Genomic DNA, 230,686 nt, shown 5'->3' on the forward strand with positions numbered 1-230,686 from the left:
TGCATGCAGCTGAGCGGATATTTTTCAAAAATTTCTTCCCTGATCTGATGCATTTTTTCAAGAGCCACTTCCTCATATGCAGTATATGTTATCGCCGCAACAAATTTGCCGTCGATTTCGTCTTTTCTCACCTGGCCCATAAAAATACTGTGCCCGCCAATAGCGGTTTTACTATTATGTTTGGCAATGCTCTCTGCTATAAAAGCGGGTTCTATCGGGCCATTAACAAATATGTTTTTTATCTTTTTTTCGCTCATGTTAAGATTTGAGAAAATGGTCCCTCCATTTGATGATGCCACCTTTTAAACTATAAATCTTTTTGCTATCGCCATATTTTTCCTGCATGGCCTCTGCTGCAGCTACGCTTCTAACGCCATGTTGGCAAATTAACACTACATTTTTTTGATAAAATTCCTTGCCTATAAAGGTACCAAATTCCGACATCGGTACCTGTGTAAAGATTTGTTTATCCAATACTGGTACTTCATGTCTTTCGCGAACATCAATTAATATTGTCGATTCCGATTGCTGAAGTTTCACCAGTTCGGCGGCATCAATTTCTATATAGCCTTGCGGCCCTTCGCTCGTATCCTGATAATCCATATTTAAAAATTCATCAACAGTTTTGGGGATGACATAACCGTTACCATGAGTAATGCTGATGGTATACTGTTCTTGTGTAAGCAAATTATAATTTAATATTCTGTTGGTCAAAGGTAATCCGATTTTAGCGATCAGTTTAATGGTTTCTGCGGCAGCCATTGTTCCTAAAATACCTGGTAGAACACCTATAATACCATTTTCAGAGCAATTAGGCACTTCATCTTTATCTGGCGGAACAGGAAAAAGATCACGGTAATTGGTGCCGGGGGTTAACTGGTCAGGAACATTAAATATGGCCAACTGGCCTTCGAAACCTGATACTGCGGCAAATATGAGCGGTTTATTTAATAGGGCACAGGCATCGTTAATCAGGTATCTCGATTCAAAATTGTCTGTGCCGTCCAATATGTAATCATATCTGGATAAAATATCGAGGGTATTATTTTTCTGTAACCGGATGGGGTGACGGATAATCCCGATCTGGGGATTCATTTCTTGTAGTCGCTTTGCTGCCACCTCTACCTTCAGCTTTCCGATATCGGCAGTAGTAAAAAGAATCTGCCGATGTAAATTAGATAATGAAATGGCATCATCATCAATAATACCGATATGGCCGATGCCGGCAGCAGCCAGGTATTGCAATGCCGGGCAGCCCAGGCCACCGGCGCCAATAACGAGAACTTTTGCTCTTAAAAGCTTTTGCTGTGCTTCCTCCCCAAATCCTTTAAGGATAATCTGTCTGTTGTATCGCGCTGCACCCATATTGTTTAACCACCAGAAAAAGGTGGCATGATGGCTATTGTAGCCTGGTTTGTAATTTCAGTATTGTGTTGAACAATGTTTTTGTTCAGGGCAAGTTTGTATTTTAAGTTTTTCAAGGCTGGAAACCGATTTTCGATGTATTTGCTAAAAGCATCCGTATCAGTAATGCCATCTACTTCAATTTTTTGATTATTGATGAATTCGGTAATCTGTCCAAAACTGATGATTTCAATTTCCATGCTGCTAATTTACTCTTAAGATGCTACTTTTATGTACTATGAGGGGCTGAAAATTGTCATTCTTTGCAAATAACGGATTTATAAGTATTTAAATTGCCTGGGGTGCAAGTAATTGGCCTGATAAATCTCTTCCCGATCGGCAATTAATTATTTTGTGCCATTTGCATTAAACTTAATAATAAAGACCCATTGATTAGATTATGCCGGTGTAAAGAGCAATTTGTACGCAGCTAATGCAAGTACAAAGGCCAGTACATTTTTTAAAACGGTTTGCGGAAATTTTAAGGCACCAAAATAAGCACCGCAAATGCCTCCGGCAAAGGCTACTGCAACATAAGCGAGCATGTGGATGTTAAATTCGAATCCCTTAATAAGCTGGCCGCCTAAACCAGCAAGCGAATTAACAAAAATAAATGCTGCACTAATGGCTGCGGTCTGTTTTTGATCGGTCCACTTTAACAGCAACAGGATTGGTGAAAGGATTATTCCGCCCCCAATACCAATCATGCCCGAAAGTAAGCCGATAATGCCTCCTATAGTGAGCGATAGTGAAATATTTGATGGCCTGAAATCTTTAGGGTCGGTATTTTTAAAAAAGAAAAAACGGATAACCGGAATCAGTAGGAGCAATCCCAAAATTTTCTTATAAACAGCACTTTGGATAACCATCATGCCACCAACAAACGAAAGTGGAATAGAGGCCAGCGCAAAAGGCCAAAAGGTTTTCCATCTAAAATGACCACCACGGTAAAACTGGATAAATGAGGTGGAAGAAACAAACAGGTTGAGCAGCAATGCGGTAGGTTTCATGATGGATGGTGAAATGGCAAAAATAGCCATAAGCGCTAAATAGCCGCTTGCTCCACCATGCCCAACCGACGCATACAAAAAAGCCACTACAAAAAGTAAACAGTAAAAGAGCATGAAGCTTTCTTGCATAGTTTAGGCGGGTAAAATCAATACGTTCAGGATTTCATTTGCTGTAAAATACGCCTTTGTTTCATCAAGGCATATAAGGCAATTGGCCTGCGCAAAGGAGCTTAACCGATAAGATTCCTGTGCATGGAGTGGAGTAACCATTCCGTTTTCATATTTGCCTTTCAGGAAATGTGTTAACCCTGAAGGTTTAGCATAGGCATGTGTAAGCCGCGCCTGAACTTCAAATATACTGTTGCTTTTAAGGGATAAGGCTTTGACGGCCGGTAATACATAATTATAATAGCAACTGAGTACAGATGACGGGTTTCCGGGAAGTCCGAATATGAGTTTTTGATCCTTTGTGCCAAAAAACAAAGGTTTGCCGGGTTTCTGTTTTACTTTGTGGAAAATCTGTTTGATACCGCAATATGAGGCGGCTTCGATGACGAAATCATAATCGCCAACACTTACGCCGCCTGTAAGCAGCACAACATCGCAGTTTACTACTGCAGTTTGTAATACTTTCTTAAGGATCTCGAGGTCATCATCGGCTTCGAAAACGGCAATCTGTTCAATCCCTTCCTGTTTTAAGGCAGCACATAGTGAATAGGAATTTGATTCATATACCTGTCCAAATTCGAGGACTTCCCCCGGATGTTGTAATTCTTTTCCTGTTACAATTATAGAAATCTTTGGCATGGGATAAACACTAACTTCGTTAATACCGATGCCTGCGAGAAAGCCGATAGCCGCGGGGCTAAGCAAATCTCCTTTTTCCATTGCCAATGCACCGGTTTTAATTTCAGAGCCCTTTTCCCGGACATTTGCGCCTGGTTTTAAATTTGGGTCATTTAAAGTGATATTTCCATCCCTCCTCGTAATTTTTTCCTGCATCACTACCGTATCGGCGCCTGTAGGCAACGGAGCGCCTGTAAATATTCTACTGGTTTCGCCATTTTGGATGGCGATTTCGGTTGCCGCTCCGGCAGCCATTTCCCCAGTTATGCGGAGTTCTTGTTGATGATCTTCAAACTTTAATGCATAGCCATCCATTGATGATTGCTTAAATGCCGGAATATCATATTTAGCATAAACATTGGCTGCAAGAATATGTCCGGACGCGTTCGCCAGATCAACTGAAACGGGATTTAATGTGGTGGTGTGTTGAGAGATGAGGTATTTTGCTTCTTTAACGCTAATCATGAAAATGTTATCCTCCAATGGTAATCATACTTCTGTTTTGAATGGTCGTTGCATCAATTTTTTTGAAATCGCTTACCATTTGTCCGCCTAATGCTTCCTTTTTGCTCCAAATAGCCGATTGAATTAACGGAATTACATCTTCGTTTTTTCGCAATGAGGTTAAAAGATCGGTTTCGTTATCCGAAAAAAGGCAGTTTTTCAGTTTCCCATCCGCTGTCAGGCGCATTCGGTTACAGCTACTGCAAAAAGGATGGGTCATGGTGCTGATCACGGCAAAAGAACCCTCATGGCCGGGAATCATAAAGCTTTTGGCCGTATCGTGGGCATCTCCTTTAACAGGTAATACCGAAAAATCCTGTTCTATCACAGTCAGTATTTCATCCAAAGCAAACATCTGGTTACTTGTCCATTTATTACCACTGAAAGGCATAAACTCGATAAACCTGACCTGGATCGGATTAAATTTGGTCCAACCGACGAAATCGTTGATTTCATTATCGTTGAGTCCTTTCATCACCACCATATTTACTTTTACCTTGATTTTATGCTGTAAAAGCAGTTCGATATTGCTGCGTACCTGATGAAAGACATCTCGTCTTGTAATCATAAAAAACTTTTCAGGTTGTAAGGTATCCAGACTGATATTAACTGTTTTAATACCTGCTGCCTTTAGTACAGGCAACATTTCTGCAATGCGGGTGCCGTTTGTGGTCATCACCAGTTCGACCGGAAGTTTACCCAGCGCTGCAATAATTTGGGCTGCATCTTTTCTCACCAACGGTTCGCCTCCGGTAAGCCTGATTTTTTTTACGCCATTGGCCACGAAAATCTCCGCCAGTTTGATGATCTCGTCTGTCTGCATTAACCGTGAGGCGGGCGTAAAATCGTATTCTTCTTCAGGCATGCAATAAAAACAGCGAAAATTGCAGTTATCGGTGAGCGATATCCGCAGGTAGTTGTGTACTCTTCCAAAAGAATCTGTTATCATTGCCGGCTAATTAAATGGTTATAATCTGTTTCTGTATCAATATCAATTTCCCCTCGCTCAAAAACCACTGTTTCCAGATCTTCTGAATATTGTTTTAATATATTTTTTGCTCCTTCTGCGCCTTTGAGCAATAAAAGTGCTTCAAAGTAGTCTTTTTTAAAAAGAACAGGTGTGCCTATTGTTTCGTTATATGAACTGGCAATGATCTTTTTGCCTGTTTCTTTTTGCTTTTCGATTAAGTTATTAAAGTTACGCTTTTTTATAAAAGCCTGATCGGCCACAGCAATAATAATACTTTCTATTTCGCTATTATTTTTGACGATCGTTGACAGGCCTGCAGCAATACTTGATCCCATTCCTTCTTCCCAGCTTTGATTTATAACTATGTTGATCCCGTTATGTCTGTGCTGGTCAGCTATTTCTTGTGCGTATGCGCCTAAAACAACAATAACAGGTTTGCAGTCTGTTGCTAAAGCCTCATTAATTACCGTTTGCAGGAGTGTTTTTCCATTGTAATCCAAGAGCTGTTTGGGTTTCCCCAAACGTGAGGAACTGCCGGCTGCCAATATGATGATGCCCGTTCTCAATGCCTGGTTACATTTTATCGTAAACGTGGATCGGTTTCTTCTTCTCTTTTAAAAACATAGCCGAAGCACCTGAAAAAACAGATTTAATCTCTGCGAGGATAGAAATGGCAATTTCTTCTGCAGTTTCTGCGCCAATATCCAGTCCGATTGGACCATGTACCCGAGTTTCGTTTTCAGGTGTTGCTAAATCCAGTTCATCCAGCATTCTGAGCAGCTTTTTCTTTGGGCCTAAGGTACCAATGTATGTTGATTTTGTATCCAACAGATATTTAAGTAGCTCAAGGTCGTAATTGTAATTATGTGTCATTAATACGAAAGCGGTTTGCCCGTCTAGCTGAATATGAGACAGTATATTTTCCGTTTTACTTACCAAAATTCTGATCGCATTTGGAAAACGTTGAGGCGTAGCATGTGTTGATCTGCCATCGATTACGGTTACTTCCCAACCCAACAGATAAGCCATTTCGGCAAGAGGTTGTGCGTCATTACCCGCACCGGCTATTATTAATGAAATGGGTGGTTTTATAAATTCCAGGAAGACATCAGTTTGCTGATCATTCTGTTCATAAACCTTAAATGCTGAGGTTTTATTTTCAAAAACAGCTTCAATATCTCCGATTACTTTATCGCTTATTGAAGTTGGAATTTTAGAAAGAACAGCTTCATTTCTAAAAAGCATTCCGGTGCCCAATTGAAACCTATCTCCCAGCGAAAAAAAAGTTGCCAGTACGGCACTTTCCCTTTTGCTTTGCAAGGCAGTTAAAATAGCGATTGGATTCAATTCATCCGTCTCTTTAACAGGCTCGAACAGGATGTGGATAATACCATTACAGCCCAGCTGAACGCCAAATTTGGCATCATCTTCATCAGTCGTATCATAAGTAACAAGCTTGTTTTCCTGTTGCACTATTGCTGAAAGTGCTTTGCGCAGCGCGTCGCCCTCAAGGCAACCGCCGCTAATGGCTCCTGTCAACTGGCCATCCTCGGTAATGAGCATCCTTGCGCCCGGTCTGCGGTAAGCAGAGCCCTCTACCTTAACTACCGTTGCGAGCGCAGTGCTTTTTCCTTCCTTGATCGCTTTTTGATACGCTTTTATAATATCGGTAATTTCTTTCATAAGGGATTGATGCCGTGGAGATGGCAAATTAATGATAATCTATTACAAAATGGTTAAATGTAAAAGGAAAGATATAATACTTAAAGTGGTGGGTTGGGCAACTGTGCAGTCAGATGTTACCTTCTGAGTGATAATTCACCTTCATTCTGAGTGTCCTGAAACTGCAATCCGAATAGCCGATCTGAAATTGCTCATCAGCGGCAGATCGTAAAATTTGATACTACCGAATAGTGGACCAATAATTTATCAGGCATACTTATATGTGCAGTCAGATGTTACCATCTGACTGATGAATAAAGTGTTCTTATTTTGAATGACGTGGTTAAAAAGGCGCTGAATGAAAAATTTCCAGGTTGATACAATGCAACCCGATACTTTTAAAAAGTTCGGTGATTTCTTTAGTCCAATCTTTTGGTGAATCTACCCGAAGGATTTTATCGGCATCCCACAAATCAATATTCCACTTAATTTCTTTGAAATGGCTGTTCAGCAGTGGGCTGATGGCATTTAACTCGCTGTCAGTTGATACATTTGTTTTGAAAACGGCTATCATATAGATAAGTTTTTAGGTTTGTTATTGGCAGTAGACGTACAACTTTAGAAATTACTTTAAATCGGGTGGATTTTTTTAATTTTTTATTCGGCTCATTTAATTAAGCTTATTTTCTAAAACTATAAAATAATTTGTAAGGACATTTGATTTCATGCGACTAACCAATTAAGCAGTATATTTATAATGAGATAATATCAGGACATGCTAAATAAAACGGACCAGGAATTTGGAGAAAAGCGCCTTCATTCAGACCCACTAAGCTGGGTAGAAAAATATGCTGATTACCTGTATGGCTTTGCCATGTCGAGAATAAGAGATGAAGAGATGGCTAAAGATTTAGTTCAGGACACCTTTTTAGCAGCTCTGCAGAGATTAGACGGTTTTGAAGGCAATAGCCAGGAGAAAACATGGCTAACGACTATTCTTAAAAACAAAATAGCCGATTTTTATCGAAAACGTTCAGTTAGTGGTGTTAAAGATTTAAGAGAAATGGATGTTGAAGGTGAACTGAAGGATTTTTTTGATGCTGAATCAGGGCATTGGACCAAAAAAGATTATCCGAGGGCATTTGGTTTGGAAACGGATAACCCTTTGATGATGAAAGAACTAGCGTTTGTATTGAATAAATGTTTGGCTAAACTTCCAGGGTTATGGTTTTCAGTGTTTTCAATGAAACACATGGACGATCTTGCTTCGGAGCAGATTTGTAACGAATTGAAGCTTACAAATGCTAATTTTTGGGTGATTATGCACCGCACCAAACTTAACCTGAGGGCCTGCCTTCAAAAAAACTGGAACTGATATGACGAGCGCGCTACGGGATATAATTTATAACTGTAAACAGGCCACTTTTCTGATCGAAAAAAGAATTGCTGGAAAAATCACTGCTGCCGAAACACTACAATTGCATATACATTTGAAAGGTTGTTCGGTATGCAAAATTTACCAGCAGCAGAGTATATTGATTAATAAGGTGTTTTCAGACTTTGAAAACAGTGATGTTAAACTTGATGAAACCTTTAAAAAAGCATTAAAGGATGAGATTGAAAAAGAAATCAATAAAAATTAATTTTCGCTGTAAGGTTAATGCTGCCCGTTCGACTAAGAGCTAAAACATAAAGACAAAATGAAAAGAATTATCTTATTTACAGCTTTAGCTGTTGTTTTAACATTGCAAACAAAGGCACAGCAAGGTTTAAAAGCGGGAGATAAAGCTCCTGTGTTCACCGGAGTAGATCAAAACGGCAAAACAGTAACTTTGAAGAATGCTCTTAAAGCGCACCGCAATGTGGTATTGTTTTTCTACCGTGGTCAGTGGTGCCCCTACTGCAATAAACACATTAAAGAACTTCAGGACTCTTTAAACTTGTTAACTGAGAAAGATGTTTATGTTATCGGTGTTACACCCGAAACAAAAGAAAACATTGATAAAACCATAAAAAAAACCAGCGCAGGCTTTTCTATCCTTCAGGATAAGGATGATGAGATTATGAAAGCCTATCAGGTTAACTTTATGATGGATGAAGCAACCTTTACCAAATACAAGGGCTATGGAATAAATTTAGAAGAAAACAACGGAAATACCCGGCATACGCTGCCAGTACCTGCAACTTATATTATTGATCGTACAGGTAAAATTAAGTATGTACATTTCGATCCTAACTATCAAAAAAGGGCTTCGGTAAAACTTTTGCTTTCCAAACTTTAGGCCGATTTCATGGTAAGTTCCCTCCCAAAAGGGTTGCAGCTGATAAGCGAAGTGGTTATTATTTGAGTTCTTACAGCTGTTTTAATATTTAAATACCGGTTGATAAGAATTATGTAGATCAATAAATGTTAATACAGTAAAGCGGATTACAATCGTATGGTATCAGATGTGTTCGCTTTACTTCCTGGTAAAATTATCCATTAATTCCATTGTAACCAATGCATCTTCACCGCTACATGGATTTTGACCTTTGCCTGAAAAGTAATCAACTACTTTCTCAATCATGGGTTGTTGCACATGTTTTAAAGGCTCAAATACATATTCTTCGGTTTTTTGGTTGGTGGTAACCGTAAATTTGTTGCCAAACACGGGAAAACTGATCTGACCGCGCGCGCCGTATATGATGCAACTATCGGCCTGATCTTGTGGCGCTACAGAGAAACACCAGTTGCCACTGAAAATCACCCCGTTTTCAAAAAGTATATTGCCCATAACCAGATCATCTACTTCAGCATCTTCGTCTTGCCTTGCCGCCATGCCGCTGGCATTTTTTACAGGACCGAAATAGTAAGTCATAAGGTCTAGCTGATGTGGTGCCAGATCATGAAATAAACCACCGCCAGAAATGGCTGGGTTAATCCGCCAGTTGTCAGCACTTTTTGCAATAAGCGAGTTGTTCGGCGACTGGAGCATTTTTAATCGGACTAAACGGATATCGCCAATGACCTGTCCGGCCAATAGTTCTTTGATTTTTAAGAACATGGGTTGAGCCCGCCGGTAATGGGCAACGCAAAGCTTCACATGTAATTTATGGGCTGCATCCGTCATACGTTGAGCAGATGCAGCATCTAAGGTCATTGGTTTTTCTACGTATACAGGCTTTCCGGCGTTTAAGGCTTCAATTGTGTAAGCCTCGTGTTGCAAGGGTGGGGTAGCAATATAAATCGCATTAACCTCCGGATCCCTGATCAGCTGGATGGCATCATCATACCATTTAGCCACTTGATGCCGTTTGGCATAGTCAGCAGCTTTGGCACCATCGCGACGCATTACTGCAACTAATTTTGAATTTTTCACCTGATTAAAAGCAGGTCCGCTTTTAATTTCGGTCACATCTCCACAGCCGATAATACCCCATCTGATTTCTTCCATTATATTTGATTTAAAAGATTGAATTTAGAAATATTTTCCTGCCCAATCGACTGACAGACAGTTTTGTAAAAAAAAAAGGGATTCACAACGAGCGTGATCCCTAATCAACTAACCAAACAAATCTATTCCGGAAACCACCCCGGAATCAATCTATAAACGGGATAACAACGGGATTGTTTTAAAAGATTGTCTTTTTTTTTTATTTTTCAAAAAGGGAAAAAATACGGTTGGTTAATCTGGAATTCGTCTCGCTTTTTTTAGCTTTGTGTTATGCAAAATCTTTCAGAAAAGCTTCAAATCGATCTTATAGAACTTAAGGCAAAGTATGCCTTTATTATGGAGGAGCTTGAAGTGACATTTGCAGATGCTTACTTAATGAAATTGCAAGCTAAACAACGGTTGGCGGAGCAGATGATGATTGAGATGGAACGAATCCTAACCGGAGAAACCGGAGCAAATGAAAACTAAGGTAGGGTAGATCATCAAGAATTTAAAGATTAAAGAATTAAACCTTCTATTTATGGGCTCAAGCAACATGAAATTATACTCTTTTTTAATATTAAGTATTTGTTTTTTAGGTGCTTGCTCACCTAAGATCAATCAGCAGGTTGAATCAGAGCGCAATAAGGTATTGCGTGTCATGTCTTACAATATCCACCATTGCAATCCGCCATCAAAAGCAAAAGAAGGTGTTATCGATGTTGATGCCATTGTCAAAGCGATTGCTCAGCAAAAACCAGATTTTGTAGCCTTGCAAGAGGTAGATGTGAATACCAAAAGATCGGGAAATATTAACCAGGCTGTTTTATTGGCGACAAAATTGAAGATGAATTTTTATTTTGGTAAAGCAATTAACCATGATGGGGGCGACTATGGTGTGGCCATTTTATCACGCTTTCCTTTATCTGCGCAACAGACTTTTATGCTGCCTAAAAATAACGATGCCAAGGCAGAGCAAAGGATTTTGGCTATTGCAACTGCAGAAATTGCCAAAGGGGTATTTATCCGTTTTGCTTCTACCCATCTTGATGCACAAGGTTCTGAAGAGAACCGGATTCTTCAGGCTAAGGAGCTTAACCGGTTAACGGCAAAAGAAACCTTACCGCTAATCCTTGCAGGTGATTTAAATGCCGATCCAGGTTCCGAAAGCATCAGGATATTTGATGCCAATTTTACCAGAACCTGTAATGATTGTAGTTTTACCATTCCGGCGATTAATCCAGGAAAAACGATTGATCATATCGGGTTTAAAACCGGAAATCCATTCAAAGTGGTTTCCCACGAGGTTGTTCCTGAACGTTATGCCTCAGATCACCTCCCTGTCGTTGCAGTACTTCAACTGGAAAAATAACTGTTACTATTTCTGATTTACGCTACCTCTTTATTAAAGCAGGTGGAATGTTAAACGTAGGTTTTTTGTCTGCATCTTTAAAGTCCACTTCCATAAAGTAACGCTTTTGTTTCAAAATGTAGTGGTCTATAAACCATAAGATATCAGGTAAGTTCTCAGTCATCGGAGAACCCGCTATTTCGTGTCCCATATCCTGCACATACTGGAAATAATACGGATAGTGATTCTTTTTAAAGGTTTTAGCAAGATATTTAGAGCCAAAAAAGCCCCTGTTAAGTAATCTTACTTTGTTATAGGGCACAAGTTTATCGGCCGTGCCGTGGAAAAACATCGTTGGTGCCGGCGGTATAGCATATTTTGGTGCGCCTTGATAACTTAATATGGCTCCTGCAAAAGAGATTACGCCTTTATATTGAAAATTTCCGGGTAATTTGGTTGATAATGCGGTAGCATTACGTTTGTTATAATCGGCGTGCAGTGCCGTGATCGCGCCCGCGCTTGATCCCGACAGGATAATCATTGAAGTATCAATACCAAGTTCTTTCGCATTTTTGATGAGATAGGCTGTTGCGGCAAAAACATCAGTTGTGGCCGTATCGATTGCGGCTTTTAAATTAGAAGTATTAAACGGACTGGGAAATTTCTTTCCCTTAAGGCCCAATCGATAATCAACTGAAACCACTTTATATTGATTGGCTATTAACGTGTTGAAGTACTGGTCAAATAATTTGCTGTCTCTGCGTCCCATTACAAAACCACCGCCAAAAATAAAAAGTACTGTTGGCTTAGTGTCTGTTATTTTTCCACGGTAATAGATATCTAACTTCAGTGTGCCGGAATCTGTTTGAGAAAATGTTTTAGTTTCTACATGGTCTTTTTTATCCTGAAGTACAATCTGTGCCGTTGAAGATAAAGAGCTGAATAGGATTACAATGAAGAGCGAGCTGAATAGATATACTTTGTTATTGGGCATCATGTTTTTAGGGAAAAGGTTCGTTGTCAGCTATTCTGATCGACGTTAGTTCATTTTGCTAATTTATTTCATTTTCGGTTCAGGTGCAATTAGATTTAAACGTTATTTGTTAGCTATAATTACGGATGCATTATTTTTTGTAGCCATTTAACTTAAACAATAAAATATTTTTGCATACGGCTCCATTTCTGAAAATAGGGAGAATGATTGGTAGTGAACAACTCTGAAATTGGGATTTAATGAAGTTGATGCTGTTTTCGTCGTAAAGATTAGAGGGTATAATATAATATGCATTGTCGCCAGCAGCCAATTTTGGCTTGCTTGGGTTAGACCAGTAATACTGATGAAGATCGAATATTTCTCCCAGGCCATAAGTATGCAAACCAGTTTTCCTGCAGACATAAAAATCTAAATGGGCAGCAGGAAACCACTTTGTGATCACAATGGTATGAACTTTTTTATTCTTTTCTAATGGTTTATCCAGCCGATAAATAGCATCAATTATCATTCCTGTTTCTTTCCAGCCGTATAAATCTAATGTGGGGTCGCCGGCGCCCAAACTGATGGCGCCTGTTTGTGTTGAAAATGTACCCTTGTAAAAATTAATAGTGAAGAGACCTGCACTTACCACGAACAGGAAAAACAGTATGCTTGCACCAATAATGGTTTTTATTTTTTTATCGTTAAAAGATTCAAGTTTCAATGCAGAAAGAAATATTAAACAACTATATGCCGGGCCAGACCAATGTGGCAGGGTATCTCTAAAAATGGAAAGAAAAATAAGCGTAACAATAAGTGGTAGTGAACAAAATAATAAAAGTTTGATTTCGCTCTTAAGGAAAAGATTTTTGGTTTTGATGAAACTCAAAACAGCCACCCAGGCCAGAAAAAAAATAATGGGATTGTTGTAAAATAGTTGTCCGGCAATTTCTCTGGCAAAAGCCAGTGGGTTGATGCCGGCATGGAATAAACTAACCCGGTTACTGTGGTAGGTATAGGTAATAAAATGATGCCGGATATTCCAGATGATTAGAGGAGATACTATCATCAAACTAATAAGTGCAGATATATATATGCCCTTTTGTACCAATAGTTTTTTAGCGCTAAACAGCACAAACAGGATTATGCCCACCCATAAGTAAACACCATGGATCTTACACATCATGCAAAGTCCTGCCGCTAAGCCAAACCAGCACCAGAGGCTTAAAGTAGGTAAACCTTGCCCGGTGAATCTGGTAATTTTAAGCAATAAAAAGATACTCCACAGCCAGAAAACCATTTGCGGACTATCGGGCAAAATAAATGTTCCGGCAATGATGCTGCAATAAAAAGACGAAGAATAAAGTAAAGCGGCAAACCAGCCGACACGGTTATTTCGTAGGAGTTTTCCCGTTTTAAATACGATTACAGTGCTTATAGTAGAGGATATTATAGCGCCCAGCCGAACCGCCAATTCGCTGTGGATAGATAAGTTTGCCGTTGTTGTCCTGATCAACCAGGCCACAAATGGAGGATGATCGAAATAATTCCATTGCAGGTGTAAGGCGTATGTCCAATAATATACTTCATCATTTCCAAGCGCTGTTGCTGAGGCTATAATCAGTTTGATTACAGCCATTGCCGCTATAAATAGCCATAATTTAACGGGTATTTCTTTCACTTAGATAGGAATTGACTGATTGGCGATTTTAAACTGTTTATATCTTTTGTTTAGCTTAGCCGATCTGAAAAGCTTAAGGTCGTATACCTGGTAATAGCCCGCAATTGCGCATGTGATACCAGTTACTGCACCAAAAATTACATCAATAAGAAAATGTTGCGCCAGGTATATACGTGAATAACCGATTAAAAACGCAAAAAACAGGCAATAAAAAGAGATTTTCTTTTTTTTGAAAATTAAAACCAATACTGTGGCTAATGCAAAAGCAGATGCGGTATGCCCTGAAGGAAAAGAATTTTGATTATGCGTGCTTACGCCCTCTACAAAATGAGTATAATGAAATAATGTCTGCTCAAAAAAATATTTAGGCCGTGGCATGTGAAATACTCTCTTGGCGATCTGAATAATCAAGCCCGAGTAAATGTAAGCAAGAGCAATGGTCATTGCTTTTTTCTTTTTTCGAAGTGCAAGCAGAATGGCTGCTGTCAGGATACTGGCTAAACCATCTCCAAGATTGGTGAAATACCTGAAAAAAGTATCGAGCCATATTGGGTGAAACCGGTTTAAAATAATGAATCCATCTGTTTTGGAAAAGCTAAAATTAAACATAAGTGCCAACAGCAGTATTGATATCGCAGTAAAGAAATAATACCGGAGTTTGGTCAGTCTTTTCGTGGTACGCATGAGTTGTTCTTTACACAAAAATATCAGGCATACGTCATCTCAAGGTTAAGCGATTATCATGTTTACATCAGCAGAAATTTGTTTAATTATCGACTTTGTCTGGAATACTCCGGTTTTCGATGTAGAGGCACCGATTTGAATGTAATCCCAGACTAACATTTTTTAATAAGTTAATATGGATATAGTGATAACTTAAAACACATTACGTTGCTTTGCTGCCATAGAACTAAATTAATTATGCAAAACAATCAGGTAAAAGTTAGTCCGGATTTACAACGGTTTATTGATAAGTTTGAACCCAGCAAATTTAAACTTATGCCAAGTGGTATCGAGATTAGAGGGATAAACGATATACACCGAAACATCACTCAGGCGAAAGAAATTATAGCAAGATTAAATCTTCGGCTAACTGTTTCCCACAATGCCGAAATGCTTAGTTATAGAGGATTTGAAGTAAATAACTTTTGAACCAAAATTAATTTCAATTCTGCTAAATTTGCTTTTGGGATGTCATTTGTGCAATCTTACCAGATACATTAAAAGGGATCAATTTAGACAATACTGTTACCCTTCTAGGCTTTAGTTCAGCAGAATAGTTGGGGTAGCGGTAACATTTTACCGGCTCTTCACTGCGTTCAGATTAAAAGAAGTTGAAAATACTGATTGGTTGTTGACCCACAATTTTCATCTCTGCATTACCTCCAGCAAATTTTTTCTCTAATGGTTGCGATAAACCTGTGCAGTCGCTTTTTAGAATGGTATCCGTTCTATAAATCTTGATCTAAATATAAATTTCATTAAGGTATTTTGGCTTATAACTGTTGCGATATCTACTCTTTTTATTATCCGATTTAAGGATAATTTATTAAATTGCCTTTATCTAATTTAAACCGATCTTGATGAAAAACTCCATCTCATGTATCATCGTTGACGATGATCCTACTGCCATTAATATTTTGCAAGATTATATTGTAGAAATGCCAAGACTGAAGATAAACCGAATCTTTACTAAACCAGTAGAGGCACTTAGCGAAATCAGTATTGAAAGCAATAGGCAGTTAATTTTTTTGGATATTGATATGCCCGCACTGTCGGGTCTACAGCTTGCCGATAACCTTAAGCACAAATCGCACAATATTATTTTTACCACATCCTATCCGGAATTTGCACTCGATGCATTTAAAGTTAGGGCAAAACATTACCTGTTAAAACCTTTTAACATGGGAGATTTTGCCGTAGTTGTTAATGAAGTGCTTTCGGAATGTTATGATGCACAGCATATTGCAAAAGAAAATGAAGGTGCATTTTTCTTGCGTACAAACGGCGAGCGTGGCAGATTAACCAAAGTACTTAAGAAAGACATCATCTATCTGCAGGGATCTAATAATCATGTACATATTTATACTCCGACAAATGATTATTCGGTGTATATGACCATTAAGGAGATGGAAGAAAAACTTCAGGAGAATGGACACTTCTATCGTGTCCACAAATCATATATTATCAATACCGCCTATGTAAAGGAGATCAATGGGCACAAAATCGACCTTGGAAAGTACGAAGTGCTTATGACCCCACAATACAAAGAGGCATTTATGGGGTTTATTGAAGACCAAACCCTAGTCTCAAAACGTTTAAGGGACCAACATTCGTAAATCTGATTGGCTTGTTAATGTTGTAATTGCCGTAATCGTACTGGTTGTTGGATCACTCTTTGAAAAGCGCATACCTGCAGCTTTTTGTGAACGGAAAACAAATGCAGTTTTCCGGGTCGATTTTAAGTCTATTATTGTTTTCATAGACGAAAATTAGTTCCGCCAAAACTGCGAAAAGACTACATTACGCTAAGCAGTTGTTGACTGTTGTGAAACCGATTTTTAACAAAAAAAATGAAAAACTGGCTAAAAAATTATCGCTGGCACCTTATATCATGGGCCACCTTCATTCTTTATGAATATATATTGGTTTCGTTAATTCTTAAAATAAGGTCGCCGATATTAAATTATTGCATTCATTACATTATTAATATTGTACTTTTCTACGTTCATGCAGAATTGGTATTAGCCAGAAATCTGAGACTTAAAAGGCCTGCTTATTTAAGCATCATTATATTTACGTCAATTGAAATTTTCTTGCACACCATTATTGCTTACTTTGCAGATCGTTTTCTTTCAAAAACAGCAATAATTTCTTTTGATAACCTAACCACTGTAAACTGGAAATATTTATCCGTAACAACATGGCGGGGAATCTATTTCTTATTGTTCTCTACTGCTTATTATTTTATTAAAAGTTATATCCAACAAAAACAGCGGACAGTAGAATTGGAAAAAGAAGCAATTGAAGAGATGTTGAAGCAAAAGCAGATGACACTTGAACTTGCAAATGCTAAAAATGCTTACCTGAAAGCACAAATAAATCCACATTTTTTGTTTAATACCTTAACCTATATTCACAATAGCACACATAAAAGCGAACCCCGCGCTGCAGAAGCAGTCCGGTATCTTTCTAAGCTAATGCGCTACGCCTTGGAATGCGAACATGGTCCGGAAATTATGCCGCTTGAAGCGGAAATCCATCAAGTTGAAAACCTCCTGCGACTTTGCAGAATAAAACAGCCTGACTTATATATAGATTTTGTTTATGATGATAAAATCATAGCAGTAGAGGTTATTCCATTACTCTTGCTTAGCCTGACGGAAAATATGGTTAAACATGGAAACCTGAGCCAGCCTGAAGATACCGGAAAAATTATTGTAAAATTGGAGGATGGTATCTTTAGCATCCAGACCAGTAACCTGATTAACACAGGCTTGAATGATACCGGCTTTCATACGGGGCTTGAAAATATCAGACAAAGGTTATTTCATACGTATGCAGAAAAAGCATCGCTATGTGCCAGGGTGAAAGGTAAGTATTTTGAAGTATTGATAACCATTAGCTTATAGGGAGCAATCTGAAATTCTATAACACGTTTATTTCCCAATTTTAAATGTAAACCCGTCAAATAACCTTTGCAGTTTTCCTCGTCGACCGAAAAGTGAATACCTTTAGCGATTTATTATTGCTCAGCATGATAAATCGCGGTAGATGACATCATCCTTTACATTTTTCCATCATCGATCCGTACCGGTATCATTTTATCTGCTTTTTTGCGATACGACCAATAAAATACGATCGGATAAACAAATAGATTAAATAATGTATTGGTAATCAATCCACCAATTACCACAATGGCCAATGGCTTTGAAGCTTCTGAACCGATCCCGGTAGAAAGTGCTGCAGGCATCAACCCGATAGCGGCCATTAAAGCCGTCATCAACACCGGTCTGAACCTGCTGGCAATTCCATCACGCATGGCATCGGTAAAAGTCCAGTGCGGATGGTATTTCAGCTCTGCAATATTGATTTTGAAACGGGTAATAAGAATTACACCATTTTGCACGCAGATCCCAAATAATGCAATAAAACCAATTCCGGCCGAGATGTTAAAGTTTACACCGGCGGCCAACAATGCTAATATGCCACCAATCATGGCAAATGGAACGTTGTTCAATACCAGTAAGGCATCTTTAATATTGCCGAAAAGTACAAAGAGAATAAAAAATATAAGCAATAAACTTACTGGTACAGCCTCTGATAATCTGGCAATAGCCCTTTGCTGGTTTTCAAAATCACCGGCCCACTCCAGCTTATAACCTTGCGGCAATTTGATTTTGGCATTTACTTTCTGCTGTGCTTCGGCAATTACGCTTCCCATATCCCTGCCACGGATCGAGAATTTGATGGCGCCGTACCGTTTATGTTTATCCCGGTATATCATACTTGGACCCGTAATCTTACTAATGCTTGATATTTCGCCTAATTGAACATTAGAACCTGATAGGGTAGGAATGCGTAATTTGCTGATCGAACTTTCATCATTTCTAAAATCTTCAGGATAGCGGATAATGAGGTCGAATTTGCGTTCACCTTCGTAAATCTGCGTAGCAGCTTTACCGCCAATGGCCATTTCGATTACTGCATTGGCATCTGCTGTGCTTACGCCATACAAGGCCATTTTTTTCTGATCAAGGTTAATCTGCAGTTCGGGCTGACCAAGATTTCTTAAAATACCCAAATCTTCAATACCCTCAACTGTTTTTAAAATATTTTCTATTTTTTCCTCTTCCTGTTCAATGTATTCAAAGTTCTCGCCAAATAATTTCACCACAATGGATCCCTTTACGCCTGAAACCGCTTCTTCTACATTATCTGAAATGGGTTGCGAAAAATTGAGGCTGATGCCCGGAAAGCTTTTTAATTTTTCCTGCATGCGTTCAATCAGCTGTTCTTTGCTTTGCTTGCGTTTCCATTCTTTCCGGGGATAGATGTCAACATGAAATTCCATATTGTAAAAACCCGTTGCATCTGTCCCGTCGTTCGGACGGCCAGTTTGCGACATTACCTGTTTTACTTCCTCAAAACTTAAAAAGATCTTCCTCATTTCATTTGAAAGTTTTTTAGTTTCATCCAGCGAAATACTCAAAGGTCCGGTTGCACGGACATAAATGGAACCTTCATCTAAACTGGGAAGAAATTCGGTGCCCAAAAATTTAAAACTGAACGCACCTGATAGCAGTACAATAATAGAGATGCTAAAAACAAGTTTCTTTTTTTTGAAGCAGCTATCATAAAATTTGAGGGTTGCTTTGGTAATCCACTCTAAAAAGATATTGTGTTTCTCTTTCACATTTTTTTTCAAAAGTACGCTGGCCATGGCAGGTACCAGGGTAAAGGTCAAAATTAGTGCACCCAACAAGGCAAAACTCAAGGTCCACGCCAATGGAGAGAACATCTTACCTTCAACTTTTTCGAAAGTAAAAATGGGTAGCAAACCTGTAATAATGATCAGTTTAGCAAATAAAATACCCTTCCCGTTTTCGAGACTGGCTTTTTTTATAAAACCGAGTTTGCTCATTTTGTTGAACTTTTCCATGCCCAGTTTTTTTGCCTTGGCATCCAATACGACGAAGATTCCTTCAACCATCACCACGGCACCGTCTATAATAATCCCGAAGTCGATAGCACCCATGGATAGCAGATTGGCCGGCATACCTTTTAATTTGAGACAGATAAAAGCAAAGAGCAAGGCCAATGGAATAATAATCGAAACGATTAAGGTGGTGCGCCAATCGGCCATGAAAAGAAACACAATCAGGGTAACAAATAAAATCCCTTCCAGCATGTTGCCCATTACTGTATGTACTGAGTAATTAACCAGGTCTTCGCGGTCGTAAAACGGTTTGATTTTTACATCATCAGGCAAAACAGTGCTGTTGATGGTATTGATCTTCTCTTTTAATCTTGCAATGACCTCGCTGGGATTGCCGCCTTTTCTCATAACGATGATGCCTTCTACTACATCGGGATCCCTGTCGCGCCCAACCTGACCCAATCTGGGCAGAGCTGATTCAGCCACTTCGGCAATGGTTTTGACATAAATAGGGGTGCCATTAATGTTGTCAACCACTACGTTTCTGATTTCGTCGATATTGTTAAGCACGCCGATGCCCCTTACCACATAGGCTTGTCCGCTCTGCACAATCACATCACCACCTACATTAATATTACTTTTAGATACTGCTTCGAAAAGTTCGGTTGCACTTACACCATATTGAATGGCCTTTTGCGGATCGACAGTGATCTGATAAGTTTTAACCTCGCCACCAAAACTAACTACATCGGCAATGCCTGAAACAGATAAGAGTTCGCGTTGGACAACCCAATCTTGTAAGGTCTTTAATTCTCTGACCGACTTTGTATCGCTTGTTAAAGTATAACGGAAAATCTCGCCGGTTGGCCCATAGGATGGCTGTACTTCAGGTTGGATACCTTCAGGCAGATCGGCTTCATCAAGATGGTTGTTTACCTGGACCCGGGCTTCAGCGTAATCTACACCGTCTTCGAAACTTACCTTTACGATGGATAAACCAAATAATGAGGAAGACCGGATACTCGTCCGCTTTTCGGTAGGGTTCATGGCAATTTCCAGCGGTCTGCTCACAAATTTTTCTACTTCCTCGGCGCTACGGCCCGGCCATTGGGTAATAATGGTAATATTCGTATTGGTTACATCGGGAAAGGCGTCTATTGTGGTATTTTTGAAGCTTAAATAACCTCCGACGATTAAGATGAATGTGGCAAAAAAGATGAAATATTTATTTTTCAGTGCAAAGCCGATAATGCTTTTTATGAATTTATTCATTTTTGAAATCTAGGGTGATAAAAAGAAATTATTGTGTTTTTAAGCTTTCGAATAAGAAAACCTGTTTGGATGCAATAATGCGGTCGCCGGCCTGTACTCCTTTACTGATATAGGTTTTATCGGCGGTTTTACGCCCTATTTCGATCTCCTGGATTTTTACTTTATGATCCTGCCCCAGAACGAGCACATAGTTTTTGTTTTCGTCGAAAATTACGGCCCTTGAGTTTAAAACCGGGAGATCAATAGATGAATTAGCCGAAACCTTTACCGTTCCAAGCATACCAGGTTTGAGCAAAAAGCCTGGATTTGGGATCACCACCCTTGCATTCATTACTTTGCTGTCCTGGTCAACCTGGTTGTATAATTTCTCTATTTTTCCTTTAAAAACTTTATTGGGGTAGGATAGTGTTGATAAACTTACCTCATCACCTGCCTTAACACGCGAAATATCCGACTCGTAAATATTGATCATGGCCCAAACGTTGGAGAGATCGGCAATGGTAAACAGGCTTTTATCATTGTCGCCACGCAACTGCATGTTCTGGGTAACATTTTTTTCGATCACAAAACCGCTAATCGGCGATTTAATTGCATACAATCCTGTACTGCTACCTCCATTGAGTTTTAATACAGAACTGGCTCTTTTTGCTTCTGCTTTTTTGATCTGATAGTCATTTTTTGCTTCTTCGAGTTCTTTTGCTGATGATAAACCACTTTGGAAAAGTTGTTCGGCTTGTTTTACTGCTCTTTCTGCATTTTTAAGTTCGGCATTTGCCGCAATAACTTCTTTATCAAAACCTGCCATTTCAGAACTGGTGAGTGTAGCCAGTGTTTGTCCGCTCGAAACCTGATCGCCTAACCTTACCCCAACACGGTTTACAGTTCCACTTACCATGGGAAAAAGTTCAGATCTGCGCTCCTCATTTGCGGTGATTTTGGCCGAAAACATGAGTTCGGTTTTACCGTTAGCCTGTTGTACAGTATCGATTAATAATCGGTTGATCAAAGAATCTGTAATGGCAAATTTATCATTTGGTGCAGCCGTTTTATGTTCGCCGCAAGCAAAGAATAAACTGGTTGCAGCAATGAGTACGGTGTGTTTATAGCGATTTTGCATGAAATTTATTTAAAAAATATTAGAACCAGTTACATAATTGAGTTCAGCTCGTGTACTCATTCTTTCGGATTGGAGTTTATTGAGCTGAAGCGTATTTTCTTTATAGGCATCATAGAGATCCAAAAATTCGATCAGGCTGATGTTACGTGCCTTAAAATTTTTGATCAGGCCTGAAATCAGTGTATTAAAATCGGTACCAAAGGCAGGATCAATCTCTGCATATAGTTTTTCGTTGCGTAAAGCAGTTTTATAGCTGTTAAATACTTCATTCTCCAACAGAGCTTCTTGCTTTTTAATATTTACATCTGCGGCAGTAATGCCAATCTGTGCTTTTTTAATTTCACCCTGGTTTCTGGAGAAAAGCGGAATGGGAATTTTAATGCCTAAACCAGTGTATTTTTCAGGATAATTTCCTTTAAGGTCGTAGCTCAGCCCAATTTCTATATCGGGAATGGCCATTGCTTTTTGCAGCTTTAAATTACGTTCGTTATAAAGCAGGTTGGTTTTGGCCAGTTTAAGGTCAGTGCGGTTTGCCCTGGCCGAATCAAGTAAGGCCTGATAGGGAATTTTATCTACACTGGGTGATTTGAGCATTGCTTCATCTAAAACCAAAGTGATTGAGGTCGCAGCATTAATGCCACAGAGCAATTTCAAATCTTTGTAGTAATCTTCCAGTTCATTCATTAGCCCTGCTTGTTCTGCTTTGAGGTTGATCAATAATGATTTTATCCTGATCACATCCTTCGCCGCAACGTTCCCCGTTTTTAACTGAAGATCATAAGCTTTCGCGAGCTGCGCTGTAGAACTGATTTGTTCCTGATATACTTTGACCGATTGCGCAGCAAAATAGGATTTGTAAAAGGTATTAACGAGTTCAAACTTCAAGGTTCTGATCAGGTCAAAATACTCGTATTCGGCCATTTTAACCCCGGTTTGGGCCAGCTTGATATTCTTATTGCGTTTGCCAGCAAGTTTAAACAGCTGAAAAATAGATCCGGAATATTGACCGTGGGCATACGACGTTTGCAGGAATTTTTTGGTGTCCTTATTGTAAAAAAGATTTTCGTATTCCAGTGTAGGATTTTCGAAAAGTTTAGCCGTGATGATTTCTGCTTTTGCCTGATCAATTTCATAATTGCTGGCCAATAACTCGAAATTATTCCTCAAAAAAAGGCTTTCCGCCTGGTTTAAGTTTAAGCTTAATGTATCGTGCTGTGCGAAAGCCGTAGCGGCTGTTAATGCCCAAAAAAGAATGAGCCATGAAAATACCCTTATCATATCAGCAAAGCTATCTTTGCCAGATTAAAAGCGGATTAAATCGGCCTTAAAAGGGGATTAAAGTTGCTGACCTGCTTGCGCTCTTTTCCAAACGAGTGCAAGAATAGGTATACGGTTTCATCGTTTGTAAACGATATGCTATTTAACGCTCGTTAGAAACGAGTGTTAGCGGGATTCGAAATGAGCGTGAGCGAAACCGTAAATGTGCAGCCACCCTGATCTGGATTTTTAATGGTGATCTCGCCTTTAAGCAAATCAATAATTTTTTTAGACATATAAAGCCCCATACCTTCGCCATGCTGGCCATGTTCTTTTGCACGGGTATAAAAAGGGTTAAAGATATCTGCCTGATCATCAACTGAAATTCCCTGTCCATGATCTATGATGTGGATAAAAACATGGTTTTTACGGGTTTCAACCTGGATATTTACTTCTTGGTTATTGGAAAATTTAAAAGCATTTGAAATGATATTATCCAGGGCAATTTGTAACAAAGTGGCATTGGCCAATATTTCAGGTTTGGTAGTGATGGGCGTTTGATAAGTAATGTTAAGGTCAAGACCTTTCTGCATTTTCCATTCGGTTTGAATTTTAGCGAGCAGGTCATCAAGTTTGATCGGAGCAAGTTGAGAATTGATCAGATCAAGATCCATTTTTGCCAGGGCCACCAAACCTGTAATGATGTGTTCCATTTTTTCTGCATCTTCAAGCATCGAAATAATCACTTTTTGATAAGCGGCCTGATCTCTTTCTTTTGATAGGGCAAGTTCAGCGTTCATCATAATCCGCGTAACGGGCGTTCGAAGTTCATGTGAAGCATTGGCTACAAAGGTTTTCTGCAATATAAAAGCCTGTTCGAGTTCTTCCATTAAATGATTAAAGCTCTGTGCAATGAGATTAATCTCGTCCTTATTGTGATGTTCTTCTACTCTAAATTGCATGTTTTGAGCGCTTGCCTGTTTTACTTCGAGCATAAATTTTTGCAGCGGTTTCAGCATCTTCTGGGCAATCCACCTGCTCAATAATAATACGATAAGCGAGATAAGGATAAAGATAAAAATCATGATCTTCAACAACTTGTCTAGCCTGTTGTGTGAGCCCTGGTCGTCGGCCGAAGCGAGGATAACGAAGTCGCCCTGGTTGTCCTCATAATAAATACCAACTACCTGTCGCTGACCGTCCGTATATTTTAAACGGCCTTTCCGCCGTACTTGATCAATGGTTGCAGGGGTCCAATATTGGGCAGTATCGCCGATAAAAGTAGCCCTGTTCTTTTGATCATAAATGCGAATTACTTCGCTGTTCAATTTTTGAAGATATTTGTGGCGTACTGTATTTAATGCATCTCTACTGATTTCATCCGCTTCGAGGTACAGTTTAGCAGTTACCATGGTGCGGTCGGTAAGGCGTTCGAAGAAATCGGCCTCTAAAAATTTCATAAAGGTAAAATATACTGTGCAAAGCACGGCGAAGAGCATTGAAGTGCTGATCAGCGTAAAATATAGTGCTATCCGGTCCTTTATTTTCATCTATTTTAGGATATATCCCATATTGATTTTGGTATGGATGAGTTTGCGTTCAAAACCCTTTTCGATTTTTTTTCGCAGAAAATTAATGTATACATCAATTACATTGGTACCGGTTTCGAAACTGATGTCCCACGCTTGCTCGGCTATAAATTGTCTTGAGAGCAAACGGTTGGGGTTGCGCATAAAAAGTTCGAGCAGGATAAATTCTTTGGCGCTTAATTCGATCGGTTTACCCGCACGGCTTACCTCTTTGCTGTAGCGATCAAGTACGAGGTCTTCAAAATATAATTTATGGTCTGTTTTATTTTCAACAGGTGGCTGTCTGCGTAATAGGGCTGCAACCCTGGCCAAAAATTCTTTCAGGTGAAAGGGTTTGACGAGATAATCATCGGCACCGGCCTCTAAACCGGTAACTTTATCATCAATAGTACCCATTGCCGTAAGCATGAGGATTGGTATGTGTAAAACATTTTCTCTGAGGTGTTTACAAAGCTGTATGCCGTTTAAGCCAGGCATCATTACATCGATAATCAACAGGTTAAAACTTTCCCTTAAAAAAATCTCCAGCGCGTCAATTCCATTGGCTACGGTAAGTACCTGATAATTATTTTCTTCGAGTGCCGACTTCAAAAGTTCAGCAATTTTAGGGTCGTCTTCAGCTATTCCGATCTTTAGCATTTAACAAAAGTAACCATCTCATCTTAAAAAGGGATTAAAATAGGGGTTTTTCCGTTACCTTAGGGATTGAAATTAATCTCATCCTCTCATAATGGATAATTAGGTTGCATAGGATTGCGGTTATATTGGATGCTATCGTTCATTGTCTCACCAACCGAAACGAAATTATATTAAAACAGCTATATTTTTATGTTCGAAAAATTTGACCAGACCAATTATCATCAACTTTGTGATTTGTTAGGTGGCCATCATCCGGATTTGCAACTGATTTTGGATCGATATGGGTATCCACCCTTTTGGTCGCGTCCAAATACTTTCGAATCGTTAGTGCATATTATTCTTGAACAACAGGTTTCTCTGGCTTCGGCATTGGCCGCAATGAATAAACTAAAAGAAAAAATTGATGAGGTTACTCCTGCAAGGGTGTTATTGCTCACTGATCAGGAATTAAGGGAATGTTATTTTAGCAGGCAAAAAACGGCATATGTTCGCCATTTGGCCGAAAATATCGTTAGCGGGGCATTGTCTTTGAGTGAAATGGAGAAAATGGACGACCTAACCGTAAGAAACCAGCTTAAAAGAGTTAAGGGGATTGGCGATTGGACCGTAGATATTTACCTGATTTTTATGCTGCACCATCAGGATATTTTCCCGATAGGAGATCTGGCTGCCGTAAACTCGTTAAAGAAAGTAAAAAGCTTGTCAGCAGGGTTGGGTAAAGAGGAAGTGTTATTGGTGGCAGAGCAATTTAAACCTTATCGCACTATTGCCACCATGCTGTTGTGGCATGCGTATTTAGCAGAGAGGAAGCAGAAATAAATCCACCCTTGCTGGTTTATAGCGCCTGGATTTTAACCACATGGTATGTGTATTCATCAACATGTTCATTTAATTATTCTCAGTTACAGTATAGATATTCAAAACCAATAGATCAGGAAGAGGGTGTAACATAACGTTGTTCCTTAAAAAAATGTTAAAGCTCATTCAGGATAAATTTTCTCTTTAAGATTTGTTAATAATAAGGGAATATGCAGCTGGTAGCTTTGCTGCGAAAAAAGCAGCATCCCTTGAGCGAAATTTTACTTTCATCTTTACAGCGCGGAAGCCATCAGGCTATGGAGGAAATCTACCAGGCATATTGGTCAGATATTTTTGATGCTGCGCTCAAAAAGACGGGTGATGAAGCGCTTGCGCAGGATATTACCCAGGAAATTTTTATCTCACTTTGGGAAAATCATAAAACGATTAACCTCTCCTCCAGTTTGGGGGCTTACCTGCATGGCGCTGTAAAATATAAAGTGATCAACTATTTTAGATCAGGTAAACTCAAAGCGCAGCATCAAACAGCGCTTAGTGCTTTAATGGATGAAAAAGAGACGATTGCTGCCGATGATAAACTCCTTTTAAAGGAGCTTCATCTTGAAGTGGATTCTGCCATTGCATTGCTGCCTGAAAAAATGCAAATGGTTTTCTCAATGAGCAGAAAACAAGATAAATCGATAAAAGAAATTGCATCAGAACTGGATATTTCGGTTCAGACTGTAAAAAATCAGCTCTCCGCTGCTTTAAAATTGCTCAAAAAAAGCCTGTCTTATATCATATTAATTACTGTATTGATTGGCTTAACATAAAGTTAATTTACTGATAACATTTTTGGTTAGTACCATTCTGCTTTTCAACTGACATGTATGTAAATGACAGAAGAACAGGCAAAGGAACTGCTGCAAAAATATCTCAATGAGCAGGCAAGTCCACAAGAGCAAAAAAAGGTTGAAGAGTGGTATGCCACATTCCAGGTAAAAGATGTGGTTGTACCTGCCGACCGTAAAGCTGCAATAGGTGCGCAAATGTTTGCCCAACTTCAGGTTGCTATGCGCAGGAAGTTAACAATTGGCAGCGTATTCAAACTCGGATCTTTTATCAGGGTTGCCGCCGCCATACTCTTGATGGTTACAGTGGGGGTTGTTATTTGGAAACTGAATACTGAAATACCGTCTGAAAATCAGATAACCGTAATTAACAGAGCTACGCAGCAGAAGCGAATTATCTTGCCCGATGGTTCGGTTGTATTATTAGGCCCTTCGGCAAAACTCTGCTATCCTAAAATATTTGCTTCAAACAGCCGCCAAATCGAACTTGAAGAGGGTGAGGCATTTTTCGATATAACCCATCAGGAGAAAAGACCATTCACCGTGCATACAAGTGCTGGTGTAAACATTAGCGTTTTGGGTACCTCTTTTAAAATAAAATCTTATCAGGCCAGTAAGCATCTTGAGGTTGCCGTGGTTACGGGTAAAGTTGCGGTCAGCAATCCAAAAGGCAACCTGGGTACGCTGGTTAAGGACGAGTCTTTAACTTATGATAAAAATAACGGTCGTACTGCCATCCGCAAAAGTAAAACGTCTGCTGTTATCAAATATGCTTTTGATGGAGCAACGCTTGATCAGGTGGTTACTAAACTCCAATATGTATACAGCATTAAAATTCTATTAAACGATAGCGCTCTAGGCAAACTTAAAACAACTGCATCTTTTAGCAGCACACAATCACCGGAGGAGATTCTGGATATTCTCTGCAGTCTGCACCACCTCAGGTTCAACGCATCAAAAAATCATAAATCATTTAAAATATACAGATGAGATAAGGATATGATATAGAATTATGTACGGTTACTGGTAAGACCAGGTGCCGCAATCTCTCTTCCTGGCAACAAAGCCAGCATAAATAAAGCTTTACAAAAACAAAATCAAACAAATTAAGCAATGAAAACAACCTCCGCCAAGCGGACACCAGCTCTTTATAAGATCATGAAATACTCATGTTTAACATTTACAATTCTCTGCATTTTTTGTAGCTCAATCCTCGCTTCGGCAGGTATGGCACAGAAACTAGAGAAAACCAGGGTTAGCCTTACTATAGGTAAAGGCCGCAAGATTACCGAGATCATCAAAGAAATCGAATCACGTACCGGACTCAGTTTTGTGTATAATCCAGATCAGCTACAACAAAAAAACATGTTGGTAAGCGGCGATTTTACCAGCGAGCCTGTAAGGTCGCTTTTAGACAGACTTGGTTTGCAGGTGCTGGAAAAAGGCGGATATGTGATTTTAAACAACGCCGTAATGAATAAACCAGACCGGATAATTACAGGAATAGTAAGAGATACAACAGGTTTGGCACTTCCGGGCGTATCTGTAAAAGTATTAGGCACACAAAGTGGTACCATTACCGATGGAAACGGTGCTTATCGCATTGCAGTTGGTGCTGATGCATTGCTTTCATTTTCTATGATCGGTTACCAGACCAGGGAAGCAAAAGTAGGCGAAGAACAGGTCATTAACATGGTTTTGAAAGAAGAACGCTCTACACTTGCTGATGTTGTAGTTGTGGGTTACGGTACGCAGAAAAAAGAAACCCTAACCGGGGCAATCAGTATTGTTGGGTTGGATAAACTTTCTTCACGTTCATTAAACAGTGTTGGGGAAGTATTGGCCGGAAAATCACCAGGTGTGATCGTGACCAATGAGGGCGGCGACCCAACATCTGCACCACGTATCAATATCCGCGGATCGGGTGGTATTAATGGAGAAAATGTACTTTATGTAATCGATGGTTCTATATTTTCAGGTACGCCACAGCTTAATCCTAATGATATCGAATCAATTTCAGTCTTAAAAGATGGATCTGCTGCCATTTACGGCGCAAGGGCTTCGGGCGGTGTAGTATTAATTACCACCAAAAAAGGCAAAAGCGGGAAAATGCAGATCAGTTTTGACGCTAAATTGGGCCAACAAAGCGCATGGAAAAAGCTGGAACCTTTAAATGCGCAACAACGCGCACAGGTGGCAGCGACGGCCGCAAAAAATGGCGGTAGCAATCTATTACCAGCTTTTGATCCGGCAAAGTATCCTGACGGGCAGATTACCCGCACCAACTGGATGGATGAGGTTTTTAGAACTGGATTATTACAGGATTACAACGCGGCGATAAATGGCGGGAGCGAAAAATCTAATTATTACCTCAGTTTTAATTACCGTAATGCTGAAGGGATTGTGTTAAATACCAAAACCAAACGTTACAATTTCAGGATCAATACCGAGCATGAAGTAACCGATTGGTTAAAAGTGGGCGAAAACCTTTCGTACAGCAGCACCAATGGAAATGGTGCCAATACCAGCAGCGATTATACCGGTGCTTTACTTTCAGCCATTTATTATCCTACAAATGCTACACCTTACAATGCCGACGGTAGTTTTGCGGGTTTGCCGGGGCCTTATGCCGGCGATTATGGTGATATTGTAAATCCTGTTGCCGATTTAATGCGTATTGATATCAACAATCCTGTAAATGTGTTGGTAATTAATCCTTATGCTAATATTAAATTGGCCAAAGGTTTAACTTTCAGGTCTAATTTAAGCATTACCAAAACAGACGCATCATTTAAAAGCTTTACACCTAAAAGACCTGAAGTAGGAAAGCCGGTATTGAGCAATAGTTTAGTGGAACGCAGTAACCGTAACAGCGATTTACTAACAGAACAAGTGTTAAACTATAAAGGTACTTTTGGTAATCATCAAATTGATCTTACAGGAGGGTATTCATTTCAAAAAACACAGCTCCGTAGTTTATATTCTTCAGGCTCTGGTTTTGACGATGAATCAGTACAATATAGATATCTAATGAATGCCACGGTTATACAGCCTTCTTCGAGCGGTTATAATGCACAGGCGCTTTCGTCACTGTTTTTAAGGGCAAACTACAACTATCGCGAAAAATACCTGTTCTCGTTAATCAGTCGCCGTGATGGATCATCTTTGCTCTCTAAAAATAACAGAACCAGAAATTATGGTTCGGCTTCGGTTGGATGGGTAATGAGCAAAGAAGATTTTCTTAAAGATATAAATTGGTTAAATGAACTGAAATTAAGAGGTAGCTATGGTTTTCTTGGTAATTTAGGAACACTTACCTCTGATGCGGTTAATCCATTATTAATGCCGACACAAAGTTATTTCGGACAAACACCAGCTTTACAAAATGGTTATGTTCAAACGGTTTTGGCCAATCCTAACATAGCATGGGCTGAATCTAAACAAACCAATTTTGGTGTTGATGTAGCGGTATTGGGACGTTTCAATCTTACTGGAGATTATTTTATCAAAGAAATCGATAAAATGATCCTGACCAGGACATTACCTGGAACGGCAGGTTTAAATACGCAGATCATTAATGCAGGTAAGGTAAAAGATAAAGGCATTGAACTAGGATTAACTTATAACAGCGATAAAAATGCAGCCTTCACTTACTCGGTAAACGCAACTTTAACGAAAGTAAATAACAAAATAGAAGAACTTATACCGGGTATGGAAAACCAGGTGGTATCCACCAATTTCCGTAACGAGGTTGCACCGTTGACCAATAGGGTTGGACAGGCGCTCTACAGTTACTATGTGTTAAAAACCGATGGTATTTTTCAAAGTCAGGCAGAAGCCGATAACTATAAAAATGCGAAGGGACAAAAAATCCAGCCGAATGCAAAAGCAGGTGATTTTAAATTTGTAGATATCAACGGCGATGGGTCAATTGATAGCAAAGACCGGTATTTTGCAGGCAGCGCCTATCCTGATTTCTCTTACGGATTGAGTTTCAATGCAAGTTATAAAAATTTCGATTTCAATATTTTTGCTCAGGGTGTTCAGGGTAATAAGTTGTTTAATGCGGTAAAACGTACTACTTATAGTGCTTCCGGACCTTCCTATAACAAACTGGTTGGTATTTTGGATGCCTGGTCGCCGGAGAATCCGGGGGGCAAAGTGCCGATTATTTCAACCAGCGATGCCAACGGAAACTTTGCAGCTTCTGATTTTTATATAGAAGATGGCTCTTATCTGCGTATCCGCAACGTAACCTTGGGTTATAGCCTGCCAAAATCGATCGCTAACAAGTTAAAAACAGGCGGTGTCAGGATTTATGCTACGGCAAACAATCTTTTCACCATTACTAAATATTCAGGCTTCGATCCCGAAATCGGAATGGACAACAATGGAGTGGATGTTGGCCGTTATCCTCAAGCCAGAAGTTTTATCCTGGGTTTAAGCGTAAATTTATAATCACAACAACAATGAAAAAGAATTTAAAATATATGGCATTTGCCGCCCTTGCTGTTTTCTCTTCATGCACAAAACAGCTTGATATTACACCGGAAGGTTCTCCATCGGCGCAGAATTTCTGGAAAACTAAAGAGGACGCCCTGAAAGCCGAAGGCGGAATGTACGAACTCTACAATGCAGAGGATTTTTATGGTCGCGGGATGTTCTGGTTTATCAATGCCAGCGATGATATGGTTACCGGCCGTAACAAGCCAGAGGCTGATAACATTAAAAACTTTAACCGTACATATGTAGGCGGTGGTTATACGGAAACGCAGTGGAGCATGCGTTATGCCATTATCAAACGTGCCAACGATATCATCACCAATGTGCCCAATATCAATATGGATGAAAGTTTGAAGAAACAGATTATTGGTGATGCTTATTTCAATGCAGGTTTGGTCTATTTTCAGCTGGCTGCAAATTACGGAAACGATAAAGCAGGTGTGCCGATTGTGAAACCCGAAACCGACGCATCGCAGGCAATTCCCCGCGCCAGCAATGTAAATGAAAACTATGATTATATTATTTCGCTTCTTTTAAAAGCGGCTGACAATCTTCCATTTTTTTCGGCAATGAAACCTGCTGATTATGGTAAAGCACATAAAACGGCAGCATGGGCTTATTTATCTAAGGTATATCTATTCAAAAAAGATTATGCCAATGCGGCTAAATACGCAGATATGGTAATCAACTCCGGGCAGCATGATTTAATCAGTACAGGTTTTGCAGATGTTTTTAAAGCTTCAAATAACTGGTCTAAAGAGTATATCTGGTCGGTAGTATGTACACCTAGCGGAGGCGGAACCGGCTGGGGAAGCAAACTCCCTGGAGTAATGTTAACGAATAAAGCCTGGGGTATTTATAACGGATGGGGCTATTACCTGCCAACCAAAGAACTTTACGATTCATACGAAGCTGGCGATCAACGCAGGGAAGCAACTATTTTAAAACCTGGTGATAAATTCATGTTTTTTGGCGCAGAACGCACCTTTACTAAAGATGGAGGGGCAACTTCAAATTACCAGTTTAAAAAATACATGGAGCCATTTTCTTATGCCAACCCGATCCCAACCCATGTTAACCCCAACGGAGATAATGGAACAACTGATTTAAATGTACCCTTAATGCGTTATGCAGAAGTATTGCTGATTAAAGCAGAAGCTGCCATTAACCTGAGCGGTGCGGGCGCGGGCGATACCGAACTGAACAAAATCAGGCTGCGGGCCGGTTTAGGGGCTAAAACGGGAATGACTATAGATGACCTTAAACGCGAACGCAGAAATGAGCTTGCCGGAGAATGGGCAGATCGTCACCGCGATTTAGTGAGATGGGGCGATGCGCAAGCTACATATGCCAAACCTTTGCACGATTATGATGGCAGTGTGATCTGGCCGGCAAGAACTTTCAATCCACAGGTACACGATGTTTGGGCCGTACCACAAAGAGAAATTGATAACAGTGCGGGTGTAATTAAACAAAACCCAGGATGGTAAAAAAAATAGCAATAAACTTTGCGGCAATGGCCTTTGTGCTGGGGCTGCAAAGTGCATCTGCCCAGGTGAGGCTAAACGCGAACCATGGGCATAGTCACAATGATTATAAGCAGGATATTCCGCTTCTTACTGCATATTATGCCGAAATGGGATCCATTGAGGCAGACGTTTTTTTAAAAGATGGTGAATTGTATGTCGCACATGAAGCTTCAGAAATTAAGCCGGGTTTTACACTTAAAAAAATATACCTCGATCCGCTGGCCAGCTTTTTTAAAGCAAAAGGAAATCATCCTTACACCAATGCGGCCTTAAGGTTGCAACTGGTAGTTGACGTAAAAGAAGATTACCAACATGTACTCCCGGTATTGCTGAAAGAGCTTGAAGCTTATGGAGAAGTATTTGATGCCAAAAAGAATGCTAATGCCATTAAAGTGGTAATTAGTGGCGATATGCCTGCCCCGGCAGATTTTAAAAATTATGATGAAAAATTATCTTTTGATGGCAGACCAACAACCATTTACACCAATGCACAATTAGGAAGGGTAGCAATGATCAGCGATGATTTGAAAAATCATACCATATGGAATGGAAAGGGCAACCCGACCAAAACCGATGAATTGAAAATTAGGTCTACAATAGAACAGGCACATCAGAAAGGCAAACCTTTCCGGTTCTGGGCTTCACAGGATAGTCCGAATACCTGGATTGTGCTCGAAAGGTTAGGCGCTGATTGGATTAATACCGATAAACCAACCAAACTGAAAGATTTTTATCTGAATCAGGATAAATTGAGTTATACCAATCCAAAGCCGTATACAACCTACACACCCACATACAAAACCGACGGGCAGAATAAGGCGCCAAAAAAAGTCATCTTGTTAATTGGTGACGGGATGGGACTGGCTGCCATCCATGCGGGTTTGATTGCCAATCACGGTGAGCTGAACATGGCCAAATTCCATTACATCGGCTTTTCTGAAACCGCTGCTGCCGATGCCGGAAACACCGATTCTGCCGCGGGCGGGAGTGCCATGGCCATAGGTTATAAAACCAATAACCGTTACATTGGAATGGGACCTGATGATCAGAATAAAACCAATTTGGTAGATACCTTATCTGCTTTCGGTATTAAAAGTGGCATCATCACAGCCGGCGACCTGACTGATGCCACGCCAGCGGTATTTTACGCGCATCAGCTCGACCGATCTTATAACGGCGCAATTGCGAGTGATCTGTTGACCAGCAAGGCCGAAGTTTTAGTTGGTTCTAACCGCAAAGCTTTCGAGCAAAATAAAAACAGCAGGCTTTTGGCTGATTTAAAAGCTAAAGGTTTTCACTTAACCAATAATCTGACTGATTTTGAAAAGCAGGATGAAGGTAAACAATTGGTTTTGCTGGATGATTCTGCCACCAGGCCGGTTATAAAAGGCCGTGGCGATATGCTTAAAAATTCCTTATCACACACCCTGCAGATTTTATCGAAAAACAAACCTGGTTTCTTTATCATGGCTGAAGGTGCGCAGATTGATTACGGTGGTCATAGCAACGATCTGCCTTATCTGGTTACCGAATTTCACGACTTCGACCGTACCGTTGCCGAGGCACTGCGCTTTGCTGATCAGGACGGCGAAACATTGGTTATTGTAACTGCCGATCATGAAACAGGTGGACTAACACTTTTAGATGGCGATGCCGATAAAGGAATGGTGAGGGGCGAATTTAGTACCAACGATCATACGGGGATCATGGTTCCGGTTTTCGCTTATGGCCCTGGTGCACAAAATTTCAACGGTGTTTATCCCAATAATCAAATTTTTCATAAAATTATTCAAGCCTTTCATCTGGTAAAAGCTAAATAAGTAAATAAGGAAAAAATATCCCTATAGCGGTTTCTGTACCTACTACAGCGCCGCTTTTTTCTTAATCTAGCATCATAATTACAATACTCGTTTTAAATAATAAAAAACTGATGGAAAGAAGATCTGCACTCAAAAGTATCGGTGGCCTTTTTTTGCTGCCAGCATTGTCGAAAGTTTCGTTAACCACTGAGAAAAAGCCTGTTTTAAGGCTTGCGCATCTTACAGATGTACACCTGAAGAACCAGTTTAATGCACCGGCAAGATTTGCCAGATGTTTGCACCATTTACAGGCACAATTGCCAAAAGTAGATCTGATTTTAAATGGTGGAGATATTGTTTTCGATATGAACCAAGAAAATATTGGTGCCATTAACGGCCAATGGAAACTGGTACAGGAAACCATGAAAAACGAATGTAGCATCCCTGTAAGTTATTGTTTGGGTAACCACGATATCTGGTGGAATGAAGATAGCAAAGGCGAAGTTTTTTATGGGAAGAAATACGCTATGGATAAATTGCAGTTGGTTAAACCTTATTACAGCCTGATACAGAACGGATGGAAAATCATTGTGCTGGATAGTACCCATTTGGATATAGACAATACCTGGTATATTGGTAAACTTGGTGATGAGCAATTCAACTGGTTAAAAAACGAACTGGAAAATACCGGTAAAACCATGCCGGTGATGGTGATGTCCCATATTCCAATCCTTACTGCGTTATTGATGATAGAAGATAATGTTGTGAACAAATGGACGATGTTGGGTGGAGATATGCATACCGATACCGCTAAAATTATTCATCTTTTTTACTCGCATCCCAATGTAAGATTGTGTTTAAGCGGTCATTTGCACATGCGCGATAAAGTGGTCTATAACAATGTAACCTATCTCTGTAATGGTGCGGTATCTGGTGCCTGGTGGGAGGGGAACAGAAGAGAAACTGCACCTGGCTACGGAATAATCGATTTATACGCTGATGGTAGCTTTGAGGAGCAATATATGGAGTATTGATGAATGAATTTAACCTGCTGTGCAACGCGATGTACCGGCCATTAAATAGTTGGTATTTTTTTTTGAACGCTTTTTGAAAATGCATAAAACAGAAATTTCGTCTGATTAATACTTAAACAGTTACCGTAATTTTACCCTTTTTATGTCTTTCTATATGGATTCGGATTAAGATATGTTAAGTTTGGTGTAACCTATCTAAATTTGCTTATGTATTATAGTTGTGCAATTGTTGACGATGAACAGCACGCCATAGATGTACTTCTTGATTATATTGAAGACACACATTTTTTAAAATTAGCTGATGCCTTTGATAATCCTGTTGACGCATTAAAAACAATTAGTGCGGGCGACCAAATCGACTTTCTTTTTTTGGACATTGATATGGATGGGATGAAAGGTACTGAACTATCTCAGCATCTCCGTTCTAAAGCGAGGTTCGTAATCTACGCTTCCTCTCACCTGGAAAATGAAGTGAGGAGAATAGACTCTAATTTTGAATGTTATCTCGGCAAGCCGATTTCAATGAAGCGTTTTTACCGGTACAATTGATAAACTGTTACGACTTAATAATTTGCCGATAAACAATTGATATCGCTATGATCCAACTTACTTACCTTTTTGAACAGGAACTTTCAGCAGCTATACCCTATCAAATGATGCGCGCAGGTATGACAGATCCCTGGTTGGTTATATCCGGATGTAAGGTATTAGGTATTATTGATCAAGTTGAAGGAAACTGGACCCAGATTGTAGGTGAAGATATTCCCCCGTTGGTTATTGAAAAGATGGGTGATTTAATAGATACGCAGCAGTTTAGCTGGTTACCCGATTTAATCAAAAAACAATGGCCAAGGTATGTGCTTGATGTGATTGTAGAAAATTTGCAGCGTTATGAAATAATCTGCCATAGAGAGGCTTGTACCAAAAGTTTTAAACAACGTTTTACATTGGGCATCCATGCATTGGCCGAGCGGGAATCGGCCCTTGTTTTTAACATACGCTGCTTTCAGAAATCAGATTCTTACCAGGTAATCAAAGCTCCGGCAATAGACCGGTATGTTTAACCTCTCCGGATATGTTCACCTGAAGACCTGAATTCGATCATTATTGAATTAAAATACGGTTTCATAAACTTTCCATATCGGACCATTCTTCAGGCTGAAACTTGTTTTTACAGGTAGAAATAATATTTACAATGACTTGTAGCTACTTCGTAGTTTGCGTCTTTTTAGCAGGAACGACACTGAAATGAATTACTTTCGATGAGCTTGCCTAACGCTCGGTTTAGTGTATACCTTTCCGCTGCGCTCCCGGTCAGCGTTTGACGGCTCCTTAATCGAAAAGCTTTTACAAGCTGCGGAGAAGCAGTATTTATAATCAACAATTTATTTGCTCAGCTACTATAATGCTCTTATTGAACCTGATTTCAACCAAAAATAAGCGAAACATCGGTTGTATTAATATTGGTTTATTTTAAGATGTCGCTGTAATATTTAAATTTGACCCAATAAAACAATTCTTAGATGACCTTTGCAGAAAAATTACAGGCCGTACGCCAATTAATGTTCGCTCAACAAGTAGATGCTTATATTATTACCGCTGCAGATCCGCACATTAGTGAGTACTTACCTGCACATTATAAGGCCATTTCCTTCGCCTGTGGATTTACAGGCTCTGCCGGAACGCTGGTTATTACTCAGGATTTTGCCGGTTTGTGGACCGATTCGAGATATTTTACACAGGCCGAAGCACAATTGACAGGTACTGGTTACGAACTGGTAAGACTAAAAGTGCCGCACACCCCGGAGTATATCAGTTGGTTATGCGAGGTGCTGCCGAGAGGAGCAAAGGTAGGTTTTAATTACGAACTCATCACAGTGGCATTGGCCCGGGAGTTACAGCATAATTTGGCTCAGGATGAAATAGAAACAATCCATGTTGATTTTATTAGCGACATCTGGCAGGATAGGGTAGGGCTGCCTGTAGAAAATGCTTTTTTAATCAATGAGGAAGCTGCAGGACTTAGCATTTCAGCTAAAATTAATGAGGTGAGGACAGTTTTAAGCATAAATAAAGCAGATTATCATTTAATTTCATCACTTGATGATATTGCCTGGTTGTTTAATTTACGCGGGCAAGACGTAGATTATAATCCGGTAACTTTAAGTTTTGCTTTAATAACACCGGAAGAGGTTAAACTATTTATAGACAAACAAAAGCTATCGCAAACGGATATCCAGACATTAAATCAGCAAGGTGTAGCACTGCATCCCTATACTGAAGTGGCTGCAGCACTAAAAGAACTACCAGAAGATATCCGGATTTTTATTGATCCAAAACGTACCTGTTTCGGCTTATTTGAATGTTTGCCAAAAGGTGGTAAAATCATTTCAGGTATTAATCCGAGCACAAATTTAAAAAGTTTAAAGAACGATACCGAAATTAAGCATATCCGGAAAGCAATGTTGCATGACGGTGTAGCTCTGACGAGGTTCTTTAAATGGATGGAAGAGCGTTCAGGTAAGGAACAGATTACAGAATGGTCTGCGGCAGAAAAACTGGCTTCATTCAGAGCAGAACAAGAATCTTTCGTAGGTTTGAGTTTTAATACCATAGCGGGTTACAATGCAAACGGTGCATTGCCACACTATAACGTAACAGCAGAAAGCAATCAGGAAATTTTAGATGATGGTTTGTTTCTTGTCGATTCAGGAGGACAATATTTATACGGCACAACCGATATTACCAGGGTGATGCCCATTGGTAAATGTTCTGCAACCCAGGCCGATGATTATACTTTAGTGCTAAAAGGGTTAATAGAAGGCTCTAAACTAATTTTTCCGGAAGGTACCAAAGGTTATCAGATCGATTCGATCTGTAGAAAACCGCTGTGGGAACATGCTATAAATTTTGGGCATGGAACCGGACATGGAATAGGCTTTTTTCTGAATGTACATGAAGGACCTCAGAATATTAGTCCGGCTAATGTAGACGTAGTTTTTAAATCAGGCATGGTAACCTCCATTGAACCTGGTATTTATCGCCCGGGAAAACACGGCGTACGCATTGAAAACCTTGTTTTATGTGTACCTGGCAGCAGTAGTGAATTTGGCAACTTTCTCACTTTCGAAACCTTAACCTTGTGTTTTATCGATACCACTATCATCAATAAAACGCTTTTATCGGCAGATCAGATCGAGTGGCTAAATCAATACAACCAGATGGTGTTCGAGAAGCTACAACCCATGCTGTTAGAGGAAGAAGCCAACTGGTTGAAAGGTAAATGTCAGCCTGTTTAATTATTTATTAACAGTAATATAAATAACGGTCGTAAATTCGAACGGTCGGAACCTCAATGTACAAACCGTACCAATACATTATCATTCCCAATCAGGTTGGGAATGATAATGCGGTGAGTAAATGTGCTTTTCACACCAATTTTTTCGAATAAGCTGACCTCTTAAGCTATCATCGTTGCTGAGATGGTCTTTTCAGCAGCCTATGCAATCCATCATATATTATCTGCGTTTTTTGCGTAATCTGCGGGAAACTAAATGGAGTTTAATATAAACTTTGTCAGTCTGAGCTTATCGAGGATCCTTCCACTTAGTGATCAGTTTTTTAATGTTCTTATATCCCCATGTGGTTAATATTTTGACCTAGGAAAGCAATTCCTGCTATTTACCATCTGATCTGCCATTCACTTATTTTAACAGGCCGAACTTACTATAAATACACCAATTCTTTACCGATTTTGCGCTATTTTAAAATTTCGGTGTACGCTTTACTTTTAAATTTTACTTTTGGTTAACTAAATTCACAAAATCTGCGTTTCGTCATGATTATTGAGCCAACAAAAAATAAATATTTATTCTTAAACACTTTTGTAGCAATATTTTGCTTTGTTTTATTTTTAGTGAATATTGAGGTTGTCCAGGCCCAGTCGCCTTGGCTTGCCTTAGGAAAAAGGCCTTCCACTTTAGGTTTGGAAAATGGTTTTTCATCTTATAATGCCGGGGCGTTTAATTTAAAGCTCGTTAAATCATCTCAAACCGTAGCAGGTCTCCAGCCAAAATTGGTTAAAGATTTCGATTTTGTACCCGGCGATAGTTTAAAAGTGCGGAGTTCAGATGGTCTGTACCACTTGGGCGATATCAATTTAAAATTACGCTACACTGGCGAAGAAGGCTGGAAGAGCTACAGCACTGCGGCAAAACGGAGTCCTGTAAAAAGCATCCAGGCAGGTAAAAATGCCCTTGCTGCTGCTGATCTTGCAGCTACACTTCCTGCTGATATTTCGTTACAGGTGAAACGGACCTGGGAAATGGTTAATGGGAAACTTGTACTGCGTTTCGAACTTAAAAACAAAACGGATCGAAACGTTGAAATTGGTGCATTGGGAATACCGATGATTTTTGACAATATTTTAGAAGGGCGTACACTGGAACAGACCCATGCCAAGAATGTATTTTATGATCCCTACATTGGAAAAGATGCCGGTTATTTACAGGTTACCCGCTTAAGCGGACATGCACCTTCTTTACTGGTTGCACCATTAGGGCATACACCATTTGAAGCTTACAATCCGCTTAATGACGACCGGACGCCAAGAGGAATTGCTTTTGAAGGTTTTTACGAATGGATGGTGTATAGTAAAGCCCATGCTGAAAACGAGTGGAAAAATGCCGAGCAATGGAACACCCCAACTTCAACAGTTTTAAAACCAGGCGAAAGCAGGAGTTACGCCCTTCAGTTTATTCTTTCGGGTACCGCGAAAGATATCGAGGATAAATTGATTGAAAACAAGAGACCGGTAGCCATATCTGTTCCGGGTTATGTGCTAGCCAGAGATGTTGAAGGGAAACTATTCATAAATTACCCCAAAAAGATAAAAGCTATTCAGGTTCAGCCCGAAAATGCCTTAAGAGTTGTGTCGTCAGGCTCAACCAAAAACGGTTGGAAAAGTTATTCGGTAAAGGGGAATACATGGGGAAGGGCGAGGTTATCCATTACTTATGAAGATGGCCTGGAACAAACCATAAACTACAAAGTGATTGATCCTGAAAGTAGTGTGATTGCGAGTTATGGTAATTTTTTAACTACCAGGCAGTGGTTTAACCAGCCGGATCCTGTTTTTAACAGAACTCCTTCGGTGATTACCTACGACAATGAAAAGCAACAGCAGGTAGTGCAGGATAACCGGGCATGGATTTCTGGTTTAAGCGATGAGGGAGGTGCAGGTTCTTGGTTAGGCGCAATCATGAAACAATTGGTACAGCCCAAAAAAGAAGAAGTAGATAAACTTAAACAATTTGTAGATAGCGTAATGTTTGGCAGGTTACAGCTTAAAAGCGGCCCCCAAAAATATGGTGTAAAAAAGAGCTTGTTTTACTATGCACCAGATTCACTTCCTAAGGGTACTTATGATGCAAACATTAACTTTAAAGTATGGTCTGCATGGCCAAAAAAAGAGGCTGATAACCTCGGCCGATCTTACAATTACCCGCATGTTGCAGCGGCCCACTGGGTGATGTACCGTTTGGCACGTAATTATAGAGGCCTTATAGCAGAGCAGAGCTGGAAACAACATCTTATTGATGCTGCCGAAACAGGTATGGCTATGGTTAATATTGCACCTTACTATTCAGAATTTGGCCAGATGGAAGGTACAGTATTCTATCTCATCTTAAACGACCTCAAAAATGAGGGATTAACCGCGGAAGCTACCCGGTTAGAAAATGAAATGAAAAAACGGGCCAACCACTGGCGCTCGTTGCAATATCCATTTGGTAGTGAAATGCCTTGGGATTCTACAGGTCAAGAAGAAGTTTACGTATGGTCGAGTTATTTTGGCTACCAGGATAAAGCAAATGTAACGCTTGATGCCATTTTGGCCTATATGCCTGTATTGCCGCACTGGGCGTACAATGGTAATGCCCGTAGGTACTGGGATTTTCTTTATGGCGGTAAACTTTCGCGTATCGAAAGGATGATCCATCATTACGGTTCAGCACTTAACGCCATTCCCGTTTTAATGGATTACCGTAAAAACCCTGGCGATTTCTATCTTTTACGAGCAGGTTATGGCGGCCTGTTGGGCGGCATTTCTAATATTACCCAGGAAGGTTTTGCGCCAGCAGCATTCCATGCTTATCCGTCAACTTTGAAAAATGACGGGATTACGGGCGATTATGGCTCAGGTTTTTTTGGTTACGCGGTTAATACTTCCTCTTACATTTTAAATCATCCTGAATTCGGATGGTTAGCTTTTGGTGGCAATCTGAATAAAACTGGCAATACGGTCAATGTCAAATTGACTACGGCAGCAAAATCATCAGTTTACATTGCGCCAGCAGGGCTTTGGATCAGTCTTGATGCCGGCACCATTGATGAAGTAAACTATAATACCATAAATGGTGAAATCCGGCTAAAACTTGCTAAAGCGGGTGAATATACGGCTAACGCCTTACTGCGGTTATCGCAACCTGCAAAAGTTAAAGGAACAGGTGTTTATTCAGTAAAAAGTAAAAGCACAGAGAAAAGGGGAGGGTATGAATTCCCGCTGGCAAAAGATCACACCACCGAAGTCATTCTTCAAAAATAATCAACCATCACCATCAAACATCTATCCGTGCTATCCGTAGCGTTTTGAAAGGCGCTACGGATGATGGAATAAAATAGAGTGTTTGACTCGTTGTTTCGCTATTGAATTTAAAACCAACACCATTCATTAATCCATAGTGACGCTGCGTTTAACACTACGGACAGGATTGATTTATCAGGTCTATCCGTAGCGTTCTGAAAGGCTCTACGGATTAAAGAATGGAATAGAGTCTCTGACTCGTTGTTTCGTCATTGAGTTTAAAACTCAACAACATTCATCACTCCGTAGTGACGCTGCTCAGGTCTATCCGTAGCGTTCTGAAAGGCGCTACGGATTAAAGAATGGAATAGAGTCTCTGACTCGTTATTTCGCTATTGAGTTTAAAACTCAATACCATTCATCAATCCGTAGTGACGCTGCGCTTAACACTACGGACAGTATTGAGTAATGATGCTGCTCAGGTCTATCCGAAGCGTTCTGAAAGGCTCTACGGATTAAAGAATGGAATAGAGTCTCTGACTTGTTCTTTCGCTATTGAGTTTAAAAACTCAACACCATTCATTAATCCGTAGTGACGCTGCGCTTAACACTACGGACAGGATTGATTTATCAGGTCTATCCGTAGCGTTCTGAAAGGCGCTACGGATGATGGAATAAAATAGAGTCTCTGACTCGTTGTTTCGCTATTGAATTTACAACTCAACACCATTCATCAATCCGTAGTGACGCTGCGCTTAACACTACGGACAAAATTGAGATAACGATTAGATAATAAGAAAATCTAATTATGATTTATTTGAATAAGATAATGAGCAGTTTGAAGTTTCTATATTATAAATAGATTTAATACAGTTCATTATATAAATTGATAATCAAATTGATAAAATTATTATAATACCTTTTTTAAAACGATATGCTGATGAAAAATTGTTAAAATAATAAGTAATACTTTAAATGAAATATGTCAATATTTTAAATTACAATTATTTATATATAATTTTTTTAAATAACAAGCATGACAGCAGTATATGGTTTAATTTTTAGCTGATTCTTCATTTCTATTTCGTCAAAATGAAATTTATTGTGACTTTTACGGCGGATTAATAGCTTATAATTTGCAGATACACCCCATATTTTAGCCATTGTAATTAATTGTTGTTGAATAAAATTAGCTTTTGGGATATTTGCTTAACTGAAAAAATATGTTTGAAAAGAAAGTTTACCTCGAAAGAAGAGCAGCATTAAAATCAAAAATAAATTCGGGAATATTACTCTTTTTGGGTAATGAAGATAGCCCGATGAATTATAAGGACAATACCTATCATTTTAGGCAGGATAGTACCTTTTTATATTATTTTGGTATCAACGATCCATCCTTAGGCGCCATTATTGACCTGGATGAAGAGGAGACGATTCTTTTCGGTGATGAAATGGGCATTGATGATATTGTATGGATGGGCAGGCAGAAAACACTGGAAGAAAAAAGTCTGGATGCTGGCCTAACTAAAGTGCTGCCATATGCCCAGCTAAACACTTATCTGAAACAATATTTAGATAAAAAACGTGAGATTCATTTCTTACCACCTTACCGATCTGAGAATAAAATTAAATTGGCCAGCTGGCTCAACCTGTCTATTGATCAACTTAAAGAAAAAGCTTCAATTGGTTTTATTAAGGCGGTAGTAGCACAACGGTCTGTTAAATCTGTTGAAGAAATTGAAGAGCTGGATCGTGCAGCAGCAATATCTGCCGATATTCATTTAATGGTGATGCAGCAGGCTAAACCTGGTATGTATGAACGCGAACTTGCCGCTAAAATTCAAGGTGCTGCATTAGCCTCGGGCAGCAATCTGGCCTATCCTGTTATTTTAACCGTTCGCGGAGAGATTTTGCATAACCATTACCATGGCAATCAGCTCAGCGAGGGGCAACTGGTATTAAACGATTCTGGTGTAGAAACCGCTTTAGGTTATGCCGGCGATCTTACACGTACTTTTCCTGTAGGCAAGAAATTTACCGCTGAGCAAAAAGATGTTTATGATATTGTATTGAATGCTTATACGCATGGCAAAAATATGCTGGCCCCGGGCGTGAGGTATTTAGATGTACATTTGGCTTCTTGCAAAATGCTGGCGCAGGGTTTAAAGGATATCGGCCTGATGAAGGGTAATATAGAAGATGCGGTACAGGCTGGTGCGCATGCCATGTTCTTCCAATGTGGAACCGGACATATGATGGGCTTAGATGTACATGATATGGAAGATTTAGGTGAGCAGTATGTGGGTTATACAGATGAGCTGACCAAAAATACTACCCAGTTTGGCTTAAAATCGTTAAGATTGGGCAAAGCGCTGGAAAAAGGATATGTGTTAACGGTAGAACCAGGTGTTTATATTATTCCGGAACTGATCGATCGTTGGAAAGCCGCTAATCAGTTTGCCGAATTTATTAACTACGATAAATTAGAGCAATTTAGAAACTTTACTGGCATCAGGGTTGAAGATGATTTTCTGATTACTGAAAATGGAAGCCGGATGCTGGGGAAATATTTAGCCATAACTACTGAAGAAATAGAATCGGTTAGAAGCGAAGCTTATTAGGATGGGCGGCTCTTTGGAATAAAAGATTTTTTTATTTTGGAGCGCAGGGTCATTCGTTTTTTTTAAAGGAGGTTCCTGCCATCCGCTTTATTGTGATGAAGGATCGGAATGCCCGCTCCTGTCAGGGCTAAAAACACAGGCTGATGCACGGGATAGAAACGGGGTGTTTAGCACATACCCAAGTTAACTAAACCTGATAGAACGGATGCTCCCGATTTAAGCAACTTGCTTTGGTTGCTTTACGGTATGCTTGCTTGTTGCACAGGTTTCATCGGTGCAGGAGGGATAGCAGGACTGGTCGAACCAATGAAAAACCGCAATTGCTTTTCAAACTGATATTTATGCGCTGATAATAAGAAAATGTATTAAAATAACAGCAGTTTTGTTTTGGAGCGCAGGGTCATTCGTTTTTTTTTAAAGGAGGTTCCTGCCACCCGCTTTATCCCGATGAAGGATCGGAATGCCCGCTCCTGTCAGGGCTAAAAACACAGGCTGATGCACGGGATAGAAACGGGGTGTTTGGCACAAACCCAGGTTAAATAAACCTGATAGAACGGATGCTCCCGATTCTTCATCAGAGCAGGAGGGATAGCAGGGCTGCCGTAACCGATGAAAAGCTGAAAGTGCTTTTCAAATTAAGCATACGCTATTGCAACATGATAACCAGCAAAAAATATGAAAAAAATAATCTCCTTAAACCTAGTTTTCTTAACGTTGAGTACCCTGCTATTTGCGCAGTCACCAACAAAAGTTTATACTTTAGCCGACACCCTAAGGGGCAGCCTGAATGCCGAACGGACCTGGTGGGATGTACAGCGTTACGAACTGGCTGTTAAGCCAGATTACAATGATAAAAGCATCATGGGTTCAAATAAGATCGTTTATAAAGTAGTGCGTCAAAATAATGGCAACACCCGCATGCAGATCGATTTACAGGAACCCTTAATTATTGACAGCGTTTTATATAATGGCGGTTCAAAGTTAAAATTCGAACATGTAGGCAGTGTGTGGTATGTACATGTACCTGCACAAAAGTTATCTGCTTTGAATAATGTCCATATTTTTTACCACGGAAAGGTTCACCAGGCCAAAAGAGCACCCTGGGATGGTGGTTTTATTTTTACTACCGACTCGCTTTCGCGGCCGTGGATGACAGTGGCCTGCCAGGGCCTAGGTGCTTCGGTGTGGTATCCGAATAAAGATCATCAAAGTGACGAACCGGATTTAGGTGCTTCTTTAACCATGACCGTTCCGGATACGTTGATCGCCGTGGGTAATGGTCGCCTGGTATTTAAGAAAGATAATCACGATGGTACCGCTACCTATCAGTACAACGTTAAAAATCCGATCAGCAATTATTGCATTATTCCTTACATTGGCAAATACGTAAATTTTAAGGAGAAATATGCCGGAGAAAAGGGCGCACTCGATGTGAACTATTGGGTACTGGATTATAATTACCCCAAAGCGAAAACCTACATGCCTGATCAGGTACATAAAATGATGAAAAGCATGGAGTATTGGTTCGGGCCTTATCCTTTTTATGAAGATGGTTATCAGTTGATCGATGCTTCGCATACGGGTATGGAACATCAATCGGCCGTTTCTTACGGCAACGGTTATAAATTCGGCTATAGAAGTAAAGATATGTCTGGTAATGGTTGGGGTTTAAAGTGGGATTTCATCATCATTCATGAAAGTGGGCACGAATGGTTTGGCAACAACATTACCACTAATGACCTGGCCGATATGTGGGTGCATGAAAGTTTCACCAACTACAGCGAAACACTTTTTGTAGATTATACCTTTGGCACTAACGCTGGAAACGAGTATAATTTCGGTATTAGAAAAGGTATCAGAAATGATAGCCCCACTATTCCGCCTTATGGCGTAAATGCACAAGGCAGTGGCGATATGTATCCGAAAGGAGGCAATATGCTGCATTCCATCAGGCATAGTTTAAATAACGACCAGCTTTTTAGATCCATATTACGGGGGCTAAACCAAACTTTTTATCATCAAACGGTAACTACTGCACAGATTGAAAATTATATTTCTAAAAAAGCAGGTTATAATTTTTCAAAAGTTTTTGATCAGTATCTCCGTACGGTGCAGATTCCGGTATTCGAATATTACCTTAAAGATGGCAAGGCGTTTTACCGGTATAGCAATTGTGTTAAGGGTTTCAACCTGCCTTTAAGTCTGAAAAACGAAGGCATTACAACATTAAAAATTATACCTTCGCAAAACTGGCAGCAGGTTATGCTGGCCAAAGGGCAGGATGCACTTTTTACAACATCGGGTATTGAATTTATGTATTACCTTCAGGTGAAAAATACAAAATAAATATCTTTGGATAGAATAGGTAACAGGTGTTTTTCTATTCAGCTGATTTAGAGGAGATGTTGCGCAATAGGATAACTTTTTTATTCATCTCTCGTTCTTTTTATTAATGAATTTTGCTTTCCAAGACCAGATTTATCTGGTTGAAGTGGCGCATTTACGACCATTATCGGTTAAAATCTAACAATATTGCTGCCTGGTGATTTCCTAACTTTGAACATCAGTTAGACGCATTGATTGTGGATCAATGATGAGGTAATATTTGCCGATGGATCCCGGCTTTTGGGAATTGGCGAGATGAATTTTGAAAATATTTATTAAAACATAACATTAAAATGAGTATCAAATGGACTGGGGTTTTCCCGGCTGTAACCACTAAATTTACAGCAAACGATGAGTTAGATTTTCCAGCGTTCGATTTAAATATCGAAGCGCAATTAGAAGCAGGTGCTGAAGGAATTATATTAGGTGGATCGCTAGGCGAAGCCAGTGTACTAACGGATGAAGAAAAGTTTGGTTTGTTATCACATACCTTAACAGTGGTAAATGGTCGCGTTCCTGTTTTATTGAATATTGCAGAATCAACTACAAAAAAAGCAATCGAAGTAGCTAAAAAAGCAGAATCACTTGGTGCGCAAGGTTTAATGCTGTTGCCACCAATGCGCTATAATGCCGCTCCGGATGAAACGTTAGCCTTTTTTGGTGCTGTTGCAGAAAGCACCAGTCTGCCAATCATGATTTATAACAATCCTGTTGATTATAAAATCGAAGTAACTTTGGACATGTTCGAGGTTTTAACTAAATACGACAACATCCAGGCCATCAAAGAATCAACAAGAGATGTATCAAATGTAACCAGATTAATCAACCGTTTTGGCGACCGTTTTAAAATCTTTACCGGAGTAGATCCTTTAGCAATGGAGAGTATTGTAATGGGTGCCCATGGATGGGTTGCAGGTTTGGTTGACGCTTTCCCTAGAGAAACCGTTGCTATTTTCAGGTTGGTTAAAGAAAATCGCATTGCCGAAGCATTAAAAATTTACCGTTGGTTTTTACCTGTGCTTGAGTTGGATATTCATGCAAAATTGGTACAATACATTAAATTAGCAGAGGTGGCAACCGGATTGGGAACTGAGGCGGTTCGTGCGCCGCGTTTGCCATTAAGTGGTGCAGAAAGAGAGAAAGTATTGAAAATTATTAATGATGCATTAGCTGTTCGTCCGGAATTACCTGCAGGTAGTTGGGGCAAATAGTTTAAAAACCAAATATGAACGGAAAAAATATTGTAGCCGGTACTTATATTGAAGTTAATGAAAGAAGCCTTAAAGCTGTTAATCCTGCAACGGGATTAACGCTTGATGGCGAATTTTTCAAAGCTAACGAAAAACTGGTTGATGATGCCTTAACAGCAGCAACAGCTGCATTTCAAAGCTACAGAAACTTAAACAAAGATCTTAAAGCAGCATTTTTAAATGCCATTGCCGATGAAATTGCCAATCTTGGTGAAGAACTGGTAAACAGGGCTTCAGCAGAAAGTGGTTTGCCTTTAGCCCGTTTACAGGGCGAATTGGGCAGAACTACGGGTCAATTAAGGTTATTTGCCAGTTTGGTTGCAGAAGGCTCTTGGGTTGATGCCATTATTGATACGGCATTACCTGACAGACAGCCTTTGCCGAGACCAGATATCAGGCGAATGCTCATTCCAATCGGACCAGTGGTGGTTTTTGGTGCAAGCAACTTTCCGCTTGCTTTTTCTGTTGCAGGCGGCGATACCGCATCGGCACTAGCTTCTGGTTGTCCGGTGGTGGTTAAAGCGCATCCCGCACATTATGGAACCAGTGCTTTGGTAGGTGGTGCCATTATTAAGGCAGCAGAAAAAACGGGAATGCCTAAAGGTGTTTTCTCTTTGTTATATGATGATGGTTACGCTGTTGGTGCTGGGCTGGTTCAACATCCCTTAACTAAAGCCGTAACGTTTACCGGTTCGTTTAAAGGCGGTATGGCCTTAATTAACCTTGCTCAACAACGCGAACAACCAATTCCGGTTTTTGCAGAAATGGGCAGTATTAATCCGGTAATTTTTCTTCCGTTAGCCATAGAAAACCAGGCAGAAGAACTGGCTAAAAAATATGCAGCATCCATTACCTTGGGAGCAGGTCAGTTTTGTACCAATCCCGGGTTATTGTTAGCCGTACAATCGCCTGCACTCGAAAACTTTAAGACTGCTTTAAAAGAGGCCATTTCAACCATTCCATCGGCAACAATGCTTACCGAAGGTATTGCCCATAATTATGGCAAACTTTCTGCTGAGGTTGTAAATGAAGATGGTGTTGTGCTTTTATCGGCATCAACGGTGAAAAATACGGAACTTCAAAATCAATCAGAAGCAAAAATAGCTCAGGTAAGTGCTGCCGATTTTATTAAAAATCCAAAACTACGTGAAGAAATTTTCGGACCATATTCTCTGTTGGTTGTTGCCCAGGATCAAGCTGAACTGGAGCAGGCCGTTGAAGTGTTAGAGGGTCAGCTTACCGTTACCTTAATGGCCGAAAAACAGGAGCTTAGAGATTACCAGGCTTTGGTAAACAGGTTAACTGATAAAACCGGAAGAATTATACTGAATGGTGTGCCTACAGGTGTAGAAGTTTGTGCGGCCATGCAACATGGTGGTCCATTCCCTGCAACCAACGATAGTCGTTTTACTTCTGTAGGCTCTACCGCTATTAATCGTTTTGTCAGGCCTTTGGCTTATCAGGATTGGGAGCAGGAATTGTTGCCGGATGAATTGAAAGATGGCAACCCGCTGGGTATTTTCAGAACGGTCAATCAACAATTAACGAAATCTCATGAGTAAAACTTTTTTTTGTGTAGATGCACATACCTGTGGAAATCCGGTTAGGTTAGTGGCAGGTGGAGGGCCTCAGCTTACCGGCTCGAACATGAGCGAAAAGCGCCAGCATTTTCTGCAAGAATTTGACTGGATCAGGAAAGGCCTGATGTTCGAACCACGTGGGCATGATATGATGTCGGGTAGTATTCTCTATCCACCTCATGATCCGGCTAATGATGTAGCGGTACTTTTTATCGAGACCAGTGGCTGTCTGCCAATGTGTGGGCATGGTACCATTGGTACCATTACCATTGCTATTGAAGAAGGGCTCATCCAACCGAAAATACCAGGGCAGATCAGAATGGAAGCGCCGGCAGGATTGGTATTGATCGAGTACAAACAGGAAGGAAAAAAAGTAAAGTCTGTTAAGCTGAAAAATGTAGCTTCTTATCTCGCTGCAGAAAATCTTCAGGTTGAATGTCCTGATTTGGGTACGCTTACTTTTGACGTAGCTTATGGCGGAAATTTCTATGCCATCGTCGATCCTCAGGAGAATTTTCCGGGATTAGAAAATTACAGTGCCTCGCAGTTGATTAGCTGGAGCCAGATCATCAGAAAACGCATCAATGAACTTTACAGCTTTGTTCATCCACAAGATCCTACAATAAACGGCTGTAGCCATATATTATGGACGGGAAAAACTATTGATCCTACATCAACGGCCAGAAATGCTGTTTTTTATGGTGATAAAGCCATTGATCGTTCGCCATGCGGAACCGGTACTTCTGCCCGTTTGGCACAGTGGTTTGCCAAAGGAAAGCTAAAACAGGGAGAGGATTTTATCCATGAGAGTTTTATTGGCAGTAAGTTTATCGGAAAGGTAGAAGAAGTTGTTGACCTAAACGGAATTCAGGCCATTATACCAAGTGTAGAAGGCTGGGCAAAAGTTTACGGCTACAATACTATTAAAATAGATCCTGAAGATGATCCATATGCATACGGGTTTCAGGTGATCTAAAAGTAAAAAAAGAAATATCAGCAGAATAAGTTAAAAGCATGTCGAAAGTATTAATTATAGGTGGTGGAATAGTAGGTCTGACGTCAGCATATTATTTGCAGAAAAGGGGCTACGAAGTAACAATTTTGGATAAGGGAGATATTACCGACAACTGCTCATTTGGTAATGCAGGGATGATTGTGCCGAGTCATTTTGTTCCTCTGGCAGCGCCGGGAATGATACAGCAGGGGATCCGCTGGATGTTCGATAGCAAAAGCCCTTTTTATGTGCGCCCTTCATTAAACGCAAACCTCGTTAGCTGGGGCTTGAAATTTATGAAACATGCCACAGCAAAACATGTAAGCGAGGCGGCAGTACCATTACGTGATTTATCTTTGCTGAGCAAAAAACTATATGAGGGCCTGGCTAAAGAGCCGGAGTTCGATTTCGAATTAACCAAAAACGGCATTCTGGCATTTTACAAAACAGAAAAAGCTGCTGAAGAGGAAGCGCATTTAGCTGCACGTGCAATAGAGCTTGGTCTGGATATGGCCGTACTTACTGCCGATGAATGCCGTGCTTTACAGCCAGATTTGAAATTAGATGTTTTGGGAGCAGTACACTATCGTTGTGATGCCCATCTTTACCCAACAAAATTGATGGACGCCCTGCTCAAATATCTAATAAAGAATGGCGTTAATATACAGCGTAACAAAGAAGTTGATAAAATTGAAACATCAGGGAATCGCATTACGAAGGTTTTTGCGGGTAATACTTCCTGGGAAGCAGATGAATATATTTTAGCAACCGGTTCGTGGTCGCCTGCAGTGGCCAAAATGGCCGATGTTAAAATATCTTTAATGCCAGGTAAGGGTTATTCATTTATGGAACCCGAGCCTCAGCAACGCGTAACTATCCCGGCATTGTTATGTGAAGCCAGGGTGGCCATCACACCAATGAACGGTCAGATCAGGTACGGCGGAACAATGGAATTAGATAAGATCAATACCCGCATTAATATGCAACGGGTCAAAGGGATTGTTGAATCCGTTCCGGCATATTTTCCTGATTTAAAACCGGCAGTTCCTGCAGAAAAAGATATCTGGTATGGTTTCCGTCCCTCATCACCTGATGGTTTGCCATACATTGGCAGATGCAAAAAAAGAGAAAACCTGATCATCGCTACCGGCCACGGCATGATGGGCTTAAGCTTAGGACCTGCAACAGGCTTGTTGGTTAGTCAGATTGTTTCAGGCATCGCAACTGATATAAATATTGAACCTTACGCATTGGTTCGATAATTTTTAGATTTAAGTTAGTCGGTTTTAGTTAGTCGGGATTTGTAATCCCGACTTCAACTTTTCAGTCCTATATTACTCTGTTGGTCGGGATTTGTAATCCCGACGCTCTTCGTTCTTTTATGGATTCTAAATCCATAGTTCGTTGGGTCCGGATTTCTAATCCGGACCAGCCATTCCGTTGGTCGGGATTTATAATCCCGACACCTTTCAAGCACTGCGTTTCGGTTGCCCATCCGGATCAACGCATTGCTAAGCAATTGGTTTTCTTTTGAGCTCCTGCTATAAAATGATTTATAGTCCTTTAACTACGTTAATAGTAATTAATGAGTGGTCAGTTTGTTGATATAATCCGTCATATCTTATCAAATTATAGTAGTATTTTAACCTTATCTGAGTTTTATTGGGTTATTTGAGTTAATATTTATATATTCAATTCATAATAACCACCTGTTAGTCGCGGTGTTTAATCCCGACATGTTTCAAATCCCGGCCAGCATTTCCGTTACCGGTTTTTTTAATTCTCCGTTAGTCCCGTCTCTAACTTTCAATCCTTTGCCAGTGGATCGCAGATCCAAAGTTCGTAAAGGTCCGGATTACAAATCCAGACCAGCTTTAGATTACTCTGTTGGTCGGGATTTGTAATCCCGACGCTCTTCGTTCTTTTATGGATTCTAAATCCATAGTTCGTTGGGTCCGGATTTCTAATCCGGACCAGCCATTCCGTTGGTCGGGATTTATAATCCCGACACCTTTCAAGCACTGCGTTTCGGTTGCCCATCCGGATCAACGCATTGCTAAGCAATTGGTTTTCTTTTGAGCTCCTGCTATAAAATGATTTATAGTCCTTTAACTACGTTAATAGTAATAATGAGTGGTCAGTTTGTTGATATAATCCGTCATATTTTATCAAATTATAGTAGTATTTTAACCTTATCTGAGTTTTATTGGGTTATTTGAGTTAATATTTATATATTCAATTCATAATAACCAACCAAACCAAACTAACTGGATTATGAAAGTATTACCTTTTACCATGCTTGTTCCTGACGACAAAAGTGTGATATCGGAACAAATCGAATCTCCCTATTTTTATCAATACCTGCACCGCCACGATGAATGGCAGATCACGTATATAGAAAAAGGTGAGGGGACACTAATTGCTGGAAATGATATGCATGCCTTCCGGTCTGGAGACGTTTTTTTAATTGGAGCTAAACTTCCGCATCTGTTTAAAAGTAATCCCGAGTATTTCGCTATCGACAGTAATAAAACCATTAAAGCATGTTCTATTTACTTTAATCCGAATGGCATATTAGCTGCTTTATTTAATCTCCCTGAAATGAAGCTGGCCAGTGCTTTTTTAGCTAAAAATAAGCATGGTTTCAAAGTTCCGGCTGCATTTACCAAAAATATAATAGGTAAAATGCTGAATGTACACCAGGCAGCAGGGGTTGATGTATTGTTTAACTTCCTGAAAATGGTAAACAGCCTTCAGGATTTGAATGAGAATGTAGAACCTTTATGCTCCGATATGTATTCTTCCAACGTAACCGAAAATGAAGGTATGCGTTTAAGTAAGATCATTAATTTCATCACCGAAAACTATAACAGCCAAATTTCATTAGAAGATGTGGCCAATGCAGCGTTTATGACGCCTCAGGCTTTTTGCAGGTATTTCAAAAAGCACACCGGTCATACTTTCGTGTCATTTTTAAATGAAGTAAGAATCAACGATGCCTGCAAAAGTCTGATATCGGGAGAAAAAGCGGATTGCATTTCAGGCGTAGCCTATAAAGCTGGTTTTAATAGCATTACCAATTTTAACAGGGTGTTTAAAAGTATTATCGGCCAATCACCACGGGCATATATTGATACCTATAACAATGTAAGCAGGGTGAACTACATCGGCGCTTAAACAACTGCTTTTTTAATATAATGTAACCATTTTTTACAAATGGAGGCAATGCTATTGCCTGTTTTAACCAAACCACATGCAAAATAAACTAAACCTTTTTGCCCTTTTGTTATTGGTGTGCCTGTTATCGGGCCCTTTTGCATGGGCTCAAACTTCAAATGAAAGTTTGTACGAACAAACCAGCGAAATGGGTACGCTGATTGTAGGTTACCAAAAGGATGTTGATGCCATTAACGATTTCTACTATCCTTATTCAGCTGGTGTAACCTATTCCTATCCAATGGCTACTTTTAAAAGTCCGGCCCAAAGGAAACGCCTGCAGGATATTAATCACGATTACCTAAACAAGCTAAAAGCTGCACAATTTGAAAATTTCAGTATTTATGGCAAGGTGGATTATATTCTGCTTAAAAAACGGATCGAATCGTCGGTTTGGCTTTTAGGTAGAGAAGAAACAGATTATAATGCTTTATCAAAGTATTTTACCTTTGCCGACGCCATTTACGCACTCGAAAACCTAAGAAGAAGAGGTACTTATCAGGATGGTGCACTGCTGGCCGCCGGGATAGAAAAAATTGCAAAACAAGTTGATTCCCTAAGCCTGAATTTTAAAAAAGGGGCACTTAAACCCGATCAGCTTAAAATGGCAAAAGCCATCAGTTTGAGTTTGAAACATCGGTTAAAGGGCTTTTACCAATTTTATATGGATTATGAGCCGGGTTTTACCTGGTGGGTGCCTAAACCTTACGAGAAATTAGACCTTGCCTTAGCCAATTACGCCAAACTTTTTGATGATGTTGATGCCGCTCCTGCTGTAAAATCAAGTAAACCGGAAATTAAAGGAAATCCTATTGGACGAGAAGAACTCATCAGGCAGTTAAATGCTGAGCTTATTCCCTATACACCTGAAGAACTGATTAAGCTTGCCGAAAAGGAATTTAAGTTTTGCGATGAAGAGCTTTTAAAAGCATCAGCCGCTATGGGTTATGGCAATGACTGGAAAAAGGCACAGGAAAAAATCAAAAATAGCTATGTGCCATTGGGCAGGCAGCCGGAATTGATTGTAAAATTACAGGATGACGCCCTCAATTTTATCAAAGCCAATAATCTGATCAATATTCCGGCACTTGCAGAAGAAACCTGGGGTATGGTGATGATGTCTGCCGAAAGACAATTGGTGAATCCATTTTTCACAGGTGGGCGCGAAATCAGCATTTCCTATCCAACCAATACGATGGAGGAAGACGATAAGTTAATGAGTATGCGTGGTAACAATCCTTATTTTTCGAGAGGAACGGTGCAGCACGAACTTCTACCAGGCCACCATTACCAGTATTTTATGAATAGCAGATATAAAAGCTATCGCGATCCTTTTCAAACCCCTTTTAGCATAGAGGGCTGGCCTTTATACTGGGAACTTTTGCTTTACGATAAAGGTTTTGCCAAAACACCTGAGGAAAAAATGGGTATGCTTTTCTGGCGGATGCACCGTTGTGCCAGGATTCTGTTTTCGCTGAACTTTCACCTGGGCAGGTGGAGCCCTCAGCAGTGTGTGGATTTTCTGGTCGACCGTGTAGGGCACGAACGTGCCAATGCAGAAGGTGAGGTCCGCCGATCTTTCAAAGGCGATTATAGCCCTTTATACCAGGTAGCCTACCTGACCGGCGGTCTTCAGCTCTTTGCGCTGAAAAAAGAGCTGGTAGATAGTGGCAAAATGAGCTTTAATGATTTTCATGATGCCGTGATCAAACAAAACTTAATCCCTGTCGAAATGATCAGGGCTACTTTAACCAATCAGCCTTTAACCCGCGACTTCAAAACCTCATGGTATTTTTACGATCAGCTTAAGTAATAAAATCAACAACCAACCTTCGAACCACCAAGCAAACACAACATGACTGAAAAAGAAACCACACAATTTAAACCCTCGCTTAAGCTGATGGATGCAACGATGCTTGTAGCCGGAAGTATGATCGGCTCGGGTATTTTTATTGTCAGTGCAGATATTACCCGAAATGTAGGCAGCTCTGGCTGGCTATTGGTAGTTTGGCTGATTACAGGCTTTATGACGCTAACGGCTGCATTGAGTTATGGTGAATTAAGTGCCATGTTCCCAAAAGCGGGAGGACAGTATATTTATTTAAAGGAAGCGTACAACCCGCTGATCAGTTTTTTATATGGCTGGAGTTTTTTCACGGTAATCCAAACCGCAACGATTGCCGCCGTAGGTGTTGCATTTGCCAAATTTACTGCTTATCTCATACCTGCATTAAGTGAAGATTTAGTTGCTGTCGATTTAGGCTTTTTTACCGTCTCACCCGCACAACTGTTGGCCATTGGCGTAATTATTTTACTCACTTATATTAATAATAGAGGGGTAAATGGCGGTAAGGTAATCCAAACGACCTTCACCGTGGCTAAATTGTTAAGTTTGTTTGGTCTGATCGCTTTCGGATTGTTCTTTCTAAATAAAGGAATCTGGAAAACCAACTGGGAAAATATGTGGGTTTTAGGACCGTTATCTGCTGACGGAAGTATTGGTTCTTACACCACTTTCGCAGCTTTCGGTGCCATCGCTGCAGCGATGGTAGGTTCAATATTCAGCAGCGATTCCTGGCATAATGTGACCTTTATCGCCGGCGAAATTAAAAACCCTGCACGCAATATCGGTTTAAGTTTAGCCTTAGGAACCATTATCGTAACCGTACTCTACCTCCTCACCAACGTAATGTACACCGGGGTGCTTTCATTGCAAGATATTGCCCATGCAGATAAAGATCGGGTAGCTGTTTCAGCTGCCAACCATATTTTCGGTACAGCCGGTACCATCATTATTGCTTTAATGATTATGGTTTCAACCTTTGGTTGTAATAATGGTTTAATTATGGCTGGTGCAAGGGTATATTATTCCATGGCCAAAGATGGACTTTTTTTTAAAAAAGTGGGTATACTCAACAAAAATGCAGTCCCGGGATTTGGATTATGGATACAATGCATTTTTGCCTGTTTATGGTGCATTAGCGGAAAATACAGCGACCTGCTGGATATGATTTCTTTTGTGGTGGTCATGTTTTATATGCTTACCATTTTCGGAATCTTTATCCTCCGTAAAAAACGCCCTGAGGCAAACAGACCTTACAAAGCCTTTGGTTACCCGGTGCTGCCAATCGTTTATATCCTGATGGGACTTGCCTTTTGCATACTGCTGATCTTTTTTAAACCCAAATTTACCTGGCCGGGATTAATCATCACTTTAATTGGAATTCCGGTTTATTATCTGATTAGAGGAGGTATCGTACGTCAGGAATTGAAAACGAAAGATCCGGTTGATGTAAAGGGTTAAAATATTAATGATATTCATTAAAATTCAAAAAAGACCTGCAAAATAGCAATACTATATTTACCACAAAAAATCTGTAATGAGCATTTACGCGACCGTTAAAAAATCAATAGCCTTTACTTTATTAAGTTTTGTTTCCGTTCAGTTGCTTGCACAGCAAACCAAGTTGCAACCTTATCAGCCTAATGCTGCTGAAGTGGCAGCTGCTTACCAGTTATCCTTAAAAATGGATACTACATTACGAAATATTCCAACCAACAATGAAATTACCCCCTTCTGGAAAAAAGATGGTACCGCATTCTGGTATAAGAAGAATCTTCCTGATAGAACATGGGAATATTATTATGTAGATGCGGCAACAGGTAAGCGCCAGGTTGCATTTGATCATGATAAACTGGCACAAAATATAGAAAAGCTTACCGGTAAAAAACAGAACCCGCTAAAAATTCAGCTTGGAGAGCTATATTTTGCCGATCAGGGTACTGCAAAATTAAAAATAGCCGATAAATGGTATCAGTTAAATCTGAGCAATAATAGTTTAACCAATACCACCGATAGTAATATTTATCGCTACAATGCCAGGCGGCCTTTACAACAACGCAGATCGCGCTGGCAGGGAAACCGCGAAATCAAAAAATCGCCTGATGGCAAAAGCGAAATCCTGATCCGAGGTGGTAACCTGTTTGTAATTGATCTGGATACAAAGGCAGAAACACAGTTAAGCACTGATGGCAGCGCCGATAAACCTTACGGCGAATTTGCATGGTCGCCGGATAGCAAAAATATAGTGGCCTATAAAATCGATCCGAAAGAAATTAAAAATGTATATTATGTTTTAAGTTCTGTTCCTGGTACTACACGTGGCGAGTTAAAAACGAGAGAATATGCACAGCCTGGTGATGACTTTACTGCTTATCAGCCCTATGTTTTTAACGTAGCGAAGAAAACGGCCATCAAGGTAGATGCAGACCCGATTGATTTCTTTGGTGCTCCAGAACTGCATTGGCGCAATAATAACAGCAGATATTATACTTATGAGAAAGTAGATCGTGGCCACCAGCGTTTCAGGGTAATCGAAGTAGATGTTTTAACCGGGAAAACCAGAAACATCATCGACGAGAAAACCAAGACCTTCATTTATGAAAGTCGCATTTATACCAGATACTTACCTAAAACAAACGAAATATTGTGGACAAGTGAGCAGGATGGCTGGCAACATCTTTATCTGGTAAATGCCTTAACCGGAAAGCAGCAGTTAATTACAAAAGGAAATTATGTGGTTAGGGACATTGATAGTGTAGATATTGTAAAACGCCAGGTATGGTTCAGGGCAAATGGCATGCATGCTGATGAAGATCCTTACTTTATCCATTATTACAGAATCGGTTTTGATGGTAAAGGACTGGTAAACCTCACACCAGAAAAAGGTAACCATAGCCTCAGTTTCTCGCCTGATCGAAAATATTATATTGATACTTACTCTCAGGTAAATGTACCACCGGTTAGCGAATTAAGGCTTACTGAAAGCACCAAAAAGGTAAGTGAAATAGAACATGGAAAAACAGATGCCTATTTAGCTACAGGGGTTAAACTGCCAGAAGTATTTGTAGCCAAAGGAAGAGATGGCAAAACCGATATATGGGGAATTGTTTGCTTACCTTCAAAAATGGATCCTAACAAAACATACCCTGTTATCGAAAATATTTATGCAGGTCCTCACGATAGTTTTGTGCCAAAAAGTTTCTTGCCGGCCAGTGAAATGCAGAGCATAGCCGAATTAGGTTTTATCGTGGTGCAGATTGATGGAATGGGTACGGCCAACCGCTCTAAAGCTTTTCATGATGTATGCTGGAAAAACATAGCCGACTCCGGATTTCCTGACCGGATATTATGGATGAAGGCGATGGCGCTTAAGTATCCAAATGCGGATATTTCTAAAGTCGGGATTTATGGTACTTCGGCGGGTGGACAAAGCTCTACTGGTGCACTGTTATCACATCCTGAGTTTTATAAAGCTGCAGTTTCAGCCTGTGGCTGTCACGATAACCGTATTGATAAACAATGGTGGAACGAACAATGGATGGGCTATCCGGTAGGACCGCATTATGGCGAACAGTCTAATATTACCAACGCGGCTAAATTACAGGGCGATCTGTTTTTAATTGTCGGGGAAGCAGATGAAAATGTACCACCAGAATCGACGTATAGACTGGCCGATGCACTGATCAAAGCCAATAAAAATTTCGATATTTTGAGCATTCCAGGCATGGGACACAGCGATGGAGGTGTTTATGGACGCAGGCGTAAACGCGATTTCTTTGTAAAACATTTACTTAATGCCGAAGCGCCAAATCCAAATATTGCAAAGTAGGGTTGGTTTATTGGTCATTGGTTTGTTGGTTCATTAGTCATTAGTCATTAGTTAATTGGTCATTGGTTCACTGGTCATTAGTTCACTGGTTTATTGGTCATTTGTTTACTGGCTTATTGGTCAATAGTCATTGGTCATTAGTTTATTGGTTATTGGTTCATTAGTCATTAGTTAAATAGCAACTACAAATTGTAAACTGATAACTGCAAACTGAAATAAGCATTTTATTGGAACGAAAAGGATAAAAATGGAAAATTAATAAAGTTTTACCCGAAAACTTTATTAATTTTCCATCTTAACAATCAATCCTAACATGTTGTCCAAAATCAAAATATCTTGTCTGTTTTTATTTTTACTGTTATCCAGTGCATTTGCGGCTAATGCCTCAATAGATTTCTATCAGATTAAAATTTACCACCTCAAAACCGATGCCCAGGAAAAGGCAGTAGACGATTATTTGCAAAAAGCGTATTTGCCTGCATTACATCGCAATGGAATAGCGAAGGTGGGTGTGTTTAAGCCAATAGTAAGCGATCAGGCCGGAGTTACCGAAAAACTCATTTATGTATTTATTCCACTAAAATCGCTTAATGGAATTTTGGATCTGGATAAAAAACTGTCAAAAGACAAACAATATGCTGTTGATGGTAAAGCTTATCTCGATGCAATTTATACCGATGCTCCTTTTGAGCGGCTGGAATCTATTGTATTAAAAGCTTTTGAAGATGCACCTCATTTTATGCTGCCTAATTTAAAATCGCCAATGAAAGAACGGGTTTATGAATTAAGAAGCTACGAAGCACCCACGGAGAAATATTTTCAGAACAAAGTGCAAATGTTTAACAAAGGCGACGAGATCGGTTTATTTAAAAGGTTAAATTTTAATGCGGTATTTTATGGGGAAGTAATTGCCGGAAGCCGCATGCCTAATCTCATGTATTTAACCACTTTTGAAAACAAAGCCGATAGAGATGCACACTGGAAAGCCTTCTCAGCAGATGACTATTGGAAAAAACTATCGGCTATGCCAGAGTATCAGCATAATGTTTCTAAAAACGATACCAAATTTGTTTATCCAACAGACTATTCTGATTTATAAAAAAGGCGAAAGCTTAAAGACTAAAGCTGAAAGGTAAACCAAATGCTATGTAAATTTGTGTTTCCGTGGCAAAACAATGGCAACTTGAAAGATCCTTCTACTACTCTACCATTGACAGAGTCCAAAAAAGCTCGTCATTGCGAGGAGGAACGACGACGCAATCTACCATCCTCGTGTTTTTGCTATAGAGATTGCTTCGTCGGCTGAAGAAGCCTTCTCGCAATGACGATCTCTCGTGGGAGATTTATTTCCCTTAAATTCTACTGCCATTTATATTGATTTTTATACCATAGACTATCCCTCACGATGACGGTTATAGGGTGTTGGCTGGAAATTTTAATTTTCTTGACTCCTTGCAATGCTGTGTTTCCGTGGCAAAACAATGCTACCTTTAGAGATCCTGAAGCAAGTTCATGAGGACGATTGAATTTTGATGATTGCATGGGCTTTGGCTTGAAATCTTAGCTTTCTTGACTCCGTGCAATGCTGTGTTTCCGTGGCAAAACAATGATACCTTTAGAGATCCTGAAACAAGTTCATGAGGACGATTGCATGAAGATAATTGCAGAAACAGAACCGTAAACTCTCAGTTTTATTCATTCCGTGTAAATCTGTGTTTCCGTGGCAAAATAATGCTACATGTAAAGATCCTGAAACAAGTTCAGGAGACGATTGCATTGTGATGATTGCATGGGCTTTGGCTGGAAATTTTAATTTTCTTGACTCCGTGCAATGCTGCGTTTCCGTGGCAAATTAATGCTACCTGTGAAGATCCTGAAACAAGTTCAGGAGGACGATTGCATGAAGAAAATTACAGAAACGGAACTGTAAACTCTCAGTTTTATTCATTGTGTAAATCTGTGTTTCCGTGGCAAAAAAAATGCAATTGGAAAGATTCCGAAAGAAGTTGTCACTTACAGCGTCCTATAAATATTCGATCGTCATTCGGCCTGAGCAGCGCGGAGTGAAGAGATTTCAATAAATCATCCTTCAGGATGACGATTTAGGGGGTGTGGAATGTATGGATTGAACCATAGCCCGACAAATTGTATCTTTACACCCGCTAACCGATTTTTTAGCTACTGGTTTGCCTTTTAATCATGAAATTTATCAAAGCATTTGGTCTTACCCTGCAATGCCTGCTGTTTTTTAGCGGCATCAAAGCACAGGTAAAGGATCAAACGGCTATTCCGGAACATTATGTACTTAAAACATACGGTATTAATGACGGTCTCCCCTCTAAAAATACCACTGTTGCACTAAAAGATAAAAGAGGTTTTGTCTGGATCGGTACAGAAAACGGACTCTGTAAATTTGATGGTTATTCTTTCAAAATTTATGTAAACATCGCTGGCGATAGCACTTCCTTAACCAATAACTACATCAATGCAATGGTAGAGGATAGCCATGGCGTGTTTTGGGTGGGTACCATGAACGGCTTAAACAGGTTCGATCCGGTTACCGAGAAATTTGAACGTTTTTACCATAAAGAAAACAGTAAAACGTCCCTCAGCAATAACAAGATCTGGTCTCTGCTGATCGATAAAACAAACAAATTATGGGTAGGTACCGATGATGGGTTTAATCTTTACAACAGCAAATCAAAAACATTTAAGGTTTATCAGCCCGATCCCAAAAACGCTTATGCCATTAAAGGAAAATCGGTGAATGCCATTGCCGAAGACGCGTCTGGCAATTTATGGCTCGGCAACTGGAGCAATGGGCTGAATAAATTCGATCAAAAAACAAAGCGGTTTACCAATTATATGCAAAAGGAAATTGCCGGTCAAAAAAATCCGAATGACATCTGGACGCTCTGCATCGACAATGAGGGCATGATCTGGATCGGGTGTTATTGGAAAGGCGATCTGTTCCGTTTTGATCCTGAAAAGGGGATGTTTACCACTTACAATAGCGGTAACACAGGTAATTCTGCTTTGTTTAACATTTTGAGTTTAAGTGCCGGAAAATTACTGGTAGGCGGAAGTGCAGGAATATTTTGGGTAAATACGAAACTCAATAAATGGGATAAAATAGATAAACTCGAATTTTTTGCCAATGGAAGCTTTTATCGTGATAAAACCGGCGTGATCTGGCTATGTGGTAAAAATGGTCTTAGTAAAATCGATTTTAACCAGTACAAGTTTAATTTCACCTCACTTCCTTTCGGACAGGCAGACATCAAATCAATCATTAGCAATGAGGGCAATTTTTGGCTGGGTAGCAACAAAGGCCTTTATAAATATAATCCGGATAACCGCTCCATTACCAGACTTTCTCACAATAACAACTTAAACAGTTTATCCAGTAACGATATTATTAAGCTGTCTGTTGATTTGAAAGGTGATTTATGGGTAATGAGCGAGAATGGGTTTGACCGTTATAACGAAAAAGAGAACAAGTTTCTACATCACCACCATCGTTCTGCACTGGGTATTTTTTTCAATGAAGATGTTTTTAGGGATCTGATAGAAGTAAACCATGGCGAATATTATTTAGCTACGGATGCCGGCTTAAAAATCTATAACGATAAAACCAAAGCTTATACGCATTACTATAACGATCCCAAAAATTTAAGCTCATTAAGTAACAACCATTTAAACTGCCTTTTAAAAGATGCGCAGGGCAACATCTGGATAGGAACCTACGGCAGTGGCTTAAGCCGTTTTAACCCTAAAACCAAAAAGTTTACCAATTACAGGATTGATAATTCAAAAAAAGGCGGCATTAGCAATAATATTGTAATTCGTCTTTATCAGGATTCGCATCAAAACATTTGGATCTGCACCCGGGATGGATTGAATAAATATGTAGCCAAAACAAATACTTTCGAGGTATATTCAAAACAAAATGGTTTTGCCAGCAATGTTTTTACCGACCTGGTAGAAGATAACAATGGCAAGTTATGGGTAACTACCGAGCAAGGTATTTCGCTTTTCGATCCGGTATCCAAAACGGTTAAAAATTACGATGAAAAGGACGGCGTTTACGCAAATGAGGCCATTTGCAAAAATGCTAAAGGAGAAATTTATGTGGCAGGTAACAAAGGCATCGTTCATTTTAATCCACAACAACTCAAATATAATAAAGAAGCGCCTGCGGTTTACTTTTCTGATTTTTCGATTTTTAACAAACTGATTCTCCCTGGCGACGATTCCCCTTTAAAATCGCCTGTTTACATGACGAAAAGTATTACCCTGCCTTACGATCAGAGTGTGCTTTCTTTCGGTTTTGTGGCCCTGAACTATACACTGTCAGAAAAAAACCAATATGCTTATTTTCTGGAAGGTTTTGATAAAAAATGGAATTATAGCGGTAGTGAACATAAAGTAACCTATACCAACTTAAATCCCGGTAAATACACCTTAAGGATCAGGGCATCAAACAATGATGGCATTTGGAATATGACCGGAAATTCGCTCCAGATCATCATTACGCCACCTTGGTACCGCACCTGGTGGGCTTTTTGTTTATATGGTTTGGCTTTCTTTGGTATGGTGTATGCTTATCTTAAATATCGCGAGCACCAATCTGATTTAAAATTTCAGATTAAACTGGCCCACATCGAAAGCGAAAAAGAAAAGGAGCTGAGCGAGAAGAAACTATCTTTTTTTACCAACGTATCGCACGAGTTCCGCACACCGCTTACCTTAATTATCAATCCGGTTAAAGAACTTTTGTACAAAAATGACAATAACGTTGATACTACCGATTTAAATATTGTATACCGGAATGCCAAGCGGCTGTTAAGTTTGGTTGATCAGCTATTGTTGTTTAGGAAGGCAGATACTTATGGCGAAAAGTTAAAGGTAGCACCGATAAATCTGGTAAATCTGTGTAAAGAGGTATTTCTTTGTTTTATACACCAGGCCCGGTCAAAAAATATAACGCTTGAGTTTAGCTGTACCGATGAGATGATTGCTTTTTATGCTGACCGCGAAAAAATGGAAATCGTGTTCTTTAACCTGCTTTCAAATGCAATAAAATTTACGCCAGAAGGCGGGACGGTGAAGATGATGGTAGATAATAGCAAGGAAAATGTAATCATTAGTGTTGAAGATTCCGGCTGTGGCATTGTAGAAGTAGCAGGAGAAAAACTGTACGAGAAGTTTTATCAGGATCCCGGTAATAAATCAGCCAAAGGCGGTTTTGGTATAGGTTTATACCTGGCTAAAACTTTTGTTGAAATGCATGGAGGCACCATAAACTACACCAGCGCGGAAAATAAGGGAACTACCTTTAATATTGCTTTATTACGTGGTTTAAGTCATTTTAAAAATGCTGTTATATTGGAGGAGGCGTTAGTGGATACCGAATCTTCGTTGTTTAAAGAATTGATAGAGGATGAGATCAGTGCCAACAAAGTTGTAGAGGCTGCCGAGGGGCAGGTAATCGATAACCAGCTCACCATTGATTCAAAAAGCATGCTTATTATTGATGATAATGTAGAGATCAGAGAATACCTTAAACAGGTTTTTAAAATGGATTACCATCTTTACGAAGCCAGTAATGGAGAAAAAGGTTATGAAATGACGAAAGAGCTGTTACCTGATATTGTGATTTGCGATGTAATGATGGACGGCATGACGGGCATAGAACTTTGCAGCAAAATAAAAGAAGATGTTTCCATTTCTCACATCCCGATTATTTTACTTACGGCCATTTCTGCACCGGAAGTTAAACTTAAAGGCATAGAAGGTGGAGCCGACGATTACATCAGTAAACCTTTTGATAAGGATTTTTTAAAAGCAAGGGTGGCCAGTATATTAAAAAGTAAAAACGCACTGCAAAAGTACTTTTATAATGAAATTACCCTCAACTCCAACCATATTAAAATCTCTGCAGAATATAAGGAGTTTTTAGATAACTGTATCCGCATTGTAGAAGAGCACCTTACCGATCCCGATTTTAATATCGATACCTTATCAGCCTTATTGGGGATGTCGAGATCTAATTTATACCGTAAAATTAAATCCATTTCAGGTCAGTCTGCCAACGGCTTTATCCGTTTCATCAGGTTAAGAAAAGCGGCCGAAATTTTTATCAATACTGATAAAACCATTCAGGAAACTTCATACCTGGTAGGCATTACCGATCCCAAATATTTTAGAGAGCAGTTTTATAAATTGTTTAATATAAATCCATCACAGTACATTAAAAAATTCAGGAAGCCATTTTCTAATCATATCCAGGTAAACACAACAGGTAAAAAAAGTAAACCATAACTGTATTTACTCCCTGTTTCTCAAAATATGCGTTAAAACCTCATTTAAGCTTATTTTCGGTCTGTTTACCCCTTAAATTTGGATTGTTTGTACCCTTTTTATATGGTTTGTTAGCACTACTTTAGCCCCCTATGAAGCAGTTCTATCACTATAAAATCTGATAATAACATTCTGTTTATCTAAGTATAGATCTGATCTGCTAACCAAATATTAATGTGCAAACCAAATGAGAAAAAAAAATCTGAAGGAATTTTCGCCTTTAAAATGCTTTAAAATTAAAGCACTGGCTTTTCTATTTATCTTATCAATTAGTTTACCTGTAGCCGCCTCTTCCTTTGCTATATCGGCAGAAAAAATGAAACTGGCACGGGAGATTGTGGTAACGGGTACTGTTACAAGTGACGGAGTGCCATTTCCGGGAGTAGCAGTTAAGATTAAGGGAACTGAAAAAGCAGTTCAAACCGATGCAAAAGGTAAATATAGCATTAGTGTGGCATCTACAACTGATGTATTGGTTTTTTCTTACGTGGGTTACACCAGTCAGGAACAAACCGTTGGCGATAGAACAATCATTAATGTTCAGCTGAGTGCCGATACGAAAACACTGAACGAATTAGTGGTGGTGGGTTACGGAACCCAGAAGAAAGCAACCCTTACCGGATCAATATCGCAGGTAAAAGGAGCCGACCTGGTGAAAAGTCCGCAACCCAACTTATCCAATTCTTTAGCTGGCCGTTTTTCCGGCGTAGTGATCAACAACAGAAGTGGCGAACCTGGTTATGACGGTTCAAACATCACCATCAGGGGCCTGGCTACCACAGGGAGTAACAATGTATTAATCGTTGTAGATGGAATTCCCGGACAGATTGGTGGACTGGAACGTTTAGATCCCAATGATATTGAAAGTGTTTCGGTATTAAAAGATGCCTCTGCAGCTATTTATGGTAACAGAGCCGCCAATGGGGTTATTTTGGTCACTACAAAAAAGGGTAAAACTGGTAAACCAACTATCAATTATAGTTTTAACCAGGGTTTTAGCTCGCCAACAAGATTGCCTAAAATGGCAGATGCCGCTACTTACGCGCAGATTATGAACGAAATCAATTTTGATTCTAATCCTTCAGGCGGACTCAATCAGTCTTACACAGCAGACCAGATCGAAAAATTCCGTAACGGCTCCGATCCGTTGTTATACCCCAATACCGATTGGATCGATCAGGCCTTAAAGAAAACAGCTTTGCAAAGTCAGCACAGCCTTTCTGTTAATGGCGGTAGCGAAGACGTAAAATACTATGTTTCATTAGGTACAATTAGCCAGGATGGTATTTATAAAAATGGTGCAACCAAGTACAATCAGTATAATTTCCGAAGTAATGTTGATGCTAACGTATCCAAATATCTTAAATTGGGTTTATCGGTATCGGGCAGACAAGAAAACCGTGTGTTTCCTCAGGTTGGAGCCGGCGATATTTTTAGGTCTATTTACAGGGCAAAACCAATTGTAGCTGCATATTATCCAAACGGCTTACCAACAACTGGTATAGAAAATTCCAATCCTGCTGTACAGGTTACCGATATCGGTGGAACCAGTAAATCGCCAACACAGGTTTTAAATGGCATTTTACGAGCTACTTTTATTATTCCAGGTGTACAAGGCCTTTCTGTTGATGGTTTCTTCTCGGCTGATAAATCGAATGTATTTACCAAAAGTTTCAATAAACCCTATCTGTTATACCAATACGATCCTACATCTCAAACTTATAACAGTGTAATTACGGGTGGCAATAACCAAAGAGCTACCCTGACTGAAAGCCATAGAAACGAATCGTTGCTTACTTCAAACATCAAGCTGAATTACGCACGTCGTTTCAATCTGCACGATATTAATGCATTTGTAGGTTATGAGCAAAGCGAAAACCATTTAGAATATTTCGATGCACAACGTTTTAACTTTCTGTCTACCAATTTGCCCGAACTTTCACAAGGGGGTGCTGCCGCTACTGATTATCTCAACTCGGGTTATAGCACCAACTATAACCGTAAGAGTGTAATCAGCCGTTTAGCTTATAGTTATGATGATAAATACCTGTTTGAAGGACAATTACGTATTGATGGCTCATCTATATTCCCGGAGGGTAGGCGATATGGCTATTTTCCTTCTGCATCTGTGGGATGGGTAATGTCAAAAGAAAATTGGTTCAGCGATAATGTTAAATTTGTTGATAATCTGAAAATCAGGGCATCATACGGCGCATTGGGTAACGATAATGTGAAAGGTTTCCAGTATTTTGATAATTATGTATTGGTTGGAAATGGATTTGTAGCTCAAAGCCCGGGCGCCACATCATCAACCATACAACCGGGCGTAAACCTGGTTAAACTGGCAAATCCAAACATTACCTGGGAGGTAGCCAAAAAGCTGGATATTGGTATTAATGCCACGGTGTTCAAAAACTTTAGTATTGAGGCCATTTATTTCCAGCAAAAAAGATCTGATATCTTAACCACCCGTAATGCATCAGTACCAGGTTCTTCAGGTATCGTAAATCCATATGGATCTGATCCGCTAGTACCTTCAGAAAATATCGGTAAAGTAAATAATGCTGGTTTCGAAGCAACTTTGGGTTATAACCACAACGGCGAAAATTTCAGATGGAATGCATCAGGTAACTTCACTTATGCTAAAAGTAAAGTGATTTTTATTGATGAAGCCAGCGGAACATTAGATTATCAGCGCCAGACCGGAAGACCGTTAAATGCTAGCCTGCTCTACAATGCCATAGGTATATTTAGCACACAGCAGGAGTTAGATGCATATCCGCATGTTAGCGGGGCTAAAGTTGGTGATCTTAAATATCTGGATTACAATAATGACGGTAAAATTACTGCCGATGACCAAACCAGAACGCCATATAGCAACATCCCTCAAATTACTTACGGATTTACACTTGGTGCTTCTTATAAAAACTTTGATTTATCGATGGTATTAGCCGGACAAACCCAGGTAAGTCAGTACGTTTTGCCAGAATCAGGTAGTGTGGGTAACTTTTATAGCAGTTGGGCCGATAACAGGTTTAGTGCCGCAAACCCGAACGGAACCTATCCAAGGGTAACCGACCGTGCATCTAATGCCATTAGTGGTGGGCAGTTTAATAATACCTTTTGGTTAAATGATGCCTCGTTCTTAAGGCTTAAAAACGTAGAGCTTGCCTATAACATTAAGGCCAGCTTCTTAGATCGCATCAACGTTTCTGGAGTAAGGGTTTATGCCAGTGCCTTTAACTTATTCACTATTTCTAAAGTGAAAGATTACGATCCGGAAGGAACCAGTGGTAGCGGACAGTTTTACCCTCAGCAACGCATCATTAATTTAGGCGCCAATATTAAATTTTAAACATCATGAAAATCAAATCAATATATATAACACTTTTAGGCCTATCCCTTTTTTCGGGGGCTATGGTGGGCTGTAAAAAAGAAATTTTAAACGTCGAACCAACAGATATTCTTTTGCCTGCTACCATAGAAAATGATACGACAGCATTAGAGGCTTATATAACCAACCGGTATCTGGGTACACGCTTACAGGATAAAGAAGGTGATGGATCTGTACCAGGTTTTGGCAGAGGTTTTGAATACAGCATGTGGAGTTCTTTTACCGATGAATCTGTTTACAATAATGATGATGCGACCTGGTTGATCCAGAGAGGGCAGCTGGCTCCCGAAAATTTAGGAAGCGCTGGCGTATATTGGGGAAGAAGTTATCGCGGTATCAGAGAATGTAATTACGCACTATCAGTACTGTCCAAAATTTCAATGAGTGCGACACATAAAAAACAACTGATAGCTGAGATTAAATTTATCAGGGCTTTTCGTTATCAGGATTTGATCCGTAATTACGGCGGCATCGTCTTAATGGGCGATAAGATAGTTGAACTTTCGGACAATCTACAAGATCCGGCATTGTTTCAACGTGCTTCGATTAAAGAATCTATAGATTATGTGGCCGCTCAACTCGATCAGGCTGCTGCAGATTTACCTTTAGATAATAGTGGCAGCTGGTTAATTGGTAGAGCTACTAAAGGTGCGGCATTGGCACTTAAGTCGCGTTTACTGTTGTATGCTGCAAGTCCGTTGTATAATGCAGGTACCTGGCAGGCAGCTGTTACGGCAGCCCAGGCGGTGATCTCTTTAAATAAATATGGAATATATACCGGGGGATACGCAAACTTGTTTTTAACTGACCAGAGTAATGAAGTTATTTTTGCAAGGTTGTTTACCAAAAATGCCAATCATACCCATTTGGAAATTGCAAACGGGCCTAATGGTTATGGCGGTTGGGGCGGAAATTTACCAATGCAGAACCTGGTAGATGATTACGAAATGGCCAACGGTAAACCGATTACCGATCCTACTTCTGGTTATGATAGCAACGAACCGTATAAAGGTCGTGATCCACGTTTTGCAGCTACCATTTTGTATAATGGCGCAGCCTACCGTGAGCGTAACGTAGAAACCTTTGTTCCGGGAGGAAGAGACAGTAAAGATGGGAATGACAACTGGAATACCAGTAAAACCGGATATTACCTTAAAAAATTCATGAATGATGCCTATCCATTACAAAATCCATGGGGCAATGCAGGTTTTCAACCATGGATTTATTTTAGATATGCAGAAATTTTGCTTAACTATGCTGAAGCTGCAAATGAAGCTTATGGTCCTGATGCTGTTCCTTCGGGATCTACCATGTCTGCAAGAGATGCAGTAAACATGGTGAGGGCGAGGCCAGGCGTTAATATGCCTGCATTGGCAATCGGACTTACACAGACACAAATGCGCGATGCGGTACGCTATGAGCGTAGGGTAGAGCTTGCTTTCGAAGAACATCGTTTTTATGATGTAAGGAGGTGGAAAATTGCGGATGTAACCGAAAATAAACCTGCAGGCGGCGTGACGATTACCAAAACAAATAATGGTTTTACTTATACGCCTAAAGTTGCTTTAGATGGGCGCAAGTTCGAAACCAAACACTATTGGTTACCAATACCAAGAGCCGAAATTTTAGCATCAGGTGGTAAATTGCAGCAAAACCCAGGTTACTAATAAATAGAAATTAATTGTTTACATGTTAAAGTCATCCTCCAATCTAAACCGTTTTTTTATCTGTCTGGCCTTATTTTTATATGGTAGCGTAACGCTTGCACAAGAAACGCCTCTAAAAATAGAAATAGATCCTGCCATTACATTCCAAACCATAGAGGGTTTTGGCGCTTCTGATGCATGGACTTGTCAGTTCGCAGGTTTATGGCCCGCAGAAAAAAAGGATAGAATGGCCGATTTGCTTTTTAGCACCCAAACCACAAAAGCGGGGCAACCACTTGGTATTGGGCTTAACATGTGGCGTTTCAGCATTGGAGGCGGTAGTGCCGCCCAAGGTAAGGCAAGCGATATTGGCGACGAATGGCGTCGTCAATACGCTTTTCTGCAGCCTGATGGTACTTATAACTGGAACGCAATGCCCGGTCAAACCTGGTTTTTAAAAGCAGCCCAAAATCGTGGCGTAAAGCAGTTTATCGGCTTCGTAAACAGTCCGCACGTATTATTTACCAAAAATGGCAAAGCCTATTCTACAGATGGAAACTGCAACCTGGATTTTGATAAACTTCCGCAGTTTGCCGATTACCTGGTTAAAACCATTAAAGGCGTAAAGGAAACAACCGGAATAGAACTCAACTACCTCAGCCCTGCAAACGAGCCGCAATGGAAATGGAATGAACATAATCAGGAAGGCTGTCCGTACAACAATACCGAACTTGCTCAACTTTACCGGGGTGTTAATGATGCTTTGGTTAAGAATCAGATGAAAACCAAAATACAGATAGGAGAGGCCGGTCAGCTCGATTATTTATATAATAACGGAAATAGTGCGAAGGGAAACCAGGTACAGCAGTTCTTTAATCCGGCATCTCCCAATTATGTTGGCAACCTTGCAAATGTAGATCAATCCATTTCTGCTCACAGTTATTTTACCACCAGTCCGGAAGAAAAGTTTATTGGTGTCCGTAAGAAAACAGCCGAAGCCGTAGCGCAAATAAAAGGGTTAAGGTATTGGATGTCTGAATATTGCGTACTTGGTGATGAGGTGCTTAAAGGCGAAAAACGTGATCTGGGCATGGTTACAGCACTTTTTATCGCCAGGCTGATCCATCATGACCTCGTGATATCTAACGCAACCTCATGGCAATGGTGGTTGGGCGTATCCACCGGCGATTATAAGGATGGTCTGGTTTATATCGATAAAAATAAAACAGATGGTGAGGTTTATGATAGTAAACTGCTGTGGGCCCTGGGTAACTATAGCCGTTTTATTAACCCTGGCAGTAAGCGGCTTCAGGTTAAAACCCTGGGGGCAGATTTGCCTCAGGTTAATGTATCATCCTATCAGCAAAATAAAAAGATCGTAACCGTAGTGGTTAACCCTACAGAAAAAAATCTTGAGCTGAACATCGAGGTAAAGGGAAGTAAGCAAAGTGCTGTACAAACCTATGTTACATCAGATCAATACAATTTGTCGCCCTATAAACAATATCAGGATACCAAACAGGTGCGTATTCCTGCTAAGTCTGTTACCACGGTAATCAGCAATTAAACCTGATTGATTTGAAATGATAATGTTACTCATTTTATAAATCCATAACATTTGGTTTGTGCTGTAAAGCATTTTATAAAATGATATGGGAAAACTATGCTTTTGATTTTTTTAAATAATACCTTTTTGATGAAACCTACCTTAAAACACCTATGGATTAAAGTAATTTTAATTACTTGTTTTGCCAGCTTTGGTGCATTTGCTCAAAGTAAGCATACTTTTAAACTGGCAGACTCAGTTTTTCTGCTTGATAACAAACCCTTTCAGATTATTTCGGGAGAAATGCATTATCCCCGGATACCGAGAGAAGCCTGGCGCGATAGAATGAAAATGGCCAAAGCCATGGGCCTGAATACCATTGGTACTTATGTATTCTGGAATGTACACGAGCCGCAGAAAGATCATTTTGATTTTTCCGGTAATAATGATATTACCGAATTTGTTCGTATTGCAAAAGAAGAAGGTTTATGGGTATTGCTTCGCCCGAGTCCGTATGTATGTGCCGAATGGGAATTTGGCGGTTATCCGTATTGGTTGCAGAACATTAAAGGTTTACAGGTAAGGAGCAAAGAAGTACAGTATTTAAAAGAGTACAAGGAATATATTACCGAAATTGGTAAACGTTTAGCGCCTTTGCAGGTTAACCATGGGGGCAACATTTTAATGGTGCAGGTAGAAAACGAATATGGTTCTTATGGAAACGATAAAGAATACCTGAAAATTAATGAGCAACTGTTTAAAGATGCTGGTTTTGATGGTGTACTTTCCACCTGCGATCCGGTTTCTGCATTAGAAGGCGGACACCTGGCTGGTTTACTTCCAGGCGTTAACGGGATCGATAATCCTGATCAGATCAGGGCACTGATCAACAAGTATAACAAAGGTAAAGGCCCTTATTTTGTGCCAGAATGGTATCCGGCCTGGTTCGATTGGTGGGGCACCAAACACCATGAGGTAGATCCAAAAACATATGCCAATAAATTAGATACTGCACTTAAAGGAGGCATTTCCATCAACATGTATATGTTTCATGGTGGTACCACCCGGGGGTTTATGAATGGTGCAAACTATAACGATTCAACTGCTTACGAACCGCAGATCAGCAGTTATGATTACGACGCACCTTTAGATGAAGCGGGTAATGCGACACCAAAATTTATGCTTTTCCGCGAAGTGATCAAAAGGAATTTGCCGGCGAACCAGATACTTCCTGCTGTACCTGCTGCTAAACCTGCTGCGGCATTGCCAGCCATTAAATTTACCAAATCTACCGATATCTTTAGCCTGATCGGTAAACCAAAGTTAAGTGAACAACCATTAACTTTCGAAGCACTTAACCAACCCTATGGTTTTGTGCTGTACAGCAGTACCATAAAAGGTGGACGTAAAGGCGTAATCAAAATTAACGAACTGCGCGATTATGGTCTGGTATACATCAATAAAAAACTGGTTGGTGTTTTAGACAGGAGGCTTTATCAGGATAGTTTGGCCGTTAGTCTTCCTGCCGGTAATGTACAATTGGATATTTTGGTTGAAAACCTGGGAAGAATCAACTTTGGTCCTTACCTGCTTAAAAACAACAAGGGGATTACCAAAAATGTAACTTTTAATGGTAAGGAGATTAAATCGTGGAAAATGTATCCTTTACCTTTTGATAAAACAGACGCCCAAAAAATACAAGCTAAAGTAAGCAGCCCATCGGCAGCGGCACTTAAATCAGCCAGCTTTAATTTAACCAAAGTTGCCGATACGTATCTTGATATGCGCCAGTGGGGCAAAGGACTGGTTTGGGTTAACGGACATAACTTAGGTAAATATTGGGGCATTGGTCCGCAACAAACCATTTACCTGCCAGCAGAATGGCTAAAAAAAGGGAAAAATGAGATTGTGGTTTTCGAATTGCTTAAACCTCAGCAGCATACCTTAACCAGCCTGGATAAGCCTATTTTAAATGAGTTGAAAAGTAAATAATATCTCGTTTTTTTAAGATAATAAAAGCCATTACGTTTAACTGAAAGCGTAATGGCTTTTTTAGTTATGTAATCCTGAGGAATAATTTAATGTATAAAATCAATATTATTGACAGATAATTCTTTTAGGTAATATCCTCCGAGAGATCATCATTCCCAACTTAATTGGGAATCTTAGTGCAAACGCTTTAAGATTCCCGCCTGCGCGGGAATGACGACAGACTAGTAAAATCTATCACTGATACGAAGGATCTTTTAATTTGAAGGATTTGCTTCGCAGGGCCTCCGGGTTATTCACTTCGTTCAGAAAGACAATTAATTTTTTTTTTGTGCTGACCATTAAGGCTTGTTCCGAAGTCTGCTCAATGTTTCCAGCCTCATACCCACAAAGGAAGCAATGTACTTTAATGGGATACGGTTAATGAGGTGTGGATAAGAAACCATGAACCTTTGGTAGCGTTTTAACGCCGTCGGAAGCCTGCAGATATACGCCCTTTCAGAGGCGCCCTGAAAATAAATCTGGGTCATCTTTCTGCCCACATAATTTGCGATGGGGAAATTTTCATAAAGCATTTTCGACATTTCATGCGGAATGGCAATCGCAAATACCGGATCTATCGTTTCAATATATTCATCAGAGGCTTCATTCTCCCATAAATTTCTGATGGTTCCTGCCAGTTCATTTTCAGCAGCAATCCAGGTGGTAATTTTTTTATTTCCCATTTTAAGGTAGCCATGCACTGCTCCTTGTAAAATCAGAAAAATGTAACGGTTGCGTTTTAGTGGTGAGGCAATATGTTTGTTTTTGGCAAAATGCACAGGAAATGTATCGCGGTTAATAATGTCTTCCATCTCTGGAGTAAGCGGATGGTACGAACTAAAGACAGAAATAATTGGTGAAAAACCCCCAAGTGTAGCCCATTTATCTTCACCATAAATATTTTCAATATTCATTAAAAATCAAGTATGTATTAAAGAGTGAAAATAAGTAAGGAAATAAAAAAATCAATAACATTATTTACAACAAATGGGAATTTTAATCATACATGCATACCGGTCTAAAAAATATGAAGGTCGCCTATCCTTCAATTATGATGTTTGTACAAGGCTTTTAAGGAGAAAGAAAGATATTTTTTATCAAACCTTGTTCATTTGTGGTTAAATCTCTTCGAACAGTGATTTTTTTTTGCCCTTGTTCAACCAAATGATTTCTAAATATTTAACCTTATTTTGTGATGTCAGCGTTAACTTTCTGTTAAATATTTTGCATTTACCTTTTGCAAGATTGAATTTAATTCCTAACTTCGCAGCCTCGAAAGGGAGAAAATGATTCCGTAGCTCAGCTGGTAGAGCATTACACTTTTAATGTAGTGGTCCTGGGTTCGAATCCCAGCGGGATCACAGAAGATAGTATAAAAACTACGTAAAAGCTTGCAAATCAAATGATTGCAAGCTTTTTTTGTTTTATCGAAAACATCAAAATATGCATAAATCGCATAAAAAAAGTGAGTGATTCGGTGAGTAGTTTTACAGAGTAGTATACTCCCTGAAAACGATGTAAGCTTCTGACTTACAGAAATTTCAATCATTGAATGACTTGATACGATTAGATTGCAAGGCTAACTTTGTTAACTTTAAATCAGTCGATTATGAAAACTAATTTCAGTCTGCTCTTCTACCTGAAGAAACCAAAAAACTATCTTAAAGGTGCTGTTCCTGTTTATATAAGAATTACCGTGACGGAAAACCTGTGGAAATGTCCGCCAGCAGAAAATGCGAACCGGAATTGTGGAACACCAAAGCGGGTCACATGATAGGCACAAAAGAAGATGCCAAAACCTTAAATTCCTATCTCTACAAAATGAAAGCGGGCGTTACTGCTGCCCATACTGCTTTATGCGTAGAAGATGTAGAGATATCGGCTGAAGGCGTTAAATGCAAGTATCTGGGCAAGGCAGAAAAAATGCACACCATTATGGAGGCCATTAAAATCAATAATACAAACATGGCCGCACTTGTAGAAAAGGAAGATTACGCGGAAGGCACTTTGAAACGGTCTAAAGTTCTTGAAAAGCACGTTAAAGAATATCTCTCATTCAAATATCAAACAGGTGACCTCAACATCCGAAATATAGACCATGAGTTTATTGGTGGAGATTGCCGCCCTGTCGGGCATCGTCAAAACATTGGGCAACCGGATCGCTAAACGTACTTTCGCCACTACAGTTACTCTTTTGAACGGTGTACCTATCGAAAGCGTGTCTAAAATGATGGGACATACCAATATACGCACCACCCAACTTTATGCAAAAATGGTGGATGAAAAAGTTGCCAGCGATATGGCACCATTAAGAGAAATGTTTGCAGTGGTATAGAAAATTGTTTATGCACGCCCGCAGCTTAGGTTTTGAGTGTGCATGCCTTATTTTTAGCTATGCAAAGCGAGGGCAGACACCAGGGATCGCAGAAGCACAACCGAACTGTCAGGAAACCGACGATTACCACTCCGTAAATGCCAAGAGCGAGAACAGCGGGCAGGCTTAAGTGCGCAGGGGTTTCGCAGGCCGCACCGAGCTTGGGGAATAAATAATAAATTAATACTTTACCAGCTCTGCAAATTCAGGTTGTCAATTTCCTTAAAGTGCTTGTCCTTGGTGTGTAACTTTAGGTCAAATTGCTTTGATACTGCGGCTATCCACATGTCATTCTCCGGTATTGGCTTACCTTTTTGTAACAAGGCAGTTTTGATTAAGGCATAGTGATTTGCTGTTTCATCATCAGCAATAAGTACATTACACCTCTCTAGAAAAGAGTTGATCTGTTTAATGTGCTTTTTTGGGTTAGCTGATCTGTAAGAACCCAGATATAATTCTCCCAATACAGCAAAAGGAATGTTTATTTCCTCCTCTAAGGTTTCAAGAAACTCTGTAATTGTAGAATTGCCTTTAAATAACTCAATAACGATATTGGTATCTAATAGATTACTTCCAGTCATCTGGGTGGATGGTTTCACAAGATTCTGAAATTATACGTTCCATTTCTTCCGCCTCGTCCTTAGACCAGATTCCAGAAAAATCTTTTAAGCTTGGTGTTTTCTTAACTGTTTTATTACTGGTACTCTTTAATAGTTTCTCCAAAGCAGATAAAGTAGCTTCACTCTTTACTTTGAGCATTTCTTCTATCAAATGTAATTTACGTGTTTCTATGTGCATGGATATGATATTGAGTGTTAACACAAAAATATAGAATTATTTCTACAATAACCATACCCCTAAATCCTATGAGTATGAGCAAATGATTTCGAGTTTTATCTTTTTCGTGATCTTCAGTTATCAATAAAACTATATCCCATCCTTAACCGATCAACAAAGTCTTTAAAATCACCATCATAATGTTTCAATACCAATAGTTGAAAATGGCTTTTTGGAAAAAACTAAGAAGTTCACTATCGATAACTGAATTTAACAGCGCATATCTTCTCGGATTGTAGAACAGCATCGCAAAAAATGCTGTGTTATAATTACATTCTATCTGGTGGATTTTTCCGTCAAGCTTTAACCGTAGTTCTAGTTTGTAATAATACCTATCCCGTAGAGTTCCGCAGGGTTCTACGGATTAGCTAATAGAAAAGAATCTATGACTCGCTTTTATCAGCGTTTATAAGTTCCTTAATATCCGTAGAGACGATGCGCTTAACGCTAACGGACAGAGGGGCATTTTTAAAAAATAATTAAGCAGGGCTATTTGGCATATAACTGAGTAAGTTTAACTTTTTGGTGGCTAACCAAAATAATAGTACAGAAACCGATAAATAAGGATAAGCAAGGAAAAAAACACTGATTATAACATCTTTGTGTGAATATGAACTCCATGAAGCTACCCTGGAGTCGAAGATGCTGATATTGACCAAATAAGATAGCATAAAAAAAGATATCGAACCGATGATATATCTTATTTTGATGCTAAACTTAAACATGTTGAGTAACCACGCTACAGGAAATATAAATATAATTAATAAACTAGTCATCAATATTTCCGTATAAAAAATACAATTTAGGCATATTGCGGATAGCTCTTTTGCATAGGCGTGCATACTAAGGTAACATTGCAGAAAACATAGTACATATGCAATAACAAAAAAATAAATGGTTTTTCTAGATTTCATATCTCACGCCTTATTTCCCACAAAGCTATCACCTGCAATTTTAATATCAGCAAATCTTAACAGCATTTTTATTTTTCTGTCTAGCTTTAAGCTTATCCAAAAATACTGCCTTTTGTGGTAGGTTCCTATCAATATTCGTTTAAGCAGTATGGTTCAAAGAATGTGAATTGATTTATTGCCTTTAACAAGTTAGTCATAATGGCAAGCCCCTACCTTGTCTTAAAGTTCCATAGGGCTCTACGGATTAGCAATAGAAAAGAGTCTATCACTCGCTTTTATTAGCGTTTATAAGGTCCTTAATATCCGTGGAGACGCTATGCTTAACGCTAACGGACAGAGGGGTGACCAACAAAAAGTTTCCTGGTAATTTAACGCGTTTTTACCGTACCCAGGCACCGTTAAAAATTACCGGGGAGGTGACAGAGTGGTTAAAACAAACGCCTGAACAAATACAGCAATGGCGTGAGAAGTTAGCCAATAATAAAGGAGAAATTATTAATTGATAGTGTTAATTTATCAAGGAGCAAGTGTTCAAAGATCATTCAGGTTTTGCTTCCACTACCCATAATCATATCTAAATGTCCAATATTCACCCTTATAGACGTAGATTTTATTGTCGTCTGCAAATTTATCCTCTAATAATGAGTCGATTTCTTCATTTTTATAGTTGTAGTGTCGCTTGTTTAAAAAGCCTGCAGATCTTATCGTAGGATGGTCAAGGATTGGCTGAAGATTTCCATCTAAAATATTGGTGTTAACGAAACGGAAATCAATAAGCTCTGGAAAGTTGCTTAAAAAGTTGAGATTATCGATGTCTCCGCATTCATTTAAGCACAAAACTTTAATTTTTTTGAGGGAAAGAAGTTCTTCGGTAGGTACAAACTTCTTACTTCGGTTAATATGTAAAAATTCTAAGGAGTCTTTTAAGGCCATCAAGCCGGTATCGCTTGCCAGTTTGGTACAATAATGCAGCTCAAGTCTTTTTAAGTTGCTAAATTTTTCAATTCCAATAAAGTTTTTGATATTAGCCAAGTTCAATTCAAGGTACAATAACTTATCAGATTCAGTAAGGTTTCCAAATGAGCTTAGTTTTTCTTTTAAATGCCAGATAATTGCGTATTCAGAATTAGAAAGATTATTATCCGCAATCCATGTATGAGGTTCTTTAAAATTCTTTCTAAATATTGTTTCCTGTTCTAACTGTTCCCACCAGATGCTATTGAATCTCCAATCCATTTTCCCTTTCTATAAGATAAGCTCATTTTGTATCTATATTATTTAATATCGTTATTGTCACACTATACAGAATATCAGTATTTCCAATCATCCATATAACTAAATGACTTGTTTTCTTTGGCTGGATCATCATCAGAATAAATAACAAAATAAGTTCGATAATCTTTTGTGCAAACCTTGCTCCTTACCAAATAGAAAAGAGTCTATCACTCGCTTTTATTAGCGTTTAAAAAGCAACCACAATGACGATCTATTGGGTGATCACTTTAATTGCTCGTTCCAGCACTTCGTCTTTTCCATTTTTTATACCTTTTATAGTTGGCCTTACTACAATATCAGGAACGATACCTACGCGTTGTGTTTCCTTTCCATTTGGATAGTAAATGCCAATGCCGGAGATCATGGTTCTAAGTCCACCAGGTAAAAAGATAGTCGAAACATTGCCATCGGCGCCAGCCGTCGTACTTCCAACTATAGTGGTATTTTTTACCGCACGGAACGCCATTGCCGTATATTCTGCCTGACTTTGCGAATTCTCATTGACAAGTATAACCAGCTTCCCCTTATATTTGTTATTGTCGCCGGGAATTTTATCCCCTTCCAGAAAAACAAATTCTCCAGGATTGTCTGGATTTCCTGTTGAGAACTTTGCAAATGAAGTCGGCTCAGTTAAGAAATAAGAACCAAGGGAAAATGGAACAAATGTATTGGGATAATTACGGATGTCGATGATAATACCTTTCGTTTCTTTAAGAGTCTTTTTTATTTCCGGAATGTCTTCTTGTTTAATATTGGCAAGCGTAATATAGCCAATATTTCCCGGTAATAACTTATAACATTTTTGGCTGCTATCTACCTTGTACCAATGGTACATGCGTAAATTCTTCCGCTCATAAGTTGGCGCGTTAACTTGTCGTTTCTGACCGTCAGAGAGGTAATTTAAGGAAATCGTATTGTTTGGGCTACGTAGAAGGTCGATAGACATATCTCTAAGCCTGGCCGCGCCATTAGAGGCTGGATAATAAGGTTTTAAACTATCGATCAACGAATTAATTGTCTTACCATTAACATGTGTGATTACATCACCGATTTTCACTTTAGACAATTCTGAAAATTCTGGATTAAAGTAATCGACAACCACCAGTTGGTTCTCCACAAATTCTGCTTTAAAGGCTGCAAATTTCGTTCCTCTTAGCGCAGTACTTTTTTCCCGTCCTCCCCATAAGTTTGCGTGGGTATCGTTAACTTCTCCAATCAGCTGTACGGCTACAAGTTCATATGAGAGTTTGTCATCGGCATTCAGGAACTTTGGGATATACTCCTTCAGTACTGTATCCCATTTTTTATCGGTAATATGCCTGTATGGAAAAAAATAATTGATCATGTTCCAGTAACGATAGAGCGATAACAACCTAAAGCCGGCATCTGGATTGGTCAATGCTGAATAAGGATTTTCATTGGAGAAGTTCGGATTTCCTACACCAGGTTCAAGTGAGATATAGTAGTTCTTGCCTTGGTTTCTATTATTGTAAAGATCATTAAGTTGATTTTTTAAGTTGGCTGATAAGCCTGTGTTACTGATCCAGGATAAATCGGGTTTTAATACAGCATTGCCCGGGGCGGCTTTGCAGGTTTTACACACCGGCAGCACACCATAATTTTTGATCCAGTTGGTAAGAAGGTTATCCCGTTGTTGTTTGTTTTGTACTTTTATGTAATCTGGCAGGAACCTAAAAAGTTCATAGTCCCAGTTATATTTGCCTTTTGCAATTTCTGGATGATGATACTTTGTAAATCCCCAAACTTTTCCCAAAAGCTCAAGGTTATGGATTAAATCTTGATTTAGTGGAGGAAAAGTAACTTTCGAACCATCATCAAAAGCTTTATCAGCTTGGGCAGCAAATATTTCTTTCTGGAAGGTCTTTATTTTTGGATCGCCTAAGTCCATTCCATCGATTGTTATCTTTAGATCGTCCAGCCACATTTTTCCTTTGCCTACCAATAAGCCACCGAGAACTATTTGTTTGGTTTCTTTTGGGTTAAGTGGAAGATTTATTTCAAAAGGAGCCCAGTCGGTAGTTCCTGTAACACCTCTGTTAGACATATTATCAAAACCGATCTGTGGATCTATACGAATCCATAAACCAGCATATCCTTCACTTACGTTCTCTGTTTTTATGAAACCAGATAAGCGAATAGATTTGCCTTCATAGTTGGCGGGAAGGGTTATCGACAGCGCTCCAAAACTCTTTTTGCTACCAGTACGCTCTACAACAGCAGAAAATTTTCTGCTTTTCTTGTGCACTGAGTCTACGTAAAATTTGTATGCTGCATCTCCAAATGTTGTCCATTGTGAAGGGAAGCCGTTTCGGTGCTGTTCGAAATCTAGATTTAGTGTTTGTGTCACCTTGGGTTGCGCACAAGCATTCTGTACAAATGAAAATGCCAGCAGTATCGCAATGGTTAGTTTACTTGTTTTTGAAAGCATTAGTTTTTTAATTAGAGTTTTATGCGCCTTTGGAAGACATTAAATTAGTATAAATGGTAAAGTAAACTTAGGGTTATTCTTAAATAGTTGAAAAATCAAATAATTCCCTTGGATCTACTTTCAAAAACTTAGCATAAGTAGAAACATGGCTAATACTCGTATTAACCTGTCCGAGTTCCGTTCTAGCAATCTGGCTTTGCGATACTTCAGTTAGTAATGATAGCTGTTCTTGAGAAAGGCCTTTGCTCTCTCGCACCTGCTTAAGCTTTTGGCCAAATTTTTTTATAAAATCTTCGTCTTTTAGATACTTCACAAACCAAATAGAAACCTTTAAAATAAAATTATAAAAAATCAAAGAGAAAAATAAACTTGTTTTAGATAAATTATGACCGTTTTTCTTAATGCCATTTTAATTGCAGCCTTATTTTGAAGAAAATTTAAATAGTTTAAATAATTCAATATCCAAAGCTTTACTGATCTTGTATAGTGTACTTAGTTTCAAATCTATTCTGCCTTTTTCAATATTAATCAGTTGGGGATGTTCAATACCAGCTAGCAAAGCAAACTTCCTGATACTTACACCTTTTTCTTCTCTTAATGATCTTATACGATCACCAAGCTTAGTTTTCAAGTCATCTAAATTATCTGATTCCATTGTTGAATATCAGATTTATCAAAAATACTTGTGGTATATTTGGATATACCACTGCTTCTTTTTATATTTGATTAATAAATTTAAAGCTATAAAAAGCTAAATTTGCGATAACTTCTTTTTAAAAATATTGAAGCATTTCGCACTTAGAGTCTCGTAACTGAAACGTAGGAAATTTCAAAAGAACACGAGGAATAGGTGAAAAAGTGCTCACGTCAAAGGCGTGGGCCTGCTTATTCGTGTTCCGGTCTCCTACGACCTCAGTTACGGTAAGTGGGTTCCACGCCTTATTTTGTGCCGTCCACTTCCAAGACTCATTTGAAAGAAACTTAAATGAGATCAATATGGAACCAAAATTATCACCAGAAGCCGAACAGGCTGTCCATTTCAGGGCTTTTATCCATCGGCTCGCTCAGAAGTTCGACCCGTTACAGATCTTCAGTTTTTCGCAGAATAGTTATAACTATCACTTACAAGGCTGTTTTAACGATAATCAAAATCATTTTAAATGTGATTATTGCCTGTTGGCAATTACCGAAACGGCAACCCGAATAGATTACGAAATGCAGGATTTTGCCAATGCTTTTTATCAGTATGGAACGATAACTGTGATTGGGCATAGCAGGCAATCGGTTATGGAAGCGGTACAGCAAAACAGCCGCTTTTTTATTGGCGTGCTTCACTATGGAAAACTGCTTTATAGTAAGGATGGATTATTAAATAAAGATCCAGTACCTCCATTTATTCCAATCAAAGATGCAATCAAGGCAACAAGACATTACGAACATCGCATACCGCTGGCTGATGGGTTTCTGATGTGCGCATCTGAGTGTTTGGAGAAGGAACAGTTCGGGATTTGTGCCTTTATGCTACATCAGGCTGTAGAACAAACTTGTATCTGCCTGTTGAGGGTTCATATTGCTTACCGGTCGGAGTTCCATAACCTTTACCGCCTGCTCCGTTTGTGTACTTGCTTTTCTGAAAAGCCCTTTCAACTTTTCCTTTCTACTCCCGAAGATGAACGATTGTTTGATATCATGGCAAAAAGTTATTCTGGTTCACGTTATAAAGATGATTTTACGGTCTTGAGGCACGATGCGGAACATCTTTATCACAGGGCGGCTTCTTTTATTTTGCTGGCCAAGGAGATGTGCAGCGAAAAAATAGCACTGCTCGCTAAATCGGCATCAGATGATGCAGCCTTAAAAAACACCGATCATGTACAGATCGAAAAAAGTTTACAGACCAATATTTAAGGCGATGAAGAAGCAGGCAAAAAACACAACAGATAACCGGATCGTTTATCTTAACCATGATGAAACAGCGGATCCGATAAAAGTAATACATGAGTTTTTCAGCCACGCATGGTTGCCCGATCATTTAAAGATGCTGAAACGCTGGCGAAACGATGCCGCGTTTGAATCTGAAGAACCAAAAAAGTGTAGCCCAGCCTTACTTGTTTACCATTACGAACTGATCATCAAGCTGATCGAAGCCGCCTGGCTCTTAAAAGGCCGCAAGCCTGGCAGGCTTGACTTCGACGACAAAACGGAGAGGGAATCCGCAAAATGTTACATCAAAAAGGAAGGGAAGAAACTGCGGAACTATCCAGAAAACCTGAGCATTCGGGAGATCGTAAAGCCTTCATCTGTACTCAAGAAAATGTTCAGGATTTATCACTTGGATGGGTACAAAAAAATCCTACACACGTGGCTTCATGATGCGCTTAACCCCTCCTTTATGGAGGAAAGGCTGTCTAAATTTGAAGTCATTACTGTTTACGAGCAGTTGGTTAAATTGTTCGAGGCTACCTGGCTGATCAGGGAGCGGGTAAAGGATGGTGATTAAAATTGTACATTATATAATTCAAAATATCAACATGTTATGCGTGTTGGTTCGATGCGGAAAAGACCAGGAACTGCGTTCGGGCGAAGAAAGACTAAGCCAACCCCAGCGGAATTATATAAAAATAAGGGACTTAAAGTTGTTGGTTTTGAAGGTTTTTATGATAATTGATGCGTGAATTATATTACCTGGCTAAAGCGGTTTCCTACCTTGCTATTATGCAATCTTCTCTGAACAGGATAGAAAAAGGTATTTGCTGAAACAGCATAAGAAAAGCACTTTTAAACCGGTAACTTAAAAATATTAGTATGATTAATCACAGACCAAAATAAAGACCAAGCATTGCCAGTGTTTGACTCAATGTTTTATAGTGGAAAAATAAGTCCATAAAATAAATACGATTTGTAACGGTATCCTAAACCAAAGATACCCTATTCCATTGCCATCGAAGGTTGCTTTCTGATAATCGATATGCTTTATAGAGGCATAGATATTGAAGGGGAGCAGCAATAACAAAAAAACAATAATCAACCAACCAGCTGGTATCCGATAGGCTGGAAAGAAAAGTGCAATAGCAAACAGGATTTCAATAATTCCTGTCAGATAAACAAGAGCAGCTTTAAAAGGTATGAAATCAGGTACCATTAAAGTCATCCCCTTATTGAATGCGAAATGACCAACTGCTGTAAATACCAGCATTGCTGATAAGGAAATTCTTCCTGATAAAGCGAAGTTATAATTCCCAAAAGCAATTTTTGTAATAATAATTGATATAATAAATACGATAAGAAGAACAAGTAATGGTTTCATTTTTTTCTTTTTTTCTACAAAGATGCAAGTAGAACAAAAACGAAACAATGAACCTATGTTAAGAAATACGCTTTCGTATCCTGCTCAATGCCTGTGGAGTAATTCCGATGTAAGAACAAATATATTTTAGTGGTATATATTGGATTAGGTTCGGCCGCTCTTCGAACAGTTTCATATATCGCTGTTCTGCAGTATCACGTAGCAACGATAATTCCCGTTTAAATTTTAATAAAAATAATCGCTCACTGAAAAATCTACCAATTACATTGCCCATGCTGGTGGTTTTATAAATGGTCTGCAAATCATTATAGGTAATGCGCCATAGTGTTGTATTTGTTAGCGCTTCAATTGCATATAGAGAATCCGTTCTCGTTAGAAAGGAATCATATCCACTTGTAAACTCGCCTTCAAAACTGAAACCAAAGGTCAAGTCATTATCAATTCCTGGGATGTAAAAACGAATCATGCCCCGTTCAATAAACGAAAGATAATTTTCCTGTTGCCCTTCTTTTAATATTAGACTACCTTTCGAAAATTCCTGTTTTGTTAATTTGGCATAAAAGGATTGCCAGTCCTGATCACTCAATGGATAGATTTCTTCAAATTGTTTTCTAATATGTTCCATACAGACAAAAAATGGTTATTCATGCAATCTTCTACAGCTGGTTACAAATAACAACCCTATAAAGGCCTAAGCTATAAAATTACAACCATATCCAAAATAACTCAATCAAAATGTATAAAACTCCTCCAATCCCACAATTTCACTTCACCTGATCCAATACCAATATCCCAATAATCCCGATCACAGAAACCAGCGTTTCCATCAGCGACCAGGATAAAAATGTTTGTTTGATAGATAATCCCAAATACTCTTTGAACAGCCAAAAAGAGGAGTCGTTTACGTGAGAGCAAAACAGGCTCCCAGAACCAACAGCGAGTACCATTAAATTGGGGTCGGCACCATGAGGCCCAATAAGCGGATAAACAATGCCGGCAGCCGTGAGGCCGGCAACGGTTGCCGAACCCAGGCAAAGTCTTAGCACTGCGGTGATTAACCAGGCCAATAACAAAGGCGGAAGCGTTAACCCTTGCAAAATGACTGCAAGGCTGTTGCTTACACCGGTTTCTACAAATACCTGTTTTAAAATACCTGCGCTTCCGATGATGAAGAGGATCATGGCGATATCTTTTGCAGCCTCAACATAAATGGTCATAATGTCGGTTAGCTTTTTGCCTAACCTCATCCCGAGGGTGTAAGTGGCAATACAAATGGTTAATATCATGGCAATGGTCGGATCGCCGATAAACCTGGCAACATTTACCACAGCGATATGGTCACTACATAGCCTGGCGATCAGGATGGTGCCTAAAATGATCAATACCGGTAACAATGCAGAAATTATACTGTTTGTAATCCCAGGCAATTCATGATCGGGTAAGTCATCGGCCTTTAACGTAACTGTTGGCTTAGATTGCATTTTGATTAATGCTTTTGCGAAAACAGGACCTGCAATAATGATAGCCGGTATGGCCACGATTAAACCATAAATAAAGGTCTTCACCAAATCTGCATGAAACTGGCTTACCAAAGCCATGGGCGATGGATGCGGCGGCAAAAAACCATGCATTACCGATAGCGAGGCCAGCATGGGTAAACCCACGTATACCAGCGGTAACCTATAATTGTAGGCTACTGAAAAAATAATGGGTATGAGCAATACAAAGCCAACATTATAAAATAAGGGGATGCCCACTATAAAACCGGTTAACGACATGGCCCAGGTGATGTATCTACAGCCGAAGGTGTTTTTTAATACCGTGGCTATTTTTTGCGCGGCACCACTAAAGGCCACGAGTTTGCCAAGCATAGCGCCCAAAACGATGATGACGGACAATGACCCTAAGGTATCGCCCAATCCTTTATTAACCGTTTGCGGAATCTGCGTGGCGGGCATACCCAATAGTAAAGCGGCCGTTACCGATACGATTAAAAAGGCCAGGAAAGTATTCACCTTTGCCCAGGCAATTAACAGTACCAGCATTAAGATACAGCCCAAAAGAATCAGTACGTCCATGTTGCTTTAATGGGAGTCTCTGGTTACGGTTGATCCTGACCCGCCTACCAAAAAATCCAGATCAGCACCTTTATCGGCCTGTTGTACATGTTTAATGTATAAGTTGGCATAACCACGTGTGGCAAGGGGGGGAGGCTGTACCCAATTACTTCGCCTGATGGCCAATTCTTCGTCACTCACTTCAAGATGGATCCGTTTGTTGGCTACATCCAGTTCTATCATGTCACCGTTTTCTACCAAGGCTAAATTGCCGCCAATGGCCGACTCTGGCGATACGTGCAGTACAACTGTACCATAAGCGGTGCCACTCATCCTGCCGTCAGAGATCCTGACCATATCGGTTATGCCCCTGTCGAGCAATTTTTTGGGTAAGGTCATGTTGCCCACTTCGGGCATACCCGGATAGCCAACCGGACCAACCGTTTGTAAAACCATTACACAGGTTTCGTCGATATCCAGGTCAGGGTCATCAATTCTGGCATGATAATCCTCAATATCTTTAAATACAACAGCCCGGCCCCGGTGCTGCATTAGAGCTGGCGTTGCTGCCGATGGCTTGATCACGGCTCCATTGATGGCTAAATTACCTTTTAATACGGTAATTCCGGCTTCGGGAATAATGGGCTGCTCAAATTCATAAATCACTTCCTTATTGTAATTGATGCCTCCGTTACCAATATTTTCTACGTGCGTTTTCCCACTTACCGTCAGGGTATCCATTTTTAACACCGATTGCATCTGTTTTAAAACGGCAGGTATACCACCGGCATAGTAAAAATCCTCCATCAAAAATTTTCCTGATGGCATCAGATTAACCAGAAGGGGCATTTTGCTGCCAATATCATCAAAATCATCTAAATTGAGTGCTACGCCCATACGCCCGGCAATAGCAGTGAGGTGGATAATAAAGTTGGAGGAACCGCCTACGGCAGCATTTACCTTAATGGCGTTTTCAAAAGCGTCGCGTGTGAGTATTTTAGAAATTTTCAAGTCTTCTTTAACCATTTCAACTATTCTCCTGCCTGATAGCTGGGCAAGCCGTTTGCGCCGGGAATCAACTGCAGGGATAGAGGCGCCGCCAGAGAGGCTCATACCCAGGGCTTCTACCATGCAGGCCATAGTGGAAGCGGTTCCCATCGTCATACAATGGCCCGGGCTGCGCGACATGCAGCTTTCTACTTCTGCATATTCATCATAAGTAATTTCGCCTCTTTTTAGTTCCTCTGTCAGCTTCCATACACTGGTTCCGGAGCCAATGTCCTGGCCATGGTATTTTCCGTTCAGCATCGGCCCGCCTGGCACTACAATGGTCGGTAAATCTACACTCGCTGCACCCATTAGGGTAGAAGGGGTGGTTTTGTCGCAGCCCGTTAATAATACCACACCGTCAATAGGGTTGCCTCTGATGGATTCTTCGGCATCCATACTGGCGAGGTTACGGAACAACATGGCAGTGGGTTTTAAAAGCGTTTCACCTAATGACATGATGGGGAATTCTAACGGGAAGCCTCCCGCCTCCAATACCCCGCGACGAACACTGTCCGCAATATCGCGCAGGTGGGCATTGCAGGGCGTCAGTTCAGACCAGGTGTTACAGATCCCTATTACCGGCCTGCCGTCAAACATGTCTTCGGGCATGCCCTGGTTTTTCATCCAGCTGCGGTAGATGAGGCCCATTTTATCTTTTTTTCCAAACCAGGTTGAACTTCTATATGGTTTCATATCCAGAATATACTATGTGCGTTATTTTATCTTCTTATTTAGATTTTGGCGGTCAGACAAGTATTAAACTTATCGTTTCATGTGCGCTGGCAATTGCTGGCAACCCGCTGTTTGTTTGCCCGTATTTAATCAGGCAACCACATTGATCAGCGAACCAATCTCCGCAATGGTTATTTTTACGGTATCTCCGCTTTGTAAAGTGAAATCATCGGCGGGGATAATGCCTGTACCGGTCATCAAATACGTTCCATGAGGGAAATCCAGTTCCCGAAACAGGTAATCTACCAATTCGGTATGCTTACGTTTCATCTGGTTAATGGAGATTTCTTCCTCAAAAATAACAGCAGCAGCTCTGGTGATTTCGATGCTGATATGGGTATCCGGATCTATGGGTTTCTCTGCCACCAAAAGGCAGGGACCTAAGGCGGCAGCGCCATTGTATGATTTTGCCTGTGGTATATAAAGCGGATTTTCGCCCTCAATATCTCTTGACGATACATCATTACCGATGGTATAACCTTCTATAGTGCCTGCTGAGCAAATAAACAACGTCAGTTCCGGTTCAGGCACATTCCATTTAGAATCTGCCCTGATGCGTATGTTTTCTCCTGAGCCCACCGTTCGGTAAGCTGGTGATTTAAAAAAAAGTTCGGGCCGGTCTGCATCATATACCCTGGCATAAAAATCGCCGCCCTTTGCATCTTTTGATTCTTCTATTCTGGCTTCCCGGCTACGGAAATAAGTTACGCCAGATGCCCATACTTCCTGGTTACCGATGGGGGTTAAAATAGCAGTATGTGTGAGTGCTTGTAAATCTTCGTCAGGCTCAAGGTATTGCAACTCGCTACTTATTGCGGTAAAGAGATTGCTCCTGTTCACAAATGTGTCCCAGTTGTTTTCTTTGCTTAAGAAATATTGGTTATGGTGGTTGATGATAATCCCGCTCGAGGTATTATAGATTCTCATAATAATTTATTCGGTTTAGTTGTTGGATAGTAAATTAGATTTGAACTAATTTACGCATCCAGGCGGTAAATACTAAAGCAAATAAGTGCTTTTAAAACACATTTGCAGCATAATGTTAATATAATACAATAAAATGCTGCGATAGTAAAGTTACGGGTTGGCGTGAGTTGATTGGGGTGAATCTGATCGTTATTAATTAACGTGAGTTTTGGGGCTTAATTCTTCATTGCGTATTGGAAAAGAGGATATGTGTAGGCGTGCATCAATTAAACGCTCGCATCCGTTTTTAACGAATGCAGAAGCAGTTAATGATTTTATCATTTTGTGTTTAAAACACATTATTATTCAACGCTCGTTTCCAAACGGGCGTGAGCTTTAGTACAGGAGAGTTGCTTTTAAAATAGGTGCAAAAATTAATTAGCCACGGAGGCACAGATGTCACGGAGGAAAATTAAGGTTTTTCCGTGTTTTTCGTGCTTCCGTGGCAAACATAATGCTTAGGCATGCACTCGTTTTAACGAGTGCGGAAGTAGTTAACGATTTTACCATTTGTGTTTAAAACACATTATTATTCAACGCTCGTTTCCAAACGGGCGTAAGCTTAAGTACAGGAGAGTTGCCTTTAAACTAAGTGCAAAAATCAATTAGCCACGGAGACATAGATGTCACGGAGGAAAATTAAGGTTTTTCCGTGTTTTTCGTGCTTCCGTGGCAAACATAAACGGCTAATCGGTAAATTTCTTTTCCGTTTTAAGATAATTTGACCGGTAATCCATCGGATTTTTTTTCGTTAGTGCTTTAAACTGATGATAAAAGTGGGAGATATTGTTGTAACCGCAGGCATAGCCAACCTCGGTCATGTTAAATTCCTCTTCTACCAGCAGTCTGCAGGCATTTCCAATTCTCACTTCCATTAAAAACTGGATATATGTTTTTTTGGTCTTGGATTTAAAGTACCTGCAAAAAGAGTGTTTTCCCATATTAATCAGGGCAGCTACCTCTTCTAATGCTACTTTTTGGTGGTAGTTATTAAAAGTATATTCGAAAATGGTATTAATGCGGCTCTGGTCGATGCTGTTTACTTCCAGGTTAAATCCGTTTGACGATATCATTTCATATTCTTTCGTAGCCGCTATGATTTCTAAAGCAGATAACAAACTGATTAATTTACGGGCTGGCGATTCGTTAAGCATTTCTTCCGCTATTTTACCAACTTTTCGTTTAGTTACCCCTTTTAAACGCAAACCCAGCTTGCTGGTATTTAACAGTTTAACAATCGGACTGATTTCAGGAAGATTCAAAAATTTATCGCCCCAGGTATTGTTTTGAAAAAGAACCACGATGGTTTCTCCCACTTTTTCGGTATCGTTTTGCATGTATTCCTGTTCGCATCGGAAAGTATGTGGCAGGTTTGAGCCAAATAAAAATACGTCGCCATTTTTAAAAGGACCAACGTAGTCGCCAATCAGGCAGGTGCCATAGCTTCTTTTAACCACTAATAATTCGCACTCGGGATGATAATGCCAGGCGCTTAATATCGCATGTCCGATATCCTTGTGAATATTAAAAGAATGCTCCGGGCTTGGAGTAGTCTTTTTTAAAGTAGCCTTCATGTTTATGTTTGGTTAATTATAAACCTGAGTTCGATGATTAATATGACCTTTTGGCCGCTTAAATCAGCTTTCTGATCTAAAGCGGTCGTCACCCTGATCCGGTAGCTGTCGGATTTATTTCAGGGGCTTTCCTGCCAATAAGATGCTGATTCCGAACCTTAGGTACAGCATGACGAATTGGTCTGAACAAAGGTGTTTATAAAACCGTTTTCATTAAATAATCATCGGGTTCAGGTAATAACATGAAATTAAAAAATATGTATGATATAAATGCATATCTATTTGCTATTGTTAGTTGGTTATATTAACAACGCCGGGTTTTACTATTGTCTCAATGAATTGATTTTATATTGTCTTTTTAGTGCAAGTTATTGATTTACAATTGTTTTTATTTGGTTTTGATGAGGCGCTACAAAATTCAGAAAAACCGATCTATGTTAATATGTTACAATTTTTTGCTGTAATACTGAAATTGCTTTTCATTTAAGTTGTCTTTATTTGCCTCAGTAACATAACTGTTTCAAACCAAATATAAAGCAAAGCAATGCCTCTATTCTTGCCTGTTTCCTTTAAATCAGGTATTTGACCAGGCACGTTAGCCTTATACGGTTAGAACAGCGATAAAACCGACTAACCAATATTCTGATATGAGATAAACTTACTTAAAATCCCAACCGCGGCACCTTGCTGCTCACACTGCTTATGTTTTGAACTGATTACAGTGCGTATTCAGCGGAGATTTAAGCGGTTTATTAAAAAACCAACTCTAACCAAACTATAACGATGAAAAAAAAATTACTTCCACTGGTATTTACCTGCACGGTATTTATGTTATTCCTGTTGTTCGAGCCCATATTTGCATCTGCCGGTGGGCCAGGCACTGCAGTTTTTAGTAAAACGGTAACAGGTAAAAAGTTAAAAATTGCCTTTATAGGAATCACAGGTAAAGTTACCGATGAACAGGGTGTGGCTTTACCCGGCGTAAGCGTGGCTGAAAAGGGAACAAGGAACGCTGTTGTAACCAATTCATCCGGCGGCTATGCCATAAATGTGGCCAATAACAATGCGGTATTGGTGTTCACATCTGTTGGTTATAAGCCCGTAGAAATATCGGTAAATGCAAAAACTGTAATAAATGTATCTATGGTAGCGATTACAAATGCCTTGAATGAGGTTGTGGTAACCGCACTCGGCATCAAACGGGAAGCCAAAAGCTTAGGTTATTCTGCCCAGAAAGCTGATGTACAGGCATTACAAACCAACCGTACAACTAACCTGGCCAATGCGCTTGAAGGCCGGGTGGCCGGATTGGACGTATCGCCACCCGCCGCCGGACCGGGCGGAAGCACCAAGATCCGTTTGCGTGGACAATCTTCCTTTACTGCAGATAATTCGCCGCTCATCGTAATCAATGGCTTGCCAATGTCGCAGGGGGCCAGCAGCAGTAATGGTTACACACAAAATGTAGATCAGGGAGATAACCTGCAAGGCATCAATCAGGATGATATCGAATCGATGACTGTGCTGAAAGGATCTACTGCTGCGGCCTTATACGGTTCGCGTGCGGTTAACGGAGCGATCATTATCACCACAAAAGCAGGATCTAAAAATACCGGGATCGGAATCGAGTTCAATTCTAATTTTACGGTAAACCAGGCACTGGATTTTACAGATTTCCAATATGAATACGGGCAGGGAGAGAACAACATTCGTCCATCATCACAGGGTACTGCGCAAAGTTCTGGTGCCTGGAGCTTTGGTGTGCCATTTGATAATGTTCCTACCTATCAGTTCGATGGCGTTCAGCGTCCGTATGCACCAGTTAAAGACCGGATAAAGGCCTTTTTTAGGCTTGCGCCATCATGGAGCAATACCGTTGCCATTTCCGGTGGTAATGATAAAGGAAGTTTCCGGGTTTCCCTTTCTAATCAGGATGCCCAGGGAATTGTGCCAAACAATGATTTCCACAAAAAGATTTTTAACGTAGGCATCAATTATAAACTTACCGATAAATTATCTGCACAGTTTTACGTGAACTACGATCACCAGTTTAATAACAATCCGCCACTTGTAGGCGTGCAGGGCAATTCAATTCCTACATCAATTTACAGGTTGGCCAACTCCATATCTTTTGATGTACTCAAAGCAGGCGCAATAGATGCCAACGGAAACGAAACACCTACTTCGAGGTTTGCTACCATTACCAACCCATACTGGATTTTGGCTAACCAATTTCAGAGACAAACGAAAGATCATTTGTTGGGTACGGCTGTGGTGCGCTACCAGTTTTTCGATTGGCTGTATTTGCAGGGCAGGGCAAATACCGATCTTTTGCAAACCACCTATGAATCAAACACACCTACGGGTACCCTGGCGGTATCGGCTGCACCTGCAGGATTGTATAACGGGAGCTATGGAATAAGTACAACAAATACACGCCAGAATAACTTCGACTTCTTGCTGGGTGGCGGACACAAGTGGAAAGACTTTTCATTTAATGCCACAGTGGGTGGTAATAACTTTCCGTTAATTACTTCTAGCTTTAACGAGTCGGTAACCAACTTTTACATCAGGGGTTTATACACCGTTGGAAACGGTGTTACGGCAAATTCAAGCTATAATTTGTCTAAGCAGACCGTTAATTCATTGTATGGTACGGCAGAATTTTCATACAAGGATTTATTCTACTTAAATGTTACCGGCCGTACCGATTGGTATTCGGTACTATCCAGAGATATCGATCATTATTTCTATCCTTCCATTAGCGGAAGTTTCGTTTTTTCGGAATTGCTTCCCAATGCAAAATGGTTAAATTTTGGAAAGTTGAGGGTTGCAGTAGCTGAAACAGGAAGTGCCCAGGGTGTTGGCCCCTACAATGCCTTAACATTTGCACTTGCTCAAAATTCGTTTAACGGGCTGCCGTTAGGTAGTATTAACGGTACCGCCTCGCCTAACACCCAGATTAAACCCTTTGGCGTAAATGAAAAAGAAATAGGCCTCGAGTTACACCTATTTAACAACAGGGTAAACCTGGATGTAGCTGCCTATGATAAAAAGACAACGAACCAGGCGGTTCCGATCAGCCTTTCTGCGGCAAGCGGATACAGCACCACGCTGGTTAACTTAGGTGGGCTTGAAAACAGGGGATTAGAATTTAACCTGGAATTAATACCGGTACAAAACAACAAATTTACCTGGAAAACGGCTTTTAACTCTGCTTTCAATTCTTCAAAAGTATTATCATTAGCGAACAACCAGTCTCAGCTGGTGGTGGGCAGCCCTGAATTTTTTGGCTCTATTGTAGATGTAGTCGGTTTGCCGCTCAACCAGATCAGGGGCGCAACTTACAAACGGGATGCTGCAGGAAATATCCTCTTATCAGGAGGCAAACCCATAGCAAGCGCTACACCGGTTAATTTTGGTAGCGGCCTGCCCAAAGCAACCGGCGGATGGCTAAATACCTTGAATTACAAAGGTTTTACATTTATTGCCCATATCGATTATAAAGCGGGAGGTAAACTGCTTTCCAGTACCAGTTTAAATTTACTGAGAGAAGGTTTATCAAAAGAGTCTTTACCCGGCCGGGTTGGTGGGGTAGTTTTTCCGGGGGTAAATGCCACCGATGGGTTACCTAATACCACCGCTGTAAATGCAGAAGATTTTTATGCCAGTTATCGTTCAACAAATATCTTAGATCCGTTTATTTACAGCTCGAGCTTTGTGAAGTTAAGAAACCTTTCTTTAGGGTATGACTTATCCAGATTTATCAATAAAAAATACGTAAAAAGTATGGTGCTTTCTGCGGTATGCCATAATGTACTGATCATTAAAAAATATACCCCAAACATTGATCCGGAAGCGATAGCCTCCAGCGGTGATAACCTCACCGGCTATGAGCAGGCATCGTTACCTACCACACGTACTTATGGATTTAACCTCAATATAAAATTCTAATCCTATATAAAACATGAAAAATTTAATTAGAATTATAGCCATCATCACCGTTGTTTCGATAATTTCCGGTTGCAATAAAGGCTTTGATAAACTGAATATCAATCCAAATAATCCAACAGAACTCGACGCATCATTTTTATTTACAAGCGCACAATTCGGAACACATGGAGCCACTCTGGAAACTGAACCAACCATTGTGCAGCAATTTGTAAATCCGTTTTCAGGTATCACCTCAGCATTTAATTTTAACCAGGTAAACCAAACCTATACGGTGCAAAAATGGAATGCAGAATACACCGGTACAAATACGGGCGCAACGAGTTCTTCAGGCCCTGTTCAATTACTTGTTCAGATATTGAGCCAGCTTAAAGGTAATGCCGCAAGAACAAATTTATATAACGAAGCGAGGATCTGGAAAGCGTATCAATTTATGATGTTGGTAGATACCTACGGAAATGTACCGTATAGCGAAGCCGGACAAGCCTATTTATCAAATGTGCTTACCCCTAAATACGATAATCAGGCAGCGATTTATACTGATCTGATTAAGGAAGTTACGGAGGCAACTGCAGCACTCGATCCGGCAAAGGATATTGTTAAGGCTGATGTGTTTTATGGTGGAAACATCGCCCAATGGAAAAAATTGGGTTACTCTTTGTTACTTCGTCTGGGCATGCGGTATAGTAAAATAGATCCGGGAAAAGCGCAAACGATTGTACAGGCTGCCGTAGCGGGTGGTGTAATGACCTCAAATGCCGACAACTGTTATCTTAAATACAATACCACTTATGTAAATCCGGTAAGCCAGAGTATTACAGCGATAGCGAATACCTATTATTTGGCGGCCCCATTTGTAGATCAACTAAAAAACAGCGGTGATCCAAGATTGAAGTTTATAGCCGGTAAATATGCAAATCCATTGGCTGCGCCTACCACGGTGCCGGATACCACATCGGCAAACCAGTTCGGATTGCCGATAGGATATAGCAGTGCAACTTTACCAACCGCGCCTGGATTTAGAGGTGCCAACGGATCAGGCTTTAATTATTCGCAGGTTAATTATAGTATTTTTGGTAGTTTAACCGCTCCGCAATTTTTTATTACCTACGCGCAAACGCAATTCCTTTTGGCAGAGGCTGCTTTTAGAGGCTGGATAACCGGTGGCAGTACAGCCGATGTGTATTATGCCAATGGCATACGTGGTGCAATGGACCAATGGACAACCTACAACCCGGCGGCAATTATCCCCCTGGCTACGCAAAATGCATTTATTAATCATCCCGTTAATGCTTATAATCAGGCAAATGCACTCAACCTCATCAATACGCAATATTGGATAGCTTCATGGGGCAATGGGGCCGAGGCATTTGCCAACTTCAGGAGAAGTGGTTTTCCGGCCTTATCACCCAATACGATCCCGGGGCAAAGCATAACCGGAGGTTTTGTCCGCCGTTTTGTTTACCCAACGCTTGAGCTTTCTGCTAATTTAACCAATTACCAGGCAGCCGTTGCAGACAATGGCGGACCAGATAATATGGACACACGCATATTTTGGGATAAATAGAAATTGTCTGGGTTGCTTTTTCATGAGCTACATAAATCGATCCTGTAACCAGTTTTGCAGGATCGATTTTCGTTTTTGGAAGGTTGTGGTACCGGGTTAAATAATGACGGTACAACTGATTTTGTGGGAATCCTTGTGGCTTTAAATTACATTAACTTAAATGATAACTGAATCCTATATACACAATCTGTATATATGATCAATTTTAAAAGAGGAAATCTAATTGACATCCTTCAAAAAAAACTGGCCATTGTAAAGCAGGGAAATTTGGCAATTAGTGACACTTAAAACAAATAACTGCGATGAAAAGGACCGTATTTCGCTGTATTCATAAAGATATGCAAAACGGCAAGAGCCTGCCTCAGAAATGATTTTGTTATTTTGAGACAGGCTTTTTTTGTATAAGTGCTAGTAAGAATTTGTATAAGTGCTAGTAAGAAACTAATGTCGTTACGCTGGAAGGAGCGAGATTAATTCCAAAACTACTACCGGTTACAGCGAAACTGTTTGTACTAAGGTTAGCTGAACTGGTTGTAAAATACCGGTTGAAACCAGAAACGGTGATGCCACTGAAATTAAAGCTTTGATAAGTGGTCGCTGCATTTTGGTTGATGATTACAACAACTAATTTTGTTCCGCTTTTATATGCAGTAACATATACACCTGTTGAAGGATTTTCTGAACAGGCTATTTTATTAAAACCCGGACGTACATATCTGGCGTATTGGGCCATCACGTAACCAACTTTTTGAATATTCCCGCTTTCACTGATTGGGCCGTAACTTCTTCTGATATACCACCAAACATAGGCACTCCATCCCGAATTCATACAATCGTGTATTTCCTTGGCAGCAGTCATGGCATTTGACCAGTCATCTCCACTGATACTGGAGTTAGTATAGTGTTCTGTCATCCATACCGGTTTGCCAATGTTGCCCAGGTTATAAGGGGTCTTACCATATATATGTCCGCAAACGAAGCTTGTTTTAGATTTTGCTGTGGCATTGCTTAGGTAAGTGTTGATGTAGGTCTGGTTCATCTGGAAAGGTTCCGGGGCCATAATCGGAGCACCGCAATTGCTTCCCTGAGCAGCAACAAAGTCTGCTACTTCCGAAGCAGTGAGTTCCATAGATTCATAATTAACTTTGTAATCGGGTTCATTTGTAGGACTAATGGCCGCAAGTCCGCCTACCGCCGTATTAAATGCACTTAAATGTGCGGCATAATTTGCGTAAGATGTGGTTTTTATTTTACCACCTACAATACTCCCATTGGTCTTCATCGATGCAGGTGCTGACCAGGCGGAGGCAATTGCTGAGCCACCGAACGACTTGCAGGCATCTATGGTTGCTTTTTCAGCAGCAAATTCTGAACTGGAATTAGGAACCCGAACCCGGACTATGCTGAGTCCAATGCCACTTGTAGGCGAGAATGCGGTATTTCTTTGGGCGCTCGTCAGGTCGCCGGTCCAGGCCACAATATTTGCTCCGCCAAAACCCTTGATCGTTTGTTGTATCGTACCCGCGTCAATTGTTGCGGTTGCTAAAAGATCAGCATTGGCCGTTTGTGCTTTCTTAGCAATAATCTCAGAACTGAATTCAGGCTCGGTCTGGTTTTTAGCGCAGCCAGCCAGCAATAGCATTGCAACAGCTACTTTAAATAGATTTTTTTTCATGGTGATGTGTAATTTAAATATTTGGTTATGTGGTGGTTATCACCAGAACTAATTTAAGTGAATTAAGGAGCCGGAAATGTAACGGATGTTTATAATTGAGCTATAAATGTTGAATAAAAACCTGCCTGCAGCATAAATAATGATATTGGATCTGTGTAAATTGGGATTATGCAATAATTAATTTGCTAGTTACAATATGACAATGCCGCTACGAACCAAAATCGTAGTTTTACAAAATGGATGGTCTGGAACAAATAACAGAATTTAAGTCTTCGCCCGAACTGGTTGAAAAACTATATCAGCATAGCATACTCAAAACCTATCAGGCGGGCAGCATTATTGTAAATGATAATGCCCATATCCGTTCTATTCCTATTGTGACCAAAGGAACGATGAAAGTAATCAGGACAGAAGAAGATGGCCGGGAACTTTTATTGTATTACATCAAAGCGGGCGAAAGCTGCATCATGTCCTTTTTGGGTGGATTGCACAACGAAACTAGTAAAGTGAAGGCAGAGGTAGAAGAATATGCGGAAATTCTTTTTTTGCCGATCGATAAAGTTTCGCTCTTCATCAAAGAATATCCACAATGGCTGGATTATATCTTTCGTTTATATCACAAACGTTTTGAAGAGCTATTGGAAATTGTGAATGCCATCTCCTTTAAAAAAGTAGATGAACGTTTATTGAATTTGCTTAAAAAGAAAGCTGAGCTTACATCATCTAAAACCATTCAGATTACCCATGAACAATTAGCCAATGAACTGGGTACAGCCCGTGTGGTGGTTTCCAGACTGTTGAAACAACTGGAAGAAGATGGGATTGTTCAGCTGGGGAGGAATAAAATATCCCTTATGTAACCAAAGTAGCTGTATTTGTTTTTGAGTTGGTGCAACTTTGCTGTATCAATCCCCAAAACAATGTATATAGCAGGTTACATCGCTTCAGTTTTTATCGGTATCTCCTTAGGTTTAATCGGGGGCGGCGGCAGTATTCTTACCGTTCCTGTTTTAGTTTATTTGTTTGGTGTTGATGCTGCTCTGGCAACCACTTATTCACTTTTCATTGTCGGCGCAACAAGCGTAATGGGCTCCTTTTCCTATTTTAAAAAGGAATTGGTCAACATCAAAATGGCAGCCGTGTTTGGTGTTCCATCTATCATTTCTGTTTTTCTTACAAGGGCCTATATCATGCCGGTTATTCCCGTCCAAATTTTTAGTGCCGGAAGTTTTACCCTCACCAAAAGTATTTTTTTGATGTTGATTTTTGCCGTACTGATGGTTTTCGCTTCATACAGCATGATTAAAAAAGACGAACAGGCAGGTGATGATACATTGCAGAAACAGAAGTTTAACTATCCTTTAGTTTTTTCAATAGGTATTCTTGTAGGTATAATTACAGGTTTTATCGGTGCAGGTGGTGGCTTTTTAATTATTCCTGTATTGGCTAATTTGCTGAAACTTCCTATGAAAGCAGCTGTTGGAACGTCACTCCTGATCATTTCCACAAATTCTTTGGTAGGTTTTGTATTTTCACTTGCCCACACCGCTGTTCATTGGCATTTCTTGTTAACCATAACTATTATCGCCATTGCCGGTATTCTGATCGGCAGTTTTCTGTCTGCAAAAATCGAAGGTAAAAAGCTCAAACCCGCTTTCGGTTGGTTTGTGCTGGTAATGGGCATTTATATCATCATCAAAGAAACATGGTTAAAATAATGGGTAGCTAGATAAAAGGTAAATCAGATCATTAAGTAGCAAAATTATTAATCATTAAAAATAAGTATTATGTTTTTTCAACACGTATTTGATACAAGTTTAGCGCAAGGCAGTTATGTAATAGGCTGTCAGGCTACGGGCGAAGCCATCGTAATAGATGCTAAAAGAGATATAGATGTGTACCTGGAAATTGCCAGCCAGAATAATCTTCGTATTACGCATATCGCCGAAACCCACATACACGCAGATTTTCTTTGTGGCTCAAGAGAACTGAGTGCCGTTACAGGGGCAGGCATGTATCTTTCTGATGAGGGAGGAGAGGACTGGCAGTACCAGTTTCCGCATATCGGGCTCAAAGATGGCGATCTGATCAGGGTAGGGAATCTGACTTTAGCGGTTTTGCATACGCCCGGCCATACACCCGAAAGCATTAGTTTTTTGCTGACCGACCATCCGGCAACCGACAAACCGGTGATGGTATTTACAGGTGATTTTGTATTTGTAGGCGATATTGGCCGTCCTGATTTGCTGGAAAAAGCAGCAGGGCTGATCGGTACAAAAGAAGCAGGCGCTAAACAAATGTTCCAGTCGTTGAAAAAGTTTGCTGCATTGCCCGAATATCTACAGGTTTGGTCCGCTCATGGAGCAGGTTCCGCATGCGGAAAGGCTTTGGGCGCAGTACACTGTTCAACCGTAGGTTACGAGAAAATCCGCAACTGGGCATTTCAACATGATGATGACGAAAAAGCATTTACAGATCTGCTTTTGGCAGGCCAGCCAGAACCGCCTAAATATTTTGCGATGATGAAACATTTGAATAAAGTTAATCGTCCATTATTGATAGAAGTACCCAAACATCAGAAATTATCCGGTTCAGCGTTCTTAAAAGCTTATCGTAACGGATTGAAAGTTATAGATGCAAGAGATAAGATAAATTTTGCCAAAGGTTTTATTCCGGGCAGCCTGAACATTCAGGGCAATAATTCCTTTTCAACATGGGCGGGTTGGCTGCTTAATTATCAGGAACAGTTTGTATTGGTTTGTAATGATTACCAAATAGAAGACCTGACCCGGAAATTAATGCGTATTGGTCTGGATGACATTTACGGTTACATTTCGGATGTGGACGATTTGGGGATTGCGCTGCAGGCTGCTGATGTGATCGCTATTGACGAGTTTAAAACATACATCAACAATGAAGATGTTCAGATTATAGATGTACGGGGTGTGAGCGAATATGAGGCCGGACATATTGAAGGGGCAAATCATGTTTTTGTGGGAACACTTCCCGATCATCTGGATCAAATCAGTAAAGATAAACAGGTAATTATTCACTGTCAGGGGGGAGACCGTTCGGCAATAGCTTATTCTATACTCGCAGGAAATGGTTTCAAAAATGTGAAGAATTTTTCGGGAGGTATGAATGAATGGCTGGCTTCTGAAGGTAAAACAATTGCCTCTGAATCCGATTAATAATTCGGCTTTAAATGGCCGCTGTAAAATATTTTTAATTCAGAGTCGTCATGCTGATCCGATAGCAATCGGGTCAGCATAACGAATAGATCGAAATCAATCGCTTTAAAGCACTATTTTTAATAAATAATTACCGAATTCAGGTTAATAATTAATAATTTAAAAAATGATAGAATTTATAAAACATCCCTGGGCATGGTATGTAGCGGGTCCGTTAATTGGTTTAACCGTTCCTGCATTGTTGATTGTCGGAAATAAATCATTCGGCATCAGTTCATCACTACGGCACCTTTGTGCGATGTGTATACCGGCCAATATTCCCTTTTTCAAATACGATTGGAAAAAAGAAATGTGGAATTTATTTTTTGTTTTCGGTATTTTTCTGGGCGGTGCAATAGCTGCTAACCTTTTGGGCAATCCTAATCCTGTTGAAGTCAATCCGAAACTGGCTACCGAACTTACAGGATACGGTATAACACACTACAATAATCTGGTACCTGAAGATATCTTTAACTGGCACTCGCTGCTTACCCTGAAAGGTTTTATATTAATGATAATTGGCGGTTTTTTGGTTGGATTCGGAACACGGTACGCGGGTGGTTGTACAAGCGGACATGCCATTATGGGTTTATCCAACCTACAATTGCCATCATTGATTGCTACCATCTGTTTTATGGTTGGCGGTTTCATTATGGCTAATTTTATTTTACCTCTTATTCTATCACTCTAAAACCGTAAAAAAATGCAACATCGTACCAATACCGAAAGGGAATTAAAACCTTCTGAGTCGGATAAAATATGTGTAAATAAGAGTCCTTTGCAGCAAAATTGGCGTCACAATTTAAAATACCTGATTATCGGGATTTTCTTCGGCATCATATTCGTAAAATCAGAAGTCGTTAGCTGGTTTCGCATACAGGAAATGTTTCGTCTACAGTCATTTCACATGTACGGAATAATTGGTAGCGCCATTCTCGTAGGCATGGTTTCCATCTGGCTGATTAAGAAGTTCGATATCAGAACCATTTCCGGCGAAACAATTACCATTGCGCCCAAAACATTCAACAAAGGTCAGATTTATGGAGGTTTGATTTTTGGCTTCGGCTGGGCAATTACAGGAGCCTGCCCGGGCCCGTTGTTTGCACAAATCGGAGCTGGTGCAACTGTTATTAGTGTTACACTTTTAAGTGCTATTGCAGGCACCTGGGTTTACGGACATTTCAGAGATAAACTCCCTCATTAAATATGGATAGCAGGTTGCCCATAAAAATGTGGTTAGCAATAGGGATAGAGATTTTTACTGCCAAACTTTACTTGCACAGCAACCAAAGGCATTGTATTTTTAAATTTTGTTAAAACCTTCAATGTTTTTTCCGAACACTCCAATATTTTTAATGTAAGATTTTATCGTTTAAAATAGTTGACTTAGTCAACTATTTTTGTTAGGTTAGCATCAGTCTTTTACAATCATATATTAAGGAGTGGATAAATCAACAATAATAAGCAGTATGCGTGCCTTTAACCGCTACTACACCAATCTGATAGGGGTGTTGGATAAGGGCTATCTTGAAACGCAATATAGCTTAACGGAGGCAAGGATATTATTTGAAATATCGCTGGGTAAAAAAAATGCCTCGGAAATTATTGATGCCATGCGAATTGATAAGAGTTATTTAAGCCGGGTATTAAACAAGTTTGAAAAAAATAAACTGATCATTAAATCGAAATCAGAAAAAGACTCCAGGGCAAGTCGAATATGTTTAACTGATAAAGGAATGATGGATTTAAATGCTTTAAATGAACTGGCAGATCAACAACTTGACGCATTGTTAAAAAAATTATCAGCCACAGAGCGCAAACAACTTGCCCTGCATATGAATTCGATAATCGAAATTCTTGATCAAAAATATGCGGGCCAGAAAAGTGAACAGGACATTATCAAAGACTAAAAATACTTGAACAGATGACCATACGGCCAGCCACATTTCAAGACATTCCGGAACTGAAAAAACTTTTAGACAATTCCGTGCGGGGTCTGAGCAGAGATTATTACACCACAAGCCAGATTGACAGCGCCCTTAAATATATCTTTGGGATAGATACTCAACTGATTGACGATGGAAGCTATTATGTTGTTGAGTTAGATGGAACTATTGCCGGCTGCGGTGGCTGGAGCAGGCGAAAAACTTTGTATGGAGGCGATCAGCACAAAGAATTGCACGATACTTTGCTCGATCCCACAAGGGAGCCTGCCAGAATCAGGGCTTTTTTTGTTCACCCGGATTATGCAAGAAGAGGAATTGGCCGTAAAATCATAGAACTTTGCGAGAACGAAGCTAAAAAACACGGATTTTCCAGTCTGGCACTCGGAGCCACACTACCAGGTGTACCGCTTTATAAAGCAATGGGCTTTAAAGAAATGGAGCAGATTGTTGAGCCGCTATTGGATGGTGAAAAACTGGAGCTGGTAGGTATGATTAAAAATATCTGATTTAAGCATAAAAGGATTTTCCTGGTATTATCCTGTAATGTCCCGAAGTCATGCATCACCCAAGGTTGATAAAACCATTTGGCTCAAAAGATTTGTGGAATAAGAAACCAAAATCTGCATTGCGATGCTTGAGCAGCAAACGAAACCTTTTTCGGGACGATAATTTGGAACGAATAAACAGATAGACCGATGCTTACGGGCCGACAAAATATTGATGTTAAACGATAACTTTTTGCCGAAGGGCCCGCAATGAGCGAAGTTTAAGGTGCTACACCTGTTGGTTTTGTTTTACCTTAAACATTGAATTTCATCCAATCCCCATGATTAAAGATCAATCAGTAACAATTGAATAAGGTAGCCTTCTCTAATCCTGAAACTTATTTTTATAAGCTTCTTCGAAATATAGCCTTAGTGAAGATATGCGTCCGGTATCAATGTGGTTGATATAGCGTTGGAACATCTGTTCGGAACTGTGCCCGGTTGCTTCCATTAGCAAAGAAGTAGGTATTTTACCGTAAAAATTAGTTGCAAAGCTCCGTCGGCCGATGTGGCTGGTAACGGCTTTCCATTTAGGGATCATGCCCGTAATAACCCTGAAACCTGTTCTTTTACCAATGCTGATCTGTGTATCGAAACCTGCCTGGCGAACAATCTCCTTGATCTGCTGGTTATATTTTTTAGGAGAAACCTTTTGCGGGAAGTTACCATTGTTGTTGAGCTTGATAACCTGTACCGCTGGATGAAGAGGAAGTATCACATTGCGCAACGTCTTCTTTTGTACAAAAGAGATACATTCCATGCCCTCCACGTCCTGTATTTTGGAAGTGCTAAACTCCATAAAATCCGATACCCTTTGGCCCGTATAGCAGCTGATGATCAGCCAGTCTCTTGCCGCCTGTAAGTTTTTTGGCAGTTCCATTCGTTTGATTTTGACGAGTTCATCTTCCGTAAGGGTTACAAAAGGCCTTTGCTTTCGTTCCTTTGGCAGTTCCAGTTCATATGCAAAGGTGCGTATTCCACGTTTTTCAAGGTGATTAAGTACAGTTTTGATAAAATTTACGGTACGGTATGTTGTACTGGTGGCAAAAGCCTCGCGTTTGCAGTAGTTAAGAAACTCCTTTACAAAAGATCCGTTAACCTCACTGATCATCAGGTGCCGCATCAGGTGGCCTTCAAAACGCTCTAACAGGTTGTAAAAGACTAAATACCGCCTGTGCGTAGATTTACAGATCAGGTGTGATCTGGCAGCGATATAGTTTTCCATATGCCACAACAGGCTTTCTTCGGGGCATCTGGCATTTTCCGTTTTCGCAGCTTCGCGGATGTTCTTTGAAAGCACTCTGAGGGAGATTTTGTCGAAATTCCAGGATATCGACTCCAGGTAGCCGGCTATTTTAATGCGTAACCTGTTCAGGCCATGATTAAGCTTTTTACAGCGCTTCAGATAAATATTATGAGGTCGCTGCTGCTGCTGGTCCCACAATTCTTTAGCAATACGGAAGGGCGTTTGTAACTGATGGAATTGTCCGATGGAATTATGTAGCTCCAAAAGCACAACGCTTGAGTTGGGTTTATCCAATAAATTAAACGAGATGGTGATCATGGAAAAGATATGTTGCTAATTTTCAAGCAAATTAGTAAGAAAATTGGTCTTTTCCAGACTACTGTTTGATACGCAAATATAAAAAAAAGCTGAACTAAACAAAAGTTAAAATGCTCTGTTTTAAATAAAAAGGTTTTTTTTAACAAAAATGTTTCATTTCAAAAAAAGCATCCTGGTGGTGCTTTTTTCCATTTAAACAAGCTGGTAACCAATTGTAAAAATGTTAATACTAGTCTGGAAAAGACTAAGATTATACGCTTAAGAAAATGGAACATAGACCAGTTGGCAATTTAGCAAAAATAAGGTTCGCCATAGCGGACGATTCTGAAATTCAGCATTTATTTATTGATGCTTTTGCGAAGCGGGTTGGCGGGTTTGATCTGGTGTTTTCAGCACTTAACGGTGCAGATCTTTTAGATGGACTGGGCCAATTAGACTGTCTGCCTCAGCTATGTATTCTTGATCTTCATATGCCTGTGATGGACGGCATTGAATCTGCCAGACAACTTAGCGAACGTTATCCTTCGATTATTCTGTTCGGTTGCACCGCAAGTGAAGATCCCGGAGAGATTGTGTGCATGCTCGAAAATGGGGTCCGAAAGGTGTATGCTAAGAAACATGCCGAACAAATATTCTGGGATTTCCGTCATCAAACAGGCGTATGTACACCACAATAATCAAACAGCTTTTACCAACGCAAATGTTTTAAATGATTGCGGGTTTAAGTTCCGGATTCAAGGTTAAAATCGATCCTTGAGAATCTCTGATGTTAAAAAATAAAAGAGCATGGATATAAAAAAAATAATCGTATGGGGAGGTGTTTGGCTAAGTGCCCTTATTTGGTTCCGGTTTTTAATCTATTTGATCGCTAAATATATCTTCTAAGTCATATGCATATCAAAAATCAAAATTTAAAATGCCCCTGGTGTAAAAAAACGGGCGAATGCGAAAGAACACATCGACCCGCTGCCGTAAAACTGTTCCTCCCGTTTATCAAGGCCCGGTTCATCTGCCTGCACTGTCTCCGGAAATTCAGCGTCATGAAAAATGCCAGATAATACCTGGTATATCGGAATCTACCTGTAATGCATATCCTCTGTATTCTTTCGATAAAGATTTAGTAGCTAAGCTACATGAGGCAACAATCTTGTTGAATGCGAGTGATATGGGTAAATGACCGATGCCTTAAAATAGTATCAACCTTACTGGTCAATTCTCCTCAGGTACATTTAATACATCAGGCCATATGCAGCGTTTCCCCGAAAATTCGTTCGGGGAATACCATCAATACCTTCCGGTAACTTTTAAAATTCCGGGAATATATGTTTTGCCCAAAAGTCAAAATAAAACTTCGGCCGGTTTTTAAAGTCACCTGTTCCGGCAGGCACTAACAATTATTGCTCGTTTATTCAAAAAACAGATCATTAAAATCGAGTCTGTATAATAATTACAGATTTTTTACCATATTGATTTTCTATTACGGCTGCTAATTTCAATCTTGCATAGCAAATTGAATTTCAGCATAATATCTGCCACATTTTTTTCAATTTTTACAGGATGTTAAGACACCTCGGTGAAAAAAGAAGTTTCAGCCATAACTTACGTTTGGCCGTTTTGTTATGCCTTAATGCAGGTTTTGTTAATGCTGCCGGTTTTATTGCTTTTGCCGTGTTAACCACCAACGTAACCGGTCATGCCGCCTTATTGGCTGTAAACCTGGCTAAAACGGATCTGCGCGCTGCAGGGGTGGTAACACTCTGGCTCACCCTTTTTCTTTTTGGTGCATTTGCTTCCAGTTGGTATATCGGAAGGATTGGCCGTAACCGTCCATTTGCTTATACGGTACCCATATTATTTATCATTGCAGTTATGCTATTCGTGGCACTGGCTGGTGGCAGCTATAACCATTCCCTGTCTGAAACGGAATATTTGGCTGGCAGCCTCCTGCTTGCCATGGGTATGCAAAATGCGCTGGTTTCCGTGGTGTCGGGCGCTGTTGTTCGTACTACGCATCTCACTGGTATGTTTACAGATTTAGGCATCGACCTGTCTGTTGCTGTATTGTCGCGAAAAAACCTGAACAATGTACTGAAACGCCGCATATTGCTTAAACTGGTGATTATCGTTTCTTTCTTAACAGGAGGTGTGATAGGAGGAGTTGCCTACCTGCATATTGGTTTTCATGCTTTTTTTGTTCCGGTAGGATTTCTATTGGTCGCGCTGTTTTACGATTACTTCCGCATACGAATTAAAAGGGCAATTGTTCACCAGCTGCACAAAAGCTAAGCTGGTCCTCCAGGTAACCAACTTTATCAACCAAAACCTGGTACTCCGGGTTTTGATCTGCTACCAATCGGTCTCAACATGCGCACCTCAGGTGCTAATGATATCGCATTAACCCCATTCAAGATCAGCCAGCCAGTACTGATGAACACGTGATTAATGCTACTTTTTAGCTTCAAAGCCGTACAAACCATTTTGGTATAGGTACGATGCCATTTGATAATTGGATATCGCTTCATCAGTCAATCTCGGGTTTGCCGGTATGGCTACAGCACCGCCATTGGTAAAGTCGGGCCTGTAGGTAGCCACTTTTTTTTGCGGATTTAAAATAACCAGGGTTTTGTTTTTGATGTAGCCCAAACTCTGGTAGGTGCTGATAAAAGCCCGTTCATCACTATCCTTCATTTTAAACACATCCTGACCAAAAAACTTACTGGTGTAACTGAAATTCAGATAACCCAGAATAGTAGGGCCAATATCAATTTGTGCGGTAAGTTTTTCGAATTTGCCCGGGGCGATATGTCCTGGACTGTAAAAAATCATTGGAATATGGTATTTATCAACCGGTAACTCTACTTTACCTGCACTTGATGCACAATGGTCGGCAACAATAACGAATAAGGTATTAGAAAACCAGGGTTTCTGTTTTGCTTCGCGTATAAACTTACCTATAGCATAATCAGTATATTTAACTGCACCTTCTCTGCCGGTGTGCGATGGAATATCGATCCTGCCTTCAGGGTAAGTGTAGGGACGGTGGTTAGAAACCGTCATAATATGCGCGAAAAAAGGTTTTTTATTTTGATAATCGTGATCCAGCTCACGTAACGAAAGCGTAAACAAATCTTCATCGGCCACCCCCCAGATGTTTGAGTAATGGATTTCTGAATCCTGAAGAGCACTTCTATCCGTTACCTGGTAGCCATTATTGGAAAAAAATTCGTTCATGTTATCAAAATACCCGTAACCACCATAAATAAACCTGCTGTTGTAGCCTTTAGAACGAAATATATTACCTAAGGTAAACAGGTTTTTATTATCAGGGCGCTTTACTATGGATTGGCCCGGTGTAGGTGGAATACAAAGCGAAAGAGCCTCTAAGCCGCGTACCGTGCGCGTGCCTGATGCATAAAGATTGCTAAAAAGCAAACCCTCTTTGGCAAGTGAATCAAGTTGTGGCGTAATATGCTGTGTATTGCCAAAGGCACCTAAAAACTCAGCACTCAAGCTCTCTACGCTGATTAATACCACATTCATTTTATTTTCAGTACCGGTGCTGCTAATGTCTCTGGACGTATTTTTAAATTCTCCTGTTGCAGTTGAGTCTTGCTGAAGTAAATTGCGCAAAATGCTTTCTGCTTTTTTGAGCGGCAGCGTTTTATAGAACGTATTAAAATCTAGCTGATTATTCCAAAAAGCAAATCCAAAATCGTACATCCCATTGCCCGAAAGTTCATTTACATACTGGTTTTTGCTCAGGTATTTCAATTTATGGCTTACAGCAAAATAGGTGAGTACCGGTAAACACAACAAAACCAGGGCTGTTGCGCTGCGTTTGGCAAAACCTGTTTTATGATAGGTGGAGGCAGTAATTGGTTTTCTCAACCCGTAAACAACCAATAAGGTAACCATAACCAAACCGACCATAATGCTGTTTATCGGGTACGATTGGCGGATATTTCCAATTACTTCTGTAGTGTAAACCAGGTAATCTACCGCTATAAAATTGTAGCGGACCGAAAACTCTTCCCAAAAGAACCATTCTGAAATGGCATTGAAAATGAGTGTGAAAACCACAAAGAAAAAGTAAATAAACAATAATGACCGGTTGAATTTGCCGGAATACCATTTAGAAGGCAGTACCCAAAGGTAAATTACAATCGGAATGATGGCGAATGATGCCGCTGCAAGGTCGTAAAATAAGCCAATGAACAGAATTTTAAGGAGGTTAAGTATAGACCAGTCAACAGCAGATGCACTATAAATCAATAAGGCGATTCTGGTGAGGAACGAAATACTGCATAATAACGCAGTGACTAAAAAGACTGGTCCGAATCTGTGCTGTAACAGCTTATTTGTTTTTTCTTTAATGCTCATAATTAACGGTGGATCCAAAACAGGAGTTACCCGGCAAATTTTAATAATCTGGCCAAGATACTTTCCAATTCTGAAGAAATCCTGAAGGTTTGGTCAGGTTAAAGATATTATTAAAGTAATTTATTTAATAATTTGTTGCGCTTGTTTTCATGATCAGTTAATTATTGATGTGAAAGGCTCACTTTTATATCACACAAACTAAAAGGATCAGGTTAGGTCCAAAAGAACATTTACATTAATAATATTTGATCTGGGATTCACTACCATGAGTGGCGGATGCGCTACAACTGAAAATATCTGATCCCAAAAAAGTACTATCATCGTTACTTCAGAATTTCTCCATAATTCGGTTATAGTTTTGGTTAAAAGTCAAATGATGAAAAGTTTTTTAATAACGTTATTGATGATGGGCGGTTTAGCTCAGGCCTATGCGATATCCAATATTAAGCCTATTCAAAGTATAGATTCGCTTAATATTGTTCCTGCAGACTCGGTAGGGCGATGGTATGCCGGTAATCCCATTCCTAAGAAAAAATTTATGCCGGCAGCGTTTGTTGTACCTGTTTTATTTGCTGGCTATGGTTTCGCGGCCGTTTATGATCATGGTCCATTAAAACAACTCGATGTAAGTACCAGGGCAGAATTACAGGAAGATCATCCTTTATTTGCAGCACATGTTGATGATTATATGCAGTTTGCGCCTGCTGCTGCGGTTTATGCGTTAAATTTATCAGGGGTAAAAGGTAAACATAATTTATTTGATGCTTCCATGTTATATGTAACCTCTGCTGCTATTATGGGCGTTTCTACCCATTTTGTGAAGCAGGGCGTTGGTAGAGAAAGGCCTGATGGATCGGGGTTTAACTCTTTTCCTTCAGGGCATACGGCTTCTGCATTTATGGCGGCAGAATTTCTGCACCAGGAATATAAAGATGTTAACCCCTGGATTGGTTATGCAGGTTATTTTGTAGCCACGGCCACCGGAACATTAAGGATGTATAACAATAAACACTGGTTTAGCGATGTGGTTGCTGGCGCCGGATTCGGGATTGCTGCTACCAAGATATCGTATTTGGTGTATCCTTATATGAAAAGACTTTTTACCACCAAAAAAGAAGGAAATTTTACCCTCATGCCTTTCCATCAGCAAGGTAGCACAGGTTTAATGCTTTCAGGCAGATTTTGATGCGATCAGGTAATAAGTCTGCCCGAATCAAAATTAGTCAATCGTTTGCGTTGTTATTGGCCTTGTAATCCTCAGGAGCTTGTCTTACTTTTAACAAATACTGATCAGTATCGGGAAAAAGCTTGTACACCTGTTAGAGGAATTTGCTTAATTGATCGGTTGAATTTAAACCTAAACCATAAATAAAAACACCAATGGAACGTAGAGAATTTATCAAAAATGGCGCATTTACGGCTGCGGGCTTAACCATCCTGCCAACCGGAAGTTTATTCGCATCATCAGACAGTGCAAAAGTAAGATTAGGTTATATCGGGGTAGGGGCACGTGGGATGAGCCATATTTCGGAAGGCGCCCTGAGAGATGATGTTGAAATTGTTGCCATTTGTGATACGCAGGAAAGTTCACTTAAAATCTGTCGAAATTTCATAGCTAAAAAGGGCAGGCCTGCAGCAACAGAATATACCGGAGGCTTAGACGCTTATAAAAAACTTTTAGACCGTAAAGATATTGATGCCGTAATTATTGCAACACCCTGGCAGTTCCACCGCGACCAGGCGGTTGACGCCATGAAAGCAGGTAAATATGTGGGCTGTGAAGTAATTGCCGGTTTAACGTTAGAAGATCACTGGGACATTGTAAATACGTCTGAAAAAACAGGCATGCCTTACATGACTTTGGAAAACGTTTGTTACCGTAGGGATGTAATGGCAGCTTTAAATATGGTTAGGCAGGGACTCTTTGGCGAGCTGGTGCATCTTGAAGGCGGTTACCAGCATAACTTAAGGAACGTGCTGTTTAATAATGGTAAAGAATATTATGGCGGCGGAGTAGAGTTTGGCCCTAAGGCCCTGAGCGAGGCGCAGTGGCGTACGCAGTTTAATATCGATCAGGACGGGGATTTATATCCAACCCATGGAGCGGGTCCAATCATGCAATATGCCAATATTAACAGAGGAAATCGCTTTACCAGTTTGGTATCGTTCAGTTCTAAAGCCAGGGGATTGGCCGCTTATGTAGAAGAAATGTCGCCCGGCCATCCCAATGCCAAAATCAATTATAAAAACGGCGATGTAACCACTACCATGATCAATTGCGCAAATGGAGAAACCGTTTTGTTGAGTCATGATACACACTTGCCCCGTCCGTATTCGCTCGGTTTCAGGGTGCAGGGTACCAAAGGGATTTGGATGGATGTTAACAAATCGGTTTATATTGATCATAAATCAAAAAAAGACGATGTATGGGATCCCGCCCAGGAATGGTTTGCCAGGTACGATCATCCGCTCTGGAAAAAATACGAAGCAGAAGCCGTTGGCGCAGGTCACGGCGGCATGGATTGGTTTGTATTCAATGCATTTATCCAGGCAGTAAAACAGAAAAAACAAACACCTATTGATGTATACGATTCAGTAACTATGAGTGTGATTAGCCCACTTTCTACAAAATCGTTAAAAGAGGGTAATATGCCGCAGAAATTCCCTGATTTTACCAAAGGAAAATGGAAAGACCGTAAAAATACCTTTGCTTTAGATGATAGCGGTTTTTAGCTTCGGTTTTAGTATTGGCTTTGGTATACCAGCCATACCTCAATAATCAACCTGTTTGCATATTTAGCATTGGTTTTTGTAAACAATTTTTCATTTAAATAGTCTTATGCTTCAGGCAGTTTTAAGTGCTTACGGACTTCGCGCAGACAACTGTAAAATTGAACCTTTCGGCTCGGGGTTAATCAACCATACCTGGAAAGTTTGCCACGAAGGTTTAGCCTATATTTTACAAGAGGTAAATACAGCGGTTTTTCCTAAGCCTGAGTATATTGCCCATAATATCAGGGCGATAAAAGAATATCTGGATCAAACCGCTCCCGATTATTTATTTGTTGCCCCAATCAATGCCTCAAACGGTGATGATTTTGTAGTGGTAAATGATCGTTTTTACAGGCTTTTTCCCTTTATAGCACATTCCTGTACAATTGATTCTGTACAACGTCCGGACCAGGCCTATCAGGCCGCCAAACAGTTTGGTCAGTTCAGCAAAATGCTTCATGCCTTTAAAGCTCAACAATTAAAACCTACTATCGAAGATTTTCATAACCTTCCCTTACGTGTAACGCAGTTTAAAAACGCGCTAGCGCAAACCAGTAGTGAAAGGATGATCAAGGCAAGTTTTGCGATAGAAGAAATCATCAGGTATTACGATATAGAAGTGCAATATACACAAATGGTAAAAAGCAGTGAACTGCATTTGCGGGTAGTGCATCATGATACCAAAATAAGCAATGTTTTGCTACAGTCCGAAACGGGGGTAGGTTTAGGTGTAATTGATCTGGATACGGTAATGCCGGGATACTTTATCAGCGATGTGGGGGATATGATGCGTACCTATCTTTCAGAAGCCAATGAAGAAGAAAACGATTTTAATAAAATCGCCATTAGAAATGATGTTTTTGCTGCAATTTATAAGGGCTACATGGAAGAAATGAACCAGGTTTTAACTTTGGCTGAAAAACAGTTCTTTATCTATTCAGGCAAATTTATGATTTACATGCAGGCTGTAAGGTTCATCACCGATTTCTTGAACGGTGATATTTACTATAAAACAAATTATCCTGAGCAGAATTTGGTAAGGGGCTTAAATCAGATCGATTTATTAAATAAGTACGTGGCCAGGCAGCTGGAATTTAAAGAAATAATAAGTGAAATTGATCGAAATAAGGAAATAGTTCTAAAACAATATTAAAATGATCGGTGCAATTTGAGGTGGCATGTTGAAATGTATAGGTTTGTTTTATAGTGTTTTATGTGTGGTTTATTCTTCGTTGGAACACATCTCCGTATCTTTTTATTTATCATGCGCAAACGTTTGATCAGTCATGGAAGGTTGGGAGATAAGATTGCAGGTGTGTGCTGTAACCGTTAGTGCCTAAACCCGATCTGATGGCTACAGGTCTTTTCCTTCCTGTACGTTTTCACTCCCCTCCTTATCAAGGAGGGGTGCCCGCAGGGCGGGGTGGTTGATCAGTTCGTTATAAATAAGTTGGCTTAACACTTAAATTTTGTGACGTTGGTTTAATCAATTTAGGTTTTGTTGAAATGAACGGTTATATGCGTTTCGCTTAGTGTAGTCCTGCTGTACGCTGTAGCCCTCATGCTTCGGGGCTGCCGCTTCCATCAGGTTTAATTACCTGGGCCGGTACTGCTTCGGGTCTCTGAATTCCGGAACCAGTTTACTCCCCTCCTTACCAAGGAGGTGTGCCCGCAGGGCGGGGTGGTTGATCAGTTCGTTATCAGGAAGTTGTTTAATGCTTTAGTGTCGTAATGCGGTTTAAAAAGCTGTTTCTTTCCTGTACGTTTTCACTCCCCTCCTTACCAAGGAGGTGTGCCCGCAGGGCGGGGTGGTTGATCAGTTGTTATAAATAAGTTAGCTTAACACTTAAATGGCCTGACGTTGGTTTAATAAATTTCGGTTTTTAGGAAATGAACGGTTACATGCGTTTCGCTTAGTGCTGTCCTGCTGTACGCTGTAGCCCTCGTACCTCGGGGCTGCCGCTTCCATCAGGTTTAATTACCTGGGCCGGTACTGCTTCGGGTCTCTGAATTCCGGAACCAGTTTACTCCCCTCCTTACCAAGGAGCGGTGCCCGCAGGGCGGGGTGGTTAATCAGTTTGCGATGAAGAAGTTGGTTTAATGCCTTAGTGTCATGGCGTTAGTTAAAAAAATTATTTCTTTCCTATAGGTTTTTACTCCCCTCCTTACCAAGTAGGGGTGCCCGCAGGGCGGGGTGGTTAAGTAGTTTGATGTAAAGCGGTGGTTTTTTGCGAACGCCCATATTATTTATCAGTTGGCAGTCTGTAGTTTACAGTTCGCAGTTTATCGTATTCAATTTCCAGCTAGCCAAAATTTATTCTTCTTTTGCTTTCCCCTTTTTTCTTGATTTTAATGCCTGTGTTAACAGAAACTCAATCTGCCCGTTCGTACTTCTAAACTCATCGGCGGCCCAGTTTTCCACTTCTTTTAATAAAGCAGGACTAATTCTTAATACAAACGCTTTTTTATCTTTCTCCGCCATTCTTATTGTATTGCTTGTATATGATACCTTGTTTTTAAGTTGATCAGGAATAATTCCATTTCATCAATTCTATTTGAGCTGAACAGCAGTTTTTTGCCGTTTTTAAATTCCAGCTGCAAGCCCTTGTCTTTGTCGTTTAAGATATAGGCTTTATCATCAAATTTAAACCAAAGCCTGATTTTAACGCCATAGCCGCCATAATCACCAAATGCATCATATTTCGTGATGTGGGCTTTCGCTATCTCATCCCATTTAAGGTATTTTAATCTGGCTTTGAAGGGAAAGTAACGGTAATAAATTCCTTCCTCGTTGATCCGCAGTGTTAAAACATTTTGCTGGATGAGGTAAATAATGGCAAAAGGTAAAATTACGGCCCAAAGGGGTGCAAAATAAACAGCTTTTAAATCTGTAAAACTCATGCCTCCTTTGTCAAAAAGTACGATGCATAATACAATGATGGCATCAACACCTACGAGGAGGTATAGCCACCACAATTTTAAATGCTGTTGCTCCTCAAATTCCATTTTACCTAATTATATAAAGTGCCGGTGTTTACCACAGGTTGCACATGGCGGTCGCCGCAAAGTACAACCAGTAAATTGCTTACCATAGCTGCCTTACGCTCTTCATCCAGTTCTACAATTCCTTTTTGCGATAATTTTTCCAATGCCATTTCTACCATTCCCACTGCACCTTCAACTATTAATTTACGCGCTGCAATAACTGCTGTAGCCTGCTGACGCTGTAACATGGCGCTGGCAATTTCAGGTGCATAAGCCAGATGCGATATCCTGGCCTCCAAAACCTCAATGCCTGCGCGCGATAAACGCTCATTCAGTTCACTCTCCAAAAGTTCACTTACTTTTTCGGCACCATCTTTTAAGGTAATGCTCGTTTCTTCTCCTTCAGCATGATCATAAGGAAAGATATTGGCCAGGTGCCTTACGGCAGCTTCGCTCTGGATGTTGACATATTGCATGTAATTTTCGACAGAGAAAACAGCTTTAGCCGTTTCGTTTACTTTCCAGACAACAACGGCCGCAATTTCGATCGGATTACCCAGTTTATCGTTCACCTTCAATTGCTGCCCGTTTAAATTGTTTGCTTTTAACGATACCCGCCTTTTTGCGGTTAAAGGATTTACCCAGAAAAAGCCGTCAGCTTTTACCGTGCCCATGTATTTTCCGAACAGGGTGAGTACCATCGATTGGTTGGGGTTGATGATTAAGAAGCCCGGAAAAAGTAGGAATACATCTATGGCCAAAAGTACGCCTCCCCAAAGAAAAATTCCGGAAACAAAACAGAAAACGGAAGCGCCCAATAATGCTAAGCTTAGTGCAAAAGTTAAATAGCCAGATGGCGGATTGATAATTTTTTCTTGATACATAATTGATATTAATTTGATATCATAAAGTAAAATATAAAATCTGGTAATTGCAAACAAAACGCACAAAATGTATATTAGATAAAAATGTTATTTTTGACAATACTATAAATACATCGCTTTGGCCAAAATCAAAAGAAATTCGCATAAGATCCTTTACCGTAAATATTCATCAAACCTGAAATATGTGATGATGATATTTACCGTTTTCATTATTACGCTATTCCTGCCCAAACAGCCCCGGTTTAGATATGAGTTTGAAAAAAATGCAGTATGGAAAAACAAAGATCTGATTTCGCCTTTCAGTTTTGCTATTTTAAAAACCAATCCGCAGGTTAGTGCAGATAAAAAGAACGCTTTAAAAGATATTCTGCCCGTTTACCAGCTGGACAGGAGTGTTACGGACAATGCATTGGAAGAGTTTGCGAATGAATTTGATGTGAAGTGGAGATCGAAACAGCTTAGCGAGAAAGAGCGGGATACTTATAAAAGTGCGGCCTACAAATTATTGCAGCGCATTTACCAGAAAGGTATTATTGGTCTGAATGTGAAACACCAGGCAGGCGGTAAAAACTATGATTTTTCACTGGTTGAAAACAATGTGGCGCAGGAGAAAAATACACAGGATGTTTTTACTGCTGAATCGGCCCTGAATTTTTTTAAAGATAATTTTAAGGCGCCCAATCAGGTTATGGGCGATCTGGTGGCAAACCTGGCCATTGATCACATTACCCCAAATATCATATTTGATGAACGGTTAACGCAAACCATCCAGGATAATACGGTGAACAACATTTCCACTACCAAAGGGATGGTGCAAAAGGGGGAGCTTATTGTTGCCAAGAACGATGTGATTGATGAAGAAATTTATCAGAAACTGGAATCTTATAAAGCTACTTACGATGCACAAACCAAAACCATTGGCAGCAGGGCACTGGTTTACTTAGGGCAGGTAGTGTTGGTTGGCTTTATTGTAACCATATTAATGTCGTTCCTTTTTCTTTTCCGGAAAGATATTTTTGCCGATAACCGCCAGCTTTCCTTAATCCTTATTGTCACCACAGGAATGCTGCTGGCTTTAACCTGGGCCATTAAGATGGAGATCCCAAGTTTGTACTATATTCCCTTTTGTGTGGTGCCGATTATCATCAGGATCCTGTTCGATACCCGTTTGGCGCTTTACCTTCACATGCTGGTGATTTTAATTGCAGGCTTCTTTGTAGCCAATAGTTTCGAATTTGTGTTCTACCAGGTTACTGCGGGTATGGTGGCTATATTCAGCATCAAAAACTTTGTAAAGCGCGAGCGGTTTCTGGTTTCGGCTTTATTTATTCTGCTGGCCTATTTTGTATCTTTTGTAGGCATTGCCTTACTCCGCGAAGGTTCTTTCCTTGAAATCGAATGGGTAAATTTTGTCCCTTTTGTTTTTAGTGTATTGTTATCGCTCCTGGCTTATCCGTTAATCTACCTGTTTGAGCGTATTTTCGGCATCACTTCGGATGTAGCGCTGATCGAACTGACCAATACCAATAATAAACTGTTAAGGGAACTGGCTTTTAAAGCGCCTGGAACCTTTCAGCATTCGCTGCAGGTGGCTAACCTTGCTGAGGCAGCAATATTTAAAATTGGTGGTAATTCTGTGCTGGTTAGGGCAGGGGCCTTATATCACGATATCGGCAAGGTAGACAATCCACAGTATTTTATCGAAAATCAGAATACCGCTGTTAGTCCGCATGATAAATTGCCTTATGAGCAAAGTGCGCAGATTATCATTCAGCATGTGCACAAGGGAATTGAAATTTTAAGAAGAAACCAGATTCCTGAAGCCATTATTGATTTTATCAGGACACATCATGGAAATACCCGGGTGGACTATTTTTATCAGTCGTTTTTGAAAAATACACCCGAAAAATTCGTCGACGAAAATATTTTCCGCTATCCCGGCCCTATACCTTTTAGCAAGGAAACGGGGGTATTAATGCTTGCCGATTCGGTGGAGGCAGCCTCAAGAAGTCTGAAAAATCCCGATGCGCAGAACATAAACGATATCGTTGAGCGCATCATCAACTATAAATTAGAGCAAAATCAGCTGGATGACTGCGATTTGACGTTAAAAGATATTGAGACTATCAAATTGATATTCAAGACAATGCTGATGAGCATCTATCATGTGCGCATAGATTATCAACAAAATTTGTAATTTTTTTTTGTTCGATAACTTGTTTTACTATATTTGCAGACCTCAAAACAACGCCGGTAGGGCGGAAAAAGGAGGTTGAAAGGTGAGGTGCCTGAGAGGCCGAAAGGAACAGTTTGCTAAACTGTCGTACTGGTAACGGTACCGCGGGTTCGAATCCCGCCCTCACCGCTGAAATAAAAAAAGTTGGTAAATAAATGGAAAAACCCAATAAAATCCATATATTTGCCAACCCTTAGAAATAAGGTTAAAAAAGATCGATACCAAAGTTCGGGATGTAGCGTAGCCCGGTATCGCGCCACATTTGGGATGTGGAGGTCGTAGGTTCGAATCCTGCCATCCCGACTAAAAGTTCAATCCACTTTACAACAGGATTAAAAAAAAGATCGATACCAATGTTCGGGATGTAGCGTAGCCCGGTATCGCGCCACATTTGGGATGTGGAGGTCGTAGGTTCGAATCCTGCCATCCCGACACAAAAACGAGAAGCCTTTAGATCGCAAGATTTAAAGGCTTTTTGTTTATATTCATACTTTCTCCTAAAAACCATAAATTTCAACCATAATTTCTCAATAAATTCCTTTCGTAGCTTAATTTTGCTAAGTTAGTAAAACGAATAATCCCTATGCCGTTAAAAAAGGTTCAACTTCATGAAACCACTGCGCCCGAATGGAATGCCTTTAAGGGAGGGGATTGGAATGCCTACAGGCAGTTGTATAATATTCATTTTAAGGCGCTTAATAATTACGGGTATAAATTTACCAGGGATGTGAGCCTGATCGAGGATGCGGTACACGATTTATTTGTGAATTTATGGGCGAAGCGCGAACAATTAGGTAACCCCGTTTCGGTAAAAAATTACCTCTACAAATCGCTGCGGAACTTATTGCTCAGGAAGATGGACGCTCAGCAGCGTTTCGTGGCAATAGATTCAGCTGAAGACTATCCATTTAATTTTGAAGTATCATTTGATACCGTTTTTATGGAAGATGAGTCGAAGAAGGAACTTCAGCGCAAGTTAAAGGAGGCGATCCAAACCCTTTCGTCCAGGCAACAGGAAATTATCTATTTGAGGTTTTATGAAGGCCTGAGCTACGAAGCGGCAGCAGATATTATGAACCTGAATATTACCTCCACCTATAAACTGCTTTATAAGGCCATTGGTAAACTTCAGGAGCGGGTTAAGCTGGTCGATTTAATGATGATGTTAGCTATTATCGGGTCAAAAAGAGCACTTTTAGAAATAAATTAATTTTTTTTCAAAAATGTAGGGATAATTTAGGCTGGTCCATGTATATAGGGATATATAATTGCTGATATATGGATTTTTCTAAATTTACAAACTACACTTTTGAAGATTTTCTGAACGATGATGCTTTTTTGGCATTTGTTGTGGAGCAAAATGCTTCAGATGTATTGGCCTGGGAAAAATTTAGAGCAGCACATCCATATAAAAGCAGAATTGCCCTCGCTGCTTTCGATACCATTTCGGCTTACCGCCTGCAAAAAGTTTTCAGTAATGAGCAGGCACAGCAATCGCTTTTTGAAAAAATTTCTGTCAGTATAACAGCAGGAGAGCCAAAAATCAAAAAACTTTCTTTTTCACCTTTCTTTAAGGTCGCCGCAGTTTTTGCAGTAGTCCTTTTATCTGCAGTACTCTACTTCACGATGTGGAATAAAGATGCAGTTAAAACTGATTATGGCATAATCAAAACCATCACCCTGCCGGATGGGTCGGAAGTGACATTAAATGGGAATTCAAAAATCAGTTACGCTGCCAATTTTAACGATGGTCCAAGGGAAGTGTGGATTGATGGTGAGGCTCTATTTAAGGTGAAGCACATCAACATCGATACCAACCACATCCATCCGGAGGAAAAATTTATAGTGCATTGCGGAGACCTGAACATTGAAGTATTGGGAACCACCTTTAATGTAAAAAGCAGGCATGAAAAAACCAGTATAGGTTTATTAACCGGAAAGATCAGGGTAGATTATGACGATATCAATAAAAAGCGGATGCAGTTTGTGATGAAGCCCGGTGATTTGGTAAAGCATGCTGATGAAAGTAATCTTATTCACCAGAAAATGCTTAATCCGCAATATTTAACCGCCTGGATCAATCGTCAGCTCTTATTTCAGAATGCCAGTCTGGAAGAGATGATCGGTGTATTACAGGATGATCTGGGCTATGAAGTTGTGTTAGACGATAAAAAAATAAACGAACTTAAGGTTGAAGGCGAAATTAATGTCGGCAGCGTTAAAGAACTGCTTCAGATTTTATCCACTACCTTACACCTCAATATTAAAACAAACAATAAGAAAATAACCATAACCAAATAGTTTGGAGAAGATTTAAGCGCTTGAATCTAACCTAAGCTATAATTAACCACAACAATTAACCAACAACAACTAAACTAAACAGGATTATGAGAATACTCTACCTTAGGAGGGTAGCTGGACACAGCTGTCTTACTTTGATGTTCTGTGCGTGTACATTATTTTGTTCCGCCCAGCTCCTGGCCCGCAATGTGGCACATGTAAATGGCATAAAAGCGCAAAGCCTTAGCGATAATAAACTATCGCTTAAAACCGCCTTACAACTGATCAAAACCAGATTTGACATTAAAATAGCGTATAAAGCAGGCATTCTGGAAAATAAAGATAGCAACCTGACTGAAACACAGCTGATGGCCTTTGGCGATGCCAAAACAGCTTTAACCTTTGCTTTAAACGGATCTTCACTGGATTTTAATAAGATCAGCGAGTCTCAGTATATCATTATTAATACGCAGGCCGGAAACGCAGCTGATGTAATTAAGGGTACTATTTTTTCAGCAAGTGATAACCTGCCGTTGATAGGCGCTACCGTATATATCAAAGGTACTAAAACCGGTGCTTCGACCGATGCGCAGGGGCAATTCAGCATCACCATTCCGAACGAACTGGCTGGGAAACCCATCATTTTAAGCATTGCATCTGTAGGCTACGAAACGCTTGAATTTCCGGTAAATGATTTTAAAACACCGATAAGCATTAAACTGAAGGAAAGTGCCAGCAGCTTAAATGATGTGGTGGTCACTGCCCTGGGTATAAAACGTGATAGCAAAGCTTTAGGCTATGCCGTTACAGAAGTTAAAGGATCTGAATTTACACAGGCCCGCGAAAACAACGTAGCTAATGCTTTAACAGGTAAAATTGCAGGGGTGAATGCTACGGGTTTATCCACCGGTCCGGGTGGATCCAGCCGGGTAATCATCCGTGGTAATGGTTCATTTAACGGCAACAACCAGCCGCTTTATGTAGTGAACGGAATGCCTATTGATAACAGCGTACCAGGTGGTGCAGCAACTACGAATGGATTAGCTACCAATGTGGATAGGGGTGATGGAATTTCAAGTATCAATCCTGATGATATTGAAAGTATTACGGTATTAAAGGGTGGTACCGCTGCCGCCCTATATGGTTCGCGTGCCAGTAATGGGGTAATTTTAATCACGACAAAAAAGGGAATTAAACAAAAAGGTATCGGCGTGGAGTATAACACCACCTTTACCATTGAGAATGCCATTAATGATAATGATTACCAGTATGAATATGGGCAGGGGCTTGGTGGGGTTAAACCCATGACGAAGAACGATGCGATAGCTACTGGTCGTTTATCGTTTGGGGCGAAAATAGATGGTTCTGATTATGTGGCTGCAGATGGATTAACCCATCCATACAGCGCGGTGAAAGATAATATCAAAAATTTCTATTCTACAGGAACAAATTTTACCAATACCATTGCATTTTCGGGTGGTACAGATGGGATTATTTACCGCTTATCTTTGTCTGATCTGGATAGTAAAGGGATTATCTCTAGTACCAGATTTAAAAGACAGACTGCTAACCTGAACATTAATGCAAAGATTACCGATAAAATAAAGGTAGAAGGTTTAGCACAATATAACCTGGAAAAGGGTTTCGGCAGAACACTGGCTGGTGATGCATTGGGTAATCCAAACTGGACACCCTATGAAGTGGCCAACACGGTAGATGTGCGTTGGCTTGCTCCGGGTTACGATGCCGCCGGAAACCAAACGCCATGGAACGACGCCGGCATTGCCACCAACGGGTATTTTGTAATCAATAAATACCAGCAAAATGATGTAAAAAACAGGTTCATCGGCCAGGGGTCTATTACCTATGATATTGTGAAGAATTTCCAGTTAAAAGGGGTAATCAGCCGCGATTTTTATAACTATAATTACGTTAATATTTTGCCTACCGGAGATATTTACATCCCGAAAGGCCAGTATTCGGGCATTAAATCGGATGTTTCTGAAACCAACTCGCTGATTACCGGAAATTATAAAACCCGGATCGCCGATAAAATAGGCATTTCGATATTGGGCGGAGCCAACAGCCGCCGGTTTGAAAATAAACAGTTAAACATGGATGGAAATACCTTTACCATCCCATTTTTCTACAGTTACAAAAACCTGGCCACTTCGAGCACGATTCCTACCTACCAAAGAATCAGGACAAATTCGGTTTTCGGATCTGCCGATGTGGATTACAAAAGTATTTTGTTTTTAACCTATACCGCACGTAACGACTGGTTTTCTACCTTAAGTCCGGATAATAACAGTATCTTATATCAAAGTGTTGGCGGTAGTTTTGTCGTATCTGATGCTTTCAAGTTGCCATCCTCTATCGATATATTAAGAGTCCGCGCATCATGGGCTGAAGTAGGAGGTGGTGCTGCCGATCCATACAGAATTAATTTAAGTTACAGTAATGTACCAAGTTCAGGTCAACCACTTCAAAATGTAACCACGAACGACATTACCAACCCGAACCTGAAACCTTATACCTCTACCACTTACGAGGCCGGTGTGGAATTAAAAATGTTTAAGGGCCGTTTGGGATTGGATTTTACGGCCTACAGTCGCAAAACAACCGATGATATCCTCAATGCAGCCATCTCATCCACTTCAGGCTATAATAATGCTGTACTAAACGTGGGCGAACTGAGCAACAAAGGTATAGAGTTCCTGTTAACAGGTACTCCGGTGCAAGGCAATAAGTTTGGCTGGAATATCAGCTATAATGTAGCATACAATAAAAGTGAAGTGTTAAAACTGGTAGAAGGAACCACAACTTTTGAAATGGCACGTACCGTAGGCAACTGGGGTTACATTAACCAAACCGTTGGCAGTGCTTACGGAACCATTGTAGGAACGCGTATGCTCAGAAACGAAGCAGGCCAGATTATTTATAATTCAACAACAAAACGGCCGGTTGCCACAGGTTTACAAGAACTTGGAAATGGGGTAGCGCCGCTTACAATGGGCTTAACACAGGATTTTAGATTTGGTAATTTCAACCTCAACTTTCTGATCGATGGTAAATTCGGAAATAAGGTGTTATCCATCAAAGAAGTTTATGCCACCCGTTTAGGATTATTAAAGAGCACCTTACCCGGACGTGAAAACGGATTGACCATTTCGGGGGTAGACCAGTCAGGAAACCCTTATTCAGCGTTGATTCCAGTAAGCGATCTAAGGGCTTATTATAACGATATGCGTAATTATTCAGAATTATTTGTACATGACGGCAGCTTTATCAAACTTCGCCAGGCCATTTTATCTTACAATATTCCGGTTAAAAAACTCGATTTTCTTAAAATACAGTCGGCCAGTATCTCATTTGTTGCCCGTAATATCCTAACCTTCTATAAAAAGACCGATAATTTCGATCCTGAATCGAGTTTTACAAATGGTAATGCCCAGGGTTTCGAATCAATCGGATTGCCGCGTACACGTACTTTCGGTTTAAACCTGATGGTTAAATTTTAATACTTGAAAGATGAAAAAACTAATCAACAAATATAAATCCGCTGTTTGCATTGCGTTAACCAGCACCCTTCTAGCTTCATGTACAAAAGATTTTCAGGAAATTAATACCGATCCTGAATCTTCAACCACCATTCAGCCTGCTTATGTTTTTACTAAAGCACAATACGATGGTGCCAAAAATAACCTGATTCTGCTGCTGGGTACCATGCAGTATACCACCAGTTTTAATGATGTGGCTGGTTTCGGATCAAAATATGTTTCCAGTCAAAGCCAACAATCTATGGCCCAGTTCAGCAATGCTTACTACCAGGAAATTAACGAGCTGGCCCTGGTGATCAATGCAGTGAAAAACGATCCTGAACAGGTAAATTTATTAGCCTCGGCACGGATCTGGAGAGCTTATTGTTTCAGTCGCATTACCGATTTGTACGGCGATATTCCATATACCGAGGCCGCCCAGGGTTATACCAATTCGAACTATAAGCCCGCCTACGATCCGCAAAGAAGTATCTATTTAGACATGCTGAAGGAACTGGACGAATCGGCATCAGGTTTAAATGCTGCTAAAGCTACCTTTGGTCAGGCTGATTTGATTTATGCGGGTAATACCGTTAAGTGGAAAAAATTCGCTTACTCCTTAATGCTCCGTCTGGGCATGCGTTTAACTAAGGTTGATGCCGCATTGGCCGAAACCTGGGTGAAAAAAGCAATTGCCGGAGGTGTGATTACCGATGATGCCGATATCGCTAAAATCAATTATATGAGCGCTGGTCAGGATATCAATAAAAATCCCATTGCCTTAAGTTTATACAACAGCGATTACATCAAAGCTGATGGTAACAGCAATCCCGAAGGCGGAAAATACCAGAATACCTTCATCACGTATATGAAAAACAATAAAGACCCGCGTTTAGGGATTCTTTCTGTGGTTTACGTAAACGGCGTTGCCGATACTTCTATGGCGATACAAAAGGGCATGCCTGCTACGCTAAGCGCAAAACCTACTGATTTTGTAACCTATTCAGAACCTAATCAGAAAACCGTACTGGCCCTGGGTGGAGCGAAACTGATTTACACCACAGCTGAAACCAATTTTCTGCTGGCAGAAGCCGTTTTACGTGGATGGTATACTGGTGCTACAGCCACTACACTGTACGAATCAGGGATCCGCGCCGCCATGAAACAGTGGGCAATTATTGCCCCGTCAGACGGGATCATCAGCGATTTGCAGATCAATACCTATATCAAATACCACCCGCTTAATACCACTGGAACTTTTGATGCACAAATGCAGCAGATTTATACAGAATATTGGCTGGCGGCATTCCCTGATGCACAGGAAGCTTTCGCCAGTTACCGGAGAACAGGTTATCCGGCTTTGGTACCCGTAAATTATGTTGGAAATGCAACAGGTGGCCGGATTTTCAGGAGGATGTTATATCCACTCTCTGAGCAGAACTTAAACCGTGCATCGCTTGATGCGGCTATTGCCCGTCAGGGAGCCGATGATTTCATGACCCGCATCTGGTGGGACAAATTATAATATGCTAATCACATCCGGCAGGGTACTCAAAGCTTTGCCGGATGAAATAAAAGATCAGAAGAATGATATACCGAATACTATTAGTCTGTTTGTTTTTTACCGGTACAGTTTCTGCGCAACGCAATGATGTGGTGGAAGATGAAACTTCCAGTAATTACAACTTAAACAAACCTGAACGTGAGGAATGGTTACGCAACACCGGAGCGGGTTTATTTATCCATTTCAATGTGGATGCACAGCTGGGGGTGGTGATCAGTCACTCTTTGGTTGGCGCTTCTGATGATTACACGGACCGTTATTTTAGCGAGCTCCCTAAAACATTTGATCCCTCCTTTTTTAATCCTAAAGAAATTGCCGAACTGGCCAAACTGGCCGGTATGAAATACATTGTTTTTACCACCAAGCACCATGCCGGCTTTTGTTTCTGGGATACCAAAACTACTGACTTTAAAATTACCAATACACCATATAAAAAAGACCTGCTGAAAGAATTTGTAAAAGCTACTCGTGAGGCTGGGCTCGATGTGGGCTTTTATTTTTCGCCGGAAGATTTTAATTTCCTTTATAAACACAAAATTCCCATCAGCAGAAATATCACCAGCCTGGATGAAGCGACCAAAAAGGAATATGCAGCATATAACCGTAAACAAACGGAAGAGCTGATGCAGAATTATGGTAAGGTAGATGTATTGTTTATTGATGGCGACCCGAAAGAAGCTGTTAAAGAAACTGCGTGGAAAATGCAGCCTGATATCCTGATTACGCGAGGTGCCATTTTAACGCCTGAGCAAACGTTGCCGGGGGCTAAAATTACGCAACCATGGTTATCGCCGATTACCATAGGCACAGCCTGGCAGTACCAGCCTACTAATGAGCGGTATAAATCAGGTTCGCAATTAATTGAGCTGTTGATCGAGGCACGTGCCAAAGGCGGTTCATTGCTGCTCAATGTGGGACCAAAAGCAAATGGCGCCTTGCCCAACGAGCAAGAGGATCGTTTACGTGAAATGGGAGCGTGGTATTTTATCAACCACGAATCGATGGATCATGTGCGCAGTTGGGTAGTGAGCAAAGAGCAAAATATTTACTTCACCCAAAAAGCGCCTGGAACTTTGTTTGCCATTGTAATGGATGCCAAAAACTGGAAAGAGGGCGAACGCAAAACTTTTCTGTTAAAATCTGCCAAGGCTACTGCAAATACAAAAATCAGTGTGCTGGGGCAAAACAGTAAGATTATTGAATACAAACCCGATTTGGATGTATCATCACGATTCAAGCAAACGGCGAATGGACTCGAGCTTTCGGTAGTAAAAGCACAACGTATTTACGATGATCACCGCTGGCCAAATCCTGTTGTAATTAAGCTGGAAAATGTGGAACCGGTATTTACCGAAGCGGCAATGGTGCAGAGTGGTGATTACAAAGTTGCTGCGGGTGTTGCTACACTAAATGGCAAAGTGCTTAACCATGCTAAAATCAAACCCGAACGGGCAAGGTTTTACTACCGCCCATATCTGGGGCAGGTGGAAACACTGTATGCAGAAGCATGGAAAATGAGTCCTTGGGTAAATATCAAGGCCGATGGAACTTTTAGCGGAACGCTAAAATTACCTAAAGGTGCTTACGAATATAAAGCCATTGTAGAACAGCAAAGTGTAATAATAGAAGGAGAAAATAAAGTTTTAAACTTACCTTAGGGAATGCTAAAAGGTTTTACGACGATGTGTTTCCTGAATCGAGCGCTTTCAGATCGGGTAAAATGGCTCGCCTTGCTCTTTGCATTGGGCATTCAGTTTTTCTCGGGTAACATATTGGCGCAGGGGTATAGCGGATCAGGGATTATTCCTAAACCTGCCCTTGAGCTGAAGCGTTTGGGAAGTTTTGCGATACAAAAAACAACCAGGTTGCATATTTCCGGTTCTGATCATTTAAGCACTGCATTTTTTGATCAATACCTCAAAGATATATCGGGTTTTACACTTTTGCGAAGCAATAGGCCAGTGCCCAAAGGAATCAATCTCATGGTTGATACCCAACTGAATTTAAAATCAGAAGGTTATTTACTTGATGTTTCACAACAGAATGTTACCATTAAAGCTATTGATGAAAAAGGTTTGTTTTATGGCTTACAATCGCTGGTGCAGTTAATCCGTAAGAAAGGAAGGATAATTACAGTACCGGCGTATCATATCCAAGATGAGCCACGTTTCGCTTATCGCGGTATGCATCTGGATGTGGCCAGACACTTATTTAGCGTTCAATCGATAAAAAAATGGCTTGATCTGCTGGCGTTTTACAAGATCAACACCTTCCATTGGCATTTAACCGACGACCAGGGTTGGCGGATAGAGATTAAAAAGTATCCCTTGTTGCAAAGTGTTTCCGCTTATCGGAATGAGACGCTAATCGGACATAAAAGGGCTGATCCGCACCATTTTGATGGAAAAAGATATGGTGGTTACTATACACAGGAAGAAGTAAAAGACATTGTGGCCTATGCCAGCGCACGCCAGATTACCACCATCCCTGAAATTGAAATGCCAGGACATGCACAGGCCGTACTTGCGGCCTATCCACAGCTGGGTTGTACCGGTGGTCCTTACCAAACGGCCACCTATTGGGGCGTATTTGAAGATGTTTTCTGTGCAGGTAATGAAGAGACTTTTCACTTTCTTGAAGGTGTGCTGGATGAAGTCATTCCCTTGTTCCCTTCAGCGTATATCCACATCGGTGGCGATGAATGTCCGAAAAACCGCTGGCACAATTGCCCTAAATGTCAGAAAAGAATTAAAGCGGAGCAGCTTAAAGACGAGCACGAACTGCAGGCTTATTTTATTGCCAGGATTGAGCGCTACCTGAATGCAAAAGGTAAAAAGATTATCGGCTGGGATGAGATTTTAGAAGGTGGGTTGGCGCCCGATGCCACGGTGATGAGCTGGCGGGGCCTGGAAGGCGGCATTGCTGCGGCCAGGTTAAAACACGACGTCATCATGACGCCTGAAAAATTTCTTTATCTGGATTACTATCAATCACTCAATAAAACGGAACAAACCGCTGCGGGCGGCTATCTGCCATTAAAAAAGGTGTATGATTATGAACCCATGCCAGCTGAACTGAATTCAGAAGAACAACAATATATCAAAGGTGTGCAGGCAAATGTTTGGAGTGAATACCTGAGCGATGCTTCTAAAGCAGAGTACATGATCTTTCCCCGTTTAATAGCCCTTGCCGAAACCGCATGGTCGCGTAAAGAAAACAAGCTTTATACTGATTTCCTTGCCCGGTTAATGGCAAATAGACGGTTTTTAAAAAAACTGAATTATTCGACCGCTTTTTATGATATTACCGGCGCAAGCGTAAATGATGCAAAAGCTTTTGCATTAAGTACAGATTTGCCAAACGACGAAATCCGTTATACGCTAAATGATAAAAAGCCTGATCTGGGTAGCACAAAATATTCAGGCCCTATTCCAATTACACAATCTGTAAGGATAAAAGCCCAGCTTTTTAGGGCAGGCAAGCCGGTAGGGAAAATGTTTGAACAGGTTATCATTAAAAGTATGGCAACCGATAAAAAAGTAACACTTACCCACAGCGGACAGGGCAACTATAATATCGATGCCCAGCGTTTAACCAATGGTATCCGGGGATCTTATTTATACAACAACGGAGAGTGGCTGGGGCTTAGCGGCGGGGATTTTGAAGCCGTAGTTGATTTGGGCGAAGAAAAAACAATACGTGCAGTGGGCATCAATACCCTAAATTACCAGTGGCAGAAAATGCATCCGCCTAAATTACTTTTAATAGAAGTTTCAACTGATCAGCAGGTCTACACTCAGGTATCAAGGCAAACCGTTTTCAGTGTAGAGGGCATCAATATGGCCCTGCACAAAATTAACCTCGCAAAAGCCCGGTACGTACGGATTAAAGCCAGTAATATTGGAACTATACCCGATGGTTTTTACGGCGCAGGAACAAAAGCCTGGCTAATGTTAGATGAGATTATCGTAAATTAAATGACTATACTAATCGTTCTGCTTTGCATCGCACTACTCATTGTACTGATCTCGGTTTTCAAGATCAATGCTTTCATCTCTTTTTTATTGGTATCATTTATGGCCGGTTTAGCACTGGGTCTACCTTCGGCAAAAATCCCCGCCAGTATAGAAAAGGGGATGGGCGACGTACTGGGTTCGCTGGCCATCATCATTACCGCAGGTGCGATGTTAGGTAAACTGGTGGCCGAAAGCGGTGCTGCGCAAAAGATTGCCGAGGTAAGTATGCGGGTGTTCGGACAAAAGTATATTCAATGGGCGATGGTACTCACCGGATTTCTGATTGGTATTCCGCTTTACTATGGCATCGGCTTCGTATTGATGGTACCCCTGATTTTCTCAGTGGTTTATCGTTACAAATTACCAGCTTTATATATTGGCCTGCCCATGCTTGCCGCATTATCGGTTACCCATGGTTTTTTACCTCCGCATCCATCGCCGGCAGCTTTGGTGGTGCAATTTAAGGCAGATATGGGCTTAACGTTGGTATATGGCCTGGCTGTTTCTATCCCGGCAATCGTTATCGGCGGCCCCATATTTTCGCGGACATTAAAAAATATTATCGCAGTACCCATCGCTTCATTCAGCGCTGCTGAACGCGCTGAGCACGACCTGCCCAGTGGCTTTAAAAGTTTTTTCACCGCTTTACTCCCGGTAATATTACTGGCTGCTGCATCTTTCCTTCCACTCTTACTTGGCCAGGATTCAGCCATTTTGCCTTACATTTTATTTGCCGGTCAGCCTGCTGTGGTAATGCTGATTGTACTGATCGCAGCCACCTGGTTATTGGGATTGTCGCAGGGTAAAAAGATGACCGAAATTATGGGTATTTATGGTGAGGCAGTAAAAGACATTGCTTTGATTTTACTGATTATTGCCGGATCTGGTGCTTTGAAGCAGATTTTAACCGAGAGCGGTGTGAGTAACCAAATTGCGGCTTACCTCCAGCACGTTGAGCTGGAGCCATTATTTCTGGCCTGGCTGATCGCGGCTTTGATCCGCTTTTGTGTAGGCTCTGCAACGGTTGCAGGTTTAACCACTGCCGGTATCATTGTACCCTTGATGGAGCAGACACATACCAATCCAAACCTGATGGTGCTTGCAGTAGGCGCCGGGAGCCTCATGTTCTCGCACGTTAATGATGCCGGGTTCTGGATGTTTAAAGAATATTTTGGTTTAAGTTTAAAAGATACCTTTAAATCGTGGGCATTAATGGAGTCAATAGTTGGCATTGTTGGTCTGCTTGGCATACTTTTGCTTCACCTGATTATCGCTTAATTATAACACATATATAAAATGGAAAATTTAACTCCCGACGAACGCTTCGAACAATTAAAACTGAACCTTCCACCTGCGCCCGCACCATTAGGCGTGTATAAACCTTGCCTGGTTGATGGAAAATATCTTTATCTGAGTGGCCACGGACCGGTACAGGATGATAAATCTCTTATTATTGGCCGGATCGGATCAGATTTAAATCAGGAAGAAGGCAAACTTGCTGCTTTACAGGTGGGCTTAACCATGTTATCAACAATCAAAGCCAATTTAGGCAGTTTAAACAAAGTTAAACGGGTAATTAAAGTATTGGGCATGGTGAACTGTACGCCCGAATTTGAGAAACATCCTTTTATCATTAACGGATGCAGCGAGCTTTTCGCAAAAGTATGGGGAGAAGAAAACGGGATTGGTGTACGCAGTGCGGTAGGTTTCGGCTCATTGCCTGATAATATCCCGGTTGAGATTGAGGCCTTATTCGAACTGTTTTAAGATGGAACAAGAGCAAGCCTGGTATCTGCTGCCTGATGAAGCGCGTATTGAAACGCCTTCTCTCATTTTTTATGAGGAGCGTTTGCACGCGAATATCAGTTTATTGAAAAGTATGATTGACCGCATAGACCGCTTAAGGCCTCATGTAAAAACCTATAAGTGCAGGGAAATTACCAGGCTGCTATTGTCGGCAGGAATCAACAAATTTAAATGCGCTACCATTGCAGAGGCAGAAATGCTGGCGATGGATCAGGCACCTGATGTTTTGCTGGCTTATCAGCCGGTGGCCGAGAATATCAGCCGCTTTTTTAAACTTAAAAACCAATATCCCGATACGGTTTTCAGCTGCCTGGTAGATCACCCGGCTATAGCTGAACAGCTTTCAGTAATGGCGATTAAAGAGGATGTAAAAGTTGATGTTTACATCGATTTGAATGTAGGCATGAACAGAACCGGCCTGTTGCCCCATCAGGCCTTCGGCTTAGTGCAGAGCCTGCAGCATTTTACCGGTTTAGCGGTTAAGGGTTTGCACGCTTATGATGGTCACATTCATGATGCGGCTATGGACGTTAGGATGGAGAAATCAGCGCCTGTTATTAAACAGTTGTTTGATCTGCGCGAACAGCTTGAGGCGCACTTAGGATATGAGATTACCGTTGTAGCAGGCGGTACACCTACCTTTCCGGTCTACGCCTCGCAAACCGGTTTTGAATGTAGTCCCGGTACTTTTATCCTTTGGGATAAGGGTTATCAGGATGCTTACCCGGAACAGGCTTTTCATACTGCCGCATTGGTGGCCAGCAGGGTAGTTTCACTTCCAAATGATGGGTGGCTCTGTACTGATCTCGGGCACAAAGCGGTGGCGGCAGAAAAGGAGCTGAAAAATCGTGTATTTTTCATTAATGCCCCACTTCTTGAAGTTCAAAGCCAGAGTGAAGAGCACCTGGTATTGCGCAACCCTACGGCCAAAACCTATTTGCCTGGCGATATGCTGTACGGATTACCTTATCATGTTTGCCCAACTGTTGCCCTGCATGAAAAGGCCATTTGCCTGAAGGCAGACCGATCTTTGGAGTATTGGGAAATCATTTCCCGAAAAAGAAAAATTACCATTTAAAGAATTAGTATGTTTACGATAGACGCCCATTTGGATTTAAGCATGAACGCTTTGGAATGGAACCGTGATTTAACACAGGAGGTTTCAGCCATTAATCAGCGTGAAGCGGGTTTGACCGATAAACCGGACCGGGCCCTGGCAACGGTGTCGCTGCCCGAGCTGCGTAGAGGAAATATTGGTTTAGTGGTGGCCACGCAAATTGCAAGATGGGTGGCGCCCGATAACCGGTTGCCTGGCTGGCATTCTCCTGAACAAGCCTGGGCGCAAACCCAGGGACAGCTGGCCTGGTACAAGGCCATGGAAGATGCCGGTGAAATGTTTCAGGTTCATGACCTCGAAACACTGGAAAAACACATCGCTTTATGGCAAAATGATCAGCCTGCAGCTGAAAAGCCTGTAGGCTACATCCTCAGTCTGGAAGGTGCAGATTCGTTGGTTACACCCCGGCATCTCGAACGGGCATGGCAGAACGGTTTACGTGCGGTTGGCCCTGCACATTATGGCCCCGGCCGCTATGCACAGGGAACGGATGCAACAGGTAAAATGACTGCGTTGGGGCATGAGCTGTTAAAGGAAATGGAACGGTTAAACGTCATCTTAGACGCTACGCATTTATGTGATGATAGTTTTTGGGATGCTTTGAGCCGTTTTAACGGACATGTTTGGGCTTCGCATAATAATTGTCGCAGTTTGGTAAACCATAACCGTCAGTACAGCGATGAGCAGATTAAAGCGCTCATTGATCGTGGAGCCGTAATTGGTGCTGCGCTCGATGCCTGGATGATGGTACCTAACTGGCAACGTGGTGTTTCACAGCCTAAGGAAATGAACTGTAACCTAGAGGTGATGATCGATCATATTGACCACATTTGCCAGCTTGCAGGTAATGCATTGCATGTGGGCATCGGTTCAGATCTGGATGGTGCCTTTGGCAAAGAACAGTGTCCTTACGACCTCGAAACCATTGCCGATTTACAGAAAGTACCTGATTTATTTATAAAAAGAGGGTATACCGATACGGATGTCGAAAACCTGATGAATGGAAACTGGTTACGTTTTTTGAGGAAGGCCTGGGCATAATTTGAATGGATATGATTAAAAGAATACAATTTGCTATAGGTTTGGGGCTGGCATTTTCAATTTCTCATCTCCCGGTTTTTGCACAAAATAAAAGCACACTTCCTTTATACAAAAATGCAAAAGCACCTGTAGAAAGCCGGATTAAAGATCTGCTTTCGCGGATGACGGTTGAAGAAAAAGTCGGGCAGATTTCTATGCCATTGGGCTGGCCTATGTATAATAAAAACGGTAATGAAGTTGAGGTAAGCGAGACCTTTAAAAAATCATTAAAGGAGTCGTATACCGGGATGTTGTGGGCTACGCTACGGGCAGATCCCTGGACCAAAAAGACGCTGGCAAACGGATTGAATCCTGAACTGGCCGCAAAAGCTACAAATGCCATTCAGAAATATGCGGTTGAAAATACGCGTTTAGGTATCCCTGTATTACTTTCTGAAGAAGCGCCTCACGGCCACATGGCTATTGGTACAACCGTTTTCCCTACTTCAATAGGGCAGAGCAGTACCTTTAATCCGGAGTTGATTGAAAAAATGGCCAGGGCAATTGCTGAGGAGACACGCGTACAGGGCGGTCATGTTGGCTATGGACCAGTGCTTGACCTGGCACGAGAACCCAGGTGGTCGAGGGTGGAAGAAACTTATGGGGAAGACCATGTACTGATCAGCAGAATGGGCGAAGCAATGGTGAGAGGGATGCAGGGAAAATCGATTAATAGCGGAGTAAATGTAGTGGCCACCTTGAAACATCTGGCTGCCTATGGAGCACCGGAGGGCGGACACAACGGGAGCAGCATCAACCTGGGATTGCGCACTTTACATCAGTTTTACCTTCCACAGTTTAAAGCCGCAGTTAAGGCAGGGGTTTTGTCGGTAATGACTTCGTACAATTCCATTGATGGCGTTCCCTGTTCCTCAAATGAAATGCTGCTTAAAGATGTACTGATTAAAGATTGGGGCTTTAAGGGCTTTGTGGTTTCTGATCTGAACAGCATTTCGGGGTTAAAATCGAATCATCATGTCGCTGGAACAGCGGCTGAGGCTGCTGCAATGGCTATTAACGCCGGTTTAGATGCCGATTTAAGCGGAATAGGTTATGGAAAAGCTTTACTTGATGCCATAAAACAGGGTAAAGTTTCCATCAGGGTATTGGATAGCGCCGTAAGTAAGGTACTGCGGATAAAATTTCGGATGGGTTTATTTGAAAACCCTTATGTTGATCCGCAGGTGGCTAAACAAAAAGTGAGAAATGAAGAAAAAATTGGCCTGGCGCGTGAGGTGGCGCGGGAATCCATTATCTTATTAAAAAATCAGAACCAGCTGCTTCCACTCAGTAAAAAATTAAAAAGTATTGCCGTTATAGGCCCAAATGCCGACAATGTTTACAACCAGTTGGGCGATTATACAGCGCCGCAGGCAGCAGGTAATGTAATTACTGTTTTACAGGGGATTAAAAACAAACTAGGTGAAACAACCCAGATCAATTATGTAAAAGGATGTGCCATCCGCGATACGCTTTCAAGCGAGATTGAAAATGCGGTTATGGCAGCGAAAAAATCTGACGCGGTGGTAATGGTATTGGGCGGTTCCAGCGCACGTGATTTTAAAACGGAATACATTGAAACCGGTGCGGCTAAAGTGAATGCAAAAGCAGAGGAGCTAAGCGATATGGAAAGTGGCGAAGGATATGACCGGGCTACACTTGATTTAATGGGCGACCAGTTGAAGTTGCTAAAAGCGGTAATGAAAACAGGAAAACCTGTTGTACTGGTATTAATTAAAGGAAGACCTTTAAACTTAAACTGGGCTACGGAAAATGTCCCGGCTATTCTAGATGCCTGGTACCCGGGGCAGGAAGGTGGTAATGCAATTGCCGATGTACTTTTTGGCGATTATAACCCAGCGGGAAGGTTAAGCATTTCAGTTCCAAAATCTGTTGGACAGCTACCGGTTTATTATAATGCGCGTTATCCGGAGAAACACGATTATATAGAAATGGATGCTAAGCCCTTATATCCTTTTGGCTATGGGTTAAGCTACACCACTTTTGCTTATCAGAATCTTCAGATAGCGACTAATCCCGGTCAAAAAACGGTGAATGTTAAAATAGATTTGAAAAATACAGGATCAGCCGATGGTGAGGAAGTGGTACAACTTTATCTGCGACATCAGCAATCATCAGTAGTAGTGCCTGTTAAACAGCTTATCAAGTTTAAAAGGGTGGCTTTGAAGAGCGGGGAACAAAAGACGATTGCTTTTAGCATCAATCCATCAGATCTTGAAATTTATAACCAGAAGATGCAATGGGAAGTTGAAGCGGGAACTTATCATCTAATGGTAGGCAGTTCATCAGATGATATACAGCTGGAAAAGGATTTTGTAGTTCATCATTCGGCTATACTGCGTTAGTATTTCAAAATCTTGGAAAAAAAATAACCGCTGACAAACAGTTGTCATAAAGCTTCCTGAAATTTGTCTGAAATAAATTAAAGACAAATGATTAATCTCGTTTCAATCCGGATCATCACTGAAGATGTTAGTAAAATGTTGGAGTTTTATGAGCAGATCACTCAGATAAAGGGTATTCGCTTTACGGAAGATTTTGCAGAGCTGCAAACTGCTGATGTAACACTCGCAATTGGAAGCACCAGAACTTTACAGTTTTTCGGGGGGACCGAAGTTGCCAAAGCAGCCAAAAACCGCTCGGCCATTATCGAATTCATTACAGATGATGTAGACCGGATTTACCAGGAACGATCCGGGTTTCTGGCTACATATTTAGTTCAGGAACCCACAACTATGCCCTGGGGCAACCGTTCGCTTTTGTTCCGTGACCCTGATGGAAATCTCGTTAATTTTTTTACCCCGTTTAGTACGGAAGCCATCCGGAAATTTGCGGCTAAGCTTTAGGGGCAGGTTGACGATATTGCTGAAAAATTTCCAGCTAAGGTCTGCCATTTGGAATTTTCATGTAGGAATCGTCATCCCGACTGAAACGTAGTGTAATGGAGAGATCTGTCCTGCAAGAAAGACCCTGAAACAAGTTCAGGGTGACGTATTATCGATAGATTTCTAGCGACTAACTTCTAACACTGGAAGACTCAACGTAAAAATCGTCATCTCGACCGAAGCAAAGCGAAGTGGAGAGATCTATCCTGCAAGAAAGACCTTGAAACAAGTTTAGGGTGACGATATTGCGGATTGATTTCCAGATGTTAAGTTCTGCCATTTGGAATTTTCATGTAAGAATCGTCATCCGACTGAAACGTAGTGTAACGGAGAGATCTATCCTGTAAAAAAAGACCCTGAAACAAGTTCAGGGTGACGTATTATCGATAGATTTCTAGCGATTAACTTCTAACACTGGAAGACTCAACGTAAAAATCGTCCTCTCGACCGAAGCAAAGCGAAGTGGAGAGATCTCTCCTGCAAGAAAGACCCTGAAACAAGTTCAGGGTGACGATATTGCCGAAAATTTCCAGCTGCTAAGCTCTGCCATTTGGAATTTTCATGTAGAAATCGTCGTCCCGACTGAAACGTAGTGTAATGGAGAGATCTATCCTGCAAGAAAGACCCTGAAACGAGTTCAGGGTGACGTATTATCGATAGATTTCTAGCGATTAACTTCTAACACTGGAAGACTCAACGTAAAAATCGTCATCTCGACCGAAGCAAAGCGAAGTGGAGAGATCTATCCTGCAAGAAAGACCCTGAAACGAGTACCATTGTAGCAACTCCAACAGAATTTACTTGTAAGGTCGTCATTCCTCACACATGCGGGAACCAAGAAGTGCTCAGCGAAGCTAATCTTAATGCGAGCGTTTTAAGATTCCCAATCAAGTTGGGAATGACGATTGCTCAAGGGATATTATGAATTAAATTCATCTGTCATTCATAATGATTTTTGTCCATTAAATTATCCCTCAGGGTGACGATATTGCAGATTGATTTCCAGCTGTTAAGGTCTGCGATTTGGAATTTTCAGGTAAGAATCGTCCTCTCGACTGGAGCGCAGCGGAATGGAGAGATCTATCACGCAGGAAAGACCCTGTAACAAGTTTAGGATTACGTATTCTAGATTGATTTAACACCTAAATTTCTTTAAAAGTTATTTGTAAAGATTGATTTCTTATTAAGTTTAGAATTAATCTAAATAATTTTCATATTCAGAATAATAAATTAATTTTGCGACTATATTTATTCAGTCTAAATAATTTATAGTCGTTTTAAATGAAAATAAACTTTACCAAACCGCTAATTTTGATCATCCTGTTGGCATTAATACGCATTAATGTGTCCGCACAACAAAAAACTACCATACAAGGTACTGTAAAAGACAATCATGGCCTGGCCATATCTGGTGTTAACGTGAGCGCCCAAGGTACAAATGTAACTACAACGACAAATAACCGTGGAATATATAAGCTGCAGCTGCCTCCGGGAAAAATAGCGTTGCATTTTAATTTTATCGGCTTTAAAGAAGTAGTAAAAAACCTAGATTTAAATGGAGTAGATGCTCAGGAGAACATCGTTATGCAGGAATCTACCGATGATCTGCAGCAGGTAGAAATTACTGGTCGTAAAGAAAAAAACTACAAAACCAAGGCTACCTTTATTGGTAAAATAGAAAATGAACTTAAAGATATCCCACAATCTGTTTCTTATGCCAGTAAAGAGCTAATTGCAGATCAGGGTTTGATGCGTGTGGGCGAAGTGGTAAAGAACTTCAGCGGCGTAAATCAGTTTAGCTTTTATGATGATTTAACCATCAGGGGATTTCGCGTAAATGGGCAGAGCAATACTCAATTGTTAAATGGTTTAAGAACCAGTACAGGTTTCTGGAAACAGTCGCTGGCCAATTATCTCGAAAGGGTTGAGGTTTTGAAAGGCCCGTCATCGGCGCTTTTCGGAAATGCAAGTCCGGGTGGAGTGGTAAACCGGGTAACCAAAAAACCACTTGATGAAACCCGTAGATCAGTTAGCCTGACTATGGGCAGTTTTAATACTTTTAGGGGGCTTGCAGATTTTACCGGACCTGCAACAAAAGACAGTACTTTGCTCTACCGACTGAACCTTGGCTACGAAAATGCAGAAACGTTCAGAGACTTGATGTTTGATCGTAATTTCGTCATTGCGCCATCGCTAACCTTCGTCCCGTCTGAAAAAACAAGGATTAACTTTGACCTGGTTTATACTGATTCTAAAAGCAGACTGGATAGGGGACAGCCGATTTTCGGTAGTTTTGACTTAAATTCTACTCCGCAGTCGCTTTCATTAAATACCACGAATGATTATTTAAATGAGTTGACGTATAATGCAACCGTTTCAATTACACATAAAATTACCAATAACCTGAGTCTGAATGCTTCATATTTAAAAACTGGCTATTCAGAAGATTTAAACGAACACCGTACCTCGAATGCATATGGGGTAGATGCTAACGGTAAAGCCATAAACAATCTTGCTGGGATGAACGTGCAGATCAGAAAGCGGAAAAGGTTTATCGATAATTTTTCAGGATATATTAATTATACACCGAAAACAGGAATAGTGGAGCATAAGATTGTAGCTGGCTATGATTTCGGTAGTGAAAAAACACCTGTTGGCGGTTCGCAGCTAACGGCGGGCGGTTATCGTAATGCAGCAAATAATGGTGCAATAGCTAATTACATACCGGCGAATAAATCTAATTATTTGTTGGATGCTGCAGGAAATCCCGTACCAAACGTTCCACATTTTAATTTAAACGATCCGCTTTCTTCGCAAAGAATGCAGGATGATAGCAAACTTTTCTTTGCCCAATCTATAGTGGCACCCACCTATTATTACCTGAATTCTGGTTATGTGCAAGACCAGTTCAAAATCGGTGCTTTACAGGTATTGGCTGGAATACGTTATGAATATTATACAGATTTTGCAGGTTACAAGACCCCGGCTGAAGCTAAAGCTAATTCACATGCATGGCTACCGCGCTTTGGTGCTGTTTATAGTATCAATTCCAATATTAATCTTTATGGAAGTTATGTAGAAGGTTATAATCCACAAACTTCTGCAAACATTGCAAATCCTAATGCCGGCGGACCGTTTGACCCGTTGAAAAGTAATATGATAGAGTTTGGTACCAAAACGAGCTGGTTTAGGGATCAGTTGAGTGTAAGTGCCGCCGTTTACCAGATTAAGCAAACCGGCGCACTGTATGCCACCCCTGGCGTGGTAGATGTTTTAAGGCAGATTGGTGATGAGCAATCGCGGGGTTTTGAATTGGATGTGATTGGTAAAATTATGCCAAACTGGAATGTAATTGCTTCTTATTCGTATAACAGGGCTAAAATACTCGAGAGTGGCACAGTTGGAGAAATCGGTATACAGAAACCCAATGCACCAAAGAATACGACCAATTTATGGAGCCGATATACATTTATTGAAGGTGTGGCTAAAGGATTGGGTATTGGCCTGGGTATCAACTATACCGATAGGCGTAACCTGATATATGATGCCAGGTTCTCACCAGAGAATCAGATTACCATTCCCTCATTTACACTTTTCAATGCTGCGTTGTTTTATAATATAGGTAAACTGCAGCTGCAGCTCAATGCCAATAACATCGGTAATAAAAAATATTGGGTAGGTGGTTATGATTACCTTCGTTTGTTCCCAGGTCAGCCAGAAAATTATATGTTCACTATTGGCTATTCATTTTAATGGCAAAGCGAAGATTTAAAAAGATAGCAGGCTGGCTCCATTTATGGATTGGGTTGGTTACAGGGCTAGTGGTCGTTATTGTTTCGTTAACCGGATGCATCTATGTATTCAATGAGGAAATTTTCAATAGGGTTCATAAAGATATCGTATATGTCCAAAAAACCGGCACCGTAAGGCCGGTTTCTGAATTGCTGGCCAATGCCCAGAAGGCAGTTGGAAAAGAGAAGGAGCTGAGTAATGTTAAAATCAGCTCGGATAATAAGAGTTATATTTTCTCTGGATTTAAAATTAACGACCGAAAGAAAATAAACCTGTCTTATTTTAGCCAGTTTGAATATCTGGATGAGGTTTACGTAAACCAATATACCGGTAAGGTTTTAGGCGTGATGGATATGCGCTACGAATTTTTCAACGTGGTAGAACAACTTCATAGGCAGCTTCTTCTGGTAAAACCCATTGGGAGCCCACTCGTGGGCGCTTGCATACTGGCTTATCTGATCATTCTCATTACCGGATTTATTTTATGGTTGCCCAAAAATTACAAGCAATTTAAAAAGAGTATCGCCATTAAATGGAATGCCAAATGGAAAAGGGTTAATTACGATCTGCATAATAGTCTTGGCTTTTATGTACTTCCCATAGCGATGCTAATTGCCATAACCGGATTGGTATGGTCTTTTAAATGGTGGGAAACAGGAATTTACCGGATTCTCGGAGACAAAGGGAAAGCCGGGTTTAGCAGAACACTTCCTAAAATTGATATGGCAGATACAAGCCTGAACAAAATTGATATTATACATTATCGTCTGCTAAAAAAGCTTGGAAATAACTGGACAAAAATAGGGTTAGGTATTCCGACTAAAAAAACTAAAGTTTCGATGTCTTTTGTGCAGATAGCCAGTAAAGATGCCTGGAGAGGAGTGAGTTATTATTTTTACGATGGCAGGACCGGGGATTTTATCGATGAGTTGCCACATGATAAAAAAACACTCGGGATGAAATGGCGTAATTCTAATCTTGAACTCCATACCGGGAGGTTGTATGGACTTTGGTCACAACTGCTGGCTTTTTTTGCTTCATTGATTAGCGCCTCGTTGCCCATATCCGGTTTTTTGATCTGGTGGGGGAAAAGAAACAAAAGTAAAAAGGGTAAAGGTATTGCTGCTAATAGTTAGGCTTCATCTCAACCGAAGCAAAGCGAAGTGCCTGCGCATACAAAAGGGGAGAGATCTATCCTGTAAAAAAAGACCCTGAAACGAGTTCAGGGTGACGTATTATCGATAGGTTTCTAGCGACTAACTTCTAACACTGGAAGACTCAACGTAAAAATCGTCCTCGACCGAAGCAAAGCGAAGAGATCTATCCTGCAAGAAAGACCCTGAAACGAGTTCAGGGTGACGTATCATCGATAGATTTCTAGCGACTAACTTCTAACACTGGAAGACTCAACGTAAAAATCGTCATCCCGATCGAAGCAAAGCGAAGTGGAGAGATCTATCCTGTAAAAAAAGACCCTGAAACGAGTTCAGGGTGACGTATTATCGATAGATTTCTAGCGACTAACTTCTAACACTGGAAGACTCAACGTAAAAATCGTCTCTCGACCGAAGCAAAGAGAAGTGGAGAGATCTATCCTGCAAGAAAGACCCTGAAACAAGTTCAGGATGGCGATATTGCAGATTGATTTACACAGGCTAAGGTCTGCCATTTGGAATTTTCATGTAGAAATCGTCATCCCGACTGAAACGTAGTGTAATGGAGAGATCTGTCCTGCAAGAAAGACCCAGAAACAAGTTCAGGGTGACGATATTACGGATTGATTTCCTCTCAACCCGTATTCCCATCAATATTCCCATTCTCCAGATGGGCAATGCGAAATATCTCCTTTGAAACAATGGCAATGTTTTCTTTTAGTTCATCCAGGTTACAATTTTTAGTGCCAACAAGAATGGGCAGTTCCATTATTTCTTCCATAAATTCTATTTTTAATGAACATCCCGGCGCATCTTCTGCGCTACCTTTTAGCTGGGAGAAAATCTCAGTGGCTTCTTTTTTGTCTCTGCCGAGAGAAAACTGGCCATAGTTAATTTTTCCAGCCGGGCCCTGAAGGCTGATGTTAATCGTGAAACGGGTTTCCATCGTTAAATTTTGGTGTTTTTTCAAAATGGACAAAAGAAGACATCATCAAATAAAAAGTGCCGCTAAATGCGGCACCTGGGAAATTATTGTATTTCGATCTGTCTTGAGACTGCCTTTGCTTCCTCCTTTTTTGGAATGTTGAGATGGAGTATCCCATCTGTATAAGCGGCCTGAATCCGTTCAACATCAGCGCTATCCGGAAGGGTAAATGCTCTGGTAAATGCAGCGTAACTATATTCCCTTCTGTTATAGGTTTTACCGTCATTATTGTTTTCGGTATGCTGTGCGGTAGCTATGGTTAGCATATCCTTCTCAATAGATACTTTGAAATCGTCTTTCTTTAAGCCTGGAGCAGCCAGTTCAATGTGGTACTCTTCATTCGTTTCAGAAATGTTAACAGCTGGTACACTGCTTAAGCGACGATCTGTAAAAAAAGTATCACCTAATACGGATTCGAAGATGTCATTAAAGCCTGGCAATAATGAACTGTTCTTTTTTTCTGGATTGAATTTAACCAATGTCATAGTTTTTTCTCCTTTTAATGTTTTAATAATAAATGGACTATAAATCAATTAATTTATCAATTTAACCTTCGTCTAAGGTTACAATTCATGTTGATCAAGTGCTGTGCCAAGGCCGTTCTGACCAATCTGACCTAATTTTTTCTGAAAAATTTTCATAAAAAATGAAAATTTTTCAGTGCAATAGCTGAAAATTCTTCAGTTTTGAAACGTAACCTCCGGTATACGATTTCCGTTTAACAGGCCTCAAATCCCCACGTCGGCCAATCAGCCTTGAATGCGATAACTGAACCGATAAAGGTTTAATAAAATATTAGTTTATAGAGTTCGCTATACTGTTCAGTCCGCTAAGCCGATGATCTTGATGCCGCATGTGCTGAACAGGCATAGTCAATTGTTAAAAAATGTTAAAATATTTTGAAAAAAAATCAGCTTTTTTTTGTTTTGGAGCCCTAATCAGATAACAAAATCAGAAAACATTTTTTAAAGCAATTATTAATATTTTGGTTTAGATTATGTCAGTACAACTACTATTCGATCCCTTGCGAAAGGGCTTATTTCGCACACTCTTATTATTAACATTTTTTGCTGCAACGAAAACCGTTGATGCGCAAACCCAGGATCCCCAGAAGGGAGCGTCCGGATTTTCTGCCAAGCTGGTCAATATCGAATCTGCTGTTAATGAGCCGTTTCGCTTTTCAGCCTCGCTACACAATGGAACAGCTAGCCCACAGGTTTATGAACTCAGGTCGGAATTGCCTGCAGGATGGCAGATTAGCTATCGTGTAGAGGGTAGCCAGGTTACTTCTGTGAATTTAGCGGGAGGCCAAACCCGCGAGATAGCCATCGAAATTACTGCACCAGCAAATGCCGCCGCCCGGAAATATATCATTCCCATCAAGGCCGCATCATCTTCGCTAACCTTGCCGTTACAACTGGAAGCTGTTGTGAAGGGGTCTTATGGTGCCAGCTTAAGTACACCGAGCGGAAGACTAAGTGAGGAGCTTGTTGCCGGTTCCCATAAGGATATTGAACTTGAATTACAGAATACTGGCACCTTGCCACTATCCTCATTAAGTATCTCTTCTCAACTGCCCACCGGATGGGAAGCAACTTTTTCTCCAAGCCAGATTGAAAAGCTGGATGGTGGTAAGAAGGTAACGATTAAAGTAACGTTAAAAGTACCGGATAAAACAATTGCCGGAGACTATAGTGCCACTTTTACGCTTGGAGGGAATAATGCCAATGCGCAGACCGCCTTTAGGATCTTTGTTAAAACCTCTGTACTGTCCGGCTGGATTGGAATACTCATCATCGTACTGGCAGTTGCAGCAGTATATGTGCTCATCCGTAAATACGGTCGTCGGTAACCACTTTTTCGAGAACCTTAAAACCTTCAACCAGAAAGATGGAAGCCATCATAGATTTAAAGAACCTATGCAAAAGTTATGGTTCTTATGTTGCCGTTGATCAGCTTAACCTGAAGATTCCGCATGGCGAAATATTTGGCTTACTGGGCCCAAACGGTGCAGGTAAGACCACCAGTATACTCATGATGCTTGGCCTGACGGAGCCAGATAGCGGTTCGGCCATTATTTGCGGTCATAACGCCACAAGAGATCCGATTAAAGTTAAGCGGGTGGTAGGTTATATGCCTGATAATCTGGTGTTTTACCCTCAGCTAACGGGGCTTGAAAACCTGGTGTTTATGGCAAGGCTTAATGGACTGGCCGAAACGGGAATAAAGGAAAACGCCCGCAAAATTTTGGAATTGGTGGGGCTGAAAGCTGCTTCAGATAAGCCTGCTTCCAGTTATTCACGTGGTATGAAACAACGGTTGGGCCTGGCCGAAGTACTGATCAAAAAACCGAAACTGATCATTTTGGATGAGCCTACTTTAGGGCTGGACCCGAGTGGGGTCAAAGAATTTCTTGAACTGATCAAATCTCTGCAACGGGAACAAGGTTTGACGGTGTTGCTTTCGTCGCACCATCTTCACCATGTTCAGCAGGTTTGTGATAGGGTAGGCATATTCGTGGATGGAAAGTTGCTTGCTACTGGCGATTTGCCCACACTTTCCCACCAGCTCTTTGGAAACACAGGAGTAGAAACCAGCATTCATTTAACCGAAGAACTGGCGGATCCTGCAATATTGAAAGCTGAATTCAGCACTTTTCCGGAGATTAATGGATTGATCGTTAATGATAGGAACCTGCAATTCAATACCACTCAGGATATTACCCCAAAAATTGTTCGAAGGCTGGTTGAACTGGGTGCAAATATCCAGGCCATAAGCCACAAACAATATGGACTGGATGAGATCTACGCGAAATATTTTGAAAAAAATACAAATTTAACCCCAAAGCATGAAAGCGCTTAGCGAAAGCCATTATTGGGCAAAAAACAAAAAAAAATCAAAGGAAACTGACCAGCTCAGTCCCTTTAAAGTGCTGGTAAGAAAAGAAGTTTCAGATCACGTGCACAGCTGGCGTTTTATCCTGCTGCTTGCCTTGGTGTTGCTCACCTTCTTTGCCTCTCTGTATATTTCCATGTCCAACATTCGGGCATCATTTAATAATGTAAATGATCCTGACCATGCATTTTTATACCTTAAACTGCTCAGTGCAACTGACGGATCTATGCCGCCTTTTCATATCCTGATGAGTTTTTTAGCACCACTGCTTGGCATCACGATGGGCTTTGATGCCATTAATTCAGAACAGAACAGCGGCTCGTTAACCAGGTTGTTGGCACAGCCTGTATACCGCGACAATATCCTTCTTGCGAAATTTTACAGCGCAATGCTGATCATCGCCACATTATTTATTTCCCTTACGTTGCTGATGATTGGTGGAGGACTTTTCTTTACCGGGGTAAGGATTGAATCTCAGGAGTTCCTGAGAATTATTGGTTTTTCCACACTAACAATTGTTTATGTAGGCTTTTATTTAAGCCTGTCTATCATGCTATCGGTTGCTTTTCGCCATGCGTCTACCTCAGCCTTAACCGCACTGGGGATCTGGTTGTTTTTTACCGTATTTTACCCGATTCTGGTTAATCTGGCAATCAGGGCTTTTTTGCCTGATGCAGCTTATTTAACGCAAGGCGAAAAATTGGCTTATAATGAATTGATTATGGATATTATGCGTGTTGCGCCCGGCCAGTTGTATAGTGATGGTGCAACCACCATGCTGATGCCATCCATCAGAAGCCTTGGGCCAATGAGTATGGAACAGCTTTCTGGTGCTATTCCTTCGCCGCTTCCTTTACGGGAGAGCCTGATCATTGTGTGGCCACAACTTACCGGACTTTTGGCGGGCAGCATTGCTTTTTTTGCCCTTTCCTATTATCTTTTCATGCGTAGAGAGATCAGGAGTTAATAATCGACTTCATGCTAGCCAGATAAAGATAAAGGGTGTCTTTTGCAGGAAAGAAAGGCAAACCCATTTAAACCGGTTGTTTAATTATACAGATCAGCTCCAGACCTGCAGAAATTAAGGTATCCTGAACAGAAGTGTATGGCGTTTCAAGGCGGGGCTTCGACGTTGTTCCAGGGTGTTTCATTACGTCCGAAGCCCTTGCCTGGCCATATGGACCTTAAATTAACATGACAAGGTACGTTCAAAATAGATGATATGGTTATCAAAGTTACCTTGATAAGAATTCCCTTTTGTCTGAAAACCATTGGCTAAAAGAAATCGCTGACTGCTAGGCGTTGCCGTGGTGGAAAAAATAATGCCCTGGTGATTACTGAGTTTGTGGAGTAGCATCCGTTTTAATGTACCGCTGATTCCTTTATTGCGGACTGCTTCCATGGTGAATGAATAACCCATTTCTAAAAAGGGTTTTTCTGTTGCTGTAGTAATCCCTGCTTTTTTATGTACCTCCTGAAGATAAGACAGGCCAGGCCGTTTAATGGCCGAAATGCCAGCCAATTTTTTGCCATGATAGCAAAATGCGAGAAACGCCGCGTTAAAGATTTTTGCAGGTAAATCAATGGTCGAAACCTTATTTCCCATTTTTAGCAGTAAATAGAAGTGATGGAGCTGGAGCATCGTACAATCGCAGGGCCTTTTAATTTCAAAATGGCAGTTGCTGAGAAAATTCAGCTGATCATACTGGTATTGATGAAATACCAGGTCAGTAGATATATTTTGGTCCATCAGATAAAGTTAGGTTAAGATAAATTTGCCGCTTAAAACGGATTATTTTTTCCCGATGCTTAACGATGTACGTAAAGGACCTGGTAAGGCAAGCATTTCACATACTTTATCGTTCCAATCGATCAGCGCATCCTCCGGCGAGGTGCCGAGACCAGAAACATCGTGTTCTCCTTCAAAAGATAATACGGCATAAAAACAATCACCATCTTGATATACGGAGGGCCTAAACTGCGTTACAAAGGTGGGTAACCTGTATCTGTTATAATCAAAATCAACCAGTTTACCTGGGATATTTCGAACCTGCTGTTTCATAACCTGGTATTTTACTAAAACATTAATGTTTACCGGTTTTTGATGGTAAACAAGCGTATAGGTAAATTAAGTAAGTAATGTTGCCTTAAGGTTATCAGGTTGTTTTTTGTTTGTTAAATGTTGGCAGGAGTAATGATCAGAAAAGATAAATTTTCTGCCGCATTAATCTTTTCGGCATCTGTACAGTCGAATGTAGTTAATATGGCACTAACAATGAATCTTGGAAAGAAAAAATCAGATGCATCAGATAAAACCGGCGAAGAACCGGAAAAAAATAACTTTCCTGTATCCATGATAATTTTTATCCTTATACTTAGCGCCCTGCTAATGACCCTGGTATTATTTAAAGTTTAATATAGATGTTGTTTGGAACAGATAACTAAGCTCCATTAAGATGAATTTTGATGATCTAGCGCTTAATGGGTTCATCTTGAAGGTAAAAGATCAATTCTCCGCCATGAACGAAAGATTGATGTGTAATTTGGTTTTTGGTTAAACTTTTCCCGTTTAAAGTGATTTTAGCACTGTAAATAGATTTTTTACCTTTTCTAATAGTGGTTATGGTTAATTTTTTACCATTGGTTAAAGAGATTACCGCTTGTTTAAATAAAGGACTGGTAAGTTGGTAATTTCCTGAAACGGGATCTACCGGATAAAAACCCAGCGCAGCAAATACATACCATGCAGACATTTGTCCGGCATCATCATTACCACTTAAACCGCCGGAACCTTCACTGTATTCTTCTGCTAAAATGCGCGATACCTGCAGCTGGGTTTTCCATGGAGAATGGGTGTAATTATACAAAAAAGGAATCTGATGGCCAGGTTCGTTGCCATGCCAATACTCCTTTTTAGCAAACAGCGAATCGAGTTTGTTTTCCAGTTTTTTTTCTCCGCCCATCAGCTTAATCAGTCCGGGTATGTCGTGCGGAACGTAAAAGGTGTATTGCCTTGGAGTTCCTTCTGTAATATAGGGTTCGCGGTGATCGGGGTAAAAAGGTGTGTACCAGTTGCCATCGGCAAACCTGCCCTTCACCATTCCTTCCTGTTGATCGAATACGTTTTTGTAATTTAAAGACCTTTTCTTCAGTTGTTTATAATCTGATTCTTTACCCAGATCTTTCGCTACAGTAGCCAAAGCATAATCATCATATGCATACTCAAGCGTTCTGCTCACTTGTTCTCTTTTATGAAAGGCATCCGGAATACTATCCTCCATCGGGATATAACCATATTTAAGGTAACTATTAATCCCCCTGCGACCTTTACCGTTAAGGTACTGAGCCGAGTCGGGCATTTGAAATGCATTTTGGCGCATCAATCTGTAGGCTTCTTTTACATCGTAACTCCTGATCCCCTTGTTATATGCTGAAGCCAGAAAAGCGGTAGCATGATCGCCAATCATAGCTGCAGTATAATTATTCCAGCAGGGAAAAATAGGCAGCCAACCGCCTTGTTGCCCTTTTAGCACCAATGAGTTTGCAAAATCATTAGCCAGATCGGGTTTTAAAAGTTCTACAAGTGGCAATTGGGCCCGGTAAATATCCCACATCGAAAAATCATCGTAGTAATTGCCCTGTTTTAATGTTTTTTTGGTGTAATTGCCTGCAAATTCGGGATATCCACCATCAACATCATTAAACAATCGGGGGTGCTGTTGTGCATGGTAAAGTGCAGTATAGAAAATACGCTTATTTTTTTCACTGGCATCATTAACCTTAATCTGGCCAAGCGATCGCTCCCAAACCTGATTGGTTGCAGATACAATCGTTGCTAAACCAGCACTATTGATTTCGGTTTCGAGGTTAAGTTTTGCTGCCGCTATACTGGTAAAGGAGGTACCGGCATAAATACTGATGCTTTCTCCTTTTTGTAGCTTAAAGCCCAGATAGGCACCCAGGTCTTTCTGGTTTTCGACGGATTGATCTGTGGAGACACTGGCACCACTAAATACACCACTTGTTGTAAAAACTTTGCTGATGCGGATAAAAAAATAGCCGCTAAAGCCAGCAGGCTGTCCCCATCCCTGGTAAATGCGATGCACAGGATTGTAGCCCGAAATTTCACCTTTCTGGCGGTCAATTTTGATATAACCTTTGGCCTGGTCGCTGTTTGGGGTAATTAACAAGTAAACACTATCTGCCTTTAAGGCGGTAACTTTGATCAGGCCACAACGCAAGGTCGCGGTAGCCTCAGCAAGCAGGTTATAGCCTGGTAAACTGGTTTTATAATAGGAGGGGGTAGCAACCTCACCAGCATGGGTATAATCTGCAGCATAATCTGTAGCGCTGGTTCTTAGTTTTCCGGAGATGGGCATGATGGTAAAGCTGCCATAATCTTGCGTACACGAGCCGCTGATCCAGTGACTGGCCCTGATTCCATAAAATTTTTTATTGTTATAGTAATAGGGGGCCAGGCATTTTTTTTCAGAAAGCTGGGTTTGCGGGGTCCACTGCGTCATGCTAAAAGGTGGTGCTACTGCGGGTATGGTATTGGCCAGCCTTTCTGTTTTATCTTCTATATGCTGACTGGCAAGTGTGGTGCTGGCGGAAGTGCCTGAAAATGGCTGCACATATTGAATTACAGATTGCTGTGCAAAAGTTTCACAGCCAACAGTTACCAAAAAAAATAAAATACCGGTATAAACTATCAATCTGGTAGCCCTGTTCTGGCCTCGTGTTATAAACTGTCTGGCAGTTTTTATATGCGATAAAAAAATCATGGCAGCGTTTTTATTGCCTCTTTCTGGTTAGTTGGTAGCTTCATATTTTTAATGGATACCCCATCTGTTTTTTTCAAAACAATGATGCTTGGATTCTCTGCCTTTTTAATATCCAGTTCTTCTAAATTTATTCCATGTACATCATCAAAAATAACAGCAGGCCTAAAATCGCTTTCCTGGTAATTTAGTTTAATGTTTTTAAGCGATATCCCGCTGGCATGGCGTACATAAACACCCCAGGCCGGCAATTCGCCAAACATGCTAAATTCAGGATAGCCCGATTCATTTTCATTTACGGTATCCAGTGCATCGACTGCAATATGCGCAACTGATTTTGATGCGCCACCACCATAAGTAATTTCTATATTTTCAAGCATTACATTTTCGATCGTGTGCCCGGGTATGCCTGTAATTGCTGCGGGGAGTAAATTACGCGGAGCCGTTTTGGGTAATGGTCCTTCAACAGGATAACCCGCATCAGGTTTGGCATTTGGTATATCTGCTTTTAGATTTGCGATACGTATGTTTTTTACGGTGCTGTATTGCGAACTTTTATTCCGGTGACCGAGGCGTATAAAAATGGCATTGCCGGTATACTTTGCATTGACACCCTCAATATCTACTCCGTCAATAAAGCCACCGTCCACAGCTTCCAGGGCTATCGCAGAACGATAGGTATTGAAAACGGTTATATTTCGAACTTTGATGTTACGGAATCCACCATAAGAGCCTGTTCCGATTTTAAAAGCACTTGCGCTTGAGCGGATGGTACAGTTGTTTACATAAATATTCTCGCAGATTCCGGGGCGGCCTTCTGATTTTAAACAAATACCGTCGTCAGCTGCGTCAATATTGCAATGGCTGATATTTACATTTTTGCTATTTACAATATCAATTCCATCGTTGTTCCAGTATTCAGTGCTTTCTACGGTTATACTATCAATTGTTACTTTGTTACATCCCGCAAAATCCTGTACCCAGCCAGCACTGTTTTTAAGTTTAATATTTTTTACCTTAATATCTTCGCAATTGTTAAAAGCAATCAAACGTGGCCGGTTATATTCTGAAGGGCGCTTGGCCACCCAGGTTTCATCATGCAAGGTGCCTGCATGCAATAACTGCAACAGGCTCTTAACCACTTCGCTACCTCTTCCGTTTATGGTACCTTTTCCATTGATGGTAATATGGTGCTGGCCATTTGCCGAAATAAGCGGCTGAGCAACCGCAGGGCCATAATCCATCCGGTTAGTGCTGCCCAGCAATTCGGCACCGGCTGCAAGGTAAAATTCAACCCCCGATTTTAGTTCAACAGGCCCGGTAACAAACTGCCCTGGTGGAACCATTACCCGCCCACCTGATTTAGCAGCCATATCAACTGCCTTTTGTATCGCCCTGGTATTGAGTGTTCCCAATCCTGATTTTGCTCCAAAATCAACGATATTAAATGTTTTAAGCTGGGCATTAGCCAGCGTATTAAGAAATAAACAAACAAAGGGTAGGATCAGGAACCTCATGAAATTTGATTTGGGTTTACTGGTGTAGGATTCCCATGCTTTTGCGGTATTTCTGATGCATTTCAACGGCAACATTAACTGGATTTCCTACTGGAGTTAAGGCATAATCTTTTCTTTGATTTACCCAATTCCATTCCCATTTGCTTACCTCATCGTTAAATTTGGTCATGTCGAGCTCCGTTTTATTTGTAATAGACGCTTCCAGTCTGCTGAAAAACATTTCCCATCTTGGTTTATAAAAATCATTCATTAGCCCGCTCCACTGTCTGCATGCATACTCATTTAGGGGATTTTTGGCATCACCCCACAAAGTGATTAAATCCTTTGCGTTCATTTCATATAAGGCTTTTTCCTCTTCACTGGTTCCCTGTTTACGGGCATCATTTACCCAGGGACCAAGCATGAAATCTTTCCGCGTAGCCAGCAACTTGTCCATGTCTCCGATCAAGGTGATAAACTCTTTACGCGCTGTTTGAAAAGCTTTTAGGTTTTTACTTCGGTAAGCTTCCACCACTTTTCTCTGTAACGGAAGCGCATAATTGGCCAGTACCTGTCTGGTCACATCAACAAGGTCATATTGATAACCATCACTTTGTCTGCAATCTGCTGCTGCGTTAATCAGTTCATCCCAGGCAGGCAGTAAATCGCGTTCGTGATAGTTTAATGTCGTTCTGGCCCAGCGAGTCATAGAATCCAGTGTTGGTCGCCCTTGTATAATAGACTCCGCACCATCTCTCACATACTGATCTGCAGGTACGCTATAAACGGTTTTTCTAAGTATTTTCCAGGCTTTTAAAGCGTTTGCATTTCTTTTTCCGTAACGGTTAAAAACGTATTTAGGTAACCATGTTTCAAGGTCGATTGGTGTAGAACGCCAAACGTTTTCCATCATCAACTCGTACATTACCGGATTTTGTTCTATGCCTTCCATAGTCAGCCCTATACCATTCATTTTGCCGCTTTTCGGATCTTTAAGCGCCTGTGCGGGTGCTGTGGCTACCACATCCATTCTTCCAAATAAATTGGTGTTCCCGCCAAAGTTGTTCAGCATATTCCAAATCCATGGCTTTCCATAAAAACCTGCTGTACGTTTCCAAACCGGTTCAATTTCTGTAGCTAAATCCAATAAAATCATCCTGTCATTCGGAACAGCCTTTAACAGCGCTTCGGTTTGTGCCTCTTTCCAGAATTTTCTGTCGCTGTAAAACAACCAGCCTTGCATCACCCAAATGGCTTTAGGATCAGCCTGCGACATGCCATCATAAATCCTGGCGCTTAACTTACTCAAAAACTCAGGTTCCGAAGAGGGTGGTTCGTTTTCATTAAAGGTATCTGCAGAATACAGATGGTCTGTACCAAGCATTTCAGTTTGCTTTTGTAAAAACTTCTTTCCGATCTTAGCAAACATCGGATCTTCCGAATCAAGTATATAGGTATCTGCAAAACCATTGGTCCAGTTTGTGGCTTTTAGTTTAGCATTCGGAAATTTGTTTTTAAATGCTGCGGGTACGTGTCCGGTAAAGGCCGGAAGTACAGGTTTCATGCCAAGTGCTCGTTCACGGTTCAAAATCTTCTTTTGCAATTCGAAATGGCTTTTCATCCAGCTTACCGGGAGCGGGCCACCCCAGCCGTCAATATTACCCATCCAAAACCACGAGAAATAAGCCGGTCCGGTGAAAAAACCTTTAAGTTCATCGTCTGAAAAGCCCATTTCTTTGTACAAAAGGTACCAGGTATATTCTTCGCCGGTAATGGCAAGGGGCATGTTAATACCATGTAATGCCATCCAGTCGATCTCTTTTTCCCAACGCGCCCAGTCCCACCAGCTCATGCTGTAATTAAACGTACAATAATTAAGATAATACCGATATTCGTATGGCGTTTCTTTCCTGATTTTTTTTTCAGGCTTAGGCAAGGTTTGTGGAACATTGAGGTTAGGGCCGTTCCAGGTAATCTGGCAGTGTGCATATTCGGTTAAATAATGATAAAAAGCCGAAGCCAGAGCTACACCATTGTTTCCGCGAAGAATGATTTTGTTGTTTTTGGATTCTATCTCGAAAACATCTTTCCCTTTAACAGCAGGAAGACTTTCTGTTGAGAAAGATTTTGCATGTTTTGGCAATACCCGTTCTATGAGTTGGTTTGAAGTATTTAAAAAATCCTGCGCAAGTGCCCGGTTAATAAACAAGGAAACAAGTACAACTGAAAAGTATAATTTTAATTTCATATCAAATTTTTAAGAACCACTTTTTATCGTAAAAGAACTTTAATAAAAACAGTTGAATCAATAACACACCCGTCCATAAAGCGGCTTCGTGCCATAGGGCGGGGATGAGGTTTATTAAACCACCAAATAAGAAAGCAGACGATGATTCAAAGTTGAAAAGTCCGTGTGCACAAACATAAATTAGAATACTGTTGGTTCCAAACCATATAAACGGAGTACTCCATCTGTGATAGGAGCAGATATCAATAATGTAATAAAACAAGGCGAAGAGTATTATACTCCAGCCTCCTGCAAATAAAACGAACGAGCTGGTCCACATGTTTTTATTGATGGGGAAGAGGAAGCTCCATAACAAACCAATTCCAATACTCAGCAATCCGCTGCCAGCTAAAGCAGCAACTTTCTGGTCGGGTGTAAAGTTAAATCTGGTGGATTTGATGAAAGCTCCGGTAAAAATGCCGAGCATTGCCGAACAAATGGCGGGTATTGTGCTTAATAAGCCTTCGGGATCGTAAATGGTTCGATGAAGTTTACCAGGTAGAAATAGCCTGTCAAAATAAGCAGAAAGGTTTCCTTCCGGCGTAAAAACCCCAGGCCCGAAATGCGGAACAGGCACAAATGCCATCAACAGATAATATCCTGCAAGGATTGCCACAAACCAAACAATCATTCCTCTGATAGAACAATTTAAATAAATGATCGCTGCAAAAAATGTAGCTAAAGCTATCCGACCCAATACGCTGGCAAAACGGGTATTTTCATATCCGTTAAATCTTAACAGTCCATTTACAACAAAACCCAAAATGATGAGTATCAGCGTTCTCTTGATTAGCGGAAAATATATTTTTCGTGATGAATGCCTGTTTTTTTCTCTTTCAGCAAAATATTTTTGATAGGAGTAAGGCATGGATAATCCGGAAATAAATATGAACAAAGGGAAGATCAGATCATAAAACGTAAAACCGTTCCATGGGGAATGGTGCAGCTGATTGCTGATTCCAATAAAAAATTTTTCAAAGAAAGATAAGCTGTCATTTGTAGAAATGGTCCAGTCTGTAGGATTTCTTTTTAAAGCATGCTTGTTCATGATCCCAGTGGCAAGGCCATGGAATATCCCTTCGCCACTCACAATCCAAAACATGTCGAAACCCCGTAAAGCATCCAGGGAAATTAATCTTTTGGGCTTTTCTACCTTTTCGTCAATGTTTTTTGTTTCAATAGCTGTCATGAAAGGGCTACTTCTTGATTAAAGTGTTATAAATAACATCACCTTCATCGTTAATTACCTGCACGCGTAACTGGTCTTTATTTACTGAAAATAACATAAAGCCATATTCTGATGCAACCATTTGTGCTTCCGGTATGAGTTTAACAGCTGTCTTCTCTGATGCACCTCCGGAAATGAAATGATGGGTTTTACCTGCTGGCTTAAGATATTGTAAACTGTGTTCGTGGCCGGTCAAATAAACATCTACACCGTATTGATCAAGTATGGGTTTTAATGTGCTTCTGATCGCTTTGGTATCATAACCATCGGTACGGCTACCGCCTGTAAACATGGGGTGGTGACCTACAACAATTTTCCACTTAATTGACGGATCTTGATCAGCAAGGGTTTTAACCAACCATTTTTTTTGGCCTGTGGTGTCTTGCCCTTTAACGTTTGGACCATACTCTGCGTTTTTATAAAACTCAGGTATGAGCGGATTTGTATCAATAAATGCGATCAACACCTGATTATTTACATCTCCGTTGATGGGAAACTTCTTTGAATAATAACGGGACGGCATTTTCCATCTTCTGCTTATTTTCGAATATTCTACCTGTGCATCAGGATTGGATTTGTAATCATGGTTTCCTAAAATCACATACCAATCCCATTGTAAAGAAAAGTCAGTATAGATATCTTCATAAGAATATTTAAATGATGGATCTTGCGGACTGATTACACCACTAGGATAGAAGTTATCGCCGGTAGAAATGATAAACTGTGCTTTAACATCAGCGGCGGTAATGCCCATTTGTTTTGCAACCGGTTTCTGATGGTCAGCGCCATTTCGTCCCCAATCGCCTAACGCCAGAAACTGCAGTGCGCCGGGGTCTTTAACTAAGGTTTTACTGGCAGCAACGGCTTCAGCCGGGTTTTTAGTAATGATTTGAGCATAAAGCGTACTGACAGATAGAAGCGGAATAAAAAAAAGTAGTCGTTTGATCATCATTTTGAAAGTAGTTGCAAAGAAAGACAATGAAGTGTTAAAATAAAAATTTCTCCAGACGGATCGTCTGGAGAAATTTTACCTAAAGCTGGATTTAATTATAGCCCGGGTTTTGTTTCAATTTTGGATTGAGAATCAGCGCCGAGGCCGGAATAGGCATCAATCGATGGAAAAGTTGCGCATCTGTTTTAAAGCCCCATGTTCCTTCATATTTTCCAAAGCGAATCATATCGTTACGGTGCCAGCATTCCCAGGCCATTTCTCTGCAGCGTTCTTTATATAAATCTTCTAAAGTAACTGAAGTCCATGCTGGTGAAGTGGTACGCACTGCTCTTAACTGATTCACTAATGATAATGCCGTTTGACCTTGCGTAGGTGTAGCTCCGCGAAGGATCGCTTCTGCTTTCATCAATAAAATATCTGAGTATCTGAAAACCGGCACGTCATTGTTTTGATTTCTGCTTGATGAGGTACTATCGCAATAAAATTTATTGTTTCTGTAGCCCATGTTCCAGGCAATTTCATCGTTTCCGGCGTCAAAAGGTCTTGATGCATCTCTCAGGGTAACATTTGGCGTAATATCTACCTGATAGGTGAGTGCAGCAGAACCATCAGAGCCTGAATAAAATTGATCGTATCCTTTTTTGGTAGTTGCGACTGTTACGGGCGAGCCATCATAATAAGTCTGCAATCCTTTGATCCATTGTGCATTCCTTTTATCATTAGGATCATTGAAGTTTGCATAATACTCTGGCAAAGTACTCATTGGTGCACTTGGCGTAAATTTTAAGCTATATTTTTTCTGTAAAGAACGCGGTAGAGAGTAACGGGAATAAATCATGGTACCATTACTGAAACCCGGATCGAAAGGAATGGCAAAAATAAATTCCTTGATTTGTGGTCCGTTATCAATGAAGAACATCTTTCTGTAATCGCTTTCCAAACTATAAGGAGAGCCTGAGGCACCAATAATGGCATCGCATGCCGCTACTGCATCGTTATAACGTTGAGTCCCGGTATAGACTTCGGCATTTAAGTACATTTTAGCCAAAATTGCATAGGCCGTATATTTATTTGGTCGGCCATAGGTTGCTGCTCCTGTAGCACTGCTTAAGTTCGGCAATACTTCTTTAAGTTCGGCTTCAATAAAGTTAAAAACTTCCGGTCGCGATTTGGTTTCTGGCGGCGTTGTTTGTCCGAAAGTGGTTACAATAGGTATATTCCCCCATAAGTCCATCATCATAAAAAATGCGAGGGCCCTGGTTGCCCTTACTTCGGCTACGGCTACTGTTTTTCCCGGTGATTCTGGTGCATCTTTCAGTAAAAACAAGCTCTGGTTGGCTTTACTGATGGTTGCAGAAAGCCATCCCCAACCGCTACCTACATGTCCGTTGTCTTTATTCCAGGTGTGTTTATGGTGGTTTTCAAATACCCCTCCATCATACCAGTTTCCACCACGTGCCGGCATAATGGCTTCATCAGTACTCAACGACTGCATAAAGAAGTAATCGGTACTCCAGTTTTGGCGCAGTTGTACATATACCTGACCAGTTAGCTGTATGAAGTGTTGGTCTGTTTGAGGAAATGTTTCAGGAGTTAGCTGTGTTTCCACTTTTAAATCCAGTTTATGGCAGGAAGTTAATACGCCTAGCGATAAAGCTGTTCCTGCAATATATTTGATAAGATTTTTCATCTTCTTAATTTTTAATTAAATGATACGTTTAAACCAAATAAGAAAGTTCTGGTTTTAGGATAAAAGTTATTGGTATCTACACCCGGAGCAGTACCACCCTGATTAATCTCAGGGTCTATTCCTTTGTAACCGGTAATCACAAACAGGTTATTTGCTGTGGTATATAACCGAAGAGAACTTATACCAGGGATAAGTCCCTTTTTGAACGTGTAGCCAAGTGTCGCATTATCTAAACGCAGGTAACTCGCATTCTCCAAGAATCTGCTCGAATATTTATACGAGTTGAAATCAGCTACTGATTCATTTTCAACTTCTACCGGTATATTGGTAAACTGTGCAGTACTCGGGCGGAATAAATCTGCACGGGTAACGTTCATGATTTTAACACCCACTACTGCTCTCATAAATACGCTCAAATCAAAATTCTTGTATCTCACATTGTTTGTCCAGCCTAACAAAGCTTTCGGTTGTGCATTACCAAGGATATAATAATCGGTTTTATTAAGCAATCCCTGTGTTTTAATATTACCGGCAGCATCATAATATTGCGATACGCCATTGGCATCTTTACCAGCATATTTAAAGGTGAAAAAAGTACCAATCGGCTCTCCTGGTTTAAGTATTTGCAATGTTGCACCACTCTGTCCGGCTCCATCAGGAGAAACCGTAAGGCGGTCTTCGATATTAAATCTGCTGTCATCTGACAGGCTGATCACTTTATTGCGGTTATGTGCCAGGTTGAACCCGGTTGTCCATGTAAAATTGTCGGTGCTTACCGGCGTACCGTTTAAAACAAACTCGATACCCTTGTTGCTCAAACTACCAACGTTCGCCGTATAATTAGGTGCTGGGTATAAGTTGGGATCAACCCCAAATGTCAGAATCAAGTCGGTTGTTTTTTTATCGTAGAGGTCAACAGAACCCGATAATCTGCCGTTGAAAAGTCCGAAATCTAAACCGATATTGGTTGTAGCAGTTTTTTCCCATCTTAAATCAGGGTTTTCATTTTGGATGGCGCCATAAGCCCCTTCTCTTGGTGAACCGTTATAATAAAACTGCCCAACCTGACCGTAAATAAGTTTAGTAGTTAACGGGGCAAAGCCAAGTGAGTTACCCGCTATACCATAACTACCTCTTAATTTAAGGGTTTTGATTACGCCAACGTTTTTAAAGAAGTTTTCCTGATCAATGTTCCATGCTGCACCTACAGATGGGTAATAGCCCCATGTTTCATTTATTCCGAATACATTAGATCCATCTCTCCTGATCGATCCTTGAACGAGGTATTTGTTTTTATAGTTGTAGTTTACCCTTGCAAAATCGGAGATCATCAGAATTTCCTGGTAGGTTACACCTGGATTAAAATCAACCCTGAAGTCCGGTACGGCATATGGGTTTCCCAAACTTAAATTATTATAACTAACCTGGTTAATCGGGAAATTGGTAGAGGTGGCTTGAAAACCATCGTTATTTAATGATTGCTGATAAGAGTAACCCACTACGGCATTGATATCGTGATCGCCAAATTTTTTGTTCCAGGTTAAATAAGTTTCTATAATTTTATTGGTGTTCTGATAGGCATTTCTTTGCGCCAAACCGTCTTTACCCACTAAAGTTACGAAACTAGGGGTTGCTGGTGGCTCTGGTGTATTACGCACATTGTTATATCTGGAAGTATAAATGCTGTTATAAAATGCGCCATAAACGTTTTGGCTATTCTGATAGGACGCTGAAACATCATAAGAGAAACCGAACGGTAATTTTAGATTAACGGTTAAATTACCTAAGATATTTTTATTCTTCAGGTTTTCTGTACCGTTTTCAAGCATCGAAACCGGATTGTAGTAGCTGGTTTGAATTAAGTTGTCAAAATAAGACCCATCCGGGTTTTTTACCGGTGATGTTGGCAGATAAGTAAGCATTTGCGACAGTACCGTATTGCGGTATGGAACCAGGTTAGCATTTGTTATGGCGTTGCTGATGTTCAATCCAATTTTCAATCTATCATTTAAAGCTTTTTGTTCAATGCCAATACGACCGATAAACCTACTTAAATCGCTGTTTTTAATAATTCCTTCCTGTTTAAAATAGTTTAAACTGGCGTTATAAGTCGTTTTTTCTGTGCCGCCACTTAAAGATACGTTGTGGTTGTTCGATAAAGCATTACTGCGTTGCACCTCGTTTTGCCAGTTGGTGTTGGCACCTTTATCATTGGCTGGTGTAAGGGCAGAATTGGTTTTCGCTAAAAATGCCTTCAATTGATCGGCATTCATCATGTCGTAACGGTTTGATACATTTTCTACACCAAAGTATCCATTGTAGGCAATTTGTGTTGCACCCGCTACACCTCTTTTGGTAGTAACCATAATCACGCCATTCGCCGCCCTGTTACCATAAATTGCGGTAGCAGCAGCATCTTTTAACACGTCAATCGTGGCGATATCATCAGGTGCCAGAATCGAAATGTCTGCACCAACTACACCATCAATTACAAATAGTGGCGATTGTGCACCATCACGCAGGGTAGAGGCACCACGCAAAATGATGGCTGCAGTTTTAGTCGGATCTCCATTTTTAGTAATGTTTAATCCAGGTACTTTACCCTGTAACATCTGACCAATATCACTGATAGCCCCGCGATTCAACTCATCCCCTTTAACCGTAGAAATGGAACTGGTTAATGCTTTTCTCGAGCTTTTTCCGTAACCTACAACCACTACATCCGTAAGTGATGAAGCTGCTTCACTAATAACCACCTGGTAGGTAGAGGCATTGGTTACAGTAAGTTCTTTTGTTTGATAGCCTAAAAAGCTAAAGAGGATTTTATCGCCTGTTTTTGCGGTGATGCTAAATGAACCACCAGCGCCTGTTGAGGTAACTTTTGTTGTGCCCTTTACCGTTACAGAGGCCCCTACAATAGGCAGTTTGGCATCGTCAACTAAATTTCCGGTAATTTTTCGTTCAGTTTGCGCATAAGCAGTGTTGAACGCCTGGCTGAGGAGTAAAAGCAGCATAAACAGGCCGCTATACTTTAAGCGTGTACAGTTAAATCTCATAATTTTTGTAAAATTAGATTCATAAATTGTTTATTTGGTTATCAATGTTTGGAGATAGAATTAAAATTTAATAGTGGCTGGCAAATACTTCGCCACCAATGCTTTGTAATAAGGTTCCAGTTCTGCCCAGCTTTTCTGGTTGGGGTTTTTAGAATATAAATCGTAAGGGTTAAACAGGTTAACCCACTTGAACATTTCATGGTCTTTTTCATTCATCAGGTGTTCGTAGGCATGCTCCCGGTGTTGCGAATAAAAAGAATGGTAACGGAGCATGTATAAACCAGGTTCAGGCAGGTAGGGTTTCATCATGTGGTATACATATTCATCATGGCCCCAAGACATGTCTACATTATCCAGTCCGCAATTTTGGGTATAAACCCCTAATTTGGTCTGGTAAATTTCATTTTTGTAATCAGGATTCTCACTAAAAAATTCAGGATAAACAATTTTATCAGAATAAGCACAACCTACGGGGAAAGTATCTCCCACAACAGCCCACTGCGGTTCTCCGAATAAACAAAGTACTTTACCCATATCGTGGATTAAACCAACCAAAACCATCCAGTCCGGGTGGCCATCGTTCCTGATGGCTTCAGATGTTTGCAACAAGTGCTGCATCTGGTCTAAATCCGTATCAGGGTCAGAGTCATCCACCAGCTTGTTTAAAAAATCGAAGGCACTCCAGATCGGCATCTCTTTTTTATCAAACTTTAAGTAATCGGCTTTTTTCTGTTTTACAAAATCGTAGGTTTGATAGGTATGGTTAAGCCTGTAAAATTCTTTTACACTATCCTTTTCTTCGTAATTTCTAAACTGCTCTTCTTTTTTGTCAGCATTGATATTTTTTGGATCTGGATAGCGGGTCAGGATATCCTCTTCCCATTGATCAAGATTTTGCAACGGATTTTGATTATCCTTTGAAGATGCGCTCTGGTTTCTCATAAGGTTAGAAATTTATTTTTAAGAAAATTTTGTTGGTTGTTGGGTTAAAGTTGAGTTTTTGCAAGCTGAAAATTTTATGTTTGGCCAACTTTATTTACTTAAACGATTACGTAAAATCTTATTTCAAACGTTTGATACTTTTGTAAGTATCTAAAAATCAGATGTTTGTTATATTTTTGTTTACATATAGCGCAAGCCTGCTGTTTTGAGGCATTTAGCGAAAAGCAAAAAAGAAAAAATGGACTTGATCGTGTGATTATTTTATATTTGCGTTTGTAGCCGGCGTATTTATTCATAAAAAAAATATCAGGTTGCTTAACCAGCAAACGTTTAAAAATCTACTTCAATGGTTGTATCGTATAATCAATGAGGTTATTGTTTTTAAGGTGCTGCTGGTAAAGAAAGGTGAGCGCTGCCCGTTGCGATTTTATCGATAATGGTTATGCAAGCCTTAAAAACTAACAAAACAAATTAAAAACATGGCGGAAGCAGTTAATATTAAGCGGTTGGCTCAGGAGTTGAACATTTCTATCGCAACCGTTTCTAAGGCCCTCAACGACAGCTATGAAATTAGTTTAAAAACCAAAAACAGGGTATGGGATTTAGCCAGAGAACTGAATTATACCCCAAATCCGGCGGCGAGTAACCTCCGCAGCAATAAAACCAAAACTATCGCAGTAGTAATACCCTTTGTGGCCAATAATTTCTTCTCCCTATCGATTATGGGAATCGAAGAAATTGCAAGACAGTATGGTTATCATGTGCTTATTTATCAAACCCATGAAAATATAGAGGCTGAAAAAGCATTTACCAATAGCTTGCTGAACGGAAGGGTAGATGGCATTCTCACATCAGTATCGAGCAGTGAAGATAATCGTGAATATTATGCCAATCTGGTCAAGAAAATTCCTTTGGTATTTTTCGATCGGGTTTACGAAGACCTGGATGCAGTTAAAGTAACTACTGATGATTACGAAATCGCTTATCAGGCCACTGAACATCTGATCGATTGTGGCTGTACCAAAATTGCCTATTTATTTGGCCTCGAAAACCTTCCGGCAGGCAAGGCAAGGTTTGCAGGGTATCTTGATGCCCTGAAAGCACACGGCATATCGCCTTCAGCCGAACTTGTTGTCAACTATCTTGATGGAGAAGCACTTAACCTCGAACAAATAAAGAAATTGCTTGAAAAGTTTCAACCCGATGCACTCTTTTCATCAATTGAAGAATTTATTATTCCTGCTTATTGCGCCTGCAGAGAAGTAGGTTTGCAGATTCCGGATGACATTAAAATACTCAGTTTCTCTAATCTGAGTACAGCAAAGCTTTTAAGCCCTTCACTTACCACCATTTCACAGCCTGCTTTTGAAATCGGGCGTGAAGCAGCGAAATGCCTCTTCAAAATCCTCCACAAAAAACAATTGGATGATGAACAGAATATTATCCTGAAATCGGTGCTCATCAAGCGCGAATCTACGGGCTGTTAGCGGTGTGGTTTTAAGTCTTTAAAGCCTGTAACGCGAAAACGTTTACGTAATTAAATAATTCAATAAAACATCCAACATTGGGATTTTTTCTGATTTTTAAAAAAACCAAATGTAAAATATCCTTATGAACCACCTGTCTGCATTCGACTATGTTATTTTTTTAATGTATTTTATAATGGTGTCTGCATATGGTTTTTGGGTGTACCGGAGCAAGAAAAAAAAGCGTACCGATACCAAAGATTATTTCCTTGCAGAAGGTTCGCTCACCTGGTGGGCTATCGGGGCATCTATTATCGCCTCAAATATTTCTGCTGAGCATTTTATCGGTATGTCGGGTTCGGGTTTTGCCATGGGGCTGGCCATTGCAAGTTACGAATGGATGGCTGCCGCCACGCTTATCATCGTGGCCATATTCTTCTTACCCATTTACATCAAGAACAAGATTTATACCATGCCACAGTTTCTATCTAACCGTTATAATAAAACGGTAAGTACGCTGATGGCGGTTTTCTGGTTATTGGTTTATGTATTTGTAAACTTAACTTCGATATTCTTTCTTGGGGCCATTGCCATTGAAACCATTACAGGGATTCCGTTTAATGTATGTATCGTTTTTCTGGCGATTTTTTCTGCCATTATTACGCTGGGCGGCATGAAGGTAATTGGTTATACCGATGTAATACAGGTTTTTGTTTTAGTGGCAGGCGGACTGATTACCTGTTATATGGCGCTTAAACTGGTGGCTGAAAAACTGGATGCACCGGGTGTTCTGGCTTCACTTCCGCTGTTGCGCAGCGAAGCGTCTGATCATTTTCATATGATATTTGCCAGGGGAGATAAATTTTACAACGAATTGCCCGGGATAGCGGTACTGGTGGGTGGTTTGTGGATCAATAACTTAAATTATTGGGGCTGTAACCAGTATATTGTTCAAAGGGCTTTGGGTGCGGATTTAAAAACCGGGCGCAGCGGACTTATATTTGCGGCGTTTCTAAAATTACTTATTCCGGTAATTGTGGTAATTCCGGGCATTGCAGCCTATGTATTGTATCAACGGGGATATTTTCAGGCCGAAATGCTTGATGCAACCGGGACGGTTAAGCCCGATCATGCCTATCCCGTACTGATGAATTTATTGCCGGCAGGAATAAAAGGCCTCGCCTTTGCCGCGCTCACCGCTGCTATTGTAGCCTCGTTAGCAGGTAAATGTAACAGCATTGCCACTATTTTTACGCTTGATATCTACAAAAAGTTTATTCAACCGGAAGCCTCAGAAACACGGATGGTTTCAGTTGGCCGCTGGTCGGTGGTTGTTGCTTCGTTAATTGCCATTGTTATTGCCCCTGCCTTGCGGAGTTTCGATCAGGTTTATCAGTTTATTCAGGAATATGTTGGTTTCATTTCACCAGGGGTTTTTGCCATTTTTTTACTCGGCTTTTTCTGGAAAAGAACCACTTCCCGCGCAGCGCTTACCGCTTCTTTATTAACGATCCCATTATCTACTTTTTTCAAATTTCTGCCTACTTTAACCCGTGGCACTATCGAATCTATTCCTTTCTTAAACAGAATGTCGTGGGTATTTCTGATTATAATTGCGGTAATGGTAATCATAACTTTAGCCGATCCGAAAAGTAAAAATAACCCGAAAGGGCTTGAAATTGATAGCAGTATGTTTAAGGTTACACCGGCATTTACCATTGCCTCCGTAATTATCTGTGGTATACTGGCAGCACTTTATACTGTTTTTTGGTAACTGGAACAATTAAATACCCAAAATATTTTTTTATAACGATTTGAAAATGAAGATTAGACCTTTACTGTTTTTTGCGCTGCTGATTTCTTTCAGTGGGATGGCCCAGAATAAATTATATAATATTAAGAATTATGGTGCAGTGGGCGATGGCAAAACCGATGATGCCGCTGCTATCCAGAAAGCCATTAATGCCTGTTCGGCGGCAGGAGGCGGCCAGGTTATTGTACCTGCCGGAAATGTGTTTTTAGCAGGTCCTTTTAATCTGAAATCTTTTGTTGAATTAAGGGTAGAAGGCGGGGCAAAAATCTTAGCCAGCCCTGATGAAACATTATATACTCAAAGTGCTTTTAGGGAGAATAAGGGCGAAGGCACCATTTGGATAGGTGGAGAAAAGCTGGAACAGGTAAGTATTACCGGAACAGGGGTAATTGATGGGAATGGGATTTCGTTTATGGGGGAGGAATTAAGTGACTCGTATGTTTTAAAACCTTTTAATATTGTGGATCCGAGACCACATTTGCTTACACTAACCGGTTGTAATAAACTGAATATAGATGGAGTAACTTTTCAAAATTCTGCTTACTGGACGGTTCATTTGGTGGGCTGTAATGATGTTTCCATATCAAATATCACATTGCTGAACAGCATAAAAATCCGTAATAGTGATGGTATTGACCTGGATCACAGTAAAAATGTACGGATTACCAATTGTTTCATAGAATCAGGTGATGACTGTATTTGTTTAAAAAACAGGCGCGAGTTTGAAGAATATGGTGCGTGCGAAAACATTGTGATTAGCAACTGTACCATGACCTCCAGCTCGTGTGCCATCAAAATAGGTTCTGAAAATATGGACCGGATCAGTAATGTACTCATTAATAATTGTAATATCAGAAAGAGCAACCGAGGTATTGGAATTCAGAATCGTGACGAGGGAACCGTGGACAATGTGGTTTTTTCAAACCTGTTTATCGAGTCGAAATTGTTCTCAGATGTATGGTGGGGCAAGGCAGAACCGATTTATATCACCGCTTATCCAAGAGCAACGAGCAATAATAAAGACGCTGGCTGGCGTTTACCAAAGGGCCAGACCAAAGGTAAGGTGGGTGCGGTTAAGAACATTTATTTCAGTAACATCAGGTGTACAGGAGAAAGCGGTGTTTACATCAGCGGCGAAAGCCCGGATAAAATTTCTGAAATCTATTTTGACCAGGTGAGTGTTTATCTCGATAAAACAACTAATGAAGCAGGGGGAGTATATGATCGCAGACCCAGCAATGTTGAAGGACTGGTTAAAAGTGCGGTTGCAGGATTTTATTTCGAAAATACAGGATACATCAGTTTGCAGAACAGTAATGTAGTTTGGGGTAAAAATAAACCAGCCTATGCAGGTAAGGCCCTGGAAAAAAAGAATGTAACTAAGCTTAAAACAGTTAATTTTAGCGAAACCACCGTTGAAAAGTAAGAGATTTTAATACCTTGGTTGCGCTTTAACGAACCAGGTACTGCTGTTTAAAGTGTAGATTGATCTGTTATTGGCTGCTCGTTATCCATGGCAATTTCAATCAATGCGTTATTGATTTCGCCGATGGTTTTAACACTGAAAACATGCCTGCCGGTTAACCAGCGATTGATTTCATCGGGATTAATATCCAATATGGAAGCCAGGTTGTTTTCTGTTGAACCCTTTGCAGCAAGCATTGCTATGGTTTTTTGGGCAACAGCAAGGTTTAACTGCGTTAATTTTTCAATCGCAGGATTTCCGGTTTCTTGCAACCAGATCGAAACAAAATCATTTTCTTCCATTTTATTCTTTACTTAAAACGTCAGCTTACTTTAGCAGCAGCTGGTTGTTTGGGCGACAAATTTAGCGATTAAGCCAGTTAAAGCAAATCAGAATGAAAAGAATAGTCTAACTTTACCGCAAGTTCAAGTCAAATCAATTTAAAAATGGCATCAGATCAGAAATTTGTAGATTTTATAATCGATCAGGTCGGTTATGCAGGGCAGATTACCTGTAAAAAAATGTTTGGCGAATATGGCTTGTATTTTGATGATAAATTGTTTGCACTCGTATGTGATAACAAATTATTTGTTAAACCAACGCAATCAGGGAAAGCATATATCAGTGATGTAGTAGAAGCGCCGCCTTATCCGGGCGCAAAAAATCAATTTCTAATTGAAGAGCAGCTGGAAGACCGCGATTGGTTGCAAAAACTCGTAGCTATCACGGTTGCTGAACTGCCTGAGCCCAAACCCAGAAAAAAGAAATAAGGAGATGAATGCAGGATTAAAAAAGTGTTCCTGTACTTATTTTTTATGGACGGCTAGCCAAAGAAACTATTTGTGTAAATTAAGAATTTGCATTTCTGGTTCAGAACCAGCAGAAATTTCACCTAACGGCGCTATGCCACAAGCTGCCCATATAAATTTAAAAATATTAAGGAATTCGCATTGGATGTCCCTGTCAGATTGTATTTCGTTTTCCATATTATGCCGCTTTAATCTGATTATCAAACAAAAAATGGCTGGTTTTCTTTGCACCAAAATAACGCTTTAATGTAAATATACTGTTCTGTAAAGGTTAAGGATATATTGTCTTTTTTAGCGGCCATTACTGATATAATCAAGGTGATGGCAAAAACCCTTCACCTGTCCTTACACGCAAATACAACGAAAAAAAAGACGTTATTTCATGCTTTAAAAAATAAAAAACATCATTCATATAGTGCTTTTTGGTTGAAATCAAGGTGTTTACAGGAAGTAAACCGATTTAAAATATAGTTTAAAATCCTGTATTTCTGTTTCTAAATACAATTTTTCCTGCCTAAACCTGAAGTTCAACTTCATTATAACTTCATAAAACTGTATTTATTTCGCTATCGAATTAAATCATTGCGTAACCATCATTTATTGAAATCAAAAAAGCATCTATAAACCGGTTGTGGAATGCTTTTCATAAATAAATGGTTACGCACGGAAACTAATTAGAGAAAAAATAAATCAGATTAAAACCACTCCAAAAAAATGAAAAGAGTTCTCATGTGCTTAGGCTTGTTTACTTTGCTTTACGCAACAAGTTGCACCTCGAAGAAAGAAGAAAAAGAAGAAGTAGCCACTTACGCGGTAACTTCCCCCGTACGAATGGACACTTCCTTTACCAAAGAATATGTTTCGCAGATCAAATCTGTTCGGAATATCGAAGTTAGGGCCCAGGAAAAGGGTTATCTCCAAAATATTTATGTAGATGAAGGCCAGCATGTAAAAGCAGGCCAGTTGTTGTTCAAAATTATGCCTAAAGCAGCACAATCTGAATTGTTAAAGGCACAGGCAGAAACCAAATCGGCTCAAATTGAACTGGAAAACACCAAATTACTTTCAGATAAAAATATCGTTTCCAAAAATGAGCTGGCCATGGCCAAAGCAAAGCTGCAATCGGCAAACGCCGAAACTTCTCTGGCGAAATTCCACCTGTCTAATACCGAAATCAGGGCACCTTTCGATGGTACGATCGATCGTATCCCTTTAAAATTGGGAAGTTTGGTTGATGAGGGGACTTTATTAACCAGCCTGTCAGACAATAGCCAGGTTTTTGCATATTTCAATGTGTCAGAACCTGAATATTTAAACTACCAGAGTGCTGCAAAAGCAAAAGGTCAGCAAGAAGTGAGTTTATTATTGGCAAACGGCGAATTTCTTAAAGCGAAAGGTAAAGTAGAAGTTATTGAAAGCGAATTTGATAACGAAACCGGAAATATTGCTTTCAGGGCAAGGTTCAACAACAGCGATAACCTGCTTAGAAACGGCGAGACAGGTAAGGTTCATATGGTTGTACCACTAAAAAATGCCATCATTATTCCGCAAAAGGCTACATACGATATACAGGACAAAACTTATGTTTTTGTGGTTGATAAAAACAATAAGGTACACTCCAGGGCCATTACCATTGCCGGAGATCTGCCTGACTTATACATTGTGGGCGATGGCATTACCGTTGATGACAAGATTCTGCTTGAAGGCGTACAAAAAGTTAAGGATGATGATAAAATTGCTTTTAAATTCCAGCAACCTCAGGAAGTGTTGAAACAATTGAGATTGAAAACAGAATAATCTAAACCCCTCTATACTTAATTTATGTTTAGTAAATTCATACAAAGGCCTGTCCTTTCTATCGTAATATCACTGGTAATTGTGTTTTTGGGGGTGTTGGCCATTAGCTACCTGCCTGTTACACAATTTCCAACCATATCTCCTCCCAAAGTAAATATCACTGCTGATTATCCGGGAGCAAATAACGAACTGCTGATTAAATCTGTAGTAATTCCGCTTGAGCGTGCACTTAACGGTGTACCCGGCATGAAATATATTGCATCTAATGCAGGTAATGATGGTGAGGCATCTGTACAGGTGGTATTTAACCTAGGTACCGATCCCAATCAGGCTTCACTTAATGTACAAAACCGTGTAGCTGCCGTGACCAATAAACTTCCGCCTTTGGTAATCCGCGAGGGGGTAAAAATCACGCGTGAAGAACCTAACATGTTGATGTATATCAACCTGTATAGCAAGGATCCTAAAATGAACCAGAATTTCCTGTACAACTATGCCGATATCAACCTGCTTTCGGAACTTAAGAGGGTTGATGGGGTAGGTTTTGCCGATATTCTGGGCGACAGGGATTATGCCATGCGGATCTGGTTAAAACCCGACCGTATGCAGGCTTACAAAATCTCAGTTGATGATGTAATGAAAGGTCTTGAAGAGCAAAGTTTAGAAGCTTCGCCCGGTAAAACAGGTGAGAGTTCAGGTAAACGCTCGCAAGCTTTCGAATATGTACTAAAATATTCAGGTCGTTTCAATACCAAAGAGGGCTACGAAAACATTGTGGTAAGGGCTACACCTGATGGCGAATTGCTTCACTTAAAAGATATAGCCGATGTAGATTTTAGTGCTTCGGCCTATAATTTATATTCCACCTTAAATGGAAAAGCATCTGCTGCCATTGTTTTAAAACAATCTTATGGTAGTAATGCCAGCCAGGTAATTAAAGATGTGAAGGCCAAAATGGCCGAAATTAAGGCCGCTTCATTTCCAAAAGGTTTAGATTACGAGATCAGTTACGACGTTTCCAAATTCCTTGATGCATCTATTGAGAAGGTAATCCATACCTTGGTAGAAGCGTTTATCCTGGTGGGTTTGGTGGTATTCCTGTTCCTTGGCGACTGGCGTTCAACGCTTATTCCAGCCATTGCTGTACCCGTATCCTTAATCGGAACGTTCGTATTTATGCAGTTCTTTGGTATCACACTTAACTTAATCACCCTTTTTGCATTGGTACTCGCCATTGGGGTAGTAGTAGATGATGCGATTGTGGTAATTGAAGCCGTGCATGCCAAGATGGAACACGATAAGCATTTATCGGTATTAAAAGCTACGCAGTTAGCCATGAAAGAGATCGGTGGTGCCATTATCGCCATTACTTTCTTAATGGCCTCGGTATTTATCCCGGTAGCGTTTATGTCTGGTCCTGTGGGTATTTTTTACCGTCAGTTCTCCATCACCATGGCAACGGCAATTATTCTTTCAGGTATTGTAGCTTTAACGCTTACACCTGCATTATGTGCCATTATGCTAAAAAATAATCATGATGCCCCTAAAAAGAAAACAATAATCGATCGTTTTCTGGATGGTTTTAACCGCGGTTTTGCTAAATTATCAGGCAGGTACGAATGGGTATTGAGTAGGGTAGTAAGCCGCAGATTGTTAACTTTTGGAGTATTAATTGCCTTTTGTTTGGGTATTTGGGCACTAAGTGGAAGTGTACCATCAGGTTTTATCCCTAACGAAGATCAGGGTATGGTTTATGCCATTATCCAAACCCCTCCGGGATCTACCTTGGAGCGTACCGACCAGATTGCAGAGAGATTTCAAAAAATCAGCGAACATGTTGATGGCGTTAAATCTGTTTCATCTTTGGCCGGATACGAAATCCTTAGTGAAGGTACAGGATCTAACTCGGGTACCTGTTTAATTAACCTTAAAGACTGGAGCGAACGTAAGCACTCTGCACAAGAAATCATTCAGGAATTAGAAGAAAAATCAAAATCTATCCCTGGCGCAAATATCGAATTTTTCCAGCCACCAGCGGTTCCTGGTTATGGTGCTGCAGGTGGTTTCGAACTTCGTTTACTCGATAAAGCAGGTAGTGGTGATTACAAAAAAATGGAAACCGTTGCCAATGATTTTGTGCGGGAATTAAATAAACGCAAAGAGTTATCATCTGTATTTACCTTCTATAGCGCCAGTTTCCCGCAATACATGTTGGATGTGGATAACGATATTGCGCAACAAAAGGGCGTAAGCATTGATAATGCGATGAATACCTTGTCTACTTTTGTAGGTAGTGATTACGAAACCAGCTTTATCAAGTACGATCGTCAATATAAGGTAATTGTACAGGCATTACCTCAATATCGCGCTTTACCAGAAGACATTTTGAAACTTTCGGTTAAAAACAGCCGTGATGAAATGGTGCCTTTATCAGCATTTATCAAAATGAGAAGGGTTTATGGCCTTTCTGAGATTACCCGTCACAATATGTACAATGCTTCTGAAATCAGCGGACAGGCAGCGCCAGGTTATAGTTCCGGTCAGGCCATAGAGGCTATTACAGAGGTAGCACAGAAAACCTTGCCAAGGGGCTTTGGTATCGACTGGGCAGGTATCTCAAAAGACCAGGTATCAAGGGGCAATGGTGCCATTTATATTTTCCTGATCTGTTTAGGTTTCGTTTACCTGGTATTGGCTGCACAATATGAAAGTTTCATCCTGCCGCTTTCCGTAATCCTTTCTTTACCTGCTGGTATTTTTGGTGCATTCCTGTTCCTTAAGTTATTGGGTTTGGAAAACAATATCTACGCCCAGGTAGCCATGGTCATGTTAATTGGTTTACTTGGTAAAAATGCGGTATTGATTGTGGAATTTGCCACACAGCGCCAAAGTCAGGGGTTATCAGTACTTAAAGCGGCAATGGAAGGGGCAAGCGTGCGTTTCCGCCCGATTTTAATGACTTCTTTTGCCTTTATTGCCGGTCTGATTCCGCTGATGATTGCAACCGGTCCGGGTAAAATCGGTAACCGTACCATTGGTTCTGCCGCTGCAGGCGGTATGCTTTTCGGTACCATTTTCGGGGTAATCGTGATCCCTGGCTTATATTATATATTCGGATCAATTGCAGCAAAACACAAGCTGATCAAAATTGAGGAAGAACATCCGTTAACTGAAGAAATTGAGAATAATGTTTAAGAATAAATTATATAAAGGCCTTGGACTGGCATTAATATGCGCTGCATATACCGCCTGTAAGCTACCAGAAGTAGCCCAACGTGCAGAAAATAAAAATACACCTGTGAGCTTTAACGGCTCGCAGGATACCCTGAGTTCTGCCAGTATACAGTGGCGTAACTTTTTTACAGACCCAAACCTGATTAACCTGATTGATACTGCACTGAAGAATAACCAGGAGCTGAATATTACCCTTCAGGACATTGAAATAGCCAAAAATGAAATAAAGGCCAAAAAAGGTGAACTTTTGCCGAATGTAACCTATGGTGCAGGAGCAGGTTTGGATAAAGTTGGCCGTTATACCAGTTCAGGTGCGGGCGATGCTTCTACAGAAATTACACCGGGCAAAGGTGTGCCGGAAGTATTGCCTGATTATCGTTTTGGTCTACAGGCCAATTGGGAAGCAGACATCTGGCATAAACTGCGTAATGCTAAAAAAGCAGCGATTAATCATTACCTGTCTACGGTAGAAGGTAAGAACTTTGTAATCACCAATTTAATTGCTGAAGTCGCAAATTCATACTATGAATTACTGGCATCTGATAATCAATTGGAAACAGTAAGGAAAAACATCGAGCTTCAAAGCAATGCGCTGGAGTTGATGAAAATCCAGAAACAGGCTACAAGGGTTAATGAACTTGCTGTACGTAAATTTGAGGCAGAGGTATTAAGCTCAAAAAGTTTAGAATTCGATATTCAACAGGATATTATTGAAAACGAGAATAAAATTAATTTTCTTTTAGGCCGCTTCCCTCAGCCCATTATCAGGGATAAATCCAACTTTACTGATCTGGTACCGGCAACCGTACACGCGGGTTTACCAGCGCAATTGCTGGCCAATCGCCCTGATATTAAACAAGCAGAGTATGAGCTTGAAGCGGCTAAATTGGATGTAAAAGTGGCTAAGGCCCAGTTTTATCCTTCACTGGGAATTTCTGCGGCCATCGGTTATCAGGCTTTTAATCCTTCTTACTTATTGAGAACACCAGAATCTCTGATTTATTCGCTGGCAGGAGATCTGGCCGGACCGCTGATCAATAGAAACGCCATCAAGGCGGAATACGCTTCTGCAAATGCAAAACAATTACAAGCTGTTTTTGATTATGAAAAAGCCATTCTAAACGGTTACATTGAAGTAGCCAACCAGCTGTCGAAAATCAGCAACCTGCAAAAAAGCTACGATCTCAAATCCAAACAGGTTACCGCCCTTACACAATCCATCGATATTTCGAACGATTTGTTTAAAGCGGCGCGAGCTGATTATTTTGAAGTATTGATGACCCAGCGTGATGCTTTACAATCAAAATTGGAGCTGATTGAAACCAAAAAACAACAATTAAATGCGGTAGTAGATATTTACCAGGCACTTGGCGGCGGCTGGAAATAGGCAGCACCAGCCTGGAAAACCATAAAACATAGTAAAGTAATCCTTATATTCTGTAAGGCTGTTCCTAAATCCGGAGCAGCCTTTTTCTTTTCTGGCCTTAGCTTCTCTTTCTGTCTTAGCGTCCCGCTAAGACCTTTTTTTAGTAGTGGTGTCAGATGTTACCATCTGACACGTATTAACCTGAACTTTTTCTGGTCTTAGCGTCCCGCTAAGACCTTTTTTATCAGTGGTTTCAGATGTTACCATCTGACACCTATTAGTTTAGTTATTATATCAGTTCCTCATTTATTTATCATACCAGTGGTGTCAGATGTTACCATCTGACACGTATTAGTTTAGTGAGTACATCAGTTCCTCATTTATTTATCATAAAATTCGTTTGGAAAACAATGCGATTTACCTGTGGTTATCTTTATCGTAGAATTTATCATTATATCTGAAATAAAATGGGAAAAACAACATTTAAATTTGGCGGGTTAGAGGTTAACCGTTTAGGTTATGGCGCCATGCAGTTAACGGGTAACGGTGTTTTTGGAGAAGTAGCAGAGCGCGAAAATGCAATAACCGTTTTGCGCGAAGCAGTAGCAAATGGCGTTAATTTTATTGATACAGCAGAAGCTTACGGGCCGAAGTTTAATGAATCGCTTATTGCAGATGCCTTATCACCTTTTCAAAAAGACCTTTTTATTGCTACCAAAGGTGGCTTCGACCGCCCAGGCCCTAATAAATGGGTACCTAATGGAACACCTGAAAAAATCAGACAGGATATTGAAGGCAGTTTGCAACGCTTAAAAGTAGATTCAATCGACTTATGGCAGCTGCATCGCATTGATCCGAATATTGAGGTTGCCAAAACCCTGGCTCCGGTGGCAGAAGCGGTAAAGGAAGGTAAAATAAAACATGTGGGTTTATCAGAAGTAACCATTGATCAGATTAAGCAGGTTCAGGATATTCTTCCTGTAGTTTCTGTTCAAAATTTATACAACCTTGGCAACAGGCAATGGGAGCGTGTTTTAGATTTTACTGCAGAACAAGGTCTGGCCTTTATCCCATGGTTCCCTTTAGCTTCTGGTCCGCATAAATTAGCAGATAAAATCAAAGCGATTGCCGAAAAACATAAAGCCACTACTGCTCAGATTGCTCTGGCCTGGTTGTTAAAAAGATCATCAAATATCCTTTTAATTCCCGGAACAAAATCTGTAGAACATTTAAAAGAAAATTTAAAAGCTGCAGAAATTGAATTGACTCAGGAAGAATTTGAAAGTTTGGCAAATTAACATTGTCATTCTGAGCGCAGCGACGAATCTTTTTTACCTTGTTAGAATGATCTGGTCTTAGCGTCTCGCTAAGACCTTTTTTCTGTGGTGTCTGCTGTTACCAGCTGACACTGATAAAACCCTTTCATTTGTAAATAAGCCATGACGCAAGCACTTAAATTACCGATATTCTTTTCTGGTCTTAGCGTCTCGCTAAGACCTTTTTTATTAAAATGGGTCTTTCTGAGGAAAATTTATGATGTAGAGATCAACCAGCGACAGGTTTTTTACATCATATTTTTTCCGTGGTGTCTGCTGTTACCAGCTGACACTGATAAAACCTTTTCATTTGTAAATAAGCCATGAAGCAAGCACTTAAATTACCAATATTCTTTTCTGGTCTTAGCGTCTCGCTAAGACCTTTTTTATTAAAATGTGGCTTTCTGAGGGAAATTTATGATGTAGAAATCTATCTAAGTGACTGGTTTTTTACATCATATTTTTTCCGTGGTGTCTGCTATTACCAGCTGACACTGATAAAACCTTTTCATTTGTAAATAAGCCATGACGCAAGCACTTAAATTACCAATATTCGCATTTAAGTGTGATATTTAGGCATGAAACAAATCATCCTGACCGCTGGCATGCTATTGTCTATTATTTTTCAAAAAACCATGGCCCAAAATAAAACCGAAAACACCCCCGCTATTTTAAATCACATCGCTGTTTATGTGTCAGATCTGGGCAAAGCCACTACTTTTTACCAAAGTGTATTTAACCTTAAAATAATTCCTGAACCTTTTAAAGATAATCGGCATACCTGGTTTACCTTAGGGCCTGCCGGACAGCTTCATCTGATACAGGGCGCAAAAGGCAATGAAACTTTCGACAAAAACGGACACTTATGTTTCAGCGTTCCATCAATTGATGATTTTATAGCAAAACTAAACGCCAAAAACATCAGCTTTGAAGATTGGGCCGGAAAAGAAAAAGGCATTACGCTTCGCGTTGATGGTGTAAAACAGATTTATTTCAAAGATCCGGATGGCCACTGGCTGGAGGTAAATGACGACAAATAATTTCCTGAAATACTTCAGAACTTTTTCTACTATACGATCTATGTTCATCTTACCCTGCAAGCTTATGAAATATAAATACTTTTATTTACTACTACTAATCGTTGGGTTAAGCTCAGCAGTTCAGGCACAGCAGGAAAAAGCTGAAGCAGATTTTAAATCGGTAATGGAAAAATATAATGCAGTTGGGGCTTCAGTAGCTGTGGTAAAAAATGGCCGGATAATTTATAACCACTCTTTCGGTTTAAAGGATCTGGAGCATCAGATCCCATTAAACAACCAGGATATTTTCAGGATTGCATCCATTTCCAAATCTTTTTCGGCAACTGCCATCATGCAGCTGGTAGAGGCAGGTAAAATTTCGCTCGATGATGATTTTGGAGATCTGGTGGGTTTTAAAGTCAGGAACCCAAAATTTCCCGATCAGAAAATTACCTTAAAAATGGCATTATCACATACTTCCGGTTTAAACGATTCGCAGGGATATTTAAATTTCGATGTGATCAATCCTGATAAAAATCCAGACTGGGCCAAATGTTATAATGATTATGCCCCTGGAAGCAAATTTGATTATTGTAACCTTAACTTTAATATGATTGGTGCTGTTATCGAAAAAATATCTGGTGAACGTTTTGATAACTATATAAAACAACATATCATAAAGCCGTTGGATCTTTATGCAGGGTATTGTGTTGATTCGTTAGATAGTACACGTTTTGTAAAACTGTATGAATACCATCCTGATAGTAAAAGTTATACACTGTCATCAAATGCTTATGCGCCGAGGCGAACCGAGATTGCCAATTATGTAATGGGCTACACTACACCTATTTTTTCGCCAACCGGCGGAATGAAAATTTCTGCTCATGATTTGGCCAGATATATGATCATGCACATGAACTACGGAACATCAGATGGCGTGAAAATAATAAACAGAAAAAGTGCGAAAATAATGCAAACGGCGCTAAGTGCTGATGAGGGCTATGGTTTGGCCATCAGGACTGCAGATGATTTGATACCGGGAGTTAAGCTAAAAGGGCATACCGGCTCAGCCTATGGTTTACACAGTACAATGTTTTTTAATCCTAAACATAAATTTGGATTTGTGATCATTACTAATGGAATAAATGCGACTTATACAGACGGATTACCCGACTTTAGCCGTGCCGCTATAAACAGCCTGTACCAATCGTTCTTTAATTACCTAAAGTAAGTTAGACAATCCATTTTTATGAAAAAATACCGATAACGTTCTGATGCCGGCATTTGGATGGCTTAAGTTATTACCTTTAATTTTCCGGTTTAAAACACCTTTAACGGGTGGAAGATCAATCAGGTGCGCATATTCGGTAATGGTTTGCTTAACCGCTACCATATTTTTGCTTTCATTGTTGTTATTCATATATCGGTTATTGATTTACAAAACGCTGATAGGTACTTCCGGATTTAATTTTTTCCATCATGAAATGTTCCTTCAGTTTTGAAAATTCCATGCTGTGTAATGCTTTTACGGCTGATTTAAGCTTTTCAGTACTGATGCCTAATCTTGCGGCCCAGTAATTGCGATCCTGCTCATCTGCGATTTCGATAAATTCTTTCCTGGCATTCATCGAATTAACTTGATATTCCATGTCTATAAATTTTGGTTAGTAATCATTTTGTTTAAACAGGCAAAATTCCATTTGGTTTTAAAGTTTTGTCAGTAAATTCTCAGAAATATGGTATAATAACAGGTTCTGTTTAAATTATAGGTCAAACCACGATTTTTTCTAATAAAAAGTCAGATTTTAATGCATCATTACCCGTGTAGTAATTTTTTTGCATTTAACCCGCATCACTTTCATTCATAAAAACATTAGGTTTTGTCGATTTTCGTTTTTATAATTGTATTGTAATATATTTTTTACAAATGCTAAATTATTTTCTAGCCAGCAATCAAAGTTTGCCTTCAGGTCGTAAGTTCTATCAAGACAATCGTTTTGTGTTGTTTATCTGGGTGCTGATTACCCTTGTTTTTGTAATAGATTCCTGGATAACACACCGTTACAATAATTATCTGATTTTCGAAAATACATTCAGAAACCTACTGCATGAGCGTTCACTCTATGCAAATTATCCGGCTTACCATGATGATTCCAATCACTATGGCCCTGTTTTTAGTGTGTTGATTGCTCCATTTGCCATTTTTCATAATTGGATAGGATTATTGTTATGGAACCTGTTTAATTGCTTCTTCCTTTTTAAGGCCGTGCAAACCTTGCCCTTAACCGAAGATCAAAAAATAGCTGTAGGTTATATCGCTATTCCCTGTTTAATAGAGTCGATGCTCAATCAGCAGTTTAATGCCGGTGCGGGGGCATTAATGGTATTAAGTTATACCCTGCTCAATAAAGATAAAGGAATATGGTCTGCACTTTGCATTATACTGGGTACCTTTATTAAATTGTACGGCATTGTGGGGCTGGTTTTTTTCTTTTTTTCTAAAAATAAGCTCTCTTTTGTGTTGTGGTTGCTTTTATGGTCGGTGGTTGTATTTTTGTTACCAATGCTTATCGCTTCACCAGGTTATGTGCTGCACAGTTATGTAGATTGGAAAAACTCTTTAATGAGTAAAAATATGGTAAACGTACTGGGAGGGGGGATTGATATTTCCATTATGGGTTTCTTCAGAGCACTTTTTAATGAAAAGAATATACCGAACTTTCTATTTCTGAGCTTCGGTGCATTATTATTCAGTTTGCCTTTTATAAACCTGTCGCGTTTCAAAAAAAGCCGCTTCCAGTTAATGATCCTGTCATCGGTTCTGATTTTTCCGGTATTGTTTAGCACAGGTGCAGAAGACTGCACTTTTATCATTCCCATTATCGGGGTAGGTGTATGGTATGTGAAAGAAAAGAATGAGGTGATGAAAAGGATACTACTACCCATTTTATTGTTAATTACCTGTAATTTCCCGCTGTTGTTATTCCCGGTATTCGCAAAATCGCATCCGTTATCACTGGCAATCATCAGCTTTCCTTATTTTCTGGTTTGGTTGAGGATTATTTACAGTGCGACCTATAATAGTTTCTGGTATGCAGAAGAAACAAAACCTGAAATGGTTACTGCGTTAGCAGATTAAATTTTAAATGTTTGTTTTTTTTAGGTTTTAACAGCTGTTTGCACAAACGGAGGTTAAAACCTTTTTTGTTATGGGGCTGTTTTATAATCATCTAATCAAGAACAGTTATGGATGATAAACAAAAAACAGGTAACCCTGATCGCGCAAGGATCAATGTTAATGAAGGTTATGAGCTGGATTATTGGTCTAACAAATTTGGTGTGAGCAAAGATAAACTCAAGGCCGCCGTAGAAACAGTGGGTACCGCTGCCAGTGCAGTTGAAGATTATTTGAAAAAGTAAAACATTAATTCTATGAGTCTGAAAAAGTATGTTTCCAAACGCGATTTCTCCAAAACTACCGAACCGAAATCGGGTAAAAGCAGCGATCGGAATAAATTACATTTCGTCATTCAAAAACACGACGCGTCGAGGTTGCATTACGATTTCAGACTCGAAATGGAGGGCGTTTTAAAGAGCTGGGCGGTACCAAAGGGGCCTTCAACCGATCCTAAAATTAAACGCCTGGCCATGATGGTAGAAGATCACCCTTATGATTATAAAGATTTTGAGGGGATTATACCAAAGGGCGAATATGGCGGCGGAACCGTTATTGTATGGGATGAAGGTACTTATGAGCCGATAGAAGCCATTAAAGGCAAAAAAGCACAGGAAAAACATTTGCTGGGCCAGTTAAATGATGGTTCTTTAAAAATCAGGCTGAATGGAGAAAAACTTCAAGGCGAATTTGCACTTGTTAAAACAAATGGCATGGGCGAAAATGGCTGGCTATTGATCAAACATAAAGACGACTACGCTTCAACGAAAGATATTACCAAAGAAGATAAATCTGTGCTGTCTGGTAAAACAATCGAAAAGATGGAAAAAACATCAGATAAAGTTTGGAAAGCCGGAAAAGAGCAGGATTTGAAAACGGAAAAAAAAATCCCGAAACCAAAGGTAAAGAAAGAAACCAAATCCGTTGGTGATGAAGTTACCGTAGATGTTAAAAGCATTCTGAAAAAGGCGCCGAAAACTGCTATCCCTACGGGCATAAAGCCCATGCTGGCCACCCTTGTTAACGAACCGTTTGATGACCCCGACTGGCAATACGAGGTAAAATGGGATGGTTACCGTGCCATGGCCTTTCTTAACAAAGGCAAGGTTGACCTGTTATCCAGAAATAATAAATCCTTTAACGAAAAATTTTATCCCATTTACGATCTGCTTTCAGACTGGAAACTGAACGCAGTTCTTGACGGCGAAATTTTGGTGTTAAATGATAAGGGCATATCTAATTTTGGTTCACTGCAGAACTGGAGAAGCGAGGCAGATGGCGAACTCGTTTTTTATGTGTTTGATATCCTGTGGTATGAAGGCAAGAACCTGATGGAACTGCCACTTTATCAGCGCCAGGCCATATTAAATGAGGTTTTACCCACAAACGATGACCGGATACGTTTAGGAAAAGTTTTTAAAGCAAGCGGCGTTGATTTTTTTGATGCGGCCGAAAGGATGGGCCTGGAGGGGATCATCGCAAAAAAAACAGACAGCACCTATAGCACAAATTACAGGTCTAAAGAGTGGCTTAAAATTAAGGTACATAAAAGGCAGGAAGTGGTTATTGCAGGTTTTACAAAAAATGCCGATACCAGCAAATCTTTCAGTTCTTTGCTACTGGGCGTTTACGAACAGGGAAAACTGCAGTATGTAGGCAAAGTGGGGACTGGATTTTCAGACAAGCTTCAAAAATCCATGATGGAGCAGTTTAAGCCGATTATTGTGGATAAGAGTCCTTTCGAAAGTATTCCTGATGTAAATAAACCCTCGCGTTTCAGGCCCAATCCGCCAAAGGCAAAAGCCACCTGGTTAAAACCCGAACTGGTGTGCGAAGTTGCTTTTGCTGAAGTTACAGATGATGGGGTTTTCCGTCATCCTTCCTTTCAGGGCATGCGCGAAGATAAAAAAGCCAAAGATGTGGTCAGGGAGGTAGAAATGCCAACCGAAAAAGTAGTGGAAGATGCAGAGACCCAAAACCCACATGCAAAAGCAATTAAAGCACCCGAAGGCAAAGTACCAAAGACCTTGTTAAACCCAAAGGATGAAACCCAGGTAAGGAAAATTAAAGGGCATGAACTTAAATTTACCAACCTGAGTAAAATATACTGGCCCGAAGATAAGGTGACGAAAAGAGATATGTTTAATTATTATTACCAGGTTGCTGAATATATTTTGCCTTATCTGAAAGACCGTCCGCAGTCGCTTAACCGTTTCCCTGGGGGCATACATGGAAAAAGTTTTTACCAGAAAGATGTAAAGGGGAAAGCACCTGATTGGGCCAAAACCTTCCCTTATGAAAATGGCGACGGTGAAAAAAAGGAATATCTGGTTGGAACAGATGAAGCTTCTTTGCTTTGGATGGCCAGTTTAGGCTGTATAGAAATGAATCCCTGGTTTAGCAGGATACAAAGCCCCGATCATCCCGATTATTGCGTAATTGATTTAGATCCCGATAAACAATCTTTCGATCAGGTAGTGGAAACCGCGTTGGAAACCAAAAAGGTACTGGCCGCGATTGATGTACCCAGTTATTGCAAAACATCAGGCTCAACCGGGATACATATTTATATTCCGTTAAATGCAAAATACAGTTACGATCAAAGCCAGATGTTTGCCAAAATAGTGGTGAACCTGGTACACCAGCAAATACCCGAATATACTTCCCTGGAGCGGATGATCAGTGCCAGAAAAGGCAAAATGTATCTCGATTTTTTACAGAACAGGCCAGGGGCAACCATTGCCGGGCCTTATTCTTTACGTCCGAAAATTGGTGCAACGGTATCAATGCCATTACATTGGGATGAAGTTAAGCCAGGTTTGAAAATGAAAGATTTTAATATTTTTAACGCCATTGATCGACTAAAGGTTGAAGGAGACCTTTTTAAAGGCGTTTTAGGCAAAGGAATAGATTTGATCAAGGCGGTAGAGAAAGCTAAAAGTGTTTTTGGATAAGCGTAGCTTCTTTAATGCTTTCCTTTATATTTGGTGAAAAATTTAAAGATGATCGCACACCACGTTTTATTCTGGCTAAAAGCCGATACCACCGATGAGCAGAAAGTTGCTTTTCGCAACAGCTTACAAACATTGGAAAATATTGAAGTAGTAAAAACTTTTCATGTCGGTGTACCGGCACCCATTGAGCGTGCTGTTGTAGATACCACTTACACCTTCAGCCTGCTTATATTATTTGAAGACCTGGCAGCACATGATGTTTACCAGGTTCATCCATTGCATAAAGCTTTCCTGGATGAGTTCAGGATCTACTTTGAGAAGGTTGTAATTTACGACGCAGCATAGACCCCCCGTCGGGGCTGTACCATAGGTTAGATATAAAACTAATCTGTCGGGTTTACCGCTCAAGGCAAGTAACCGAAGTGCCGTTAAAATATTAAAACGGCACTTTCATAAATTAATGGCGATGATTTATGGATGTTATGGCTTTTTCACCCTCAGGGCAACATATCAATAAGATCTGTATCGTATTTGCCTACTGCAATTTAATCGCCAGGCTTTAAAATGTGTTCCAAAAACTCAAAAAAAGCCAGGTTTTTTCTAACCCATGTTCTGAATAATATGAGAAGTATAAAATCCAGTTATCCTATTTTTTTAACCGGCCTGATTTTTACCATATGCTGTGGTTTCATGCCGGATAAGCAAGATTATCCCCGTTTAGGTATCGTATCTGGTTTAGCACAGGATAGTTTAGCTTATGCTTCAGGTTTTAAAATGATCGGCGAATCAGTTCCGAAAATGCTTTCGCCTCAGTTAACTGATGAGCAGTTCAATGCTAATCTCGAAAAAATCAAGGCAGCGAAATGTAAAGTGTTAAGCTGTAATCTTTTCTTTCCATCAAATATCAAAATTGCCGGACCTGATGTAGATGAAACGAAAGTTTTAAGATATACCGAAACGGTGCTTTCAAGAGCCGGGCGGGCAGGGGTTAAGTTTATTGTTTTAGGAAGCTCGGGCGCCAGGAGTATTCCTGCTGATTACAATATGGCGAAGGCAAAAACAGATTTTATTGGTTTATGTAAAAAGCTGGCCCAAATTGCAGGCAGATATGAGGTTACAATCTTATTAGAAAACCTGGAAACTACCGAAACAAACTTCATTACCTCATTAAAATCGGCAGCTGAGGTGGTAAGGAAAGTTAACCACCCAAATTTCAGATTAAATGCTGATATATTTCATATGATGCGCGAGGGCGAGGCTCCTGATGAAATTATCAAGGCCGGTAAATGGATTGGATTTGCAGAAGTTGCTGAAAAAGAAAAAAGGTCGCTGCCTGGTGTAATGGGCGATGATTTTAAACCTTATTTAAGGGCTTTGCACCATATAAAATATAAAGGATTTATTTTTATTGAAGGCAACATCAAAAATGCAGCTGCTGAAATACCACTTGCCTTTACATATCTTTCAGCACAGATTGCAGCCGTATATACAGCGCCTAAACCTTGATGATTGAACCAGATTTTTTCTTTCAGCTGCCTGATGTACATACGGTGCAATGCAGATTAAACAACTCAAGGAAGCCAGCGCCTGGACTGTGTTAAAGTTTAAAACCCTAATGTTGAACCAGATTTTTGTAAAGCAGCTTCACCAGAAGAATGAAAGCTCCAGTTACCAGGCTATTTAGCATCGATAGTTAGTTTTCCTTGCCAGTTTGATATGGCACTTAATTGTATTTAAGAAACTCTTAAATAATTAAACGGTGATAGCCTGTTCAGCTTTCATAAGTTTAGGGGCCATGTTTAGTGCTGATAAAGAAATACTGATGTTTACCTGATAAAAACCTTCTTCATCAATTCCGGCAGTGATTTCGGCATCCTGATGGTAGGCATAGTTTAAACGGTTACGGATATTATCCATACCGGAGCCAAAGCCTACTTTACTTTTTACCAACCTGGGTAAATTACGGCTTTCGATGTGTAGTTTACCCTCAATAGTATAAACAGCTATACTGGCCTTATTTTCTACATCGCTTAGGTTTCCATGTTTAAACATATTTTCCAGAATGGTGAGCAAAACCAGTGGAATCAGCTTAATTTCATCAAGATCAGGTCCGCTGGCCATTTCAATATAAATTGCTCCCTGTGTAATATGATGCAAACCAATCAGGTTTTCGCATTGTGAAATTTCTTCACTTAAATATACAAAACCTTCATTATGTTGAGTATTGGCAGCAAAACGCATCATATCAGAAAGGTAGAGCATTACTTTCGCATCCTCCGGAGAGTAGGTGCTCAGCTTTTGGTGTACAAATTCAAACGTGTTAAAAAGCAAATGCGGGTTAATCTGTGCTTTCATAAATGCGTTTTTAGACATGGCCAATTCCTTTTCCATTTTCTCTTTTTCAAGAAGCATCTGAAAACGCTGTTTCTCGATCCGGGATTTTTCGGTTTTTTCTTTAATAAACCGTTTTAAGAAATAATAACCTGTAGAAAAAAGAAGAAAAAATGACCCTCTATAAAGTACCTTGCTTATTCTAACCTTAAGACTCGGCAGTTCTCCGGGCAAAATATTGGTGTAGGTATTTAGCAAAATGTCTACGCCGGTAACTGTGCCTAAATAAATCAAAATGGTTGACACCACAACTACCGGAACTTTCCATAATGCACCATTAGGAAATGTGGTTGCTTTATCCAGCAGTAGGGCATAGGTATAAAATAAAGTGATATTAAGGGTATAGTGAATAGCATAGTTACCAAATGTACCTAACTGGCCAAGAAAGTAAATCACCATCACAGTCTCCCAAAAGATAAATGCTGTCCAAACAATGATGTGTATACGATAAGTATGCAGCCATTTTTGCAGCATAGTCACGCTCCGTTTTAATCTATTCATAAAGGCATATCTACTATTTGTGTAACAACTAAAGTTATAGGGTGTACCCGCCGCTAGTTTTCGAAAAAAAACAATTATGAAAACTCAAAAACTAGCTAAAAGAACACTTTTTGTATTTAAAAAAAAACTGTGCAGAAACATCAATAAACCAACATCCAGTTCTGAACCCACTACTACAACGTTTACTACGCTTACTGGTCTAAATTAAAATCAATAAACGTTTTCATCAGTAGCCGTCATTTCTTGCGGCTGCTGATAATTAACCTTTCGGAAATAAAACTTTTAAATTCATGGTGATAAATGTCTCCAACGGTAAAGCTAATGTGGTTGTTCATGGTAATCCGATTGCCGTCTATATGCAAAATTTTATCAATAGCCACAATATAACCCCGGTGTAACTGTATAAAACCTTTTTTAATGCTAAGCTGTTCGCGAACATCTTTTAAGCTTAAGTAAGCAATAATTACTTTAGTTACGGTATGTAGTTTAATGTAATTGTGAAAGCTTTCAAAAGCAATAATATCCTCATATTTCACCATTACCGCACGGTGTTCTTCTTCCTTATTTTTAACCAAAAAATAGTCTTCATTTGCTCCGCCCGTCATTTCATGCCCAAAAAGCCTGGTAATGGTTGTTGCAAATTTAGCATAGCTATATGGTTTTAGCAAATAAGCATCTCCTGCAGCCTCAAAAGCATCAAAAGCATATTGCTGATGAGAAGTGGTAAAGATGAGTTTTCTGGTTCTGAAGCGTATGGCTTTGGCCAGTTCGAGGCCTGAAATCTGGGGCATTTCCACATCCATAAAAATAACATCAACTGTTTCTGAGCTGGCTAACTCTCTTAAAGCAGTAATGGGATCTGTAAATTGCTGCACTAGCCGCATGTTTGGTGTATCTTCTATATATTTTTGTAGCCCTGCTAAGGAACTGTACTGGTCATCTATGGCTATGCACTTAATCATCTTCAAAATATCTGGTTCTCTTATAACGAAATTACGCCTTTTTGTAACGAAAAACGTACTATCTGTACGCAATAATTTAAAGTTTCTCCCTTGTTTATTAATTTAACTAAAATATTTGTCAATTAAGTTCGATTGATGCGGGCAACAGCCATAATCCATAAAATACGCTACAATAAGGGCGTTTACAGCATCTAATTGATTTGCTATCAATATAATAAGTTTAATCAACTTAAGAGCGCCTGCTCATCTGTTTTGTTACCAGAATATACAAACTCCTACAGTGCTGTAACGGGTAATGTCTGATTCAGTTTTTTTGTTTTTTGCATCAGATCCTCTTGTGGTATTGCGGGTTGTGTTGGCTAAGCGTCATAAGTATTCATTTAAGGCAGACTTGGTTTTATTAAGGATATTTTTGCAATACAGATTTATCTTTTTTAGTTTATGGCTGATCACTTATTGAAAAATATACCTTATTCCGTTCTCGATCTTGCAACCGTTTTAGATGGTTCTACTCCTTCAGATACTTTTAAAACCAGTTTAGATTTAGCAAAACAGTCTGAAGCTTTGGGCTATACACGTTACTGGTTTGCCGAACACCATAATATGGCCGGCGTGGCCAGTTCGGCCCCGGTGGTATTGATTGGTTATATTGCGGGTAATACCACCCGCATACGGGTAGGCTCCGGAGGCATTATGCTGCCTAACCACGCGCCTTTAATAGTGGCCGAACAATTTGGAACACTGGCTTCGCTATATCCTCACCGCATTGACCTCGGTTTGGGCAGGGCGCCTGGCACCGATCAGGTTACGGCAATGGCCATCCGTGGCGAAAATTTTAATGCCGTTCATAGTTTCCCCAGGGATATTGAAAAATTACAGCAATTCTTTTCTGCCGGCAATAACCGGGCGGGGGTAAGGGCCATACCTGGCGAAGGATTGGATATTCCGATATGGATTTTGGGTTCAAGTACCGATAGTGCCCGTTTGGCAGCAGAAAAAGGACTTCCGTATGCTTTTGCCAGCCATTTTGCCCCAACGTATTTCGAACAGGCCGTTTCCATTTACAAGAATAATTTTAAACCGTCACCGTTTTTGAGCGAGCCTTATGTAATGGCTTGTGTAAATGTGGTTGCTGCAGATACCGATGAGGAGGCAGAACGTTTATCGAGTTCGGTAAAGAGGATGTTTCTTGGTGTAATTACCGGTAAAAGAGAAATGCTCAAACCAGCGGTTGATGATATCAATATGTATTGGGACCGTATGGAAAAGGAAGCGGTTGAGCAGATGTTATACTACTCTTTTATTGGCAGCGCCAAAACCATTCAGGAAAATTTAACAGCTTTTGTAGCAAAGTATGGTGTAAACGAGATCATGAGTACCTCGCATATTTACGATCATCAGGCAAAGTTGCGTTCGAATGAAATTTTTGCAGGTTTGTTTAAAGGTTAAGGTAATATTTGAAACGATGAGGGGAACCCCTGGCTGATTTAGGAGGGGTGGGGGTGGTTATGAAACAGAATTTATTCTGCTCGCCTTTTGTTGGCTTGTCTCATTGTTTTTCCGTCATCCTTGAGTGCAAGATTTTTTAATGCCTTTATCGCGAAAAATCCGTCATCTCGACCGCAGTGGAGAGATCTTTTAAGATCGCTCAAACATTTCTCCTTTTCATTGCGTTCCAGTCGGAATCAAGACCGGTTATTAACAAGAAAATCTGCGAGGCCGGGTGGCAGGGCGCATACAGCATGGAGTATAAACATTATCCATGGATCAATTACTTTGAAACTCTGAGGGGAACTCCCCTCCTGATTCAGGAGGGGTGGGGGTGGTTATTAATGGAATCCTCTTCTAGTCCGTTCCACTAGTTGGGCTTGCCTCGGTTAGCCACCGAAGGGCTTTTACTTTTTTCAGTGGTTGTTTATGTTTTTATCTGTCTTTAATCTTGCTTCGCAGGTTTCTTGATGAAAAAGTAACAAACCTGAGCGCAGCGAAAGCATGCCTGCCCTAAAAAACAACAACAGAAAAGGCATAACTGAAAGGCTTGCATCGTTTTTTATCAGATCATGTTGTTTTTATCGGTATAAAAGATTGCTACGCAATTCCTTGTAAAAAGCTACGGAAATCTTGATGGCGGCAGCATCGAGGCTCTTAGCCCTGGCTTTGTTCCACTACCGATGTAAAATCGGTACGGCTACACCGTCGCTTTGATCCTGCCTTGGGCTGTGAGGTATGAGGGGAACTGCACAGATTTCCGTGCTTTTTCCGGCGGAAATCTGCCAGGCCGGGTGGCAGGGTGCAGATCGCATGGTACGGATGGACTTCCCATTTTGCTGTCATCCTGAGGGTTAATTAATTGTTTAAAATCAATATGAGTGACGTATAATTGTCTTCTCTTATCCTACGGCGCAGTCTTGCCTCGGCTCGCCGCCGCCGAAGGGCTCTTTCTTTTTGGTGTCAAAAAGAAACAAAAAACACCGGCTGAAAATTTTTCTTTCGAAGCTAGTAGGTTGGCTTGGGCAGTGCAGCCCGAAAAATTTGTTAGGCCGGATTTAGGTAGAACGGGGATACCGTGCTATGGCCTAGCTGGATGGAAATGCAAAAGCAGTTAAAGTGTTGATTATTAATGATTTTCAAAATAACGTCAATGGTAGGTACGAAGGATCTTTTGATTGCAGGTTATCGTGAAAAATCCGTCATTTCGACCGTAGCGGAGAAATCTTTTAAGTTAGGTTAATAGTACATTCTTTGCCCTGTGTCTTGCCTCGGTTAGCCACCGAAGGGCTTTTACTTTTTTCAGTGTTTGTATATGTTTTTATCTGTCTTTAAGCTTGCTTCGCAGGTTTCTTGATGAAAAAGAAACAAACCTGAGCGCAGCGAAAGCATGGCCTGCTATTAAAAAGGAACTGCAAAGCTTTCCGTGCTTTTTCCGGCGGAAATCTGCGAGGCCGGGCAGCAGGGTGCAGATAGCTAGGGGCATAAAATATTTATGTATTGATTACTTTGAAACTCTGAGGGGAACTCCCCTCCTGATTCAGGAGGGGTGGGGGTGGTTAGGAAACAAAATTTATTCTGCTCGCCTTTTGTTGGTTTGCCTCATTGTTTTTCCGTCATCCTTGAGTGCAGGATTTTTTAATGCCTTTATCGCGAAAAATCCGTTATCTCGACCGCAGTGGAGAGATCTTTGAACTTGCGTCAAAACGATGAGTAACACCTCCTCCTTCAGGAGGGTGCGGGAAGGTTCGCCCACTTTACCGGCATGTTCCCACGCAGCTATAGACCGAAATAACCCTAAAATAAGTTTCTCCTTACCTTTTATTTAGTTCATGTTGACCCGCCAACCGAAAGCGATACAAATCTTTGCTATCGCTGACCTTCAACTTGGCGCTGTTTCAACTAAAGCAAGTCCGAAGCAGTAGGCAAGTTAGTGTACAGCAGGGGATAAGCAAACCTGGCCGGAAGGTGGGGTAAACGTGGGATAGATGTGGGGTGAAGGTGGACTTTAGAATATTTTTTTTGGGATTTTTAAATCAGATTGATTAAATTGAGTGATCATCCCTTTTGTTTAACCTAATATACTAAAATTATGGCTAACCAGAATGGAATTATTAAAATCAACGGACAACTCGGCGATCTTGTTTTTTACAAACGCGGAAATAAAGATGTGGTCAGACAAAAAGCGGCCAGCAAACAGCAAACCGAAGCGAGCAAAAAAAGCAGTCGCGATTTTGGCAGCGCCAGCAGAAATGCCGCTTACATCCGTAAAGCATTTGCCCCACTAATTAAACTTTATGCCTATGGCGATCTTGTCAACCGCCTGAACAAACGTTTTATCGAAATCTTTAAAACCATCCCTGCCGAACACGCCGGAAATAAAAGGTTGATGGATGGTAACATCGCCCTGCTTAAGGGTTTCGAATTTAACAGTTGCAAATCCCTTGATCAGTTATGGCTTCGCGAAGCCGATTTGCGCATCGAACCCGGTGGATCAGTAAAACTGATGCTGCCTGGGGGCAAAACAAAAAGCCTCCTGAAACCACGTCCTAAGGCAACTGAAGCCCGTTTGCAGCTCATGGGCTTCCATTTCGACCTGGATGATAACGGCGGCTACGAAATGATGGAAGTAAATGATCTGGTGATCCCTTTACATCAAACCCATTTTCCGAAAACAAGCTTAGCCTTAAAGCTCGATCACCAGGGTAATAAAGCGTTGATTTTTGCCATGGGCATTTCTTTTTTTTCCGGCAGCGCGCGCTATACCGACCGACGTTATAATGCGGCTAAAATTATTCACGCCCTGCACGTAAAAGATGGTCTAATCGTCAATTTTGTGGCGCAACCTCAAGTGGAAAGCGAGGTAATGGAGCAGGGAGATAAGTTAAGCTGGAAGGTGGAGGAAGAGTGAGTTTGCTGTTATTTAATCACGGGTTTTAATTAAAGATAGTTTAATTACCCTTGTTTAGGGTACGTGAAACCGTATAGTATATTTAAAAAAACTATCAAATTTGACTCTTGTTTTATCGGTGGTGTTTAGTTTAATCGTTCAAAAAACGCTAATTTGTGGCCTTAAAATCATACAATGAATTACGGAACCCGCAAGCCTCTGTACATAATGGATTAGTTTATTTACTGGTGACGCAGGTGGTGGCGAATTAACATCCGCAGGTATAGTACCGTGAAATTTTAAACCTTGCTTAATATGAATTCTGAATTAATTTTATACCAATCTGAAGATGGGCAAACTAAAATACAAACCCGTTTAGAAAACGAAACCGTTTGGCTTACGCAAGATCAAATGGCCTTACTTTTCGGAAAGGCAAAATCGACCATAAACGAACACATTAAAAACGTTTATGAAGAAAAAGAGTTGGAAGAAAGCACCACCATGCAGAAATTCGGAAATTCCGAATTTCAGCAAAAACCGTTTAACTACTACAACCTTGATGTAATTATTTCTGTTGGTTACCGCGTAAAAAGCTTGCAGGGTACCAAATTTAGGCAATGGGCAACAGCCCGGTTACGGGAATATTTGGTAAAGGGCTTTACCATGAACGATGAACTGCTGAAACAAGCAGGGGGTGGCGATTACTTTGATGAGTTATTGGCTCGGATTAGAGACATCCGATCATCAGAAAAAGTATTTTGGCGCAAAGTATTAGATGTATATGCCACCAGTGTAGATTACGACCCAAATACCGAAACCTCGCAAACTTTTTTTAAAACCATACAAAACAAAATGCATTGGGCAGCACATGGACAAACCGCTGCAGAAGTGGTTTATAGTAGAATTGATGCTGCAAAACCTTTTTTAGGTTTAACTAACTTTAAGGGCGCACAGCCTACCGAACAAGAAATTGCTATAGCCAAAAATTATTTAAATGAGCAAGAACTTAATGTATTGAACCGCATGGTCACTGCCTATTTAGAGGTGGCCGAATTACAAGCCTTAAACCGCAAACCCATGTACATGCAAGACTGGCTGCAACGGGTTGATGACTTTTTACAAATGACAGGTAATGATATTTTAACTCATGCCGGTACGGTTAGCCATCAACAAGCCTTAAACAAAGCTAAAGAAGAATATATCAATTATAAAGAAAGCCTGAAAAACGAACTTTCTAAAGTAGAACAAGATTTTGTGCAGCATTTAGAACAAAGCACTAAACAGCTTAAAAAGAAAAACAATGGAAATTAAGCTGAAGAAATACAATGCCTGTAAAGATTGTGGTTTGGAATGGTTGGGAAGTTAGCATTTAGATTTGGTAGCGCAATTGGGTTCGGGTATTCCGCGTATTAGAAAGTTACCCTAAAAATTGTTCAAATTCTCTGATCATTTTCTGAGATGACATTTCCGATCAGCGACCAATTTAAGGCAAAAACCTTATTGAACACTTGAAAACTAAAAGTAGTGGATATTTTTTTTAAAAGAATGGGGGAAACCGTAAAAAGAGGTGTTATGAATTGGAGAGATTTGAGATGTATAGTTTAAACCAAAATTTATGGCCAGTTACAGATTAAATTTGAACCAGCAATCCAATGGCGATTATGAGGTTCACAAGGATGATTGCCAATATTATCCTTCGCAGAATTACGATTACTTAGGGTTATTTAGCTCCTGTGCACCAGCAGTTGTCGAGGCGAAAAGAAAACATCCCTATAAGAGGATTAATGGGTGTAAGTATTGTGCGAACCCGTGCCACACGAGTTAATGATGGAAGGGACAACAGTGATGATTGTCCCTTTTACTTTTAATAAAAACCTATCCGGCTTCCTTTTGCTTATCAATTAGAGAGCCTATTATTTTTTATTATAAATTGTAATTACTTAAATATGAACGATCCAGAAATAAGGTTACGATATTTCGGCTTCTTTTAATAATTTAGCTAAATATTCTACCTGCTGGTTTTAATTTAAGCAATTATTGCTAAATTATGTCGAGCCTAAATTACTCAAAAGATAAATGACTTTGATCGTTAACGAGCCTCAAGTTGAGTACGGATTTATTGGAAAACTAACCGATTTGAAATATACGTATCGGGCAGATATACGCGACCGTAATGCTTTGGAATTAAACTTCCGTCGGAAATTTGACGCATTGAATCGTGTAAACCTATCAGACGCTGAATTTGCGCGATTACGGGATGAAATTGTTACGCCAGATGTTTTTATAGCATCTAAAAACTTACGTCAAAAAAATACTTTTATCCGTGAAGATGGCACACCACTACAATATACTTTGGTTGATATTAAAGATTGGTGTAAAAATGAATACGAGGTAATTAATCAGTTACGGATCAATACAAAGGATACCAACCATCGATATGATGTTATTTTATTGATTAATGGGATACCTGTAGTACAGATTGAATTAAAAACATTGCAGATTAGCCCCAGAAGGGCCATGCAGCAGATTGTTGATTATAAAAATGACCCGGGTAATGGCTATAGCAATTCGCTGTTGTGCTTTATGCAGTTGTTTATTGTGAGCAATCGTTCTGATACCTACTACTTCTCCAATAATAAAAATCAACATTTTGCTTTTAATGCCGATGAACAATTTCTACCTGTTTACAAATGGGCGAGAGAAGATAATTCAAAAGTTGACAATTTATACGAGTTTACTGAGATATTTTTAGCGAAGTGTACTTTGGGCGAAATGATCAGCAGGTATATGGTGTTGGTAGAAAGTGAGCAGAAATTAATGGTAATGCGCCCATACCAGATTTATGCGGTTAAAGCCATTGTGAATTGCATTCAGCAAAATCGTGGTAACGGTTATATCTGGCATACTACAGGGAGTGGTAAAACCTTAACCTCGTTTAAAGCTTCAACGTTGTTGAAAGACAATCCTGATGTAGAAAAATGTTTGTTCGTAGTAGATCGTAAAGATTTGGACAGACAAACCCGGGAAGAATTTAACAAGTTTCAGGAAGGTAGCGTTGAGGAAAATACCAATACAGATACGTTGGTTAGGCGTATGCTTTCAGAAAGTTATGCCGATAAAGTGATCGTCACCACGATACAAAAACTAGGCCTGGCATTAGATCCTAGTCACCGTAAAAACTACAAAGAGCAACTTAAACCTTTAGCGGGTAAAAGAATGGTGTTTATCTTTGATGAATGCCACCGTTCGCAGTTTGGCGATAACCATAAAGCCATTAAGGAGTTTTTTCCGAATGCGCAATTATTTGGTTTTACAGGGACACCTATTTTTGATGATAATGCCACTTACAAAAAAATAGATGGGCAGCAAGCTTCATACTTAACAACTGAAGAAGTTTTCCAAAAACGCTTGCACGCTTATACCATTACACATGCTATAGAGGATGAAAATGTTTTGCGTTTCCATATTGATTATTTTAAAAGTCAGGGAGAATATGAACATAGGCTGGATAAAACCTACACTAAACAAGCTATTGTAGAAGCCATATCTGATAAGCATAGTGCCGCAACACATTCACGCAAGTTTAATGCGGTGCTGGCCACAGCTTCTATTAACGATGCGATTGCCTACTATAACCTATTTAAAGATATACAATTAAAAAAAGCAGCTTTATATGACGATTTTTATCCATTAAATATTGCTTGCGTTTTCTCGCCACCTGCAGAAGGTAATCAGGATGTAAAACAATTACAAGATGATTTACTACAGGAGAAAGCAGATAACGAAGTAGCACCGGAAGAGAAGAAACTGGCACTTAAAAGCATTATTAATGATTATAACAAACAATATGGTACCAATCATACCATTACAGAGTTTGATCAGTATTATCAGGATGTGCAACAACGCATTAAAGACCAAAAATATACCAATGCAGATTATCCGCATGCCAATAAAATAGATATTCTCATTGTGGTAGATATGTTATTAACTGGTTTTGATTCTAAATATTTAAATACATTATATGTAGATAAGAACCTGAAATACCACGGTTTAATACAAGCATTTTCAAGGACCAATAGAATTTTAAATGCGAGTAAACCTTATGGGCATATTTTAGATTTTCGTAACCAGCAGGATGCTGTTGATTATGCCATTGCTTTATTTTCTGGAGAAAACACCAGCAAGGCCAAAGAAATTTGGCTGGTTGATGCAGCACCTGTGGTGATTGGTAAATATGAAGAAGCGGTTACAAAGCTTAATCAATTTATGCAATCGCGTGGTTTAGTAACCAAACCTGAAGAGGTGAACAACTTAAAAGGCGATATGGCCCGTGCCGAATTTATTACCTATTTTAAGGAAATACAACGTTACAAAACACAACTAGATCAATATACTGATTTAAAAGAAGCCGAGCAGAAAAAAATAGAAAGTTTATTGCCAGATGAGGATCTACGTTCTTTTAAGGGCGCTTATTTAGAAACGGCTAAACGCCTGAAAGAGAAACAAGATAAGGGGGGCGAAGACACCAATGCGGATGTACAGGAACTGGATTTTGAATTTGTACTGTTTGCCTCTGCTGTGGTTGATTACGATTATATTATGGGCTTGATAGCCAAATATACGAACGCCAAACCATCTAAGCAGAAAATGACGCAAGAGCAACTTATTGATTTGTTGAGCTCAAGTGCCAACCTGATGGATGCCCGTGATGATATTGCAGCATATATTAAAAGTTTGGAGGTTGGGAAAAGCTTGTCTGAAAGTGAAATACGTGAGGGGTTTGAGCGATTTATAGAAGAAAAATCTGCTCAGGAGCTTACGATTATTGCCCATAAATACGGTTTAGCCGTTAAGCCCTTAAAAACTTTTGTGGAAAGCACGGTAGACCGGATGATATTTGATGCGGAACAATTAAGTGATTTGTTGGCGCCACTAGAGTTGGGTTGGAAAGATCGGGCCAAAAAGGAATCGGCCATTATGGAAGATTTAATGCCCCAATTGAAAAAATTAGCCAAGGGAGGCGAAATAGCGGGATTATCTGCTTATGAGTAATCAATTGCAAATTCAAAAATGACTAACAAATCTCAATTAAACATAAACGATTCGGCTTACAGCGAGATTTTACATCAGGCTATAAGCCAGATCAAGGTTGCACAGACGTTGATTGCAAAGCAAGTAAACAGTGCATCAAACTCTGTTTATTGGAATTTGGGAAAATTACTCTTTGAAAAACAACTGGAAGAAGGCTATGGTAGTGGCGTGGTGAAGCAGTTATCTATCGATCTCAAAAACGAATTTCCTGATATGGGCTTGTCGCCCCGTAATTTATGGAATATGAAACGCTATTATGAGCGTTATTATCAGGTAGATACAAAACTGCTACAGCGCGTAGCAGTTTTGCCATGGGGGCATAACTTGCTTTTGCTTGATAAGATACAATCAGCCGAAGAAGCTAATTTTTATGCAAACGAAGCAATATCCAAAGGATGGACGAGGGATTTATTGCTCAATGCCATAAAAATGGATACTTATGGCAATATACAGAAACAAATAAAATCAAACAATTTCGACCAGACACTTCCGGTAATACATGCAAACTACGCCAATGAAGTGTTTAAAAGCTCATATAACCTCGGTTTTTTAGGCATTACCACGCCAATAAAAGAGCTGGAATTGGAAAACAGGTTGATAGCCAAAATAAGGGCTTTTGTATTAGAATTGGGCAAAGGTTTTTCATTTATAGGAAACCAATACCGGCTGGAATACAACAACAAAGAATACTTTGTAGATATGCTTTTCTTTCATAGAGGCTTACAGGCATTGGTTGCTATTGAGTTAAAAATAGGGAGTTTTAAAGCCGAATATGTGGGGAAAATGAACCTTTATCTTTCACTCCTCGATAAATTGGAAAAGAGAGCAAACGAAAACCAATCTATTGGGATTATCCTCTGCGCAGATAAAGACCATTTAGATGTAGAAATAGCACTTCAAGACATCAACAAACCAATAGGCGTAGCCGAATACCAGCTTTTATTGCCTAAAGATGAGTTGCAAACCTTAGTATTAAACGAAATAAATGCATCAGAAGAAGAAAATGAGCAAGGAAAATAAATTGGTGCCAAAGTTGAGGTTTCCTGAATTTGAGAATGAGGAGGGATGGTATGAACAGCCGCTGGGTAAAATTTGTAAGTTAGTAAGAGGACCTTTCGGAGGGGCGTTAAAAAAAGATATTTTCGTGAAAAAAGGTCATGCCGTTTATGAGCAGTCTCATGCTATATATGAAGACTTCAGTTCCTTTAGATATTATATCAATGACGAAAAATTTTCAGAATTAAAAAGATTTTCTATTACTAGCGGTGATTTGATAATGAGTTGCTCTGGAACAATGGGTAAGTTTGCTAAAATTCCACAAAATTTTAAAAAGGGGATTATAAATCAAGCTTTGTTAAAATTGTCGGTTAACGAAAATAAAAGTATTGATTTTATCAAATTGTCATTAGAATTGCCGATAAATCAAGAGAAATTATTATCACAATCAGCTGGAGGTGCAATTAAAAACGTTGTCTCAGTTGACCAAATTCGAGAACTAAGTATATCAATACCAAATCCAGAAGAACAACAAAAAATAGCCGACTGCCTTTCTTCTTTGGATGATTTAATTACTGCAGAAAACGAAAAGCTAGCTGCATTAAAAAATCATAAAAGCGGTTTAATGCAACAATTGTTTCCTGCTGAAGGAGAGAAAGTACCCAAATTGCGTTTTCCTGAGTTTAAGAATAGTGGGGATTGGGAATTTGCTCCAATAGGCATTAAGATTAATTTGTTATCTGGCTACGCTTTTAAAAGTCATGAAATATCGGATAACGTAACTGGCACAAGATTGGTAAGAGGTATAAATGTTACAGAAGGCAGAATTAGGCATAGTATTGAAATTGACCGTTATTTTTTAGGTAGCTTAGAAAAACTTGGGAAATTTAGGGTTCAAAAAAATGATTTAGTAATTGCAATGGACGGCTCTAAAGTTGGAAAAAATACTGCACTTGTTACTGCCTCTGATGAAGGTGGATTATTAGTGCAACGTGTTGCAAGACTTAGAGCTGATTCGGAATCACTAATTAAATATATTTTTCATCAAGTTAATTCAGTAAAATTTCATAGTTATGTTGACAGAATTAACACAAGTTCTGGCATTCCACATATAAGTTCTGAGCAAATAAAAAGTTTTCAAATTCATTTTCCTCCTCTTGATGACGAATTACAAAAAATCGAAAATTTTATAAGTTATTTAAACAGTGAGATAAGTGAACAGACAAAAAAAATTGAAAGTCTCAAATTGCATAAACAAGGCTTGATGCAACAATTGTTTCCAACCATAAATTAATTATCCATGGCTAAAAAGATTTATAATTATAAAAATCTTAAAGAACTTGTGATAAGGCTCAGAGATGACCTGAAAACCTGTGATTTCATTTTGCTTTATGCACATAATGGCACAGGTAAAACCAGAGTATCTATGGAATTTAAGGAGCAGGGTAAAAAAAATAAGCTGAAGCAGGCTGATACCCTCTATTTTAATGCCTTTACCGAAGATTTATTTAGCTGGGATAATGATATCGTAAACGACAGGGAACGGGTTCTAAAAATTAATTCTTCATCTAAATTTTTTAGTGGCTTTCAGGAGTTAGAGTTAGAGAACAGAATTCGTCCTTTTCTAAACCGCTATGCAGATTTTGATTTTTCTATAGATTATGATAAATGGCAAATCAGCTTTAGCCGGGAGGTTCGTGTAAAAACGAATGTAAAGGGAGAAGTTCGGGAAAAAACAGAAACCGTTAACAGTATTAAGGTATCACGCGGTGAAGAAAATATGTTTATCTGGTGTGTATTTTTAGCCATTTGTCAGTTGGCTATAGATGGGGCAGAGGCTTACAATTGGGTTAAATACTTTTATATAGATGATCCTATTTCCTCTTTGGACGATAATAATGCCATTGCGGTAGCCAGTGATTTATCACAACTGCTGTTACAGGCTGAAGGAAAAATAAAAGTTGTCGTTTCCTCACACCACATTCTTTTTTACAATGTAGTTTGCAATGAAATTAAAAAGAAACCACACGAAAAATATTTTTTATATAAAAAGGCCGATCAATCTTACAGCTTAAGAAAAACTACCGATACACCTTATTTTCATCATGTAGCGTTGTTGAGTGAACTGAAGGAGGCAACGGTGTCAGGAAATATCAAAACCTTTCATTTTAATATACTCAGAAGTATATTGGAAAAAACCTCTTCATTTTTTGGCTTCAACGATTTTGGAAAATGTATTTATAATGTAGAAGATGAGGTTCTTTTTGAAAGAGCGCTAAATCTACTTAGTCATGGTAAACATTCAATTTATGAACCAGTTGATATGAATGACGATAACAAAGAATTATTTAAAAGGATATTGGACGCCTTTTTGGATAAACATCAATTTGAATTACCAGAATTATTAAAAGATAGTACCATACAAAAATTATAACATGACCGCATTAGAACAACAACAATTAGGGAAAACGCTTTGGGCAATAGCAGATGATTTACGTGGTTCGATGAACGCAGATGATTTTCGCGATTATATGCTCTCCTTTCTTTTCTTACGTTACTTATCCGATAATTATGAGCAAGCAGCCAAGAAAGAGTTAGGAGGGGATTACCCGATACTAGGTTCGGAAGATAAACGCACACCACTGGCTGTGTGGTACGAAGAGAATGCTGCAGATGTTTTGGAATTTGAAAAGCAAATGCGCCGTAAGGTGCATTATGTTGTAGAACCACAACATTTATGGACGAGTATATCAGAATTGGCCCGTAAACAAGACGGAGAATTACTTACTGTTTTACAGCAGGGCTTTAAATATATAGAAAATGAATCTTTTGAAAGTACCTTTCAAGGTTTGTTCTCCGAAATCAATCTCGACTCTGAAAAGCTGGGTAAAAACTATACAGAACGCAATAAAAGGCTTTGCACCATTATTCAAAAAATTGCAGAAGGTATTGCCAAATTTTCTACCAATACCGATGTTTTAGGTGATGCTTATGAATATTTAATTGGGCAATTTGCAGCAGGTTCTGGTAAAAAAGCTGGTGAGTTTTATACCCCTCAACAGCTATCAACGATATTATCTGAAATTGTTACTTTAGATAGTCAGGATCCTTCGCTAGGTAAAAAGAAAAAGATAGATAAAGTACTTGATTTTGCCTGTGGTTCGGGTTCTTTGCTTTTAAACGTTCGCAGGCAGCTGGGGGCATTTGGCATTGGCAAAATTTACGGACAGGAGTATAATATTACAACCTATAACCTGGCACGAATGAACATGCTTCTGCACGGTGTTAAAGATACTGAATTTGCCATTCACCACGGAGATTCGCTAGCTAACGATTGGGATATTTTAAACGAAATGAACCCTGCAAAGAAGATGGAGTTTGATGCTATTGTGGCTAATCCACCTTTTAGTTATCGTTGGGAACCAAACGAGGTAATGGGCGAAGACTTTCGTTTCAAAAGTTATGGATTGGCACCAAAATCGGCTGCTGATTTTGCATTTTTACTGCATGGATTTCATTTTTTGAGTAGTAATGGTACAATGGCAATTATTTTGCCACATGGGGTATTGTTCCGTGGAGGTGCTGAAGAGCGTATTCGAACCAAATTGTTAAAAGATAATCATATTGATACTGTAATCGGATTACCACCAAACCTGTTTTTTTCTACAGGAATACCGGTTTGTATCTTGGTGCTTAAAAAATGCAAGAAATTTGATGATGTACTGTTTATCAATGCCAGCGATCATTTTGAAAAAGGGAAAAGACAAAACCGCTTGCGCGATGGAGAAGGTGACGAGCCAAACGATATTCAAAAGATCGTAGAGACCTATAAAAACCGTTTAGAAGAAGTCCGCTACTCTCGTCGTGTTTCAATGGAGGAGATAGCGCAAAACGGTTATAACTTAAACATTTCCCGTTATGTAAGTACCTCTGTTGATGAAGAAATTATAGATTTAACAGAGGTGAACAAGCAACTGGTTGATATTGATAAGAAAATTGCAGATGCCAGGAATAGGCATAATGCGTTCTTGAAAGAATTAGGATTGCCATCTATTTAAATTTTATTAAAATAATGATTTCAAATTATCGCTCTCTACTTCTTCAGGTCAATTCTCTCCAAGATAAATACCGAACTATTTCTGAAATTACTGGAGAAGATTTTAATGTTTTTAAGATTCTTAAATTGCAAGCTTCAGAAACTCGACTTCATTCTGCATTTTTGGCCGAGTTATTAAGTCCTTTAGGCTCTCACATTCAGAAGAGCAGATTTTTAGAATTATTTGTATCAAAGGTTATTGCCGAAGAATTCGATTTTGATATAACTACCGCTAAAGTTCGCATAGAACAACACATTGGCTTCATAAATGAGGAAAAAACTAAAGGCGGAAGATTGGATATTGCAATTAAAGACGCCAGAGGTAATGAAATATTAATCGAAAATAAGATTTATGCTGGCGATCAAGAAAATCAGCTATTAAGATATCATCATTATAATCCTAAAGCAAAGTTATTATATCTGGGCTTGGACACAAGAAGAGTATCTGAATTTAGTTGTGGACATCTAAAAGAATTTGAACATTTTCAGGTCATCACCTATAAAGATGATATTTCAAGTTGGTTGGAGCTATGCAGAAAGGAAGCGGCATCTTTCCCGATTTTACGAGAAAGTATAACTCAATATATTAATCTCATAAAACTGTTAACTGGACAAAACACAAATAGTAAGATGAATAGCGAACTTGCAACACTACTTAGTAAGGATAAAGAAAATTTGGAATCATCATGGGCAATAGCTAATGCATTGGATGCTGCTTGTGATTTGTTATTAGGGAAATTTAAACTACAATGTGAAGAGATAGGTACTGAATTGGGTTTAGAGTTCGAATTTGGTATCAATTGGAGTAAGAGATATTCAGGATTTTTTTTCTGGGATAAAGATTGGAAAGATGTGTGTATTGGCTTTGAATTTCAAGGAATGGCTAACGGTCTAATTTTTGGTATACGTTGGCAATCTGATGATTATAAAAATAAGGAGAAAGCAAGCGAATACTTTGATAAACTTAATGTAAACAATATTGGCCATAAGACGGACTGTTGGCCTTATTATGAAAATATAGAATCTCCATTGGATAATTGGGACAATAAGGAACCGTGGTTAGGAATTATTGATGGTACTTTGAAAGAATATATTTTTGAAAAAATAAAGTCAATAAAAACGATTTTAATTGATTAAATGAATAAATAAAGAAAATTTTTTTATGAAAATGCTAACCGAAAATCACATAACAGAATTATTTGTAAACTATTTAAAGAAAAATAACTTTACAGAAATCACATCACTTAATACCAAGCAAAAAGGTTTCGACATAACTGCTTTAACACCACAAGGAAAAAGGTTTTATGTAGAAGTTAAAGGAGAAACTAGTGCACATGAAAATTCCAAGCGTTATGGTCAGTATTTTACTGGTAAACAAATATGGTCTCATGGAGCAGTTGCATTGTTCACGACGCTACGATCAATGGATAAACCAGAGCATCAAGATGCTCAATTCGCAATGGCGTTCCCTATGAATCATGAGCCAATGATGTTGTACATTAAGAAATCTATGGATAAACTTGGTATACAAGTATATTTTGTATCGGAAGATGAGGTAAGAATGCTTTAAAAGTAAAAGCCCAATCATTCCGATCGGGCTATACTTTTTAATTTTTATATTTATTCTTCAACATCTTCACTTTGGCAGATATGTTGAGTTGTTGCTACTGTTGTTATGAAATATATTTGATATAATATTAAAAGCTTTTATTTTTCTATTGATTTAGAAAAATCCAGTAAATCAGATACTGATATTTTTAAATTGTCAGCAATCAATTTAAGGCTGCTGATAGACACGTTGGTTTCAGCTCTTTCAATACGACCTATTTGTCTCGTATCAATTTCGGTTAACTCTGCCAGCTTCTCTTGTGTAATTTTTCGAAGATCGCGAATTTCCACGATGCGTTTTCCAATTTTGACTAAATATTCTTGATCCCGATATTGTTTTCCCACAGTGCAAAGTCCAAATATTATTGAAAAAATATTAGGACTTATTTGTCCTTTTGTGATGGTTTTATTATATTTGGTTAATTAATAAAGAGTTATAAATAAGAGTTTTGCAGCTCCACATCTCAGGCCGTTGATGCAAAACAGTAGATTTATAGCCCATTCTTGTGTAGTTTATGCTATTTTAGCATTTCTAAATGAGAGTGGGTTTCTGCTGTAATTCCATATCAACGTAAGGCCTGAGAAACTTTAAGGAGCTATGGTAGGTAGAAGCCCACTTTTATATTTTACCCCAACAAGACTCGTAAAACCATACGAGTATGAAAACTAAATCCATTACAATTGCAGGGAAACCGCTTTCGCGGTTTTATCAACTGCCTTTTGAAAAGGGGAGCAGGGTGTTAAGGTTAGCGGTGCTGGAGCAGATCGTTAGCGATCCGATAGTGATCGGATGGCATAGTACATTTAACGTAAGTAAAAAGCCTGAGCCCTTGGCCATACAATCGCTTTCTTTTGATCAGGGTTTGTTAACGGTTCATGTTAAATTGGAAGGGGAAGAGGCAAGGGTTTACATTGCGGTAGAATATGATTGCCTGCTGGTGAGCTGCAGTGTTGATACGGATGAAAGCTACCTTGGGCGTTATGCTTACCTTACTTTGCGCGCCATGATGCGGAATGGTTACTGCGATTTCCAGGAATATTACTGGCCGGCATGTTTTGCTTTGGGCAATAAGCGGTCGAGATATGTAGATGTGGTTAAAAAACCGGGCGGTTTCGCTATTATCTTGAAGAAAAAGTTTAGCGGTTTGTTTAGGCCTGGTGATGATTTGCCTGATGTTACGGAACGGGTGGTGGTACCGCGTGAAAGGTTATTGTATAAACAGGCTATGGCACGTTTGGCACCGGTTAGCATTGGTTATTGTTTCGCCAATACCGATGTGCTGAATTTCCACAGCAACCATTATCCTTTTTTAATTCCTTATGTTTTTGCGGCCACGGCCTACCTTAAAACGGTTAAATCTTTTAAACGCTTTGTGTTGAATCTGCATGATGTGGAGGGTATAAGCCTCTCGCCACAACAGGAGGAGCTGAACAGCATTTGCTTCGCCATGAAAGAAATAGCTGCCATCCGCTTTAACGCTAACGCCCACCTGCCCGAAAAGGTAGCCGAAACCCATACACTTAATGAGGCTAACCAGCTGGCGCTTTTAAAGTTATGGAACAAGGCTTTGCCGCTATTGATGCAACAGCGTTTTACACACTACCTCTACACTTATGGCATGCGCAATGTTACCGGCAAACCGGTAATGCGGGATATGAAAATGGTTGAATTTGCGATGGAGGTGCCTGTTTTAAGTTTTGTGTTAAAGGACGAGGGCGATTATTATGAACTGGAATTGAAGCTTAAGGTGAAAGGGAAGTTGTTGCATCTGAGTACCGATCAGCCCGGGCTGTTTTTGGTTTGCGATAGCGCTAAACCGTATTTATGGTATTTGCTTGAAGCTGAAATGGATTATAAACTGGTTTGGTTTTTTAGCAGGGTAAATTTTAAGGTGCAGGTGATTAAAGGGTATTATAGGGAATTTTTTGAGGGGTTTGTTGAGGGGATGGAGAAGTGGTATGAGGTGAGGAGGGGGTAAGGGGGTGTTTAATTTTGGTTTTATAAGTATGGGTGGCAGCTCCCCTCCTGCAGGAGGGGCTGGGGAGGTTTTGCCCTTCGCTCGGGCTTGCCTCGGCTCACCGCCGCCGAGGGGCTCTTACCTTTTTCTTGATAAAAAGGTAACCAAAAATCAAGGCTTGCATCTTTTCTTGTAAAAAGCTACGGAAATCTTTATTGCGGCAGCATCGAGGCTCTTAGGCCTTGCCTTGTCCCACTGCTCCCGCTTTGATCCTGCCTTGGGCTGCGGGGTTATGAGGGGTAAGTGAAAAGATTTCCGTGCTTTTTCCGGCGAAAATCTGCGAGGCCGGATAGCATGGTTCAGAAAGCGAGGTGCATAAAAATATTCATGTATTGATTCTTATGAAACTATGAGTGGAACTCCCCTCCTGATTTAGGAGGGGTGGGGGTGGTTATGAAGAGAATTCCCTTTAGTCCTTTCCATTTCAGGGGAAAGGTGCCGTTTGGCGGATAGGGGTTTAAGACGCTCGCTATAACGTGGTTCAAAGATTTCTCCATTCCGCTGCGCTACAGTCTAAATGATGACCGATTGTTACTCAAAAAATCTGCTAGGCCGGGTAGCAGGGTGCAGATAGCATGGTGCGGAAATGATATTCACGTATTGATCATTGTGAAACTATGAGGGGAACTCCCCTCCTGATTTAGGAGGGGCGGGGGTGGTAAATAGTCGTTGTTCCATCAATAAATCCGTCATTCCCGCGCATGCGGGAACCACGTAGTGCTCAGCTAAGCTAATCTTAAAGCGGTTGCTATTTTCTTGCCCATTGCTCGGGCTTGCCTCGGCTACCGATGAAAAATCGGTACAGGTCCACCGCCGCCGAGGGGGCTCTTACCTTTTTCTTGATAAAAAGGTAACCAACCTGAGCGCAGCGAAAGCATGCCTGCCATTGAAAATAACAAACACAAAGGCATAACTGAAAGGCTTGCATCCGTTTTTTATATGATCATATTGTTTTTATAGGTATAAAAGATTGCTATGCATTCTTGTAAAAAGCTACGGAAATCTTGATAGCGGCAGCATCGAGGCTCTTAGCCTGGCTTTATTCTACTACCGATGTAAAATCGGTACGGCTACACCGTCGCTTTGATCCTGCCTTGGGCTGTGGGGTTATGAGGGGAAGTGGAAAGATTTCCGTGCTTTTTCCGGCGAAAATCTGCGAGGCCGTGTAGCAGGGTGCAGATAGCATGGTGCATAAAAATATTCGTGTATTGATTCTTATGAAACTCTGAGGGGAACTCCCCGCCTGATTTAGGAGGGGTGGGGGTGGTAAATAGTCGTTGTTCCATCAATAAATCCGTCATTCCCGCGCAGGCGGGAATCTTAATGCAATCGCTATTTTCTTTTCCCTGGCTCGGGCTTGCCTCGGCTACCGATGAAAAATCGGTACAGGTCTACCGCCGCCGAGGGGCTCTTTCTTTTGGCTTGGCCCAAAAGAAACAAAAACCCAAGGCTTGCATCCTTTCTTGTAAAAACCTACGGAAATCTTGATAGCGGCAGCATCGAGGCTCTTTGCCCTTGCTTTATTACACCGCTCTCGCTTTGATCCTGCCTTGGGCTGTGGGGATATGAAAGGAAGTGCAAAGATTTCCGTGCTTTTTCCGGCGAAAATCTGCGAGGCCAGATAGCGTGGTGCAGAAATGACATTCATGTACCGATTCTCGTGAACTCTGAGGGGAACTCCCCTCCTGATTCAGGAGGGGTGGGGGTGGTTATGAAGAGAATTTTCTTTAGTCCTTTCCCTTTCAGGGGAAAGGTGCCGATAGGCGGATAGGGGTTTAGGGCGCTCGCTATAACGTGGTTCAAAGATTTCTCCATTCCGCTGCGCTACAGTCGAAATGACGGTCATTCTTCTAAAGACAAAAGCCGTAGGTCTTTCGATCTGCGGCTTTTCGTTTCGATGCATTAAGATCCCGCCTGCGCGAGATCTGATAGTAATCGGATGACGAATGCTGTTTTACATCATTACGGCTTCTTGCTAATATTCAAACGGATATTGACTTCGAAATCGCCATCGGTATAACCGCTGATAGCGGAAGTAGCCGTATTATAGTAGGCCATAAAATACAGGGTCGATTTGTAATTCATCCCGAAACCAACGGTAGCATTCTGAGTATTGTGGTACATGGCCATTACGTATAACTTATCGTTGGCAAAATTGGCGTTTAAACCGGCATCCCATAAATTATCGTAATTCTTGATGCCCCTGAACACGCCTTTAGGTTCCAGGCTGATGCCGTTAATGCCCGAGCCCAGCATAAACTTATAACCTACTGCCGAATAAAAGGTGGGTTTATTGGCATAGTTTAAATCATCTTTCCTGAAAACCGAACGCATGTTGGGCACGGCACCCTCAACGGTTAATCCTTTTGAGGTATAAGAGATACCGAAATCGCCATCGAGGTAATAACCCCTGTCGTTAAAACGGGCGATGGATGGATCGTTAATATCGCTGTTCCTTACGCTGTTTAAATCGAGTTTATCCTGACTGGCACCGAAAGAAATCCCGAAGTTTAGTTTCTGGTCGTCGCTGTTTAGCGGCAGGTGGTAAGCAAAGGTACCCACAGCCTTGGTGCGCTGTATGCCGCCCGATTTCTCGTTGTAGATGTTTACGCCCCAACCTACCTTGTTTACCTGCTGATCTAAAGTTACGCTTTGGGTAATGGGTGCGCCCGGAATGTTTGACCATTGTTTGCGAAAACTGCCGTTGATGTTAAAACCTTCGTTAATGCCTGCCATGGATGGATTAACCAGGTAACGGTTTTGGAAATATTGTGCATTGAGCGGAAGGATCTGTGCCTGTACAGATCCTAAAAATAATGTGCCTGCAGCAAATAGAAACGTTACGCGACGCATTTGCTTTATGTTTTTGGTAATTGCTCTCATGTCTGTAATTAGTCTCTAATGATGTTGATGTAACCTTTAAATGTACCAATGCCGTTCCCTAAATCGATGATGTAATAATAGGTTCCTTCGTTTAACGGGCTACCGTTTATGGTTCCGTCCCAATCGTTGGCATAGGTATGTTTAGTGTATAATATCCTTCCGGCCTTATCAAAAATCTTTAAGGTGTTGTTTGGATAGTAATCGATGTTCTTTACGATAAATTTATCGTTGTAACCATCGCCATTAGGGGTAATCACTGTACCGGCTTCGAGTTTATAATCTTCTATTACAGTAATGGCAATGTTCTGGTCGCTTACACAACCGCTTGCATTGGTTACGCTAACCCGGTAGGTACCGCTCTGTTTCGGGCGGATGGTTAGGGCGGCGGTGTTCTGTCCGCTAAGGATATCAGCGCCTGTCCAGCTGTACTGCCCACCACCTGTAGCGGTTAGTACCATTACATCTCCTTTAGAAACGGATAAACCTTTGTTGCTGCTGATGGAAACCACAGGTAAAGCATTTACGGTTATGGTTGCCGATCCGGTTTGGGGCTGGCCGCAGTTGGCATCTTTTACATTGACCAAATTATAGGTAAATGCCCCGGCTATATTGGTAGGTGCCGATACGGTTACCGATGCACTTGCTGCGGTAGTGCTTACCGTTTGGCTTGCCCCGCCGTTAATGTTGTAGGTAAAGGTATACGGTGCCGTTCCGTTTGCGCCGGTAAAGGTGATGGTTTGGCGCGTTCCGTTTAAACATACTGCAGCTGTACCTGTTACGGTTGCTGTAGCGGTTGAGGTTACGGTTAATTTAAAAGTGCTGGTGGTTTTATCTACGCCTCCAAAATCTGTTCCGCCATTATCCATTACGGTAACCGTGATGTTGGCCACACCCCTCACGTTGTTTTTTAAGTGGTACGTAACGGTTCCTTTATCTGTACCGTTTGCGGCTACGGTTAATACATCAAACAGGTTGGCATTATCTGAAGTTACGGAAAGGGTAGTGTTCTGCGTTGTTTCCGGACCGGCAGAAATTCCGGTTAAGTCAATATTCTGGTTGGTTGAGGAATAACAAACAGCCTGGTTGGCTACGGCATCGATAGTTGGTGCTCCATTGCCGAACAAATACCGCGTTTTAATGGGATAGTGATCGGTTGTGGTAGAACTGTAATTGGTTACCAGGTTTTTAACGGCATCCAAAACCTCGGCTGAGGCCGGAATGTAGTTGAGATTGAGGCTTTTGCTAATGATTACGTTATCGATTACGGTATTAAAGCCGGCTGTAGATTGTTTTCCGGCTAAACTTAAAGGCAGGGTAACCGGGAAATAGTTTGCTGCATCCTGTGTAAAATCGACATACGAAGTGCCAGTACCTGCAGGCATTGGGGCAATGGTTTTATCGGCATCCAATACATCGTTAAAATCGCCCAGGATGATGATTTTTTTGCCAGCAAGGTTGGCATCCAGCCAATCTTTCAATTGTTTGTTCCCTGCTTTTCTGCGATTGTAGGAATCAATCTGATCGGCAGTGGTTCCGGTATTGGCCTTGGCATGAATCTCGACGAAATAAACCGTATCCAGTTTATTGTTGATCTTCACCTGGGCCTGCATCATATAAGGGAAACGGCCCGACGACCAGTTTTTGTAAGGCGTACCATCGGCACTGGTTGAAGGTACAGCCGGGTTGTAGGTGTCTCTTAAAATGCCTAAAGTAGAAATGGGTTTAACTTGATCGGTGCGGTACATAAAAGCCAGTTTTTGTGCCAATGGAAAATCGGCGTCGGCTTTATTATCGGCGTATGACCCAAACTCGCTGAATACCACATTGTATCCTGCCGGTAAAACCGTATTCCTGAACAAAGTAGTATCTACCACCTCTGCAAATCCATAAATATCTGCATTGAGGTTATTTACAATCGTTTTTACATTGGCTGCCTGTAAGGCATCGTTTGATGGATCTTGCGCCGGGCTGCCAAACCATTCGATGTTCCAGTTTACTACTTCAAGCGTATTGGCAATATCGAAAGTATTTCCGCTTAAGGCAACGGTTTTGTTTGCCGAAGCGGAAGTGGTAATTGTTACATTGCCAGTGTAGCTGGTATTCACCGCAGTTGGCGAGAATTTGGCATAAACCGTTGGCGAAGTATTGTTGATATCGGCTTTTGGATAGGTAATGGTACTGGTATAGGTTCCGGTACTTGTTTTAGACAGTGTGAAATTGGCCGGAGCGTTTAAGGTAACATCGCCCGTTAAGTTACCTGCTGAGAAACCGAAGCTATTTGCAGCAGAAGTGGTATTGGCCGCCTGGAAGCCGAAACTGATGCTCGAAGGCGAAGTGGTAATATCAACCGCAGGTGGTGTGTTAGAATTGGTTACCGCAAAATCATCAACTGTCCAGCGGCTGGCCGATGAAGTGGTTGAATTGTATACAATGGCTACGTAAACAGGTGTAGCTTTGTAGGCTGATAAATCGATATTATCTGATTTGGTCCATTTATCGGAACCGGTTTCAGGGAATTTACCATCCAGGTTGGTCCAGGTGGCGAGTGCAGGATTACCTGAACCCGTATAATTGGTCGAGATTTTTAACTGCAGTTTATCTCCTGCGAAAGCAGATCTTGTCCAGAAAGATAAGATAGCGTAATTGAATGATGAAATATTTAAGGCCGGAGAGATTAACCAGTCTTCGTTCAGGATGTTCCCGCCCGAGTAACCATTAATCTGCAAGGCGTTACCTGCACTACCCGCACCGGTTGGGTCGGAAGCATCGTGACCAAAAGTAGTGGTACAGCCCCAGGTTTGCGGACCGGTTACGCTGTACTGGTAAAAACCATCTGATAAGGCTGCACTGCCCACCGTGGTACAGTTTTCGAAATTGAAGGCAGTTTGGTTAGGATCAATAGCCGGACCACTTAAAGCCAGTGAAACTGATGTGGCCCCTGCGCTGGCATGTATAATGGCTCCGTTTGCATTGCCAACTGCTGTTGGACTAAATTTAACATAAACCGTTTGGTTGGTGGCTAAATCTGCAATGGTATAGCTAAGGGTATTGGCAAACGTAGTATTATCTTTCGAAATGGAAAAAGGACCGGTTACCGTCAGCGTGGTGTTGTTGGTTAAATTACCTGCCGATAAAACATAAGTTTTGGCCGCAGAAGTGGTATTGATGGCCTGGTTACTGAAGGCCAGTGTTTTTGGCGTAACTACCAAATATGGACCTGATGTTGACACCGGTTCTGTTACCGAGCTGTTTTGTGGATTCGGTGTTCTTACAATAAAATCAGCAGCATTTTGATCACTATCATATCCGTTACCGGCAAATTCTTCTGTACCACCGGTACCCATGGTGTTGGCATCAGATGTAGCACTGGCTTTTCTTTCTATAGAAGAGGTATTGCTTGGTGCAGGTGCAGGGGCGGTACCTTCAAAGCCGTTGGCTGTAGCGCCAAAACCTACCAGATCGATAACTGTTGCGCCTGTTGGTAAACTACCGGTTTGCGCCGTAGTGCTATTGCTTAATAATACTTTACCTGCGGTACCACTCATTGTAATGGTGCCGATTTTATCAGGTATTGGCAGATTGGTGGTGCCGCCTGTACCTGCCGATTGCTGAATGAGGTAAAATCCTTTTGGTGCAATGGAACCAGATAATGTTGTTACCGTCCAGTTGCCTGTACCTGTTGCGCTGGCGTATTGCACGCTCCAGCCGGTTAAATCTACAGCGCTAAGTGTTGGGTTGTATAACTCGATAAAGTCGTTTTTATAAACTGCACCCGAGTTGCCACCGCCACCATAAACTTCAGAAATAACCACATGGTTAGCTCCTGTTGGCTCTTTTACTGATGAGTTTTGAGGATTAGGGGAAGTAACAACAAAATCGGTACTGTTGTTATCGGTATCGTAGCCGTTACCGTTAAATTCTTCAGCACCTCCAACCGCTAAGGTAGCTGCGGTTGAAGTGGCACTTGCTTTACGTTCAATGGAAGTGGTATTGGAAATTGCCGGTGTAGTTGCGGTTTCGAAACCTGTAGCCGTTGGGCCAAAACCTACTTTATCTACCACGGCTGCGGTTGATGGATTGGCACCTGTTAAAAGCACGTTTGAATTGCTTAATATTACTTTTCCGGTTGTACCCGATAAGGTTAAGGTTCCGATGGCATCTGGTGTGGGTAAATTAACTGTTCCGCCTGCGCCAACAGCTTCCTGAACTAAATAGAAACTTTTTGCCGGGATACTGCCGGTTAAATCTGTTTTGGCCCAGGTGCCTGTACCGGTAGCGTTTAAATACTGTACACTCCAACCCGTTAAATCAACCGCGGTATTACCCGGGTTATATAATTCGATAAAGTCGTTTTTATAAGTTGAGCCGGTGTTGCCGCCACCGCCATACACTTCAGAAATAACAACGTGTGTGGCCGCTACAGGAGGTGTTGTGCCTACGCCTGCCGTAGTGATGTTTTGTGTACTTGCGCCATTACTTGAGATACTGATATTGCCTGATTCAGGGCCTGTAGTTGTAGGGATGAAGCGTACGGAAACTGTTTTACTTGTGGCTAGTTCAGCCACGGTATACACTAAAGAAGTGCTATAGGTTACATTATCTTTTGAAAGATAAAAAGGTGCTGTAGTGGTTACATTAACCACATCCGTTAAACCTGTTGCACTCAAATTAAAAGTTTGTGCAGTAGAATTGGTACCTGTATTTTGAGAACCAAAATCGAAAGCCGTTTGGTTTACCGTTAAAATGCTTGATAGTCCGTTTCCGCTTACGGCAACGTTAACAGCGCTTGTACCGGTGCTGGTATTGGTAATATTGCCACTGGCATTACCTGCTACCGTTGGACTAAAACGCACATAAACCAATGGCGAGGCCGCAACCTCGGCGGTAGTATAACTGATGGCATTGCTGAACGTAACATTGTCTTTCGAAACAGAGAAGGGTGCCGTAGCATTTACTGCAACGTTTGCAGTAAGATTGGAGCCACCTAAAGTATAACTTTGTGCTGTAGAATTTGAGTTGATATTCTGATCGCCGAAAACCAATGCGGTATTTGAAGCTGAAAGAACCGGCGTTGCGGTAGCGCTGCCATTTGGGGTGATGCTAAAATCGTCGACGGCGTAAATGCCGTCGCTTCCTAAATCGTCGGTGTCTGTCCATCGGATATAAAGTGTGGCGCCATTTACCCATGTAATGCCGGTAATGTTTCCTGAAATAGCCGTTTGGTTTGCAGGCAGGTTTCCGTCAACACCAGCTGCAGCAGTTGTGGTGGTTAACTTTTCGTTAAGATCCATTCCGGTAAGTGGCAACCAGGTGGCATTTGCATCGGCAATGCCCGTAGCATTAAAACTATATTCGAAATTCAGTTTTTCGTTTACGGTGGCATTTGAACCGGTTCTCCACTGTTCCATTACACCTGATAAATCGATTGAAGTTACGGTAGCGCCTGTGTTATTCTGGAAGCCGGCACCAAATCTGGGTACTAAAGCACCAGAAGCCAAACTTCCAAAAGAGCGATCGGATGCCCCGGCAGTACCCACATTGTATGCCGCACCGCTGTTTGATGAAGTGCTGTAAACCACTAATGGTAAGGCCGAACCAACGGTTGCGGTATTTGTACCGCTGGCTTTAACGGCGCTCCATCCGGCAACGGTTGAAGTCCCGGTAGATGTCATACCGTCAAAATTTTCTGATTTAGCTGTGTTTATTGCCGTTAATGAAACCTGGGCAGATAAATAGTTAACAAAAACCAGAAGAAATAAAATAAACAGTAAAGGTTTTTTCATAGAATAAATTATTGTTTACAACAAATGTATATGCAATTGCCTTATTATCAGATTAATTTAATGTTAATTCGAAAAAATGTGGAAAAATAAATGTAATGTGGGGTAATTTTATGGTTGTGTAAACGTTATTTCGCTTTTTGAATGATATAGTAATGTTTAGTGGAGAGATCCTTGACCTTTTCATAAACACTGTTCGTCATTCCCGCGCAGGCGGGAACCACGCAGTGCTCAGCGAAGCTAATCTTAAAGCACTTTGCTATCCTTTATCCAAAGGCTCAGGCTTGCCTCGGCTACCGATGAAAAATCGGTACAGGTCTACCGCCGCCGATCGGCTCTTACCTTTTTCTTGATAAAAAGGTAACCAAAAATCAAGGCTTGGATCTGATGTCGGATAAATTCGTCAAAGCTTTGAGGTCGCCAGCACAAGCCCCGATGAAGAATCGGGGAGGGCGTGCTGCCTCTGGGCAGTGGTAGTTCGAAAGGAGGTACAAAAGCTTTAACGTTTTCTCCTTCCATCATATCCTAGGCCGGATAGCAGGGTGCAAATAGCAGGGAGCAAAAGGAATATTCATGGATCGATTAATTTGAAACTATGAGGGGAACTCCCCTCCTGATTTAGGAGGGGTGGGGGTGGTAAGCAGAACTGATTTAAAAGATCCTTCGCTGCGCTTAGGATGACACCAAAAAAAAACGCAGTTCTTACGATCTACGGCTTTTCGTTTAACATTAAAAGGGAACTACCCTCCTGCAGGAGGGATTGGGGAGGTTTTGCCCTGACTCGGGCTTGCCTCGGCTACCGATGAAAAATCGGTACAGGTCTACCGCCGCCGATCGGCTCTTACCTTTTTCTTGATAAAAAGGTAACCAAAAATCAAGGCTTGGATCTGATGTCGGATAAATTCGTCAAAGCTTTGAGGTCGCCAGCACAAGCCCCGATGAAGACCTAAAATCCGCAAGTTAGGAAAAAAAAAGCCGCAAAACTTTGATAAACAATGTTTTGCAGCAAGGTAATATTCACTTAAATTAGTGTTGACCAATATTACTGCTGTGAAAATAATAAATTCAGACCCAATATCCGCTTTCGGAGGCATAAATTTTGTTTTTGATTACTTAAACAGATTGGAAATCGATAAGCTCTGCCATGCACATCTGCCTGGCGTTGCTGCCCAGAGCAGGTATTCCTGGAAGGATGTCTTCTACTCTCTCAAATCTGTTTTTCTCTGTGGCGGCGATTGTGTAGAAGATCTCCATACCCACTTGCGGGGTCATTTTACAGACAGTCCCTATGTCAGGCTTGCAAGTCCCGATACTGTTCTGAGAAGGCTCTCCGGGCTGGCCGAACAGGCAAGAACCTGTGCAACCAAGCGGGGGGCGGTCACACATCAATACTGTAACAACCGGACCCTTGAAAACTTCAACCTTGAAGTCCTAAAAAAGATCGGGGTCCTTGACTCTGGTGAACTTACCCTTGATTATGACAACACGATCATTTTCAATGAGAAACAGGACAGCAAAATGACCTACAAAAGGGATTATGGCTATCAGCCGGGTGTCTGCACGATCAATGAGCAGTTTGTACTTTATATCGAAAACAGGAACGGGAATTCTGATGCAAAGTCATTTCAAAGGGATACGCTCGGGAGGATTTTTGATCTGCTTGAAACAAAGAAGGTAAAAAAGATCAGAAACTTCAGGGCAGATGCAGCATCGTACCAGTATGACGTGGTTGCCCTCCTGGAACAGAAAGTGGAACATTTTTACATAGGGTGCAGAAACAGCTATGTCGAGAAATATTTCCCCCAGATCCGTAACTGGAAAGTGATGGAGGACAGAGATGGCCCGCTGGAAGTAGGATACATTGACATCCTTCCCTTTGCCACTCAGGCAAGGGAACAGGACCGGCAGCCGCAGACATACAGGCTGGTTGCCAAAAGGAGATTGAAAAAAGATGGCCAGGTCGACCTGATTACCCAGGATGCCTATGGATATAGGGGGATCCTGACCAACGACTTCGAAACGGATACTGTAGCCATTGTCCGTTTTTATGGCCAGAGAGGAGGCATGGAGCGGCAATTTGATATCCTTAAAAATGATTTTGGATGGAACAACATGCCTTTTTCCGCATTGGACAAAAACCTGGTTTTCCTATACCTTACAGCGGTCTGCCGAAACATATACAATAAGATCATTGATTATTTTTCAAAAAAGGTAAAAACGCTGAAGCCATCTTTCAGACTAAAAAAGTTTATTTTCAGGTTCATCATCCGGCCGGCCAAATGGGTCAGACAGGGCAGACAGCTAAAACTGAGAATCTACTCGATGGATCACCGCTACCCATAGGTTCAGCAACAAAAAAAGAAATAATAGCGCCAATATGTTACCTGGTATATCGCCGGCAGGAGATGTCATTACCATTTTTATGCCCAAAACAGAATTTGGATCCCAGATCTGTTCGAAAATTCAAATCAAAAATGAAATTGAGCTAAAAATATAATTATCGGCGAATAAAATCAGGTGATATTCATCTTTAGAAATTAGTAATATTTAGATTACGACAGACATGCGGATTTTAGGGAAGAATCGGGGAGGGCGTGCTGCCTCTGGGCAGTGGTAGTTCGAAAGGAGGTACAAAAGCTTTAACATTTTCTCCTTCCATCATATCCTAGGCCGGATAGCAGGGTGCAAATAGCAGAGAGCAAAAGGAATATTCATGGATCGATTAATTTGAAACTATGAGGGGAACTCCCCTCCTGATTTAGGAGGGGTGGGGGTGGTAAGCAGAACTGATTTAAAAGATCCTTCGCTGCGCTTAGGATGACACCAAAAAAAAACGCAGTTCTTACGATCTACGGCTTTTCGTTTAACATTAAAAGGGAACTACCCTCCTGCAGGAGGGATTGGGGAGGTTTTGCCCTTAGCTCGGACTTGCCTCGGCTCACCGCGGATTGGCTCTTACCTTTTTCTTGATAAAAAGGTAACCAACCTGAGCGCAGCGAAAGCATGCCTGCCATTGAAAATAACAAACACAAAGGCATAACTGAAAGGCTTGCATCCGTTTTTTATGTGATCATGTTGTTTTTATCGGTATAAAAGATTGCTGTGCAATTCTTGTAAAAACCTACGGAAATCTTGATAGCGGCAGCATCGAGGCTCTTAGCCCTTGCTTTATTCCACTACCGATGTAAAATCGGTACGGCTACACCGTCGCTTTGATCCTGCCTTGGGCTGTGGAGATATGAAAGGAGGTGCGAAGCTTTCCGTGCTTTTTCCTGCGAAAATCTGCGAGGCCGGTTAGCAGGGTGCAGACAGCATGGTGTATTAGGATAGTTTCTAATAAGGCGTTGTTTCATCAAAAAATCCGTCATTGCGAGAAGGCTTTTCAGCCGACGAAGCAATCTTACTACTATAGGTAATCTGCGATTTACACTTTAGGTATACTTTTCATTATCTTTTACTTCACGCTGTCATCCCGATGTACGAAGGATCTTTTGATTGAAAGATTCTTCACTGCGTTCAGAATGACAATTAAAGGTTTTCTTGCTCGGGCTCAGGCTTGCCTCGGTCCACCGCCGCCGAGGGGCTCTTACCTTTTTCTTGATAAAAAGGTAACCAACCTGAGCGCAGCGAAAGCATGCCTGCCATTGAAAATAACAAACACAAAGGCATAACTGAAAGGCTTGCATCCGTTTTTTATGTGATCATATTGTTTTTATCGGTATAAAAGATTGCTGTGCAATTCTTGTAAAAATCTACGGAAATCTTGATAGCGGCAGCGTCGAGGCTCTTAGCCCTTGCTTTATTCCACTACCGATGTAAAATCGGTACGGCTACACCGTCGCTTTGATCCTGCCTTGGGCTGTGGGAGTATAAAAGGAGGTGCAAAGCTTTCCGTGCTTTTTCCTGCGAAAATCTGCGAGGCCGGGTAGCATGATGCAGACAGCGAGGTGCAGAAATGACATTCACGGATAGATTACTTTGAAACTATGAGGGGAACTCCCCTCCTGATTTAGGAGGGGTGGGGGTGGTTATGAGGAGAATTCTCTTTCAGTCCTTTCTCTTTAAATGGAAAGGTGCCGATAGGCGGATAGGGGTTTAGGGCGCTCGCGATAATACGGTTGTCATTCCCGCGCAGGTGGGGACCACGTAGTGCTCAGCGAAGCTAATCTTAAGCGGTTGCTATTTTCTTGCCATTGGCTCGGGCTTGCCTCGGTTAGCCACCGAAGGGCTTTTACTTTTTCCTTGATGAAAAAGTAACAAAAAATCAAGGCTTGGATCTGATGTCGGATAAATTCGTCAAAGCTTTGAGGTCGCCAGCACAAGCCCCGATGAAGAATCGGGGAGGGCGTGCTGCCTCTGGGCAGTGGTAGTTCGAAAGGAGGTACAAAAGCTTTAACGTTTTCTCCTTCCATCATATCCTAGGCCAGAGCAGGGCGCAGATCGCATGGTTCATATAGAAAGGTGCATATTGCAGGATGCGAGGATTTGTTTTTGAGTCCTTTTCCTTTCAGGGGAAAGGTGCCGATAGGCGGATAGCGTTTAAGGCGCTAACTACAAATACTCTTCAATATTTCCTTTACCCTCACGAATGATTTCAAATTCACCTGTGGTGCAATCGATTACGGTAGAAGCTTCATTATCGCCATAACCACCGTCGATAACCAGATCAACCAGATCTTCATATTTCTCATGGATCAATTCAGGATCGGTAGAATACTCGATCACATCATCATCATCTTTTATTGAAGTCGAGAGGATAGGATTGCCCAGTTCTTTCACAATACAACGGGCAATGTTATTATCAGGCACCCGTATACCCACCGTTTTTTTATTGGAACTCAACAGTTTGGGTACATTGTTATTGGCATTGAAAATAAAGGTAAAAGGACCTGGAAGTGCTTTCTTTAATACCCTGAAAGTAGTATTGTCAATGGGTTTAATATAATCAGAAATGTGTTTTAAATCGTGACAGATAAACGAAAAATTTGCCTTTTCTGGTTTTATTCCCCGTATCCTGCAGATTTTCTCAATCGCTTTCGGATTGGTGATATCGCAGCCCAAACCATATATCGTATCGGTTGGATAGATAATCAGGCCTCCTTTTTTTAATACTTCAACAACCTGTTCTATAGCCCTTTGGTTGGGGTTTTCCGGATAAATCTTAATAAGCATAGCGTAAAAATAACAAATTAAAACGTTTGTTGTTTAAATAACATTAACCATAAAGATTCTAAATACGTACAAGTAATTGTACAGGTTTTTTATTATCTTTAATTTTGAAGATTATTATCTAAAATCATGGAAATCACAAATTATACCTCATTCAGGCAAAGTCTAAAGTCTTATTTAGACAAGGTTTTTTCTAACCATACTCCATTATTTGTTACGCGGGCGAAAGGAGAAGATGTAGTTGTTTTATCTAAGGCAGATTATGATAGTATGCTAGAAACCTTCTATCTTTTAAAAAGTCCGAAAAATGCACTGAGGCTGGAGCAGGGGTTAAAGGATTATGAAAACGGTTTGGCAAAAGAACAAGATCTTTTGGAGCATGATTAAATGGTTCCTGGATGGTGCATGGGAGGATTATCTCTATTGGCAATCGGTTGATAAATCGGTTCTCAAAAAAATAAATGCCCTGATAAAAGAAATCGAACGAACACCCTTCGAAGGAACCGGGAAGCCTGAGCCACTGAAACATCAATATGCTGGCTGGTGGTCTAGGAGGATTAATTTAGAACACAGACTTGTTTATAAAGTAGAAGATAACAAAATTATCCTTTTACAATGCAGATATCATACTTAACAATAAAAACATGAGAAAAGCTTTCGTCGCGATTGCCGCATTTTTAATCGCCCTAACCATTATGCTGGGGCTTTACCATCCTTTTTTATGGTGGACATTCATTTTTACAGGTCCGTTTGTACTGCTTGGTATCTATGATTTGTATCAGCCTAAACATAGTATCGTAAGGAATTACCCTGTATTTGGGCGTTTGAGGTATTTTATGGAAGAGTTGAGACCGAAAGTGTATCAATATTTCGTGGAAAGTGACACCAATGGTACTCCGTATAACCGGTTAAACCGTTCATTGATTTACCAGCGTGCCAAAACCGATAACGATACGATCCCATTCGGTACACAGTTAAATGTGTATGAAAACGGTTACGAGTGGTTGAGCCATAGCATTGCTGCCATTTCGCACCATGAATTGAATTTAGATCCCCGTGTTACCGTTGGTGGCCCGGATTGTAAGAAGCCTTATTCTGCCAGTATTTATAATATTTCGGCCATGAGCTTTGGTTCGTTAAGTCAGAATGCTATTCTGGCATTAAATGGTGGTGCCAAACTGGGTAACTTTGCACACAACACAGGCGAAGGCGGGATCAGCGATTACCACCGTCAGCCGGGCGGCGATTTAATCTGGCAGATTGGTACAGGTTATTTCGGTTGCCGTAATGCGGATGGTACTTTTAATTACGACGCTTATGCCGAACGTGCACAGGCTGATCAGGTGAAAATGATTGAGATTAAACTTTCACAAGGGGCAAAGCCTGGTCATGGAGGTATGCTGCCAGCCAAGAAAGTAACACCGGAGGTGGCGAGGATCCGTTTGGTGCCGGAAGGTAAAGATGTATTGTCGCCACCGGCGCACTCAGCCTTTAATACACCTATCGGTTTATTGGAATTTGTGAAAAAATTGCGTGATTTATCGGGCGGTAAACCCGTGGGATTTAAATTGTGTATCGGTCGTAAAAGCGAATTTTATGCCATTTGTAAAGCCATGGTAGAAACCGGGATTTATCCAGATTTTATCACCGTTGATGGGGGCGAGGGTGGAACAGGTGCCGCGCCACAGGAGTTTTCGAACTCGGTAGGGATGCCATTGCGCGAAGGGGTTGCCTTTGTGTATGATGTTTTAAATGGTTTTGACCTGAAAAAACATATTAAAATTATTGCTTCGGGTAAAGTGGCCACGGGTTTCGATCTGGTTAAGAATATTGCCCTCGGTGCTGATATGTGTAATGCCGCACGCGGAATGATGTTTGCTTTGGGCTGCATACAGGCTTTGGAGTGTAACAGCAATACCTGCCCAACAGGGGTGGCTACGCAGGATCCGAGTTTAATGAAAGGTTTGGTGGTGGAAGATAAAACCGTTCGTGTTAAAAACTTCCACAACCTGACGGTGGCCAGCGCGGTAGAATTGCTTGGGGCTGCGGGTTTAAGGGAAACGAATCAGTTAACGCGGGCGTATATCAACAGAAGGGTGAGTCCGAGTGTGATGCAGAGTTATTTAGAAACCTTTCCGTATATCCCGGCGGGTAGTTTATTGCAAACCCCATATCCAACCCGTTACGAATTAGGCATGGCGCTAAGTACTTCAAAAAGTTTTGCCCCAACCGATTATAAAGTATCTGCAGTAGATTATTCGCATGCTAATCCGTATGGGGATACCGTACATGAGGATGGAAGATAGTATTTTCGAAGTCTTTTTAGATTGAAAAAGAGGTCACGGTTTTCAAAAACATGACCTTTTTGTTCTTTTTGGCTATTTTTTAGAAAAGCAGGTGCAGTAACATCTAGGTTAGCTCAGCCCTGCTTTTTGCTCCAAGTCCACACTCGTACCTCGCTTGCGGGCTTTCGCGTCATCCGATGGTTATCGGATCAGGTTTAGGTATGAGAGCTTGCAAGACTATTAAGGTGCAAAATAGCGTGATAGATACTGAAACAAGTTCAGTATGACGGGATCCGTTCTTTCGAATCGTCACCCTGAGTTTATCTCAGGGGCCTCAATAGCACAAATAGCATGATGATATTGAAACAGGTTCAGTATGACGGAACCCGTTTTTATCGCATTGCCAATCATAATAATTTCATTAATAAAAAAAAGAAGTCAAGTTTCAAAAACTTGACTTCTTTGGTGATAGGCTATTTGTTTTACCCTAAACCCTAAACCCTAAACCCTAAACCCTAAACCCTAAACCCTAAACCTTAAACCTTAAAACTCTGCGTTTTTCGGAAATCTTGGGAAAGCGATTACATCGCGGATGTTGGTCATTCCGGTTACGAACAATACCAAACGTTCAAAGCCTAAACCGAAACCTGCGTGTGGTGCGGACCCGAAACGACGGGTATCTAAATACCACCACAATTCATCCTGCGGAATATTTAAAGCTTCCATGCGTTGCGTTAAGCGGTCTAAACGCTCTTCACGTTGCGATCCGCCGATCATTTCGCCAATGCCAGGGAATAAGATATCCATTGCGGCTACCGTTTGTCTGCCTTCGGCATCCGGTTCATTCTGGCGCATGTAGAAAGATTTAATATCGGCAGGATAATCGGTTAAGATTACCGGTTTTTTAAAGTGTTTTTCTACCAGGTAACGTTCGTGCTCGCTTTGTAAATCAGCTCCCCACTCATCAATCAGGTATTTAAACTGTTTCTTCTGGTTTGGTTTAGAAGATTTTAAAATCCTGATGGCTTCTGTATAGGTTAAACGTTCAAAATCATTTGCCAGGCAGAAATCAAGTTTTTCTAATAAACCCAATTCACTGCGCTCGTTTTGCGGTTTTTGTTTATCTTCTTCAGCTAAGCGGTTATTTAAAAATTCCAATTCCTCTTTGCAGTGATCCAAAGCATATTTTATGACATGCTTCATCATGTCCTCAGCAAGCTGCATATTGTCTTCGAGGTCGGCAAAAGCAAATTCGGGCTCAATCATCCAGAATTCTGCCAAATGGCGTGTGGTATTTGAATTTTCGGCCCTGAAAGTTGGACCGAACGTATAAATTTTACCAAAAGCCATGGCTGCCAATTCGCCCTCTAACTGACCCGATACCGTTAAATTTGTTGCGCGGGCAAAGAAATCCTGCGAGAAATCTACTTTACCATCTTCAGTACGGGGCGGGTTATCGAAATCAAGAGTGGTTACTTTAAACATTTCGCCTGCGCCTTCGGCATCACTGGCTGTAATTACCGGCGTGTGCATGTACACAAAGCCACGTTCGTTGTAAAACTGGTGGATGGCAAAAGCCAAAGCATGGCGCACTTTAAAAACGGCATTGAAGGTGTTGGTGCGGAAACGCAGGTGTGCAATTTCACGTAAAAACTCTAAACTGTGTTTTTTAGGCTGTAAAGGAAATTTTTCAGGATCGCTATCGCCAAGGATTTCTACATTGGTGGCTTTAATCTCTACGGTTTGACCTTTACCAAGCGATTCGATCAGTCTGCCTGTTGCAGAAATGGCTGCGCCGGTTGTGATTCTTTTCAAGAGCTCATCAGGTAGATTATTAAAATCGATCACTACCTGGATATTGCCCATGCAAGATCCATCATTTAAGGCAATAAACTGATTATTACGGAAAGTTCTTACCCATCCCATAACCGTTACTTCTGTGTCAAATGCTGTCGACTTTAATAAATCTTTAATTTGCTGTCTCTTAATCATATTGTTATTTGTGAAAGTCGCAAATTTAGAAAAAAAACTGGTATCGGTTAGCGGTTTGCGGTTTTCGGTTTGCAGTTTTTTTAAAAGTGATTTGCTACCTGCCTTAAATGTTTTTTTTCCTGGCAGTTTGTTAATATTGTGATATGAGCAAGTGACTTCATCGGTTTTAGATGAGATGATCTCATAAACTTTGTAACTTATTATTCTTTTTGCCTTTATTTCCTGTATAATTTATTATTATGAAGTGTTTAAATTTAATTATTTGATTAATTTCTGTTTTTTATTGTTAAAATATTGTTTTTATGTGTTAATATTTTGCTAATATTTAATTTCTATAGTTTTTTCATAAGTATAAAACGATTTTTATTAGAGTTTTTTGGGTTATAGATAACTTTTTTAATAAAAATATTTGTTATTGTGATGGAATTTTGTACTTTTGTAATGCTCGTTAATTATTATTATATATTTGGTTTAAAAAAAGCGCTGGCAACGGCGCTTTTTTTATAAAAACTTCAAGACTTATTCATAATCAACATAAACCAAACAACCTAAAACCAAGAAAGCTCCGGAAAACCGGGGCTTTTCTTTTTTATTGGGTTATCATCCGGCGGAAATAGGTGAAATGGGGGGCTCAAGGAAAAGCCATCATTATAAGAAGGCTTTTTCAGCCGACGAAGCAACCTTATAACTATGGATTTTAGCGATCGTTGTAAGATTGGTTAGTCGTTCCTCCTTATAATGACGATCCTTCATAGGGATTCTAAGTGCAAAAAAAAAGCTACCCTTTTCAGGATAGCTCTTCAATATATGTTTTGTTGTTGTTATTCTTCTGAGTAAGAAATTTTGTTCACGTGTTTATCAATTTCCCATCTTCCGGTACCTTCTTCGCCAATTACCTCGAACAATTCTAAGGCCCTGCGTGCTTTGTATTCTTCTTCACGTTGCTCTTTCAGGAACCAGTTCAAAAATTCCATAGTTACGAAATCCTGTTCTTTGTGGCATCTGGCTGCAATGTTTTTGAAACTTTGGGTAATTGCGATTTCTGCCTCCAAAGCATCTTCGAAAACTTCCCTGAAACTTGCGAATTCTGTTTTGATTCCGCTAACTTCCGGCGAGATGGCGTTTCCGCCCATATCCAATACATATTTGAATAATTTAAGCTGGTGAACCCTTTCTTCTTCAGATTGCTTTAGAAAATAATCTGCTGAATAATCGAAGCCATTTTGATCGCACCAGGATGACATGGATAAATATAATGATGAAGAGTGAGCCTCTTTTTTAATTTGCTGATTTAATAATGTTTCGATATCCTGAGATATTAAACATTTGATACGCATTAGATCTTTCATATTTCTGTACTTTAATAACAATACAAATGTAAACTGAATTTGTTCTGGGTTCTAATTTATTTGCAATATGAAATTAGTCTAAATTGTTGATAATTAATTATTTGTAATCAGTTTAAATAAGGAGGGTAGGTGATGTAAGATGTAAAATGGAGGATGGAAAATGGATGGATAACGCCAAACGGATAGGGGTTGAGGATCAGCGGGATGATGATTGGTTTTCAGTTTTCAGTTTCCGGTTGGTAGTTTTCAGTAGACAGATACTTAAATAAGTTCAGTATGGCGGATTGAGTTGGTTTTTAATTTCTAAGTTAGCAGTTTTCAGTTGGCAATTTTCAGTTTTCTGTGCAATCGTCATCCTGAGTTGATCTCAGAATCTTTTTAGATAGATACTGAAACAAGTTTACTATGACGTATTGAGTTGCCAATGGTCAATGAACCAACAATAAATTAGTAAACCAATCTGTAAAGGCAGTCGCTAATGATATGGTTAAGCTTGAACATGGTAAAGGTGCCTTGCAGTAAATCTTTTAACGCAATGATTTCGAGGGCACTTAATAAATAGATATGTTCGCAGCCGTTAAAGGTAACCAATTCGAAATCTGCTTTTTGAGTATTTAAAAGAAGTGCTTCAACATCAATCTGTTCTACAACAGCTTTTAATTTTTGAAGCGTAAGGCAATTGTAGCGTGCAAACTTTCCCCCAAAATCTACATAGAAGCAATTTAACTTATCTGACTGATAAATTGAACCGTGGGTATTTGAGAATACGTTAACGAGTTGGTTAATATCTATACACGCTTTTTCCATCGGTTACAAAAATTGGTATTATTTAGATTAAATACAAATAAATTGTGAAAAAAAAATAGCGTTTAGCGTTTGGCGGGTGGCGTTTAGGTATGGTGGGAAGGATGGAAGGAGGGAAGGAAGGAAGGAAGGAAGGAAGGAAGGAAGGAAGGAAGGAAGGAAGGAAGGAAGGAAGGAAGGAAGGAAGGAAGGAAGGAAGGCGGTTTTAATACTTGAGAAAAGTCGTCATGATAAGCAGGTTTTTTAGCCTGCGAAACAATTCTACTACGATTGCTCGTCGCCGTATACTTAAAAATTGCTTCGTTGCTCGAAAACGGCGATTTCTGATGTAATTTACTTTTTGCTATTTAACGTTAAATACCATATGGTGGTAGCTGCCGCCCATAAACTCCTTTTCATTTTGGATTTTAAAGCCCGTTTGCTGGTAGAGCTTCAAGGCCCGCGCATTATTTTGCTCAACTAATAAGCCAATCGTTTGATGCCCCGATTGTTTTCCCCAGGCCAGGCCTGCTTTAATTAATTGTTTGCCTATACCTTTGCCCTGGGCACTGGCATTTACACTGATGCTGTCGAGATAAAACTCTCCGCTTTGAGTCTCTGCATCTAGGTGACTATCTGTTGTATCAGGCTGACTCAGATAAATTAAAAATGGCTTTCTAAGTTCAAGCAGCTTTGCTCCATCATAAGCGGTTAATGAGCCGAGTACTTTGTCTGCTTCTTCAAAAACCAAGGTGTTTTCGTAGCTGTACTGATTGCCTGATTGTTGAAAAAAATGTTCAAAGATGCGGTTAATGGTGTTCTGATCCTGAGTTTGGGTTAGCTTTGACGCAAGCTCAGCCATGGCTTGAAGTAACAGCGGTACAACTTGCGTTGCATCTTCTGGTTTGGCGCGCCTGATCATGAAATCTCACTTAGCTTAAAGGTTTCTGACACACGTATTCCTTTTTCTGTACGTTGTAAGGTGCAGCACTCGTTAATAGGGTCATGTTCAAGAAAAAGTATGTAATTATTGTCGACCGCTTCTTCCAAAAACGCCTGCTTTTCTGTTAATGTTTTTAAAGGAAACATGTCGTAGGCCATTACATAAGGCAAAGGCAGGTGACCTACTGAAGGCAAAAGATCGGCCATATACACGATGGTTTGGTCTTTATAACTGATTTTAGGCAGCATCATGGCGTCGGTATGGCCGTAAGCAAAACTAATGTTGATGTCCTTTTGCCATTCTATATTTTCCCGTTCAACCACGAAGTTAAGCTGTCCGCTTTCTTGTATCGGTAAGATGTTTTCCTTTAAAAATGAGGCTTTTTCCCTTGCGTTGGGTTCAACTGCCCATTTCCAGTGCTTTTCGTTGCTCCAATATCTGGCATTTTTAAAAGCTGGTATCAATTTTTCACCTGCTCTTATAATTGCCCCGCCAACATGGTCAAAGTGAAGGTGGGTAAGGAAAACATCGGTAATATCTGTTGTTCCGAAACCCAACTGTGCCAGTGATTTTTCCAGGGAATCGTTTCCGTGCAGGTAGTAGTGACTAAAAAATTTCTCGTCCTGTTTGTTTCCAATTCCGGTATCCACTAAAATCAGTTGATTGCCTTCTTCTATCAGTAGGCAGCGCATGGCCCAGGTGCAAAGATTGTTTGCATCAGCAGGATTGGTTTTTTGCCAGATGGCTTTAGGTACTACGCCGAACATGGCACCGCCATCTAATTTAAATAGGCCCGTGTTTATGGTGTGAAGTTTCATTTTTTTAGTATCAAGTATTTAGTACCGGGTATCAAGATGCTATTGCTAAATATCAAGATCGGATTGGCTAAAAATACAAAAACCCTTTAGGATTAACTAAAGGGTTTTCAGGGTATATCGGTTTTACTTAGGTTTTTGGCACCTTACGCCTTTTACCTTTAAACCTTCTACCTTATAAGTGGATCACTTCTCCGTAGGCATCAGCAGCAGCTTCCATAATGGCTTCGCTCATGGTTGGGTGAGGGTGAACAGATTTGATCATTTCGTGTCCGGTAGTTTCCAGTTTCCGAGCTACCACAATTTCGGCAATCATTTCGGTAACGTTGGCCCCGATCATGTGCGCGCCTAATAACTCGCCGTATTTTGCGTCGAAAATTAATTTGATAAAACCATCTTTGGCACCTGCAGCACTGGCCTTGCCTGATGCCGAAAACGGGAATTTACCGATTTTCAGTTCATAACCTGCTGCCTTAGCTGCTTTTTCGGTATATCCTACTGAAGCAATTTCAGGGGTGCAATAAGTACATCCAGGGATATTGTTGTAATCTAACGGTTCCACATGCTGACCCGCAATTTTCTCCACGCAGATAATACCTTCTGCAGAAGCCACGTGTGCTAAAGCTTGTCCGCCAACTACGTCGCCAATCGCATAATAACCTTTTACCGAAGTGTTGTAAAACTCATCGGTAACGATTTTGCCTTTTTCGGTTTTGATACCTACTTCTTCCAGGCCGATGTTTTCGATATTGGCTACAATACCAGCTGCCGAAAGCACGATATCAGCTTCGATGGTTTGCATGCCTGAAGCTGTTTTAACCGAAACTTTACAACCTGCGCCGCTGGTATCAACAGATTCTACACTTGCAGAGGTCATTACATCAATACCGGTTTTCTTTAAGCTACGTAGCAATTGTTTTGAAACGTCTTCGTCTTCCACAGGAACCACGTTTTCCATAAACTCCACAATGGTTACTTTAGTGCCCATGGTAGCATAGAAATAAGCAAACTCTACACCGATGGCACCAGAACCTACCACTACCATACTTTTTGGTAATTCAGGGAGTACCATGGCCTGGCGGTAACCGATAATTTTTTTGCCATCCTGTTTCAGGTTAGGCAATTCTCTTGAACGGGCACCCGTAGCGATAATGATATTTTTTGCACTCAGTTCTTTTTGAGAACCATCAGCTCCTCTGACTTCTAATTTGTTTCCTGGTTTTACTTTACCAGTTCCCATAATCACGTCAATTTTATTTTTTTTCATTAAAAATTGAACGCCTTTACTCATGCCATCGGCCACACCACGGCTGCGTTTTACCACAGCAGCAAAATCTGCAGTAGCACCTGCAGTAGTAATTCCGTAATCAGCAGCATGATTAATATATTCGAAAACCTGAGCACTTTTCAAAAGCGCTTTAGTAGGGATACAGCCCCAGTTTAAACAAATACCACCTAATGATTCACGCTCAACAATGGCTACTTTTAGTCCCAATTGAGAAGCTCTGATTGCAGCTACATAACCACCAGGGCCGCTGCCTAAAACAATAACGTCGTAATTCATCTGTTTTTTCTATTTTGTTATTTATCCTTCAGACGGGAGTTTGCCGGGATATAATGGATATTAATTTGGCCTGTGCTTCCGATCCGTTTAAAGATATTTGTTTCTTAATGTTCAGTTTTTATAACGTATATAGTTAAGGGGGCTGTTTCAATCTTGATAATCGGGCTTTAAACTTTAACATTACCAAAAATTGAATGAGGCTACTCCGTTAACCATCGTCCAAAACTAAAAAAAAAATGTCAATTGACTAAGCCAATATTCAGATAGCAGTTAAAATTTACAATGTTTGAATATTGTTAACCCCATTCTCCTTAAAAACGAAAGATATAATCGCCCTGATTTACAAAATTATATTTGGGTAGCTGAATAAAAAGTTGAATAACAGCCATGTTATTGCTTAAAAAATAATTGTTGATATGTATTATTAGAAAAATACCAATGTTAATTTAATTTTTATGTCGAAATATTAAGCAACTATTGGTTTTGTTGTTAAAAATTTAGTTTTCCAATCAATGCATTGATAAACTGAAAGTTGTAATGGCTATCATATATGTTAAATGTTGAAAAATTATGACCGACTTAATAATTTTTTAACATTGAATGTTAAAATCTGTTAAATTTTATTAGGACATTTGCAGCTATAAAATCCTTTTGAATTATCATTAATAACAAAAAAATTAAAAATCAAAG

Annotated in this window: 167 protein-coding genes and 4 tRNA genes (1 of these 171 cut by a window edge); 107 read left to right on the forward strand and 64 right to left on the reverse strand. The window is 40.4% G+C overall.

Going from position 1 to position 230,686, the window contains the following annotated elements; genetic code table 11:
• The 9 genes from ACFE6N_RS09625 to ACFE6N_RS09665 all read right to left on the reverse strand — a co-directional run.
• Positions 1 to 257, reverse strand: partial view of a molybdenum cofactor biosynthesis protein MoaE gene (locus tag ACFE6N_RS09625; RefSeq protein ID WP_378935911.1) — the 5' portion only. 187 nt of this gene lie to the left of the window's left edge; 257 of the gene's 444 nt are visible here — the first part of the coding sequence; it begins with the start codon at positions 255 to 257; its stop codon lies beyond the left edge, outside the window.
• Between the two features lies 1 nt (position 258).
• Positions 259 to 1,365 (reverse strand): ThiF family adenylyltransferase, encoded by a 1,107-nt coding sequence (locus ACFE6N_RS09630; protein ID WP_378935913.1) that lies wholly within the window; start codon positions 1,363 to 1,365, stop codon positions 259 to 261.
• Positions 1,366 to 1,370: 5 nt separating this feature from the next.
• A complete protein-coding gene (locus ACFE6N_RS09635; RefSeq protein WP_090982279.1) occupies positions 1,371 to 1,604 on the reverse strand; it encodes a MoaD/ThiS family protein in 234 nt (77 codons plus the stop codon).
• Between the two features lie 198 nt (positions 1,605 to 1,802).
• Complete coding sequence (locus ACFE6N_RS09640) at positions 1,803 to 2,543, reverse strand: sulfite exporter TauE/SafE family protein (RefSeq protein ID WP_378935915.1); 741 nt, start codon at positions 2,541 to 2,543, stop codon at positions 1,803 to 1,805.
• A gap of 3 nt (positions 2,544 to 2,546) precedes the next feature.
• Positions 2,547 to 3,725 carry a gephyrin-like molybdotransferase Glp gene (gene glp, locus ACFE6N_RS09645; protein WP_378935917.1) on the reverse strand — a complete coding sequence of 393 codons (1,179 nt, stop codon included), beginning with the start codon at positions 3,723 to 3,725 and terminating at the stop codon, positions 2,547 to 2,549.
• A 7-nt stretch (positions 3,726 to 3,732) separates the two neighbouring features.
• Entirely contained in the window at positions 3,733 to 4,713 is a 981-nt protein-coding gene (gene moaA / locus ACFE6N_RS09650; RefSeq protein ID WP_378935919.1) for a GTP 3',8-cyclase MoaA, read from the reverse strand.
• The gene (locus ACFE6N_RS09655; RefSeq protein ID WP_378935921.1) at positions 4,710 to 5,300 is read right to left on the reverse strand and encodes an NTP transferase domain-containing protein; all 591 of its coding nucleotides are present in this window, start codon (positions 5,298 to 5,300) and stop codon (positions 4,710 to 4,712) included. Before ACFE6N_RS09655 ends, moaA begins: the two co-directional genes overlap by 4 nt.
• A gap of 7 nt (positions 5,301 to 5,307) precedes the next feature.
• Positions 5,308 to 6,417 carry an XdhC family protein gene (locus tag ACFE6N_RS09660; RefSeq protein WP_378935923.1) on the reverse strand — a complete coding sequence of 370 codons (1,110 nt, stop codon included), beginning with the start codon at positions 6,415 to 6,417 and terminating at the stop codon, positions 5,308 to 5,310.
• A 322-nt stretch (positions 6,418 to 6,739) separates the two neighbouring features.
• On the reverse strand, positions 6,740 to 6,970 hold the full coding sequence (locus ACFE6N_RS09665; RefSeq protein ID WP_378935925.1) for a hypothetical protein: 231 nt from the start codon (positions 6,968 to 6,970) through the stop codon (positions 6,740 to 6,742).
• A gap of 201 nt (positions 6,971 to 7,171) precedes the next feature.
• Here ACFE6N_RS09665 and ACFE6N_RS09670 point away from each other — a divergent pair, with 201 nt between their 5' ends.
• The 3 genes from ACFE6N_RS09670 to ACFE6N_RS09680 are packed head-to-tail and all read left to right on the forward strand — an operon-like array spanning position 7,172 to position 8,678.
• The gene (locus ACFE6N_RS09670; RefSeq protein WP_378935927.1) at positions 7,172 to 7,771 is read left to right on the forward strand and encodes a sigma-70 family RNA polymerase sigma factor; all 600 of its coding nucleotides are present in this window, start codon (positions 7,172 to 7,174) and stop codon (positions 7,769 to 7,771) included.
• Position 7,772: 1 nt separating this feature from the next.
• Entirely contained in the window at positions 7,773 to 8,039 is a 267-nt protein-coding gene (locus ACFE6N_RS09675; protein WP_378935929.1) for a zf-HC2 domain-containing protein, read from the forward strand.
• 57 nt (positions 8,040 to 8,096) lie between these two features.
• Positions 8,097 to 8,678: a peroxiredoxin family protein gene (locus tag ACFE6N_RS09680; protein ID WP_378935931.1), complete on the forward strand. Its 582-nt coding sequence runs from the start codon at positions 8,097 to 8,099 to the stop codon at positions 8,676 to 8,678.
• Positions 8,679 to 8,855: 177 nt separating this feature from the next.
• Here ACFE6N_RS09680 and ACFE6N_RS09685 read toward each other — a convergent pair whose 3' ends face one another.
• A complete protein-coding gene (locus ACFE6N_RS09685; protein ID WP_378935933.1) occupies positions 8,856 to 9,830 on the reverse strand; it encodes a Gfo/Idh/MocA family protein in 975 nt (324 codons plus the stop codon).
• A gap of 270 nt (positions 9,831 to 10,100) precedes the next feature.
• Between ACFE6N_RS09685 and ACFE6N_RS09690 the strand changes: the two genes are divergently transcribed.
• A complete protein-coding gene (locus tag ACFE6N_RS09690) occupies positions 10,101 to 10,298 on the forward strand; it encodes a hypothetical protein (RefSeq protein ID WP_090982300.1) in 198 nt (65 codons plus the stop codon).
• Positions 10,299 to 10,365: 67 nt separating this feature from the next.
• Positions 10,366 to 11,181, forward strand: a complete 816-nt coding sequence (locus ACFE6N_RS09695) for an endonuclease/exonuclease/phosphatase family protein (protein ID WP_378935935.1) — start codon at positions 10,366 to 10,368, stop codon at positions 11,179 to 11,181.
• 22 nt (positions 11,182 to 11,203) lie between these two features.
• On the opposite strand, the gene ACFE6N_RS09700 is transcribed toward ACFE6N_RS09695, so the two are convergent.
• The 3 genes from ACFE6N_RS09700 to ACFE6N_RS09710 all read right to left on the reverse strand — a co-directional run bounded on the left by ACFE6N_RS09700 (position 11,204) and on the right by ACFE6N_RS09710 (position 14,498).
• Positions 11,204 to 12,157, reverse strand: coding sequence for an alpha/beta hydrolase (locus tag ACFE6N_RS09700; RefSeq protein WP_378935937.1), 954 nt, complete (start codon positions 12,155 to 12,157; stop codon positions 11,204 to 11,206).
• 127 nt (positions 12,158 to 12,284) lie between these two features.
• On the reverse strand, positions 12,285 to 13,814 hold the full coding sequence (locus ACFE6N_RS09705) for an ArnT family glycosyltransferase (RefSeq protein ID WP_378935939.1): 1,530 nt from the start codon (positions 13,812 to 13,814) through the stop codon (positions 12,285 to 12,287).
• The gene (locus ACFE6N_RS09710) at positions 13,815 to 14,498 is read right to left on the reverse strand and encodes a phosphatase PAP2 family protein (RefSeq protein WP_378935941.1); all 684 of its coding nucleotides are present in this window, start codon (positions 14,496 to 14,498) and stop codon (positions 13,815 to 13,817) included.
• Positions 14,499 to 14,735: 237 nt separating this feature from the next.
• On the opposite strand from ACFE6N_RS09710, the gene ACFE6N_RS09715 reads away from it, so the two are divergent.
• The 3 genes from ACFE6N_RS09715 to ACFE6N_RS09725 all read left to right on the forward strand — a co-directional run bounded on the left by ACFE6N_RS09715 (position 14,736) and on the right by ACFE6N_RS09725 (position 17,446).
• Positions 14,736 to 14,966 (forward strand): hypothetical protein, encoded by a 231-nt coding sequence (locus ACFE6N_RS09715; protein WP_378935943.1) that lies wholly within the window; start codon positions 14,736 to 14,738, stop codon positions 14,964 to 14,966.
• A gap of 431 nt (positions 14,967 to 15,397) precedes the next feature.
• The gene (locus tag ACFE6N_RS09720; RefSeq protein ID WP_378935945.1) at positions 15,398 to 16,153 is read left to right on the forward strand and encodes a LytR/AlgR family response regulator transcription factor; all 756 of its coding nucleotides are present in this window, start codon (positions 15,398 to 15,400) and stop codon (positions 16,151 to 16,153) included.
• Between the two features lie 234 nt (positions 16,154 to 16,387).
• Positions 16,388 to 17,446: a sensor histidine kinase gene (locus ACFE6N_RS09725; RefSeq protein WP_378935947.1), complete on the forward strand. Its 1,059-nt coding sequence runs from the start codon at positions 16,388 to 16,390 to the stop codon at positions 17,444 to 17,446.
• Between the two features lie 155 nt (positions 17,447 to 17,601).
• On the opposite strand, the gene ACFE6N_RS09730 is transcribed toward ACFE6N_RS09725, so the two are convergent.
• From ACFE6N_RS09730 to ACFE6N_RS09750, 5 genes are all read right to left on the reverse strand, one after another.
• Complete coding sequence (locus ACFE6N_RS09730) at positions 17,602 to 20,745, reverse strand: efflux RND transporter permease subunit (RefSeq protein ID WP_378935949.1); 3,144 nt, start codon at positions 20,743 to 20,745, stop codon at positions 17,602 to 17,604.
• Between the two features lie 28 nt (positions 20,746 to 20,773).
• On the reverse strand, positions 20,774 to 21,862 hold the full coding sequence (locus ACFE6N_RS09735; RefSeq protein ID WP_378935951.1) for an efflux RND transporter periplasmic adaptor subunit: 1,089 nt from the start codon (positions 21,860 to 21,862) through the stop codon (positions 20,774 to 20,776).
• A gap of 9 nt (positions 21,863 to 21,871) precedes the next feature.
• Complete coding sequence (locus ACFE6N_RS09740) at positions 21,872 to 23,140, reverse strand: TolC family protein (protein ID WP_378935953.1); 1,269 nt, start codon at positions 23,138 to 23,140, stop codon at positions 21,872 to 21,874.
• Positions 23,141 to 23,292: 152 nt separating this feature from the next.
• Entirely contained in the window at positions 23,293 to 24,669 is a 1,377-nt protein-coding gene (locus tag ACFE6N_RS09745) for an ATP-binding protein (RefSeq protein ID WP_378935955.1), read from the reverse strand.
• Positions 24,670 to 25,347 (reverse strand): response regulator transcription factor, encoded by a 678-nt coding sequence (locus ACFE6N_RS09750; protein ID WP_378935957.1) that lies wholly within the window; start codon positions 25,345 to 25,347, stop codon positions 24,670 to 24,672. It abuts the gene before it with no gap.
• 189 nt (positions 25,348 to 25,536) lie between these two features.
• On the opposite strand from ACFE6N_RS09750, the gene ACFE6N_RS09755 reads away from it, so the two are divergent.
• The 27 genes from ACFE6N_RS09755 (at position 25,537) to ACFE6N_RS09885 (ending at position 75,103) form a co-directional block, all read left to right on the forward strand.
• Positions 25,537 to 26,166, forward strand: a complete 630-nt coding sequence (locus ACFE6N_RS09755) for a DNA-3-methyladenine glycosylase family protein (RefSeq protein WP_378935959.1) — start codon at positions 25,537 to 25,539, stop codon at positions 26,164 to 26,166.
• 248 nt (positions 26,167 to 26,414) lie between these two features.
• On the forward strand, positions 26,415 to 26,978 hold the full coding sequence (locus ACFE6N_RS09760; RefSeq protein WP_378935961.1) for an RNA polymerase sigma factor: 564 nt from the start codon (positions 26,415 to 26,417) through the stop codon (positions 26,976 to 26,978).
• Positions 26,979 to 27,041: 63 nt separating this feature from the next.
• Entirely contained in the window at positions 27,042 to 27,986 is a 945-nt protein-coding gene (locus ACFE6N_RS09765) for a FecR family protein (RefSeq protein ID WP_378935963.1), read from the forward strand.
• A 237-nt stretch (positions 27,987 to 28,223) separates the two neighbouring features.
• Positions 28,224 to 31,454: a SusC/RagA family TonB-linked outer membrane protein gene (locus ACFE6N_RS09770; RefSeq protein ID WP_378935965.1), complete on the forward strand. Its 3,231-nt coding sequence runs from the start codon at positions 28,224 to 28,226 to the stop codon at positions 31,452 to 31,454.
• Between the two features lie 11 nt (positions 31,455 to 31,465).
• Positions 31,466 to 32,989 (forward strand): RagB/SusD family nutrient uptake outer membrane protein, encoded by a 1,524-nt coding sequence (locus tag ACFE6N_RS09775; RefSeq protein WP_378935967.1) that lies wholly within the window; start codon positions 31,466 to 31,468, stop codon positions 32,987 to 32,989.
• Positions 32,983 to 34,848 (forward strand): alkaline phosphatase, encoded by a 1,866-nt coding sequence (locus ACFE6N_RS09780; RefSeq protein WP_378935969.1) that lies wholly within the window; start codon positions 32,983 to 32,985, stop codon positions 34,846 to 34,848. Before ACFE6N_RS09775 ends, ACFE6N_RS09780 begins: the two co-directional genes overlap by 7 nt.
• A 110-nt stretch (positions 34,849 to 34,958) precedes the next feature.
• The gene (locus tag ACFE6N_RS09785) at positions 34,959 to 35,861 is read left to right on the forward strand and encodes a metallophosphoesterase family protein (protein ID WP_378935971.1); all 903 of its coding nucleotides are present in this window, start codon (positions 34,959 to 34,961) and stop codon (positions 35,859 to 35,861) included.
• Positions 35,862 to 36,068: 207 nt separating this feature from the next.
• Complete coding sequence (locus ACFE6N_RS09790; RefSeq protein WP_378935973.1) at positions 36,069 to 36,410, forward strand: LytR/AlgR family response regulator transcription factor; 342 nt, start codon at positions 36,069 to 36,071, stop codon at positions 36,408 to 36,410.
• Positions 36,411 to 36,457: 47 nt separating this feature from the next.
• A complete protein-coding gene (locus ACFE6N_RS09795) occupies positions 36,458 to 36,925 on the forward strand; it encodes a hypothetical protein (protein WP_378935975.1) in 468 nt (155 codons plus the stop codon).
• A 459-nt stretch (positions 36,926 to 37,384) separates the two neighbouring features.
• The gene (locus tag ACFE6N_RS09800; protein ID WP_378935977.1) at positions 37,385 to 39,160 is read left to right on the forward strand and encodes an aminopeptidase P family protein; all 1,776 of its coding nucleotides are present in this window, start codon (positions 37,385 to 37,387) and stop codon (positions 39,158 to 39,160) included.
• 539 nt (positions 39,161 to 39,699) lie between these two features.
• Positions 39,700 to 42,465, forward strand: coding sequence for a DUF5695 domain-containing protein (locus ACFE6N_RS09805; protein WP_378935979.1), 2,766 nt, complete (start codon positions 39,700 to 39,702; stop codon positions 42,463 to 42,465).
• A gap of 1,202 nt (positions 42,466 to 43,667) precedes the next feature.
• Entirely contained in the window at positions 43,668 to 45,065 is a 1,398-nt protein-coding gene (locus ACFE6N_RS09810) for an aminopeptidase P family protein (RefSeq protein WP_378935981.1), read from the forward strand.
• Between the two features lie 675 nt (positions 45,066 to 45,740).
• The gene (locus ACFE6N_RS09815) at positions 45,741 to 47,411 is read left to right on the forward strand and encodes a M1 family metallopeptidase (RefSeq protein ID WP_378935983.1); all 1,671 of its coding nucleotides are present in this window, start codon (positions 45,741 to 45,743) and stop codon (positions 47,409 to 47,411) included.
• Between the two features lie 332 nt (positions 47,412 to 47,743).
• The gene (locus ACFE6N_RS09820) at positions 47,744 to 48,661 is read left to right on the forward strand and encodes a dihydrodipicolinate synthase family protein (RefSeq protein ID WP_145855580.1); all 918 of its coding nucleotides are present in this window, start codon (positions 47,744 to 47,746) and stop codon (positions 48,659 to 48,661) included.
• A 14-nt stretch (positions 48,662 to 48,675) separates the two neighbouring features.
• On the forward strand, positions 48,676 to 50,262 hold the full coding sequence (locus ACFE6N_RS09825; RefSeq protein WP_378935985.1) for an aldehyde dehydrogenase (NADP(+)): 1,587 nt from the start codon (positions 48,676 to 48,678) through the stop codon (positions 50,260 to 50,262).
• Positions 50,255 to 51,256 carry a 4-hydroxyproline epimerase gene (locus tag ACFE6N_RS09830; RefSeq protein ID WP_145855576.1) on the forward strand — a complete coding sequence of 334 codons (1,002 nt, stop codon included), beginning with the start codon at positions 50,255 to 50,257 and terminating at the stop codon, positions 51,254 to 51,256. The genes ACFE6N_RS09825 and ACFE6N_RS09830 overlap by 8 nt, the downstream gene beginning before the upstream one ends.
• A gap of 38 nt (positions 51,257 to 51,294) precedes the next feature.
• Positions 51,295 to 52,536: an NAD(P)/FAD-dependent oxidoreductase gene (locus tag ACFE6N_RS09835; RefSeq protein WP_378935987.1), complete on the forward strand. Its 1,242-nt coding sequence runs from the start codon at positions 51,295 to 51,297 to the stop codon at positions 52,534 to 52,536.
• Between the two features lie 1,012 nt (positions 52,537 to 53,548).
• The gene (locus ACFE6N_RS09840) at positions 53,549 to 54,451 is read left to right on the forward strand and encodes an AraC family transcriptional regulator (RefSeq protein ID WP_378935989.1); all 903 of its coding nucleotides are present in this window, start codon (positions 53,549 to 53,551) and stop codon (positions 54,449 to 54,451) included.
• A 76-nt stretch (positions 54,452 to 54,527) separates the two neighbouring features.
• The gene (locus ACFE6N_RS09845; protein ID WP_378935991.1) at positions 54,528 to 56,303 is read left to right on the forward strand and encodes a DUF885 family protein; all 1,776 of its coding nucleotides are present in this window, start codon (positions 54,528 to 54,530) and stop codon (positions 56,301 to 56,303) included.
• Between the two features lie 42 nt (positions 56,304 to 56,345).
• Complete coding sequence (locus ACFE6N_RS09850; protein WP_378935993.1) at positions 56,346 to 57,794, forward strand: APC family permease; 1,449 nt, start codon at positions 56,346 to 56,348, stop codon at positions 57,792 to 57,794.
• 76 nt (positions 57,795 to 57,870) lie between these two features.
• Positions 57,871 to 60,162: a DPP IV N-terminal domain-containing protein gene (locus ACFE6N_RS09855; protein ID WP_378935995.1), complete on the forward strand. Its 2,292-nt coding sequence runs from the start codon at positions 57,871 to 57,873 to the stop codon at positions 60,160 to 60,162.
• Between the two features lie 313 nt (positions 60,163 to 60,475).
• Entirely contained in the window at positions 60,476 to 61,261 is a 786-nt protein-coding gene (locus ACFE6N_RS09860) for an NIPSNAP family protein (RefSeq protein WP_378935997.1), read from the forward strand.
• Positions 61,262 to 62,361: 1,100 nt separating this feature from the next.
• A complete protein-coding gene (locus tag ACFE6N_RS09865; RefSeq protein WP_378935999.1) occupies positions 62,362 to 66,486 on the forward strand; it encodes a two-component regulator propeller domain-containing protein in 4,125 nt (1,374 codons plus the stop codon).
• A 226-nt stretch (positions 66,487 to 66,712) separates the two neighbouring features.
• On the forward strand, positions 66,713 to 69,880 hold the full coding sequence (locus ACFE6N_RS09870; RefSeq protein ID WP_378936001.1) for a SusC/RagA family TonB-linked outer membrane protein: 3,168 nt from the start codon (positions 66,713 to 66,715) through the stop codon (positions 69,878 to 69,880).
• Positions 69,881 to 69,885: 5 nt separating this feature from the next.
• Complete coding sequence (locus tag ACFE6N_RS09875; protein WP_378936003.1) at positions 69,886 to 71,586, forward strand: RagB/SusD family nutrient uptake outer membrane protein; 1,701 nt, start codon at positions 69,886 to 69,888, stop codon at positions 71,584 to 71,586.
• A gap of 22 nt (positions 71,587 to 71,608) precedes the next feature.
• Positions 71,609 to 73,132 (forward strand): glycoside hydrolase, encoded by a 1,524-nt coding sequence (locus tag ACFE6N_RS09880; protein WP_378936005.1) that lies wholly within the window; start codon positions 71,609 to 71,611, stop codon positions 73,130 to 73,132.
• 129 nt (positions 73,133 to 73,261) lie between these two features.
• Positions 73,262 to 75,103, forward strand: a complete 1,842-nt coding sequence (locus ACFE6N_RS09885; protein ID WP_378936007.1) for a beta-galactosidase family protein — start codon at positions 73,262 to 73,264, stop codon at positions 75,101 to 75,103.
• 338 nt (positions 75,104 to 75,441) lie between these two features.
• Here the strand turns inward: ACFE6N_RS09885 and ACFE6N_RS09890 are convergent, their stop codons facing one another.
• Positions 75,442 to 76,056 (reverse strand): Crp/Fnr family transcriptional regulator, encoded by a 615-nt coding sequence (locus ACFE6N_RS09890; protein WP_378936009.1) that lies wholly within the window; start codon positions 76,054 to 76,056, stop codon positions 75,442 to 75,444.
• Positions 76,057 to 76,430: 374 nt separating this feature from the next.
• Here ACFE6N_RS09890 and ACFE6N_RS09895 point away from each other — a divergent pair.
• The 3 genes from ACFE6N_RS09895 (at position 76,431) to ACFE6N_RS09905 (ending at position 77,477) form a co-directional block, all read left to right on the forward strand.
• Positions 76,431 to 76,503, forward strand: a tRNA-Lys gene (locus ACFE6N_RS09895).
• A gap of 355 nt (positions 76,504 to 76,858) precedes the next feature.
• On the forward strand, positions 76,859 to 77,308 hold the full coding sequence (locus tag ACFE6N_RS09900) for a hypothetical protein (RefSeq protein WP_378936011.1): 450 nt from the start codon (positions 76,859 to 76,861) through the stop codon (positions 77,306 to 77,308).
• Positions 77,289 to 77,477 carry a hypothetical protein gene (locus tag ACFE6N_RS09905; RefSeq protein ID WP_378936013.1) on the forward strand — a complete coding sequence of 63 codons (189 nt, stop codon included), beginning with the start codon at positions 77,289 to 77,291 and terminating at the stop codon, positions 77,475 to 77,477. The genes ACFE6N_RS09900 and ACFE6N_RS09905 overlap by 20 nt, the downstream gene beginning before the upstream one ends.
• Before the next feature lie 227 nt (positions 77,478 to 77,704).
• Here the strand turns inward: ACFE6N_RS09905 and ACFE6N_RS09910 are convergent, their stop codons facing one another.
• Together ACFE6N_RS09910 and ACFE6N_RS09915 are read right to left on the reverse strand one after the other, a co-directional pair.
• Positions 77,705 to 78,097 carry a type II toxin-antitoxin system VapC family toxin gene (locus tag ACFE6N_RS09910; protein ID WP_378936015.1) on the reverse strand — a complete coding sequence of 131 codons (393 nt, stop codon included), beginning with the start codon at positions 78,095 to 78,097 and terminating at the stop codon, positions 77,705 to 77,707.
• Positions 78,084 to 78,314 carry a hypothetical protein gene (locus ACFE6N_RS09915; RefSeq protein ID WP_378936017.1) on the reverse strand — a complete coding sequence of 77 codons (231 nt, stop codon included), beginning with the start codon at positions 78,312 to 78,314 and terminating at the stop codon, positions 78,084 to 78,086. Before ACFE6N_RS09915 ends, ACFE6N_RS09910 begins: the two co-directional genes overlap by 14 nt.
• Positions 78,315 to 79,572: 1,258 nt before the next feature.
• Here ACFE6N_RS09915 and ACFE6N_RS09920 point away from each other — a divergent pair.
• Positions 79,573 to 79,770 (forward strand): NAD(+)--rifampin ADP-ribosyltransferase, encoded by a 198-nt coding sequence (locus tag ACFE6N_RS09920; protein ID WP_378936019.1) that lies wholly within the window; start codon positions 79,573 to 79,575, stop codon positions 79,768 to 79,770.
• A 55-nt stretch (positions 79,771 to 79,825) separates the two neighbouring features.
• Here ACFE6N_RS09920 and ACFE6N_RS09925 read toward each other — a convergent pair whose 3' ends face one another.
• The 4 genes from ACFE6N_RS09925 to ACFE6N_RS09940 all read right to left on the reverse strand — a co-directional run bounded on the left by ACFE6N_RS09925 (position 79,826) and on the right by ACFE6N_RS09940 (position 83,646).
• Positions 79,826 to 80,503, reverse strand: a complete 678-nt coding sequence (locus ACFE6N_RS09925) for a hypothetical protein (protein ID WP_378936021.1) — start codon at positions 80,501 to 80,503, stop codon at positions 79,826 to 79,828.
• Between the two features lie 250 nt (positions 80,504 to 80,753).
• Positions 80,754 to 82,991 carry a S41 family peptidase gene (locus ACFE6N_RS09930; RefSeq protein ID WP_378936023.1) on the reverse strand — a complete coding sequence of 746 codons (2,238 nt, stop codon included), beginning with the start codon at positions 82,989 to 82,991 and terminating at the stop codon, positions 80,754 to 80,756.
• Between the two features lie 79 nt (positions 82,992 to 83,070).
• Complete coding sequence (locus ACFE6N_RS09935) at positions 83,071 to 83,346, reverse strand: helix-turn-helix domain-containing protein (protein WP_378936025.1); 276 nt, start codon at positions 83,344 to 83,346, stop codon at positions 83,071 to 83,073.
• Between the two features lie 66 nt (positions 83,347 to 83,412).
• The gene (locus tag ACFE6N_RS09940) at positions 83,413 to 83,646 is read right to left on the reverse strand and encodes a helix-turn-helix domain-containing protein (protein WP_378936027.1); all 234 of its coding nucleotides are present in this window, start codon (positions 83,644 to 83,646) and stop codon (positions 83,413 to 83,415) included.
• Between the two features lie 341 nt (positions 83,647 to 83,987).
• Here ACFE6N_RS09940 and ACFE6N_RS09945 point away from each other — a divergent pair, with 341 nt between their 5' ends.
• Together ACFE6N_RS09945 and ACFE6N_RS09950 are read left to right on the forward strand one after the other, a co-directional pair.
• The gene (locus ACFE6N_RS09945) at positions 83,988 to 84,899 is read left to right on the forward strand and encodes a HEPN domain-containing protein (RefSeq protein WP_378936029.1); all 912 of its coding nucleotides are present in this window, start codon (positions 83,988 to 83,990) and stop codon (positions 84,897 to 84,899) included.
• 4 nt (positions 84,900 to 84,903) lie between these two features.
• Positions 84,904 to 85,491 carry a hypothetical protein gene (locus tag ACFE6N_RS09950; RefSeq protein ID WP_378936031.1) on the forward strand — a complete coding sequence of 196 codons (588 nt, stop codon included), beginning with the start codon at positions 84,904 to 84,906 and terminating at the stop codon, positions 85,489 to 85,491.
• A 354-nt stretch (positions 85,492 to 85,845) separates the two neighbouring features.
• Here ACFE6N_RS09950 and ACFE6N_RS09955 read toward each other — a convergent pair whose 3' ends face one another.
• The 6 genes from ACFE6N_RS09955 to ACFE6N_RS09980 form a co-directional block, all read right to left on the reverse strand.
• Positions 85,846 to 86,298 (reverse strand): hypothetical protein, encoded by a 453-nt coding sequence (locus tag ACFE6N_RS09955; protein WP_378936033.1) that lies wholly within the window; start codon positions 86,296 to 86,298, stop codon positions 85,846 to 85,848.
• Between the two features lie 58 nt (positions 86,299 to 86,356).
• Positions 86,357 to 86,923, reverse strand: a complete 567-nt coding sequence (locus ACFE6N_RS09960; protein WP_378936035.1) for a Crp/Fnr family transcriptional regulator — start codon at positions 86,921 to 86,923, stop codon at positions 86,357 to 86,359.
• A 139-nt stretch (positions 86,924 to 87,062) separates the two neighbouring features.
• Positions 87,063 to 88,376 carry a gluconate:H+ symporter gene (locus ACFE6N_RS09965; RefSeq protein ID WP_378936037.1) on the reverse strand — a complete coding sequence of 438 codons (1,314 nt, stop codon included), beginning with the start codon at positions 88,374 to 88,376 and terminating at the stop codon, positions 87,063 to 87,065.
• A 6-nt stretch (positions 88,377 to 88,382) separates the two neighbouring features.
• A complete protein-coding gene (locus ACFE6N_RS09970; protein WP_378936039.1) occupies positions 88,383 to 90,098 on the reverse strand; it encodes an IlvD/Edd family dehydratase in 1,716 nt (571 codons plus the stop codon).
• A gap of 129 nt (positions 90,099 to 90,227) precedes the next feature.
• Positions 90,228 to 91,064, reverse strand: coding sequence for a fumarylacetoacetate hydrolase family protein (locus ACFE6N_RS09975; protein ID WP_378936041.1), 837 nt, complete (start codon positions 91,062 to 91,064; stop codon positions 90,228 to 90,230).
• Positions 91,065 to 91,789: 725 nt separating this feature from the next.
• Positions 91,790 to 92,677, reverse strand: coding sequence for an AraC family transcriptional regulator (locus ACFE6N_RS09980; RefSeq protein ID WP_378936043.1), 888 nt, complete (start codon positions 92,675 to 92,677; stop codon positions 91,790 to 91,792).
• Positions 92,678 to 93,460: 783 nt separating this feature from the next.
• Between ACFE6N_RS09980 and ACFE6N_RS09985 the strand changes: the two genes are divergently transcribed.
• Together ACFE6N_RS09985 and ACFE6N_RS09990 are read left to right on the forward strand one after the other, a co-directional pair.
• On the forward strand, positions 93,461 to 96,631 hold the full coding sequence (locus tag ACFE6N_RS09985; protein ID WP_378936045.1) for a SusC/RagA family TonB-linked outer membrane protein: 3,171 nt from the start codon (positions 93,461 to 93,463) through the stop codon (positions 96,629 to 96,631).
• 13 nt (positions 96,632 to 96,644) lie between these two features.
• A complete protein-coding gene (locus ACFE6N_RS09990; RefSeq protein WP_378936047.1) occupies positions 96,645 to 98,195 on the forward strand; it encodes a SusD/RagB family nutrient-binding outer membrane lipoprotein in 1,551 nt (516 codons plus the stop codon).
• A gap of 430 nt (positions 98,196 to 98,625) precedes the next feature.
• On the opposite strand, the gene ACFE6N_RS09995 is transcribed toward ACFE6N_RS09990, so the two are convergent.
• Entirely contained in the window at positions 98,626 to 99,870 is a 1,245-nt protein-coding gene (locus ACFE6N_RS09995) for a hypothetical protein (RefSeq protein WP_378936049.1), read from the reverse strand.
• Between the two features lie 236 nt (positions 99,871 to 100,106).
• On the opposite strand from ACFE6N_RS09995, the gene ACFE6N_RS10000 reads away from it, so the two are divergent.
• The 7 genes from ACFE6N_RS10000 (at position 100,107) to ACFE6N_RS10030 (ending at position 105,552) form a co-directional block, all read left to right on the forward strand.
• Positions 100,107 to 100,730: a Crp/Fnr family transcriptional regulator gene (locus tag ACFE6N_RS10000; protein WP_145855508.1), complete on the forward strand. Its 624-nt coding sequence runs from the start codon at positions 100,107 to 100,109 to the stop codon at positions 100,728 to 100,730.
• 60 nt (positions 100,731 to 100,790) lie between these two features.
• Positions 100,791 to 101,588 carry a sulfite exporter TauE/SafE family protein gene (locus tag ACFE6N_RS10005; protein WP_378936051.1) on the forward strand — a complete coding sequence of 266 codons (798 nt, stop codon included), beginning with the start codon at positions 100,791 to 100,793 and terminating at the stop codon, positions 101,586 to 101,588.
• A gap of 69 nt (positions 101,589 to 101,657) precedes the next feature.
• Positions 101,658 to 103,061 carry a rhodanese-like domain-containing protein gene (locus ACFE6N_RS10010; RefSeq protein ID WP_378936053.1) on the forward strand — a complete coding sequence of 468 codons (1,404 nt, stop codon included), beginning with the start codon at positions 101,658 to 101,660 and terminating at the stop codon, positions 103,059 to 103,061.
• Between the two features lie 166 nt (positions 103,062 to 103,227).
• Positions 103,228 to 103,791, forward strand: coding sequence for a YeeE/YedE family protein (locus ACFE6N_RS10015; protein WP_378936055.1), 564 nt, complete (start codon positions 103,228 to 103,230; stop codon positions 103,789 to 103,791).
• Positions 103,792 to 103,803: 12 nt separating this feature from the next.
• On the forward strand, positions 103,804 to 104,304 hold the full coding sequence (locus ACFE6N_RS10020) for a DUF6691 family protein (RefSeq protein WP_378936057.1): 501 nt from the start codon (positions 103,804 to 103,806) through the stop codon (positions 104,302 to 104,304).
• A 265-nt stretch (positions 104,305 to 104,569) separates the two neighbouring features.
• A complete protein-coding gene (locus ACFE6N_RS10025) occupies positions 104,570 to 105,010 on the forward strand; it encodes a MarR family winged helix-turn-helix transcriptional regulator (protein ID WP_378936059.1) in 441 nt (146 codons plus the stop codon).
• A 14-nt stretch (positions 105,011 to 105,024) separates the two neighbouring features.
• Entirely contained in the window at positions 105,025 to 105,552 is a 528-nt protein-coding gene (locus ACFE6N_RS10030; RefSeq protein WP_378936061.1) for a GNAT family N-acetyltransferase, read from the forward strand.
• A gap of 364 nt (positions 105,553 to 105,916) precedes the next feature.
• Here ACFE6N_RS10030 and ACFE6N_RS10035 read toward each other — a convergent pair whose 3' ends face one another.
• Complete coding sequence (locus ACFE6N_RS10035) at positions 105,917 to 107,155, reverse strand: tyrosine-type recombinase/integrase (protein WP_378936063.1); 1,239 nt, start codon at positions 107,153 to 107,155, stop codon at positions 105,917 to 105,919.
• Positions 107,156 to 107,421: 266 nt separating this feature from the next.
• On the opposite strand from ACFE6N_RS10035, the gene ACFE6N_RS10040 reads away from it, so the two are divergent.
• Positions 107,422 to 107,832 (forward strand): response regulator, encoded by a 411-nt coding sequence (locus ACFE6N_RS10040; protein WP_378936065.1) that lies wholly within the window; start codon positions 107,422 to 107,424, stop codon positions 107,830 to 107,832.
• Positions 107,833 to 108,712: 880 nt separating this feature from the next.
• A complete protein-coding gene (locus ACFE6N_RS10045) occupies positions 108,713 to 109,441 on the forward strand; it encodes a YoaK family protein (protein WP_378936067.1) in 729 nt (242 codons plus the stop codon).
• A gap of 159 nt (positions 109,442 to 109,600) precedes the next feature.
• Here the strand turns inward: ACFE6N_RS10045 and ACFE6N_RS10050 are convergent, their stop codons facing one another.
• Entirely contained in the window at positions 109,601 to 111,535 is a 1,935-nt protein-coding gene (locus ACFE6N_RS10050; protein WP_378936069.1) for an LTA synthase family protein, read from the reverse strand.
• 376 nt (positions 111,536 to 111,911) lie between these two features.
• Between ACFE6N_RS10050 and ACFE6N_RS10055 the strand changes: the two genes are divergently transcribed.
• The 3 genes from ACFE6N_RS10055 to ACFE6N_RS10065 all read left to right on the forward strand — a co-directional run bounded on the left by ACFE6N_RS10055 (position 111,912) and on the right by ACFE6N_RS10065 (position 115,460).
• Positions 111,912 to 112,721, forward strand: coding sequence for a phosphatase PAP2 family protein (locus ACFE6N_RS10055; RefSeq protein ID WP_378936071.1), 810 nt, complete (start codon positions 111,912 to 111,914; stop codon positions 112,719 to 112,721).
• Between the two features lie 194 nt (positions 112,722 to 112,915).
• Entirely contained in the window at positions 112,916 to 114,268 is a 1,353-nt protein-coding gene (locus ACFE6N_RS10060) for a Gfo/Idh/MocA family protein (RefSeq protein ID WP_378936073.1), read from the forward strand.
• A 106-nt stretch (positions 114,269 to 114,374) separates the two neighbouring features.
• The gene (locus tag ACFE6N_RS10065; protein ID WP_378936075.1) at positions 114,375 to 115,460 is read left to right on the forward strand and encodes a phosphotransferase enzyme family protein; all 1,086 of its coding nucleotides are present in this window, start codon (positions 114,375 to 114,377) and stop codon (positions 115,458 to 115,460) included.
• A 1,161-nt stretch (positions 115,461 to 116,621) separates the two neighbouring features.
• On the opposite strand, the gene ACFE6N_RS10070 is transcribed toward ACFE6N_RS10065, so the two are convergent.
• The 3 genes from ACFE6N_RS10070 to ACFE6N_RS10080 are packed head-to-tail and all read right to left on the reverse strand — an operon-like array spanning position 116,622 to position 118,176.
• A complete protein-coding gene (locus ACFE6N_RS10070; protein WP_090986935.1) occupies positions 116,622 to 116,789 on the reverse strand; it encodes an Arc family DNA binding domain-containing protein in 168 nt (55 codons plus the stop codon).
• Between the two features lie 2 nt (positions 116,790 to 116,791).
• Positions 116,792 to 117,313 carry a hypothetical protein gene (locus ACFE6N_RS10075; protein WP_378936077.1) on the reverse strand — a complete coding sequence of 174 codons (522 nt, stop codon included), beginning with the start codon at positions 117,311 to 117,313 and terminating at the stop codon, positions 116,792 to 116,794.
• A gap of 5 nt (positions 117,314 to 117,318) precedes the next feature.
• Entirely contained in the window at positions 117,319 to 118,176 is an 858-nt protein-coding gene (locus ACFE6N_RS10080; protein ID WP_378936079.1) for an SPFH domain-containing protein, read from the reverse strand.
• A gap of 190 nt (positions 118,177 to 118,366) precedes the next feature.
• Here ACFE6N_RS10080 and ACFE6N_RS10085 point away from each other — a divergent pair, with 190 nt between their 5' ends.
• From ACFE6N_RS10085 to ACFE6N_RS10170, 18 genes are all read left to right on the forward strand, one after another.
• The gene (locus tag ACFE6N_RS10085) at positions 118,367 to 120,373 is read left to right on the forward strand and encodes an HD family phosphohydrolase (RefSeq protein ID WP_378936230.1); all 2,007 of its coding nucleotides are present in this window, start codon (positions 118,367 to 118,369) and stop codon (positions 120,371 to 120,373) included.
• 81 nt (positions 120,374 to 120,454) lie between these two features.
• A tRNA-Ser gene (locus ACFE6N_RS10090) sits at positions 120,455 to 120,541 on the forward strand.
• A 100-nt stretch (positions 120,542 to 120,641) separates the two neighbouring features.
• Positions 120,642 to 120,715: transfer RNA gene (locus tag ACFE6N_RS10095), tRNA-Pro, on the forward strand.
• 55 nt (positions 120,716 to 120,770) lie between these two features.
• Positions 120,771 to 120,844 (forward strand) — tRNA-Pro (locus ACFE6N_RS10100).
• A gap of 151 nt (positions 120,845 to 120,995) precedes the next feature.
• A complete protein-coding gene (locus tag ACFE6N_RS10105; protein ID WP_378936081.1) occupies positions 120,996 to 121,622 on the forward strand; it encodes an RNA polymerase sigma factor in 627 nt (208 codons plus the stop codon).
• A 68-nt stretch (positions 121,623 to 121,690) separates the two neighbouring features.
• On the forward strand, positions 121,691 to 122,713 hold the full coding sequence (locus tag ACFE6N_RS10110; protein WP_378936083.1) for a FecR family protein: 1,023 nt from the start codon (positions 121,691 to 121,693) through the stop codon (positions 122,711 to 122,713).
• 86 nt (positions 122,714 to 122,799) lie between these two features.
• Positions 122,800 to 126,213 carry a SusC/RagA family TonB-linked outer membrane protein gene (locus tag ACFE6N_RS10115; RefSeq protein WP_378936085.1) on the forward strand — a complete coding sequence of 1,138 codons (3,414 nt, stop codon included), beginning with the start codon at positions 122,800 to 122,802 and terminating at the stop codon, positions 126,211 to 126,213.
• Between the two features lie 10 nt (positions 126,214 to 126,223).
• Positions 126,224 to 127,756, forward strand: a complete 1,533-nt coding sequence (locus ACFE6N_RS10120; protein ID WP_378936087.1) for a SusD/RagB family nutrient-binding outer membrane lipoprotein — start codon at positions 126,224 to 126,226, stop codon at positions 127,754 to 127,756.
• 62 nt (positions 127,757 to 127,818) lie between these two features.
• On the forward strand, positions 127,819 to 129,453 hold the full coding sequence (locus tag ACFE6N_RS10125; RefSeq protein ID WP_378936089.1) for an alpha-L-fucosidase: 1,635 nt from the start codon (positions 127,819 to 127,821) through the stop codon (positions 129,451 to 129,453).
• 3 nt (positions 129,454 to 129,456) lie between these two features.
• Entirely contained in the window at positions 129,457 to 131,772 is a 2,316-nt protein-coding gene (locus tag ACFE6N_RS10130; protein ID WP_378936091.1) for a family 20 glycosylhydrolase, read from the forward strand.
• Positions 131,773 to 133,089, forward strand: a complete 1,317-nt coding sequence (locus ACFE6N_RS10135) for a gluconate:H+ symporter (RefSeq protein WP_378936093.1) — start codon at positions 131,773 to 131,775, stop codon at positions 133,087 to 133,089. It begins immediately after the preceding gene.
• Between the two features lie 18 nt (positions 133,090 to 133,107).
• The gene (locus tag ACFE6N_RS10140) at positions 133,108 to 133,578 is read left to right on the forward strand and encodes a RidA family protein (RefSeq protein WP_134203852.1); all 471 of its coding nucleotides are present in this window, start codon (positions 133,108 to 133,110) and stop codon (positions 133,576 to 133,578) included.
• Between the two features lies 1 nt (position 133,579).
• Entirely contained in the window at positions 133,580 to 134,695 is a 1,116-nt protein-coding gene (locus ACFE6N_RS10145) for a D-TA family PLP-dependent enzyme (protein ID WP_378936095.1), read from the forward strand.
• Positions 134,696 to 134,704: 9 nt separating this feature from the next.
• A complete protein-coding gene (locus ACFE6N_RS10150) occupies positions 134,705 to 135,775 on the forward strand; it encodes a dipeptidase (RefSeq protein ID WP_378936097.1) in 1,071 nt (356 codons plus the stop codon).
• A gap of 11 nt (positions 135,776 to 135,786) precedes the next feature.
• The gene (locus ACFE6N_RS10155; protein WP_378936099.1) at positions 135,787 to 138,180 is read left to right on the forward strand and encodes a glycoside hydrolase family 3 N-terminal domain-containing protein; all 2,394 of its coding nucleotides are present in this window, start codon (positions 135,787 to 135,789) and stop codon (positions 138,178 to 138,180) included.
• Between the two features lie 87 nt (positions 138,181 to 138,267).
• Positions 138,268 to 138,681 carry a VOC family protein gene (locus ACFE6N_RS10160; protein ID WP_378936101.1) on the forward strand — a complete coding sequence of 138 codons (414 nt, stop codon included), beginning with the start codon at positions 138,268 to 138,270 and terminating at the stop codon, positions 138,679 to 138,681.
• 1,320 nt (positions 138,682 to 140,001) lie between these two features.
• Positions 140,002 to 142,473, forward strand: coding sequence for a TonB-dependent siderophore receptor (locus ACFE6N_RS10165; protein WP_378936103.1), 2,472 nt, complete (start codon positions 140,002 to 140,004; stop codon positions 142,471 to 142,473).
• Positions 142,473 to 143,648: a PepSY-associated TM helix domain-containing protein gene (locus tag ACFE6N_RS10170; RefSeq protein ID WP_378936105.1), complete on the forward strand. Its 1,176-nt coding sequence runs from the start codon at positions 142,473 to 142,475 to the stop codon at positions 143,646 to 143,648. The genes ACFE6N_RS10165 and ACFE6N_RS10170 overlap by 1 nt, the downstream gene beginning before the upstream one ends.
• A 652-nt stretch (positions 143,649 to 144,300) precedes the next feature.
• Here ACFE6N_RS10170 and ACFE6N_RS10175 read toward each other — a convergent pair.
• Both ACFE6N_RS10175 and ACFE6N_RS10180 read right to left on the reverse strand, forming a co-directional pair.
• Entirely contained in the window at positions 144,301 to 144,612 is a 312-nt protein-coding gene (locus ACFE6N_RS10175) for a hypothetical protein (protein WP_378936107.1), read from the reverse strand.
• An 83-nt stretch (positions 144,613 to 144,695) separates the two neighbouring features.
• Positions 144,696 to 145,136 carry an Hsp20/alpha crystallin family protein gene (locus ACFE6N_RS10180; protein ID WP_378936109.1) on the reverse strand — a complete coding sequence of 147 codons (441 nt, stop codon included), beginning with the start codon at positions 145,134 to 145,136 and terminating at the stop codon, positions 144,696 to 144,698.
• Between the two features lie 512 nt (positions 145,137 to 145,648).
• Here ACFE6N_RS10180 and ACFE6N_RS10185 point away from each other — a divergent pair.
• Genes ACFE6N_RS10185 through ACFE6N_RS10195 form a run of 3 tightly spaced genes read left to right on the forward strand, consistent with a single transcriptional unit; the run spans position 145,649 to position 148,513 of the window.
• Positions 145,649 to 146,503: an NEW3 domain-containing protein gene (locus ACFE6N_RS10185; protein ID WP_378936111.1), complete on the forward strand. Its 855-nt coding sequence runs from the start codon at positions 145,649 to 145,651 to the stop codon at positions 146,501 to 146,503.
• 38 nt (positions 146,504 to 146,541) lie between these two features.
• Positions 146,542 to 147,513: an ABC transporter ATP-binding protein gene (locus ACFE6N_RS10190; protein ID WP_378936113.1), complete on the forward strand. Its 972-nt coding sequence runs from the start codon at positions 146,542 to 146,544 to the stop codon at positions 147,511 to 147,513.
• On the forward strand, positions 147,500 to 148,513 hold the full coding sequence (locus tag ACFE6N_RS10195) for an ABC transporter permease (protein WP_378936115.1): 1,014 nt from the start codon (positions 147,500 to 147,502) through the stop codon (positions 148,511 to 148,513). The genes ACFE6N_RS10190 and ACFE6N_RS10195 overlap by 14 nt, the downstream gene beginning before the upstream one ends.
• A 222-nt stretch (positions 148,514 to 148,735) precedes the next feature.
• Here the strand turns inward: ACFE6N_RS10195 and ACFE6N_RS10200 are convergent, their stop codons facing one another.
• A complete protein-coding gene (locus tag ACFE6N_RS10200; RefSeq protein ID WP_378936117.1) occupies positions 148,736 to 149,296 on the reverse strand; it encodes a hypothetical protein in 561 nt (186 codons plus the stop codon).
• Between the two features lie 42 nt (positions 149,297 to 149,338).
• A complete protein-coding gene (locus ACFE6N_RS10205) occupies positions 149,339 to 149,608 on the reverse strand; it encodes a hypothetical protein (protein WP_145855435.1) in 270 nt (89 codons plus the stop codon).
• Between the two features lie 132 nt (positions 149,609 to 149,740).
• On the opposite strand from ACFE6N_RS10205, the gene ACFE6N_RS10210 reads away from it, so the two are divergent.
• A complete protein-coding gene (locus tag ACFE6N_RS10210) occupies positions 149,741 to 149,962 on the forward strand; it encodes a hypothetical protein (protein WP_378936119.1) in 222 nt (73 codons plus the stop codon).
• A 55-nt stretch (positions 149,963 to 150,017) separates the two neighbouring features.
• Here ACFE6N_RS10210 and ACFE6N_RS10215 read toward each other — a convergent pair whose 3' ends face one another.
• The 8 genes from ACFE6N_RS10215 to ACFE6N_RS10250 all read right to left on the reverse strand — a co-directional run bounded on the left by ACFE6N_RS10215 (position 150,018) and on the right by ACFE6N_RS10250 (position 163,978).
• On the reverse strand, positions 150,018 to 152,330 hold the full coding sequence (locus ACFE6N_RS10215; protein ID WP_378936121.1) for a GH92 family glycosyl hydrolase: 2,313 nt from the start codon (positions 152,328 to 152,330) through the stop codon (positions 150,018 to 150,020).
• Positions 152,327 to 153,844, reverse strand: a complete 1,518-nt coding sequence (locus ACFE6N_RS10220; RefSeq protein WP_378936123.1) for a glycoside hydrolase family 28 protein — start codon at positions 153,842 to 153,844, stop codon at positions 152,327 to 152,329. The genes ACFE6N_RS10215 and ACFE6N_RS10220 overlap by 4 nt, the downstream gene beginning before the upstream one ends.
• Before the next feature lie 16 nt (positions 153,845 to 153,860).
• Positions 153,861 to 156,071 carry an alpha-N-acetylglucosaminidase gene (locus ACFE6N_RS10225; RefSeq protein ID WP_378936125.1) on the reverse strand — a complete coding sequence of 737 codons (2,211 nt, stop codon included), beginning with the start codon at positions 156,069 to 156,071 and terminating at the stop codon, positions 153,861 to 153,863.
• A gap of 1 nt (position 156,072) precedes the next feature.
• Positions 156,073 to 157,299 (reverse strand): acyltransferase family protein, encoded by a 1,227-nt coding sequence (locus tag ACFE6N_RS10230; protein ID WP_378936127.1) that lies wholly within the window; start codon positions 157,297 to 157,299, stop codon positions 156,073 to 156,075.
• A 7-nt stretch (positions 157,300 to 157,306) separates the two neighbouring features.
• Positions 157,307 to 158,290, reverse strand: a complete 984-nt coding sequence (locus tag ACFE6N_RS10235) for a purple acid phosphatase family protein (protein ID WP_378936129.1) — start codon at positions 158,288 to 158,290, stop codon at positions 157,307 to 157,309.
• A 91-nt stretch (positions 158,291 to 158,381) separates the two neighbouring features.
• Positions 158,382 to 159,980 (reverse strand): RagB/SusD family nutrient uptake outer membrane protein, encoded by a 1,599-nt coding sequence (locus tag ACFE6N_RS10240; RefSeq protein WP_378936131.1) that lies wholly within the window; start codon positions 159,978 to 159,980, stop codon positions 158,382 to 158,384.
• Between the two features lie 11 nt (positions 159,981 to 159,991).
• A complete protein-coding gene (locus ACFE6N_RS10245) occupies positions 159,992 to 163,036 on the reverse strand; it encodes a SusC/RagA family TonB-linked outer membrane protein (RefSeq protein ID WP_378936133.1) in 3,045 nt (1,014 codons plus the stop codon).
• A 60-nt stretch (positions 163,037 to 163,096) separates the two neighbouring features.
• On the reverse strand, positions 163,097 to 163,978 hold the full coding sequence (locus ACFE6N_RS10250; protein WP_378936135.1) for an inositol oxygenase family protein: 882 nt from the start codon (positions 163,976 to 163,978) through the stop codon (positions 163,097 to 163,099).
• A gap of 479 nt (positions 163,979 to 164,457) precedes the next feature.
• Between ACFE6N_RS10250 and ACFE6N_RS10255 the strand changes: the two genes are divergently transcribed.
• From ACFE6N_RS10255 to ACFE6N_RS10265, 3 genes are all read left to right on the forward strand, one after another.
• Positions 164,458 to 165,465 carry a LacI family DNA-binding transcriptional regulator gene (locus ACFE6N_RS10255; RefSeq protein ID WP_378936137.1) on the forward strand — a complete coding sequence of 336 codons (1,008 nt, stop codon included), beginning with the start codon at positions 164,458 to 164,460 and terminating at the stop codon, positions 165,463 to 165,465.
• A 124-nt stretch (positions 165,466 to 165,589) separates the two neighbouring features.
• Entirely contained in the window at positions 165,590 to 167,218 is a 1,629-nt protein-coding gene (locus ACFE6N_RS10260; protein WP_378936139.1) for a sodium/sugar symporter, read from the forward strand.
• Positions 167,219 to 167,264: 46 nt separating this feature from the next.
• Entirely contained in the window at positions 167,265 to 168,683 is a 1,419-nt protein-coding gene (locus ACFE6N_RS10265; protein WP_378936141.1) for a glycoside hydrolase family 28 protein, read from the forward strand.
• A gap of 47 nt (positions 168,684 to 168,730) precedes the next feature.
• Here ACFE6N_RS10265 and ACFE6N_RS10270 read toward each other — a convergent pair whose 3' ends face one another.
• Positions 168,731 to 169,024: a hypothetical protein gene (locus ACFE6N_RS10270; RefSeq protein ID WP_378936143.1), complete on the reverse strand. Its 294-nt coding sequence runs from the start codon at positions 169,022 to 169,024 to the stop codon at positions 168,731 to 168,733.
• A gap of 144 nt (positions 169,025 to 169,168) precedes the next feature.
• On the opposite strand from ACFE6N_RS10270, the gene ACFE6N_RS10275 reads away from it, so the two are divergent.
• The 7 genes from ACFE6N_RS10275 to ACFE6N_RS10305 all read left to right on the forward strand — a co-directional run bounded on the left by ACFE6N_RS10275 (position 169,169) and on the right by ACFE6N_RS10305 (position 179,494).
• Positions 169,169 to 169,492, forward strand: a complete 324-nt coding sequence (locus ACFE6N_RS10275; protein ID WP_090986868.1) for a TfoX/Sxy family protein — start codon at positions 169,169 to 169,171, stop codon at positions 169,490 to 169,492.
• A gap of 753 nt (positions 169,493 to 170,245) precedes the next feature.
• Complete coding sequence (locus ACFE6N_RS10280; protein ID WP_378936145.1) at positions 170,246 to 171,328, forward strand: efflux RND transporter periplasmic adaptor subunit; 1,083 nt, start codon at positions 170,246 to 170,248, stop codon at positions 171,326 to 171,328.
• 24 nt (positions 171,329 to 171,352) lie between these two features.
• Positions 171,353 to 174,523 (forward strand): efflux RND transporter permease subunit, encoded by a 3,171-nt coding sequence (locus ACFE6N_RS10285; protein WP_378936147.1) that lies wholly within the window; start codon positions 171,353 to 171,355, stop codon positions 174,521 to 174,523.
• Positions 174,516 to 175,949: a TolC family protein gene (locus ACFE6N_RS10290; protein WP_378936149.1), complete on the forward strand. Its 1,434-nt coding sequence runs from the start codon at positions 174,516 to 174,518 to the stop codon at positions 175,947 to 175,949. The genes ACFE6N_RS10285 and ACFE6N_RS10290 overlap by 8 nt, the downstream gene beginning before the upstream one ends.
• 446 nt (positions 175,950 to 176,395) lie before the next feature.
• Entirely contained in the window at positions 176,396 to 177,226 is an 831-nt protein-coding gene (locus tag ACFE6N_RS10295; protein WP_378936151.1) for an aldo/keto reductase, read from the forward strand.
• 596 nt (positions 177,227 to 177,822) lie between these two features.
• Entirely contained in the window at positions 177,823 to 178,284 is a 462-nt protein-coding gene (locus ACFE6N_RS10300; RefSeq protein WP_378936153.1) for a VOC family protein, read from the forward strand.
• A 64-nt stretch (positions 178,285 to 178,348) separates the two neighbouring features.
• Positions 178,349 to 179,494 (forward strand): serine hydrolase domain-containing protein, encoded by a 1,146-nt coding sequence (locus tag ACFE6N_RS10305; RefSeq protein ID WP_378936155.1) that lies wholly within the window; start codon positions 178,349 to 178,351, stop codon positions 179,492 to 179,494.
• Here the strand turns inward: ACFE6N_RS10305 and ACFE6N_RS10310 are convergent.
• Positions 179,486 to 179,683: a hypothetical protein gene (locus tag ACFE6N_RS10310; RefSeq protein WP_378936157.1), complete on the reverse strand. Its 198-nt coding sequence runs from the start codon at positions 179,681 to 179,683 to the stop codon at positions 179,486 to 179,488. The genes ACFE6N_RS10305 and ACFE6N_RS10310 overlap by 9 nt on opposite strands.
• Before the next feature lie 7 nt (positions 179,684 to 179,690).
• Complete coding sequence (locus tag ACFE6N_RS10315; RefSeq protein WP_090986855.1) at positions 179,691 to 179,912, reverse strand: DUF1877 family protein; 222 nt, start codon at positions 179,910 to 179,912, stop codon at positions 179,691 to 179,693.
• Between the two features lie 278 nt (positions 179,913 to 180,190).
• On the opposite strand from ACFE6N_RS10315, the gene ACFE6N_RS10320 reads away from it, so the two are divergent.
• The 5 genes from ACFE6N_RS10320 to ACFE6N_RS10340 all read left to right on the forward strand — a co-directional run bounded on the left by ACFE6N_RS10320 (position 180,191) and on the right by ACFE6N_RS10340 (position 185,898).
• Positions 180,191 to 181,402 (forward strand): glycosyltransferase family 87 protein, encoded by a 1,212-nt coding sequence (locus tag ACFE6N_RS10320; RefSeq protein WP_378936159.1) that lies wholly within the window; start codon positions 180,191 to 180,193, stop codon positions 181,400 to 181,402.
• A 107-nt stretch (positions 181,403 to 181,509) separates the two neighbouring features.
• A complete protein-coding gene (locus tag ACFE6N_RS10325; protein ID WP_090986851.1) occupies positions 181,510 to 181,683 on the forward strand; it encodes a DUF3606 domain-containing protein in 174 nt (57 codons plus the stop codon).
• 12 nt (positions 181,684 to 181,695) lie between these two features.
• A complete protein-coding gene (ligD, locus tag ACFE6N_RS10330) occupies positions 181,696 to 184,392 on the forward strand; it encodes a DNA ligase D (protein ID WP_378936161.1) in 2,697 nt (898 codons plus the stop codon).
• 48 nt (positions 184,393 to 184,440) lie between these two features.
• Positions 184,441 to 184,737 (forward strand): Dabb family protein, encoded by a 297-nt coding sequence (locus ACFE6N_RS10335; RefSeq protein WP_378936163.1) that lies wholly within the window; start codon positions 184,441 to 184,443, stop codon positions 184,735 to 184,737.
• Between the two features lie 276 nt (positions 184,738 to 185,013).
• Positions 185,014 to 185,898: a sugar phosphate isomerase/epimerase family protein gene (locus ACFE6N_RS10340; RefSeq protein WP_378936165.1), complete on the forward strand. Its 885-nt coding sequence runs from the start codon at positions 185,014 to 185,016 to the stop codon at positions 185,896 to 185,898.
• Between the two features lie 246 nt (positions 185,899 to 186,144).
• On the opposite strand, the gene ACFE6N_RS10345 is transcribed toward ACFE6N_RS10340, so the two are convergent.
• Both ACFE6N_RS10345 and ACFE6N_RS10350 read right to left on the reverse strand, forming a co-directional pair.
• Entirely contained in the window at positions 186,145 to 187,284 is a 1,140-nt protein-coding gene (locus ACFE6N_RS10345; protein WP_378936167.1) for a sensor histidine kinase, read from the reverse strand.
• A 236-nt stretch (positions 187,285 to 187,520) separates the two neighbouring features.
• Positions 187,521 to 188,246 carry a LytR/AlgR family response regulator transcription factor gene (locus ACFE6N_RS10350; protein WP_378936169.1) on the reverse strand — a complete coding sequence of 242 codons (726 nt, stop codon included), beginning with the start codon at positions 188,244 to 188,246 and terminating at the stop codon, positions 187,521 to 187,523.
• Positions 188,247 to 188,687: 441 nt separating this feature from the next.
• Between ACFE6N_RS10350 and ACFE6N_RS10355 the strand changes: the two genes are divergently transcribed.
• The 10 genes from ACFE6N_RS10355 (at position 188,688) to ACFE6N_RS10400 (ending at position 204,377) form a co-directional block, all read left to right on the forward strand.
• Complete coding sequence (locus ACFE6N_RS10355; RefSeq protein ID WP_378936171.1) at positions 188,688 to 189,695, forward strand: LLM class flavin-dependent oxidoreductase; 1,008 nt, start codon at positions 188,688 to 188,690, stop codon at positions 189,693 to 189,695.
• Between the two features lie 2,131 nt (positions 189,696 to 191,826).
• Positions 191,827 to 192,645, forward strand: a complete 819-nt coding sequence (locus ACFE6N_RS10360) for a hypothetical protein (protein ID WP_378936173.1) — start codon at positions 191,827 to 191,829, stop codon at positions 192,643 to 192,645.
• 294 nt (positions 192,646 to 192,939) lie between these two features.
• The gene (locus tag ACFE6N_RS10365; protein ID WP_378936175.1) at positions 192,940 to 193,935 is read left to right on the forward strand and encodes a virulence RhuM family protein; all 996 of its coding nucleotides are present in this window, start codon (positions 192,940 to 192,942) and stop codon (positions 193,933 to 193,935) included.
• A 765-nt stretch (positions 193,936 to 194,700) separates the two neighbouring features.
• A complete protein-coding gene (locus tag ACFE6N_RS10370; RefSeq protein ID WP_378936177.1) occupies positions 194,701 to 197,676 on the forward strand; it encodes a type I restriction endonuclease subunit R in 2,976 nt (991 codons plus the stop codon).
• 18 nt (positions 197,677 to 197,694) lie between these two features.
• Complete coding sequence (locus ACFE6N_RS10375) at positions 197,695 to 198,735, forward strand: YhcG family protein (RefSeq protein WP_378936179.1); 1,041 nt, start codon at positions 197,695 to 197,697, stop codon at positions 198,733 to 198,735.
• Positions 198,701 to 200,005 (forward strand): restriction endonuclease subunit S, encoded by a 1,305-nt coding sequence (locus ACFE6N_RS10380; RefSeq protein WP_378936181.1) that lies wholly within the window; start codon positions 198,701 to 198,703, stop codon positions 200,003 to 200,005. The genes ACFE6N_RS10375 and ACFE6N_RS10380 overlap by 35 nt, the downstream gene beginning before the upstream one ends.
• Positions 200,006 to 200,011: 6 nt before the next feature.
• Positions 200,012 to 201,145: an AAA family ATPase gene (locus tag ACFE6N_RS10385; protein WP_378936183.1), complete on the forward strand. Its 1,134-nt coding sequence runs from the start codon at positions 200,012 to 200,014 to the stop codon at positions 201,143 to 201,145.
• A gap of 1 nt (position 201,146) precedes the next feature.
• Positions 201,147 to 202,769, forward strand: coding sequence for a type I restriction-modification system subunit M (locus tag ACFE6N_RS10390; protein WP_378936185.1), 1,623 nt, complete (start codon positions 201,147 to 201,149; stop codon positions 202,767 to 202,769).
• A 14-nt stretch (positions 202,770 to 202,783) separates the two neighbouring features.
• A complete protein-coding gene (locus ACFE6N_RS10395; RefSeq protein WP_378936187.1) occupies positions 202,784 to 203,944 on the forward strand; it encodes a PD-(D/E)XK nuclease family protein in 1,161 nt (386 codons plus the stop codon).
• 25 nt (positions 203,945 to 203,969) lie between these two features.
• Positions 203,970 to 204,377 carry a protein NO VEIN domain-containing protein gene (locus ACFE6N_RS10400; protein WP_378936189.1) on the forward strand — a complete coding sequence of 136 codons (408 nt, stop codon included), beginning with the start codon at positions 203,970 to 203,972 and terminating at the stop codon, positions 204,375 to 204,377.
• A gap of 137 nt (positions 204,378 to 204,514) precedes the next feature.
• Here ACFE6N_RS10400 and ACFE6N_RS10405 read toward each other — a convergent pair whose 3' ends face one another.
• Positions 204,515 to 204,760 carry a helix-turn-helix domain-containing protein gene (locus tag ACFE6N_RS10405; protein ID WP_378936191.1) on the reverse strand — a complete coding sequence of 82 codons (246 nt, stop codon included), beginning with the start codon at positions 204,758 to 204,760 and terminating at the stop codon, positions 204,515 to 204,517.
• 314 nt (positions 204,761 to 205,074) lie between these two features.
• Here ACFE6N_RS10405 and ACFE6N_RS10410 point away from each other — a divergent pair, with 314 nt between their 5' ends.
• A complete protein-coding gene (locus ACFE6N_RS10410; protein ID WP_378936193.1) occupies positions 205,075 to 206,394 on the forward strand; it encodes a hypothetical protein in 1,320 nt (439 codons plus the stop codon).
• Between the two features lie 2,001 nt (positions 206,395 to 208,395).
• Here the strand turns inward: ACFE6N_RS10410 and ACFE6N_RS10415 are convergent.
• Complete coding sequence (locus tag ACFE6N_RS10415; RefSeq protein WP_378936195.1) at positions 208,396 to 209,316, reverse strand: type IX secretion system membrane protein PorP/SprF; 921 nt, start codon at positions 209,314 to 209,316, stop codon at positions 208,396 to 208,398.
• A gap of 8 nt (positions 209,317 to 209,324) precedes the next feature.
• Positions 209,325 to 215,099, reverse strand: a complete 5,775-nt coding sequence (locus ACFE6N_RS10420; RefSeq protein ID WP_378936197.1) for a lamin tail domain-containing protein — start codon at positions 215,097 to 215,099, stop codon at positions 209,325 to 209,327.
• 1,047 nt (positions 215,100 to 216,146) lie between these two features.
• On the opposite strand from ACFE6N_RS10420, the gene ACFE6N_RS10425 reads away from it, so the two are divergent.
• A complete protein-coding gene (locus ACFE6N_RS10425; RefSeq protein ID WP_378936199.1) occupies positions 216,147 to 217,439 on the forward strand; it encodes an IS1380 family transposase in 1,293 nt (430 codons plus the stop codon).
• Between the two features lie 2,208 nt (positions 217,440 to 219,647).
• Here ACFE6N_RS10425 and ACFE6N_RS10430 read toward each other — a convergent pair.
• On the reverse strand, positions 219,648 to 220,268 hold the full coding sequence (locus tag ACFE6N_RS10430; RefSeq protein ID WP_378936201.1) for an L-threonylcarbamoyladenylate synthase: 621 nt from the start codon (positions 220,266 to 220,268) through the stop codon (positions 219,648 to 219,650).
• Between the two features lie 126 nt (positions 220,269 to 220,394).
• Here ACFE6N_RS10430 and ACFE6N_RS10435 point away from each other — a divergent pair, with 126 nt between their 5' ends.
• The 3 genes from ACFE6N_RS10435 to ACFE6N_RS10445 are packed head-to-tail and all read left to right on the forward strand — an operon-like array spanning position 220,395 to position 222,571.
• Positions 220,395 to 220,652: a type II toxin-antitoxin system Phd/YefM family antitoxin gene (locus ACFE6N_RS10435; RefSeq protein WP_378936203.1), complete on the forward strand. Its 258-nt coding sequence runs from the start codon at positions 220,395 to 220,397 to the stop codon at positions 220,650 to 220,652.
• Positions 220,645 to 220,899, forward strand: a complete 255-nt coding sequence (locus ACFE6N_RS10440; RefSeq protein WP_378936205.1) for a Txe/YoeB family addiction module toxin — start codon at positions 220,645 to 220,647, stop codon at positions 220,897 to 220,899. The genes ACFE6N_RS10435 and ACFE6N_RS10440 overlap by 8 nt, the downstream gene beginning before the upstream one ends.
• A 10-nt stretch (positions 220,900 to 220,909) precedes the next feature.
• On the forward strand, positions 220,910 to 222,571 hold the full coding sequence (locus ACFE6N_RS10445) for an FMN-binding glutamate synthase family protein (RefSeq protein ID WP_378936207.1): 1,662 nt from the start codon (positions 220,910 to 220,912) through the stop codon (positions 222,569 to 222,571).
• 522 nt (positions 222,572 to 223,093) lie between these two features.
• On the opposite strand, the gene asnS is transcribed toward ACFE6N_RS10445, so the two are convergent.
• From asnS to lpdA, 6 genes are all read right to left on the reverse strand, one after another.
• A complete protein-coding gene (gene asnS, locus ACFE6N_RS10450; RefSeq protein WP_378936209.1) occupies positions 223,094 to 224,542 on the reverse strand; it encodes an asparagine--tRNA ligase in 1,449 nt (482 codons plus the stop codon).
• A gap of 821 nt (positions 224,543 to 225,363) precedes the next feature.
• Complete coding sequence (locus ACFE6N_RS10455) at positions 225,364 to 225,891, reverse strand: ferritin (protein ID WP_090988394.1); 528 nt, start codon at positions 225,889 to 225,891, stop codon at positions 225,364 to 225,366.
• 447 nt (positions 225,892 to 226,338) lie between these two features.
• Positions 226,339 to 226,698 carry a hypothetical protein gene (locus ACFE6N_RS10460; RefSeq protein ID WP_090985352.1) on the reverse strand — a complete coding sequence of 120 codons (360 nt, stop codon included), beginning with the start codon at positions 226,696 to 226,698 and terminating at the stop codon, positions 226,339 to 226,341.
• A gap of 340 nt (positions 226,699 to 227,038) precedes the next feature.
• Positions 227,039 to 227,596 (reverse strand): GNAT family N-acetyltransferase, encoded by a 558-nt coding sequence (locus ACFE6N_RS10465; protein WP_378936212.1) that lies wholly within the window; start codon positions 227,594 to 227,596, stop codon positions 227,039 to 227,041.
• Positions 227,593 to 228,435, reverse strand: a complete 843-nt coding sequence (locus tag ACFE6N_RS10470) for an MBL fold metallo-hydrolase (protein WP_378936214.1) — start codon at positions 228,433 to 228,435, stop codon at positions 227,593 to 227,595. Before ACFE6N_RS10470 ends, ACFE6N_RS10465 begins: the two co-directional genes overlap by 4 nt.
• Before the next feature lie 172 nt (positions 228,436 to 228,607).
• Positions 228,608 to 229,996 (reverse strand): dihydrolipoyl dehydrogenase, encoded by a 1,389-nt coding sequence (gene lpdA / locus ACFE6N_RS10475; RefSeq protein WP_090985358.1) that lies wholly within the window; start codon positions 229,994 to 229,996, stop codon positions 228,608 to 228,610.
• Between the last annotated feature and the right edge of the window lie 690 nt (positions 229,997 to 230,686).

The sequence above is a fragment of the Pedobacter sp. BG31 genome (genome assembly GCF_042464845.1).
Classification (GTDB): domain Bacteria; phylum Bacteroidota; class Bacteroidia; order Sphingobacteriales; family Sphingobacteriaceae; genus Pedobacter; species Pedobacter suwonensis.

What these genes read in the sequence shown, in the direction of transcription:
- ACFE6N_RS09630 (WP_378935913.1), bottom strand. Translation starts at nt 1,365, where the DNA reads ATGGGTGCAGCGCGATACAACAGACAGATTATCCTTAAAGGATTTGGG.
- ACFE6N_RS09635 (WP_090982279.1), bottom strand. Translation starts at nt 1,604, where the DNA reads ATGGAAATTGAAATCATCAGTTTTGGACAGATTACCGAATTCATCAAT.
- ACFE6N_RS09640 (WP_378935915.1), bottom strand. Translation starts at nt 2,543, where the DNA reads ATGCAAGAAAGCTTCATGCTCTTTTACTGTTTACTTTTTGTAGTGGCT.
- glp (WP_378935917.1), bottom strand. Translation starts at nt 3,725, where the DNA reads ATGATTAGCGTTAAAGAAGCAAAATACCTCATCTCTCAACACACCACC.
- moaA (WP_378935919.1), bottom strand. Translation starts at nt 4,713, where the DNA reads ATGATAACAGATTCTTTTGGAAGAGTACACAACTACCTGCGGATATCG.
- ACFE6N_RS09660 (WP_378935923.1), bottom strand. Translation starts at nt 6,417, where the DNA reads ATGAAAGAAATTACCGATATTATAAAAGCGTATCAAAAAGCGATCAAG.
- ACFE6N_RS09665 (WP_378935925.1), bottom strand. Translation starts at nt 6,970, where the DNA reads ATGATAGCCGTTTTCAAAACAAATGTATCAACTGACAGCGAGTTAAAT.
- ACFE6N_RS09670 (WP_378935927.1), top strand. Translation starts at nt 7,172, where the DNA reads ATGCTAAATAAAACGGACCAGGAATTTGGAGAAAAGCGCCTTCATTCA.
- ACFE6N_RS09675 (WP_378935929.1), top strand. Translation starts at nt 7,773, where the DNA reads ATGACGAGCGCGCTACGGGATATAATTTATAACTGTAAACAGGCCACT.
- ACFE6N_RS09680 (WP_378935931.1), top strand. Translation starts at nt 8,097, where the DNA reads ATGAAAAGAATTATCTTATTTACAGCTTTAGCTGTTGTTTTAACATTG.
- ACFE6N_RS09685 (WP_378935933.1), bottom strand. Translation starts at nt 9,830, where the DNA reads ATGGAAGAAATCAGATGGGGTATTATCGGCTGTGGAGATGTGACCGAA.
- ACFE6N_RS09690 (WP_090982300.1), top strand. Translation starts at nt 10,101, where the DNA reads ATGCAAAATCTTTCAGAAAAGCTTCAAATCGATCTTATAGAACTTAAG.
- ACFE6N_RS09695 (WP_378935935.1), top strand. Translation starts at nt 10,366, where the DNA reads ATGAAATTATACTCTTTTTTAATATTAAGTATTTGTTTTTTAGGTGCT.
- ACFE6N_RS09700 (WP_378935937.1), bottom strand. Translation starts at nt 12,157, where the DNA reads ATGATGCCCAATAACAAAGTATATCTATTCAGCTCGCTCTTCATTGTA.
- ACFE6N_RS09710 (WP_378935941.1), bottom strand. Translation starts at nt 14,498, where the DNA reads ATGCGTACCACGAAAAGACTGACCAAACTCCGGTATTATTTCTTTACT.
- ACFE6N_RS09715 (WP_378935943.1), top strand. Translation starts at nt 14,736, where the DNA reads ATGCAAAACAATCAGGTAAAAGTTAGTCCGGATTTACAACGGTTTATT.
- ACFE6N_RS09720 (WP_378935945.1), top strand. Translation starts at nt 15,398, where the DNA reads ATGAAAAACTCCATCTCATGTATCATCGTTGACGATGATCCTACTGCC.
- ACFE6N_RS09725 (WP_378935947.1), top strand. Translation starts at nt 16,388, where the DNA reads ATGAAAAACTGGCTAAAAAATTATCGCTGGCACCTTATATCATGGGCC.
- ACFE6N_RS09730 (WP_378935949.1), bottom strand. Translation starts at nt 20,745, where the DNA reads ATGAATAAATTCATAAAAAGCATTATCGGCTTTGCACTGAAAAATAAA.
- ACFE6N_RS09735 (WP_378935951.1), bottom strand. Translation starts at nt 21,862, where the DNA reads ATGCAAAATCGCTATAAACACACCGTACTCATTGCTGCAACCAGTTTA.
- ACFE6N_RS09740 (WP_378935953.1), bottom strand. Translation starts at nt 23,140, where the DNA reads ATGATAAGGGTATTTTCATGGCTCATTCTTTTTTGGGCATTAACAGCC.
- ACFE6N_RS09745 (WP_378935955.1), bottom strand. Translation starts at nt 24,669, where the DNA reads ATGAAAATAAAGGACCGGATAGCACTATATTTTACGCTGATCAGCACT.
- ACFE6N_RS09750 (WP_378935957.1), bottom strand. Translation starts at nt 25,347, where the DNA reads ATGCTAAAGATCGGAATAGCTGAAGACGACCCTAAAATTGCTGAACTT.
- ACFE6N_RS09755 (WP_378935959.1), top strand. Translation starts at nt 25,537, where the DNA reads ATGTTCGAAAAATTTGACCAGACCAATTATCATCAACTTTGTGATTTG.
- ACFE6N_RS09765 (WP_378935963.1), top strand. Translation starts at nt 27,042, where the DNA reads ATGACAGAAGAACAGGCAAAGGAACTGCTGCAAAAATATCTCAATGAG.
- ACFE6N_RS09770 (WP_378935965.1), top strand. Translation starts at nt 28,224, where the DNA reads ATGGCACAGAAACTAGAGAAAACCAGGGTTAGCCTTACTATAGGTAAA.
- ACFE6N_RS09775 (WP_378935967.1), top strand. Translation starts at nt 31,466, where the DNA reads ATGAAAAAGAATTTAAAATATATGGCATTTGCCGCCCTTGCTGTTTTC.
- ACFE6N_RS09780 (WP_378935969.1), top strand. Translation starts at nt 32,983, where the DNA reads ATGGTAAAAAAAATAGCAATAAACTTTGCGGCAATGGCCTTTGTGCTG.
- ACFE6N_RS09785 (WP_378935971.1), top strand. Translation starts at nt 34,959, where the DNA reads ATGGAAAGAAGATCTGCACTCAAAAGTATCGGTGGCCTTTTTTTGCTG.
- ACFE6N_RS09790 (WP_378935973.1), top strand. Translation starts at nt 36,069, where the DNA reads ATGTATTATAGTTGTGCAATTGTTGACGATGAACAGCACGCCATAGAT.
- ACFE6N_RS09795 (WP_378935975.1), top strand. Translation starts at nt 36,458, where the DNA reads ATGATCCAACTTACTTACCTTTTTGAACAGGAACTTTCAGCAGCTATA.
- ACFE6N_RS09800 (WP_378935977.1), top strand. Translation starts at nt 37,385, where the DNA reads ATGACCTTTGCAGAAAAATTACAGGCCGTACGCCAATTAATGTTCGCT.
- ACFE6N_RS09805 (WP_378935979.1), top strand. Translation starts at nt 39,700, where the DNA reads ATGATTATTGAGCCAACAAAAAATAAATATTTATTCTTAAACACTTTT.
- ACFE6N_RS09810 (WP_378935981.1), top strand. Translation starts at nt 43,668, where the DNA reads ATGTTTGAAAAGAAAGTTTACCTCGAAAGAAGAGCAGCATTAAAATCA.
- ACFE6N_RS09815 (WP_378935983.1), top strand. Translation starts at nt 45,741, where the DNA reads ATGAAAAAAATAATCTCCTTAAACCTAGTTTTCTTAACGTTGAGTACC.
- ACFE6N_RS09820 (WP_145855580.1), top strand. Translation starts at nt 47,744, where the DNA reads ATGAGTATCAAATGGACTGGGGTTTTCCCGGCTGTAACCACTAAATTT.
- ACFE6N_RS09825 (WP_378935985.1), top strand. Translation starts at nt 48,676, where the DNA reads ATGAACGGAAAAAATATTGTAGCCGGTACTTATATTGAAGTTAATGAA.
- ACFE6N_RS09830 (WP_145855576.1), top strand. Translation starts at nt 50,255, where the DNA reads ATGAGTAAAACTTTTTTTTGTGTAGATGCACATACCTGTGGAAATCCG.
- ACFE6N_RS09835 (WP_378935987.1), top strand. Translation starts at nt 51,295, where the DNA reads ATGTCGAAAGTATTAATTATAGGTGGTGGAATAGTAGGTCTGACGTCA.
- ACFE6N_RS09840 (WP_378935989.1), top strand. Translation starts at nt 53,549, where the DNA reads ATGAAAGTATTACCTTTTACCATGCTTGTTCCTGACGACAAAAGTGTG.
- ACFE6N_RS09845 (WP_378935991.1), top strand. Translation starts at nt 54,528, where the DNA reads ATGCAAAATAAACTAAACCTTTTTGCCCTTTTGTTATTGGTGTGCCTG.
- ACFE6N_RS09850 (WP_378935993.1), top strand. Translation starts at nt 56,346, where the DNA reads ATGACTGAAAAAGAAACCACACAATTTAAACCCTCGCTTAAGCTGATG.
- ACFE6N_RS09855 (WP_378935995.1), top strand. Translation starts at nt 57,871, where the DNA reads ATGAGCATTTACGCGACCGTTAAAAAATCAATAGCCTTTACTTTATTA.
- ACFE6N_RS09860 (WP_378935997.1), top strand. Translation starts at nt 60,476, where the DNA reads ATGTTGTCCAAAATCAAAATATCTTGTCTGTTTTTATTTTTACTGTTA.
- ACFE6N_RS09865 (WP_378935999.1), top strand. Translation starts at nt 62,362, where the DNA reads ATGAAATTTATCAAAGCATTTGGTCTTACCCTGCAATGCCTGCTGTTT.
- ACFE6N_RS09870 (WP_378936001.1), top strand. Translation starts at nt 66,713, where the DNA reads ATGAGAAAAAAAAATCTGAAGGAATTTTCGCCTTTAAAATGCTTTAAA.
- ACFE6N_RS09875 (WP_378936003.1), top strand. Translation starts at nt 69,886, where the DNA reads ATGAAAATCAAATCAATATATATAACACTTTTAGGCCTATCCCTTTTT.
- ACFE6N_RS09880 (WP_378936005.1), top strand. Translation starts at nt 71,609, where the DNA reads ATGTTAAAGTCATCCTCCAATCTAAACCGTTTTTTTATCTGTCTGGCC.
- ACFE6N_RS09885 (WP_378936007.1), top strand. Translation starts at nt 73,262, where the DNA reads ATGAAACCTACCTTAAAACACCTATGGATTAAAGTAATTTTAATTACT.
- ACFE6N_RS09890 (WP_378936009.1), bottom strand. Translation starts at nt 76,056, where the DNA reads ATGAATATTGAAAATATTTATGGTGAAGATAAATGGGCTACACTTGGG.
- ACFE6N_RS09900 (WP_378936011.1), top strand. Translation starts at nt 76,859, where the DNA reads ATGTCCGCCAGCAGAAAATGCGAACCGGAATTGTGGAACACCAAAGCG.
- ACFE6N_RS09910 (WP_378936015.1), bottom strand. Translation starts at nt 78,097, where the DNA reads ATGACTGGAAGTAATCTATTAGATACCAATATCGTTATTGAGTTATTT.
- ACFE6N_RS09915 (WP_378936017.1), bottom strand. Translation starts at nt 78,314, where the DNA reads ATGCACATAGAAACACGTAAATTACATTTGATAGAAGAAATGCTCAAA.
- ACFE6N_RS09925 (WP_378936021.1), bottom strand. Translation starts at nt 80,503, where the DNA reads ATGGATTGGAGATTCAATAGCATCTGGTGGGAACAGTTAGAACAGGAA.
- ACFE6N_RS09930 (WP_378936023.1), bottom strand. Translation starts at nt 82,991, where the DNA reads ATGCTTTCAAAAACAAGTAAACTAACCATTGCGATACTGCTGGCATTT.
- ACFE6N_RS09940 (WP_378936027.1), bottom strand. Translation starts at nt 83,646, where the DNA reads ATGGAATCAGATAATTTAGATGACTTGAAAACTAAGCTTGGTGATCGT.
- ACFE6N_RS09945 (WP_378936029.1), top strand. Translation starts at nt 83,988, where the DNA reads ATGGAACCAAAATTATCACCAGAAGCCGAACAGGCTGTCCATTTCAGG.
- ACFE6N_RS09950 (WP_378936031.1), top strand. Translation starts at nt 84,904, where the DNA reads ATGAAGAAGCAGGCAAAAAACACAACAGATAACCGGATCGTTTATCTT.
- ACFE6N_RS09955 (WP_378936033.1), bottom strand. Translation starts at nt 86,298, where the DNA reads ATGAAACCATTACTTGTTCTTCTTATCGTATTTATTATATCAATTATT.
- ACFE6N_RS09960 (WP_378936035.1), bottom strand. Translation starts at nt 86,923, where the DNA reads ATGGAACATATTAGAAAACAATTTGAAGAAATCTATCCATTGAGTGAT.
- ACFE6N_RS09965 (WP_378936037.1), bottom strand. Translation starts at nt 88,376, where the DNA reads ATGGACGTACTGATTCTTTTGGGCTGTATCTTAATGCTGGTACTGTTA.
- ACFE6N_RS09970 (WP_378936039.1), bottom strand. Translation starts at nt 90,098, where the DNA reads ATGAAACCATATAGAAGTTCAACCTGGTTTGGAAAAAAAGATAAAATG.
- ACFE6N_RS09975 (WP_378936041.1), bottom strand. Translation starts at nt 91,064, where the DNA reads ATGAGAATCTATAATACCTCGAGCGGGATTATCATCAACCACCATAAC.
- ACFE6N_RS09980 (WP_378936043.1), bottom strand. Translation starts at nt 92,677, where the DNA reads ATGAAGGCTACTTTAAAAAAGACTACTCCAAGCCCGGAGCATTCTTTT.
- ACFE6N_RS09985 (WP_378936045.1), top strand. Translation starts at nt 93,461, where the DNA reads ATGAAAAAAAAATTACTTCCACTGGTATTTACCTGCACGGTATTTATG.
- ACFE6N_RS09990 (WP_378936047.1), top strand. Translation starts at nt 96,645, where the DNA reads ATGAAAAATTTAATTAGAATTATAGCCATCATCACCGTTGTTTCGATA.
- ACFE6N_RS09995 (WP_378936049.1), bottom strand. Translation starts at nt 99,870, where the DNA reads ATGAAAAAAAATCTATTTAAAGTAGCTGTTGCAATGCTATTGCTGGCT.
- ACFE6N_RS10000 (WP_145855508.1), top strand. Translation starts at nt 100,107, where the DNA reads ATGGATGGTCTGGAACAAATAACAGAATTTAAGTCTTCGCCCGAACTG.
- ACFE6N_RS10005 (WP_378936051.1), top strand. Translation starts at nt 100,791, where the DNA reads ATGTATATAGCAGGTTACATCGCTTCAGTTTTTATCGGTATCTCCTTA.
- ACFE6N_RS10010 (WP_378936053.1), top strand. Translation starts at nt 101,658, where the DNA reads ATGTTTTTTCAACACGTATTTGATACAAGTTTAGCGCAAGGCAGTTAT.
- ACFE6N_RS10015 (WP_378936055.1), top strand. Translation starts at nt 103,228, where the DNA reads ATGATAGAATTTATAAAACATCCCTGGGCATGGTATGTAGCGGGTCCG.
- ACFE6N_RS10020 (WP_378936057.1), top strand. Translation starts at nt 103,804, where the DNA reads ATGCAACATCGTACCAATACCGAAAGGGAATTAAAACCTTCTGAGTCG.
- ACFE6N_RS10025 (WP_378936059.1), top strand. Translation starts at nt 104,570, where the DNA reads ATGCGTGCCTTTAACCGCTACTACACCAATCTGATAGGGGTGTTGGAT.
- ACFE6N_RS10030 (WP_378936061.1), top strand. Translation starts at nt 105,025, where the DNA reads ATGACCATACGGCCAGCCACATTTCAAGACATTCCGGAACTGAAAAAA.
- ACFE6N_RS10035 (WP_378936063.1), bottom strand. Translation starts at nt 107,155, where the DNA reads ATGATCACCATCTCGTTTAATTTATTGGATAAACCCAACTCAAGCGTT.
- ACFE6N_RS10040 (WP_378936065.1), top strand. Translation starts at nt 107,422, where the DNA reads ATGGAACATAGACCAGTTGGCAATTTAGCAAAAATAAGGTTCGCCATA.
- ACFE6N_RS10045 (WP_378936067.1), top strand. Translation starts at nt 108,713, where the DNA reads ATGTTAAGACACCTCGGTGAAAAAAGAAGTTTCAGCCATAACTTACGT.
- ACFE6N_RS10050 (WP_378936069.1), bottom strand. Translation starts at nt 111,535, where the DNA reads ATGAGCATTAAAGAAAAAACAAATAAGCTGTTACAGCACAGATTCGGA.
- ACFE6N_RS10055 (WP_378936071.1), top strand. Translation starts at nt 111,912, where the DNA reads ATGAAAAGTTTTTTAATAACGTTATTGATGATGGGCGGTTTAGCTCAG.
- ACFE6N_RS10060 (WP_378936073.1), top strand. Translation starts at nt 112,916, where the DNA reads ATGGAACGTAGAGAATTTATCAAAAATGGCGCATTTACGGCTGCGGGC.
- ACFE6N_RS10065 (WP_378936075.1), top strand. Translation starts at nt 114,375, where the DNA reads ATGCTTCAGGCAGTTTTAAGTGCTTACGGACTTCGCGCAGACAACTGT.
- ACFE6N_RS10070 (WP_090986935.1), bottom strand. Translation starts at nt 116,789, where the DNA reads ATGGCGGAGAAAGATAAAAAAGCGTTTGTATTAAGAATTAGTCCTGCT.
- ACFE6N_RS10075 (WP_378936077.1), bottom strand. Translation starts at nt 117,313, where the DNA reads ATGGAATTTGAGGAGCAACAGCATTTAAAATTGTGGTGGCTATACCTC.
- ACFE6N_RS10080 (WP_378936079.1), bottom strand. Translation starts at nt 118,176, where the DNA reads ATGTATCAAGAAAAAATTATCAATCCGCCATCTGGCTATTTAACTTTT.
- ACFE6N_RS10085 (WP_378936230.1), top strand. Translation starts at nt 118,367, where the DNA reads ATGATATTTACCGTTTTCATTATTACGCTATTCCTGCCCAAACAGCCC.
- ACFE6N_RS10105 (WP_378936081.1), top strand. Translation starts at nt 120,996, where the DNA reads ATGCCGTTAAAAAAGGTTCAACTTCATGAAACCACTGCGCCCGAATGG.
- ACFE6N_RS10110 (WP_378936083.1), top strand. Translation starts at nt 121,691, where the DNA reads ATGGATTTTTCTAAATTTACAAACTACACTTTTGAAGATTTTCTGAAC.
- ACFE6N_RS10115 (WP_378936085.1), top strand. Translation starts at nt 122,800, where the DNA reads ATGAGAATACTCTACCTTAGGAGGGTAGCTGGACACAGCTGTCTTACT.
- ACFE6N_RS10120 (WP_378936087.1), top strand. Translation starts at nt 126,224, where the DNA reads ATGAAAAAACTAATCAACAAATATAAATCCGCTGTTTGCATTGCGTTA.
- ACFE6N_RS10125 (WP_378936089.1), top strand. Translation starts at nt 127,819, where the DNA reads ATGATATACCGAATACTATTAGTCTGTTTGTTTTTTACCGGTACAGTT.
- ACFE6N_RS10130 (WP_378936091.1), top strand. Translation starts at nt 129,457, where the DNA reads ATGCTAAAAGGTTTTACGACGATGTGTTTCCTGAATCGAGCGCTTTCA.
- ACFE6N_RS10135 (WP_378936093.1), top strand. Translation starts at nt 131,773, where the DNA reads ATGACTATACTAATCGTTCTGCTTTGCATCGCACTACTCATTGTACTG.
- ACFE6N_RS10140 (WP_134203852.1), top strand. Translation starts at nt 133,108, where the DNA reads ATGGAAAATTTAACTCCCGACGAACGCTTCGAACAATTAAAACTGAAC.
- ACFE6N_RS10145 (WP_378936095.1), top strand. Translation starts at nt 133,580, where the DNA reads ATGGAACAAGAGCAAGCCTGGTATCTGCTGCCTGATGAAGCGCGTATT.
- ACFE6N_RS10150 (WP_378936097.1), top strand. Translation starts at nt 134,705, where the DNA reads ATGTTTACGATAGACGCCCATTTGGATTTAAGCATGAACGCTTTGGAA.
- ACFE6N_RS10155 (WP_378936099.1), top strand. Translation starts at nt 135,787, where the DNA reads ATGATTAAAAGAATACAATTTGCTATAGGTTTGGGGCTGGCATTTTCA.
- ACFE6N_RS10160 (WP_378936101.1), top strand. Translation starts at nt 138,268, where the DNA reads ATGATTAATCTCGTTTCAATCCGGATCATCACTGAAGATGTTAGTAAA.
- ACFE6N_RS10165 (WP_378936103.1), top strand. Translation starts at nt 140,002, where the DNA reads ATGAAAATAAACTTTACCAAACCGCTAATTTTGATCATCCTGTTGGCA.
- ACFE6N_RS10170 (WP_378936105.1), top strand. Translation starts at nt 142,473, where the DNA reads ATGGCAAAGCGAAGATTTAAAAAGATAGCAGGCTGGCTCCATTTATGG.
- ACFE6N_RS10175 (WP_378936107.1), bottom strand. Translation starts at nt 144,612, where the DNA reads ATGGAAACCCGTTTCACGATTAACATCAGCCTTCAGGGCCCGGCTGGA.
- ACFE6N_RS10180 (WP_378936109.1), bottom strand. Translation starts at nt 145,136, where the DNA reads ATGACATTGGTTAAATTCAATCCAGAAAAAAAGAACAGTTCATTATTG.
- ACFE6N_RS10185 (WP_378936111.1), top strand. Translation starts at nt 145,649, where the DNA reads ATGTCAGTACAACTACTATTCGATCCCTTGCGAAAGGGCTTATTTCGC.
- ACFE6N_RS10190 (WP_378936113.1), top strand. Translation starts at nt 146,542, where the DNA reads ATGGAAGCCATCATAGATTTAAAGAACCTATGCAAAAGTTATGGTTCT.
- ACFE6N_RS10195 (WP_378936115.1), top strand. Translation starts at nt 147,500, where the DNA reads ATGAAAGCGCTTAGCGAAAGCCATTATTGGGCAAAAAACAAAAAAAAA.
- ACFE6N_RS10200 (WP_378936117.1), bottom strand. Translation starts at nt 149,296, where the DNA reads ATGGACCAAAATATATCTACTGACCTGGTATTTCATCAATACCAGTAT.
- ACFE6N_RS10205 (WP_145855435.1), bottom strand. Translation starts at nt 149,608, where the DNA reads ATGAAACAGCAGGTTCGAAATATCCCAGGTAAACTGGTTGATTTTGAT.
- ACFE6N_RS10210 (WP_378936119.1), top strand. Translation starts at nt 149,741, where the DNA reads ATGATCAGAAAAGATAAATTTTCTGCCGCATTAATCTTTTCGGCATCT.
- ACFE6N_RS10215 (WP_378936121.1), bottom strand. Translation starts at nt 152,330, where the DNA reads ATGATTTTTTTATCGCATATAAAAACTGCCAGACAGTTTATAACACGA.
- ACFE6N_RS10220 (WP_378936123.1), bottom strand. Translation starts at nt 153,844, where the DNA reads ATGAGGTTCCTGATCCTACCCTTTGTTTGTTTATTTCTTAATACGCTG.
- ACFE6N_RS10225 (WP_378936125.1), bottom strand. Translation starts at nt 156,071, where the DNA reads ATGAAATTAAAATTATACTTTTCAGTTGTACTTGTTTCCTTGTTTATT.
- ACFE6N_RS10230 (WP_378936127.1), bottom strand. Translation starts at nt 157,299, where the DNA reads ATGACAGCTATTGAAACAAAAAACATTGACGAAAAGGTAGAAAAGCCC.
- ACFE6N_RS10235 (WP_378936129.1), bottom strand. Translation starts at nt 158,290, where the DNA reads ATGATGATCAAACGACTACTTTTTTTTATTCCGCTTCTATCTGTCAGT.
- ACFE6N_RS10240 (WP_378936131.1), bottom strand. Translation starts at nt 159,980, where the DNA reads ATGAAAAATCTTATCAAATATATTGCAGGAACAGCTTTATCGCTAGGC.
- ACFE6N_RS10245 (WP_378936133.1), bottom strand. Translation starts at nt 163,036, where the DNA reads ATGAGATTTAACTGTACACGCTTAAAGTATAGCGGCCTGTTTATGCTG.
- ACFE6N_RS10250 (WP_378936135.1), bottom strand. Translation starts at nt 163,978, where the DNA reads ATGAGAAACCAGAGCGCATCTTCAAAGGATAATCAAAATCCGTTGCAA.
- ACFE6N_RS10255 (WP_378936137.1), top strand. Translation starts at nt 164,458, where the DNA reads ATGGCGGAAGCAGTTAATATTAAGCGGTTGGCTCAGGAGTTGAACATT.
- ACFE6N_RS10260 (WP_378936139.1), top strand. Translation starts at nt 165,590, where the DNA reads ATGAACCACCTGTCTGCATTCGACTATGTTATTTTTTTAATGTATTTT.
- ACFE6N_RS10265 (WP_378936141.1), top strand. Translation starts at nt 167,265, where the DNA reads ATGAAGATTAGACCTTTACTGTTTTTTGCGCTGCTGATTTCTTTCAGT.
- ACFE6N_RS10270 (WP_378936143.1), bottom strand. Translation starts at nt 169,024, where the DNA reads ATGGAAGAAAATGATTTTGTTTCGATCTGGTTGCAAGAAACCGGAAAT.
- ACFE6N_RS10275 (WP_090986868.1), top strand. Translation starts at nt 169,169, where the DNA reads ATGGCATCAGATCAGAAATTTGTAGATTTTATAATCGATCAGGTCGGT.
- ACFE6N_RS10280 (WP_378936145.1), top strand. Translation starts at nt 170,246, where the DNA reads ATGAAAAGAGTTCTCATGTGCTTAGGCTTGTTTACTTTGCTTTACGCA.
- ACFE6N_RS10285 (WP_378936147.1), top strand. Translation starts at nt 171,353, where the DNA reads ATGTTTAGTAAATTCATACAAAGGCCTGTCCTTTCTATCGTAATATCA.
- ACFE6N_RS10290 (WP_378936149.1), top strand. Translation starts at nt 174,516, where the DNA reads ATGTTTAAGAATAAATTATATAAAGGCCTTGGACTGGCATTAATATGC.
- ACFE6N_RS10295 (WP_378936151.1), top strand. Translation starts at nt 176,396, where the DNA reads ATGGGAAAAACAACATTTAAATTTGGCGGGTTAGAGGTTAACCGTTTA.
- ACFE6N_RS10300 (WP_378936153.1), top strand. Translation starts at nt 177,823, where the DNA reads ATGAAACAAATCATCCTGACCGCTGGCATGCTATTGTCTATTATTTTT.
- ACFE6N_RS10305 (WP_378936155.1), top strand. Translation starts at nt 178,349, where the DNA reads ATGAAATATAAATACTTTTATTTACTACTACTAATCGTTGGGTTAAGC.
- ACFE6N_RS10310 (WP_378936157.1), bottom strand. Translation starts at nt 179,683, where the DNA reads ATGAATAACAACAATGAAAGCAAAAATATGGTAGCGGTTAAGCAAACC.
- ACFE6N_RS10315 (WP_090986855.1), bottom strand. Translation starts at nt 179,912, where the DNA reads ATGGAATATCAAGTTAATTCGATGAATGCCAGGAAAGAATTTATCGAA.
- ACFE6N_RS10320 (WP_378936159.1), top strand. Translation starts at nt 180,191, where the DNA reads ATGCTAAATTATTTTCTAGCCAGCAATCAAAGTTTGCCTTCAGGTCGT.
- ACFE6N_RS10325 (WP_090986851.1), top strand. Translation starts at nt 181,510, where the DNA reads ATGGATGATAAACAAAAAACAGGTAACCCTGATCGCGCAAGGATCAAT.
- ligD (WP_378936161.1), top strand. Translation starts at nt 181,696, where the DNA reads ATGAGTCTGAAAAAGTATGTTTCCAAACGCGATTTCTCCAAAACTACC.
- ACFE6N_RS10335 (WP_378936163.1), top strand. Translation starts at nt 184,441, where the DNA reads ATGATCGCACACCACGTTTTATTCTGGCTAAAAGCCGATACCACCGAT.
- ACFE6N_RS10340 (WP_378936165.1), top strand. Translation starts at nt 185,014, where the DNA reads ATGAGAAGTATAAAATCCAGTTATCCTATTTTTTTAACCGGCCTGATT.
- ACFE6N_RS10345 (WP_378936167.1), bottom strand. Translation starts at nt 187,284, where the DNA reads ATGAATAGATTAAAACGGAGCGTGACTATGCTGCAAAAATGGCTGCAT.
- ACFE6N_RS10350 (WP_378936169.1), bottom strand. Translation starts at nt 188,246, where the DNA reads ATGATTAAGTGCATAGCCATAGATGACCAGTACAGTTCCTTAGCAGGG.
- ACFE6N_RS10355 (WP_378936171.1), top strand. Translation starts at nt 188,688, where the DNA reads ATGGCTGATCACTTATTGAAAAATATACCTTATTCCGTTCTCGATCTT.
- ACFE6N_RS10360 (WP_378936173.1), top strand. Translation starts at nt 191,827, where the DNA reads ATGGCTAACCAGAATGGAATTATTAAAATCAACGGACAACTCGGCGAT.
- ACFE6N_RS10365 (WP_378936175.1), top strand. Translation starts at nt 192,940, where the DNA reads ATGAATTCTGAATTAATTTTATACCAATCTGAAGATGGGCAAACTAAA.
- ACFE6N_RS10370 (WP_378936177.1), top strand. Translation starts at nt 194,701, where the DNA reads ATGACTTTGATCGTTAACGAGCCTCAAGTTGAGTACGGATTTATTGGA.
- ACFE6N_RS10375 (WP_378936179.1), top strand. Translation starts at nt 197,695, where the DNA reads ATGACTAACAAATCTCAATTAAACATAAACGATTCGGCTTACAGCGAG.
- ACFE6N_RS10380 (WP_378936181.1), top strand. Translation starts at nt 198,701, where the DNA reads ATGCATCAGAAGAAGAAAATGAGCAAGGAAAATAAATTGGTGCCAAAG.
- ACFE6N_RS10385 (WP_378936183.1), top strand. Translation starts at nt 200,012, where the DNA reads ATGGCTAAAAAGATTTATAATTATAAAAATCTTAAAGAACTTGTGATA.
- ACFE6N_RS10390 (WP_378936185.1), top strand. Translation starts at nt 201,147, where the DNA reads ATGACCGCATTAGAACAACAACAATTAGGGAAAACGCTTTGGGCAATA.
- ACFE6N_RS10395 (WP_378936187.1), top strand. Translation starts at nt 202,784, where the DNA reads ATGATTTCAAATTATCGCTCTCTACTTCTTCAGGTCAATTCTCTCCAA.
- ACFE6N_RS10400 (WP_378936189.1), top strand. Translation starts at nt 203,970, where the DNA reads ATGAAAATGCTAACCGAAAATCACATAACAGAATTATTTGTAAACTAT.
- ACFE6N_RS10410 (WP_378936193.1), top strand. Translation starts at nt 205,075, where the DNA reads ATGAAAACTAAATCCATTACAATTGCAGGGAAACCGCTTTCGCGGTTT.
- ACFE6N_RS10415 (WP_378936195.1), bottom strand. Translation starts at nt 209,316, where the DNA reads ATGAGAGCAATTACCAAAAACATAAAGCAAATGCGTCGCGTAACGTTT.
- ACFE6N_RS10420 (WP_378936197.1), bottom strand. Translation starts at nt 215,099, where the DNA reads ATGAAAAAACCTTTACTGTTTATTTTATTTCTTCTGGTTTTTGTTAAC.
- ACFE6N_RS10430 (WP_378936201.1), bottom strand. Translation starts at nt 220,268, where the DNA reads ATGCTTATTAAGATTTATCCGGAAAACCCCAACCAAAGGGCTATAGAA.
- ACFE6N_RS10435 (WP_378936203.1), top strand. Translation starts at nt 220,395, where the DNA reads ATGGAAATCACAAATTATACCTCATTCAGGCAAAGTCTAAAGTCTTAT.
- ACFE6N_RS10440 (WP_378936205.1), top strand. Translation starts at nt 220,645, where the DNA reads ATGATTAAATGGTTCCTGGATGGTGCATGGGAGGATTATCTCTATTGG.
- ACFE6N_RS10445 (WP_378936207.1), top strand. Translation starts at nt 220,910, where the DNA reads ATGAGAAAAGCTTTCGTCGCGATTGCCGCATTTTTAATCGCCCTAACC.
- asnS (WP_378936209.1), bottom strand. Translation starts at nt 224,542, where the DNA reads ATGATTAAGAGACAGCAAATTAAAGATTTATTAAAGTCGACAGCATTT.
- ACFE6N_RS10455 (WP_090988394.1), bottom strand. Translation starts at nt 225,891, where the DNA reads ATGAAAGATCTAATGCGTATCAAATGTTTAATATCTCAGGATATCGAA.
- ACFE6N_RS10460 (WP_090985352.1), bottom strand. Translation starts at nt 226,698, where the DNA reads ATGGAAAAAGCGTGTATAGATATTAACCAACTCGTTAACGTATTCTCA.
- ACFE6N_RS10465 (WP_378936212.1), bottom strand. Translation starts at nt 227,596, where the DNA reads ATGATCAGGCGCGCCAAACCAGAAGATGCAACGCAAGTTGTACCGCTG.
- ACFE6N_RS10470 (WP_378936214.1), bottom strand. Translation starts at nt 228,435, where the DNA reads ATGAAACTTCACACCATAAACACGGGCCTATTTAAATTAGATGGCGGT.
- lpdA (WP_090985358.1), bottom strand. Translation starts at nt 229,996, where the DNA reads ATGAATTACGACGTTATTGTTTTAGGCAGCGGCCCTGGTGGTTATGTA.